Raw genomic sequence first — 227,048 nt, forward strand, 5'->3', positions numbered from 1 at the left:
CGCGCAGCCGGGTGAGCTGGTGGCTGTCGAGCCCCTCGGGGGCCAGGTCGCTGAGACGCACCGGCAACGCCTCGCTGGTCACGCTCTCGAGGCGCCGGCGGCGGGCCTCGCCGTTCACCTCCGCCAGCCAATCGCCCAGCATCTGCGCCAGGCCGCGCAGCTGGCGCTCGTTGAGCCCCGAGAGACGGGCTTCCAGAATGCGCGCCTCGCGAGGCAGGCGCCGGTAGAGCCGCCAGTCGCCCTCCTCGCGCACCTTGACCAGCACCCGGCCGTGTTCGACCCGCCGGCGCTCGAACCAGCCAAGCTCGGCGTCCTCCGGCTCGCGCAGCGACAGGCGCACGTTGAGCAGATCCGATTGCTGGGTCAGCCAGTCACCACGCTGATGGGCAGGCAAGGCCGCCACCCGCCAGGTAAGCAGTTGCAGCGGCGCCTCGGCCAGCTGTTCGCGATATTGCTCGACGCGGACCCGATCGACCAGGGCCAGGCCCATCAGGGCCAGGCCGAAGGTCAGCAGCAGTGCCAGGGCCAGGGCCAGATAGACGCGCAGGAAGGAGCCATCGGCCAGGAACCGCTGCATGATTCAGGCATCCTTGACGAAGAGATAGCCCTTGCTGCGTACTGTCTTGATCCGGTGCGGATGGTTGGGGTCGTCACCGATCTTGGGACGAATCCGTGAAACCCGGACGTCGATGGAGCGGTCCTGGCCGTCGTACTTGATGCCACGCAAGTCGCTGAAGATCTCTTCCCGGGTGAGCACCCGGCCGGCATTGCTGGCGAGCAGCCATAGCAGATCGAACTCGGCGCTGGTGAGGTCGATACGCTCGCCCTGCAACCACGCCTCACGGGTGGCGCTGTCGATCTCCAGGTTGCCGAAGGTGAGCCGGGCCTCGCCGGATTGCTCGGCGTTCTCCGCACGGCGCAGCAGCGCCCGCATGCGTGCCAGCAGCACCCTGGGCTGAACCGGCTTGGGCACGTAGTCGTCGGCCCCCATTTCCAGCCCCAGCACCTGGTCCATGTCGTCGGTGCGGGCGGTCAACATCAGGATCGGTCCGGCATAGTCGGGCCTGGCCCGGCGACAGATCGACAATCCATCCTCTCCGGGCAGCATCAGATCGAGAATCACCAGATCCGGCTGCAGCGTCAATATCTGTTCGACACCTCGCGAGCCCTCGGCTTCCACCGTGACCTTGAATCCGTTGGATTCCAGATAGTCGCGGGTGAGCTCGGCCAGGCGCACGTCATCCTCGATAATCAGCACGTGTTCCATGTCGCTGCTTTCCAGGTTGTCATCCATCCTAGTCATCCCCGTGCTGGGCTTCGTTGTCACTCGGGACACCCTGTCCCGCCAAATCACACATCAAGGATACCCGAAATAGGCCCTTTCGCCTGCCTTTCATGACATTTCGCGTCCTTGCAGCTTGCCAGCGAAGCATAGCCCGGACTCGCGCAACAACCCAAAGGATGCCCCCTGTCGAGTCACAGCTCACCCACAGGTTATCCACTTGAAGGCGGCGAAAAAGCACACTATCTTGTGTTCTCAAAACAGAACGACACAAGATGATGTGCATTTACCAAGCCTTGCCTTGGCTGTCAATGCCCCTCATCGCCCTGACCTCATCCCCACGCAGAAGGGATTATCGGCCCATGGAACTTCAGACCCCCGACCCGACCGACCTGTCGCTCACGGCTCCACGAACCCTGCGCGTGATCAAGCGTAACGGCGACGTGGTGGCCTTCGATGCCAGCAAGATCGCCGTCGCCATGCGCAAGGCCTTCATCGCCGTGGAGGGCGACAACGTCAGCGCCTCCTCGCGGGTCCGCGACTTCGTCGAGCAGGCGAGCCAGAGCATTGCTGCGGCCTTCCAGCGCCGCATGCCCGATGGCGGCACCGTGCACATCGAGGACATCCAGGATCAGGTGGAGCTGGCGCTGATGCGCGCCGGTGAACAGAAGGTCGCCCGCGCCTACGTGCTCTACCGCGAGGAGCATGCCCGTGCGCGCGCCGCAGCCGGCGCCGAGATCGAGAAGCCGCACCCCACGCTCAACGTGACCCTGGCCGACGGCAGCCGCCGCCCGCTCGACCTCGGCCGCATCGAGACGCTGGTATTCGACGCCTGCGCGGAGCTCGAGAACGTCGACCCCAACCGCATCGTCGAGGAGTCGCTGAAGAACCTCTACGACGGCGTCTCGGTGGACGGCGTGTCCCAGGCGCTGATGATGACCGCGCGCACCCTGGTGGAGAAGGAGCCCAACTACACCTACGTCACCGCGCGCCTGCTGCAGGACAGCCTGCGTCGCGAGGCGCTGTCGTTCCTCGAGGTCGCCGAGGAGGCCACCTTCGGCGACATGGCCGAACTCTACAAGCCGGCGTTCCAGGCCTACGTCGCCCGCGGCATCGAGTTCGAGCAGCTCGACCCGGCGCTGGCCGAATTCGACCTCGAGCGCCTCGGCGACGCGCTCGACCACACCCGCGACAACGCCTTCACCTACCTGGGCCTGCAGACCCTCTACGACCGCTACTTCATCCACAAGGATGACGTGCGCTACGAGCTGCCCCAGGTGATGTTCATGCGCGTGGCCATGGGCCTGGCACTCAATGAGGACGACCGCGAGGCGCGCGCCATCGAATTCTACGAGCTGCTCTCCAGCTTCGACTACATGGCCTCGACGCCGACGCTGTTCAACTCGGGTACCGTGCGCAGCCAGCTCTCCAGCTGTTACCTGACCACCGTGCCCGACGACCTCGACGCCATCTACAGCGCGATTCGCGACAACGCCCTGCTCTCCAAGTGGGCCGGGGGACTTGGCAACGACTGGACCCCGGTGCGCGCGCTGGGCTCCTACATCAAGGGCACCAACGGCAAGAGCCAGGGCGTGGTGCCGTTCCTCAAGGTGGTCAACGACACCGCGGTAGCGGTGAACCAGGGCGGCAAGCGCAAGGGCGCGGTATGCGCCTATCTCGAGACCTGGCACCTGGACGTCGAGGAGTTCCTCGAACTGCGCAAGAACACCGGCGACGACCGCCGCCGCACCCACGACATGAACACCGCCAACTGGGTGCCCGACCTGTTCATGAAGCGGGTGTTCGACGACAAGGAGTGGACGCTGTTCTCGCCCGCCACCTGCCCCGACCTGCACGATCTCTATGGCGCCGCTTTCGAGAAGCGCTATGAAGAGTACGAGGCGATGACCCGCTCGGGCCAGCTCAAGCTCTACAAGCGCGTGCGCGCCAAGGACCTGTGGCGCAAGATGCTCTCGATGCTGTTCGAGACCGGCCACCCGTGGATCACCTTCAAGGACCCGTGCAACCTGAGAAGCCCGCAGCAGCACGCCGGCGTGGTGCACTCCTCGAACCTGTGCACCGAGATCACCCTGAACACCAGCGTCGACGAGATCGCGGTGTGCAACCTGGGCTCGGTGAACCTGGCGCAGCACGTGGTCGACGGCAAGCTCGACGACGCCAAGCTGAGGAAGACCGTGCGTACTGCCGTGCGCATGCTCGACAACGTCATCGACATCAACTACTACGCGGTGCCCCAGGCGCGTAGCTCCAACTTCAAGCACCGCCCGGTGGGGCTCGGCATCATGGGCTTCCAGGACGCTCTCTACGCCCAGGACATCGCCTACGCCTCCGAGGAAGCGGTGGCCTTCGCCGATCGCTCCATGGAGCTGGTCAGCTACCACGCCATCGAGGCCTCCAGCGATCTCGCTGCCGAACGCGGCCGCTATGAGAGCTTCGAGGGCTCGCTGTGGAGCCAGGGCATCCTGCCCATCGACTCCATCGAGAAACTGAAGCAGGAGCGTGGCGACAAGTACATCGAGGTCGACACCTCTTCCACCCAGGACTGGGACCGCATTCGTCAGAAAATCGCCGAGCAGGGCATGCGCAACTCCAACGTGATGGCGATCGCTCCCACCGCGACGATCTCCAACATCTGCGGCGTGTCGCAGTCGATCGAGCCCACGTACCAGAACCTCTACGTGAAGTCGAACCTCTCCGGCGAGTTCACCGTGGTCAATGCCTACCTGGTCCACGACCTCAAGGCGCGCGGCCTGTGGGACGAGGTGATGATCAACGACCTCAAGTACTACGACGGCTCGGCCCAGCCCATCGAGCGCATTCCGCACGACCTCAAGGCCAAGTACGCCACTGCCTTCGAGGTGGAACCGAAATGGCTGGTGGAGGCCGCCGCGCGGCGCCAGAAGTGGATCGACCAGGCCCAGTCGCTGAACCTTTACATCAAGGGTGTCTCGGGCAAGAAGCTCGACGTGACCTACCGCATGGCGTGGTTCCGCGGCCTCAAGACCACCTATTACTTGCGCGCCCTGGGCGCCACCTCGGTGGAGAAGTCCACCGTCGATCGCGGCACGCTCAACGCAGTGAGCAATCAGGCGCCTTCGGCCGCTCCGGCACCGGCTCCCTCCGCCGCACCCGCCCGCGAGCCGCGCGGCGTGGAGGACTTCCTGACCGGCAAGGCGGGCAGCGGATCGCGAGCGCCGAGTGCTGCGGAGATAGATGATCTGGGCTGCGAGGCCTGCCAGTAACGACCAAGAGCGAAGAAGGAAGACGGCGCTGCGCGTCGATGACGAGGAAAGAGCATGGCGGTACTCCCCTCTTCCGCCCGAAGGGCGCTTCCTTCTCATGTCTTCCATCTATTCCGAGGAACGAGGACAACATGCTGAACTGGGACGAATTCCACGAGGACGAGACACCTGTCGCCGAGCAGCCGGCCAAGGCCGCGCCGGCCCCTGTCGCCAAGCCGCAGCCCGCGGCCGTGGAGGAAAGCCGCGGCAGCTACCACGCCGCCGAGAGCGACCGCCTGGCGCGGGCGCGCAAGTCGCTCGAAGAGCTCGACGTGGCGGCCGGCCTCGAGGAGCTGGAGATGGGGGCGGCGCGCATCGAGGTCAGCGACAAGCAGATGATCAACGCCCGCGCCGACCTCAACCAGCTGGTGCCCTTCAAGTACGAGTGGGCGTGGCAGAAGTACCTGGACGGCAGCGCCAACCACTGGATGCCCCAGGAAGTGAACATGAACGCCGACATCGCCCTGTGGAAGAGCCAGGACGGCCTGACCGAGGACGAACGGCGCATCGTGATGCGCAGCCTGGGCTATTTCTCCACCGCCGACTCGCTGGTGGCCAACAACCTGGTGCTGGCGCTGTATCGCCTGATCACCAACCCCGAGTGCCGCCAGTACCTGCTGCGCCAGGCCTTCGAGGAGGCGATCCACACCCACGCCTACCAGTACTGCGTGGAGTCGCTGGGCATGGATGAAGGCGAAGTCTTCAACATGTACCGCGAGGTACCGTCGGTGGCCGCCAAGTCCGCCTGGAGCCTCAAGCACACCCAGTCGCTGGCGCGCCCCGACTTCAACACCGGCACGCCGGAGAGTGACCAGGAGTTGCTGCGCAACCTGATCGCCTTCTACTGCGTCACCGAGGGCATCTTCTTCTATTGCGGCTTTAGCCAGATCCTCTCCATGGGCCGTCGCAACAAGATGACCGGCGTCGCCGAGCAGTTCCAGTACATCCTGCGCGACGAGTCGATGCACCTGAACTTCGGCGTGGACATGATCAACCAGATCAAGATCGAGAACCCGCACCTGTGGACGCCCGAGTTCCAGGACGAGGTGACCCAGATGATCCTCGAGGGCACCGAGCTCGAGATCGCCTACGCCCGCGACTCCATGCCCCGCGGCGTGCTGGGCATGAACGCGGCGATCATGGAGGAGTACCTGCACTTCATCTGCAACCGCCGCCTGGCCCAGATCGGGCTCAAGGAGCAGTTCCCCGGCGCGCAGAACCCCTTCCCGTGGATGAGCGAGATCATCGACCTGCGTAAGGAGAAGAACTTCTTCGAGACCCGCGTCACCGAGTACCAGGTGGGCGGCGCGCTGAGCTGGGATTGATCGCTGTTCACCAGCCCCACCCAAGGCCGGGTGGGGCATTTGCCAGGCAGGAATGAGGAGTCGAAGTCCACATGTAATACCGGTCGCCAACCAGGAGGTGCGTCATGTCCCTGAAATGCGTGTCCCCAGAGCCGCATCGTCGCTCTGCCCCTTCCCAAGCCGCCAGGCCCTCCCCCGGGCCCGGTTCCAGCACGGTATTCGTCACGCCTCGTCGCCGCGCGCTGCCATGCCCCTGCTCTCCGGCCAGCCTGGCTACGGCCTTCAACCATCTCGAGGTGAGGTAAACGTCATGGGAAGTTACTACGCAAACGATAACGTTCATCTTAGCGGAGCGCATGCTCCCCGGGACTCACGGGCTTGGCAGCATGCCCTGGACCTTGCCCTGGCGGCCCATGACAGCGAGGACGCCCTGGCCCGCTACCCCCATGTGGCCTTCGCCTTTCCTTCCTCCGCGCCCAATCCCTATACCCGCGAGTACCCGTTGCTCGACTATCGCGAACTCAAGGAGTGGGCGAGCTCGCGCGGATGGCGGGTACGGCCCGCTCCCGAACGAGCCCCGGCGGACGAGAAGTACAGCCCACCGGTGCGCTTCACACGCCTGCCGTCCCGCTACCACTGAAGGGATTGTCTTGCCTCGACGGACGCCAGGCAGGCGATCCGCACCGGCGGAATCGCGTTCATGAACCAAGCGCGACAGGCCACCTTGCGCATCGCGGCAGCCCTGATCCTCGACGACGAGGGCCGTGTGCTGCTGGTGCGCAAGCGTGGCACCGAACGCTTCATGCAGGCCGGCGGCAAGCTCGAGCCGGGCGAGCCCGCCGAAACGGCGCTCCGCCGGGAACTGTCCGAGGAGCTTGGCCACCCTCCGGTGGCATTGCAGCCGCTCGGCGAGTACTCGGCCCCCGCCGCCAACGAGCCAGGCTGCCAGGTTCATGCCTGGCTGTTCCTGGTCACGATGCCGCCGCGGATCGCACCGGCCGCCGAGATCGCCGAACTGCACTGGGTGACGCCCGGGGAGGCGCAGCGGCTGCCTCTGGCAGCCCTCACGCGGGACCACGTGCTTCCGCTGGCCATGCGTTTCTTGCAGCATCGGACGCCACGCTCGTTGTCGTGAGGGCTGTCGCCTCCTACGCTCGGGTGAATCCATGCACGCGACGAGGCAAGGAGGCCCGTCATGGAAACCGACTGGAAGCAGGGTAATCGGATCGTCCTGCTGCCTGATAGCCGCTGCTTCGTGCCCGCCCTGCTCGACGCTATCGATAGCGCCCGGGAGTCGATCTGGTTGGAGCAGTATCTGGTCGAGTCCGGGCGCTTGACCCGTCGCTTCTTTGCGGCGCTGGCCCGGGCGGCACAGCGCGGCGTCGAAGTTCACGTGCTCCTGGACAGCTTCGGTGCCGCCGGGCTGGGCCAGCGGGAACGCGTACGTCTGTCGACGTCCGGCGCGGCTCTGCGCCATTACAACCCCTTCATGATGCGACGCCTGCGCCGCAACCTGGTACGTACCCATCGCAAGCTGGTCTTGATCGATCGCCGAGTGGCCTACACCGGCGGCTACTGCCTCACCGACGACTACCTGGGCGACTGGTTCGACCTGATGGTGAAAATGGAAGGACCGGTGGTGGCGGATTGGATCACGCTGTTTGCGGATCTCTGGGAATCGCCTCGCACCCACGGCGACAAGGCCCCGATAGCCCGCCAGCCGGCGGCGACAGGCCAGCCCGGGAACCTGGCGGCGCGGCTTGCGCACAACGAGGGCCAGCATAGCCCGAGCATCCGCCACTCCTTGCACCGGCAGGTCGTCGCCGCCACACGCCGCATCTGGCTCTATACCCCCTATTTCCTGCCCTCGCATCAATTGCGGCGGTCGCTTGCGGAGGCGTCGGCATGCGGCATCGACGTTCGGCTACTGGTGGCAGGCAAGGGGCACGATCACCCGAGCGTGCGCACTGCCGGTCGACGCCACTATGATCGGCTTCTCGACGCGGGCGTAGCGATCTATGAGTACCAGCCACGCTTCACCCATGCCAAGTTCTGCATCGTCGACGATTGGGTCACGGTGGGCTCCTGCAACTTCGACCACTGGAGCCTGCACTGGAACCTGGAAGCGAACGTCGAAGTGGAGAATGCCGCTTTCGCAGACGAACTCGCCGGACTGTTCGAGAACCATAGCCAGGAGAGCAGGCCGATTCTCGCCGAGACGTGGAAGCACCGCCCCGGATCCCAGCGCCTGCGGGAGCGTATCGCCGCGCTGATCGGAGCCTGGCTGGCCGGGTTGCGTTGAGCGCAGTGAGGCCGAGTGTCGCGGGGCGACCAGGCGACGGCTACCGGGCTTCGCTGCGATGCCGGCGCAGCCAGCGCCCGTAGCGCTGGGCGAGCGGGGTCGCGGTGGTGCCATGGGCAATCATCGAGGCCAATACGATCAGGGTGCCCACCGTCCAGGCCAGGTCGTAGCCTGTGCGGCTCGAGACCAGGGTGGCATAGTAGAGCGCCGACACGCCTATCGGGCCGAACCAGCCCATGATCAGGGTGACCGGCCAATCCCGCAGTTCCGGCAGCAAGGGCCGTAGCAGCAGGATGACGGGCAGGCGGCGTAACAGCAGCACGAGCAGGGCCAACAGCCCTCCTTGCAGGCCCAGCGCCTGCCATTCGGACCAGGGCGCAATCAGGCCGAACAGGACGAAGACCGGCATGGTCAGCAGGATGTTGACCGCCTCCTGAACGTTGTCCTCCTCGCCGCGCTCCTTGCCGCCGACTTCCTGATCGAAGGCCAGGCCGGCGGCGAACACGCCCAGGATGCTGTTGGTGCCCAATAGCTCGCCCAGCCCCAGCACCAGAAGCGTCAAGGCCAGGGTGATGGAGAGGAACGAGGGCTGGTCGAGGAAGCCTCGCGTCTCCGACCACTGCAGGGCCCGCCCCGCCATCCAGCCAAGCGCGATCCCGATCAGCGTTCCCCCGGCGATCTCCCACAGCCAGACCCTGCCGAACCAGTCCAGCCAGGCATCCCCGGCAGGCAGGGACAGCAGCAGGATCGGCAGCAACACCAAGGGAAAGGCCAGGCCATCGTTGGCGCCGGACTCTGCCGAAAGCAGGTGTCGATAGTCGTCGGGAAGATTTTCCTTGGCCACCCCGCCGGTCACGATCGAGGAGGCCACCACCGGATCGGTGGCACAGACGGTGCCGCCGACCAGTAGTGCCATCAGCAGGGGCAGGCCCATGACCCAGTAAGTCAGCAGCGAGCTGATCAGGTACATGGCCGGCATGGCGATGCCCAGCAGTACCAGCAGCGCTCGCCAGTGGACGAAGGGGTAGCTGGGCGGCAACCGCAGCGCAATGCCCATCAGGCTGATGCCCAGGGTCAGCCGCGCCGTCTCCTCCAGCAAGCGCTTGCCATCACCCCACACCATCGGATCGAGAGCTGCCAGGCCATGGGGACCGAGCGCCACGCCGATCAGAAAGGCGAACAGCGGGGTCGAGAGCCATGAACGATCCAGCGGGCTCGACAGCAGGCCGACGATCAGCACCAAGCCACCCACGACGGTGAGTGCAATGTTCAATGGGTCCATCCCGGCTCCTTCCGCTGTGCGCCATCCCTTTCCCTACACTAGGCAACCCGTCGCCAGACGTAAAACCGGTCCGCCTCGGTGGATGGGATTGCACGGCGAAACGCCGCTGGCGTAAAGTAGTTGCGGACCTCAACGGACAAGGAGTCGAGCATGTCGAACGGCAAGTCCCGCAGCGTCATCAAGCGCATCTACGTACCTACTCACGTGCGCGAGCTTACCAACGGCGAACGAGTCACCGTGCCCGGGCACTATCGCAAGCCCTCCGAATCCTGATTGATCTCGATGACGGCCATCACGGCTTCGGGACCGTGGAATAACGGCAACTTTCTCAATACCAGCCAACGAGCCTTGGATTGGCGGGTACGAACGTATCCGGATTGGTCACGTTGTCGAGACTGGTGAAGTCGATGCCGCCATTGCTGCGGATATAGGTGCCCGCGACGATGGCTCCATAGAGACTGGAACTACCGTTCTGCCTGACATAGCCGCCTGCCCAGAACACACCATAGTTGTCCGTGCTGCCGTTGAAGACGATGTCCTGTCCGGCGATCACGAAAAGGCCGATCTCGCTCTCGACACCCCCGCTCGACGTCGCCCCGTTCATGGTCACGTTGCCTGTCGCCACCAGCGTCACCCGGTCGGTGTCTACGGAGCCGCCCTGGACCTCGAGATCGCCATCGCAAAAGACGGTATCGCCATCGTTCAGCGTATCGATACTCACGTTACAGGTAAGCATGGCGCCCTCACGCGCTTCATATTCGTCGAAGACGGTGGGATCATAGCTCTTGTAGCAATGCCGCTCCGGCTCCGTGTCGCAGGCGCTGATGTCTTCACCTTCGGGCCTGGCGCCGGGCAAAGGAACCTCGACCATCATGTCGGTGCCATCGGTCACCGTTGCCTCCGAACCGGATCGCAGACTGATATCGACATACCCGTTCGAATGCACGTTACCGATGACGGAAGACTGGCCAGTCACTTCGATGTAATCGGCGCTGAGCAGACCGTTGGTGAAGGCGGGATTGGGCCCCGGTGTGAACTCGACGCGGGCGAAGACAGGCTGGCTCACCGCGGCCAGATTACCTGCGCTGACCACGGCGCCTCTGCCGGCAATGAAATAGTCGATACCGTCCCTGAGCAAATAGTAGTGGCAAACGATATTGCCGCTGCAGGAATTTGCCGAGATGTCGCCCAGCGTCGTGAACTCCGACCAGCTGAAGGCTTCCACCTCGGCGCGAGTGCGCGTGGCATCGAAATCGCTGACGCTCACGGCGCTGCCGTTCTCGCCCCAGCCCGCCGATATGGCCTTTTCCGCGCCCATCTGGGCTTCGGCTGCCGCCTTGTAGTTACCCGCCAGGCGCTCGTCGATCTGTGACGACTGCATTCCGGAAAGCCCCAGCATCAGGGAGCCGGCCAGCATCGATAGGACGACGACCAGGGCGGCACCGCGTTGTTGTTTCATATATGTTCCTCCCCTTTCGAGGGGCCAGGCTAGTCTATCGCCGCGTTTCGGTTGACCGCGCGAAAAGCGAAGTCATCGGTATCCGTAGCGTCGTCGCGGCTCTTCAACAGCGCGAAGGTGATGACCCAGATTCCGTTGCTCTCGTCGGTCTCGCTCGCGTCACGCCCGAACCCACCGTCGGCGAAGCCGGTGACAAGCGGCTCGAAATCGGAGCCAGTGGGGTCGGTACCGCACTTCTGCCCCATATCCAGCGACCTGCCTTCACTGGCACTGACTGCATCGCTGCTCAAACGGTAGACACGAACCACCATGTCGCCATCGCTGCACTCGCCGGTATCGCCGTTGTTGGAAAACTCGATCCTCAACTCGCCGTCAGCATCGCTGAAACTGATCTCCGGGCCAGAGACAGGATCGACGTTGGCGCGGCGAATGTCGCGGATCAGCGTCTCCGTGGCAAAGGTCAGCGCCGCCTGCTTGTTCCCCAGCAGTTCGGTTTGGCGAAACGTCTGGAACCCCATCAGGAACAACTGTCCGGCCCCCAGGATGATAATCAGGCCGATCACCAGCGCCACCATCAGCTCGATCAGGGTGAAACCTGACTGCTGGTGGGGAGCGTGGCCTCGCAAGCCTGATGGGAGCATGATACGTGCCTCTTATGGGTTCAGGTCGGGCAACCGGAACTGGTAAACGAACCCGACCCCAGTTTCACCACTGCTATAGCGATCTTCTTGCCAGCGCATGGTCACCGTATAGTCGCAGCCCGTTGCGTCGATATCGCTTCCGGCATCGGAGAGCACGCTGCCGAACCAGTTCCCCAGCCAGCCACTCTCGACTGTACTCGTGGTCGGACATGCCTTGTTGGGATCCGCCGCGAGCTCGGCCCAGGCCCGCTCCTGTGCATCGATCGCCGCCAGGCTGACCACCGCGCGCTGGTAGCCCATGTGCGCACTCTGCAGCGCCCTGAGCTGCATGGCCGCGACACCGAGCAGGCCGATGGAGAGCACCAGCACGGCAATCAGCGCTTCGATGAGCGTAAACCCTGACTGAGCGTGACGTCTCATTGCGCTCCTCAACTCGTCGGCTTGCCGATACGGCCGGTGGTGCTCACCCGCAGGTCGAGGTCGCCGGCATCGCTGTGATCCACGCTGATGTCACAACCGGACGTGCAATTGGCGCGCCGTCCCAGCGCATTGAAGGTGATGCTGGTACTGGTAACGCTGACCTGCCCGCCGCGCGCAGAGCGAATCGCGATATCGCTATTGTCGGCCGTGGTGATTCGATATTCCCAGGGGCTGGATTGGGTCACTCGGAACGTCACGTTCTCACGCCGCTTGATGGCTTCGCTGCGGGCCTGGTTCAGGCCGGAGAGCACCACGTTGTAATCCGCCGCCAGGCGATTGTTGGCCAACATCCCCTGGAAGCCCGGCACGGCAATGGTAGCGACGATCGTCATGACGGCGATCGTCACCAACAGCTCGATCAGTGTGAAACCGTCGCTTCGCATCAGTGTGCTACCAGCAGTTGGCGGGACTTCTCACCCCTTGGTGGTTCAGGGTCATGTTGCCCGAACATCCGTCGGGGCCACGGCCACTCTTGAGCGATGCCGTCAGGGTGTAGGTCGACGCAGCGCTCGTCAGGGAAATGGTGTAATTGTCATCCGGGGAATCAGTAATGGTGCTGCAGCTCGCGTAGGAGTTGTTGACCGTGTAGCATCGCTCGAGCTGGCCGGCCGCCTCCATGAGCCCCGTATGAGCATCGGTACGCGTCGCCCGTTCGACATACCCGCGATAGCTCGGAACGGCGATCGAGGCCAGAATCGCGATCACGGCCACGGCGATCATCAGCTCGATCAGAGTGAAGCCACGGGCGCGCCGGGACATGCCGGGCCGAGGCTTCCCATGTGCCGCGCGGGCGTGGGTCGTCACACGGCGTTCCTCCGCTGATTGGTTACACTTGGTTTCAGTATGTCTCATGACCACCAGCCCTGCTAGAGACGCCATGAAAAAAGCCGGGGCAGGCCCAGCTTATTATTCTCACATGGCATGAGAAAACTCATACCTTCAGATGGCGTCGTACTTCCTACTTTTTCTCAGGATAGCGAATCGCTGGCGATCACGCGCTCGCGCAGCTCGCGGGGCATGGAGAAGGTGATGGTCTCCTCGCGGCCGGCCAGCTCTTCCGGTGCCCTGGCGCCCAGACCCTGCAGCCGCTCGATGACACCCTTGACCAACACCTCTGGCGCACTGGCCCCGGCGGTGATCCCCACGCCGGTGATGCCTTCGAGCCATGCCGGGTCGATCTGGCTGGCATCGTCGATCAGGTAGGCCGGGGTGCCGACCCGCTCGGCCAGCTCGCGCAGTCGGTTGGAGTTGGAACTGTTGGGACTGCCCACCACCAGCAGCAGGTCACAGCCGGCGGCCAGCTCGCGCACGGCGTCCTGGCGGTTCTGGGTGGCGTAGCAGATGTCGTCCTTGCGCGGCCCCTGGATCCGCGGAAACTTGGCGCGCAGGGCGTCGATCACCCGGGCGGTGTCGTCCATGGAGAGCGTGGTCTGGGTAACGAAGGCGAGCCGGGTGGGGTCCTTCACTTCGAGGCGTGCGACGTCCTCCTCGTCCTCCACCAGGTAGATGGCACCGCCATGAGCGGTGTCGTAGCGCCCCATGGTGCCTTCGACTTCAGGATGCCCGGCGTGACCGATGAGAATGCACTCCTGGCCCCGCTTGGCGTAGCGCAGGACCTCCATGTGCACCTTGGTGACCAGCGGGCAGGTGGCGTCGAAGACCTTGAGGCCGCGTCGCTCGGCGTCGTCCTGCACCGCCCGGGAAACACCGTGGGCGGAGAAGATCACGATGACGTCGTCGGGCACCTCGTCGAGTTCCTCGACGAAGATGGCGCCGCGCTCGCGCAGGGTATCGACCACGAAGCGGTTATGCACCACCTCGTGGCGTACGTAGATAGGCGGGCCGAAGACGTCCAGCGCACGATTGACGATCTCGATGGCGCGATCGACGCCGGCACAGAAGCCGCGTGGGTTGGCCAGCCGGATTCGCACGGAGTTAGCTTGCATGGTTACGTCGCCTTGATGCGTCGGGGCATCGGTAGAAACAGATAAAGCGTAGAAAGCGCTGAGTTCCGTCGCGAGCGAAGATAGGCTGGACGTCGCCGGAACGGAGAACCCGGAGTTTACACGGCAGTAAATGAGAGTTCGACCGGGCTGGCGACCCAGTACCGCCGGCGACCAGGATATCGAGCGCAGCAGGAAATCAGCGTTTTCTCAGTGTGTCTGCGCGGGCCTGACATCCAACACTTCGACCTCGAAGGTCAGGGTACGCCCGGCGAGCGGATGGTTGAAGTCCACTTCCACGTTACGCTCGTCGACGGCCGTGATCACGCCGGGTAGCTCGCCGCCGGCGGGGTCGGCGAATGACATCACCGTGCCCACCTCCGGCTCGATCTCGTCGAAGTCGTCGCGGCTGAGCAGCTGCACGTTCTGCGGATTGCGCTGGCCGAAGGCGTGCTCGGGTGTCACCTCGAAGCTGCCGCTCTCGCCGCCGCTCATGCCCTTGAGCGGATATTCGAAGCCGGGCGGCAGGTTGCCGTCACCCAGTTGGAAGGTGGCGGGTGACTTCTCACGGGTGGAGTCGACCACGGTGCCGTCCTCCAGCTTGAGGGTGAAGTGCAGTGTCACTTCCATGCCTTCGTCGATGCGGTATTCGCTCATCATTGCTCTCGCTCGATCGGTCGTGTCTGGTTGCAGGATAGCAGGCGGCTCAATTGCCCCGGCGCGCCTGCTTGCGCCCTTCGAAAATGGATTCCCAGATCAGGCCGATCGCCCCCAGGGTGATGCCGATATCGGCCACGTTGAAGGCCGGGTAGTACCAGCCGGCCACGTGGAAGGAGAGAAAGTCGACCACGTAGCCGTGTACCAGGCGGTCATAAAGATTGCCCAGGGCGCCGCCGATAACCAGCGCCAGCGAGGCGCCGAGCAGCTTCTCGTCGGCCTTGAGCCGGCTCATCCACACGGTCAGGCCGATACTGGCGCCTATGCCGACGATGGCGAAGAACCAGCGCTGCCAGCCGGGATGGCCGGCGAGAAAGCTGAACGCCGCCCCGGTGTTGTGCAGCAGCGTGAGGTTGAAGAACGGCAGCACTTCCACCGGCTGCCCATAGCTCAGCAGGCTCGACATCAGCGCCTTGGTGCCGAGATCCAGCAGTACCACGGCGGCAGCCAGCCACAGCCAGCGCAACGGCTGGCGCATCGGCGGCACGGAGACACCGCCGCTGCTCTGCTCCTTGTCACGCATAGTGGCGAGTCTCACCGCTACCCTCCGGCAGGTTGCTGATGCAGCGCCCGCAGAGGTCGGGGTGCTCGGCATGGCTGCCGACGTCCTCGCGATGGTGCCAGCAGCGCTCGCACTTCTGGTGCGGGCTGGCCGCGACGGCGACCATCAGCCCCCCAAGCTCGGTGGCCTCGGCACCTTCAGCGTGCTGGCCCTCGGCCAGCGGCGCCAGGCGCACCTCGCTGGTGAGCATCACGAAGCGCAGCTCCTCGCCCAGCTTGGCCAGGGTGGCATGAAGTTCAGCGTCGACGAACAGGGTCACCTCGGCGGCCAGGCTGCCCTTGATCACCTTGGCGTTACGGGCGTCTTCCAGGCACTTGTTGACCGCCTGCTTGACCTCGAGCACCTGTTCCCAGAACTCGCGCCCCAGCTGGGCGTTCGGCGCCAGGGTGGCGAGCCCTTCGTAGTAGGTCTCGAGCAGCACGCTGTCGCCCTTGCTGCCGGGGATGTTCTCGTGAATCTCCTCGGCGGTGAAGCTGAGGATCGGCGCCACCCAGCGCGAGAGCGCCTCGACCACATGGTAGAGGGCCGTCTGGCAGCTGCGCCGGGCCAGGGAATCGGCCTGGGTGGTGTACTGGCGGTCCTTGATGACATCGAGATAGAAGCCGCCGAGTTCCCGCGAGCAGAAGGTGTGCACCTGCTGGTAGACGTCGAGGAAGCGGTACTCCTCATAGGCCTTCTCGATGCGCGCCTGGAGCTGGGCGGCGCGATCCACCACCCACTGGTCCAGCGCCAGCATGTCGCCGAACGCCACGCTATCGCGGGCCGGATCGAAGCCGTTGAGGTTGGCCAGCAGGAAGCGCGCGGTGTTGCGGATGCGCCGGTAGACGTCGGCGGTGCGCTTGAGGATCTCGTCGGAGACCGCCATCTCGCCCGAATAGTCGGTGGAGGCGACCCACAGGCGCAGGATGTCGGCCCCCAGTTTGTCCATCACCTCCTGCGGCGCCACCACGTTGCCCATCGACTTGGACATCTTGCGCCCCTGGGCGTCGACGGTGAAGCCATGGGTGAGCAGGCCGCGGTACGGCGGGTGGCCGTCGATGGCGCAGCCGGTCAGCAGCGAGGAGTGGAACCAGCCGCGATGCTGGTCGGAGCCCTCCAGGTAGAGGTCGGCACGCGGGCCGCTCTCGTGGCCGTGGGGGTGCGAGCCGCGCAGCACGTGGCGGTGGGTGGTGCCGGAGTCGAACCACACGTCGAGGGTATCGGTGACCTTCTCGTACGCGGCCGCCTCGTCGCCCAGCAGCTCGGCCGGGTCGAGGCGGAACCAGGCATCGATGCCCTCGCGCTCGACGCGCTTGGCGGCCTCCTCCATCAGCTCCACGGTGCGCGGGTGCAGCTCGCCGGTGGCCTTGTGCAGGAAGAACGGGATCGGCACGCCCCAGTTGCGCTGGCGCGAGATGCACCAGTCGGGGCGGTTGGCGATCATGGCGTGCAGGCGTGCCTGCCCCCAGGCCGGGGTGAACTGGGTCGCCTCGATGCCTTCCAGCGCCCGCTCGCGCAGGGTACGTCCGTCATGCCCCTTGACGTCCATGCCCACGAACCACTGCGCCGTGGCGCGGTAGATCACCGGGGTCTTGTGGCGCCAGCAGTGCATGTAGCTGTGAGTGATGACCTTGTGCGCCAGCAGTGCGCCGACCTCGCGCAGCTTGTCGACGATCTGCGGGTTGGCCTTCCAGATCATCTGGCCGCCGAAGAACGGCAGGTCGTCGGCATAGACGCCGTTGCCCTGCACCGGGCTCTTGATCTCCTCGAACGCCATGCCGTGGGCACGACAGGTAACGAAGTCGTCGACGCCGTAGGCCGGTGCCGAGTGGACGATACCCGTGCTGCCCACCTCGGATTCGACGTAGTCGGCCAGATAGACCGGCGAGAGACGGTCGTAGAACGGATGGCGGAACTCGATCAGGTCGAGCGCCTGGCCTTTGGCGGTGGCGATCACTTCGCCTTCGAGCTCGTAGCGCTCGAGGCACGACTCCACCAGCTCCTCGGCCAGCACCAGCAGGCGGCTGCCGGTATCGACCAGGGCGTAGGTGAACTCGGGGTGCACGTTGAGCGCCTGGTTGGCCGGCACGGTCCAGGGCGTGGTGGTCCAGATCACGATGGCGGCGGGCTTGGAGAGCGACTCCAGGCCGAAGGCGGCGGCCAGCTTGGCCTCGTCGGCGGCCGGGAAGGCCACGTCGATGGCATCGGACTTCTTGTCCTGATACTCCACCTCGGCCTCGGCCAGGGCCGAGCCGCAGTCGAAGCACCAGTTGACCGGCTTGAGGCCCTTGAAGACGTAGCCCGCCGCGACCATGTCGGCCAGCGCACGGATCTCGCCCGCCTCGTTGGCGTAGTCCATCGAACGGTAGGGGTTGTCCCAGTCACCGACCACCCCCAGGCGCACGAAGTCGGCGAGCTGGGTCTCGATCTGCGAGGCGGCGTACTCGCGGCACAGCGCACGCGCCTGCTCGGGATCGAGATGCTTGCCGTGGGTGGTCTCCACCTTGTGCTCGATGGGCAGGCCGTGGCAGTCCCAGCCGGGCACGTAGGGCGCATCGAGGCCGGCGAGGTTCTTCGACTTGACGATGATGTCCTTGAGAATCTTGTTGACGGCGTGACCGATGTGGATGCTGCCGTTGGCGTAGGGAGGGCCGTCGTGCAGCACGAAGGTCTCGCGGCCGCGTCGCTCTTCGCGCAGGCGCTGGTAGAGCTTCATGTCCTGCCACTGCGACACCCGGCCGGGCTCGCGCCGAGGCAGGTTGCCGCGCATGGGGAAGTCGGTTTCGGGCAGGTTCAGTGTGTGCTTGTAGTCGCTCATATCCTGGGAGTCAGCCGTCGTCTTGGTCGGCGGAACGTCCCGCCGAGGATTCGAAATTCGCGGCCTCGCGCGCCAGCGGCGCCGATGCCAAGGGAAGAGAGTCGTCTGCCAGGCCAAGCTCCCTGGCCGCAGGACACGGGCTGGCGAAGAAGCGGCGAGCGCGGGCCAGGTCCACCATGATCTGCTGCTTGAGCGCGGGGAAGTCGTCGAACTTCACCTCGCCGCGCAGCCGCGCGCAGGGAAACACCGTGAGCCGTTTGCCGTAGAGGTCGCCGTCGAAGTCGAACAGATGCACCTCGAGCACCGGCCGGTCGCTACCCACCGTGGGGCGCCAGCCAATGTTGGCCACCCCGTTGCACTGCTGCCCGTCGGGCAGCTCGGCCACCACCGCGTATACCCCGCGCAGCGCGAGCGGCAGGCGCGGCAGCGGCAGGTTGGCGGTGGGGACGCCAATGGTACGCCCCAGTTGGCGGTCGGCGACCACCCGCCCCCCCAGGCGATAGGGACGACCCAGCATGCGTGCCGCCTGGGCGAAGTTGCCGCTGGCCAGCAGGGTACGTACCCGGGTGCTGGAGACCCGCTCGTCGTCGAGGGTGAAGGTCCGCGTGTGCTCGACGCCGAACCCGTCGCGGCCACGCCGCTCGCCCTCCTGCATCAACAGGTTGAAGTCGCCGCTGCGATCGCAGCCGAAGCGAAAATCGTCGCCAACCACCAGATGACGTACGCCCAGGCCTTCGACCAGCACGCGATCGATGAATTCCACCGCGGTGAGGCTGCGCAATCGCTCGTTGAACGGCAGGCAGAGCACATAGTCCACCCCGCTCTCGCCGAGCAGGCGGACCTTCTCGCGCAGGCGGGTCAGCCGCGGCGGGGCCTGGTCGCCGGCGAAGAACTCACGCGGCTGGGGCTCGAACACCACGACCGTCACCGGCAGACGAAGCTTCGAGGCCTGCTCGCGGCACTGGTCGAGAATCGCCTGGTGGCCGCGGTGCACGCCATCGAAGTTACCGATGGTTGCCACGCAGCCGCGATGCTCGTCGCGCAGATTGTGCAGTCCTCGAATGACTTCCATTCAGCCTTCACTAAACCGTTGGTTGAAAAACGTGTAAAGGGGGAGATTATAGCGAACCCCCGCCCCCTTGACAGCCGGTTGCCCGCTTCACCTGGCCGACCTCAATGCAGAGGGCCGCCCTCACCCCCGCATACGGAAATGCCGCAGCCTGACGCCCAGCGCCGCCAGCCAGGCGAAGTAGACCGCGGCGCCGGCCACCACCAACAGCGCCAGCCACTGTACGCGCGCCCCTACGTTCCACTCGAGCCACTGCTGCCAATCCGGCGCCAGCCAGGCGAGCCCCACGCTCATCACCACGCAGCCGCCGACCAGTTGCACGGCATAGCGGCCCCAGCCCGGCTGGAACACCAGCACGCCCTGCTTGTGCAGCAGCCAACCCAGCAGCCCGGCATTGAGAAAGGCCGACAGCGCCGTGGCCAGGGCCAGTCCGGCATGGGCCAGTGGCCAGATCAGGAGCAGGTTGAAGACCATGTTGGCGACCATGGCGATGATGCCGACCTTCACCGGGGTCTTAGTGTTCTGGCGGGCGAAGAAGCCGGGTGCCAGCACCTTGATCAGCATGAAGGCCACCAGGCCGAAGGCGTAGGCACGCAGGCTCATCGCCGCCATGGCGATGTCGTGTTCGGTCATGGCGCCGTAGTGGAACAGCGAGATCAACAGCGGCTCGGCGAGGACCGCCAGCGCCAGCGCCGCCGGCAGGCCCAACAGCAGCACGGCGCGCACCGCCCAGTCGAGCATGGCGGCGAAGTGCTCACCCGACTGCTCGGCGTGGCGCTTGGAGAGCGCCGGCAGGATCACCGTGCCGATGGCGATGCCGAACACGCCCAGCGGCAGCTCCACCAGGCGGTCGGAATAGTAGAGCCACGAGACACTGCCGGGTGTGAGCAACGAGGCCAGCACGGTATCCAGCAACAGGTTGATTTGCGACACCGAGACACCGAACAGGGCCGGGGCCATCAGCACCAGGATGCGCTTCACCCCGCTGTGGGCGAAATTGGGCCACGGGCGCGGCATCAGCCCCAGGCGCGCGAGGAACGGCACCTGGAACGCGAGCTGGGCGACGCCGGCGATCAGCACGCCCCACGCCAGCGCCATGGCCGGCTCGCTCATCAAGGGCGTGAGCAGCACGGCCGCGCCGATCAGCGAGAGGTTGAGCAGTACCGGCGTGAAGGCCGGCACGGCGAAACGGTTCCAGGTGTTGAGCACGCTGCCGGCGAAGGCGGTCAGCGAGACCAGCAGCAGGTAGGGGAAGGTCAGCCGCAGCATGTCGGCGGTGAGCGCCAGCTTGGCCGGATCGCGGCCGAAACCCGGGGCGAAGAGCCACACCAGCCAGGGCGCGGCGAGCATGGCCAGGGCGGTGATCAGCGCCAGCACCGCGGTGAGGCTGCCGGCCACGGCGTCGAGCAGCTCGCGCACCTCGCGCTTGCTGCCGCGGGTAGCGTATTCGGAAAGCACCGGCACGAAGGCCTGGTTGAAGGCGCCCTCGGCAAACAGCCGGCGCATGAAGTTGGGGATCTTGAAGGCGACGAAGAAAGCATCGGCACCGCTGCCGGCACCGAACAGGGTCGCCACCACCACGTCACGCACCAGGCCCATGACCCGCGACAGCATGGTCATGGCCCCCACCACCAGACCGGAGCGCATCAGCCCCCCGGCCTTGGGGGCAACGGCCCGGTCGTCATCGGCCACCGCGGGTGGCGCCGACTCACCGGGCCTGGGCAACTGCTCGCGTTTCGTCACCGTCTGCTTTCCTCTCCGGGCTCGCTCGATGTGGTTCATCCCGCTTGGCAGGCACAAAAAAACCGGCCGAAGCCGGTTTTTTCAAGAGATCGCGGTACGCGGGCATCGAGGTGCTGGCGCTCGCGAGGTCTCCAAGACGTCCGGCTTTACGCAGCCAGGGCCTTAATTCGCGCGTTCAGGCGGCTCTTCAGGCGTGCAGCCTTCTTCTTGGAGAGCACGTCCTTGTCGGCGATGCGGTCGATGACCGGCTGCGCCTTGTGGAACTCGGCCATGGCAGTCGCGTGATCGCCACCGTTGATGGCCTTGATGACGCGCTTCACGTAGGTACGCACCATGGCGCGCTGGCTCGCCTTCAGAACACGACGGCCTTCCGCCTGACGGGCACGCTTGCGGGCTTGCTTGCTGTTTGCCACTGACTATCTCCTGGAAAACTTTAACGCCGCCCGGTCGGGGGCGGCATCGATAACGATTTGTCCGGCCTGAAAATTTCACTTCCCAGCCGGTTTGGCCATGGCGTCAACCCGAAGGTTGTCGACGGGCCGTGTCTGAGAGGATGGCGCATACTACCACAGGTACCCGGCGCCATGCTACAGGCCCCATGAACACTGCCTCACAGCACGACGAGGTTGTCGCGATGGATCAACTCGGGCGCCTCCATGTAGCCCAGGATCGCCTCGATCTGGTGACTCGGCTGGCCGAGAATGCGGCGCGCTTCGTCGGCGCCATAGTTCACCAGCCCCTTGGCGATCCGCTCGCCCTGTTCGTCGAGGCACAGCACCATGTCGCCGCGCACGAAGTCGCCCGACAGCGCCTTGACGCCCACTGCCAACAGGCTCGATCCGCTGCCGCGCAGCACCTTGACCGCGCCGGCATCCAGCGTCAGGCTGCCGCGCACCTGGAGCTGGCCGGCCAGCCAGCGCTTGCGCGCCGCCATGGGCGCCTCCTCCGGGCGCAGCAGCGTGCCCAGCGACTCACCGGCGGCCAGCCTTGTCAGCACCTCGGGCTGGCGTCCGCTGGCGATCACCGTGACGGCACCGGAACGGGCCGCCAGGCGTGCCGCCTGCACCTTGGTGGTCATGCCACCGCGACCCAGCGCACCGCCGCCGCCGGCCACCGCCGCCAACGCCGGATCATCGGCGCGGCCTTCCTGGATCAGCGTGGCCGCCGGGTTGCGGCGCGGATCGGCGTCGAACAACCCCTCCTGGTCGGTAAGGATCACCAGCGCTTCGGCCTCGAGCAGGTTGGCCACCAGCGCGCCCAGGGTATCGTTGTCGCCGAAGCGGATCTCGTCGGTGACCACGGTGTCGTTCTCGTTGATCACCGGCACCACGCGCAGGTCGACCAGGGTACGCAGCGCCGAGCGGGCATTGAGGTAACGCTTGCGGTTGGAGAGGTCGTCGTGGGTCAGCAGCACCTGGGCGGTGAGCAGGCCATGGCGCGCGAAGTGGTGTTCGTAGCACTGGGTCAGGCCGTTCTGCCCCACCGCCGCCGCGGCCTGCAGCTCATGCACGGCCGAGGGGCGGGCCTGCCAACCCAGCCTCACCATGCCCGCCGCCACGGCGCCCGACGATACCAGCACCACCTCGAGCCCCTGACGATGCAGCGCGGCGATCTGGTCCACCCAGCCGCCAATGGCCGCCTCGTCGAGCCCTCGCCCATCGTTGGTCAGCAGCGCACTGCCGATCTTCACCACCACCCGGCGAGCGCCACGCAGCGCATCGCGACCCGGAACCCGCTCGTTCACACTCTGCTCTCCCATCCAGCAAAAACCAGCCAGCCATGTCAGCGCGACTGAGCGAGCGAAGGCCTCCCCTCACTCCACATATTCGACTTCGACATCGTAATCATCGTCGTCGAAATCGTCATCGTCTTCGTCGCTGCGCTTGCGCCGACGGCCCAGTCGCGCCTCGGTGCGCGCCACCGCCTCGGCCTCCATGCGCTCGCACATCTCGCGCTCGCGCTCGGCGGCCTCCTCGTCCTCGTTCTCCAGCCGGCGCTGCTCGGTGAGCCAGCGGTGCGCCGACTGCACCAGGGCGTCGGTGCCTTCGCCGCTGATCGCCGAGATGCGGAACACCGGCCCTTCCCAGCCAAGTCCTTCGACGATGGCGGCGACTCGCGCCTCGCGCTCCTCTTCCGGCACCAGGTCGAGCTTGTTGAGCACCAGCCAGCGCGGGCGCTCGGCCAGGGTCGGCGAAAACTGCTCGAGTTCATGGGCAATGGCACGCGCGACCTCGACCGGATCGGACTCGTCGAACGGCGCCACATCGACCACGTGAAAGAGCAGACGAGTACGGGTGAGGTGCTTGAGGAAGCGCAGCCCCAGGCCGGCACCATCCGAGGCGCCCTCGATCAGCCCCGGCACATCGGCCATCACGAAATGTTCGTGCATGCCCAGCTTCACCACGCCGAGATTGGGCACCAGCGTGGTGAAGGGGTAGTCGGCCACCTTGGGCTTGGCCGCGGACACCGAGCGGATCAGAGTCGACTTGCCGGCGTTGGGCATGCCCAGCAGGCCGACGTCGGCCATCACCTTCATCTCCAGGCGCAGATTGCGCCGTTCACCATCGGTGCCCGGCGTGGTCTTGCGTGGCGCGCGGTTGGTCGACGACTTGAAGTGGATGTTGCCGAGCCCGCGGCGGCCGCCCTGGGCCACCAGCACCTGCTGGCCGATCTCGGTGATGTCGGCGATCACTTCGAGGGTGTCCTCGTCGATCACCGTGGTACCCACCGGCACCTTGACCACCAGATCGCTGCCGGCCCGGCCACTCATCTGGCGCCCCTGGCCGGGGCGGCCGCTCTCGGCCTGGTAGAAGCGCTGATACTTGAAATCGATCAGCGTGTTGAGGGCATCGTCCCCGACCAGGTAGACGCTGCCGCCATGCCCGCCGTCGCCGCCATCGGGACCACCCTTGGGCACGTACTTCTCGCGGCGGAAGCTCAGGCAGCCATTGCCGCCCCTGCCGGCCTCCACGATGATCGAGGCTTCGTCGACGAACTGCATTGTGACTCTCCCGACGGTCTCTGCCGTCATGATACAAGAAGGCCCCGCCTGAGCGGGGCCTTCCCTCTACCGGTTCGAGCGCGCTCAGGCAGAGACGACGCTGACGAACTTGCGGTTCTTCGGACCCTTGGTCTCGAACTTGATCACACCGTCGCTCAGGGCGAAGAGGGTGTGGTCGCGGCCGACGCCGACGCCGGTACCGGCGTGGAAGCGGGTGCCGCGCTGACGCACGATGATGTTGCCGGCGGTGACGGCCTGGCCGCCATACAGCTTGACACCAAGGCGTTTGGATTCTGAATCGCGGCCGTTACGGGTAGAGCCGGCTGCCTTCTTATGAGCCATTGCAAAGTCCTCGCTCGTTAAGGGGAAGCCGCTTAGGCGGAAATCCCGGTGATCTTGACTTCAGTGAACCACTGACGGTGGCCCTGACGCTTCATGTGGTGCTTACGGCGACGGAACTTGATGATGCGGATCTTCTCGCCACGGCCGTGGGAAACGATCTCGGCCGCCACTTTGGCACCATCGACCAGCGGAGCGCCGACGGTCACGTCGTCGCCATCGGCAACCAGCAGCACCTGGTCGAACTCGACGGTTTCGCCGGTCGGAATTTCCAGCTTCTCGAGCTTGAGCGTCTGGCCTTCCTGAACGCGGTACTGCTTGCCACCGCTCTTGATTACTGCATACATGTGCGTATCTCTCCGGAACTCATCGGGGTTGGCTCTTCATCGACCTGCTTCGAGTGGCGCCCCTTTCGGCAGCCATCTGACAGGGAGCGAGATGAGTGGGCCGCGCATTATAACCGCGCCCGGCACGCCATTCAAGCTGCCGCGACACTCGACGGCATCCCGAGGACGTGTCACGTCAAGGCGCACCGCGGCACAGCTTGACGCCCCCATGGGGGGGCCATAGCATGACCCGCAACCCAAGGCCCACCGCCACTCTCCGGCATTTGGGCCCAACAGCTCGATGATACCGCCCCATGCCAGCCAACGCCTCTACCCGCTCGTCCGACAGCAACACCTCCGCCACGTCGCTCCATGCAGCGGTCGCCGACGATTTCGCCGCGGTCAATCGCACCATCATGGATCAGTTGGCCTCGCGGGTGCCGCTGGTGGAGACCATTGGCCAGTACATCATCGCCAGCGGCGGCAAGCGGCTGCGCCCGCTGCTGGTGCTGCTCGCTGCCCGCGCGCTGGGGTATCGGGGCGACAAGCACATCTCGCTGGCCACGCTGATCGAGTTCATGCACACCTCGACCCTGCTGCACGACGACGTGGTCGATGAGTCCCACATGCGCCGCGGCCGCGCCACCGCCAACGACGCCTGGGGCAACGCCCCCTCGGTGCTGGTGGGCGACTACCTCTACTCCCGCTCCTTCCAGATGATGGTGGAGATCGGCTCGCTCAAGATCATGGGGATACTCTCGGGCGCCACCTGCGTGATCGCCGAAGGCGAGGTCCAGCAGCTGACCAACGTGGGCAACCCCGACATCGACGAGGCGGTCTACTTCGAGACCATCCAGGGCAAGACCGCCATGCTGTTCGAGGCCGCCACCCACAGCGGTGCGGTGCTGGCCGAGGCCGACCCGCAGCAGGAGGCGGCGCTGCAGTACTACGGCCGTTACCTGGGTCTGGCGTTCCAGCTCGTCGACGACCTGCTCGACTACCAGGGCGACGCCACCGCCATGGGCAAGAACGTGGGCGACGACCTCGCCGAGGGCAAGCCGACGCTGCCGCTGATCCAGGCCATGGCCGCCGGCACCCCCGACCAGGCCAAGACGATCCGCCAGGCCATCCGCCAGGGCGGACTCGACCAGTTGGAAGAAGTGCTGGCCATCGTGCGCGATACCGGCGCGCTGGACTATACCCGCGCACGGGCCGAGGAGATGTCGGCCAAGGCGCTGGAGCAGCTCGACCTGCTACCCCCCAGCCGCTATCGCGACAGCATGGCCGAACTGGCCAGGCTCGCGGTGGAACGCCAGAACTGAGCGGCACGCCAGCGCCACCGCGGGGCTTGCAAGGCCGAGGGTTTTGCGTATAATGCCCATCCGTCGGCACCCAGCGGTGCCGGTGCCGAGCGGCTTCCGAGCGGCTCAAAAAATGCAACGGAGTATAGCTCAGCTTGGTAGAGCGCTGCCTTCGGGAGGCAGAGGTCGTAGGTTCGAATCCTGCTACTCCGACCAAAGAATTCAGTCAAAACCGCCACTGACGGATCACGCCGGGTGGCGGTTTTGCGTCGTGAAGACAGCCGCACCTTTGTCCCCCGTTCACGCCCCTCCGACCTCAAGTTTTTCGATCCCCTGCCGATAGCTCGCTTAAGAAAGCAGAGACGCACCTCTCCTGCCTGCGAAGTCAATCATTCGGCCAGCCTTCCGCCCTCTCTCGGAAGCGGCCATGTATCACCGCCCACGCGCGTGGTCTCCCATATGTCGAGAAAGTTACCTCTTGCCCTCCTCACCTCGCTGGTGCTGGCATACGGGCTTCCCCTTGCCGCACAAGCGAATCCCCCCTCGCTGTCCCTGAATGGCTTCGGCACGCTTGGCGTGGTGCATTCCAGCGAGGACCAGGCAGATTTCGTTTCGAGCATGCTGATGCCCAGAGGAGCCGGCCATACCAGTGACTGGAGTGCCGAGGTCGACAGCCGGCTGGGCCTGCAGCTTACCGCCAACCTTACGCCTCGCCTCTCGAGCGTGGTGCAAGTCGTCACCGAGCAGCAGTACGATGGCCAATTCCGGCCGGCAATCGAGTGGGCCAACATCAATTACGATGTGACTCCCGACCTGAGCCTGAGGGTCGGCCGCGTCATACTTCCGGTCTTCATGAATTCAGAGTATCGCAAGGTAGGCTACGCGACGCCCTGGATCCGCCCGCCACTGGAAGTCTATCGCACCATACCGGTTTCCAGCGCTGACGGCGTGGACGTCAGCTACCGCTCCCATATCGCCAGCGTCACCAACACGCTTCGGGCCACCTATGGGCAAAGCGATGCCACCTTTCCCTACATCGATGCAGCGATGGACCGAGCCACCGCCGAGGCACGCGCTCGAGAAGGGCTGACAATCAGCAATACCGTTGAGCAGGGCAGCATCAGCCTCTTTGCCGCCTACAGCCATTACCGCCTGAGCATCGAAGATTTCAACCCGCTGTTCGATGCCTTCAGAATGTTTGGCCCTGAAGGCGATGCCATTGCCGAACGCTACAATGTCGATGGCAAAACCTTTGAAGCCATCAGCCTGGGGGCTCGCTACGATCCCGGCAACTGGTTCGTGATGGGCGAATGGACCCAGACCAGCAGCCGCACCTTCCTGGCGGATAACCGCGGCTGGTACATTTCCGGTGGCTACCGCCTGGGCGCCTTCACGCCCTATCTGACATATGCCAGTCAGCGCATACTCAGCAAGACATCCACCCCGGGCCTCTCACAGCCCGGCAGCGAACCACTGGATGCGATGCTCAACTCCATGCTCCAGGGGCAGCCACAGCAGGAAAGCGTGTCTGTCGGCGTACGCTGGGATTTCAGCAGCAACATGGCGGTCAAGGCCCAGTTCGACCACATGAACCACGAGGGGAAATCGCGCGGCTACCTGGTCAACTCGCAGCCAGGCTTCGAGCCCGGCGGTTCGGTCAATCTGTTCAGCCTAGCGCTCGACTTCGTGTTCTGAGGAGACAAGAATGCCTTCGCGACTCACGAAGATCGGCTGCAACCTGCTCCTCGGCCTGGCATCGAGCCTTGCCCTGGCCGATGCCGTGGTGGTGGTTTCCGCTCAAAGCCCGGTGAGCACGCTCACCCGCAGCGAGCTGACCGACATCTACCTGGGCCGGACCAACCGCTTTCCTGGCGGGCAACCCGCCATGCCCGTGGACCAGCGCGAGAACTCCCCGGCTTACGTCGCGTTCTATCGCAACTATCTGGGCCAGACCCCCGCCCAGATCAAGATGCACTGGTCGCGCCTGATCTTCACCGGCCGCGGCCAGCCACCACGCAGCTTGGCCGATCACCAGGCCATGGCCGACTTCGTGGCGGAGCAGGCCACGGCCATCGGCTATGTGGACGGCGCCTACATCGACGAGCGCCTGCGGGTGGTGGCCATTGATTGAATCCGCCTCACACGCTGGCACCGCTACGGACCCACCCCTCACCAGGCGGCATTGGCTGCACCGTCTCGTCGAACCCGGCATCCTCTTCATGGGCCTCGCCCTGCTGGCGCTGGCAGCCATCTGGCTGGTCACGTGGAACCTGACTGCACGGGAGCAGTCGGCTGCCGACCGCCGGGCGGCGGTACTGGCCGCGGACATGGCGGAGACCTACGAGGCCCAGGTCGTCCGGGCGCTGCGCGAGATCGATACCACCCTCAAGCTGGTGCGCTACAGTCTCGACGAACGCCCGCCGCAGGCCGTCCTGGATGAACTGAGCCAGCAGGACATGCTCCCCCCGACCCTGCTGTTCGAGGTCCGCCTGAGCGATGCCGAGGGCAACGTCGTCGCCAGCACGCACGGACCCTCGCGCACGGATGACACGACACCCGTTGCTGGGCAGGAGGGCCTGAGGGTCGAGCTTCACCATCAGGCCGCGTCCGCGCAGGACAGCAGGCTGGCCTTCCACCGAAGCCTGTCTGAAAACGGGCAGCAAGCGCCAGGCTGGGTATCCGTGCTCGTCAGCGCAGAGTACTTCGTCAGCGGCTACGAGCCGAAAACGCTGGAAAAACAAGGGGTACTGGCCCTGGCAGGGGAAGAGGGCATTTTTCTGGTTCGCCGTACCGGCGAAACGGTGCATACGGGTGAACAGATCGACTATGCGCGCCTTCTGGAAGGCAATAGCGGCCTCGACGAGCCCGCCCGGGTAAGCATCAGCGGATGGGACGGCGTGCCGCGTTACCTGGTGGCCAGGCCCCTGTTCGAGTTTCCGATCGCCATCGTCGTCGGTCTCTCCCAGGACGAGCAGATGGCCGCCGCCGCTGCGCTTCGGCACACCTACTATTGGCGCGCGGTGCTGGTCAGCATCGTTGCGCTCGCCGTGCTGACACTGCTCGGCCGGCTGAGCTGGAAGCTGCGCAGGGCACAGGCCAGGGTACTCGAAGAGCGCCTGGACCACGCCAGGCGTGCCGAATATCTTGCCTTCCACGACAACCTGACGGGGCTGCCGAACCGAGCCTACTTCAGCCGTCTGTTGACCAAAGGGATGCAGCACGCTCGCCGCTACGACAAGCGGTTGACCCTGCTCTTTCTCGATCTGGACCGATTCAAGGCGATCAACGACTCGCTTGGCCACGACGCGGGCGATGAGCTGCTTCGGGAGGTCAGCCGGCGACTTGGCCGCGCGGTACGGGAAAGCGACACCGTCGCTCGGCTGGGTGGTGACGAGTTCGTCATTCTGCTCCCGGAGATCACGGAGCCGAACCAGATCACCCAGGTTGCCGACAAGATCCTCGCCTCAGTCAGCACCCCTTTCACACTGGTGGGCCAGGAGTTTCGTATCACGGTCAGCATCGGCATTGCCCGCTATCCCGCCGATGGCGAGGATGAGCAAACCCTGATGAAGCACGCCGACGTGGCGATGTATCACGCCAAGGAGGAGGGCAAGAACAATGCCCAGTACTACTCCGAGCAGTTGAAGACAGACTCCTTGGAGCGACTGGCTCTGGAGTCGAGCCTGCGCAAGGCGCTGGAGCGTCAGGAGTTCCTGCTTTACTACCAGTCGAAGCTCGACATGGCCACCGGCCGCGTCATCGGCATGGAAGCACTGCTTCGCTGGCAACATCCCGAACTCGGGCTGATACTGCCCAAGCAGTTCATACCACTGGCGGAAGAAAATGGCCTCATTGTCCCCATCGGCCGCTGGGTCATCTACACGGCGTGCCGACAGAATGTCGCCTGGCAGAAGGCCGGCTTCCCGGCATTGAGCATGGCGGTCAATCTCTCGGCCCGTCAGTTCCTCGACGATGGTCTGCTCAGAGACATCAAGGGCGCGCTTCAGGCCAGCGGCATGGCCCCCGAGTTGCTCGAAGTGGAGATCACCGAGAGCATGATAATGCAGGACATGCCAAAAGCCGTCAGAGTCCTGCAGGAGCTGAGAGACATCGGTGTGCGCATCGCGATCGACGACTTCGGCACCGGCTACTCCTCGCTCTCCAAGCTGCAAGCGTTTCCTCTCGACACGATCAAGATAGACGGCTCGTTCATCCATGACCTTCTCGACAACGCCGGCGACAGGAGCCTCACGGAGGCCATCATTGACCTCGGCAAGAACCTGGGTCTGACAGTCGTCGCCGAAGGCGTCGAGTCGGCAGCGCATGTGGAGTACCTGCGTCGCCATGCTTGCGACCAGATTCAGGGGTTTTACATGCACGAACCGCAGCCTGCAGACGAAGCTGTACTGTCATTGGCTAAGTGGTTCGACAATGAATCAACTATTTAGCCTGGCGCTATCAACTTCGACGTGAACGTGTCGCAAAAAGACGCTATGCTCCGCGACCGGGGGTCGCCACCGCCTCTTTTGACGCAAGCTTCAGCCAAGCGATTCATACCAAAGTCATAAGAAACTTGTCCTGGAACAAGTCCCACTCGTACGGAGGGCGCTCGTGAAGATCAGCGAGCCCGAGACTGCGCATGGTAGCGCCGGCGTCGCCGCGGCCATGGCAGGCCCCCACGAAAGCAGCAGCGATCTCGACACGCTGCGAGCCAAGTTCTACCAGCTCTACATCGCCGTGGAGCAGAGTCCGGCCGCGACCGCGATCACCGATGCCGAGGGGCGCATCGAGTATGTCAACCGCCGCTTCCTGGAGGTGACCGGTTATTCACGCGAGGAGCTGATCGGCAGGACGCCGGCGATGATCCAATCGGGGCTGACGCCCGACAGCGTCTATCGCGACCTGTGGCAGACCCTGCGCAGCGGCCAGGTGTGGCGCGGCGAACTGCAGAACCGCAAGAAGAGCGGCGAACTCTACTGGGAAGCCGAGACCATCACGCCGGTGCGCGACGACACGGGCGCGATTGTGCGCTTCGTGGCGGTGAAAGAGGACATCACCGAGCGCAAGCGCCAGGAGGAGGAGCTGCGGCTGCTCGCCAGCGTATTCCAGACCGGCCAGGCCACCCTGATCACCGACCCGGAGATGCGCATCGAACGGGTCAACCAGGCCTTTACCGACATCACCGGCTACCTGCCCGAAGAGGTGATCGGCCACACGCCCCGCCTGTTCAAGTCCGGGCGTCATGACAAGCACTTCTATGCCCAGCTGTGGCAGGAGGTCCTCGACACCGGCCACTGGCAGGGCGAGATCTGGAACCGCAACAAGTACGGCGAGATCTACCCGCTGTGGCAATCGATCACGGCCGTCAGTGACGAGGCCGGCAAGCTGCGCCACTTCATTGCCGTATTCCACAACATCGCCGAGCGCAAGCGCCTGGAGCAGGAGCTGGAACAGCAGGCCACCCGCGACCACCTGACCGGTGCGCACAACCGCCGCGCCTTCGACACCGCCATGCGCAAGGCGATCCGTCAGGCCGAGCGCAGCGACAACACCTTCTCACTGCTGCTGTTCGATATCGACCGGTTCAAGTCGATCAACGACCAGCATGGCCACGACACGGGGGATCTCATCCTCAAGCGCCTGGCCAGCCTGGTGGGCAAGACCCTGCGCAGCACCGACCTGCTGGCGCGCTGGGGCGGCGAGGAGTTCGCCATTCTGCTACAGGACACGACCATTCAGGGGGCGTCGATCTTCGCCGAGCGGCTGCGCCAGCAGGTGGCGGAGACACGCCTGCATGGGCTGGCCGTCACCATCAGCCTGGGCATTGCCGAGTACCACCGGGGCGAAAGCCCGGAAGAGGTGCTGGCCCGCGCCGATGGCGCCCTGTATCGGGCCAAGCGGGCGGGGCGCGACCGCGTCGGCATCGCCGATACCCACGCTTGAGCGTGGCGGATTGGCCTCGAGCCGGCGCGGGAAGCTACAGCAGCGGCTCCAGCCAGGCGATCCGGCCCAGCATGGCCCCCAAACGACGCCAGAAACCGCCGGGCTCACGCCCGAACGACACCGTCTCCCCCTGCTGTTCCGTCAGCCAGCTGAGGCGCCCCTGCTCGTCCCGTTCGACCCGATAGCTCAGCGCCGGCGACTTGCCGAGTTCTGCCAGCGCCTCCAGCTCGGCGGCCAGACCCGGACTGGCGGCGAGCACGCCCACTTCGGTGTTCCACCACACCGAGCGAGGGTCGGCATTGGGCGAGCCGACGAACACGCGATCGCTGTCGATGCTGAGTGCCTTGATATGCAGGGCGGAGGCCGACGAGCCCACGCTGAAACCATCGTCGTCGAATTCGCTCTCGGCACGCATTTCATAGAGCGCGACGCCGCTGTCGAGCAGCGCTCTACGGCGAACCTGGTAGGCGCCATGGACCAGCGGCACGTCGGTCGCTTCGAGGGAGTTGGTGAAGACCTCGACCTCGACACCCGATTCGGCCAGTTCCCTCAAGCGCTGCGTGCCAAGCTCGCCAGGCACGAAGTAGGCGGAGACGATCGCCAGCCGCTCGCTCGGCTCACCGGCGCGCTCGAGCAGCTCCCCGGCCATGGTGCTGGCAAGCGCCGCGCGTCCACGCCAGGCCGGCTTGCCCGGCGGGTCCCACAGGGCGAAGCCCTCCCCCCAGTGCAGCCTGCCCACCAGCGGCCCCCGCTCGACATCGGCATAGCGCTGGCGAAGATCGGCGAAGTAGGGCGAATCGGCATTGGCCTCGACCCATTCGTCGAGCGACGAGCGCAGCTCGCGCCAGGCCTCGTCTTCGGCACGATGGTAGCGGCCGATGGGCTGCGCCAGGCCATGGTTCCAGTAGAGGTGAAAGCTGCGCGACAGCGGCTCCACCACGGGACCGAGCGTGATCAGGTCGAGGTCGGTGAAGTTGCGCGGCTCGCTGGCGCTGTAGTACTCGTCGCCCAGGTTGCGCCCGCCGACGATGGCCAGGGCGCCGTCGGCGATCCACAGCTTGTTGTGCATGCGCCGATGCTGCCGCGCCGCCTGCGGCGCCGAGGCCAGCACGCGGCCGATCAGCGTGTCGCGGCCGACACTCAGCGCATTGTAGACACGCACCTGGACGTTGGGATGGCTATCGAGCGCCGCCAGCTCCTGCCCTTGGCCCACGGCGCCCATGTCGTCGATCAGCAGGCGCACCTCGACTCCTCGGTCGGCGGCCGCCAAGAGACGCTGCAGCAGCAGCCGCGTCGTCAGGCCGTCTCCGATCAGGTAGGTCTGGATGTCGAGACGCCGATCGGCCTGCTCGCTGAGCAATACACGCAGGCTGAAGGCGTCCTGGCCGCTTGAGAGCAGGGCGAAGCCGCTCTTGCCAGAGCGGTCGGCGGCGCTCATCCGCACCCACTGCCCCAGCCAGGTGGCCTCGCTCTCCCCGGCGGACAGCAGCGACCCGTGCTCACGCGGCACCGGCGTGCCGGCGCACCCCGCCAGCAGCGAGGCCAGCAACCCGGACAGCGCCAGCAGCCACCAACCGCGGGCTCGATGCGAGCCGCCGAGTTCAGGGTTCGTCATCGTCGTCCGCCAGGCGTCGCGCCATGGTCTTGCGCGCCTTGTTGCGCCGATAGAGTCGGGCCAGCGCCAGGGCCAGCGCGAACGCCACCATCACGGCCAGCGTCACTCCCTGCCAGGGACGGGCAGCCTCGCCTCCCAACATCGTCTCGAGCGTGATGATCAGGATGAAGCCCAGCGCCTGGCTGCCGATGGCCAGGGCGCGCAGGGGATCGAACGACTTGTGTGCCATGGAGGGCTCCCGCCGGGTGACAGTGCTATCCGTGCGCAGTAGGCTTGCTCTGCTGACGTAGTAAGCGTATGCAAGTGAATGATTCTACCCGGTCTTGCCGTTTGCGCCGACCCCATTCTCGGAGCTGAGCCAATGGACGCCTTCGCCCTGGGCCCCGTACTGATATCCGTCCCGCGCCTGTATGCCATCGGCTGCGCCCTGTTGCTGCTGCTTGCGGCCTGGCTGCTGCTGGGGCTGTCGTCGACGGCGCGGTCGCGCTGGTATAACGGCTTGCTGCTGGCCTGGCTGGCCGGCGCCCGCCTGGGTCATGTGGCGATGAATCTCGATGCCTATGCCGCTGCCCCGCTGGATGTGCTCAAGCTGTGGCAGCCGGGTTACCACGGCCTCTGGGGGCTGCTCGCGGCGTTGATCTGGAGCGGCTGGGCGCTGCGTGACCGGCTGCTCTCCATGATCGGCGCCATGGGCCTGACCATCGGCGCCTCGGCGCTGTGGCTGGTGCTGGTCACCCTGGCACCGCTGGGCGGCGACATGCCGCTGCGCGAGCTGCCCGACGTCACCCTGGAGAATCTCGACGGCGAGCCGGTCGAGCTGCAGGCACTGCGCGGCGATCGCGTAGTGGTCAACCTGTGGGCCACCTGGTGTCCGCCCTGCCTGCGCGAGATGCCACTGCTGGCCGAGGCCGACGAACGCGAGGGCGTCACCGTGGTGGTGATCAACCAGGGCGAGGAGCTGCTGCAGGTGGTGCGCTATCTCGATGAGCAAGGGCTGACCTTTCGCTACCCGCTACTCGATCCCCGCCAGGAGATGACGATGGCCTTCGAGTCACCGGGGCTGCCCACCACGGTGCTGTTCGACCGCGAGGGGCGCGCGGTGGAGCGCCACGTGGGTGAGCTGTCGCGGGCGCAACTGGATGGCTGGCTGCAACGCTACTAGGAGAGGCCGCGCGCCCTACCATTTCCCGCCTCTCTCCACCAGCCTTAAGCCATGACGGGCTTTGCGTTAGAATCGCCCGCCCTGCTGATGGCGGAGCTGTCTCCGCCGATAGCATGCGCACCCTGTTCCGCATCGACCGAGGCATCATGAGCGACTTTTCACCCGGCCAGCGCTGGATCAGCGACGGCGAGGCCGACCTGGGCCTGGGCACCATCCTGAGTTGCGATCACCGTAGCGTCACCGTGCTGTTCGGCGCCAGCCAGGAAACCCGCACCTACAGCAGCCGCCAGGCGCCCCTTACCCGGGTCGCCTTCGGCAGCGGTGACCGCATCCAGTCGAGCGATGGCTGGCACCTGACCGTTGACGACAGCAAGGAGGTCGACGGGCTGATCGTATACATCGGCGAGGATGATCAAGGCGAGCTGCGCGAGCTGCCCGAGGCCCGCCTGGCCGACACCATGCAGTTCGACCAGGCTCGCGATCGCCTGTTGACCGGCCAGGTCGACCGCAACGACTGGTTCGACCTGCGCTTCCGTACCCTGCACCACCACCACCGCATCGAGCAGAACCCGGCGCTGGGCCTGGCCGGGCCGCGCATCGACCTGATTCCCCATCAGCTCTACATCGCCGACGAAGTGGCCCGGCGCCACGCGCCCCGCGTCTTGTTGGCCGACGAGGTGGGGCTGGGCAAGACCATCGAAGCCGGCCTGATCCTGCACCGCATGCTGCTCACCGGCCGCGCCCAGCGCGCATTGATCCTGGTGCCGCCGAGCCTCACCCACCAGTGGCTGGTGGAGCTGCTGCGCCGCTTCGCCCTCGAGGTGACCCTGCTCGACGAACAGCAGAGCCTGGCCCAGGCCGAGAGCAACCCCTTCGAATCCGGCCAGTTGATCCTGGCCAGCCAGGAGTGGCTGTTCGCCAACCCGCATCGCCAGGAGCAGGCTGCCAGCAGCGACTGGGACCTGCTGATCGTCGACGAAGCGCATCACCTCGACTGGAGCGCCGACCAGGTCGGCCCAGGCTACGCCTGCGTCGAGCGCCTGGCCAAGGCGGTGCCGGGTGTGCTGCTGCTCACCGCGACTCCCGAACAGATGGGGCTCGAGAGCCACTTCGCCCGCCTGCGCCTGCTCGATCCGGATCGCTATCACAGCCTCGATGCCTTCCGCGACGAGGAGCAGCACTACGTGGAAGTGGCGCAGTCCATCGACGCCCTGGAAGCCCTCCCCGCCGGTGGCCGCGAGGCGCGCAGCAGCGTGGCGGCGGTAATCGACGAGCCCGACAGCCTGGCCCTGCTGGACCTCCTGTCCAACCCCGAGTGCGGAGCCGCGCAGCAGGCCAGCGCCCGCGACCAGCTGCGCGAGCAACTGCTCGACCGCCATGGCACGGGCCGGGTGATGTTCCGCAACAGCCGCCGTCATGTGGGCGGTTTTCCCGAACGTCGCCTGCACCTGGCGGCACTGACGCTGCCCTCGGCCTACCGCCGCGTGCTGCGTAAGCTCGAGCGTGACGAGGACTATCTCGACGAGCTGCTGATCGAGACCGGGCTCGACCACCCCGACGTGCTGATCTACCCCGATGCGACCTATCGCGCGCTCTCGGACGACCCGCTCAATGCCGAGCCCTGGTGGCAGTTCGATCCGCGCGTGACCTGGCTGCTGGAGCGGCTTGCCGACGACAGCGAGCAGGGCTTCGCCAACGACAAGGTGCTAGTGATCGCCCATGGACGCGAGACCGCCCAGGGCCTGGCCGAGGCCCTGCGGGTGCTGGGCGGGCTGCATGCGCCGGTGTTCCACGAGGGGCTCACGCTGGTCGAGCGCGACCGGGCGGCTGCCGCTTTCGCCGACGAGGAGGAAGGCAGCCAGGTGCTGGTGTGCTCGGAGATCGGCTCCGAGGGACGCAACTTCCAGTTCTGCCGCCATCTGGTGATGTTCGACCTGCCGCAGCACCCCGACCAGCTCGAGCAGCGCATCGGCCGACTCGATCGCATCGGCCAACGCCACGCCATCGAGATTCACGTGCCGCTGTTCGAGGCCAGCCCTGGCGAGCGCCTGCTGCGCTGGTTCAGCGAGGGAATGGAGGCCTTCGCTTCGCCCCACGGCGTCGGCAACGAACTGTTCGATGCCTTCGGCGATGCCCTGGCCGAGGCGCTGCTCGACGACGAAGCGCTGGAAGACGTCATCAGCGAGACCCGGGCGCTGTTCGAAAACCGCCTGGCCCAGCGCGACGCCGGCCGCAACCGGCTGCTGGAACTCAACGCCTGTCGCCCGGCTCGCGCCGAGGCGGTGGCCGCAGCAATTCGCGAGCTCGACGACGACCCGGCGCTGACGCGCTATCTCGACCAGGCGCTGGATATCTTTGGCGTCGATGGCCAGGAGCTCGGCGGCGGCCTGCTGCACCTGCAGCCCGGCCCGCAGATGCTCGACGGCCTGCCAGGGCTGGCCAAGGGCGAGGAAGGCTTCACCGCCACCCTGTCGCGCGAGCGCGCCCTGGCCCGCGACGACGTGCAGCGCCTCTCCTGGGAGCATCCGTTGCTGCGCGAGATGATGGCGCGCATCCTCGACGGCACCATGGGCAACACCGCCCTCGCCCTGCTCCAGCATCCGGCCATTCCGGCCGGACGGCTGATGACGGAGCTGGTGTTCCGTACCTACTGCCCGGCCCCCAGGCGCCTGCACGTCAACCGCTTCCTGCCACCGACCGCGGTGCGCGTGCTGCTCGACGAGTCGGGTGCGGTGCTCAGCGACAAGGTCTCCTTCACCGGCCTGTCGAAGAATCTGCGCAAGGTCAAGAAGGCCATGGCCCGCGATCTGATCCGCAGCCGTCACGATCAGCTGCGCGAGCTGCTGGTCCTGGGCGAGCAGGAGGCCGAGCGCGAGCTGCCGAGCATCGTCGAGGGGGCCCAGGTCCGCATGCGCCGGGAACTCGACGGCGAGCTGGCCCGCCTGGAGGCGCTGGCACGTCTCAACCCGGCGGTACGCGAGGCGGAGCTCGAGGCGCTGCGTCGCGAACGCGGCGAACTCGATGCCGCCATCGACGGCACGCGGCTGCGGCTCGATGCGGTCAGGGTCATCGTCACGGTGGGGGAAGAGAGCCGCTGACCGTGAGCCGAAGTGAGCAAGTGCCGGTAGGTCAACGCTTCCCGAGAATGTCGGCAAGTGCTTCCTCGAGCGTCGGAAAGCGGAACGCGAAGCCGGCCTCGAGCAGCCGCGCCGGGCGCATGTCGGCGCCGGTCAGCAGCAGCCGCGCCATCTCGCCGAAGGCGGTTTCCAGCACGACCGCCGGCACCGGCATGACGGCGGGACGACCGAGCTGCCTGGCCAGGGCTCGGGTGAACTCGGCGTTGGTGACGGGATGCGGCGCGCTGCCGTTGAACGGCCCCTCGAGGTCGTCGCGTTCGAGCAGGAACAGGATACTGCGTACCAGATCCTCGCGGTGAATCCACGGCATGAACTGCTGGCCGTCGCCGAACCGTCCGCCCAGGCCCAGCCTGAACGGCGGCAGCATCTTGGCGAGACTGCCGCCCCCGGTGTCCAGCACCAGGCCGGTGCGCAGCAGCGCCACCCGAGTGCCGAAGTCGGTCGCCTCGAGGGCAGTGTCCTCCCAGCGCTTGCACAGGCGATGAGCGAACTCGTCGTGGGGCGGGGTCGCCTCGGTGACCTCGCGTGCCCCCTGGTCGCCGTAATAGCCCATCGCCGAGCCCGAGACCATGACGCTCGGCGCCTTGCCGCTGGCCTGTTCGAGCTGCTCGCAGAGAATCACCAGGTCGCGGGTGACGTTGACCCGGGAGTCGATCAGCCGGTTCTTCTGCTCGTCGCTCCAGCGCCGGGCGGCGATGGGCTCACCGGCCAGGTTGACGATGGCATGCGGCGGCGAGTCGACGAAGTCGAGCACCGAACGCCGCACGTCGGCCCCTTCCGGCAGCTTGCGCCGGGCGGCCGCCGGGTCACGAGACACCACCTGCAGGCGGTGCCCGGCCTCCTTCAGGCGCAGGCACAGGCGCTGGCCAACGAAACCGCTACCGCCGGTAATCAAGACTCGCATCAGACTCCCTCCCGCGTCTGGCGTCAGGCGCCGCTCCGACGCCCCGCCTTTCGTTATACAATCGTTGTACATCTCTGCTATGCTGGCGACAGCCGGTCGGATCAACGGTTCGGCTCGCCCTGGTCGCCCGGCCCGCTACACTGGTGTTTCGGAGATCGCCATGACCTACAGTCTGATCCTGCTCGCCCATGGCTCCAGCGATCCCGCCTGGCGCGCCCCCTTCGAGCGGTTCCACGCGTCCTTGGCCGCGCGCATGCAGGCACCGCTGAAGCTGGCCTACATGGAGCTTAGCGAACCCTCGCTGGAAAGCAGCGTGGCCGAACTCGCTGCGGCCGGCATCCGGCGCGCCGAGATCCTGCCTCTGTTCTTCGCCGCCGGACGCCATCTGCGCAAGGACGTCCCGGCTCAGGTCGAGGCACTCAGGTCGTCGCACCCCGGTATCGAGCTCGAGCTGCTGCCGCCCGTCGGCGAGCACCCCGCCTTCATCGATGCCCTGGCCGCCGTCATCGCCGAACAGGCGGGAGAAGCCCTGCCCACTTGACCCTGGCTGCCATCAGTTGTACACCGCCCGTTTAGCGTACAATATTCCCTGGCAGCGGGCCGCGGCAACCGCCAGACATCCGTTGCCACGAGCCAGGGCAACAAAAGAGGCAGGCGAGCATGACCGAGAAGGGGGCCCACCCGGCCGACACACCGCTCTACCCCATCCGCGAGGTGTCACGCATTACCGGCGTCAACTCGGTTACCCTGCGCGCCTGGGAGCGCCGCTACGGACTGATCCGCCCCAAGCGCACGCCCAAGGGCCATCGCCTCTATGCCCGCGAGGACATCGAGCGGGTCGAGCGCATCCTGCAATGGCTGAGTCGCGGCGTGCCGGTCAGCCAGGTCAAGGAACTCATCGACCAGCCGCAACCCGCACCGATCGTCGAGCCGGCCTCCGGCGACTGGCCCAGCCAGCGGCGCCAGCTGATGGCGGCCATCGAAGCCCTCGATCAGGGCCAGATGGAAACCCTCTTCACCCAGGGCTTGGCCCTCTACCCCGTGGCCACCTGCCTGGCGGAGCTATGGCAGCCGGTGTGCCGTGAACTCGAGGAGCACTGGGCCGACCAGCTCGGCGCCGCCCTGCAGCGCCGCTGCCTGGAGTCGTTCCTGCGTACCCGCATCGGCATCCGGCTCTATCATGCCAACCGCCTGGCCAGGGGCCCCGCCCTGCTGATCGCCCCGCTGCCCGACGACCCCGGCAGCCTCTGGCTGCTACTGGCGGCCCTCGCCGCGAGCGATGCCGGCTATCAGGTCCAACTGATGGACAGCGCACTGCCCTTCGGCGAACTGCCGCTGGCGGTCGAGCGGCTGCATGCCGCCGCCCTGGTGCTCGTCAGTGGCCGCGCCGAGCGGGCCGACCTGATCCGTCGCCAGTTGCCGCGCCTGGCCGAACAGCTCGACGCCCCCCTCGGCCTGTGCGGGCCGGTCGCTCGCATTCGCAGCGGCGACCTGGCCGACAGCCTGGTGGAACTGCTCGGCGACGACCTGCCCCTGGCCATGTCCCGCATGCGCCCGCTGATTCTCGATCACTGAGCCGCCGCGAGGCTGCCATGACCTGCACCCTGATGTGGTTTCGCCGCGACCTGCGTATCCACGACAACACGGCACTCGCGGCCGCCGCGCGCCAGGGGCCGGTCGTTGCGGTGTTCCTGCGCAGCGTGGCCCACTGGCAGCGACACGGCCACGGCGCCAACAAGCTCGACTTCTGGCATCGCGGCGTGGTGGCGCTGGGCGAGTCCCTGGCCGGGCTGGGCATTCCCCTGCTGCACCGCGACATCGAGGATTTCGACGAGGCGCCGGCCACTCTGCTCGGGATCGCCCGCCACCTCGGCGCCTACGCGCTGCACTTCAATTGCGAATATCCACTAGACGAGCAGCGCCGCGACGAGGCCGTTGTCGACGCCTTCAAGGAGGCGGGCCTGACCGCGACCGGCCATCACGACAGCGTGGCCTTCGCCCCGGGCGAGCTGTTGACGCGCAAGGGCGATTACTATGGCGTCTTCACCCCCTTCGCCCGCGCCTGGCATCGCCAACTGACGGCGCCACGCCTGACGCTGCGCGAGACACCCCCGGTGCAGACGCTCACCGAGGTGACCCGCGACCCCGCTCCCCCCCTGCCGCCGCTCGCCGACACGCCGGTCGGTGCCGGCCGCTGGCCCGCCGGTGAAGCGGCCGCCGCCGATCGCCTGGAGCGCTTCCTGCGCTTTCGTGCGCGCCGCTACGCCAGCCAGCGCGACTTTCCGGGCATCGCCGGCACCAGCGAACTCTCGCCCTACCTGGCGCTGGGCATGATCTCGCATCGCCAGTGCCTGCAGGCCGCCCTGGCCGAGAACGATGGCAGCCTGGCCGAAGGCGATGCCGGTCTCACTGCCTGGGTCAACGAGCTGGTCTGGCGCGAATTCTACCAGCATGTGGCGGCAGGCTTCCCGCGGGTATGCCGCCATCGCGCCTTCCAGCGGCACACCGAGGCGCTGGCCTGGCGCGACGACGAGGCCGGCTTTCGCGCCTGGTGCGACGGGCGCACCGGCTACCCCATCGTCGATGCCGCCATGCGCCAGCTGGTCCGCACCGGCTGGATGCACAATCGCCTGCGCATGATCGCCGCGATGTTCCTCAGCAAGCACCTGCTGATCGACTGGCGCCGTGGTGAGGCCTTCTTCCTGCGCCACCTGGTCGACGGCGAGTTCTGTGCCAACAACGGCGGCTGGCAGTGGGCCGCCTCCACCGGCACCGACGCCGCCCCCTATTTCCGCATCTTCAACCCGACCACCCAGTCCCGTCGCTTCGATGCGGAGGGTCGCCTCATCGCCGAATACGTGCCCGAACTCGCCGGCCTGTCGCCGCGTGACCGCCATGCGCCCAGCGACATCCAGCGGTCGGCGACCGGCTACCCGCCGCCCATCGTCGAGCACAAGGCGGCACGCAGCCGGGCGCTGGAGGCCTTCAAGGCACTGCCGGCGTCGCGTTAGGTCAAGCGAAGGGGGGCGCTAGACCGATGGCTCGGCGCGCAGTACCAGCCCCGCGGCGTCCGACGTCAGCGCCCGCCACTGGGCTTCGATCACGTCGGCCGGCCCCGGCCGGGCATAGAGGTAGCCCTGAACCAGCCGGCAGCCCGCCTGGCGCAGGAATTCGAGCTGTCCGTGGGTTTCCACGCCTTCCGCCACCACATCGAGCCCCAACCCTCTCGCCATCGCCAGCACGGCGCTGACGATGGCGGCATCGGCAGGGTCGTCAGGCAGCGAGCGGATGAAGGCGCGGTCGAGCTTGAGCTTGTCCAGCGGCAGGTTCTTGAGATAGCTGAGCGACGAATAGCCCATGCCGAAGTCGTCGATGGCGATGCGGTGGCCCTTGGCGCGCAGCGCCTCCAGCCGTGGCACGATGTCGCCGGCGCGTTCGTCGAGCAGCACCGACTCGGTCAGTTCCAGGCCCAGCTGAGCCGGCTCGATGCCGTGCCTCGCCAGCCCCGCCGAGAGCGCCGTCTCGAGCTCTCCCTGGAACATCTGGATCGCCGAGATGTTGATCCACACGGGCAGTTGGGGCAGGCCCAGGTCGCGCCAGCGCGACATCTGGGCCAGCGCTTCGTCGATCACCCAGTTGCCGAGCGGCCCCATCAGCCCGTGGCGTTCGGCCAGCGGGATGAAGTCGGCCGGTGACACTATGCCATGCTCGGGGTGGCGCCAGCGCAGCAGTGCTTCCATGCCGACCACGGCGCCGTCCATGATGCGGTGCTGGGTCTGGTAGTGCAGCTCGAGCTGGTCGCCGTTGGCCAGGGCGTCGCGCAGGCCGTAGACCAGCGCCATGTGCGGCGAGTTCTGCACGTCCAGTGCCGGGCGGAAGCGCTGGCTGACGTTGCGCCCGTGGCGCTTGGCCGAGTAGAGCGCCGACTCCAGGCGCTGGAACAGCAGGCTGGATTCCTTGCCGTCCTCGGGGGCGCGACAGCTGCCGATCGAGAGACCCAGGCGCAGCGTCTTGCTGCCCAGCTCGAAGGGCTCGCCCAGGTGCTGACGCAGCCCGGCGACCCAGTTGTCGTGGTCGTCGAAGGTGGTGGTGCGAATGACCAGGAACTCGTCGCCGCCCAGGCGCCCCACCACGCCGCCCGCCACGTGGCGGGCCAGACGCTGACCGAAGCGTGCCAGCAGCCGGTCGCCCTGCTCCACGCCGAGGCTGTCGTTGACCGACTTGAAGCCGTCGATGTCGACGATCGCCATGTCGAGGCTCTCGCCGGCTCGCAGGTGGCGCAGCCGCGAGGTCATCAGGTCGTGCAGGCGGCGGCGGTTGGGCAACCCGGTGAGCGGATCCTCGAAGCCGATGCGCCGCAGGTCCTGTTCTCGCGCCTTGTGCACCGAGATGTCGGTGAAGGTACCGACATAGTGGGTGATGTGCCCGCGCGCATCGGTGATCGCCTTGACCCGCAGCCATTCGGGGAACTCGTCGCCCTGCTTGCGCCGGTTCCAGATCTCTCCCTCCCAGCGCCCCTTGCTGTGCAGGGTCTGCCAGAAACGCTTGAAGAAGGCCGGGTCGTGACGCGCCGCGGCCAGATTGGCGGCATTGAGCCCACGCACCTCCTCTTCGGTGAAGCCGGTGATGCGGGTAAAGGCAGGGTTGACGGCCAGGATGCGGTTCTCGGCATCGGTGATCTGCACGCCCTCCTCGGAGAGCATCAGCGCTTGCTGCATCAGGTCGGCATGCTGGCGATCGCGCCTGATTTGGCGCCAGGCGGAGGCCAGTCCCATCACGACGATAAACACCGCGGCCATCCGCAAACCGGGGCTGGGCAGCCAGATACAGGCCGGCAGCGCTGCCATGGCAGCCCAGATCAAGGGGCGGTTCAATGCGAAGGATGGCCGCATGAGAGGTCCCGACGTAACGGAGGAAGAAGGAAAGTTGCGCCCATGCTATGCATCGACCCTACCTTGAGTATCGACACTTGGCGCTGACACTTTAATCGCTGGTGGCCGTCGCGTCATGCCCGGCGTGCAATCAGGGGCCTCGGCCAGTAGACTAGGCAGGGCCGCCCGGGCGGGTTGGCTCCTGTGCCATGCTGCCTCCGCACCGCACGCGGAAGAGCCCACTACAACTGCGACTCGGAACGACTCAGTGACCAAGCAACACTCTTTCGAACGCGAAGAACTGCTGGCGTGTAGCCGCGGCGAACTCTTCGGCCCCGGCAATGCCCAGCTGCCGGCACCCAACATGCTGATGCTCGACCGTATCACGCGCATCCATGAAGAGGGCGGCCAGTTCAACAAGGGCGAGCTGATCGCCGAACTGGATATCCAACCCGACCTGTGGTTCTTCGATTGCCACTTCCCCGGCGATCCGGTCATGCCCGGCTGCCTGGGGCTCGACGCCATGTGGCAGCTGGTGGGCTTCTACCTGGGCTGGCTCGGCCACCCCGGCCGTGGCCGTGCGCTGGGCTGTGGCGAGGTGAAGTTCACCGGCCAGATCCTGCCCGAGGCCAACAAGGTCACCTATCACATCAACGTCAAGCGCATCATCACCCGACGCCTGATCCTCGGCATCGCCGATGGCACCGTCTCGGTCGATGGCCGCGACATCTACCAGGCCAACGACCTGCGGGTCGGCCTGTTCACCTCTACCGCGAATTTCTGAAACAGGAGGCTCCCATGCGACGAGTGGTAGTCACCGGCCTGGGCATCGTGTCCTGCTTGGGCAACGACGCACACACGGTCGTCGAAGCGCTCCGGAGCGGGCGCTCGGGTATTCGCTTCAAGGAGGAGTATGCCGAACGCGGCTTTCGCAGCCAGGTCGCCGGGGTCGTGGACATCGATCTCGACGCCCTGATCGACCGCAAGCTGCGCCGCTTCATGGGCGACGCGGCGGCCTACGCCTATGTGAGCATGGCCCAGGCCATCGAGGATGCGGGCCTCAGCCCCGAGCAGGTGTCGAACGAACGCACCGGGCTGATAGCCGGCTCCGGCGGCGCCTCCAGCGCCAACCAGGTCGAGGCCGCCGACGTGATGCGCGAGAAGGGGCTGCGCCGGGTCGGCCCCTATCGGGTCACCCGTACCATGGGCAGCACCGTCTCGGCGTGCCTGGCCACGCCGTTCAAGATCAAGGGCGTCAACTACTCGATCTCTTCCGCCTGCGCCACCTCTGCCCACTGCATCGGTAACGCCATGGAGCAGATCCAGATGGGCAAGCAGGACGTCGTCTTCGCCGGCGGCGGCGAGGAGGAGCATTGGACGCTGTCGTGCCTGTTCGACGCCATGGGCGCCCTGACGACGGAGTACAACGACACGCCAGAGAAGGCCTCGCGCCCCTATGACAAGGCCCGCGACGGCTTCGTCATCGCCGGCGGCGGCGGCATGCTGGTGCTCGAGGAGCTCGAGCACGCCAAGGCCCGCGGGGCCAGGATCTATGCCGAGCTGGTCGGCTACGGCGCCACCTCCGACGGCCATGACATGGTTGCCCCTTCCGGCGAAGGTGCGGTGCGCTGCATGCGCCAGGCCATGGCCACGGTCGACGGCGGGATCGACTACATCAACACCCACGGCACCTCGACGCCGGTAGGCGATGTCGCCGAGCTCAAGGCGATCCGCGAGGTCTTCGGCGACACCACGCCACCGATGAGTTCGACCAAGTCGCTGACCGGCCACTCGCTGGGGGCTACCGGCGTGCAGGAGACGATCTACTCCCTGCTGATGATGGAGCACGGCTTCATCGCCGCCTCGGCCAACGTCGAGGAGCTCGACGACCAGGCCGCCGGCTTCGATATCGTCACGCGCATGCGCGATGGCGTCAGCGTCGATCGCGTGCTCTCCAACAGCTTCGGCTTCGGCGGCACCAATGCCTGCCTGGTGCTGCAGCGCTATCGCGACTAGCGACAACGCCGCCACTTCGAAACGCAGAAGGCGCCCCGCGGGGCGCCTTCTGCGTCTGGGTCGGTGCCACTCTAGCCGGTACTGGCGCCTACCGCGGGCTTGGCCGCCTGTGGGCGCGGCACTTCGGAGATCTCGGCCAGGCGCGCCTCGATCCACGCCTCGACCTCCGCCAGCACCTCCTCCGGCGTGCGCCCCGCGGTCTCGATCGGCTCGCCGACCACCACGTTGAGCAGGCCAGGATTCTTCACCCAGTGGCGCCCCGGCCAGCGCTCGCCGGCGTTGTGTGCCACCGGCAGCACCGGCACCCCGGCACGACAGGCGATCACGGCACCACTCTTGTTGTAGCGGCGTCGCTGCCCCGGGTCGACCCGGGTGCCCTCGGGAAAGATCAGCACCGACAGCCCCTCCTGCAGCCGCACCACGCCCTGGGTCAGCACCTGCTTCATCGCTCGCGCCGGCTTGGAGCGATCCAGGGCAATGGGGTGCAGCAACCGGAGTCCCCAGCCGAACACCGGAATGCGCAACAGCTCCTGCTTGAGCACCGTGCACACCGGCGGCTTGAGAATCTGCAGGAAGATGGTCTCCCACTCGCACTGATGGTTGGCCAGGATCACGCAGGGGCCCTCGGGCAGGTGCTCCCTGCCGCGAACGCGGTAGGTCACGCCGCAGGTCCAGCGGAACCAGGCGGTGAGGAAGTGGTTGTAGAGATTGAGCAGGCGATAGCGTGCCGGCAGCGCCAGCAGCGGCGCAACCGGCAGCAGCAGCGCACCGAAGACGAACACGGCGAGGAAGTAGCCGACGTAGAACAGCAGGCTGCGCAACACGTTCATGAAGCCGAGCCGCCCTTTTCATCGCCCGGCGAGGCACGGCGCGCCTGGCACCACTCGTCGAGCAGGCGCCCCACCTCCAGCCGCCAGGGTTTCTGATGCACGCCGAAGGCCTCCAGCACACGCCGGCAGTTGAGCACCCGGCGCAGCGGCTGGTCGTGATGATGCTTGAGCGCCTTGACCTCACCCAGCCCCACCTGCTCGCCCAGCCCCTCCAGGCGCGTCGAGAGCTGGGTGCGCACCATGGAGGTGAAGGTGTAGGCACTGACGGGCTCCGTTCCCGCCAGGTGATAGGCGCCCCAGGCGTCGGAGCCGCAGTCGAGCTGGTGCAGCATGCCGACCAGGGCCATGGCCACGGCATCCGCCGAGGTCGGACAGAAGATCACGTCCTGGGCGGCGCGCACCTCTTCCCCGGTCACCAGGCTGTCGATCACGCCGCTGAGCCAGGCGTGCCCGCCCTCCAGCGCGAACAGCGGCCCCAGGCGCACAATCAGGTGCCGGGGATGGCTCTGGCGGATGCGATCGCCGATGGCGATCAGCCGCCTGAGGCTCTCGTCCCGCGGCGACGGTATCACGTGTTCGTCGATGGGGGTTTCGAAGCCATCCTGGTAGAGCTGGTCGGAGACGCACCACACCAGCGGCGTGTCGGTCTCACGGCACGCCGCCAAGCAGGCGTCGACGCCCTCGCCGTGGGCAATCACGGCCGCAGGCTCGATCTCCATCGGCGCCGACAGCGGCGGGATGACCACGGCCGCTGGCGTTAGCTCGCGCAGCCGGGCGGCATCGATCTTCAGCCCCGGCTCGATGACCAGCTCGGTATCACTGCGGCGATGCACCAGCCTGGCCAGTGCCAGATTGAGGCAATGGCCGGCATCTAGTACCAACAGCTTCACACAATAGTCTCCGGCAGCCTCGGTCGGGTGGCGTCAGAACGGAATTTCGTCGTCGAAATCGTCGAAGCTACCCGGGTCGGGTGCACCGTAGTTGTTCTGCTTCTGCCCGCCCTGCTGGGGCTGTCCGCCCGGCGCCGGGCGCTGCTGAGGCTGGCCGCCATAGCCGCCGCCACCCTGCTGGGAGGCGTTGCCGTAGCCACCACCACCTTGCGGCGGAGCGCCGTAGCCGCCCTGCTGCGGCACGGGGGCGCCTTGCGGTGCGCCGTAGCCTCCACCCTGCTGCTGCGGCATGCCCGCCCCGGCCTGGCCACCGAAGTCGCCGCTACGCGAATCGAGCATCTGCATGTCATTGCAGACGATCTCGGTGGTGTAGCGATCCTGACCGTCCTGCCCCTGCCACTTGCGCGTCTGCAGGCGCCCTTCGAGGTAGACCCGAGACCCTTTCTTCAAATACTGCTGGGCGATCTCGGCCAGGCGGTTGAACAGTACCACCGAGTGCCACTCGGTGCGCTCCTGACGCTGGCCGCTCTGCTTGTCGGTCCAGGTGTCGGTGGTTGCCACGCGCAGGTTGGCGACGGGGCTGCCGGATGGCATGAAGCGGACCTCGGGGTCCTGCCCCAGGTTACCGATGAGAATGACCTTGTTGACGCCACGGGCCATGCTGGACTCCCTCTATAGTGAACAGGTGCATTGTAATGGTTCGGCCTTGCGGCCCGATGCCTGCGGACAGGCTAACCGCCGTGGCGGTTTGAGCGGATCAGGCGCGCCAGGGCATCCTCGTCGAGGCGGCGCCGGTCCACCTTAAGATACGCGACTCGCTCCTCCGGCACGACCAGAACGTCCTCGACCCCGGCCACGTCGGCAAAGCTCGCCATCAGCGTATCGAGCGTATCCTCCTGGTGCCCACCGTCCAGCGCCACCACCTCGCTCGACAGATGCGGCGGGGCCGGCATGCCCAGCATCAGCAACCACCAGAGACCGGCCAGCACGGCGCTGCCGACGAACACCGCCGGCAGCCCCCACTGCTCGGCCAGAAAGCCCCCCAGCACGCCGCCGAGGAAGGCGCCGAGGAACTGGCTGGTGGAGTAGACCCCCATGGCCGTGCCCTTGGCCCCGGCCGGTGCCAGCTTGCTGAGCATCGACGGCAGCATCGCTTCGAGCAGATTGAACGCGGTGAAGAACAGCAGCAACCAGGCGAACAGCGCCCAGCCACCAGCAAAGCCGGCCAGGCCGGCCAGGCTGACGGCAATCGCGGCGATCGCCGCCAGGCTCACGCCCTTCATGCGCTGGCGCTTTTCGGCCACCACCACCAGCGGCACCATGGCGACGAAGGCCAGCGTCATGATGCCAAGATAGGTCAGTCCGTGTCGCTCCACTGCGATGCCCGCCTCGACCAGGCGGAACGGTACGGCAATGAAGATCGCCATCAACAGCAAGTGCAGGACGAAGATCGACAGGTCGAGCCGCCACAGATCCGCCCGCGCCAGGGTCGCCGCCAACTGCCGTCGGTCGATGCCCACGTCGCGATGCCGCAGACGCCGCGGTGCCGGCGGTACCAGCTTCCACAGCACGACCAGGCCCAGCGCGGCCAGGCCGGCGGTGAACCAGAACACACCCGCCAGGCCGGACGCCGCGGCCAGCCACGGCCCCAGCACCATGGCCACGGCAAACGCCACGCCGATGGAGAGCCCGATGGTCGCCATGGCAGCGGTGCGCACCTGCTCGCGGGTCTGGTCGGCGAGCAGCGCCATGATCGCCGCGGCCACCGCCCCGCTGCCCTGCAGGCAGCGTCCGGCGATCACCCCGCCGATGCTGTCGGCGGACGCCGCCACCACGCTACCCAGGAGGAACAGCAGCAAGCCGCCGGCGATTACCGGCTTGCGCCCCAGGCGATCGGAGAGCAGGCCGAAGGGGATCTGCAGGATCGCCTGGGTCAGGCCATAGACGCCCAGCGCCAGCCCTACCAGCAGCGGCGTGGCGCCGTCCAGCGCGTCGGCATAAAGCGCCAGCACCGGCAGCACCATGAACAGCCCCAGCATGCGTGTGGCATACAGACCGGCCAGGCCGGTGATGGCACGCCGTTCGGAGGCTAGCAGCAGTCCAGAGAGCTTGCGCATAGGGGCGATGACGATTCCATGGTGGGTGGGCCGGGCCCTCGAGGTGGACCGACTATTCTAACGATTCCGGCCCCCACAGGAAACGCCCCTACCTACTGGCGCTTTGGCGCGCGCTCGACCGCACGCGTATAATCGAGGTTTTGCCGAGCGCCATGAGGTGGGAATGGACAGGATCGTGGTCAGGGGTGCCCGCACCCACAACCTCAAGCAGATCGACGTCGAACTGCCCCGCGACAGCCTGATCGTGGTCACCGGGCTTTCGGGCTCGGGCAAGTCCTCGCTGGCCTTCGACACCCTCTACGCCGAGGGCCAGCGGCGCTACGTGGAGTCGCTCTCCACCTATGCCCGGCAGTTCCTGTCGATGATGGAGAAGCCCGATGTCGATCATATCGAAGGGCTGTCGCCGGCGATCTCCATCGAACAGAAGTCCACCTCGCACAATCCGCGCTCCACGGTGGGCACCATCACCGAGATCTACGACTACCTGCGCCTGTTGTTCGCCCGCGCCGGCACGCCACGCTGCCCCGAGCACGGCGAAGATCTGGAAGCGAGCACGGTATCGCAGATGGTCGACCAGGTACTGGCGCTGCCCGAAGGCAGCAAGCTGATGCTGCTGGCGCCGGTGGTGTCGGGGCGCAAGGGCGAGCACCTGCAGCTGCTCGCCGAGCTTCGCGCCCAGGGCTTCGTGCGCGTGATGGTCGACGGCCAGGCGTTGGAGCTCGACGACATCGCCCCGCTGGACAAGAACAAGAAGCACGACATCAGCGTGGTGATCGACCGCATCAAGGTGCGCGACGGGCTCCAGCAGCGCCTGGCGGAGTCGTTCGAGACCGCCCTCAATCTGGCCGACGGCATCGCCGTGGTCCACTTCATGGACGGCGAGGCCGAAGACATCACCTTCTCGGCACGCTTCGCCTGCCCGGTGTGCGGCTACGCCATCGCCGAACTCGAACCGCGCATGTTCTCGTTCAACAACCCCGCCGGCGCCTGCCCCACCTGCGACGGCCTGGGCGTGCAGCAGGTCTTCGACCCCGACAAGCTGATCAGCCATCCGGAACTGTCCCTGGCCGAGGGGGTGATCAAGGGCTGGGACCGGCGCAGCATCTACTACTTCAGCCAGCTGCAGGCCATTGCCGACCACTACCGCTTCACCCTGGAGACGCCGTGGCAGGAGCTTGCCCGCCACGAGAAGGAGATCGTCCTCTATGGCAGCGGCGACGACGAGATCGCCTTCAGCTACGTCAATGACCGCGGTCGCCGCGTGACCCGCGAGCACCCCTTCGAAGGCGTGCTGCCCAACATGCAGCGCCGCTACCGCGAGACCGAGTCGAGCATGGTGCGCGAAGAGCTGGCGCGCTACATCGCCGACCGCCCGTGCCCCACCTGTCACGGCTCGCGCCTGCGCAAGGAGGCACGCCACGTCTTCGTCGACGACCACACGCTGCCGCAGATCGTGCAGCTGCCGATCGGCGAGGCCTGGGATTACTTTCAGCGCCTGACCCTGCCCGGGCGCAAGGGCGAAATCGCCCAGAAGGTGATCAACGAGATCCATGCGCGCCTGGAGTTTCTGGTCAACGTCGGCCTCGACTACCTCAACCTCGAGCGCAGCGCCGAGACCCTCTCCGGCGGCGAGGCCCAGCGCATCCGCCTGGCCAGCCAGATCGGCGCCGGCCTGGTGGGCGTCATGTACATCCTCGACGAGCCCTCCATCGGCCTGCACCAGCGCGACAACGACCGCCTGCTCAAGACCCTGATCCACCTGCGCGACCTGGGCAACACCGTGATCGTGGTCGAGCACGACGAGGACGCCATACGCGCCGCCGACCATGTGCTCGACATCGGCCCCGGCGCCGGCGTGCACGGCGGCAGGATCGTCGCCCAGGGCACCCCCGAGCAGGTCATGGCCAGCCACGACTCGCTGACCGGGCAGTACCTCTCCGGCAAGCGGCGTATCGAGGTGCCCAAGTGGCGCATCCCCGGCAACCCCGAGAAGCGGCTGGTACTCACCGGCGCACGCGGCAACAACCTGCACGACGTCAGCCTGACCCTGCCGCTGGGGCTGTTCATCTGCGTCACCGGCGTCTCCGGCTCGGGCAAGTCGACGCTGATCAACTCGACGCTGATGCCTATCGCCGCCCGCGAACTGAATCACGCCACCACCCTGACCCCGGCCTCCTACGACACCATCGAGGGACTCGACCAGCTCGACAAGGTGATCGACATCGACCAGAGCCCCATCGGGCGCACGCCGCGCTCCAACCCGGCCACCTATACCGGCATCTTCACGCCGATCCGCGAGCTCTTCGCCGGCACCCAGGAGGCACGCTCGCGCGGCTATAAGCCCGGCCGCTTCTCGTTCAACGTCAAGGGCGGGCGCTGCGAAGCGTGCCAGGGCGAAGGCATGATCAAGGTCGAGATGCACTTCCTGCCCGACATCTACGTGCCCTGCGACGTGTGCAAGGGCAAGCGCTACAATCGCGAGACGCTGGAAATCGAGTACAAGGGCAAGAGCATCGATGAAGTGCTCGAGATGACCGTGGAGGAGGCGCTGGAATTCTTCAGCCCGGTGCCGGCCATCGCCCGTCGCCTGCAGACCCTGCTCGACGTCGGGCTCTCCTACATCCGCCTGGGGCAGAGCGCCACTACCCTCTCCGGCGGCGAGGCCCAGCGGGTCAAGCTGGCCCGCGAGCTGGCCAAGCGCGACACCGGCAAGACACTCTACATCCTCGACGAACCCACCACGGGGCTGCATTTCGAGGACATCCGCCAGCTGCTCGCCGTGCTCCACCGCCTGCGCGACCACGGCAACACCATCGTGGTGATCGAGCACAACCTCGACGTGATCAAGACCGCCGACTGGATCGTCGACCTCGGCCCCGAGGGCGGCTCCGGCGGCGGGCGCATCATCGCCGAGGGCACCCCCGAACAGGTCGCCGAGATGGAGGTCTCCCACACCGGGCGCTTCCTCAAGCCGTTGCTGGAGCGAGCCAGAAGCCAGCAGGCCGAACTGGCAGCATCCAAATAGCTCCTAGTATGACGGCCAGCGGCATCGGACAAGCCGCGACTACCGAGCCAGCCACAAAAAACCCGGCTTCGCGAGAAGCCGGGTTTTTCGTGTTGCTACAGCGATGCCGGGCCGGGCCCGCTGCCGGGGATCACTCCTCGGCGGCGGCTTCCTCGACCTCTCCGACGACCGGACGGTCGACGAGCTCGACGAAGGCCATGGGGGCGTTGTCGCCGGTGCGGAAGCCGCACTTGAGGATACGGACGTAACCGCCCGGACGCTCGGCGTAACGCGGACCCAGCTCGTTGAAGAGCTTGCCGACCGCTTCCTTGGAGCGGGTGCGGCTGAAGGCCAGACGACGGTTGGCAACGCTGTCCTGCTTGGCCAGGGTGATCAGCGGCTCGATGACGCGACGCAGCTCCTTGGCCTTGGGCAGGGTTGTCTTGATCACTTCGTGCTCGATCAGCGACACGCTCATGTTCTTGAACATGGCCTGGCGATGCGAGCTGGTACGATTCAGGTGACGACCACTCTTACGATGACGCATGGTTGTGATTCCTTACCAAACTGGGACTCGAGTCGACGCTCACGCGGAGGCCTTGTCGTCCTTCAGGCTCGCCGGCGGCCAGTTCTCCAGCCGCATGCCGAGGGAAAGACCGCGTGCAGCCAACACGTCCTTGATTTCGTTCAACGACTTCTTGCCGAGGTTCGGCGTCTTCAACAGCTCCACCTCGGTGCGCTGGATCAGATCGCCGATGTAGTAGATGTTCTCGGCCTTGAGGCAGTTGGCACTGCGGACGGTCAACTCGAGATCGTCTACGGGACGCAGCAGGATCGGATCGACGTGATCCTCCTCCTCCACGACCTCCTGCTCCTTGTCGGCTTCCAGGTCGACGAACGCAGCCAGCTGCTCCTGCAGGATGGTCGCGCTGCGACGGATCGCCTCTTCCGGATCCAGGGTGCCGTCGGTCTCCAGGTCGATGATCAGCTTGTCGAGGTCGGTACGCTGCTCGACACGCGCGGCATCGACGGCATACGAGACGCGGCGCACGGGGCTGAAGGTGGCATCCAGCTGCAGCCGACCGATGGCACGCGACTCGTCGTCGGCGCCCACACGGGCATCCGCCGGCTCGTAGCCACGGCCGCGAGCGACCTTGAGCTGCATCTTGAGCTCGGCGCCCTCGTTGACGTGGGCAATGACGTGATCCGGATTGACGATCTCGACGTCGTGATCGAGGACGATGTCGCCCGCGGTCACCACGGCCGGGCCCTGCTTGTTCAGCGAGAGCACCGCCTCGTCGCGACTGTGCATGCGGATGGCCACGTCCTTGAGGTTCAGGAGAATCTCGATGACGTCTTCCTGAACACCCTCGATCGCGCTGTACTCATGCTCGACACCCGTGATCTCGACTTCCACCACGGCACAGCCGGGCATGGACGAGAGCAGAATGCGACGCAGCGCATTGCCCAGGGTATGGCCAAAGCCACGCTCGAACGGCTCGAGCACGATCTTCGCGTGATGCGCGCTGATCTCTTCGACCTTGATATCGCGCGGACGGAGAAACTCTGTCACTGAACGCTGCATAACTACACCTTTGAGGCTGCCTAACGGTTACTCGGTACTCGTTGCCGGCCCCCAGGGGCCGGCACGACGCGATCAGCGACGCTTACTTCGAGTACAGCTCGACGATCAGGTTTTCGTTGATGTCGGCCGACAGGTCGCCGCGTTCCGGGATAGCCTTGAAGGTGCCTTCCATCTTCTTCGCGTCCACCTCGATCCAGGCGACGTCGCCACGGTTGGCAGCGATGGAAAGCGCACTCTGGATGCGCGCCTGGTTCTTCGCCTTCTCGCGAACGGAAACCACGTCGCCGGGCTTGACCTGATAGGAAGCCACGTTGACGGTACGGCCATTGACCGCAATCGCCTTGTGGCTCACCAGCTGGCGCGCCTCGGAACGAGTGGAACCGAAGCCCATGCGGTAGACGACGTTGTCCAGTCGGGATTCGAGCAGCTGCAGCAGGACTTCGCCGGTGGCGCCGGAGCGACGGGCGGCCTCCTTGTAGTAGCTGCGGAACTGCTTCTCGAGCACGCCGTAGATACGACGCACTTTCTGCTTCTCGCGAAGCTGCAAGCCGTAGTCGGAAAGACGCTGACGGCGCTGGCCGTGCACACCCGGAATCTGCTCGGATTTGCACTTCTTCTCGAAGGGAGTCACACCGCTCTTGAGGAAGAGGTCGGTGCCTTCACGACGAGACAGTTTGCACTTCGGTCCAATATAACGAGCCATGAATCTGTCTCCTTAAACGCGGCGTTTCTTCGGCGGACGGCAGCCATTGTGGGGAATGGGCGTCGCGTCAGTGATGCTCTGCACGCGGAAGCCGGCGGCGCTCAGCGCGCGCACGGCGGATTCACGGCCAGGACCGGGGCCCTTGACCAGCACGTCGACGTTTTTCACACCATACTCGGCTGCAGCGGTCGCTGCACGCTCGCTTGCCACTTGAGCAGCGAACGGGGTGCTCTTGCGAGAACCACGAAAACCCGAACCACCGGCAGTTGCCCAGGAAAGGGCGTTGCCCTGGCGGTCTGTGATCGTCACGATCGTGTTGTTAAAAGAGGCGTGGATGTGCGCAACGGCGTCCACTACCTGCTTTTTAACCTTTTTACGGTTGCTACGCGGGTTAGCCATGTTGATGTCAATTCCTGTCTTTACGCCAGAACGTGCGTGTTACTTGCGGATCGGCTTACGCGGGCCCTTGCGGGTACGCGCGTTAGTCTTGGTCCGCTGACCACGCAGCGGAAGACTACGACGATGACGCAGACCACGATAGCAACCCAGGTCCATGAGACGCTTGATGTTCAGCGTCACATCACGACGAAGGTCACCCTCCACGGTATACTTGCCGACCTCGGCACGCAGGGCATCGACCTCTTCAGAGGAGAGCTCCTGGATCTTGGTGGTCGGCGCGATGCCGGTTGCGACGCAGATCTCCTGCGCACGCGTGCGGCCAATCCCGAAGATATAGGTCAGCGAGATCGCCGCATGCTTGTTGTCCGGGATATTGACGCCTGCAATACGGGCCATCAGCTTTCTCCGAAATTTGAGCGGCTTGCTCGATTAGTCACTACAAAAGGCGCAACAGCATACCCCTTTACCCAGCTTTGGGCAAGGGGTATGCCGGCACCGCTTTTCCACAAACGCCAGAATCAACCCTGGCGCTGCTTGTGCCGCGGCTCGGTGCAGATGACGCGGACCGCGCCATTGCGCCGAATGATCTTGCAGTTGCGGCACATCTTCTTGACGGAAGCTCGAACTTTCATCGTTCCTTCTCCAAAATCGGCACGCGGCGCGCCAGATCACCGGCGGCGCGGCTCAGCGCATGATGCCGCCGCTGCCATAGCCTTTCAGGTTGGACTTCTTCATCACCGACTCGTACTGGTGCGACATGAGGTGCGATTGCACCTGGGCCATGAAGTCCATGATGACCACCACCACGATCAGCAGCGAGGTACCGCCGAAGAAGAACGGCACGTTCCACGCCACGATCAGGAACTGGGGCATCAGGGAAACCGCAGTGATGTACAGGGCGCCGAACAGGGTCAGACGCGTCATGACCTTGTCGACGTAGCGAGCGGTCTGCTCACCAGGGCGAATACCCGGCAGGAAGGCCCCTGACTTCTTGAGGTTGTCAGCGACATCCTTGGGGTTGAAGACCAGCGCTGTGTAAAAGAAGCAGAAGAATACCACCGCCGCCGCGAAAAGCAAGATGTACAGCGGCTGCCCCGGGCCCAAGGCCTGGGACGCCCGCTGCAGCCACTCCATGCCGTCGCCGGCGCCGACCCACTGGCCGATGGAGGCGGGGAACAGCAGGATGCTGGAGGCGAAGATCGGCGGAATCACGCCCGCCATGTTCACCTTCAGCGGCAGGTAGCTGCTCTGCCCCGCATACATCTTGTTACCGACCTGACGCCGCGGGTAGTTCACCGTGATGCGGCGCTGGCCGCGCTCGATGAACACCACGAAGGCCACGGTCGCCACGCCCAGCACGGAGAGGGCCAGCAGCGGCAGCACGTTCCACGCGCCTTCATTGCGGGCCAGCTCGAATGCCTGGCCCACCGCACCCGGCAGGCCGGCGACGATACCAGCGAAGATCAGCAGCGAGATACCGTTGCCGATCCCCTTCTCGGTGATCTGCTCGCCCAGCCACATCAAAAACACCGCGCCCGACACGAAGGTGACGACGGCAGTGAAGTAGAAGCTGAAGTCGGCGGTATAGGCGATACCCTGGCTGGCCAGCCCCACCGACATGCCGGTGGCCTGGACCAGGGCCAGCACCACCGTGCCGTAGCGGGTGTACTGGCTGATCTTGCGGCGGCCGGCCTCCCCCTCCTTCTTCAACTGCTCGAGGTGGGGCGAGACCGCGGTCAGCAGCTGCATAATGATCGACGCCGAGATGTAGGGCATGATGCCCAAGGCGAAGATGCTCATGCGTTCCAGCGCACCACCCGAGAACATGTTGAACAGTCCCAGGATGGTGCCCTGCTGCTCCCTGAACAAGGCAGCAAGCTGGTCAGGATTGATACCGGGAACGGGAATATGGGCACCGATGCGGTACACCACGATGGCGAGGAGCACGAAGCGCAGACGCGCCCACAGTTCACTCAGACCGCTGCCCATCGCCGGCATGTTTCCTGACTTGGCCATTTAGTCCTCTACCTTGCCGCCGGCGGCTTCGATCGCGGCACGGGCACCCTTGGTGACCTTGAGACCGCGAACGGTGACCGCCTTGTTGACGTCGCCGGAAAGAATGATCTTCGCGTGCTGGGTGGCATCCTTGAGCACGTTGGCCTGCTTCAGGGTCTCCAGGGTGACTTCGTCACCGGCGACCTTGGCCAGTTCGCTCAGGCGCACCTCTTCGGAGACCAGCGACTTCATGGAGGTGAAGCCGAACTTGGGCAGACGCCGCTGCAGCGGCATCTGACCGCCCTCGAAGCCGGGCTTCACGCTGCCGCCGCTGCGCGACTTCTGGCCCTTGTGGCCGCGGCCGCCGGTCTTGCCCAGGCCGGAGCCGATGCCACGACCGACGCGCTTCTCGGCGTGCTTGGAGCCCGGTGCCGGGCTCAGGCTGTTGAGTTTCATGGATTACTCTCCCTCTACCCGCACAAGGTAGTTGACCTTGTGGATCATGCCGCGCACGGCAGGGGTGTCTTCCAGCTCGACCGTATGACCGATGCGGCGCAGCCCCAGGCCCTTCATGGTGGCCTTGTGCTTGGGCAGTGTGCCGATGGTGCTACGGATCTGGGTAACCTTGAGTGTGGCTGCCATGGTATTTACCCCGTGATCGCTTCGACAGACAGACCGCGCTTGGCGGCGATGTCTTCCGGCGACTGCATGGAGGCGAGACCCTTGACGGTCGCGCGCACCACGTTGACCGGATTGGTGGAGCCGTAGCACTTGGCCAGGACGTCGTGGACGCCGGCCAGCTCGAGCACGGAGCGCATGGCGCCGCCGGCGATGATCCCGGTACCTTCGGAGGCCGGCTGCATGTACACCTTGGAGGCACCGTGACGGGCCTTGACCGGGTACTGCAGGGTGTGGCCCTTGAGGCTCACCTTGACCATGTTGCGGCGCGCCTGGTCCATGGCCTTCTGGATCGCGACCGGCACTTCACGCGCCTTGCCGCGACCGAAGCCGACACGACCATTGCCGTCGCCCACGACGGTCAGAGCGGTGAAACCGAAAATACGGCCACCCTTGACCACCTTGGCGACACGGTTGACCTGCACGAGCTTTTCCTGCAGGTCGCCGGTGTTCTGTTCGTTCTTCGCCATCGTAAAACCCTTTAGAATTCCAGGCCGCCTTCACGTGCGGCGTCGGCCAGGGCCTTCACGCGACCGTGGTACTTGTAACCGGCACGATCGAAGGCCACCTGGGTGATGCCAGCCTGCTTGGCGCGTTCGGCAATCAGCGCACCGACCTTGGCGGCGGCGTCGGCGTTGCCGGTCGCTCCCTCGCGCAGGTCCTTGTCCAGCGTGGAAGCGCTGGCCAGCACCTTGCCACCATCCGGCGAGATGATCTGCGCGTAGATGTGACGCGGGGTACGGTTGACGCACAGGCGATACACGCCCAGCTCGCGCATCTTGGCGCGAGCGCGGCGGGCACGACGGAGACGAGATTCTTTCTTCGCGTTCATAACCCTGCCTTACTTCTTCTTGGCTTCTTTACGACGCACCTGCTCGTCGGCGTACCGCACACCCTTACCCTTGTAGGGCTCGGGCGGACGGAAGGCACGAACCTCGGCGGCGACCTGGCCCAGCTTCTGCTTGTCCGCGCTCTTCAGCACGATGACGGTGTTCTTCGGCGTTTCCGCGGAGACACCCTCAGGCAGGGAATACTCGACCGGGTGGGAGAAGCCCAGTGACAGATTCAGCGTCTGGCCACTTGCCTGGGCACGATAGCCGACGCCAACGATTTCGAGGGTCTTGGTGAAGCCCTCGGAGACGCCGGTGACCAGGTTCTGGACCAGAGCACGAGTGGTGCCGACCATGGCCCAGGACTTGGCGCTCTCGCTCGGGTTGAAGGTCAGTTGACCCTCTTCCTGGGCGATGGCCACGTCCGGGTGAACGGTCATGGACAGCGTGCCCTGGCTGCCCTTGACGGTCAGCTGGTCGCCGTCGAGCTTGACGTCGACGCCGGCGGGCACTTTAACCGGATATTTGGCTACGCGGGACATTCCAGACTCCTAGAATACGGTGCAGATGACTTCGCCACCGACGCCCGCCTGGCGAGCGGCACGGTCGGTCATCACGCCCTGGGAGGTGGTGACGATCGCCACACCCATGCCGTCCGCCACCTTGGGCAGTGCATCCTTGCCCTTGTACTGGCGCAGGGACGGCTTGGATACCCGCTGCAGGTGCTCGATGACCGGCTTGCCCTCGAAGTACTTGAGGGTCACGCTCAGCTCGGGCTTGGTGCCTTCAGCGACCGCGAAGTCGGTGATATAGCCCTCTTCCTTCAATACGCGGGCCACCTCGACCTTGAGCTTGGAGGACGGCATGGTGACCGTCTCCTTGGTGGCCAGCTGCGCATTGCGGATACGGGTGAACATATCCGCCAGAGTGTCTTGCATGCTCATTTACATTGCGCTCCTGATGTTTCCGTGGCGGCTTACCAGCTGGACTTCTTCAGCCCAGGGACCTCGCCACGCATAGCGGCTTCACGCAGCTTGTTACGGCCGAGGCCGAACTTGTTGTAGTAGCCGTGCGGACGGCCGGTGATCCGGCAGCGGTTACGCTGACGCACCGGGCTGGAGTCGCGCGGCAACTGCTGCAGCTTCAGCGTCGCCTCGAAGCGCTCTTCGTCGGAAGTGTTCACGTTCTGGATGATCGCCTTGAGCTCGGCGCGGCGGGCCGCATACTTCTCGACCAGCTTGGTGCGCTTGAGCTCGCGTTCAATCATGCTCTTCTTTGCCATGATCCCACCCTTATTTCTTGAACGGGAAGTTCAGCGCGCTCAGCAGCGCACGACCTTCCTCGTCGGTGTTGGCAGTAGTGGTGATGGTGACATCCAGCCCACGAATCCGATCGATCTTATCATATTCGATCTCGGGGAAGATGATCTGCTCACGCACACCCATGGAGTAGTTGCCGCGACCGTCGAAGGACTTCGGGTTGAGACCACGGAAGTCACGTACGCGGGGAATCGCGATGTTGACCAGGCGATCGAGGAATTCCCACATGCGCTCGGCGCGCAGGGTCACCTTGATACCGATCGGCCAACCTTCGCGCACCTTGAAGCCCGCGATGGACTTGCGCGCCTTGGTCACCAACGGCTTCTGACCGGAGAGCTTCTCCAGGTCGCCGATGGCATTCTCGATCAGCTTCTTGTCGCTGGTCGCGTCACCGATGCCCATGTTGAGGGTCACCTTGGTGATCCGCGGCACCTGCATCACGTTGGCGTAGCTGAACTGCTCTTTGAGCTGAGCCACCACCTCGTTCTGATAACGTTCTTTCAAGTTCGCCATTTTGCTACCCGACTCGCGTTAGGCGTCGATCTGCGTCTGCGTCGACTTGTAGATACGTACCTTGGTACCGTCTTCCTTAACCTGGAAGCCGACGCGATCCGCCTTACCGGTCTCCGAGTTGAAGATCGCCACGTTGGACGCGTGAATCGGAGCCTCGCGCTCGACGATACCGCCCTGATTGCCCGCCATGGGGTTGGGCTTGGTGTGACGCTTGATCATGTTCACACCGGACACGACGAAGCGTTCGTCCTTGAGGACGCGCTTGACGGTGCCACGCTTGCCCTTATCCTTGCCGGCGATGACGATTACTTCATCGTCACGTTTGATCTTTTGCATATCCGCCTCGCTCCTTACAGCACTTCGGGCGCCAGGGAAATGATCTTCATGAACTTCTCGGTACGAAGCTCACGGGTCACCGGCCCGAAGATACGGGTACCGATCGGCTGTTCGTTGGTGTTGTTCAACAGAACCGCCGCATTTCCGTCGAAGCGGATCAGCGAACCGTCGGAACGACGGACTCCGCTGCGGGTGCGAACCACTACCGCCTTGAGGACCTGGCCTTTCTTGACCTTGCCACGCGGAATGGCTTCCTTCACCGTGACCTTGATGATGTCACCGACACGCGCGTAGCGACGGTGCGAGCCGCCAAGCACCTTGATGCACTGCACCCGGCGCGCTCCGCTGTTGTCGGCGACATCCAGCATTGTCTGAGTCTGAATCATCGGTTTTCTCCAAACCTAATCTGACTGCTCTCGCCGAGCTCAGCCCCTGGCCTGCTCGATCACCTCGACCAGCGTCCAGGCCTTCTTCTTGGACAGCGGACGGCATTCCTGGATGGACACCGTGTCACCGGCCTTGGCCTGGTTCGCCTCGTCATGGGCGTGCAGCTTGGTGGAGCGCTTGACGTACTTGCCATAGATCGGGTGCCGCTCGCGACGCTCGATCATGACGACGATGGACTTGTCCATCTTGTCGCTCACCACCTTGCCGGTGAGCGTACGGGCTTTCTTTTCTTCGGCCATCTCAGTCACCTGCCTTCTCGTTGAGCACAGTCTTCACCCGGGCGATGTCCCGACGAACCTGCTTGAGCAGATGAGTCTGGCTGAGCTGGCCGGTGGCCTTCTGCATGCGCAGGTTGAACTGCTCGCGGAGGAGTTCGAAGAGCTGCTCCTGGAGCTGCTCGACTGACTTTTCACGAATTTCCTGGGCTTTCATCACATCACCGTCCGTTTCACAAAGGTGGTGGACACGGGCATCTTCTGCGCAGCCAGGGAGAAGGCCTCACGAGCCAGCTCTTCGGACACGCCTTCGATTTCGTACAGGACCCGGCCCGGCTGGATCTGTGCGACCCAGTACTCGACGGAGCCCTTGCCCTTACCCATACGGACTTCGAGCGGCTTCTTGGAAATCGGCTTGTCGGGGAACACGCGGATCCAGATCTTGCCGCCACGCTTGACGTGACGGGTGATCGCACGGCGGCCGGCTTCGATCTGGCGCGCCGTGATGCGGCCGCGACCGGTTGCCTTCAGGCCGTACTCCCCGAAGCTGATCTTGCTTCCGCGATGCGCCAGGCCACGGTTGCGACCTTTCTGCATCTTGCGGAATTTCATGCGCTTGGGCTGTAACATCGACTCGCTCTCCCCTTACCTGGAACCTTTCTTCTTGGAGGGCGCGGCCTGCGGCTGTTGCTTGGCCTTGGCGCGGACCTCTTCGATGCCCCCGAGGATTTCACCCTTGAAGACCCACACCTTGACACCGATGATGCCGTAGGTGGTCTTGGCCTCGTAGGTGGCGTAGTCGATGTCCGCACGCAGGGTGTGCAGCGGCACGCGACCTTCCCGGTACCATTCGGTGCGGGCGATTTCCGCGCCGCCGAGGCGACCGGAGAGCTGCACCTTGATGCCGCCGGCGCCGAGGCGCATGGCGTTCTGCACCGCGCGCTTCATGGCGCGACGGAACATGACACGACGCTCGAGCTGGCCGGCGATGTTCTGCGCGACGAGCTTGGCGTCCAGCTCCGGCTTGCGCACTTCCTCGATGTTGACGTGCACCGGCACGCCCATCATCGCGGTAACGTCGCGACGCAGCTTGTCGACGTCCTCGCCCTTCTTGCCGATCACGATGCCCGGACGGGCAGTGTGAATGGTGATGCGGGCGTTGTTCGCCGGACGCTCGATAGTGATCTTGCTCACGGAGGCGTTCTTCAGACGCTCCTCGAGGAAGCGACGCACTTCGAGATCGTTGTTCAGCTTGTCGGCATAGGCACCGCGCTCGGCATACCACACCGAGGAGTGGTCCTTGACGATACCCAGCCGAATACCTGTCGGATTGACTTTCTGACCCATCTGGTCGACTCCTACTTCTCGGCTACCTTGACGGTGATGTGGCAGGTGCGCTTCAGGATGCGATCCGCACGGCCCTTGGCGCGCGGACGGATGCGCTTGAGCGTCATGCCCTCATCGACGCAGATGGTCGAGACACGCAGCTCGTCGATATCCATGCCGTTGTTTTCTTCCGCATTCGCGATGGCGGACTGCAGCACTTTCTTGACCAGCTTGGCAGCCTTCTTCGGTGAGAAGGTCAGCAGGTCGAGCGCCTCGGCGACAGGCTTACCGCGCACCTGGTCAGCCACCAAACGGGCCTTCTGGGCGGATAAACGAGCGCCACGCAGCTTAGCTGTGACTTCCATCTCTCAATCCTCTCTGGCTTACCGTTTGGCTTTCTTGTCCGCCGCATGGCCGCGATAGGTGCGGGTGGCAGCGAATTCGCCCAGCTTGTGGCCAACCATTTCCTCGGAGACGTGCACCGGGACGTGTTGGCGACCGTTATGGACAGCAATGGTGAGCCCAACCATGTTCGGCAGGATCATGGAACGACGCGACCAGGTCTTGATCGGTTTGCGGTCGTTCTTCTCCACTGCAGCCTCAACCTTCTTCAGCAGATGAAGGTCGATAAAAGGACCTTTCTTCAGTGAACGTGGCACAGCCGTTACCCCTTAATGTCTGTTACTTGGCCTTGCGGCGGCGAACGATCAGCGCGTCGGTGCGCTTGTTCTTGCGGGTCTTGTGGCCCTTGGTGGGCACACCCCACGGCGTGACCGGATGACGACCACCGCTGGTGCGGCCTTCACCGCCACCATGCGGGTGATCCACCGGGTTCATGGCCACACCGCGAACGGTCGGACGCACGCCTCTCCAGCGCTTCGCACCGGCCTTGCCAAGTTGACGCAGGCTGTGCTCAGAGTTGCTCACTTCTCCCAAGGTCGCACGGCAGTCGGCCAGCACCTTGCGCATCTCGCCGGAGCGCAGACGCAGGGTGGCATAGCTGCCTTCACGGGCGACCAGCTGGGCACTGGTACCGGCGCTGCGAGCCAGCTGCGCGCCCTTGCCGGGCTTGAGCTCGATGCAGTGAACCGTGGAACCCAGCGGGATGTTGCGCAGCGGAAGGGTGTTGCCCTTCTTGATCGCCGCATTCACGCCGGACTCGAGACGGTCGCCGGCACTCACGCCCTTGGGCGCGATGATGTAGCGACGCTCGCCGTCCAGGTACTTCAGCAGCGCGATGTGGGCGCTGCGGTTGGGATCGTACTCAAGGCGCTCGACGACGGCGGGAACGCCATCCTTGGTGCGCTTGAAATCGATCAGCCGGTAGTGCTGACGGTGACCACCGCCCACGTGCCGGGTGGTGATGCGGCCGTTGTTGTTACGCCCGCCGCTGCGCGACTGCTTCTCGAGCAGCGGCGCATAGGGCTTGCCCTTGTGCAGCTCGTCGTTGACGACCTTGACCAGGTGGCGACGACCGGCGGATGTGGGTTTTGTCTTGACGATTGCCATGATCCGTACTCCTGCCCTTATTCGGCGCCAGTGAAGTCTTCGAGCGTCTCACCAGCCGCCAGGGTCACGTAGGCCTTGCGGTAGCCCTGACGACGGCCCAGACCGTGCGCACTGCGCTTGGTCTTGCCCTTCATGTTCAGCACCTGGACACGATCGACCTTCTTGCCAAACAGCACCTGCACGGCCTGCTTGATTTCCGGCTTGGTCGCGTCGCTGGCCACCTTGAACACATACTGGTTGCGCTCGGCGGCGAAAGCGGCCTTCTCGGTCACGTGCGGACCGAGCAGAACCTTGAATACGCGCTCCTGGTTCATGCCAGCTTCTCCTCGAATTTACGCAGAGCAGAGACGGTGACCAGCACCTTGTCGAAGGCGATCAGGCTCACCGGATCGGCGGCAGCCACATCCACCACATCCACGTTGGGGATGTTGCGAGCGGCCAGATAGAGCTTCTCGTCGACCTCTTCGGTGACGATCAGCGCCTTCTCCAGGCCCAGCTCACCCAGCTTGGCGACCAGCTGCTTGGTCTTGGGGGCATCGACGGTGAACTCGTCGATGGCGACCAGGCGCTCCTGGCGCACCAGTTCGGACAGGATGGAGCGCATCGCGGCGCGATACATCTTGCGGTTGACCTTCTGCGAGTGGTCCTGCGGACGCGCCGCGAAGGTCACGCCACCGCTGCGCCACAGCGGCGAGCGGATGGTACCGGCGCGAGCGCGGCCGGTCCCCTTCTGACGCCACGGCTTCTTGCCACCGCCGCGCACGTCGGAACGGGTCTTCTGGGCGCGAGTTCCCTGCCGACCACCGGCCAGATAGGCGGTGACGACCTGGTGAACCAGCGCCTCGTTGAATTCTTTGCCAAAGGTGGCGTCGGCGACTTCGACAGTACCCGCGCCTGCAGCAAGATTCAGATTCATCGGTTCTATCCCCTTCAGCCAGCTTTGACGGCGCTGCGAACGATAACGTCGCTGCCGGTAGCACCGGGCACGGCGCCCTTGATCAGCAGCAGGTTGCGCTCGGCATCGACCCGCACGACTTCAAGGCTCTGAACGGTGCAGCGGACATTGCCCATCTGACCGGCCATCTTCTTGCCCTTGAACACGCGACCCGGGGTCTGACACATACCGATGGAACCCGGCGCACGATGCGACAGGGAGTTGCCGTGGGTGGCATCCTGGGTACGGAAGTTCCAGCGCTTGACGGCGCCCTGGAAGCCCTTGCCCTTGGAGGTGCCGGTCACGTCGACCTTCTGACCAGCTTCGAAGAGGGATACGGTGAGTTCGCCGCCCACTTCCGGAGTCTCATCGCCTTCTGCGACACGGAACTCCATCAGTGAACGACCGGCCTCGATACCTGCCTTGGCGTACTGACCTGCCTGCGCCTTGGTGAGGTGCTTGGCCTTGCGGGAGCCGGTTGTGACCTGAATCGCCGCGTAGCCGTCGGATTCGACGGTCTTGACGCTGGTGACGCGATTCGGCTCAACCTCGATCACGGTTACGGGCACGGAGGCGCCATCTTCGGTAAAGACACGGGTCATACCGGCCTTTCTACCGACCAAACCGATAGTCATTCTCAGTCTCCTTTAGTGTACGGGGCTATCACCCGCTATGGCTGCCCTTTCCAGAGCATTCCACTAGCACGTTGTGTGACGCCATCACGGCGTGGCGGCTGCTGCTCCCACTCGTTCGGAGGAGCGCTGGGCCGCGGTGTCTAGTGTGGTTAGTCGAGCTTGATCTGCACGTCCACGCCGGCGGCGAGGTCGAGCTTCATCAGCGCATCGACGGTCTTTTCGGTCGGCTCGACGATATCGAGCACGCGCTTGTGGGTGCGGATCTCGTACTGGTCACGCGCATCCTTGTTGACGTGCGGCGAGATCAGCACGGTGTAACGCTCACGATTGGTCGGCAACGGGATCGGACCGCGCACCTGGGCGCCAGTACGCTTGGCGGTATCAACGATCTCCGCGGCGGACTGGTCGATCAGGCGATGGTCGAAAGCCTTCAACCGAATGCGAATCTTCTGGTTCTGCATTTGCCCTAAACTCCAATGGATGTCGACGACGGCTGCCGCCTACCCACGCATTCAAAGGATGCGCATTATATGCACGCCGAGGGCGAGAGTCAAACACTCTGCCCAAGGTGCGCAGAAAGGGGGCTCCTTGCGGAGCCCCCTTCGATCGATCAGAAGCCCAGGGCTTACTTGACGATCTTGGCCACGACGCCGGCGCCGACGGTGCGGCCGCCTTCGCGGATGGCGAAACGCAGACCTTCGTCCATGGCGATCGGGGCGATCAGGGTCACGACCATCTGGACGTTGTCGCCCGGCATGACCATCTCGACGCCTTCCGGCAGCTCACAGGTACCGGTCACGTCGGTGGTACGGAAGTAGAACTGCGGACGGTAGCCCTTGAAGAACGGGGTGTGACGACCACCCTCTTCCTTGGACAGCACGTAGACTTCGGCTTCGAAGACGGTGTGCGGCGTGATGGTGCCCGGCTTGGCCAGCACCTGGCCACGCTCGACCTCGTCACGCTTGGTGCCACGCAGCAGGGCGCCGACGTTCTCACCGGCACGACCTTCGTCGAGCAGCTTGCGGAACATCTCGACACCGGTGACGGTGGTCTTGGTGGTGTCCTTGATACCGACGATCTCGACTTCCTCGCCGGCCTTGATGATGCCGCGCTCGATACGACCGGTGACCACGGTACCGCGACCGGAGATGGAGAACACGTCCTCGATCGGCATCAGGAACGGCTGATCGATGGCACGCTCCGGCTCCGGGATGTAGTCGTCCAGCGCCTTGATCAGGTTGGCAACGGCGGTGGTGCCCATGCCGTTCTCGTCTTCGCCGTTCAGCGCCATCAGCGCGGAACCGGTGATGATCGGCGTGTCGTCGCCCGGGAAGTCGTACTCGTTGAGCAGTTCGCGAACTTCCATCTCGACCAGCTCGAGCAGCTCCTCGTCGTCGACCATGTCGGCCTTGTTCAGGAACACGACGATGTACGGCACGCCGACCTGACGCGACAGCAGGATGTGCTCGCGGGTCTGCGGCATGGGGCCGTCGGCAGCGGAACAAACCAGGATGGCGCCGTCCATCTGCGCAGCACCGGTGATCATGTTCTTGACGTAGTCGGCGTGCCCCGGGCAATCGACGTGCGCGTAGTGACGCTTCTCGGACTGGTACTCGACATGAGAGGTGGCGATGGTGATACCACGCTCACGCTCTTCCGGCGCGTTGTCGATGGAGTCGAACTGACGCCATTCACCGCCGAAGACCTCAGCAGAAACGCGAGTCAGGGCCGCAGTCAGAGTGGTCTTGCCGTGGTCGACGTGACCGATGGTGCCGACGTTGACGTGCGGTTTGGAACGTTCGAATTTTTCCTTAGCCACTTCGATAACCTCTTTACGTTTGCTAGCGGTTAGCCTTTCTGGTTGATGACGGCTTCAACGATGCTGGAGGGCGCCTCTTCGTAGCTCGCGAACTCCATAGTGTAGCTCGCACGACCCTGGGTCTGAGAACGCAGATCGGTCGCATAACCGAACATCTCGCCCAGAGGCACCATCGCGCGGATGACCTTGCCGGAGGAAGAGTCATCCATGCCCTGCACCAGACCACGGCGACGGTTCAGGTCGCCCATGACGTCACCCATGAAGTCCTCGGGCGTCACGACTTCGACCCTCATCACCGGCTCCAGCAGCACGGCCTTGGCCTTGCGGGCCCCTTCCTTGACTGCCATGGAAGAGGCGACCTTGAACGCGTTCTCGTTCGAGTCCACGTCATGGTAGGAACCATCGTACAGCGTGACCTTGACGTCGATCATCGGGTAGCCCGCGATGACGCCGTTCTGCAGCTGCTCGTAGGCCCCTTTCTCGACGGCACCCACGTACTCCTTGGGTACCACACCGCCGACGATCTCGGAAGCGAACTTGAAGTGCATGTCTTCGTCGCCTTCCTTGTCCGCCTCGGTGAGCGGCTCGATACGCAGCCAGACATGACCGTACTGGCCACGACCGCCGGACTGACGTACGAACTTGCCTTCCTGCTCGACCTTGCCGCGAATGGTTTCGCGGTAGGCGACCTGCGGCTTGCCGATATTGGCTTCGACCTTGAACTCGCGACGCATGCGGTCGACGATGATGTCCAGGTGCAGCTCGCCCATGCCGGAGATGATGGTCTGGCCGGTCTCCTCGTCGGTCTTGACGCGGAACGACGGGTCCTCCTGGGCCAGCTTGCCCAGTGCCACGCCCATCTTCTCCTGGTCGGCCTTGGACTTCGGCTCCACGGCCACGGAGATCACCGGATCCGGGAACTCCATGCGCTCGAGGATGATCTTGTGCTCGAGGTCGCACAGGGTGTCACCGGTGGTGACGTCCTTCAGGCCGATACAGGCGGCGATGTCACCGGCGCGCACTTCCTTGATCTCTTCGCGCGAGTTGGCGTGCATCTGCACGATACGGCCGACGCGCTCCTTCTTCTGCTTGACCGAGTTGAACACGCTGTCGCCGGAGTTGAGCACGCCGGAGTAGACGCGAATAAAGGTCAGGGTGCCGACGAAGGGGTCGGTGGCGATCTTGAACGCCAGCGCGGCGAAGGGCGCATCGTCGTCCGCCTCGCGGGTCTCGATGGTGCCGTCCTTGTCGTCCAGCTCACCCTCGATGGCCTTGACCTCGGTGGGCGACGGCATGTACTCGATGACACCGTCGAGTACGGCCTGCACGCCCTTGTTCTTGAACGCCGAGCCGCAGGTGACCAGCACGATCTCGTTGTCCAGGGTACGGCGACGCAGGCCGGCCTTGATCTCCTCGATGGAGAGCTCACCCTCTTCGAGGTACTTGTCCATCAGCTCTTCGGAGGCTTCGGCAGCGGCCTCGACCATCTGCTCGCGGTACTCCTCGGCGGTCTCCTGGAGCTCGGCCGGAATGTCGACCAGCTCGTAGTTCATGCCGAGGCTTTCCTCGTCCCACAGGATGGCCTTCATCTGGATCAGGTCGATGACGCCCTTGAACTCCTCCTCGGTGCCCCAGTTGATCTGGATCGGCACGGCATTGGCATTCAGGCGCTTCTTGAGCTGATCGACGACCATGAAGAAGTCGGCGCCGGTACGGTCCATCTTGTTGACGAACACCATGCGCGGCACTTCGTACTTGTTGGCCTGGCGCCACACGGTCTCGGTCTGCGGCTGCACGCCGGACGAACCGCACAGCACCACGACGGCACCGTCGAGCACGCGCAGGGAGCGCTCCACCTCAATGGTGAAGTCGACGTGCCCCGGGGTGTCGATGATGTTGATGCGGTGCTCGTCGAACTGCTTGTTCATGCCCTGCCAGAAGCAGGTGGTCGCCGCGGAGGTGATGGTGATGCCACGCTCCTGCTCCTGCTCCATCCAGTCCATGGTGGCCGCGCCGTCATGGACTTCACCCACCTTGTGGGAGAGACCGGTGTAGAACAGGACACGCTCGGTCGTGGTGGTCTTGCCGGCATCGACGTGGGCGACGATGCCGATGTTGCGATAGCGGTTGAGTGGAGTCTTGCGAGCCACGGTGGAACTCCCCGTTGATTGGCGATGCGTTCAGAAGCGCTGCACTTAGAAACGCTGCACTTAGAAACGGTAGTGCGAGAACGCCTTGTTGGCCTCGGCCATGCGATGCACGTCTTCACGCTTCTTGACCGCTGAGCCCTTGCCTTCGGCGGCATCGAGCATCTCGCCAGCGAGACGCTGCACCATGGTCTTCTCACCGCGCTTGCGCGCCGCGTCCACCAGCCAGCGCATGGCCAGCGCCTGGCGGCGCGAGGGGCGAACCTCTACCGGCACCTGATAGGTCGCACCGCCGACGCGGCGGGACTTGACCTCGACCATCGGCTGGATGGCTTCCAGCGCGCGGTCGAAGATGTCCAGCGGCTCTTCCTTGCTACGCTCGGCAACCGTGTCCAGCGCACCGTAGACGATACGCTCAGCTGTGGACTTCTTGCCGCTGACCATCAGGTGGTTCATGAACTTGGCCAGGCGCTCGCTTCCGAACTTGGGATCCGGCAGGATCTCGCGCTTGGCAACAACTCTTCTTCTAGGCATGACAAGCCCTCTATCGAAGGGTCTTTCAGGCAAACCCGGGACTCTCGCTTAGGCGACGCCCGGCCTTACTCTTATCAGACCGAAATTAATCCTATTGACGCACCGATGCCGATCAGGACTTCGGACGCTTGGTACCGTACTTGGAACGACCCTGCTTACGATTCTGCACGCCGGAGGTATCGAGGGCGCCGCGCACGGTGTGGTAACGCACACCCGGCAAGTCCTTGACACGACCGCCGCGGATCAGCACAACGGAGTGTTCCTGAAGGTTGTGACCCTCACCGCCGATATAGGACGACACTTCGAACCCGTTGGTCAGGCGCACGCGGCAGACCTTACGCAGGGCCGAGTTCGGCTTCTTCGGAGTGGTGGTGTAGACGCGGGTGCAGACACCGCGCTTTTGTGGGCAGGCCTGCAGCGCCGGCACGTCGCTCTTGGCGGCGGGGCGCTTGCGCGGCTTGCGCACGAGCTGGTTGATCGTTGCCATGTTGTGTAGCTGACTCCAATGGTTGCCTTGCCTTTTCGTGGACGCGGGCGCACCCACCCCACTATTAAAGGCTGCGAATTCTAAGGTCTAACGGGGTAAGGCGTCAAGCGATTGGGCCAGCCCTTCGCCGCCCGACGCCCCTTCCCGCTTACAGCTCGTCGTCGTCCGAATCGAGCGCAGTGAGCTGGGCACCCAGCTCCTGCTCGACGTCGAAGGCCGACGGGTGGAGCAGACGCTCGGTATCTTCCCGCTTGCGGCGACGCTCCTGGTGGTGAGCCAGCCCCGTTCCCGCCGGGATCAGGCGACCGACCACCACGTTCTCCTTCAGGCCGCGCAGGTAGTCACGCTTGCCGGTCACCGCCGCCTCGGTCAGCACCCGCGTGGTCTCCTGGAAGGAGGCCGCGGAGATGAACGACTCGGTGGCCAGGCTGGCCTTGGTGATACCCAGCAGCACGCGCTGGTACTTGGCCGGGAACTTCTCGGCCTGCTCCAGGCGGCCGTTCTCCTCGAGCACCTTGACCAGCTCGACCTGGTCGCCGGGGATGAACTCGGAGTCGCCGGAGTCGGTGATCTCCACCTTGCGCAGCATCTGACGCACGATCACCTCGATGTGCTTGTCGTTGATGCCCACGCCCTGGAGACGATAGACCTCCTGGATCTCGGCGGTGATGTACTTGGCCAGCTCCGCCACGCCCAGCAGCCGCAGGATGTCGTGCGGGTTGCTCGGGCCGTCGGAGATCACCTCGCCCTTCTCCACCGTCTCGCCTTCGAAGACGGCAATCTGACGCCACTTCGGAATCAGCATTTCGAACGGATCGCTGCCGTCGTCGGGCGTGATCGTCAGGCGACGCTTGCCCTTGGTCTCCTTGCCGAAGCTGATCGTACCGCTGACCTCGGCCAGGATGGCCGGTTCCTTCGGCTTGCGCGCCTCGAACAGGTCGGCCACGCGGGGCAGACCGCCGGTGATGTCCTTGTTGCCGGACGCTTCCACCGGAATACGCGCGACGATTTCGCCGATACCGATCTGGGCGCCATTATCGACCGAGACGATCGCCTTGCCCGGCAGCAGGTACTGCACCGGGGTGTTGGAACCCGCCACGCTGACCGGCTCGCCGCTCTCGTCGGTGAGCAGGATCATCGGGCGGCTGTCGCGGCCGGCCTGCGGCCGCGCCGCGGACTCGATCACCTCGATGGAGGAGAGGCCGGTCATTTCGTCCACGCTGCGGTGGATGGTGACGCCGTCGACCATGTCGACGTACTGCACCTTGCCCTCCATCTCGGCGATGATCGGGTGGGTGTGCGGATCCCACTTAGCGACCATCTGGCCGGCCTCGACCGCCTCGCCGTCCTTGATCGACAGCTCGGCACCGTAGGGCAGCTTGTAGTACTCGCGCTCGCGACCGTGCTCGTCGGCCACCGCCAGCGCGCTGGAGCGGGAGACCACCACCAGCTTGCCGTCGTTGCGCTCGACGAACTTCATGTTGTGCAGACGCACGCGACCGCCGTGCTTGACCTGGACGCTATCCACCGCCGAGGCGCGCGATGCCGCACCACCGATGTGGAAGGTCCGCATGGTCAGCTGGGTGCCCGGCTCGCCGATCGACTGGGCGGCAATCACCCCCACCGCCTCGCCGATGTTGACCTGATGGCCCCGCGCCAGGTCGCGACCGTAGCAGGAGGAGCAGACGCCGTGGGTCGACTCGCAGGTGATCGCGCTGCGCACCACGATCTCGTCGACGCCCATGGTGTCGAGACGCTCGCACCAGACCTCGTCGAGCAGGGTGCCCTTCTCGATCAGCACCTCGTCGGTGCTGGGATCGATGACGTCCTGGGCCACCACGCGACCCAGCACGCGCTGGGCCAGCGAGACGATGATGTCGCCGCCCTCGATGACCGGGTGCAGAGTCAGGCCCTGCTCGGTGCCGCAGTCGGTCTCGGTGATTACCATGTCCTGGGCCACGTCGACCAGACGACGGGTCAGGTAACCGGAGTTGGCGGTCTTGAGCGCCGTGTCCGCCAGGCCCTTCCGCGCGCCGTGGGTCGAGATGAAGTACTGCAGGACGTTCAGACCTTCGCGGAAGTTGGCCACGATCGGCGTCTCGATGATCGAGCCGTCCGGCTTGGCCATCAGGCCGCGCATGCCCGCCAGCTGGCGGATCTGGGCGGCGCTACCACGCGCCCCGGAGTCGGCCATGATGAACACGCTGTTGAACGAGTCCTGCTCTACCTCGTTGCCCTGGCGGTCGACCACGGTCTCCTTGGAGATACCCGCCATCATCGCCTTGGCCACCTTGTCGTTGGCCTTGGACCAGATGTCGATGACCTTGTTGTACTTCTCGCCGGCGGTGACGAGGCCGGAGGAGAACTGGTCCTCGATCTCCTTGACCTCGGCCTCGGCCGCCTCGACGATCTCGGTCTTGGCCTCGGGGATGACGAAGTCGTTGACGCCGATGGAGGCGCCCGACCAGGTCGCCATGCGGAAACCGGTGTACATCAGCTGGTCGGCGAAGATCACCGTCGGCTTGAGGCCGGCACGGCGGTACACCTCGTTGAGCAGCTTGGAGATCGCCTTCTTCTTCATCGGCTGATCGACCAGCTCGAACGGCACCCCGTCGGGCAGGATGCGGAACAGCATGGCGCGGCCCACGGTGGTGTCGTAGAGGGTCCGCGCGGTGCTGCGCTCGCCGGTCTCCTCGTCGACCAGCACCTCGGTCAGGCGCACCTTGACCCGCGCGTGCAGCGACACGCTCTGGGTGCCGAAGGCGCGCTCGACCTCGTTGAGGCCGGAGAACACCATGCCCTCGCCCTTGGCGTTGATCTTCTCGCGGGTCATGTAGTACAGGCCCAGCACCACGTCCTGGGACGGCACGATGATTGGATCCCCGTTGGCCGGCGACAGCACGTTGTTGGTGGCCATCATCAGCGCCCGCGCCTCGAGCTGGGCTTCCAGCGTCAGCGGCACGTGTACCGCCATCTGGTCGCCGTCGAAGTCGGCGTTGTAGGCGGCACACACCAGCGGGTGCAGCTGGATCGCCTTGCCCTCGATCAGCAGCGGCTCGAAGGCCTGGATGCCCAGGCGGTGCAGGGTCGGCGCACGGTTGAGCAGCACCGGGTGCTCGCGGATGACATCGGCAAGGATGTCCCACACCTCGGGCAGCTCGCGCTCGACCATCTTCTTGGCGGCCTTGATGGTGGAGGCCTGGCCGTTGGCCTGCAGCTTGGAGTAGATGAACGGCTTGAACAGCTCCAGCGCCATCTTCTTGGGCAGGCCGCACTGGTGCAGGCGCAGGGTCGGGCCGACGGTGATCACCGAACGACCGGAGTAGTCGACGCGCTTGCCCAGCAGGTTCTGGCGGAAGCGCCCCTGCTTGCCCTTGATCATGTCGGCCAGCGACTTCAGCGGGCGCTTGTTGGAGCCGGTGATGGCGCGACCGCGACGACCGTTGTCGAGCAGCGCATCGACCGCCTCCTGCAGCATGCGCTTCTCGTTGCGCACGATGATGTCCGGCGCGTTGAGGTCGAGCAGCCGCTTGAGGCGGTTGTTGCGGTTGATCACCCGACGGTACAGATCGTTGAGATCCGAGGTCGCGAAGCGGCCGCCGTCGAGCGGCACCAGCGGACGCAGGTCCGGTGGCAGCACCGGCAGCACCTCCATGACCATCCACGCCGGGTCGTTGCCGGAGTTGAGGAAGGCCTCCAGCAGCTTGAGCCGCTTGGAGAGCTTCTTGATCTTGGTCTCGGAGTTGGTTTGCGGGATCTCCTCGCGCAGGCGATCGACCTCCTCGGAGAGGTCGATGTCCTTGAGCAGCGCCTGGATCGCCTCGGCGCCCATGCGCGCGTCGAAGTCGTCGCCGAACTCCTCGAGGGCCTCGAAGTACTGCTCGTCGTTGAGCAACTGACCGCGCTCCAGCGTGGTCATGCCCGGATCGATCACCACGAAGCTCTCGAAGTAGAGCACCCGCTCGATGTCGCGCAGGGTCATGTCGAGGAACATGCCGATGCGCGACGGCAGCGACTTGAGGAACCAGATGTGAGCGACCGGCGAGGCCAGCTCGATGTGGCCCATGCGCTCGCGGCGCACGGCGGCCTTGGTCACCTCGACGCCGCACTTCTCACAGATGATGCCGCGGTGCTTCATGCGCTTGTACTTGCCGCACAGGCACTCGTAGTCCTTCACCGGACCGAAGATCTTGGCGCAGAACAGGCCGTCCCGCTCCGGCTTGAAGGTACGGTAGTTGATGGTCTCGGGCTTCTTGACCTCGCCATAGGACCAGGAGCGAATCATGTCCGGCGAGGCGAGCGAGATCTTGATCGCGTCGAACTCTTCGGACTGTGACTGCGATTTGAGGACTTTCACCAAATCTTTCATGGAGTCGGCTCCTAGCTCTCTAACTCGATATCGATGCCCAGCGAACGGATTTCCTTCACCAGTACGTTGAAGGATTCCGGCATGCCGGCATGCATGGTGTGGTCGCCGTCGACAATGCTCTTGTACATCTTGGTGCGACCTTCCACGTCGTCGGACTTCACCGTGAGCATCTCCTGGAGGGTGTAGGCGGCACCGTAGGCCTCCAGCGCCCACACCTCCATCTCGCCGAAACGCTGGCCGCCGAACTGCGCCTTGCCGCCCAGCGGCTGCTGGGTGACGAGCGAGTAGGAGCCAGTGGAACGGGCGTGCATCTTGTCGTCCACCAGGTGGTTGAGCTTGAGCATGTACATGTAGCCCACCGTCACCGGGCGGTCGAAGGCGTCACCGGTACGCCCGTCGTACAGGGTCATCTGGCCGGAGTCCGGCAGGTCGGCCAGGCGCAGCAGGTGCTTGATCTCACCCTCGGCGGCACCGTCGAACACCGGCGAGGCCATCGGCACGCCGCCACGCAGGTTCTTGGCCAGAGCGATGATCTCGTCGTCGGAGAGCGAATCGAGATCCTCCACCCGCGTTCCGGTGGTGGTGTTGTAGACCTGCCCCAGGAATTCGCGGATCTCGGCCACCTGCTGGGCACGGGCATCGCGCAGCATGGCGTCGATCTTGACCCCGAGGCCCTGGGCGGCGAGGCCCAGGTGGGTCTCGAGGATCTGACCCACGTTCATCCGCGACGGCACGCCCAGCGGGTTGAGGACGATGTCCACCGACACGCCGTTGTCGTCGAAGGGCATGTCCTCGACCGGCATGATCGCCGAGATGACGCCCTTGTTGCCGTGACGGCCGGCCATCTTGTCGCCCGGCTGGATGCGACGCTTGACCGCCATGTAGACCTTGACGATCTTGAGCACGCCCGGCGCCAGGTCGTCGCCCTGGGTCAGCTTGCGCTTCTTGTCCTCGAAGCGCTCCTCCATCTCCTTGCGGCGGTTCTCGAGCTGCTCGTCGGCCTGGGCCAGCAGCTCATTGAGCGACTCGTCCTGCAGGCGCAGCTTGAACCACTGCTGGCGCGGCAGTTCCTCAAGATAGCTGTCGGAGAGCACGTCGCCCTTCTTCAGCTTGGGACCGCCGTTGACCGGCTGACCGGAGAGCGTGCGCTTGAGGCGCTCGAAGGTGGCGTCCTCGGCAATGCGGTAGGTCTCCTGCAGGTCCTTGCGCACCTCGTCGAGCTGCATCTGCTCGATGGCAAGCGCCCGCGAGTCCTTCTCCACGCCGTCGCGTGTGAACACCTGAACATCGATGACCGTACCCTTCATGCCGGTCGGCGCGCGCAGCGAGGTGTCCTTCACGTCGGACGCCTTCTCGCCGAAGATCGCCCGCAGCAGCTTCTCTTCCGGCGTCAGCTGGGTCTCGCCCTTGGGCGTGACCTTGCCCACCAGGATGTCACCCGGGCCGACCTCGGCGCCGATGTAGACCACACCGGCCTCATCCAGCTTGGAGAGCGCCGACTCGCCGACGTTGGGGATGTCGGAGGTGATCTCCTCCGGCCCCAGCTTGGTGTCGCGCGAGACGCAGGTCAGCTCCTGGATGTGGATGGTGGTGAAGCGGTCTTCCTGCACCACCCGCTCCGAGAGCAGGATCGAGTCCTCGAAGTTGTAGCCGTTCCAGGGCATGAAGGCGATGCGCATGTTCTGGCCCAGGGCCAGATCGCCCATGTCGACGGAGGGGCCGTCGGCCAGGATGTCGCCGCGTGCCACGACGTCGCCGGGGCGCACGATGGGACGCTGGTTCATGCAGGTGTTCTGGTTGGAGCGCACGTACTTGGTGAGGTTGTAGATATCGACGCCGGCTTCGCCGCCGATGATCTCGTCCTCATTGATGCGCACCACGATACGCTTGGCGTCGACCGAGTCGATCACCCCGCCACGGCGCGCCACGGCGCACACGCCGGAATCACGGGCGACGAAGCGCTCCATGCCGGTACCCACCAGCGGCTTCTCGGCACGCAGCGTCGGCACCGCCTGACGCTGCATGTTCGAGCCCATCAGGGCGCGGTTGGCGTCGTCGTGCTCGAGGAACGGGATCAGCGCGGCCGCCACGGAGACGACCTGGCGCGGCGACACGTCCATCAGCGTCACCTGCTCGGGACGCATGAAGGTGGTCTCGCCCTTGTGACGCACCTGTACCAGGTCGTCGACCAGCTTGCCCGACTCGTCGACGCTGGCCGAGGCCTGGGCGATGACGAAGTCACCCTCCTCGATGGCCGAGAGGTGTACCACCTCGTCGGTCACCTGGCGATCCACCACCTTTCGGTAGGGCGTCTCGAGGAAGCCGTAGCTGTTGGTGTGGCTGTAAGTGGCCAGCGAGTTGATCAGGCCGATGTTCGGGCCTTCCGGGGTCTCGATCGGACACAGTCGGCCGTAGTGCGTAGCGTGAACGTCGCGCACCTCGAAGCCTGCCCGCTCGCGGGTCAGGCCGCCCGGGCCGAGCGCGGAGACGCGGCGCTTGTGGGTGACCTCGGAGAGCGGGTTGTTCTGGTCCATGAACTGCGATAGCTGGCTCGAGCCGAAGAACTCCTTGACCGCCGCCGCCACCGGCTTGGCGTTGATCAGGTCCTGCGGCATCAGGCCTTCGCTCTCGGCCATGGAGAGGCGTTCCTTGACGGCACGCTCGACGCGCACCAAGCCCACGCGGAACTGGTTCTCGGCCATCTCGCCGACGCAGCGGATACGGCGGTTGCCCAGGTGATCGATATCGTCGACTTCGCCGAAGCCGTTGCGGATGTAGATCAGTTCCTTGAGCACGTCGAGGATGTCGCGGTTGTCGAGCACACCGGAGCCGGTGTCGCCTTCACGGCGCAGGCGGCGATTGAACTTCATGCGACCGACGCCGGAGAGGTCGTAGCGGTCCTCGGTGAAGAACAGGTTGTGGAACAGCGTCTCGGCGGCCTCCTTGGTCGGCGGCTCGCCGGGGCGCATCATGCGGTAGATCTCGACCAGCGCCTCGAGCTGCGAGCCGGTGGTATCCAGGCGCAGGGTCTCGGAGATGAACGGGCCGCAGTCGAGATCGTTGGTGTAGAGCGTCTCGAGCTTGGTGATGCCCGCCTGCCCGAGCTTCTCGAGCAACTCGGGCGTGATCACGCTGTTGCAGGGGCAGATCAGCTCGCCGGTGCCGGCATCGACCTGATCCTTGGCCAGGGTCTTGCCGAACAGGTAGTCCATCGGCACCTCGAGGCGCTCGAGGCCGGCCTTCTCCAGCTGACGGATATGCTTCTGGGTGATGCGCCGCCCTTCCTCGACGATCAGGTTGCCGTCGGCATCCTTGATGTCGAAGGTGGCGGTCTCGCCACGCAGGCGCGACGGTACCAGCTCCACGGAGAAGCCGCTCTTCTCGATGTGGAAGGTGCTGGTATCGAAGAACTCGTCGAGGATCTCCTCGGCGCTCATGCCCAGCGCACGCAGCAGCACCGTGGCCGGCAGCTTGCGGCGACGGTCGATGCGCACGAAGACGTTGTCCTTGGGGTCGAACTCGAAGTCGAGCCAGGAGCCGCGGTAAGGGATCACGCGGGCGGAATAGAGCAGCTTGCCGGAGGAGTGGCTCTTGCCCTTGTCATGATCGAAGAACACGCCCGGCGAGCGGTGCAACTGGGAGACGATGACGCGCTCGGTGCCGTTGACCACGAAGGTGCCGTTCTCGGTCATCAGGGGGATCTCCCCCATGTAGACTTCCTGCTCCTTGATGTCCTTGATGGCCTTGTTCGAGGAGTCGCGATCATAGATGATCAAGCGAACCTTGACCCGCAGGGGCGCGGAGTAGGTCACACCACGCAGCTGGCACTCCTTGACGTCGAAGGCCGGGGTGCCGAAGCGGTAGCTGACGTACTCGAGCGCGGCGTTGCCGGAGAAGCTCTCGATCGGGAACACGGACTTGAACGCTGCGTGCAGCCCCACCTCGAGGCGCTCGTCGGCGGAGCGGTCCTGCTGGAGGAAGTCGTAGTAGGAATCAAGCTGGATCGCCAGCAGGTAGGGCACATCCATCACTTGGGGCAGTTTGCCAAAATCCTTGCGGATGCGTTTTTTCTCAGTGTATGAGTAAGCCATCTGTATTCCCCAGCTTGTTCACCATGGGTGACCGATGCGTGGTCGGCGCCGCCCGACGGGCCTCCCCGCCAGGCGCTGACGGCAAGCTCCACAGGGGTAGCTCGCCGTCGGGATTCTGCTAGCGACGCTGCGTCAGCAAGGCGCTAGTGCAACAGAAAAAGGCCGGCAGCGGGAAGGCCCGCCACCAGCCATGGAAGCTTACGCAGCGCGTGAAGCCATGGAAACCAAGGGGTTACTTGAGTTCCACGGTGGCGCCGGCTTCTTCCAGCTTCTTCTTGGCCTCTTCGGCCTCGTCCTTGGACATGGCTTCCTTGATGGTCGCCGGTGCGCCGTCGACGGCACCCTTGGCTTCCTTCAGGCCCAGGCCGGTGATCTCGCGGACGGCCTTGATCACGTTGACCTTCTTGTCGCCGGCGCTGGTCAGCACCAGGTCGAACTCGGTCTGCTCTTCGGCAGCGCCGGCGTCACCGCCAGCAGCCGGGCCGGCCACGACGGCGGCCGCGGCGGAAACGCCGAACTTCTCTTCCATCGCTTCGATCAGCTCGACGACTTCCATCACGGACATGTCGGCGACGGCGTTGATGATGTCTTCTTTGGTCAGTGCCATTTCGATGATTCCTAACTTTGCGGGAGCCTCGGCGCACCGAGTACTCGTCTGTTCAGTGTTCGATTCAGGCAGCAGTAATGAGTTCGCCGATCAGGCGGCCTGTTCCTGCTTCTGGTCGCGCAGGGCGGCCAGCGTACGAACCAGCTTGCCGGCGGATGCCTCCTTCATGACGGACATCAGCTTGGCGATGGCCTCGTCATAGGTCGGCAGGGTCGCCAGACGGTCGATGTCGCTTGCCGGGATCAGCTCGCCTTCGTAGGCCAGCGCCTTGACTTCGAAGTTCTTCTCATCCTTGGCGAAGTCCTTGAACAGGCGGGCGGCTGCGCCCGGATGTTCAGTGGAAAACGCCAGCAGAGTCGGACCGACGAAGCTCTCGTTCAGACACTCCCATTGAGTGCCCGAGAGGGCGCGGCGTGCCAGGGTGTTGCGAACAACACGCAGCTGGACGCCATTCTCGCGCGCCTGCTTACGCAGACCGGTCATCTTCTCGACCGTGACGCCACGAGAATCGGCAACTACGACGGAGAGAGCGCCCTTGGCCGCTTCACTGACCTCGGCAACGATCGCCTTCTTGCCTTCGAGTGCTAGTGGCACAGTGATCACTCCTTCGTGCCGGAACCACCTGGGCTCCGGAGGTTACCATCTCTTCCGTGACGCCGAGCGCCGACGGAAGTCCTGGGTGATGGTGCACACCAGCGTTCTGGCGGCCACACCATCTGCGCAGGCAACCCCAAGGGGAGATTAAGCCGCCCACTCGAGAGAGGGCGGCACCTGCGGTCTTTGACGGCGCCCCTCACGCCCTGCCGGGCAAGACGTTCGGGGACCGCAAAGTTCTTGCAACTGCTTCCGCTCCGCGCCCTTAGACCAGCGCGGAATGGTCGAGGGTCAGGCCCGGGCCCATGGTAGTGGACAGGGTGACCTTCTTGAAGTAGATGCCCTTGGACGTGCTCGGCTTGAGACGCTTGAGATCGGCGACCAGCGCCTCCAGGTTGCCCCGGATGGCGTCGGCATCGAAATCGACCTTGCCCAGCGTGGTGTGGATGATACCGTTCTTGTCGGTACGGAAACGCACCTGGCCGGCCTTGGCGTTCTTCACTGCGGTCGCCACGTCGGGCGTCACGGTGCCGACCTTGGGGTTCGGCATCAGGCCGCGCGGACCGAGGATCTGACCCAACTGGCCGACCACACGCATGGCGTCCGGCGAGGCGATGACCACGTCGAAGTCGAGCTGACCCTTCTTGACCTGCTCGGCCAGGTCATCCATGCCGACGATGTCGGCACCGGCTTCCTTGGCGGCATCGGCGTTGGCACCCTGGGTGAACACGGCGACGCGCACGTCCTTGCCGGTCCCGTTGGGCATCACGGTGGCACCGCGCACCACCTGGTCGGATTTACGCGGATCGACGCCCAGGTTGATGGCGACGTCCAGTGACTCCTTGAACTTGACGGTGGAGAGCTCGGCGAGCAGCGCCACGGCCTCCTCCAGGCTGTACGCCTTGGTGGCATCGACCTTCTCGCGAATCATCTGTGCGCGCTTGGAAAGCTTGGCCATGATCAGAGACCCTCCACGTTCAGGCCCATGCTGCGGGCACTACCGGCAATGGTACGTACCGCGGCGTCGAGGTCGGCAGCCGTCAGGTCCGGCTCCTTGGTCTTGGCGATCTCCTCGAGCTGCTCGCGGGTCACGGTACCGACCTTCTTCTTGTTCGGCTCACCGGAGCCGGACTTGATGCCAGCCGCCTTCTTCAGCAGGACCGCCGCCGGCGGGGTCTTGGTGATGAAGGTGAAGCTGCGGTCGGAATAGACGGTGATGACCACGGGAGTCGGCAGACCCGGCTCGATGTCCTGGGTCGCGGCGTTGAACGCCTTGCAGAACTCCATGATGTTGACACCGTGCTGACCCAGCGCAGGGCCCACGGGGGGACTCGGGTTGGCCTTACCTGCTGCCACCTGCAGCTTGATGTAAGCCTGTACTTTCTTGGCCATGATGGACTCCAGTTGGGTAGTAGCGCCTAGCGGCTCCCCGGGTTAGACGGCCGCCGAAGTGGCCGCACAGCAAATCAGCGGTCGAGAAGCGTCACTCTTTCTCGACCTGGGAAAACTCGAGCTCGACCGGCGTCGCCCTGCCGAAGATCAGCACGCTGACCTGCAGGCGACTCTTGTCGTAATTGACCTCTTCGACCACGCCATTGAAGTCGGCGAAGGGGCCGTCGATGACGCGCACGGACTGCCCCGGCTCGAACATCGTCTTGGGCCGCGGCTTGTCGCTGCCGTCCTTCACCCGGCGCAGGATGGCATCGGCCTCCCGCTGGGTGATCGGCGCCGGCTTCTCCTTGGTGCCGCCAATAAACCCCATGACCCGAGGCGTCTCGTTGACCAGGTGCCAGGTGGCGTCGTCCATCTCCATCTCGACCAGCACGTAGCCGGGATAGAACTTGCGTTCACTCTTACGGCGCTTGCCGTCACGCACCTCGACGACCTCTTCGGTCGGCACCAGGATCTCGCCGAAGCGATCCTCCATGGCATACATCTTCACGCGCTCCTTGAGGGAGCGCATGACATGCTTCTCGAAGCCCGAGTAGGCGTGCACGACGTACCAACGCTTGGACATGAAAACTCCTAACCGATGACGCCGGACATCGCCCAGCTAAGTAGGGTGTCGATCAGCCACAGCATCAGCCCGACGACCAGCACGGCGACCAGCACGATCACGGTCGTCTGCACGGTCTCGGGTCGGGTCGGCCATACCACGCGCTGAATCTCTTTCTTGGCATTCTTGGCCAGCTCGGCGAGATCCCGCCCCCGGGCGGTCGTCAGCGCAACCGCCGCGGCACCCGCACAGAGCACGACGACACCGAGCACACGATAGAGAAGCGCCTGGTCGGCGAAATAGGTATTCCCCACTACCGCCAGCACCACCAGCGTGACGACAACCGCCCACTTGAGCCCGTCGCGGCGCGACTCCTGCACCTCGGCGTTGTGTTTCATGAAAACGAGACTCCTCAGGGTGCGGCAATCGAGTATGTTCGTATGAAGAATGCCAACCTGGGGAAGGTTGGCAGGCCAGGAGGGAATCGAACCCCCAACCTGCGGTTTTGGAGACCGCTGCTCTGCCAATTGAGCTACTGGCCTGTATCTGGTATGCATTACCTCTTGCAGGCAGCATGCACAACAGCGGGCGCCATGATAGCGGATGACTCGCCGACTGGCAACCCTCTCCGACGGACCTTCGCCGCGAAGAAAAGAAAGGCGAGCCTGCGCTCGCCTTTCGAATTGGAGCTCATGGACGGATTTGAACCGTCGACCTCACCCTTACCAAGGGTGTGCTCTACCCCTGAGCTACATGAGCAAAACCTTTGGCTTCACCTGCCCCTAGCAGGAGCAGCACCTGGAGCGGGCAGCGGGAATCGAACCCGCATCATCAGCTTGGAAGGCTGAGGTTCTACCATTGAACTATGCCCGCCTACCCACTCTTTCCCACCCAGAACCACTGCCTGGATCGGCTTATCTGGTGGAGGGGGAAGGATTCGAACCTTCGAAGCTTTCGCGGCAGATTTACAGTCTGCTCCCTTTGGCCACTCGGGAACCCCTCCAGATGGCGGCTCATTCTACCGCCTACCGAAACCATGTCAAGGGCTTATTTTTCAGCCACTTGCCAGGCAGCCGCAGCTTGGCCGCGAGCCCTTGGCCTCGGAACGCGCTGCATTGTGTCAAAGCAACATGGAGAATGCAAGGCCTGCCCGGATTTTTTCCAGCCCCGCCGGGGCAGGCACTCGCGGCGCGCCCGACATGCGACCGGCCCGCTCGGCCGCCGTCAACGGAAAGCAGGCTTCCAGGCCGCCATAGACCATGTCGGGCCAGACCGCATGAGGGGAGTGCACCCCCCGCGCCACCACCCGGGCATCGCCGCCCGTCAGCAACATCGGAAGAGCGACCCCTTCCCGATCGCACACCTCAGCATAGATGCGGTTCACGGCGCTGACGGCTGCCAGGTAGATGCCATGATTCACGGCCTCGACGGTACGTCGGCCGGGCAGCAGAAGCTCCTCCGCCTCGCTATCGGGGTCGATGGCGACGTTACGGGTGCCGAGCTTGAGGCTCTCCTTCATCAAGCGCAGACCCGGCAGGATGTAGCCTCCCAGGTGTCGCCCTCCCGGCAGCACGAAATCGATGGTGATGGCGCTACCACAGTCCACGGCGCAGCAGCCGCCGGCCAATTGGTAGCCGGCCAACACGCCCATCCAGCGATCGACACCCAGCCGATGCGGCTCCTCGTAGCCGTTGACGACACCCAGCGCCTCCGGCACCGAACGCGCCACATGTACGCCGCGCACGCGATTCTGCAGCAGCGCCACGGTCTGCTCCAGCACCGCCTGACGGGCGACGCTGGAGATGCGCACCGCCTCGACCACGTCCAGGTCGGGTATATCGGAGCCAGGCTTCCACTCCTCGCGGGTCCAGACGGCGCCGCGCGAACGGATCTCGCTGCTGTCGGCATCCTTCAATCGCCACTTGGAAAGGGTATTGCCGATGTCCAGATCAAGGATCATGTACGCCCACGCACGCTGATCTCCCCTCCTCCCAGGCGTTCTCGTCGATCACCATGGCGGACCCAGAGATTGCCTGATTCGTCCACGGATTCGGCGGTGGCCAGAAGGCGCTGCTGCCCACGCAGCACCTCGACCTCGCACCCCTGGAAGGCATGGCGCCGGTTCCATTCCGCCTGCCAGGCAGCAAAGCCGGACGACTCGTAGCCTGCCAGCAGCGGCATCAGCTCGTCCAGCAATTCCGCGGCCAGCCGGTTACGAGATAGCGAAGGCACCTGGTCGGCCACCGCGGCGACACGTTGCTCGATGCGCTCACGGAAGCTCGCGGGAAGATCGAAGTTGATCCCCATGCCGACCACAACCTCGCAGGGGCCCGTCGTGTCACCGCTGATCTCGACCAGAATGCCGGCCAGCTTGCCCAGTCGACCCTGGCCGTCCTCGAGCAGCACATCGTTTGGCCACTTCAGCCTGGGGCTCACGCCGTGGCGCTCCAGCACCCTGGCCAGGGCCACGCCCACTGCCAGACTCAACCCTTCCAGCACGGCGATACCGGACTCGAAACGCCAGCCTACCGATAGCATCAGGGCACGCCCCCAAGGAGTCGACCAGACGCGACCGCGGCGACCGCGCCCTGCACTTTGCTGCTCGACCAGGCACACTTCGCCGTGACCCGCGCCTTGGGCAAAGCGCTGACGAATGAATTCGTTGCTTGAAGGCAGCGTCTCCTCGACGAACAGCCTGGCGAGATGTTGACGCCCCCGGCGCGACAGGCCGGCCACGATCATCCCGCCATTCAGCAGCTCCAGCGGCGTGGAGAGCCGGTAGCCCTGTCCCTTGACCGCCTCGAGGGGGATGTCCATCGCCTCGAGCTTCTTCAGTTGCTTCCAGACCGCAGTGCGGGATACACCCAGCCGTACGCCCAACTGCTCGCCGGAGTGGAACTCCCCGTCACTCAGCAGCCGAATGAGGTCGCCAATGGTCATGCCCTGTGCCCTAACCGGGAAAAGATCCATTCTAGCGAACTGCTGCGGTTGCGGAAACGCATTGATCGGTTAAAGAAAAAACCCCGAGCACTGTCGTGCTCGGGGTTTTCGAGAGTGATGCCTGACGAGCCGGGCGGCGCTCCGCAACTCGACTTGTCTCATCCTGAGACGCGCCCTTCGGGCCTGCTAGCGCAGTTTCCGCCTGTTCCCGACAGGCGGGATCCCTGGGCGGCCCCTGAAACGACGAAACCCAGCCTCATTCGAAGCTGGGTTTCTGAAGAGATGCCTGACGATGACCCGGGCGGCGCTCCGCTACTCTCGCATGGGGGTGAGAGCGCCCGGCCCCTAGCGGCACCGCCGCGGGGGCGCTCGAACGCCCCGAGCCGGCGAGGGACCGGTCCGCGAAGCGGCCCCACGAAACGAAGAGCGGGTCTCCCCATGCCCATGAAAAAACCCCAGCCTCTTTCGAAGCTGGGGTTTTGGAATGGATGCCTGACGATGACTCGGGCGGCGCTCCGCTACTCTACGTGGGAGGCCCTTAAACGGCGAAACCCCGACCAGTTGGCCGGGGTTTCTGAAAAGATGCCTGACGATGACCTACTCTCGCATGGGGAGACCCCACACTACCATCGGCGCTGAGCGGTTTCACTGCTGAGTTCGGCATGGGATCAGGTGGTTCCCACTCGCTATGGTCGTCAGGCGAAAACGGTTGGAATCATGCTGCGTGATCGTCTCGCCCGCGCCTACCGGCGCGGTGCGTATCCGTCAATCGTGCGCGATGCGCAGACCCCTTGGGGTTATATGGTCAAGCCTCACGGGCCATTAGTATCGGTTAGCTCAACGCCTTGCAGCGCTTCCACACCCGACCTATCAACCAGCTGGTCTCGCTGGGCCCTTCAGGAGGCTCGAGGCCTCGGGGATGTCTCATCTTGAAGGGGGCTTCCCGCTTAGATGCCTTCAGCGGTTATCCCGTCCGCACGTAGCTACCCGGCAATGCCACTGGCGTGACAACCGGAACACCAGAGGTGCGTCCACTCCGGTCCTCTCGTACTAGGAGCAGCTCTTCTCAAACATCCAACGCCCACGGCAGATAGGGACCGAACTGTCTCACGACGTTCTAAACCCAGCTCGCGTACCACTTTAAATGGCGAACAGCCATACCCTTGGGACCGACTTCAGCCCCAGGATGTGATGAGCCGACATCGAGGTGCCAAACACCGCCGTCGATGTGAACTCTTGGGCGGTATCAGCCTGTTATCCCCGGAGTACCTTTTATCCGTTGAGCGATGGCCCTTCCATACAGAACCACCGGATCACTAGAACCTACTTTCGTACCTGCTCGACGTGTCTGTCTCGCAGTCAAGCACCCTTATGCTCTTGCACTCAATGCACGATTTCCGACCGTGCTGAGGGTACCTTCGTGCTCCTCCGTTACGCTTTGGGAGGAGACCGCCCCAGTCAAACTACCCACCACACACTGTCCTCGATCCGGATCACGGACCTGAGTTAGAACGCCAATGATGCCAGGCTGGTATTTCAAGGTTGGCTCCACCCGAACTGGCGTCCGGGGTTCTTAGCCTCCCAGCTATCCTACACAAGCAACATCAGCGTCCAGTGTGAAGCTATAGTAAAGGTTCACGGGGTCTTTCCGTCTAGCCGCGGGTACACAGCATCTTCACTGCGATTTCAATTTCACTGAGTCTCGGGTGGAGACAGCGTGGCCATCATTACGCCATTCGTGCAGGTCGGAACTTACCCGACAAGGAATTTCGCTACCTTAGGACCGTTATAGTTACGGCCGCCGTTTACCGGGGCTTCGATCAGGAGCTTCGCCCGAGGGCTAACACCATCACTTAACCTTCCGGCACCGGGCAGGCGTCACACCCTATACGTCCGCTTGCGCGTTTGCAGAGTGCTGTGTTTTTAATAAACAGTTGCAGCCACCTGGTATCTTCGACCGCCTCGTGCTCCAGCCGCGAGGGCCTTCACACTAGCGCGGCGTGCCTTCTCCCGAAGTTACGGCACCATTTTGCCTAGTTCCTTCACCCGAGTTCTCTCAAGCGCCTGGGTATTCTCTACCTGACCACCTGTGTCGGTTTGGGGTACGGTCCCACTGTATCTGAAGCTTAGAGGCTTTTCCTGGAAGCGTGGCATCGATGACTTCCACCCCGTGGGGTGTTCGTCTCGCCTCTCGGCCTTGGGATCCCGGATTTGCCTAAGATCCCAGCCTACTGGCTTTCACCAGGACAACCAACGCCTGGCCCACCTAGCCTTCTTCGTCCCCCCATCGCAATACAGTGAGGTACGGGAATATTGACCCGTTTCCCATCGACTACGCCTTTCGGCCTCGCCTTAGGGGCCGACTCACTCTGCTCCGATTAGCGTCGAACAGAAACCCTTGGTCTTCCGGCGGGGGAGTTTTTCACTCCCCTTGTCGTTACTCATGTCAGCATTCGCACTCGTGATACCTCCAGCAGACTTCTCAATCCACCTTCATCGGCTTACACGACGCTCCTCTACCGCTCGTCATTCGACGAACCCGTAGCTTCGGTACCTGGTTTAGCCCCGTTACATCTTCCGCGCAGGCCGACTCGACTAGTGAGCTATTACGCTTTCTTTAAAGGATGGCTGCTTCTAAGCCAACCTCCTAGCTGTCTGAGCCTTCCCACATCGTTTCCCACTTAACCAGGATTTCGGGACCTTAGCTGACGGTCTGGGTTGTTTCCCTTTTCACGACGGACGTTAGCACCCGCCGTGTGTCTCCCATGCTTGCACTCACCGGTATTCGGAGTTTGCCTCGGGTTGGTAAGCCGGGATGGCCCCCTAGCCGAAACAGTGCTCTACCCCCGGTGGTGATACGTGAGGCGCTACCTAAATAGCTTTCGAGGAGAACCAGCTATCTCCGAGCTTGATTAGCCTTTCACTCCGATCCACAAGTCATCCAAATCTTTTTCAACAGATCCTGGTTCGGTCCTCCAGTTGATGTTACTCAACCTTCAACCTGCTCATGGATAGATCGCCCGGTTTCGGGTCTATTCCCAGCGACTGGTCGCCCAGTTAAGACTCGGTTTCCCTACGCCTCCCCTATTCGGTTAAGCTCGCCACTGAAAATAAGTCGCTGACCCATTATACAAAAGGTACGCGGTCACCCCACGAAGGGGCTCCCACTGCTTGTACGCATACGGTTTCAGGATCTATTTCACTCCCCTCTCCGGGGTTCTTTTCGCCTTTCCCTCACGGTACTGGTTCACTATCGGTCAGCCAGGAGTATTTAGCCTTGGAGGATGGTCCCCCCGTCTTCAGTCAAGGTTTCACGTGCCCCGACCTACTCGATTTCACGACACTCAGGTTTCGGCTACGGGACTATCACCCCCTATGGTCGAGCTTCCCAGCTCGTTCGCCTACCAGTCGTGCCGCTTAAGGGCTACTCCCCGTTCGCTCGCCGCTACTGGGGGAATCTCGGTTGATTTCTTTTCCTCGGGGTACTTAGATGTTTCAGTTCCCCCGGTTCGCCTCCCAACACCTATGGATTCAGTGTGGGATACCCAGCTGGTGCTGGGTGGGTTTCCCCATTCGGAAATGCCCGGGTCACAGGTTGTTTGCCACCTCACCGAGCCTTATCGCAGGCTACCACGTCCTTCATCGCCTCTGGCTGCCAAGGCATCCACCGTATGCGCTTAATCGCTTGACCATATAACCCGAAGGGGTCTGGTCTGCGATCACGTACGACAATTGCCGGATACGCTTGAGACGTATCACTTTTGCTTTCCCCTTGCGGGGAAAACTTGTCAGCATGATTCACATTGTTAAAGAGCAGACTGTTCAGAGAACAGTGGAAAGTCTGATGACTTGCCGCTGGTCTCTGCAGATCAAGACTGGCTTGGAGAAATGGTGGAGCCAAGCGGGATCGAAGTCGTGCGCGACCCCGGCGCGACCACCTGACGTGCAAGGCAGGCGCTCTCCCAGCTGAGCTCTTCCGGCCTTTCCGAAGAAAGTGGTGGAGCCAAGCGGGATCGAACCGCTGACCTCCTGCGTGCAAGGCAGGCGCTCTCCCAGCTGAGCTATGGCCCCACTGATCACCGCATTGCAACTGGCGATGAATTTCGTCGGAGACAAGGCGCTTTGGGCCGACGCATAGCTCGCTATGCGAAGTTCAAAGCAACGCCGTATCCGGCGAAATTGGTGGGTCTGGGCAGATTTGAACTGCCGACCTCACCCTTATCAGGGGTGCGCTCTAACCAACTGAGCTACAGACCCGGCTTACAACCACTGGGTCGTCGACCCAAACAGTCTTTGCTCTGGCCGATCAGGTAATTCATTGTGGGCACTTGCCGCGAGGCGTGATACGTCGTTTAAGGAGGTGATCCAGCCGCAGGTTCCCCTACGGCTACCTTGTTACGACTTCACCCCAGTCATGAACCACACCGTGGTGATCGCCCTCCCGAAGGTTAGGCTAACCACTTCTGGTGCAGTCCACTCCCATGGTGTGACGGGCGGTGTGTACAAGGCCCGGGAACGTATTCACCGTGACATTCTGATTCACGATTACTAGCGATTCCGACTTCACGGAGTCGAGTTGCAGACTCCGATCCGGACTGAGATCAGCTTTCTGGGATTGGCTCACTCTCGCAAGTTCGCAACCCTTTGTACTGACCATTGTAGCACGTGTGTAGCCCTACCCGTAAGGGCCATGATGACTTGACGTCGTCCCCACCTTCCTCCGGTTTGTCACCGGCAGTCTCCCTAGAGTTCCCGACCGAATCGCTGGCAAATAGGGACAAGGGTTGCGCTCGTTACGGGACTTAACCCAACATTTCACAACACGAGCTGACGACAGCCATGCAGCACCTGTCTCTGCGTTCCCGAAGGCACCCCTTCGTCTCCGAAGGGTTCGCAGGATGTCAAGGGTAGGTAAGGTTCTTCGCGTTGCATCGAATTAAACCACATGCTCCACCGCTTGTGCGGGCCCCCGTCAATTCATTTGAGTTTTAACCTTGCGGCCGTACTCCCCAGGCGGTCGACTTATCGCGTTAACTGCGCCACAAAGTCCGCGAAGGACCCAACGGCTAGTCGACATCGTTTACGGCGTGGACTACCAGGGTATCTAATCCTGTTTGCTACCCACGCTTTCGCACCTCAGCGTCAGTGTCAGTCCAGAAGGCCGCCTTCGCCACTGGTATTCCTCCCGATCTCTACGCATTTCACCGCTACACCGGGAATTCTACCTTCCTCTCCTGCACTCTAGCCTGACAGTTCCGGATGCCGTTCCCAGGTTGAGCCCGGGGCTTTCACAACCGGCTTATCAAGCCGCCTACGCGCGCTTTACGCCCAGTAATTCCGATTAACGCTCGCACCCTCCGTATTACCGCGGCTGCTGGCACGGAGTTAGCCGGTGCTTCTTCTGTGGGTGATGTCTTTCCTTCCGGGTATTAGCCGGAAGGCGTTCTTCCCCACTGAAAGTGCTTTACAACCCGAGGGCCTTCTTCACACACGCGGCATGGCTGGATCAGGCTTGCGCCCATTGTCCAATATTCCCCACTGCTGCCTCCCGTAGGAGTTCGGGCCGTGTCTCAGTCCCGATGTGGCTGATCATCCTCTCAGACCAGCTACGGATCGTCGCCTTGGTGAGCCGTTACCTCACCAACCAGCTAATCCGACATAGGCTCATCCGATAGCGCAAGGCCCGAAGGTCCCCTGCTTTCTCCCGTAGGACGTATGCGGTATTAGCCTGGGTTTCCCCAGGTTATCCCCCACTACCGGGCAGATTCCTATGCATTACTCACCCGTCCGCCGCTCGCCACCAGGGAGCAAGCTCCCCGTGCTGCCGCTCGACTTGCATGTGTTAGGCCTGCCGCCAGCGTTCAATCTGAGCCATGATCAAACTCTTCAGTTTCAAATCATTGCGGTTCTTGCTCGCCCCTTCCCGAAGAAACGGACGAAAGCGAACCAAACTCGGCTCAAGGTCAAAGCTTCTCAAAAGACCCGAAGGTCTCGACGAGTCGCTTGCCTTGAAATGGTGTGACTTCTCACCACCTCATCGACAAGCGCCCACATGAATTACCTGATCGATTGTTAAAGAGCAGCTCGCTTGCTGTCGTGGCCGTCGATCCCGTGACCGAGGGGCCTCGCCAGCGCCCTGCGAGGAAGGCGTATTCTACTGAAGCGTCGGAGTTTGTCAACTCTCTTCGAGGCCGTCACCGAGGTGATCCTGACCGCGAAGACCCGCCTGAGCCGGCGACCGCAAGCCCGCTTGCGGACTTGCCTTCGAGTGGGGCGCATTCTACCGAATCCACCGTGGGCGTCAAGCGCGAATCTTGCGAAGCGAGTCGAAAAACTCAAAGCATGACAACCACTTATCACTCTTCCCACCGCTGGCCACGTTGCCCGTCGCCGGCAGCGGATGCGTACTTTACGGTTTTCCCTGCGTCCCTGCAAGAGCCGTTTGTAAAAAAATTTCACGACGATGACGGAGCGATGGCGCCACCTGGGCGAGCGGACTATCCACAGCCGCTCGGCGTCGAGGGGTTGTGGATGGTTTTGCGTGAGCGGCGGAGACGACGACGCCCGCACGGGGCGGGCGCTGGCGTCTTACCGCAGGCTCAGCCCTCCGGAGGCGCATGCCTCATCTTGCGCATGATGGCCAGGGTCGGCCCCGAAGCGACGTAGGCACCGAACAGCAGCAGCAGCATGACGGAGGGTTCGACCGAGATCACCACAAAGCCGAGCACGATGGCTAGCAGCACCACGAAGGGCACCGGCCCCTTGAGGTCGATGTCCTTGAAGCTGTAGTAGCGAATATTGCTGACCATGAGCACCCCCGCTGCCGCCACGACGAACATCATCAGCAGCTTGAAGCCGAAGGCTTCGGCATCGAAGCTGTGGAAGGTCCAGACGCTGGCCGCCACGAAGGCTGCGGCAGAAGGGCTCGGCAAGCCGATAAACCACTTCTTGTCGACGCTGCCGATCTGCACGTTGAAGCGCGCCAGGCGCAGCGCCGCACAGGCGACATAAAGAAAAGCCACGACCCAGCCGGTCTTGCCGATGTCCTGGAGAATCCAGGTGAAAGCCACCAACGCCGGGGCCACGCCGAAGGAGAGCATGTCGGACAAGCTGTCGTACTCGGCACCGAAGGCGCTCTGGGTATTGGTCAAGCGAGCCACGCGGCCATCGAGGCCATCGAGTACCATGGCAATGAAGATCGCCACCGCTGCCGCGGTGAAGTCGCCGTTGATGCCTGCCACTACCGAGAAGAAGCCGGCGAACAGCGCCGACGTGGTAAAGAGGTTGGGCAGCAGGTAGATCCCTCTGCGCCGGACCTTCTTGCCATCCTCGATCGATTCCTCAACCACTTCCGTCTCCCGCACGAAGGCAGCGGCCAGATCCTCCTCGTCCGACCGCTCGTCCTTGCTAGTGGCAGGATCTGCCTGGGCGCCATCACGATGGATGTCGTGTTCGGTATTGCGGGAATCCTGACTCATTCGTCTCATCCGTTGCCAGAATGGGGCCACTCGTAGGTGTTGCCTTCATTCTACACGGTGATGCCGAAGCGAAAAGCGCAGTAGCTATCAACCAGATACGACCAGGGCGCGGAAATCCGCGCCCTGGCCTTCAACGGAACGAGTCCAATGACTCAGTTCTTGCTCTTGTCGACCAGCTGGTTGGCGGCGATCCACGGCATCATGCCGCGCAGTTTGGCGCCGACCTGCTCGATCTCGTGTTCGGCGTTCAGACGCCGGCGCGCCGTCATTGACGGGTAGTTGGAACCGCCTTCCTGGATGAACATCTTGGCGTATTCACCGGTCTGGATGCGCTTGAGCGCATTGCGCATGGCCTGGCGGGACTGCTCGTTGATCACCTCGGGGCCGGTCACGTACTCGCCATACTCCGCGTTGTTGGAGATGGAGTAGTTCATGTTGGCGATACCGCCTTCATACATCAGGTCGACGATCAGCTTGAGCTCGTGCAGGCACTCGAAGTAGGCCATTTCAGGGGCGTAGCCGGCTTCGGTCAGGGTCTCGAAGCCGGCCTTGACCAGCTCCACGGCGCCGCCGCACAGCACGGCCTGCTCGCCGAACAGGTCGGTCTCGGTCTCGTCCTTGAAGGTGGTCTCGATGATGCCGCTGCGGCCGCCGCCGATGGCTGCGGCATAGGAGAGCGCAAGCTCCTTGGCCTTGCCGGAGGCATCCTGGTGGATGGCGATCAGGTCGGGAATGCCGCCGCCCTTGACGAACTCGGAGCGCACGGTGTGGCCCGGCGCCTTGGGGGCGACCATGATCACGTCGAGGTCCTTACGCGGCTCGATCTGGTTGTAGTGGATATTGAAGCCGTGAGCAAAGGCCAAGGTGGCGCCTTGCTTGAGGTTCGGCTCGACCTGGTTCTCGTAGATCGCCTTCTGATTTTCGTCCGGCGCCAGGATCATGACCAGGTCCGCGGACTGACACGCCTCTTCGACGGAAGCGACCTTGAGACCAGCCCCTTCGGCCTTGGCCGCAGAAGAGGAGCCCGAGCGCAGGGCGACGGTGACGTCGACGCCGGATTCCTTGAGATTGTTGGCATGGGCGTGGCCCTGCGAGCCATAACCCACGATGGTGACCTTCTTGCCCTGGATGAGGGAGAGGTCGCAGTCCTTGTCGTAATAGACACGCATGGCATTGCTCCTGAAAGCGAAGTGTGAGGTTTCGATTGATGTCAGCGTTGATGGCCACCCGCGCCGTCTGTCGCGGCACTGGGAGTCGGCTCATTCGATGGCACAACCTTAGCGCCACGCGCTCGTTGCGTAAAACGCGATATTTGCAACATTACGTCCCGCATCATGCAATAATGACGCAATGGATATGCGCCCCCTCAAGCAGTTCCTCGCCCTCGCCGATACGCTGCACTTCGGACGCGCCAGCGAGCTGTGCCACGTCAGCCCCTCGACGCTCTCCCGCACCATCCGCCAGTTGGAAGAGAGCCTGGACGCGCCGCTGTTCGTGCGCGATAACCGCCATGTCGCCCTGACCCGCCAGGGCCGGCAGTTCCACGAGTACGCTCGCGAGGCCCTCGCGCAGTGGGAGCGACTGCAGCACGACCTCAGCAGCGCATCGGGAGAACTCGCCGGGGAGATCAGCATCTATTGCTCGGTCACGGCCAGCTACAGCTTTCTCTACGACCTGCTCAGCGATTTCCGCCTGCGCCACCCGCGCATCGAGCTCAAGCTTCACACCGGCGACCCGGCAGAAGCGATGAACCGCGTGCTCGCCGGCGAAGAGGACATGGCCATCACGCCGCGCCCCCGTAGCGCTCCCGGCGCCCTGGCCTTCAAGTCGCTGACCCGCTCGCCGCTGGTTTTCATCGCTCCCGTGGAGCAGGCAAATTGGGTTCCCGCCACCCCGGAATCGCCCTCCGTCGAGCAGTGGCAGGGGGTGCCCATGATCCTGTCCGAGGCGGGTCTGTCGCGGGATTACGCCAATACCTGGTTTCGCGCCCTGGGGGTGTCGCCCACCATCTACGCCCAAGTGGCGGGGCACGAGGCGATCGTCAGCATGGTGGGCCTGGGCTTCGGCATTGGCGTGGTACCGAAGATCGTGCTCGACAACAGCCCCTTGGCGGAGCGTGTGCGGGTACTGCCGGTCAAGCCCGAGCTGCCCTACTACGATGTCGGCCTTTGCGTGCTCAACCGTCAGCTCAAGAGCCCGCTGATCCAGGCGCTGTGGGAAACGGTCACCGAACGCTAGCGACGAAAAAAGCCGCCCCTCAGGGCGGCCTAACACGCTACAGAGGTAGCTTTACGTCACGGGCGCAGTCGCAAATCAGAGCGAGAGGACCTTGTCGCCACGGGCAATACCCGACACCCCGGTGCGCGCCACCTCAAGCACCCCCACCGGCCCCATGGCCTGCAGGAAGGCATCGAGCTTGGGCGCATCGCCGGTGATCTGCACCGTATAGAGACTCGGCGTGACGTCGACGATCTGTGCGCGGAAGATGTCGACGGTCCGCTTGACCTCGTCGCGGGCCGCTCCCAGCGCCTTGACCTTGACCAGCATCAGCTCGCGCTCGATGTGGTTGCCCTCGGTGAGGTCGACCAGTTTGATCACGTCAATCAGCTTGTTGAGGTGCTTGGTGATCTGCTCGATCACCCGGTCGTCACCCACGGTGGTCACGGTCAGCCGCGACAGCGACGGGTCCTCGGTGGGCGCCACGTTGAGCGTCTCGATGTTGAAGTTGCGCTGCGAGAACAGCCCTACCACGCGAGACAGTGCGCCCGGTTCGTTTTCCATGAGAATCGAGATGATATGGCGCATCAGGTCCGCTCCGTCTTGGAAAGCAGCATGTCACGCATGGAGCCCAGCGGCACCTGCATCGGGTAAACGTGCTCGCGCGGGTCGACGATGACATCGACGAACACCAGCTCGTGCTTGTCGGCGAAGGTACGCTCCAGCGCCGGGCGCAGCTCGTCCATCGTCTCCACCCGCAGCGCGGTGAAGCCGTAGGCCTCGATCAGCTTGGCGAAGTCGGGCAGCGACTCCATGTAGGAGTGCGCATGACGCGACTTGTAGTTGAGGTCCTGCCACTGACGCACCATGCCCAGCGAGGCATTGTTCAGGTTGATGATCTTCACCCCACCGCCAAACTGCTTACAGGTGGAGAGTTCCTGCATCATCATCTGGAAGCTGCCCTCGCCGGTGACGCACACCACCTGCTCCTCGGGGAAGTTCTGCTTGATGCCCATGGCCGCCGGAAAGCCGAAGCCCATGGTGCCGAGCCCGCCCGAGGTGATGAAGCGGTTGGGCTTGTCGAACTTGTAGTACTGGGCAGCGAACATCTGGTGCTGGCCCACGTCGGTGGTGACGTAGGCCTCGCCGCGAGTGACCTCGCACAGCGCCTCGATCACCTCCTGCGGCTTGAGCTGCTCGCCCGGCCTGGAAGGCTCGTAGAGCTTGCCGCGGCGCTCCTCGCGCCAGCCGTCGATCTTGTCCCACCACTCCGCCAATGCCTCGGGATGGGCGATCTCCTTGCCCTGCACCAGGCTGATCATCTCGTCGATCACGCTGGCCGCCGGCCCCACGATGGGGACGTCGGCACGCACCGTCTTCGACACCGAACTGGGGTCGATGTCGACGTGGATAATCTTGGCCGTGGGACAGAACTTGGAGGTGTTGTTGGTCACGCGGTCGTCGAAACGCGCCCCGATGGCGATGATCAGGTCGGCGTGATGCATGGCCATGTTGGATTCATAGGAGCCGTGCATGCCCAGCCAGCCCAGACACTGCCGGTCGCTCTGCGGGTAGGCACCGATGCCCATCAGCGTGGTGGTGATGGGGTAGCCGAGCCGCTTGACCAGGTCGGTCAGCCCCTCGCAGGCACGCCCGGTGATGACCCCGCCGCCGGTGTAGAACACCGGCCGCTTGGCCTTGAGCATCATCTCCACGGCCTTCTTGATCTGACCGGTATGCCCCCGCGCCACCGGATTGTAGGAGCGCATCTTGACCTTCTTCGGGTAGACGTACTCGTAGCGCTCGGTGGGTGCGGTCATGTCCTTGGGAATGTCCACCACCACCGGGCCGGGACGCCCCGTCGAGGCCAGATAGAAGGCCTTCTTCAGAACTTCGGGAATCTCGGTCGGGTGCTTGATCGAGAAGCTGTGCTTCACGATCGGGCGGGTCACGCCGATGATGTCGGTTTCCTGGAAGGCGTCGTCGCCGATCAGGTGGCTCATCACCTGACCACACAGCACCACCATGGGAATCGAATCCATGTAGGCGGTGGCGATGCCGGTGACGGCGTTGGTGGCACCGGGGCCGGAGGTGACCAGCACCACGCCGGGCTTGCCGGAGGCTCGCGCATAGCCGTCAGCGGCGTGGGTGGCCGCCTGTTCGTGGCGCACCAGGATGTGCTTGACCTTGTCCTGACGGAACAGTGCATCGTAGATGTGCAGCGCCGCGCCGCCCGGATAGCCATAGATGTATTCGACGCCTTCATCCTGCAGGAATCGGGCAATCATATCCGCGCCGGAAAGCAATTCCACTTGTGTCTCTCCCCTGGAGGTCTCGAGTGCGATCCGCGCCCTTGTTGGGTGGGCACGGATTCGAGTGCGGCGGTATGCCGCTGTCGGCGAGGCCGACACCTGATGCCAAACCCTGGCATTAGGCCCGGTTGGGGCCTGCACTCTCATCACGGCGGATCGCCGCGTCGGGGCATTGGCCAGAAGCGGCGGTTGACCGCATTCCGGTAGTCCTTCGGCGGGTAGAGGCCAGTCGGCCCACCCTTCGCGCGGGGATGGGGGGTTGCCCGCAGGAGTCCGCGCCCGCAAATCAGGAACGCTCAAGATTCCAACAGCCTAGCGGCAGTGTCAACCGTGTTGCGGCTGCGAACGGAAGCACACCGTAAAAAAGCCCGCCGGCGAAGCCGCGGGCGGGCAAGGGGGTTACAGGACGCAACCTATAAGACAGTGTAGTCGCTCGCCGGGCTCTGTACCGGGTAACGCGTTATGACTGTGTATCAGGCGCGAAACACAAATTTGTCGTCCTTCTCCTCGACGTGAATGACGTCGCCCGGCGCGAATCGACCAGCCAGCAGGTCCTGGGCCAACGGGTTCTCGATACGGCTCTGGATCGCCCGCTTCAGCGGTCGCGCACCGAACACCGGATCGAAGCCCGCCAGCGCGAGTTGCGCCATCGCCTCGTCGCTGACCTCGAGCTGCAGGCCGTGTTCGGCCAGGCGCGCGCGCAGACGGTCGAGCTGTATCCCGGCGATCGCCTCGATCTGCTCCTGGCGCAGGGCATGGAACACCACCACCTCGTCGATGCGGTTGATCAACTCGGGACGGAAGTGCGTGCCGACCACGTCCATGACCGCACGCTTCATCTCATCATAGTGCTCGTCGCCACCCATGCGCTGGATGATGTCCGAGCCCATGTTGGACGTCATCACGATCACGGTGTTGCGGAAGTCCACGGTGCGCCCCTGGCCGTCGGTGAGGCGACCGTCCTCCAGCACCTGCAGCAGGATATTGAAGACGTCCGGATGGGCCTTCTCGACCTCGTCGAGCAGCAGCACCGAGTAGGGCTTGCGCCGCACCGCCTCGGTCAGGTAGCCGCCCTCCTCGTAGCCGACATAGCCAGGGGGTGCGCCGATCAGGCGCGCCACGGAGTGCTTCTCCATGAATTCCGACATGTCGATGCGCACCATCGCCTCCTCGGTGTCGAACAGGAAGCTCGCCAGCGCCTTGCACAGCTCAGTCTTGCCCACCCCGGTCGGGCCGAGGAACAGGAACGAGCCGTTGGGCCGGTTGGGGTCGGCGAGACCGGCACGCGAGCGACGCACGGCGTTGGCCACGGCAGTCACCGCCTCGTCCTGGCCGATCACCCGCTGATGCAGCGCCTCTTCCATGCGCAGCAGTTTGTCGCGCTCGCCCTCGAGCATCTTGGCCACCGGAATGCCGGTCCAGCGTGAGACCACTTCGGCGATTTCCTCCTCGGTAACGTTGGAGCGCAGCAGCTTGTGACTCGAGGTGTCGGCCTCGGCCTCGCTGGTTTCGGCGATCTTCTTCTCCAGTTCAGGTATCACCCCATACTGAAGCTCCGACATTCGGCCGAGATCGCCTTGCCGACGCGCCTGCTCCAAGTCGATGCGGGCACGCTCGAGCTCCTCCTTGAACTGCCCCGCCCCCTGGATGCTGGCCTTCTCGGCCTTCCAGATCTCGTCGAGATCGGCGTACTCGCGCTCGAGCTCGTCGATCTGCTCCTCGAGGCTCTCGAGGCGCTTCTTCGACGCCTCGTCGGTCTCCTTCTTGAGGTGCTCGCGCTCCATCTTGAGCTGGATCAGCCGTCGGTCGAGGCGGTCCATCTCCTCGGGCTTGGAGTCGAGCTCCATGCGGATGCGTGAGGAGGCCTCGTCGATCAGGTCGATGGCCTTGTCGGGCAACTGGCGGTCGGTGATGTAGCGGGTCGAGAGCTTGGCCGCGGCGATGATGGCGCCGTCGGTGATGTCGACCTTGTGGTGCACCTCATAGCGCTCCTTGAGGCCGCGCAGGATCGCCACGGTGTCCTCCTCGGAGGGCTCGTCGACCAGCACCTTCTGGAAGCGCCGCTCGAGTGCGGCATCCTTCTCGATGTACTTGCGGTACTCGTCGAGGGTCGTCGCCCCCACGCAGTGCAGCTCGCCGCGGGCCAGCGCCGGCTTGAGCATGTTGCCGGCGTCCATGGCGCCCTCGGCCTTGCCGGCGCCGACCATGGTGTGCAGCTCGTCGATGAACAGGATCACCCGGCCCTCTTCCTGGGCGAGCTCCTTGAGCACCGCCTTCAGGCGCTCCTCGAACTCGCCGCGGAACTTGGCCCCGGCCAGCAGCGAGCCCATGTCGAGCGACAGCACACGCTTGTCCTTGAGCCCTTCCGGCACCTCGCCGTTGACGATGCGCTGGGCCAGCCCCTCGACGATGGCGGTCTTGCCCACGCCGGGCTCGCCGATCAGCACCGGGTTGTTCTTGGTGCGCCGCTGCAGCACCTGGATGGTGCGACGGATCTCGTCGTCGCGGCCGATCACGGGGTCGAGCTTGCCGTCGGCGGCACGCTCGGTGAGGTCGAGGGTGTATTTCTCCAGCGCCTCGCGGCTCTCCTCGGCGTTGGGATCGTCGACCCGCTCGCCGCCGCGTACGCTATCGATGGCGCTTTCCAGCGCCTTGCGGGTCACCCCGGCCTGGGTCAGCAGCTTGGTCACCGCATGCCCCATCTCCAGGGCAGCCAGCAGCACCAGCTCGCTGGCGATGTACTGGTCGCCGCGCTGCTGGGCCTCGCGGTCGGTCAGGTTAAACAGCTTGACCAAGTCGCGCGAGGGCTGCACCTCGCCGGTGAACTGGCCAACCTTGGGCAGGTCCTCGAGGTGCCCCGCCAAGGTATCGCGCAGCCGCGCGGCGTCGCCGCCGGCCTTCTGAATCAGCGCCTTGATGCCGGTGTCACGGGCATCCAGCAGTGCCAACAGCAGGTGCCCGGGCTCAAGCTGGTTGTGGCCCCGCCCCACGGCCAGGGACTGGGCGTCGGCCACGGCGTTCTGCAGCCTGGCGGTGAACTTGTCGAAACGCATTCGCTTTCCTCCATCGGGGTGGCGGCGCGTTCGGACGCGCCGCTTGGCCCTGTCATATCGTATTGACAGATTCAATGGAGTCAGCTTGGCCGGCTTTCAAGTCACCGGCCAGGGAAAGGATGCGGCAGCTTGACGCGGATCAACGTAGCCAGATCACGCTGGCCAAGCGCCCGGTCCTGCCGTCGTCGCGACGATGGGAATAGAAGCGCGACTCGCAGGCGGTGCAGAAGTGGCCGCCGCTGATGTGGGCGACGCCGAGCCGCTCCAGGCGCAGGCGGGCAAGCTTGTAGAGGTCGGCCATGTGGTGGCCCAGACGATAGGGGCTGGGATCGAATGCGGCGGCGGCCTCCGGATGCACGCCGACGAAGGCCTGCTGCACCTCAGGCCCCACCTCGAACTGGGCGTTGGAGATCGCCGGCCCCAGCCAGGCCATCAGCTCCTCTGGCGGGGCGGCGAGCGCTGCCACCGTGGCCTCGAGCACCCCGCCGGCCAGCCCTCGCCAGCCGGCATGGGCCACGCCGACCCGGCTACCCTGGCGGTCGCAGAAGAACACCGGCAGGCAATCGGCGGTCAGTACCACGCAGGCATGGCCGCGATCGAAGGCCACCGAGGCGTCGGCCTCGGGCATGCCGTCGCTGTAGCCCGACTGCACCCTGGCACCGTGCACCTGCCTGAGCCACAGCAGCGGCCGCTCGTCCTCGAGCTCATTGCCGATCAGACGCCGGCACAGCGCCACGTGAGCGGGATTGTCGCCCAACTGGTCGGCCGGGTTGAAGCAGGCGAACTCGCCTTGACTCGGCCCGGTCTCGCGCGTCGTGACGAAGGCGCCAACGCTGGCAGGCGCCGGCCAGTCGGGCTCGATCAGGGTCGGTTGCAGATGGGGGGCGTCGCTCATGGGACTCCTCAGCGCATGGCCTCGTGGTCGTCACGCAGGTAGTCGATCAACAGCAGCAGGTCGTCGGGCAACGCGGCGCGGAACTCGACCGGCTCGCCGCTGCCGGGGTGCAGGAAGGCCAGCTTCCTGGCATGCAGCGCCTGGCGCGGAAACTCCCGCAGCAACGTCTTGAGCGCCTCGCCGGCCCCCGCCGGCAGCTTGAGCCGCCCACCGTATACCGGATCGCCGATCAGCGGGAAGCGCCGATGCGCCAGGTGCACGCGGATCTGGTGGGTGCGGCCTGTCTCGAGCCGGCAGCGCACGTGGGTATGGGCTCGGAAGCGTTCGACCACGCGATAGTGGGTCACCGCCGGCTTGCCGCTGGCGTGTACCGCCTGGCGCTTGCGGTCCTTCGGGTGCCGGCCGATGGGGGCGTCGACCGTGCCGCCGGAGGTCATCACACCGACGCAGACCGCATCGTACTCGCGCGATACCGTGCGGGCCTGGAGCTGTTCGACCAGGGCGGTCTGGGCGGCCAACGTCTTGGCCACCACCATCAGCCCCGTGGTGTCCTTGTCCAGGCGATGCACGATACCGGCCCGCGGCACCACGGCTAGGCCCGGACAATGGTGCAACAGCGCATTGAGCAGGGTGCCGTCGGGATTGCCCGCAGCCGGGTGCACCACCAGCCCCGCCGGCTTGTCGATGATCAGGAGCTCTTCGTCTTCATGGACCACGTCGAGCGGTATCGCCTCGGGCTCGAAGCGTTTCTCCTCCTCGAGTTCGGCGGCGAGCTGCAGCCATTCGCCGCCGGCCATCTTGTCCTTGGGCTTGCCCGGGCGACCATCGACGGTCAGCGCCCCCTCTTTGATCCACCCCTTGAGGCGCTCGCGGGAATGGTCGGCGAAGAGCTCGGCGGCGGCCTGGTCGAGGCGACAGCCGGCCAGTGAGACGGGCACGCGTTGCTGGGCTTCCACGGTCTGGGGCATAGGGGGGTATCGCTGTCGGCATCCTCGGACTGCGTTTTCACGCGAGGTGCTTTATAGTGGACGGGTTACGGTCGATTCTACCACGGCCGACACGGCTTGTTAGACACGAGGATCACGATGCGCGTTTCCCCCATCGCCACACGCCTTATCGCTCTGCTCCTGGCCGCCACCCTGGTCAGCGGCTGTGCCGGCAGGTCTGCCACGGAAGAAGAACAGGACGAATTCGAAGGCGTCGCCGAGCAGCAGCTCTACGACGAGGCGCGCGATGCGCTCGAGGACGGACGCTACACCACCGCCATCTCGCGTCTCGAGGCCATCGATACGCGCTATCCGTTTGGCCGCCATGCCGAACAGGCCCAGCTCGAACTGATCTACGCCTACTACGAGACCAGCGACTGGGAAGCCACCCGCGCCGCCGCCAGCCGCTTCATTCGCCTGCACCCGACGCACCCGCAAGCCGACTACGCGCTCTACATGCGCGGGCTGGCCTCATGGCAGGCGGGGCGCTTCAGCCTCGAGCGCCTGCGCCTGATCGACATCTCCAAGCGTGACCTCGGCGCCTCGCGTGACGCTTATACCGACTTCCGCGAGCTGGTGTCGCGCTATCCGGACAGCGAATACGCTCCCGATGCCGAACAGCGTATCGTCTACCTGCGCAACGTGCTGGCACGCCACGAGCTGCATGTCGCCGATTTCTACCTGCGCAAGGGGGCCTATCTGGCCGCCGTCGAGCGCGGCCGCTGGGTGGTCGAGAACTACCCCGAAGCCGAGGCCACCCGCGACGCGCTGGCGGTGATGGTCGAAGGCTACCTGGGACTCGACATGCGCGACCGCGCGCGTGAAGTGCTGCAGGTACTGATTCAGAACGATCCCGGCAACGATCGCCTGCGTGGCCGCACTTTCCAGCCGCAGCACGTGCGCGCGGAGTCGCTCTCGGCCTGACAGCTACGGGCTACGGGCTACGGGCTACGGGCTACGGGCTACGGGCTACGGGCTACGGGCTTATCAAGGCTAAGCCGCCAGAACGCGAACGCCACCGCCCATTCGGCGGTGGCGTTCTTCTTGGTTCAGGCTCGTGGGTCTGGAGCCTACTCCCCAGGCTGCCAGCCGTTGACAATGGGATAGCGACGATCGCGGCCGAACCCGCGCGGCGTGACCCGCACCCCCACCGGCGCCTGGCGCCGCTTGTACTCGTTGCGATCGACCAGCTTGACCACCTGGTAGACGTCATCACGCTCAAAACCGGCGTCGATGATCGCCTCGGCGCTCATGTCGCCCTCGATGTAGCGCGCCAGGATGGCGTCGAGGGTGTCGTAGTCAGGCAGCGAGTCGGTATCCTTCTGGTCCGGCGCCAGCTCAGCCGAAGGCGGGCGTGTGATCACTCGCTCGGGAATTGCCGGCGACTGGGTGTTGCGCCAACGGGCCAGGCGATAGACCCAACTCTTGTAGACGTCCTTGAGCGCATTGAAGCCGCCCACCATGTCGCCGTAGAGCGTGGCATAGCCCACCGCCATCTCGCTCTTGTTGCCGGTGGTCAGCACCATCAGGCCTTTCTTGTTGGAGATCGCCATCAGCAGCACACCACGACAGCGCGACTGCAGGTTCTCCTCGGTGGTGTCGCGCTCGGTGCCGGCGAAGGTGTCGGCCAGGGTGGCCATGAAGGCGTCGACCATGGGCTCGATCGGCAGCACCTCGTAGTGCACGCCGAGCAGCCGCGCCTGCTCGGCGGCGTCTTCCTGGGAGATGTCGGCGGTGTAGCGATACGGCATCATCACCGCATGCACCCGCTGCGGCCCCAGCGCGTCCACCGCGATGGCAAGCGACAGGGCCGAGTCGATGCCGCCGGAGAGCCCCAGCACCACGCCCTGGAAGCCGCTCTTGTTGACGTAGTCGCGCACGCCGCTGACCAGCGCGCAGTAGAGGCTCTCCTCGGGCGCCTCGGGGGCTTCGATCTCCCCCTCCTGCGGCACCCATCCGTCTGCCTCTTTGACGAACTGCACCGGCATCAGTCCCGCCTGCCAGTAGGGCGCCACTACCCGCACCTGGCCGCTTGCGTCGACGCAGGCCGAGCCGCCGTCGAAGACCAGCTCGTCCTGGCCGCCGATGGTATTGACGTAGACCAGCGGCAGCGCCACCTCGGCGGCTCGCTGCTCGAGCAGGCGCAGGCGCTCGGCCGGCTTGTCCTGGTGATAGGGCGAAGCGTTGAGCGTGACGAGGATGTCCGCTCCGTCATCGCGGGCCGCCCGCACCGGGCCCCCGTCCCAGATGTCTTCGCAGATCAGGATGCCGAGCCTGGCGCCCTTGTGCTCGATCACCAGACTCTGCTCACCGGTACTGAAATAGCGGCGCTCGTCGAAGACCTGGTAGTTGGGCAGCGCCTGCTTGGCGTATTCACCGATCCACTCGCCGTTGTAGAGCAGCCCGGCGAGGTTGTAGCCGAGCCCTTCGCGCCGGCCGGGATAGCCGATGATCACCAGCACGTCGCGGGACATTTTCGCCGCCATGCGGGAACGCGCCTCGCGCAGGCGGGTCTCCATTGAAGGGCGCAGCAGCAGATCCTCGGGGGGATAGCCGCTCAGGAACAGCTCAGGGAACACCACGATGTCGGCACCATGTTCGATGCGCGCCTCGCGAACGGCTTCGATGGCACGATCGGCGTTGCCGGGGATGTCCCCGACCAACGGGTCCAATTGCGCCATCACCAGCGTCAAATCTTGCATGGGCGTAGAAATCTCTTGAGAATCCGAGGTCACTGTATTGTCCCGCAAGGGCGTCCGGCTGGCAAAGCCGCTAGCCCCCACCTGGGAGACGAACGAGGATGAACCTGTTGCTCATTCGGCTGATCATCTTCGCCGTGTTGTTCTTCGCCGGCCTCAAGCTCTATCGCATGTACCGCGAATGGAAGCTTGACCACGAGGAGCGGCTCGAGGGCGAATCGCACCAAGAGGGCGGCCAGATGGTGCGCTGCGCCTGGTGTCAGGTGCACGTCCCCGAGACCGATGCCCTGCGCGACCAGGGAGAGTGGTTCTGCAGCAGTGCCCATCGCGACCGCTTCCTCCAGGAGCAACGCCCCGAGGAGTAGACCGTCAGGCGATGACGGCAATCGCCTACAAACTCTATCGGTAATGGCTGATAGACGCCGCGCCGGTCTCGACTAGAGTGAATGCCTCATGATCAGGGGAATCCCTCCAGGAGAGCTTCATGGACGCGGCTCACGCCTCGCCTAGCGCCGCCCTGCGCCAGCGCGGCCTCACCCTCATCGAACTCCTCGTGGTCATCGCCGTGGCCAGCGTGCTGCTGGGCTGGGCGGTTCCCGGGCTTCAGGCGATGAGCGCCCGCCACGAAGTGACCGCCGAAGCGCATCGACTGCGGGTGGCACTCTCGCTGGGGCGCAACACGGCCATCACCCGGCGCACCCCGGTGATCGTCTGCCCCAGCCCCGACCACAGGCGCTGCGTCATGGACGACTGGAGCGCCCCGTTGGCCATCGTCCTCGGCCCCCTGGCGGGAAACGAATTTTCCGAGAGCGCCCTGCTGCGAGTGATCGAGGCCAACCGCGGCGTTCGTGTCAGCTATCGCCAGGATGGCAAGCCGGTACGCTATGGTGCCCTGGGGCGGCCAGCGGGGCACAATGGCACCTTCCGCATCTGCGGTCGCCACGAACAGGGCGCCCAACTGGTGCTCAGCAACTTCGGGCGGGTGCGTGCCGGCAGCGCCATCGACTGCTGAGCGCACTGCGTCGCTCGCTATAGGAGGCTGCATGCGCCGTGCCATCGTGGGTTACCATCAGGACGAAGAAAACCACTGGGTCGCCGAACTCGAATGCGGCCACAACCAGCATGTCCGCCACCAGCCGCCCTGGGTCGAGCGCCCCTGGGTCACGACGGAGGCCGGCCGCGTTTCGCGCCTCGGGCTCGCACTCGAATGCGTCAAATGCGACCGCGGCGAGCCGCCGGACAACCTCGGGGCATCGCTACCCCTTGGGCCCCATCAGCAGCCAGATGATCAGGCCGACCAGCGGGAAGACCAGCAGCACGATGATCCACAGCAGCTTGGCGATGGGCCCGGCCGGACTCTTGGCCACCTTGACGATGGCCCAGACCAGGATGATCAGCCAGATCAGACCCAGCAGGCCGCCTACTTCGATTCCCATTCGACATCTCCTTGTCCAGCAGTAGGTGCTGATTCAAGAACTAGCACGCAGCGTCACGAGCAACAATCCGAAACTGTAGCGTTATGTGAATCAAGGTAGCGCGCTTCACGCCGTTCGCCACCATTCGGGTAACAGCTGACGCACCTCGTGCCGCTGGAAGCGATCGTCCATCAGCACCAGCGTGCCGCGATCCTGAGGGCTGCGGATCACCCTGCCGGCGGCCTGGATCACCTTGATCAGTCCCGGGATGCGATAGGCATAGGCGTCGCCACAGCCGAAGCGCGACTCCAGCCTGGCCTTGAGCGCCTCGTTGAAGGGATCGAACGGCGGCAGACCCAGGGTGGCGATGAAGGCGCCGATCAGCCGCTCGCCGGGCAGGTCGATGCCCTCGCCGAAAGCCCCGCCCAGCACCGCGAAGCCGATGCCCTGCGCACCCGGCTGAAAGCGCGCCAGGAACGCATCGCGCTCGGCTTCACGCATGCCGCGGGATTGGCTCCAGCAGGGCAGCTCGGGGTGGCGGCGTGCCAGCCGCGCCTCCACGGCCTGCAGGTAGGCGAAACTGCTGAAGAAGGCGAGATAGAGACCGGGGCGGCGGCGGTACTGGCCGGCCAGCTCGTCGACGATGGGGTCGAGCGAGGCCTCGCGGTCACGCAGGCGCGTCGAGATGGCGCCCTGGATGCGCACCTCGAGCTGCTCGGCGCGAAACGGCGAGGCGACCGACAGCCTCACGCTCTGGCCGGGCACGCCCAGCAGGTCACGGTGGTAGGCCACCGGTGACAGGGTCGCCGAGAACAGCACGCTGCTGTGCGCCTGGGCGAAGCGCGGCGCCAGGAAATCCGCCGGGATCAGGTTGCGCAGGCCCAACACCGCGCGACCGCGACCGTGCCGGGTCAGGTCGCACAGCGAGTGCTCGCCGAACGACTCGGCCAGGCGACAGAAGCCCAGGGCCTCGAACAGCCGCTCCTGCAGGAGCGGGTCGGCGCCGCCCGGGTGCTCGGCCAGATAGTCGGTGATCGCCGCAGCCGCCTGCTGCAGGGCGCCGACGAACCGCGCGGGCAGGTCGTCGAGGACGCGGTAGGTCGGCTGGCCCGCCTGGCCCTCGTCGGCGCCGCCCTGTTCCCGCACCAAGGCCTGCCATTGGCGCATCAGCCGCCCGAGGGGCTTCACCAGCGGCGCGGGGGCACTGCGGTGCAACTGGCCGAAGGCGCGCTGGTGCAGCTCACCGCTGTACATGCCGCGGGCCCGCTCCACCAGGTTGTGCGCTTCGTCCACCAACAGCGCCAGGCGCCAGCCATTGGCCTGGGCCAGGCCGTACAGCAGCGCCGACGCATCGAAGTAGTGGTTGACGTCGCCCACGCAGACGTCGCTCCAGCGTGCCAGCTCCTGCCCCAGGTAATAGGGGCAGATACCATGCTCGCGCGCCACCTGGCGCAGCGCCTCACGATCGAGCCAGCCCCGCGCGACCGCGGCCTGACGGGCGCTGGGCAAGCGGTCGTAGAAGCCGGCGGCCAGCGGGCAGGCATCGCCATGACACGCCTTGTCGGGATGCTCGCAGACCTTGCTGCGGGCGGTCAGCTCCAGCACCCGCAGGGGCAGATGCCGCTGGCGGTCCCCGGCCCCTCCTCCGCCCTGGCCGGCGGTCCCCAGCCGGGCCAGGGCATCCAGCGCCAGGCGCCGCCCCGGGGTCTTCATGGTCAGGAAGGCGAGCCGATCGATGCCTTGGCGCGGCATCGCCTTGAGCGTGGGAAACAGCGTGGCCACGGTTTTGCCGATGCCGGTCGGGGCCTCGGCCAGCAGGCAGCGACCGGTGGCTGCCGCCTTGTAGACGCCCTCGGCCAGCTCACGCTGCCCGGGACGAAACTCGGCGTGGGGGAAGTCCAGGTCGGCTAGGGCGGTGTCGCGCGCCTGGCGATGCTGCGCCTCCTGCTCGGCCCAGCCCAGGAAGCGCTCGCACTGGGCCTCGAAGAAGGCGGTGAGATCGGCGGCGCTGGCCGTCTCGGTGAGCAGTGTCTCGCGCTCGCTGCCGATGTCGAGGTAGACCAGCGCCAGGGTCAAGGAGTCGAGCCCTCGTTCGGCGCACAGCAGCGCCCCGTAGACCCTGACCTGGGCCCAGTGCAGGGCGCGCTGGTTGGCGGCCATGCGCGACAGGTCGCCGCGATGGGTCTTGATCTCCTCGAGCCGGTTGTGCCGCGGATCATAGCCATCGGCCCGCCCGCTGACGAGGAGGCCGCGGTGACACCCACTCAGGACGATCTCGCGCTCGTAGCCCTCTTCGCGGCGCCCCGTCACCAGGGCATGGCCGGCGATACCCTCACGGGCACTGGGCGAGGGCGTGAAGCGGTGGTCGAGGTCGCCCTCGCGGGCGGTGAAGTCGCACAGTGCCCGCACGGCCACCCGGTAGCGCGGCGTTGCGGCATGCGCCATGGCAGCGCTCACGACGCCGCGTCCTGCTGCCAGGTCACATGGCAGACCACGGCGTCGATCCCCTGCGCACGGAAGAACGCCAGCCAGCGGCGCTGGTTGTCCTGCAGCCTGTCGCCGGGGCCCTTCACCTCGATCAGTCGATAGCGGGGCTCGCCACCGGGCAGGAACTGGATCAGGTCGGGCAACCCGGCGCGATTGGCCCTGAGGTCGGTCAGCAGGCGCTCGAAGCAGGCGCGCAGGTGGGCGGCCGGAAGGCAGGCCAGTGCCTGCTCGAGCAGCGCCTCGTCAAGGGCCTCCCAGTGCACGAAGGGCGATGCCAGCCCACGTTTCTCTCGCCAGGCACGCCAGATCGCGTCGCCGTGGGTACCATCGTCGAGCCGCGCCAGGCAGGCCTCGAAGCGCTCTCGGCGGCGGGCCACGAAGTCGTCGTGGTGAAGATCCGCGGGGCCAGCGTGGAACGGGTGGAAGAAGGCGCCGGGCAGCGGCGCGAACAGCGCCGGCCAGCAGAGCAGGCCGAACAGGCCCGTCATGAGCGTGTTCTCGACATAGTGCACCGGGGCCTCAGGACGGCTCAGGTACTCGGCCACGGCCTGCTCGACGCCCGACGAGCCGATGCGCGGCAGGCACAGGTCGAGCCGCTGCGGCGCGACGTCGGGCTCGCGGCCCGGCGGTGCCAGCCCCAGCCGGCGGCACAGTCTGGGCAGCAGCCGCGCCAGCGCCTGGGTCTCCTGTTCGCCTAGGTCCGATCCCCAGGCCCGACTGGCCAGGGCATGGGCCTGGCGATGCTCCCCCCGCCGCTCCAGCAGCCGCAGGCGGCGTATGCGCGCCTCTACCTGCCCCCCCGGCCCGTCACCGCTCTCGGCATAGAGCCGCAGGGCCAGCGTCTCCTGACCGTGACGCTCGGCGGACTGGCCCAGCAGGAACGCCAGCCTGCCTCGCCGCTGCGCCAGCCAGGTATTCTCAGCCGGCACGACCGGCATCTCGTCCACCAGCGCCGCGGGCGACTCCCCCTGCTCCAACCGCTCACGCAGCGCGTGCAGCGCCAGGTAGGCGTCCACCTCCTCGCGATGCTGGAAGGCCCGTGAGCCGGGCGTCAGCTCGACTCGCTCGAAGCGCTGCAGACCGAGCTCGGTGAGCACGAACTCGGCCCAGTCCTGGCGCAGGTTGCCGAAGAACATCAGCCGCAGCCGATCGCACCAGGGCATCACGGTCAAGCGCACGATGCTTTCGCCGCTCAGCCTCTCGCCGGCTTCCGGCCACCATTCGGCCAGCCGCTGCACCTGGGTCAAGCGCGGCTGCAGCGTCTCCTGCAGGACCGCCTTGCTCGCCCTGGGCGTCAGCCCGACGGCGGCGATCTCCGCGGCCAGCGCTCGACGCAGCTCGGCCAGGCGCAGCAGATGAAAGAGTTCGGCGAGGCCCAGCGGCGGATCCGCCTCGACCCAGCCGCCCTCGACGAGCGGGGTCAGCGCACGCTGGGTATCGCCGACCTCCGGGTAGCAGAGCTTGGCACTGCGGAAGAGCTCGCCCTTGCGCATCACCATGCGTACCAGTAGCGCCTGGGACGGCTGCGGCAACGCCTCGAAATCGGCCACCAAGGCGCGCTCCACCGCAGTCAGCAGGTCGCCGTGGCGTTCGCCCACCCAGCCTAGCACGAAGCGGAAATTCGCCAGGTAGTAGAGGGGGTCGTCGAGCGAGGCGGTGACCGGCGCAGGGCCTGAAATACTGTTCATGCATCCATGATATCAGTCCTGCGCCGCCCCGCCAGCCCCGCCGTCAGTGCAAGCCTGCGGCGAGTGCGCGCACTACCTCCGCGGCGGGCACCTCGCGGCAGGCGCTGGCGTTCTGCCCGGCCCACAGCGGCGAGAAGTCGGCGCTGCCCGCCGCCTCGGCGGCGCTACGCAGCGGCGCGATGGCGGCGGTGGCCAGGGGAAAGGCAGGCGCCACGTCGCCGAGCGGGCCGAGCTCGCGCATCAACCGAGTGACGATGCCGCGCGCAGGCCGCCCGGTGTAGAGGTTGGTCAGGGCGGTGTGGCGCGCCGCCTCGCTCATGAGCGCCCGGCGGTGCAGCGCCGAGGTAGTGGCCTCGGGGCAGCACAGGAAGGCGGTGCCGACCTGGACGGCCGCGGCTCCCAGCGCCAGGGCGGCTGCCACGCCACGGGCATCGGCGATGCCGCCGGCGGCGATCACCGGCAGCGAGACGGCGGCCACCACTTGCGGCAGCAGGGCCAGGGTGCCGAGCTGGGTGGTGACGTCCTCGCTGAGGAACATGCCGCGGTGGCCGCCGGCCTCCACTCCCTGGGCGATCACCGCGTCGACGCCGCGTGCCTCGAGCCAGCGCGCCTCCTCGACCGTGGTGGCGGAGGAGAGCACCTTCGCGCCCCAGCCCTTGACCCGCTCGACCAATGCCGGCTCGGGCAGGCCGAAGTGGAAACTGACCACTTCGGGGCGAAACGGCTCCAAGGCGTCACAGGCCGCCTGGTCGAACGGGCGTCGCCCCGCCCCCGCCGGCACGCCGTCGATGTCGAGTCCGTATTCGGCGTAGTAGGGGGCCAGCGCCTCATGCCAGCGCGCCTGCCGCGACTCGTCCGGCACCGGCGGCACGTGGCAGAAAAAGTTGACGTTGATCGGTCGCGTCGTCGCCGCGCGGATACGGCGCAGCTCCTCACTCATCGCCTCGGGTGCGAGCATGGCGCAGGGCAAGGCGCCAAGGCCACCCGCCGCGCTCACCGCCACGGCCAGGTCGCCGCCCTGCACGCCAGCCATCGGCGCCTGGAGTATGGGAAGCTCGATGCCGAGCTGTCGGATCAGGCTCATGGGTCCTCTCCCTGGTGTCGTTGACGTCGCCACGGCCGCTTCCGGCCCAAGCTATCGGCGGCATAGGCACCCCGCTCCCCCATGGGCCGGGACGCCCCCACCGTGGTGTCGCGCCGGGTCTGGCGCTCCATTTCAGCGTTGATCTCGGCCCCCAGCAATACGACGTACGACGAGAGCCAGAACCACAGCATCAGCACCACCACGGCCCCCAGCGAACCGTAGAGCTCGTCCATGCTGGCAATCTGGCCCACGTAGAGCGACAGCCCCCCCGAGCCCAGCAGCCACAGCAGCGTCGCCGTCACGGTCCCCATGCTCACCCACTCCCAGCGTGGCGAGCGGCGGTAGGGGCCGTAGCGGTAGAGCACAGCGATAACGAACATCATCAACGGCAGCAGCGCCGGCCAGCGCAGCCACTTGATCAGGGTGACCAGGGGGCCGTCCAGGGCGAGCCAGCCGATGGCGAGGGGATAGAGGGCGACGAACACCGTGGCCGCCAGCGACATCAGGATCAGGCCGAGGGTAAGGGCGGCCACCACCAGCATGCGATGCACCAGACCACGCCGGTCCTCCTCGCCATAGACCACGTTGAGCCCTACCATCAGGCCGCGCACCCCCTTGGAAGCGAGGAATATCGCCACGGCCAGACCGAGCAGGGCCGTCAGACTCAACCCGGTATCGGTATTCTCGCTGACCTCCCGGGCCTGCTCATGGATCAGCCGGGCCCCTCCCGGCGGCATGAAACGGCTGATCTCGCCGATCTGGCTGGCCACCTCTGCCGGATCGAAGGCCAGCGCCCACAGCGAGATGACCGCCCCGATGGCCGGGAACAGCGAGAGCAGCGCATAGAAAGCAATGCCGGCCGCCAGCATGTTGACGCGATCGTGCGAGAGCTGCGCCTTGACTCGCCACATCACGTCCAGCCATCCCGGGCCGGGTATCTGGTGGGGATTGTCGGCTCGCCTGCCGCGCCAGAATTTCCTCATTCGCCTCCTCGGGACGGCTGCGCCGGGCGCAGAACCATGCGGGTATCCCGTATCTCGATGTCGAACCGGTTGAGGAAGCTCATGCCCAGCAGGGCCACCTCCCCCTCCAGCCCGGGGCTGATGGAGCCACGCACCTGGCTGGCGGTGAAGCCCCCCAGGCTGACCTCGTCGAGCCAGGTCAGGTCGCCGCGCACGCGTCCATTGGCGGTGTTGAACCATGCCGAGCCCGCACGCTCCAGGCCCAACTGCTCGGCCAGCCTCGCCGACACGGCGACGTAGGTGGCGCCGGTATCGAGCAGGAACTCGACCGGTTCGCCGTTGATACGCCCCGTGGCCAGAAAGTGCCCCGAGCGGTTGCGCTCGAGCACGATCGGCTCTTCCGTTCCGCTCACGGTGGTGATCAGGTGGGCATTCGGGTTGCGCTGGTTCTCGAGGAAGCCGTGGAACCACCAGCTGCCGAAGCCGATGAACGCCACCCAGAACAGCAACATCATGCCCATTCCGGCGCGCCGGATCGAACCGCATTCATGCTGCATCGACTCCCCTCCTGACCAAACGCGACGATGCTTTGACACCCTCGGTTCCGCTGTCTGTACTGAAGGGCGGCAAGTTTCCTTAGCCAGTGAAACCGCGACATGCGCCGAAGGCAACGCCCGTCGGCCATGGCTTCAACAAGAACAAGGATAAGCCCCATGCGTGAGAGCATCGAATCTTCGACCCGGTTGGCTCGCCGTCATTCCCCCAGCGCGAGGCGCCTGGCCGCCCCCCCACTCGTCGCTCTGCTGCTGTGCGCCAGCGCCTCGGCGCTGGGCTGGGACGAGCTGGTGGAGAAACAGGTCTTCGAGATGGAGACCTACACCAGCACGGGGGGCGAGACCATCGCCCCGCTGCGCATCGGCTGGGAGGCCTACGGCGAACTCAACGAGGCGAAGGACAACGCCATCCTGATTACCCACTTCTTCTCCGGCACCAGCCATGCCGCCGGCCGTTACGCCGAGGATGACGCCGCGCCCGGTTACTGGGACGCCATCATCGGTCCCGGCAAGCCGCTGGACACCGACGAATACTACATCATCGCCTCGGATACGCTGGTCAACCTCAATGCCCACGACCCCAACGTGACCACCACCGGACCGGCCACCACCAACCCGGAGACCGGCGAGCCCTGGGGCACCGACTTCCCGCTGGTCACCATCCGCGACTTCGTCGAGGTGCAGAAGGCCCTGCTCGAGAGCCAGGGCATCGAACGACTGCACGCGGTGATGGGCGCCTCCATGGGAGCGCTGCAGGCCTACGAGTGGGCCAGCGCCTACCCCGAGCGGGTCGAGCGGCTGATCCCGGTGATCGGCGGCGGTGTTTCCGACCCCTGGCTGCTCGCCACCCTGGGCGCCTGGGCCGCCCCCATTCGCCTGGACGCCAACTGGAACGGCGGCGACTACTATGACGGCGAGCCACCGCTGGACGGCCTGCGCGAGTCGCTCAAGCTCGTCACCCTCAACGCCAACCACTGGCAGTGGGCCAACGCCACCTTCGACCGCAGCTGGGCCGACGAGGATGCCGACCCGACCCGCGAGCTCGAGGCACGCTACGCCATTGAGCAGACCCTCGACGACATCGCCGCCTCGCGGGCCGAACTGGCCGACGCCAACCACCTGCTCTACCTGGTGAAGGCCAACCAGGCCTTCATCACCGGCCACGGCGACAGCCTCGAAGAGGGGCTGGCGCGCATCGAGGCGCCCACGCTGATCCTCTACAGCGAGGACGACCTGGTCTTCGCGCCGCAGGGCGTACGCCAGACCGCCGAACTGATCGAGGCCGACGGCACCGAAGTCGAACTGGTCTCGCTGGAGGGCAATCGCGGCCATCTCGACGGCGTGGTCGCCATCGACCAGGCCGGCGATCGCATCCGCTCCTTCCTCGCCGAATGAGGTCCCGCTCCCTGGCATCAGCCCGCCAGGGAGCGCACCAGCAGATAGGCACCCATGGCCAGCAGACCGCTGAGGAAGACCCGCCGAAAGGTGGACTCCGAAAGCCGTTGACGCAGCCGCTGGCCGAGCTGCATGCCCACGATGGCCGGCACCACCGCTCCCAGAGAGAGCACTCCCAGCTCCACACTGAGCAGACGCTGTTCGCCCATGGAGAAGCCCAGCGCCGTGGTGGTCGCGACAAACAGGACGCCCATGGCCTGAATCAGCATGTCCCGCGGCAGCCCGAGGGACTGCAGGTAGGCCACGCCGGGAAATACTGAGGAGCCCGTCATGCCGGTCAGCATTCCAGTCAAAGCGCCATTGACCGGCGCGGCGTAGCGGCCACGGCTGACCAGCGCAGCAAGGCCAAGGTTGAACAACCCGGCGAGGGCATAGAAGGCGAGCAGCACCCCCAGCAAGCCGGAAAGCCAGCGCACGTCGACCCTGGCCAGAATGCCGACCCCCAGCCACACGGTCACCACCGAGGCCAGCAGGAAGGGCCACAGCAGGCGCAGGATCTGGCGCAGGTAACCGCCGACCAGCGCCTGCCACACATTGGTGACGATGGTCGGGACCAGTAGCAGCGCCATGGCCGACGGCAGCCCCACCGTGGCCGCAAGCAAGGCCAGCGAGACCGTGGGCATGCCCATGCCGATCACGCCCTTGACCAGACCGGCGACGACGAAGGTCGCCGCTACCAGCACCAGCAGCAAGGGATCCAGGCTCATCGCACGGCGCTTCCCGCCGCGGCGTGGCCGTTGCACCGCTCCCACTCGGCCGCCGCCTGCTCCCCCCGGGCCTGGTTCACCGCCAGGCAGATCAGCATGGCAACGACGAACAGTACCGCGCACAGCAGGATCGAAGCCTGCAGCCCCACCACCGACTGCAGCAGCCCCAGGCCGACGATGCCGAAGACGCCGGCCAGCTTGTTAGCCAGCCCCCAAAAACCGAAGAACTCGGCGGCCTTGCGCGTGGGCGAGAACAGCCCCACCAGGGCACGGCTGGCCGACTGGCTTGAGCCAAGCGAAAGTCCGGCCAGGCAGCCGACGACCAGAAACAGGTGTTGGGCCTCCCACTCCAGCCCCAGGCTGGCGTTGAGCCAGGCGGTCACCTCGGGCGTGGCCCAGATGGCGAGTATCGCCGCCACCCACAGCAGCAGGGTCAACTGGTAGGTGAACTTGGTGCCGATCCGGTCCTGGAGGAAGCCGAAGCCCAGCGCGCCGGCCGCCGCGGTGACCTGCACGATGATGAACATGACGTTGCGAATCGATTCGTCCCAGCCGATCACCTGGGCACCGTAGATGAAGGCGAAGGCGATGATGATGTAGACCCCGGCCATGGAGAACAGCAGTGACACCAGAAAGACGCCCAGGTCGCGAAAGCGCCGCAGCTCGTGCAGGGTGGTGGAGACGCGCTCCCAGGCGATTTCGCGGTAGGTTTTGACATGCGGCTGTGGGTCGCCGCGCTCCTTCACCCAGAGGAAGGTGGGAATGGCAGTGATCAGGAAGAACGCCGCCGCGAAGGGCCCCACCCAGCGGATGCGCTCGAAGTTCTCGGCGCTGGCCTCGCCCAGTGCCACCAGGGTGAACCCGGCGGCAAACAGGCCGCCGACGTAGCCCAGCGCCCAGCCGAAGCCGGAGATCTTGCCGAGGTCCTGGGGCGGGCCGAGGTCGGGCAGGAACGCCGCAATGAAGGACTCGCCCATGGAATAGGCGTAGTTGGATACCACGATCAGCAACAGCCCCAGCAGCACATAGCCGGGAGCGACGAAATAGAGCAGCGCGGTGGCCACCACGGTGGCGATGTAGCTGACGAACAGGAAACGCTTCTTGGCCGCCCGGTAGTCCATCACCGCCCCGCACAGCGGGCCGGTGACCACTACCAGCAGGTAGCTCACGGCCAGAGCCAGGCTCCATAGCAGGTTGGCCAGGCGGAAGCCGTCGCCGCGATCACCGACGATGACGGTGGTGAACAGCTCGCCGAACACCACGGTGATGATCAGCAGCGTATAGGCCTGGTTGGCGAAGTCGAACATCGCCCACCCGAAGATCTCCCGCTTCGACGCCCGCGGCCTGGGTGTCGTACCGCCAACGGCCGGTATCACGCTCATCTGTGCCTGCCCTCCTCGCCCTGCCCCCGGATTGCCAGCGCCTAGCCTACCAGCATATCGGGACAGGCATGACGACTTGGCGGCTTTCACTACACTGGGTACTACATTCCGGACTGGAGGCAGGCAATGGAACGCTTGAGTGCTATCCCCCTGGTGATGCTGGCCGCGGCATCGGCGCATGCCGAAGAGCTGACCCTGAGCACCGAACATCAGGACTTGCGGCTGGTACCCGTGGCAGAAGATCTCGAGCAGCCGTGGGGCGTGGCCATACTGCCCGGCGACCTCTACGTGATCAGCGAACGCACCGGACAGATCCAGACGTTCTACAACGGCGAACGGCAAGAGGTCGAAGGCCTGCCCGGCATCCATGTCGAGGGCCAGGCAGGCCTGCTCGACATCGCCGCCTCCCCCGACTACCCCGACACCGGCTGGATCTACTTCACCTACTCGAGCGGGGATGTAGACTCCACCGCCACGGCGCTGGCACGGGGCCGCCTGGCCGGCGACCGTCTGGTCGACGTGGAGGAGCTGTTCGAGCAGAACCGGCGCTCGGAGCCCAGCACCTACCCCGGCTCGCGGCTGGCCTGGATGGGCGACGACACCCTGCTGATGTCCGTCGGTGACCGCGGCACACCCGGCCGGGCCCAGGACACCCAGGATCACGCCGGGTCGATCCTGCGCCTCGATCCACAGGGCCTGGCCCCCGAGGACAACCCGCTGCTCGAAGAGGCCGGCTACCTGCCGGAGATCTACTCCTGGGGGCATCGGCGCGTGCTGGGGCTGGCCGTTGACGAAAAACGCAGCAACGTCTGGGCCGTGGAAAGCCGCAGCAACGGGCATGACGAACTGCTGCTCCTGCAACGCGGCCGAAACCACGGCTGGGCAGATGAAGCCGAAGACTCGGAGGTGCTGGTGGAGGACGCCGGCAGCGGGCTGTTCAACGAGGAGGACGTGGTCGAGCCTGCCTACCGTTTTGCCGAAGACGTGTCACCATCGGGCCTGGCCGTGGTCAACGGCGCGCACTACCCGCAGTGGGAGGGCAACCTGCTCGTCGGCGGGCTCGAGAGCGAACAGCTCTATCGCTTCGAGGTAAATGGCGGCGAAATCGCGGAGAGGGAAGAGCTCCTGGACGAGCCACAAGGGCCGGTACGCGAGGTGCGCCAAGGCCCGGATGGCTACCTTTACGTGCTCATAGGCGACGAGGACGGCACGCTCTATCGGCTCGAACCCGAGGAGTGAGCGCGCTCCACGCCATGCGGCCAGCCCACGCTGACGGGCAGCCTGACTGTTCACATGGCGTATCGTTCGCCAGCGTGGAGTAGGCTGTTCTTCACTTCTCGCCATGCCACGGGCATTATCATTGTTAACCTGGGTTAAGCAGGTTTGTCCTGCGTTGGGCTTCGTCCAGAGATGGCCTGGGTAAGCCAGCGCAGGCAACCGGCTCAGAGCCGTGGCCGACGCCGCCTTGCGGGAGGCCAGAAGAATAAGCAGGCAGAGGCAGGGCGCATGAAGAAATGGCTGATGCTGATGTTAGTGTTGCTCCCGTTTCCGGCAGCAGGCAGCCTGGAAGGGCTGACCTTCATCACCGAGGAGTACCCCCCCTACAATTATCGGCACGACGATCGCCTCGAAGGTATCTCCATCGAGCTGCTCGAACGGGTCTTTGCCGAAACCGATACCGAGCTCTCCCGTGACGACGTGCTCTACTATCCCTGGGTACGTGGCTACGATACCGCCCTCTCCGAGCCGGGCACGGTACTCTTCTCCACCACGCGCACCGAGCAGCGTGAAGCGCTGTTCCAGTGGGTGGGGCCCATCGCCACCGACCGGGTCACGCTGATCGCCCGGCGCGACAGCGACATCCAGCTGAACGACATCGAGGACGTCATCGCCGGCGGCTATCGCATCGCCGTCATCCGCGAAGACATCGGCGCCCAGCGGCTGCAGGAAGCCGGGGTACCGGAGGCCCAGATCCATGCGGCGATCTCCAACGTCAGCGCCTTGCGCATGCTCGAGCGTGGCCGGGTCGACCTGTGGGCCTACGGCGAAGACGTGGCCTTCTGGCTGATGCAGGAGGAGGGGCTGCCCACCACCGACTTCGTTCCCGCCCTGACCATCAGCGAATCCGATCTCTACTACGCCCTGCACCGCGACACCGATCCCGCGCTGGTGGCCCGAATGCAGGCGGCGCTGGATCGCTTGCGCAAGCAGGGCGTCGTCAGCGAGATCCTCGGCGGCACCATTGCCTTCAATACCGAGGAGTACCCACCCTACAACTACCAGGACGACGACGGCACGATCACGGGGAGCGCCACCGAACTCCTGCGGGCAGCGCTGGATGACGCCGAACTCGAGGCCGACTTCCGCCTGCTGCCCTGGGCCCGCGCCCTGACAGAGGCCCAGCTGCGCGAACGCCACTGCGTCTACTCGACCACCCGTACACCCGAGCGCGAGTCGCTGTTCACCTGGGTGGGGCCGCTGGTATCGAGCACCTGGGCCGCCTTCGTCCTCGACGGGGCCGAGATCGAGGCCGACTCGCTGGACGACCTGGCCGACCTCCGCGTAGGCAGCTTTCGCGAGGATGCCGTCGGGCAGTACGCCGCCAGCCAAGGGGTCAACATCGTGGTTGCCAGCGCCGAGCGCGAGAACATCGGCCGCCTGCAGGCCGGGCTGATCGATGCCTGGGTCACCGGCGAGCAGACCGCCCAGCTCCTCGCCGAGGAGGCCGGCCTGTCGCTGCGCCGGCTGTTCGCCTTCAACGAGGTCGATCTCTACCTGGCCTGCCACCCCTCGGTTCCCGACCAGTTCATCGCCCGGCTGCAGGCGGCTCTCGATCGGGCGCGGGCCGTGGTAGAGGCGCGCCAGTGAGCCTAGCGCCCGGCAGTCAACCCGGCCGGCGCAGCCTGACCGCCAAGCAGGCCGGCCTTACCCTGGCCATCGCCCTGCTGCTCAGCATCCTGGCCGGCGTCATCGAGCTGGCTCTCGATGCCCGTTCGATGCGCCAGGAGATCGTCAGCGACACCCGCTACCGCCTCGACCTGGTCCACGGCACCGCGGCGGAAGCCGCCTTTCAGCTCAACCCCGAGCTGGCGGCCCAGGTCATCGACGGGCTGTTCAACGGTGGCCGCGTCGCCAGCGCCGCCATTACGGACGATTTCGGTCGCACCATGGCCGCGCGCCAGCGCGAGTCCGACCCCGTCTCCGGTTGGGTCGCCCATGCCCTGTTCGAAGATATCCTCCACTACCGGCGCACGCTGCACTACCAGGCGGGGTCCGACAACCCGCCCCAACCGATCGGCGAACTCGAGCTGACCCTGGCGCTCGACCGCCTGGCACGCGACTTCACCGATCGCAGCCTGCTCATCTTCTCGTTGGGCGTCGCCAAGGCGCTGGCCATCGCCGCCCTGCTCGCCCTGGTGTTCCACTGGTTCGTGACCCGCCCCCTGCTGCGCGTGCATGCGGCCATCGTCGACACCGACCCGCGCCAGCCCGGGCGCTGGCCGAAGCCCGCCATGGGGCGACATGGCAGCGACGAACTGGGGCATCTGGTGGACAGCGTCGACCAGCTGCTCCAGGCCTTCCAGCGCGGCCTCGACCAGCGCGACCAGCTCCACCAGATTTCGACCATGGATGGCCTGACCGGCATCGCCAACCGTCGCCACTTCGACACCTTCATCGAGCGCGAATGGCAGCGGGCCTGGCGCAACGGCCACGCCCTCTCGGTGATCTTCATCGATATCGATCACTTCAAGGAGTTCAACGATCACTATGGCCACGTCGCCGGGGACGACACCCTGAGGGCCGTGGCCGAGGCCCTCGCCGGGGTGGTGCACCGCGCCTCGGACCTGGTCGCCCGCTACGGGGGCGAAGAGTTCGTCTGCGTGCTGCCCGACACCGACCTGGAGGGCGCCCTGCGAGTGGCCGGCCGGATCCACGAGCGGATCCGTGCCCTCGACATCCCGCACGCCCACTCGACCCTTGCCGGCCGTGTCACCGCCAGCCTCGGGGTGGCCAGCAGCAGGCCGGCACACGACGACACCGGCATCGAGGAGCTGATGGCCCAGGCCGACGGCCAGCTCTATCGTGCCAAGCACCAGGGCCGCGACCGGGTGGCCGCACAGACCTGAGCACGACCGCGGAACCGGCCCGGCGGCGGGGAATCGATAGGAGTAGCATCAGCCGGAGGCGGAGTAGCCATGAACAGACGCGATGAGTTCGTCGAGCAGATGAAGGCCCGACTGGACGAATGGAACGCCGAGATCGACGCACTGGCCGCCCGCGCGCGCAAGGCGGGCGCCGAGGCGCAGACGCGGTACCACGACGATATCGAGCGGCTGCGACGACGCCGCGACGAGACCCGCCGGCGGCTCGAGGAGCTGCAGTTTGCCAGCGAAGCGGCCTGGGATTCCCTGCAGCAGGGGCTCGACGATGCCTGGGAGCTGATGCGCAAGGCGCTGCGCGACGCCCAGCGACACGAGCCGCCGCCCAGGGACGTCGACGACGAGGACGCCGGCGGGCCCCGCTCGCCCGGGGGCTCGCCCTAGGAGGGACGCTCCCTGCGCGCCTGCTCCGGCGGAGATTCGTCGTCTGCCGAAGCGGGCGCCTGGACCTCGCTGCCGCGCTGCAGCCTGTCGACCGCCGCACCTCCCTGGCGCGCCAGCTGGGCCAGGCGGTCGATCTGGGCGTCGAGCTGGGGCAGGGCCTCCTGACGGTAGCGCGACAGGTCGTCGATGGCACCCAGCACGTCGTCGAAGGCCTGCTCCAGCGCCTGCATGTCGAGCTGGGCCGAGGCGGCCCGGGTCTGGATCTCCACCCCCTGCTGGCGCAGCGTTCTCGCCGTGCCGGCGATCATCTCCGAGGTGGTGGTATTGAGCGACTCGACGCGGTCGAGCACCAGGCGCTGGTTGGCCAGCGCCAGCGCCACGGCCACGGCCACGGTCAGCGCCGAGACGGTGACGTGGATCGCGCGGTCGACACCGCGAATCAATTCGCGGTTGTTGCGGATGATCACCTCCAGCGCCAGCACGCCCTGCTGGCTGACCGCCTGCTGCTGCTGCAGGTCGACGATGCGCTGGCGCAGCGGGAACAGCAGTTCCTCCTCGATGAAGGCACGCTGCGGGTGGGCGTCGCCGAGCCGCTCCAGCGCCTGCGCCAGGCGCCGGTCGATCAGGCGCCCCAGGTCGATCTGGCGCTGCAGTCGCCCCAACAGCTGGCGCAGGCTCTCCTGGTCGTCGCTGAGCGTGATGTTGTCGCGCCGCAGCAGGTCGCGCCCTCCCTCCAGGTCGGCGATGATGGCGTCGAGCGCCTGCTGGGCGTTCTCGAACTTGCGGAAGTAGCGCTGCACGCGGCTGCCGGCGCCGGGTATGCGCGACAGCAGGCGGTCGAACGGTCCCGATGCCAGGCGATGCTGGTGCGGGTCGAGATCCTGCATGTGCCCGCGCAGGTCGATCAGCGCCTTGGCCACCGGCCCGCCCTCGTCGCCCTGATGGGCCAGCTTGCGCAGCGGCGCCTGCAACATCTCGCTGTGATGCGCCGCCTGCTGCTGCAGCTCGAGCCCCATTTCATCCACCGCGCGGCGCTGGCGGTCGAGGGCGGCGCCTTCGCTGGCCAGCACCTCGTCGACGAACGACGCCGCCAGTTGCTCGAGCTCGGGGTCGTCGACCACGATCTCCTCGCCGCCATGCGCCTCGGGAGCGATGTCCTCGAGCTCGCTGGCGATCTGTTCCACCGGTGGCAACGAGAGCGGCGAGCCACGTTCGGACGATGGTTTCATAAGCGCTTCCCTCTTCAGGCTCTTTCCCACACCTTAGCAAGCCAGGCCGGTGCTTGGCTCAACGCCGTCGGCGAGAGCCTCAACGTCGTTCCTGGCGGCTGTAGCGCTCCGCCCCCTCGATGAAGCGCCGCAGCTCCTCCAGCGCCCGGTCGGTGGCGAGGGTGGCCTGCGGGCGCCCCGTCTCGATCCGGGCCAGCGCCACCGCCGTATCGTCGAGCAGCGTCAGCGCCGATTCGTTGCGCGCCACCAGGCGACGCAGGCGGCGATCGGTCTCCTCGATCAGCTCGAGTCGGCGCTTGAGCGCGATGCGCTCCTCGACGGACAGCCGACGCTGCTCCTGGGCCAGGCGTCGGCGCACGTAGTCGCCGTCCAGCCCCATCACGCCACGCGCCTGGGCGGCCATGGAGGTGAAGGTATCCACCGCCCCGAGGCAGACTTCGGTGATCAGTCCGCGTGAGCGCTCGAAGGCCAGCTCGCTACGGTCGAAGCGCGCCGTCAGCAACTCCATCACATGGGCGTAGCGGGTGTAGAAGCGATCGACCTGGCTCGCCAGGTCGGCACGCTTCACGTCGAGCAGCCCCTGCTTGGCCCGGCATAGCGACAGCACCAGCTCGTCGGCCCCCACCGGCGGCCGTGCCGGGTCCAGCTCGGCCACGCCGGTCTCCCGCGCGGCACGCTCCTGCTCGGCGCGCCGCCGCTCGCTCTCGGCCGCCAGCCGCTCCTGCAGTCGGCGCTGATGACGTCGCGCGCGCCAGCGCCGCCAGCCGCGCTCCACGGGCAGCGATACCCCCACCGCCACCAGTCCGGCGAGCCAGCCGCCCAGGCTCGGCCCGAAACCGCCCCACAGCGACGTCAGCCACAGCACCGTACTGATGAAGGGCACCAGCAGGCAGTAGCGAAACAGCACCTGCAGACGATTGGGGTTGTCGTTGGCGAGCGCCAGGCGCGGGTTGGCCAGCCCGACCAGGCACCACGGCAGGCAGGTGACGAACAGCCCATAGGAGAACCCCTGCAGAAATTCCAGCATAAGCCTCGTGCGCCAACGGGTGGATGCCTCTGAGTGTACGGGGGCCGTCGACGGCGTGCGAGCCCGACCGCCTCAGCGGCGCACACGGAAGCCGCGCATGCCGAAGTGGAAGTGGTCGGCATGGGCGCGGTTGTAGGCCGGGCCCAGCACGTTGCCGAACAGGTCGCAGGCACCGTCGCGCGCGTCACGCAGGAAGGCTCCTCGCGCGTCTTCGCCCCCCCAGTGCTCGCGCAGGGTGATGCGGCGCCCGTCCTCCAGGCGAAAGGACGCCACGTCGAGGGCCTCTGCCGTGGCGTGCTCGCTGCGCCGGCCGTCCGCACGGCCATAGACGTTACGACAGGCGAAACTGCCGTAATGCTCGACGCGCGCCACGCGGCTGCCAAAGTGGGCCTCGGCCGCCGGCTGCAGACGCTGGCGTTCGTACATGACCCAGGCCAGCGCCAGCGGGCAGCTCGCGACGAAGCTGGCGTTGAATTGGATCTCGCCGCCATGGATCCGCACCACGTTCTCGAGCGGACAGCCGGGCGCCGGCTCGTGGTCGTCCAGTGGCGTCATCCGCAGCGCCCCCTCAGGTGCCGTATCGAGCGCCGTCAGGCAGGCCTCGCGGTCACCGGCCAGGCGCTGCAGCTTCCACTTGGTCACCGGCGTCAAGGCGTCGCCGACGCTCAGTGGCTTCCATGGGTGCCAGTGGGAGGGAATACGCGCCTCGAACTGCCACCAGGCCGCCACCGCGGCAACCATCAGCACGACCAGCACCAGCAATGAACGCATCTCGCCTCGACGCTACAACAACAGATGCAGTACCAGGGCCACGCCGCCCACCGTCAGGGCCGTGAGCACGGCGATGTCCACCGCGCGATCGAGCCAGCGGTCGAAGCGGTCGTGACGCCCGCGGCCCGGTTGCCGCCGGCGGGTGGCGCCTCGTGGAAGCGCCCGTCGGCGTGAGCCGATGAGAGACATTGGTTGACGTCCGGTTCCCCATTCCTCCCAGAGCTTACGACCTGCGCCCGTGCCTGGCTACCGGCAATCGACGCCCCGGCGCCGCAAGGGGAGGCGGACGCTAACCGCCTTCGCGCCGATTGATGCGCCGATTGATCACGTTGGGCGCACGCCGCAGACGCTCCTGCTCCCCCAGCGCCTCGGCCTCGAAGGCGTCGGCCCCCACTGGTGTCTCGCCATGGCGGCGATAGAGCTGGGTGAGCATGGACTGGCGGTCGGCGCGCAGCTCGCGGACCAGCACCACGATCATGCCGTAGAGGATGAAGGTGAAGGGCAGCGCCGAGAGTACCGCCGCCGACTGCAGCCCGGTCAGCCCCCCGGCGACGATCAGGGTGAGACAGATGGCGGCGATCAGCACGCCCCAGATTACCCGCTTGAACAGCGGTGGGTTGATCGAACCGTTGTCGGTCATCTGCGCCACGATGTAGGAGGCGGAGTCGGCCGAGGTCACCAGGAAGATGAAGATCAGCAGCATGGCGATCACCGATAGCACGCCGGTGAAGGGCATGAGCTCGAACATCTCGAACAGCGCCACGGTGATGTTGTCCTCGGTGGCCGCCGCCAGCCCGGCGTCGCCGGCCAGCTCCATGTGCAGGGCGGCGCCGCCGAACACGCCGATCCACAGGCAGGCCAGCAGCGGCGGCACGATCAGCACGCCGAAGACGTACTCCTGGATGGTGCGCCCGCGCGACACGCGCGCCACGAAGGTACCGACGAAGGGCGACCAGGCGATGACCCAGGCCCAGTAGAAGATGGTCCAGTTGGCCGCCCAGGTGTTGTCGGAAAACGGCGAGATACGCAGGCTCATGCCGATGAAGTTCTGCAGGTAATCGCCGATGCCAAGGGTGATGGTCTCGAGGATCATCACCGTGGGGCCGGTCACCAGCACGTAGAGCATCAACCCAATGCACAGGATCATGTTGAGGTTGGAGAGCCGGCGGATGCCCTTGTCCAGCCCCGACCAGGTCGAGGCCATGTAGGCCAGGAACATCGCGAGCAGGATGACGAACTGCCACAGTCCGCTCTCGGGCAGGCCGAACACGGCGTTGAAGCCGCCATTGAGCTGCAGCACGCCCAGCCCCAGCGAGGTCGCCACTCCCATGACGGTGGCCACCACGGCGAACACGTCCAGGGTCGGCGCATAGGGCCGCACCCGCGGGTACTTGGCGGCGATCGACGACAGCACCGACGAGACCAGCCCGGCCTGCCCCTTGCGGAACTGGAAGTAGGCGATGATCAGCCCCACCACCGAGAAGGCCGCCCATTGGTGGATGCCCCAGTTGAAGTAGCTGTACTGGATGGCATAGCGCGCCGCCTCGGTGCTCTCGGCGGGCACATCGGCGTAGGGTGGCTCGACGTAGTGCAGCATCGGCTCGGCCATGCCGTAGAACACCAGCCCCACGCCGAAGCCGGCCGCCAGCAGCATGCTGACCCAGGAGAAGAAGCTGAAGCTCGGCGTGCTGTCCTGAGGCCCGAGGCGGACCTTGCCGTACTTGCTGAGGGCCAGGGCCAGCAGGAAGATGACGAAGCCGAATACCGAGAAGAGGTAGAACCAGCCGAACAGCCGCGTGACGGCGCCGAGCGCGGTATCGGCGGCGGCAGCGAATGCCTCGGGAAAACCGGCACCGGCTGCCACCAGCGCCAGGATGATCAGGGCCGATGCGGCAAAGACCCGCTGCCCTCCGTGATTGGCCATAAGGCGCTCCTCGTTCCGTCCTTGGACGCCCTCATCCTAGCAGCCCAACCCCGACGCCACACAAATCACTGGCATCGGCGCCCTTCCTGACCATAAAACCATTGCATCGAGGCGCCGACGCGACGATTCTGGAGAAACCAAGCAGGCTAAGTTTCCGACGAGTCTCGAACATGTCCCGACTTTCCGATACCCCGCTTTCCGTGCTCGACCTGGCACCGATCCGCCAGGGCGGTACCATCGCCGACAGCTTTGCGGAGAGCGTGGCACTGGCACGGCTGACCGAACGCCTCGGCTTCACCCGCTACTGGCTGGCCGAGCACCACAGCCTCGACGGCATCGCCAGTGCCGCCACCGCGGTGCTGATCGGCCATATTGCCGGCGCCACCTCGCGCATCCGCGTGGGCAGCGGCGGCATCATGCTGCCCAACCACCCGCCGCTGGTCATCGCCGAGCAGTTCGGCACCCTGGAGACCCTCTACCCGGGCCGCATCGACCTGGGGCTGGGGCGCGCCCCTGGCTCCGACGCCGCCACCATGGCCGCGCTGCGCCGCGACCCCTACGCCGGGGCCGAGAACTTCCCCGAGCTGCTCGCCGAGCTGCAGGGCTTTCTCGACGACGAGCAACCCGGCCAGCGCGTGCGTGCGGTGCCCGGCCAGGGCACCCGGGTGCCGCTGTGGCTGCTCGGCTCCAGCGGCTACAGCGCCCAGCTCGCCGCCCGCGAGGGGCTGCCGTTCGCCTTCGCCGCCCAGTTCGCCCCGGGCTACCTGCACGAGGCGTTGCGCCTTTATCGCGACAACTTTCGCCCCTCGGCACGGCTCGAGCGCCCCTACGCCATGGTCGGGCTGCCGGTGATCGCCGCCGAGGACGACGCGCGCGCCGAGTGGCTTGCCTCTACCACCCGCCAGAAATTCCTCGGCATGGTGCGCGGCCGCCGTACCCGCTCGCTGCCGCCGGTCGATACCCTCGACTGGACGCCGATGGAGCGGGTCCAGGTGGAGCAGTTCCTCGGCGCGGCAGTGATCGGCGGGCCCGACACCGTGCGCGAGGGGCTCGAGCGCTTCCTCGAGCAGACCGGCGCCGACGAGCTGATGCTCAACAGCGACCTCTATGCCCACGACGACCGCCTGCGCAGCTACGAGATCGTCGCCGAGGTGTGGCGCCAATGACCACGTCCACCCCCGGGGCCCGGCTCGATCTCGCCGGCGTCCTCGCCGGCATCCGTCGCATGGCGCCGCTGTCGCTGTTCGTGGTGATCTTCGGCCTGGCCTTCGGCGTGGCGGCGCTGTCGCGCGGGCTCTCGGGCCTCGAAGCAGTGCTGATGAGTGCGCTGGTGTTCGCCGGTGCCTCGCAGTTCGCCGCCCTGGAGCTGTGGGGCCCCGAAATTCCGCTGCTGCCGCTGGTCGCCACCACCTTCGCCATCAACGCCCGCCACCTGCTGATGGGGGCCGCCATCCAGCCGTGGCTGGCGCATCTCCCTCCGGCACAGCGCTACGCCAGCCTGGTGGTGATGAGCGATTCCAACTGGGCCATGGCCGCCGCCGATCGCCAGCGGGGCGAGACCAACGTCGGCATGCTGGTGGGCGGCGGCATCGCGCTGTGGCTGACCTGGCTTGCCGGCACGCTGCTCGGCGTGCTCTTCGGCAGTGGCATCGACGAGCCCGAGCGCTTCGGCCTCGACGTGATCATGGGCTGCTTCCTGCTGGCGATGCTGGTGGGCGGACGACGCGACCTGTCGATGCTGTTGCCGTGGAGCGCCGCCGCGCTGGCCGCGCTGGCCGCCATGGCCTGGTTGCCGCCTCACTCCCATGTGATCGTCGGCGCCCTGGCCGGCGGACTGGCCGGCCTGCTGGTTTCGCCCGGGCACGGAGAGCGGGAGGCCGCCGCATGAGCCTGCCCTCGACGCTGGTGGGAGCGGTCGTCGCCATCCTCCTCATGGCGCTAGTCACCTACCTGACCCGCGCCGGTGGTGTGTTCGTGATGGCGCGGATTCCCATCGGCCCCAGGGTGGAGCGCTTCATCAACGCCATGGCGGGCTCGGTGCTGGTAGCAGTGATCACGCCCATGGCCTTCCAGGGCGACTGGGGCGCACGCCTGGCGCTGGTGGCCACGCTCGCGGTGATGCTGGCCACGCAGAAGACGCTGGCGGCGATCAGCGCCGGCATCGCGACCGCAGCGCTGTGGCGGCTGCTCGCATAGGGGAACGATCCCCGGCCCGTAGCCTCAAAGGGACAGCCATTCCGCACGCCGCTTGGCGGCGCCATCATCGGAGATGCTCATGTTCGACAACGACCCGCGCCGCAACGCTGCCTGGCAGGCGGCCCAGCAATGGCGCTCCCGGGCGCGGCAGGCCCCTCGCGGCCCCTTGGGTGGGCTCAAGCTCATCGTCACCTGGCTACTGTTCGGCCTGCTGCTGATCGTCGGCACCGTGCTCGGCCTGTTCTTCCTGCTGCTGGGCTGGGCCATGCTGCCGATCGTGCGCTACCGCATGAAGAAGCGCCTCGAGCAGATCCGCGCCGAGCAAGCCAAGGACGCCGGCGGCGGCTACCACTACCGCGAGACCCACTACCGCGAGACCCGCTATCGAGGGAATCCCGGAGCGGGCGAGCATGAGCTGCTCGAGGGCGACTACGAGGTGCGCGACGATGAGCGCAGGGGATGACCGCCCGCCTCACGGCGCGAAGTCGACAAGCCACGCTATGCAGTGGAAAAGGTAGCCGGACTGCCATACCTTGAGCCATACGATCCCGAATGCTTCCGGAGACAACAACAATGCCTCGACTTCGGACGACAGCGGCCGGCGCGCTGCGCCAGACGGCGCTCGCCTGCCTGCTGCTCCCCCTCGCCGCGGCGAGCCTGGCCAACGACTACCCCACCGAGGCACGCGTCGACTACGTGCTGGGCTGCATGGCCTCCAACGGCAACGATTACCTGACCATGCAGAAGTGCGCCTGCAGCATCGACGTGATCGCCGAGCATCTGCCCTATGCCACCTACGAGCAGGTCGAGACGGTGCTGGGCATGCAGGACCAACGCGGCGAACTCGGCGTGCTGTTCCGCACCGAGCGCGGCATGCAGGACCAGGTCGACGCTCTGCGTCAGGCCCAGGCCGACGCCAACCTGCGCTGCTTCTGAGGCCACGTGACGCGCCCCCGCCGCTCCTTCGGCCTGCCGCCGATCGGCCTCGCGCTGGCGATGCTCGTCATCCCGACACCGGGCATCGCTGCCGAGCTTGCCGAGGGCGAGCGCCTGTTCCGTTCGCAGTGCATCGGCTGCCACAGCATCGAGCCCGGCCGGCACCTGGCCGGGCCCAGCCTGCACGGCGTGTTCGGCCGCGCGGCCGGCAGCCTCGCGGACTTCGACTACTCGCCGACGCTGCAAGAAGCCGAGCATGTGTGGAACCGCGAGACCCTCGACGCCTTCCTCGCCGGGCCCGATGCCTTCCTGCCTGGCACCCGCATGGTGCTGTGGGGGCTCGACGAACGCTCGCGCGGCCGCATCATCGACTACCTGGAGAGCGTCGCCGAGCCCTGACGCACTCAGTCGCCGCCGCCCCCCTTGCGTGCCAGCAGTCCCCGGGAAGGGTTATAGCCGAGAATCGCCAGCGCCAGCAGCAGCGCCGCCACCGCCACGCTGATCGTCACCGCCTCGGCGTTGAAGCGCTGGTACATGGCGAAGCGGATCATCTCCACGGCATGGGTGAAGGGGTTGAGCGCGGCGATCTGGTAGACCAGGTAGCTGCCCTCACGGATGCGCCACAGCGGATAGAGCGCCGAGGAGAGGAAGAACAGCGGGAAGATGACGAAGTTCATCACCCCGGCGAAGTTCTCCAGCTGGCGGATGAGGGAAGAGAGCAGCAGCCCCAGCGCACCGACCATGAACCCCGTCACCAGCAGCGCTGGCAGCACGTAGAGGTAGCCCAGCGGGGGCGCCTGGATGCCGTAGGCCCAGGCGATGGCGAGGAACACGTAGACCTGCACCACCGAGACCAGGGTGCTGGCCAGGAGCTTGCACAGCAGCAGGTACCAGCGCGGGAAGGGGCTGACCAGCAGCACCCGCATGCTGCCCATCTCGCGGTCATAGACCATGGACAGCGAGCTCTGCATGCCGTTGAACAGCTGGATCATGCCCACCAGCCCCGGCACGATGTAGACCTCGTAGAGGATGTAGGTCTGGTAGGGCTCGGTCATGGCGACACCCAGCGCCATGCGAAAGCCGGTGGCGAACACGAACAGCCACACCAGCGGCCGCACCAGCGCGGCCAGGAAACGGCTGCGCTGGTGCAGGAAGCGCAGCAGCTCGCGCCCCACCACGCCGCGCAGGCAGTGCAGCCAGGGCATCACTTGCATGCGGCCTCCTCGTCCCCGACCAGCAGATCGAAGGCTTCGCCCAGGGTCTCGACGCCGAGCCGGGCGGTGAGCGCCTCGGTGCGCTCGTCGGCCAGCAGCTTCCCGCGGTGCAGCACCACGACCCGGTCACCGGGGCGTACCTCGTCGATCAGATGGGTGGCCCACAGCACCGCCACGCCCTCCTCGGCGCACAGCCGATGGGCATGCTCGACCAGCTCGCGGCGCGAGGCGATGTCGAGCCCCACGGTAGGCTCGTCGAGCAGCAGCAGGCGCGGCCCGTGCATCAGGCCACGGGCGATCTCCACCCGCCGCCGCTGGCCGCCGGAGAGGCGCCGCACCCGCGTGCGCCGCTGATCGTCGAGGCCTACGCGCTCGAGCTGCGCCAGCGCCCGGGCCTTCGCCTCGCGCCGCCCCATGCCGTGCAGGGCGCCATGGTAGGCGAGGTTCTGCGCCACGCTGAGATCGAGATCCAGGGTCGGCTGCTGAAACACCACGCCGATGCGGGCGTGGGCCTGCACCGCCTGGCGACGCACGTCGTAGCCACCGATGCGGATCTCGCCCTGGCGGCGGTCGTGCAGCCGCGTGATCAGCGAGAACAGCGTGGTCTTGCCGGCGCCATTGGGGCCGAGCAGCACGACGAACTCCCCGGCCTCGACGCTCAGGGAGACATCATCGAGCACCCGCCTGTCGCCGTAGGCAAAGCTCAGCTGGCGGATCTCCAGGGCAGGCACCGCTTCGCCATGCCGAACGTTGGCGTCGCTCACGGCTCGACGATCACACCCCAGGGGAAGCGTCCCACCGGGATCGACTTGACCGCCCGCAGGCCGTCCACCTCGATCATGGTGACGTCGCCGCTGACGCCGTTGGTGGTGTAGAGCCGGCTCTCGTCGCCGTTGAGCGCCAGGTGCCAGACCCGCTGGCCGACCAGAAGGTAGTCGAGCACCTCGTAGCTCTGCTGATCGATCACCGCCACCCGGTTGGAGGGCCCCAGGGCGACGAAGGCATAGCGCCCGTCGGAGGTCAGCGCGACGCCTACCGCCTGCACGGTTTCCCGCGGCACCCCGGGCACGTCGAAGCGGATCACGTGCTCGACATCGAAGCTCTCCTCCATGTCGAGGATGGAGACGGTGCCGGCAATCTCCGACGAGACCCAGGCCTTGCGGCCATCGTGAGTGAACTCGGCATGCCGCGGCCGAGCCCCCACCAGGCGATGATGTACCGCCTCCATAGCCTCGAGGTCGATGATGTGCGCCATGTTGGAGGTCTCGCTGGTGGAGATCAGCCAGCGCCCGTCGGGGCTGATGCCAAGCCCCTCCGGCTCGACTCCCACCGGGATCTCGGTGACCAGGGTGCGCCGCTGGTAGTCGAGCACCGAGACGATGTTGTCGTCCTCGTTGGAGACGTAGACGTGGGGGCGGTTGGGGTCGACGCGGATCACCTCCGGATCGTCGCCCGCGGATTGGCTGCGCACCACCTGCAGCGTCTCGAGGTCGATCATGTCGATGGATTCGTCGTCGCCCACCGCCACGAACAGCTCGCTGCCGTCGCTGCTGAAGGCCATGGCGCGGGGACGGCGGCCGACGCGGATGGTTTCCACGACTTCCAGGGAGTCGCCGTCGATCACCGAGACGGTGTTGTCCTTCTCGTTGGAGACGAAGATCCGCTCCGCCTGGGCACTCGCGGGCAACAGCGTCAGCGCCCCCAGGACCAGCCCGAGCAGGCCATGCTCGAGCCTCGTTTCGCGGCGATTCAGAAGCGGCATGTCGATTCCCCCTCGTCGGCGCCCAGCGAATCGAGCGGCGTGCGTGAATGCAGGTAGCCTTCCTGCGGCGACACCGAGGCCACCATGCGCGGCCCGGTGATCAGGATCGGCTGACGAAGCTGGTGGTTCCATCGGCGATAGCTGACCGGCAGGCCCAGGTAGCCGGCCAGCTCGAACTCCTCGCCGAGCAGGTAGTCGAGGATCGCCTGGCGCTCGACGGAACCGGTGCGCGCCGCCGCCTCGCCCAGCGAACGCACCGCCAGCCAGGCGCCAAAGTCGCGCGGCGTCATCCAGCGCTCGGCGTGCTCCTCGAAACGGCGCTGCAGCTGCACCGCTCCCCAGGACTCGTGGGCGCGGTGCCAGGGCGTGGCGATCAGCCCCTGGGTGCCGACCACCGGCCGCGGCAGCCAGGTCTGGTAGGGGAAGTACTCGCCGAAATAGTCGGTCTCGTCGGCGATCACCAGCACGTCGTGTTCGGGCAGCTCCTGCACGAACACCGGGATCTCGCGCTGGATGGCATGAAAGCCCCCTTCGGCGCGGCGCGCCATGGGGTCGTAAGGCCACTGCCGATCGCCCACGATGCGGTGGCCGTAGCGCTCGGCGGCGGCGCGCAGCGCCTCGGCCAGGATCCGATCCTCCTCGGTGTTGCCGTAGACCAGCGCCCAGCGATCCCACCGCTTGAAGCCGAGGAACTGGGCCAGGGCATCGGCCAGCATGCGCCGGCTGGGGGTGGTGTGGTAGAGCGCGGGATGACACGCCTCGCCGCGCAGCGCGTCGTCCGGCGAGCCGGCGTTGAACACCACCCGATCGCCGCGCGCGGGATGTGCCATCAGCTCGCTCACGGCTTCGCCGGGCAGGCCGCTGACAATCCACTCCACGCCCTGTTCGACCAGCGCCTCCAGCGCCGCACCGACGTCGCCGCCCTGGGCCACTTCCGCCTCGTGCAGCACGAACTCCTGCCCCAGGAACTGCGCCGAGGCGTTGTTGTCGCTGATCCCCAGGCGGGCGCCCTGCACGCCTTCGTCGTCGAGCACGGGGTCGAGCACCGAAAGCGGCTCCCGGTCGTCGGGGCGCTCCATGCCCAGGTAGCCCACGACGATGGGCTCCAGCGTCTCGGCCGCCAACAGCGCCGGCCAACCCAGGCCACAGGCCAGCCCCCCCAGCGCCAGCCAGCGAAGGGAACGCGGTAATGTGCTCATGCGTGCTCCTCAGGCAGCCTGCGCTGCTGCCGTTGTCATGGGTTCTCACCACCTGGCTCGGGCATGTGCGCCATGATCTCCCGGACCATGCGGGACAGCCGTTCTTCCAGCAGGTAGGGCTGGTCGCACATGGCCGGCAGCGCCTGCTGGCGATGCTGGAAGGTGCGCTGCTCCCAGAACAGCGCCTCGGAGAGCCGCTCGGCCTCTGCTGCGTCGGCCCTCTCCTCGGCACGGCGCTGCTCCAGCTCGTCGACCATGTCCGAGATCGCCTCCAGGCGTGCGAGCTGGGCGCGGGAGGCACGGCGAATCCCTTCGATGGTGCGCCGACGCTCACGGTTGGTGAGCTCGAACAGGCCGGCGAAGAGCAGCGTCAGGCGCCGCTCCACCTCCTCGTCATTCGCGGCCTCCTCGTCCAGCGTTTCGACGAACTCACGTACCCGCGCCAGCGCCTGGTCCACCGGAGTCGAGCGCGAGGTGGCGAAGCGCGCGACCCGGCCGACCTCCTCATCCTCCCACCAGGCCTGCTCCAGCTCGTCCGGCGATGGCCCGGTCCACAGAGTGCCCCAGGCCAGCTCGGGAATCAGACGCTGCACGCAGGGCCAATCGGGCGGCCCCGCCGCGGCGCGCTGGGCCTCGACCGGGGCCACCCCCGCCAGGGCCAGGCCCACGGCGACGCCCAGCGACAGCAGGGACACACGATGCGCTCCCCTCATGAACCCTCTCCCTGGCCAGCTTCGATCAATCGGCCACGCCGGTCGAGCAGCGGCACCCCGTAGTCGGCGAGGATGGCGTCGATCTCCGCCTGGTGGCGGTCAATGAAGTCGTTGATCCAGTCCTTCCAGTGGGGCTCGCCGTGCCTGACGCCCATGGTGATGCGGTAGTCGAGCTGGGCACCCGTGTCGTCGTCGACCAGCGGAATGACCTCGAGCGGCGGGTCCTGCCGGGCCGCGTAGTAGCCGGCCAGCGGCCCCCACAGCACGGCACCGTCGGTATGGCCGCTGACGACGTCCTCGATGGCGTCGCGCACCGGTGCGCGCACCCGGGTATCGACCATCAACGGGTAACCTTGTATCCGCGCCCCGCTGCGGCGCAGCGGCACCGCCGGCGGGGTCTCGGCCACCACGCCGATGCGCCGCCCCTCGAAGGCCGGGTCGCTCAGGCGGGTGACGTCGAGCTCGGAATCCTCGGGCACCACCAGGGAGTACACCGAGCGGTAGTAGGGGTTGGTGTTCTGCACGAACTCGTAGCCGGCCGGCGTGCCCATGATCAGGTCGCAGACGCGCAGCTCCAGGGTGTTGCGCACGAAACCCATCACCTGGGGCGCCCAGACGTAGGTCAGGGGCACCCCCAGGTCTTCTGCCATCATCTCGGCGATACGATTCTCGAAGCCCTCGCCGGCCTGGTTGCTGAAGGGGAGATTGTTGCCATCGGCACAGACCCGCAGGGCCTCGCGCTCCTGGCGTTCCGGGGGTTCGGCGACGGCGGTACTGGCAGCGACCAGGCCCAGGATCAGCATCGCGGTACGCACGCTTTGACGGCAGGCAGCTCTCATGCATCCTCCGCTGGCGGAAATGACACGGCGAACGGAGCCCCGTTCACTCGGCGTTCGCTTCCTCGGCGGCCTCGGCCTCTTGCTCCCCTGCCACGCCGTTTGCGTCGCTCTTCGCGTCCGGCTCCTGCATCGATTCGATGATCTCGGGGCGACCTCGCCCCAGACCGCCCTCGCCGCGTGCGCGCAGGTAGCTGAATATCTTTGGAATATTGCCCATGACGTTGGGATCGTCGGCAAAGGAGGGCATCACCTGGCCGGGCTGAACCTCACGCCCCGAGGCGATGGTGCCGGCGAAATTCTCCCAGCCACGCCGCTCCACGGCGCGAACAAGGTTGGGCGCAAAGGAGGAGCCCAGGCCATCCGGCCCGTGGCAGGCCATGCATACCCGGGTGTAGATGAGGTAGCCCTCGTAGGTGTCGGGGTCGACCTTGCCGTCCTCGACGACGAAGGCCCCGGGCGCCTCGCCGGTGACGCGATGCTCCTCGGCCAGGCCGGCCTGGACCAGCCCCAGCGTCAGCAGGGCGGCGAACGTGGGAAGAATACCGTGGCGGGCACGTGCGAATAGCGTCATGCAGGTCTTCCTTCTACAGCGGACGCGCCGTAAGCGACGACGCCGGAAAGACGAGGTTGGGCAGGTATGGCAGCGCCATACCCGCCCGATCATGTACCGACTCAATCCGGTAGCGCGAACACCGTCAGCACACCGCCGAGCTTGGTGTAGTCACCCAGCGCAGAGAAGGCACTCACCGCGCCGAGCCCGTCCTCGGGGTTCTCCAGACCGGCCGCCAGGCCGATGCCGGCCCAACCGCCGACCCCCGAGAGCACAGCCACGTACTGCTTGCCTTCGTGCATGAAGGTGTTGACGTTGCCGATGATCCCGGAGGGGGTCTTGAAGCGCCACAGCTCCTCGCCGCTCTCGATGTCGACGGCCTTCACGTGCCCTTCCAGCGTGCCGTAGAAGGCCAGGTCACCGGCGGTAGCCAGCGCCCCGCTCCACACGGCGAAGCGTTCATCGATCTCCCACACGGTCTCGCCGGCGACCGGATCCCAGGCGATGAAGCTGCCCATGCGCCCTTCCATGCTGCCGTTCTGGGTCGGCGCCGGCATCATGGTCAGCGTCGCGCCCACGTAGGGCTGGCCGGCCACGTACTCGGCCTCGAAGGGCTCATAGTTCATGCAGATGCGGTTGATGCCGGCATAGATCAGCCCGGTGCGCGGCGAGTAGGCGCTCGGCTGCATGTTCTTGGCCCCCATGGCGGTGGGGCAGATGTCGGTGGTGTTGACGTTCACCCCCTGGCGGTAGGTGCTGTACTGCTCGTTGACGTTGGGTCGGCCGGTCTCCATGTCGTAGTCGTCGGCCCAGTTGGTCTCGGGCGCGAACTTCTCCGCCACCAGCAGCTCGCCGGTCTCGCGGTCGAGCAGGAAGCCGAAGCCGGTGCGGTCGATGATCGCCAGCCCCTTGCGCTGCTCGCCCTCGATCTCGACGTCGATCAGCTGGTTCTCGTTGACCCCGTCGTAGTCCCACTCGTCGAAGGGCACCTTCTGATAGACCCACTTGACCGAGCCGTCGTTGGGATCACGAGCGAACACGGTGATGGCCCACTTGTTGTCGGCCGGCTCGCCGTCCTTGGTACGCTGCTCGGGGTTCCAGGTCCCCGGGTTGCCGGTGCCGTAGTAGATCAGGTCGAGCTCGGGGTCGTAGGTGATCCAGCCCCAGGGCGCGCCGCCGCCGCGCTCCCACTCGCCCTCGGGCCAGGTGGAAACGCCGAGGTCGGCCTCGCCGATCGGCTCGCCCAGCATGGTGGTGGTCTCGGGATCGATCAGCACCTCGTCGTCCGGCCCGGTGGAGTAGCCGCGCCACACCTGCTCGCCGGTCTCGACGTCGTAGGCGGTGAGGTGGCCGCGGATGCCGTACTCGCCGCCGCTGACACCGATCAACACCTTGTCGTGCACCACCAGCGGCGACATCGTGTTGGTCTCGCCGACGGTGTGGTCGCCGTTGCTGACGTCCCACAGCAGCTCGCCGGTCTCGGCATCCAGCGCGATCAGGGTGTTGTCGGCCTGGCCGAGGAACAGGCGGCCATCGGCGTAGGCCAACCCGCGGTTGACCGTGTCGCAGCACATCACCGGTATGACACGGGAGTCCTGGTCCGGCTCGTAGCTCCAGATCACCCGGCCCTCGTCCTCCAGGTCGAGGGCGAAAATCTTGTTGGGGAAGGGGGTGTGTATGTACAGGCGGCCGTCGCCGACATAGAGGGGGCCACCCTCGTGGCCGCGCAACACCCCGGTGGAGAACTGCCAGACCGCGCGCAACTCATCAACGTTGTCGCGGTTGATCTGGTCCAGCTCACTGAAGCGATTGCCCTGATAGTTGCCCAGTTGGGTCGCCCAGTACTCCGGGTTCTGCTGGAGTTCGAGTTGATTCTGGTTGGCGTGCGCCACCGATATGGCCATCAACCCCATGGCCGCAATTGCATAACCTGTCTCCCTAAGCATGGCGTGGTCTCCGTCTCACTGAAGGTGTGCCTGGGGAAACGGCACATCTTGTATCGTTGTGTTTCAGCTATTGACACTGTGAAGGTCTAGCACAACTTTCCGCGGCCACAGGGAAAAAGGCGTAATTTGGGCATCGCTTAAAGCTCAAAAGACTATTGCCTCTTGGCAACAATCCCTTCGCTTCGCCAGGTAAGCCGCATCGCAGCGGCGTTTCAAAGGGTTTCCGTCGCCCTTCCGTCCGGACTTATTCGACTTAGGTCGAAAGGCAGTCGCGCCGTTCGCTGCTTTACTGGAAGTGCATGCCATCAAATCCACCCCAATGTGGAGGGGCTCCTATGTGGACCAAGCCTGCGTATACCGATCTCCGTCTCGGTTTCGAAGTCACGCTGTACATCTCCAACCGCTGAACTCAGGGCATGAGGCAGCATCGACCGGCTGACGCTCTCCTCGGGCGTCAGCCGTCGTTCGTTTACACCGGCAACGGAGCCCTGCATGCACGTACTGGTTCTGGGCGCGGCCGCCGGCGGCGGCTTTCCCCAGTGGAACTGCAACTGCTCGCTGTGCCGCGGCCTGCGCGAGGGCCGCATCGACGCGACACCCCGCACCCAATCGTCGATCGCCATCAGCAGCGACGGCGAGCGCTGGCTGCTGTGCAACGCCTCGCCCGACATCCGCGCCCAGCTGGCCGCCAACCCTGAACTCCATCCGCGCCGGATCCCCCGCGACAGCGGTATCAGCGGCGTGCTGCTGGTGGATGCCCAGATCGATCACGCCACCGGCCTCTTGTCGCTGCGCGAGGGCTGTCCCTTCGACGTGTGGTGCACGCCCAACGTGCACCAGGACCTGAGCAGCGGCTTTCCTCTGTTCACCATGCTGGAGCACTGGGGCGGCCTGGCCTGGCGTCCCATCGCCATCGACGAGGCCCATCAGGAGGCCGAGTTCGAAGTCCCGGCCTGCCCCGGTCTAGCCTTTACCGCCGTGGCGCTGACCAGCAACGCACCGCCCTACTCGCCACGCCGCGGCGCCCCCACACCGGGCGACAACATCGGCCTGCTGATCGAGGACCGCGCGCGCGGCACGCGGCTGTTCTACGCCCCCGGGCTCGGCCGGCTCGACGAGCGGGTGCGCGGTTTCCTGCGCCAGGCCAACTGCGTACTGGTCGACGGCACCCTGTGGCACGACGACGAGCTGATCCGTGCCGGCGTGGGACAGGCCACCGGCACCGACATGGGCCACCTGGCGCTGGCGGGCAGCGGTGGCTTGCTGGAGGCGCTGGGGGAACTGCCCCGGTCGACTCGCCGAGTGCTGATCCACATCAACAACACCAACCCGCTCCTCGACGAGCGTTCGCCGGAGCGGGCCGTACTGGATGAGACCGGCATCGAGGTCGCCTTCGACGGCATGCGCCTGGAGATATGAACCGACCCCTGACTCCGACGTCACAACGATAACGATCACTCCGCCACGCAAGGGAAGGAAGCGCCTCATGAGTTCCATCGCATCCCCTTTCGCTGCCTCGACGAGCGAACTCGCCCCCCCGCCCCTCTCTGCCGAGGCCTTCCGCGACGCCCTGCTGGCCAAGGGGGCCTACTACCACATCCATCACCCCTACCAGGTCGACATGGCCGAGGGGCGCGCCACGCCGGAACAGATCCGCGGCTGGGTCGCCAACCGCTTCTACTACCAGGTGATGATCCCGCAGAAGGATGCCGCGCTGCTGGCCAACTGCCCCGATGCCGCCACCCGCCGCCGCTGGATCCAGCGCCTGCTCGACCACGACGGTCGCGATGACGACGCCGGCGGCATCGAGGCATGGCTGACCCTGGGCGAGGCGGTCGGGCTGACCCGCGATGAACTGTGGGCCCAGGAGCACGTGCTGCCCGGCGTGCGCTTCGCCGTCGACGCCTACGTCAACTTCGTGCGCCGGGCGAGCTGGCAGGAGGCGGCGATCTCGTCGCTGACCGAGCTGTTCGCCCCCCAGGCGCACCAGAGCCGGCTCGACACCTGGCCGGGTCACTACCCCTGGATCGACGAGGCCGGTTACGGCTACTTCCGCAAGCGCCTCAAGGAGGCCCGACGCGACGTCGATCATGGCCTGGAGGTGGCGCTGGCGGTGTGCACCACCGCCGCCGCCCAGCAGCGCGCCCTGGAGATCCTGCAGTTCAAGCTCGATGTGCTGTGGAGCATGCTCGACGCCATGACCCTGGCCTACCAGCTCGGGCGCCCGCCCTATCACAGCGTGACCGACCAGCGCGTTTACCACCGGGGGCTTTGATGGCTATGATCGACTCGACCAGCGTCTATCGCCTGCGCCCCGGCTGGCGCCTGCAGTGGGAACAGGCCCAGGGCCGCCACGTGCTGCTCTATCCCGAGGGCATGGTGCAGCTCAACGACAGCGCCGGGGCCATCCTGGCCCAGCTCGACGGCCGGCGCGACGTGGCCGACGTGGTGGCGAACCTGCAGGCCCGGTTTGCCGATGCCCCCGCCGCGGAGATCGAACGGGACGTGCACGACTTCCTGCTCGACGCCGCACGACAAGGGTGGATCCAACATGACTGACCGTACCCACACCGCTGCCGTCAACGGTGCCACCGGCGCCCCGCTGTGGCTGCTCGCCGAGCTGACCTACCGCTGCCCGCTGCAGTGCGCCTACTGCTCCAATCCGCTCGACTTCGCCGCGGTGAAGGAGGAGCTCGCCACCGAGGAGTGGCTGGACGTGCTGGCCCAGGCCCGCGCCATGGGCGCGGTGCAGATGGGCTTCTCCGGCGGCGAGCCGCTGGTGCGCCAGGACCTCGAGACCCTGGTGGCCGAGGCGCGCCGGCTCGGCTTCTATACCAACCTGATCACCTCCGGGCTGGGGCTCGACGAGGCGCGCATCGCGGCGCTGCACGCGGCCGGCCTCGACCATATCCAGATCAGCCTGCAGGCCTCCGACCCGGACGTCGCCGCGGCGGTGGCCGGCTCGCCCAAGGCCCACGCCAGGAAACTCGCCATGGCCCGCGCGGTCAAGGCCGCCGGTTACCCGATGGTGCTCAACGTGGTGCTGCATCGTCACAACATCGACGAGCTCGACGCCATCATCGCCCTGTGCGACGAGCTGGGTGCCGACGCGTGGAGCTGGCCAAACTGCCAGATGTACGGCTGGGCGCAGCTCAATCGCGAGGGGCTGCTGCCGAGCCGCGAGCAGCTCGAAACGGCCGAGGCCACCACCGCGCGCTGGCGCGAGCGGCTGGCGGCGCAGGGGCGCGACATGCGCCTGCTGTTCGTGGTGCCCGACTACTACAACGACCGTCCCAAGGCGTGCATGGGCGGCTGGGGGGCGATCTTCATGACCGTGGCGCCCGACGGCGCGGTGCTGCCGTGCCACAGCGCACGGATACTGCCGATGACCTTTCCCAACGTGCGCGAGCGGCCGCTGCGCGAGATCTGGTACGACAGCGAGGCCTTCAACCGCTACCGCGGCGATGGCTGGATGCGCGAGCCGTGCCGCCGCTGCGACGAGCGCCACCGGGACGTCGGCGGCTGCCGCTGCCAGGCCTACCTGCTCACCGGTGACGCCGCCGCCACCGACCCGGTCTGTTCGCTGTCGCCGGAGCACCACCGGATCGAGGCCGCCCGCCATCAGGCCGAGGCCGGCGAGCGCTCCGTTACCGGCCTGACCCCGCGCAACGTGCACGAGTCACGGGTGTTCTGCCGCGCATGAACGCCCCATTCCCCATACCCGACGACGAGGCTGCCCGGCGCGCGGGGCTGCCGCCGGGCAGCCGGCTGCACGAGGCCCGCCTGGCCAACGGCTTGGCGATCGCCGCCGCCGAAGTGCCCGACGCTCGCCAGCAGCGCCTGGTGGGTGTGGTGGACGTGGGCTATCTGGACGAACCCGACGACTGCCGCGGCCTGGCGCACCTGCTCGAGCATGCCCTGTTCCTGGGCTCGACGGGGTTTCCCCGGGCAGGCGAACTGGCCGGCTGGATCGGCGAGCGCGGCGGTCGCTACAACGCCCGCACCGACGAGACCGCGACCGACATCCACCTGCACCTGTCGCCCGGCGATGCCGACGAGGGGCTGGCCCGACTGGTGGACATGCTGGCCCGCCCACGCTTCGATCCCGATCGCATCGCGCATGAGGTGGCGGTGATCGATGCCGAATTCCACGCCCGGCTGGCCGACCCGATGCTGCACCGGCTGGCGGCCCTCGGCCGGCTCTGCCGCGAGGGGCATCCCGCCCGGCTCTGCCACGCCGGCCATCGCGATACCCTCGACGACGACATGCCCCGACTAGTCGGCCGGCTCACCGACTTCCACCGCCGCCACTTCCATGCCGGGCGCATGGCGCTGGTAATGCTGGGCCCGCTGCCGCTCGAAGCACAGCTGGATCTGCTCACGCGGCATGGCGCAGCGCTACCGCCGGGCGACACGCCGCCGCCACAGCGGGCCTGGCGTTGGGGCCCGCCCGGCGGCGTGGCCTGGCATACCCCCGCGCCCAGGGCCGGCGCCTCGTCGCTCGAACTCATCTGGCCACTGCCCGAGGAGACGGCCGCCCATGCCGACTGGCTCGCGGCCGTGACGGCCCGGCTGGCCGACGGCCGCCTCGCCGCCACCCTGCAGGCCGCCATCGAGCTCGACCGACTCGCGGTCACGCTCACGCCGGAGGGGATGGGCCGTGCACTGGCCCTGCGCCTGGCGCCGGCGCCCGACCTGGAGTCGGTGCAGGCGATGCTGAGCGCCTGTCGCAGCGCGATGGAGCACGCGCTGGCGACACCACTGCCCACCCCGCCCGCAGCGACCGCGGACCTCGACGCCTGGCCCCGGCGGCACGGCGTCCAGTTGGCTGCCGGCCACGATCTCACCCGCGCTGCGGCCGACACCCCTGTCGAGCCGCCGCGGGCCTGGCTGGCGCCCGGGCAGTGCCGGCTGCTGTGGCAGTCTCCCGCCACACCGCACCGCTGGTCGACGCTGGTGGAAACCGGCACCGCCTGGCGCATCCAACCACCGCCGAGCGAGAACGCGCCGCTGCCCTGGCGGGCACCGCCTGCGCTCAACGTGCGCCCGCTCGGCCCGGATACCGGCGACCCGGCCCCGCGCCGGCCGCGCCATGACGAACGGCTCAGCCTGTGGTGCGGTGAGCCGATACGCCTGGCGGACGCCCCGGCGGCCAGCCTCTGCCTGGGCTGGCCCGCACCCGCGGCGCACCAGGCCGCCCGGCTGGCCCAGTGGCGGCGGAACCTTCTGCCGCTGCGTCAGGCCGCCGCCAGCCAGGGCATGCGCATTCATTGTGCGGGAGATGTCCGCGGCGACTGGCTGATCGCCACGGGCACGGCCGAGCGCCTCGACGCCCTGGTGGAGCTGGCCGTGGCCTGCTGGCCGGAGCGGGCGAGCCCGCGCGCGGACGATCAACCCACGGGCCTGCTGGCCCAGCGCCTGCTGACCCTGCTCGAAGCCTCGACGCTGCAGGTGGCACGCGCCGACGCGATGCCGGTGCTGGGCTGGTTGAGCGGCCATGGCGACAGCGGGGCGACCGAGGCGATGATGCACCGCCTCGCCGAACGTCTGTCGGCGGGCCCGCCAGAGGCGGCCGAGCCGTCGCCCCAAGAAGCGAGCGACGACACCCTGCAGCTACCGCCCCAGGGCGGCGACCACGTCGCGATGCTGGAAGTCGCCGGCCCCGACGACTCGCCGCGCAGCCGATGGCTGCTGCGCCTGCTGGCGCAGTGCCACGATGCCGCCTTCCATCACGAGATGCGCCAGCAGCGCGGCCTGGGTTACGTGGCAGTGGTGCGCTATCGCGAAGCCTCGGGCTTCCCGCGGCTGGGCTACGTGGTGCAATCCCCGCACACCGAGCCGGGTGCGTTGCGTCAGGCCATTGCCGACTTCCTGACCCGGCAGGGCGAGGCGCTGGCGCGCCTCACCGCAGCGGAGATGGAGCGTCGCAGGCGCGGCCTGCTCGCCCACGCCGGCCGCCCCGAGACGCAGGCCGAAGCCATCGCCCAGCTGTGGCAGGCGCTGCGCCGCCAGGCCTCCCTGAGCCCTCCGCCGCTGCCTTGGCAGCCGCTGCCCTGGGAGGCCGAGGCGCAGGCGCTGGCCTCGCTCCCCGCCGAGGCGCTTCTCTCCCTGGCGAGCGACCTCGCCGCGGGCCGCCTGGTGCAGCGCTGGTGGCTCCACACCCCCCAGTGAGCCCGGCGCTTCCCCTCGAATGTTGCCAATGGGCAACTCTGTTGTGTCGCCACGTCACAATCCGTTCGTTCCGGCTCACCTAGACTGACAGCAGCGTCGACCCTTTCACGGCCTCATGCGGCCCACGACAACAACCCAGGGAGACCCGTCATGAAATCACGCGCCGCCGTTGCCATGGCCGCGGGCCAGCCGCTCGAACTCACCGAAATCGATGTCCAGGATCCCAAGGCCGGGGAAGTGCTGGTGCGCATCGCCGCGACCAGCGTCTGCCACACCGATGCCTTCACGCTGTCGGGCGCCGACCCGGAGGGGCTGTTCCCCTCGGTGCTGGGCCACGAGGGGGCCGGCATCGTCGAGGCGGTGGGGCCGGGTGTCACCAGCGTCCAGCCCGGCGATCACGTCATCCCGCTCTACACCGCCGAGTGCGGCGAGTGCAAGTTCTGCCGCTCGGGCAAGACCAACCTGTGCCAGGCGGTGCGCGCCACCCAGGGCCAGGGGCTGATGCCCGACGGCACCTCGCGCTTCTCGCTCGACGGCCAGATGCTGCACCACTACATGGGCTGCTCCACCTTCAGCGAGTACACCGTGCTGCCCGAGGTCTCGCTGGCCAAGGTCTCCAAGGAGGCACCGCTGGACAAGATCTGCCTGCTCGGCTGCGGGGTGACCACCGGCATCGGCGCGGTGCTCAACACCGCCAAGGTCGAGCCGGGTTCCACCGTCGCCGTGTTCGGCCTCGGCGCCATCGGCCTGGCGGTGATCCAGGGCGCCCAGATGGCCAAGGCCAGCCGCATCATCGCCATCGACGTCAACCCGGACAAGTTCGCGCTGGCCAAGCAGTTCGGCGCCACCGACTTCGTCAATCCCAAGGAGCACGCCGACCCGATCCAGCAGGTGATCGTCGACCTGACCGACGGCGGGGTCGACTACTCCTTCGAGTGCATCGGCAACGTCAACGTGATGCGCTCGGCGCTGGAGTGCTGCCACAAGGGCTGGGGCGAGTCGGTGATCATCGGCGTGGCCGGGGCCGGCGAGGAGATCTCGACGCGGCCGTTCCAGCTGGTGACGGGCCGGGTGTGGCGCGGCTCGGCGTTCGGCGGGGTGAAGGGGCGCAGCGAGCTGCCCGGCTACGTGCAGCGCTACATGGACGGCGAGATCAAGATCGACGAGTTCATCACCCACGACATGCCGTTCGAGCAGATCAACGAGGCGTTCGAACTGCTGCATGCGGGCAAGAGCATTCGTACGGTGCTTCATTATTGATAGGCGCCCGGCGCCGTGCCAAGGCGCAGGCGTCAGAAGCCAGGAGAGGAGCGATACACGTCCCAAGCTGTGCCAATGATAACAATGCCCAAGGGCAAGGAGGCACTCATGAGCCTGATGGACATGATCCAGCGCTGGTTCGGCGGCAAGCCCGCCCCACCGAAGGCCGCGTCTGGCAGTGGAACGAGAACCACCTCGGCAACGAGCGCATCCCGTACGCCGCCTCCCGCGGCAGCAAGCCCCTCGACAACGACGACACAGGGGAGTCGATCCACCATGAGCCACCACAGCGTTCACATCCATCCCGCCGTCGACGACGGCGTCAAGCGCGGCAGCGAGAGTTTCACCGGCGGCAAGCTCTACTGCCACTGCAGCAGCAATCAGGTCGAGGTGACGGTCGACGCCCAGTGTGCCCACAACCATGTGTGCGGCTGCACCAAGTGCTGGAAGCCCGAAGGCGCGCTGTTCTCGATGGTGGCCGTAGTGCCCCGCGACAAGCTGCGGGTCACCGCTCACGAGGAGAAGCTCGAAGTGGTCGATCCGGCCGCCGCCATCCAGCGTCATGCCTGCAAGGAGTGCGGCGTACACATGTACGGCCGTATCGAGAACACCGGGCATCCTTTCCACGGGCTCGACTTCATTCACACCGAGCTCTCCTACGACGAGGGCTGGGCCGGCCCCGAGTTCGCCGCCTTCGTCTCGTCGATCATCGAGTCCGGCGCCGACCCGGAGAACATGGGCAACGTCCGTGCGCGGCTGCAGGAGCTGGGCCTGCCGCCCTACGACTGCCTCTCGCCGCCGCTGATGGATGCCATCGCCACGCATACCGCCAAGGCCAAGGGGGTGCTTTGAGCGGGACAGGGCGCCATCTCACAGCCACACACCATGGGCTCGCCGAGTGCGGGCCCATGGTGTCGCGACGCCTACTGACTGGCTGGTAACTCAGTCTCCCAAGTAGGAAAGTGCGCCTGCCACCATGGCCTCGATCCCGGTCCTGAGGGTTTTCCCGTTGCCGGGAAAGTAGTAGGGCGAGTGAGGCATCTCCAGGTGGCGCATCTTCTCCCCCACGCTGGTCCCCGGTGTCGATTGCCAGCGATCCTCCGGCGTGGCGCCGATGAACCAGTAAACGTAAGGGATGTCGCCGCCGCCGAATCCGCCGGCGTCGGCATTGCCGAAGAGCGGGAAGTCCTCGCTGCCGTTCAGACGCGGCATCACATAGAGGCACGCTTCGCCGAAGTGTTGCGCATGGGCCTGGCGTACATGGGCCACCGCCGTCGGGTCGTTGTGCATGGCGATGGTCTCGTTGAGCACGCGGAACGTCGGCGGCTGCGGCGAGCGCCCGGCCTCGCACTCGGCGCGCACGATGCGCTCGATGGCGGCTACCACCTGGCGGTGCAGGGCGTCATCAAAGCTGCGGATATTGATCTCGAGCTCCGCGGAGTGCGGGATGATGTTGGCCTGGGTGCCGGCATGCAGCTTGCCGACCGTGACCACCACCGTCTCCTCGGGCGGCACCTCGCGGGCGACGATGGTCTGCAGGCGGGTCACCACGTGGGCGGCGATCACCACCGGGTCCACCGTCTGGGCGGGCATGGAACCGTGGCCGCCGGCGCCGTGCAGGGTCACCGCCAGGTTGGTGCACGCCGCCATGGCGCTGCCGGTGATATGCCCGACCGTTCCCGCCAGGGCCGGCATGTTGTGCTGCCCCAGGATCACGTCGGGGCGGGCGAAGCGCGCATAAAGGCCGTCGTCGAGCATGGCCCTGGCGCCGCCAAAGATCTCCTCGGCGGGCTGGCAGACCAGCATCAGGGTACCGCGCCAGTGCTCCCTGAGCGCCGCCATCACGCCGGCGGCACCGACCAGGCAGCTGCTGTGCAGGTCATGGCCGCAGGCGTGCATCAGCGGGACGGCATCGCCCCCCTCCGTGGTGGCGGTTTCCCGGCTGGCGAACTCCAGTCCAGTCTCCTCCCGGATGGGCAGTGCGTCCATGTCGCCACGCAGCATCACGGTGGGCCCCTCACCGTTGCGCAGCAGCGCCACCACGCCGGTGCCGCCGACACCACGCGTCACTTCATAGCCCAGCCCCTCGAGGGCGGTCGCGAGTCGCTCGCCGGTGCGGTGCTCCTGGAAAGGCAGTTCTGGGTACTGATGCAACTGCCGATAGAGCGCCTGGAACTCCTCGAAGCCGGCCTCCACCTGGGCGCGCACGGCGCCCTTGAGATCTCGATCGGGGGTTAACGTCGTCATCATGGCCTCCTGGCGGTTAGTGACTGGGGGTGCTGGACACTGGGTGGCCATTGCGCGAGGCGTGGCCGAGCCCCTGCCATGCCGCCACCACGCCCACGTTGAGCAGCATGGCCCAGACGCCGGCATGCCAGCCCAGCGGCGAGCTCCAGGCGAACTCCATCAGCAGGTAGGCCACGCTTCCCGCCAGGGCGCCGGCCATCACGCTGGCACGGCGCAGGCTCGGCAGGAACAGCGCGCCGATGACCATCGGGAAGAGCTGCACGATCAGCCCGTAGGCGCCGAGCAGCAGCAGCACCAGCGAGGCGGGATTGGCCAGAGCGAACAGGTAGGCCACCAGCGACAGGCCCAGCACGCTCCAGCGCGTCACGCTCACCGTGGTGTGCTCGCTGGCATGTTTCATCACGGTGGGCCCCAGCACGTCGCGCACCAGCACGATGGCGGCGGTATGCGCCAGATTGGCACCGGTGGACATCGCCGCCGCCAGCGCGCCGGAGAGCATCAGGCCGATGACCCAGGGCGAGAAGTCGGCCACGTCGATGACCATACGCAGCAGCACGGTGTCGGCACGTGTCAACGGCTCGTCGGCAAACACCAGGATGCCGGCGAAGCCGATGAACAGAAGAGGCACCAGCAGGTAGGCGTAGAGCGGGTAGAAGACGCTGACCTTGCGCAGCGTCCGGCCGCTGTCGGCGGAATAGAACTTCATGAACAAATGCGGCCACATGGCACCACCGAAGGCGCTCACCAGCACCGCCGTGCTGAAATAGCCCCAGTGCATACCGGTGGCCCCCGGCATGGTGAGGTACTCCGGCGCCGCCTGCTGTAGCTGGGCAAACATCTCACCCACCCCGCCATAGAGGCGCTCCGGAATCGCCAGCCCCAGGAACCAGGCGATGGCGATCATCATGATGCCCTGAACCAGGTTGGTCCAACCGATGCCGCTCAGACCGCTGCAGAACACGTAGGCCGCCACTACCACGAAGGCCAGCAGGGCGCCGAGCCAGAAGGGGATCAGTCCGCCGGTGGCGGCCTGGAACAGAAGGCCGGCCCCGGCGATCTGGATGGTCAGGTAGGGCACCAGGGCCAGAACGCCGATCCCCCCTGCGAGCATGCCCAGCGACTTGCTCCGGTAGTGGTCGGCGATCATGTCACCCTGGGTCAGGTAGCCCTTTTCACGGCCGAGCTCCGCCACCCGCGGCCCCAGCGCCCATATGGTGATCGGAATCAGCGCCAGGTAGGCGAGGATGTAGAAGGCCGGCGAACCGTGCTGGTAGGCCCAGCCCGGCGCGCCGAGGAAGGCAAAGGCGGAAAAGATCTCGGCCCCGAGGATGAAGAACAGGATCACCACGCCGACGTGTCGACCGCCGGCCACGTAGCCCTCCAGGCTGGAATCCGACTGGCCGCGCGCCCGCAGCCCCACCCACAGCACCATGGCGAGATAGGCCAGGGTGATACCGACCACGATCAGGGAATCAGTCATGGCGGTTCCCTCCATGGCGCACCACGAAAGCCACCCACATGCCGGCGAACAGCACCAGCATCCACAGGGCATACCAGAAGAACAGGAAAGGAAGCCCCAGCACGGTGGGCTCGATGCGATTGGCAATCAGGGCGCCGGGCCAGATCATGGCCAGGGTACACAATGAGAAGTGCAGGCCCGTCAGGCGTTGGTAGGTCTTGGTCATGGGATCGTCCAGCTCGCCGCAGCGAGTCTTGTTATGGGTTGTACCTTGACTATGGGCCAGGCCAAGCGATAGAAAAAATATCGATAGTGAATCCCAGCCATATCGTTTTGGTATGAGCTTACTGGAGCCCGCCCATGGAATTCCGTCAGCTCCATTATTTCGTCGCCGTGGTGGAAGAAGGCTCGATTTCGGCGGCGAGCCGCCGGGTGCATGTCGCCCAACCTGCGCTGACCCGCCAGATCCGTCTGCTGGAGGAAGATCTCGAGACGCGCCTATTCGATCGCCATGCCCGGGGCATGCGCCTGACGGTAGCCGGCCAGGCACTCTACGAGGAAGCGCAGGAACTGCTCGACCGGCGCACTCGGCTCAGGGCGCGCCTCTCTGCGCTTGGACAGGGCGTAATCGGCAAAGTCAGCCTGGGCGTGACGGTGACGCACCTGTGGGTGCCTGAGGTGGCAGGACTGCTAGGACGCTATCGCGACCGCTATCCACAGGTGGCCTTCGAGGTCTTCCCGCTGCTCTCGGGGCCGCAGCTCGATCGGCTGCGGGAAGGTAGCCTGGATGCCGGCATTCTCTACCTCGATGAAAGCGGCCCGCCGGGGCTCGAGACCCGCCTGCTGCAGCACGACCACCTGATCCTCGCCGTTCCGGAAGCCTCGCGTTGGGCGCGCAAGCCGCCGGCAACACTCCCCGAGCTGGCCGATGCCGACTTCGTGTGGGGCTTCCGCAGCGCCTCACCGATCTACTTCGACCGCATCCAGGCCCACTTCCAGCGCCTCGACTTTCACCCCCGGGTCGTGCAGTACGGCGCGGACAATATCGCCATCCTCAGCATGGTGGCCGCAGGGCTGGGCATCGCCATCCTGCCGGCGGCCAGCAGCTGCCACCCCATGCCCGGCATTCGTTTCGTGAGCCTGCCGGAGCTCGACGCCTGCGCCATGCCGCTTTGGTTCGCCTGGCGACCGGACAACGACTCGCCGGCGCTCGACAACCTGATCGCGCTGGTCGAGAGCTTCGACGCGCCCGCCGGGATGGCCGATTAGGGCCCGTCAATCCGGCACCCCCAGCGCGGCAAACAGCTCGGCGAGTTCCGCCTCCTGGCGCCTGGCCTGCAGCAATTCGGCGTCCTCCACCGCGAAACGGCCCGAGCCGGCGCGCAGGTACGTCTTGCCGCTCGTGGCGTCGACGAAGCGGACCTCCGGTACCCTGGCGAGGCACTGCTTGAGGAAGGTGCAGTTGTTGGCCACCGCAAGCACGTCGCCGCCGGGATAGACCTCCGCCGGGCACGTCGCCGCGGTGTTGATCTTCTTGTAGCGCTCGATGTCGACCAGGCCCAGCGGGTCCAGGATGTGGAGTACCTCACGGGTGCCGTGGGCGATGACCTCGGGCGGGGTATGCCTGGGCACGCTGTTGTCGAGAAACACGTACTTGAAGCGCGGTCGCGGGCTTTCCAGCCACTTGAAGAACACCCTGGGCATGCCGTCGTAGGCCTCCACGCAGTGTCCCAGGAAGTCCGACACCGCCTTGTAGCGCCCGCGCTCCAGCCCCCGCTGCCAGCCCCGCTCCACCGTGGCCTCCGGCGGGGTGATGACGAAGTACATGTGCATGGTGGAGACATACTTGGCATAGGTGCCATCCAGCAATTGCGGCACCGTCTCCGACGAGAAGCTGTCGAAGCGAAAGCGGTCGATCAGCAGATGGGGAATGGTGCGATCCCGCTGCGCCTTGTCGCGGATGTAGCGATCGAGCTTGGCATCGATCAGCTTGACCTCCTTGCCCGCCAGGCGGCCGGCATACTTGTAGGCTTCCCCTAGCGCCTCATAGTCGAGCAGCAGGCGGCGCCAGATATCGGGAGTGATGGTGCCGTACCGATCCGGTGGCAGGCCCAGGTCCTGCAGCGTATGTCTCAGCAGGTGGCGCAGGGAGCTCTTGCCGGCCGCCGAGGCGCCCTTGAGGCTGACCAGGATCGGCTCGTCGGCAAGCGGCACCCGATCGTAGCCCTCCTGCTCGATGGCCCGCTCGACGTGCGGTGCCACCAGCTGGCCAATCAAGCGGCTGCCGTAGTCGTTGCCGGCATGCCGGGTGATCAAGCGCGCCAGCACCTCGCGGTCCATCCCGATATGGCCCTGGGCCGCGGCAATCGAACTCAGCACCCGATAGGCGCTCTTGTAGACGGCCTGCTCCAGCTCATCCTGGGCCGCCAGCCCCCTCTGCTTGATGGCCTGGATGGCATCGTGGTGGCGCTCCTCCAGCGAGCGGCGATCCGGTGGCCGCGGCTGGGCAGGCCGCCTGCCCAGCCAACGCGCCAGCAAGGAGACGGGTTCGGGATCACCCGCCTCCGGTTCCGGGGCGAAAGCCTCCGCCAGGATCTCCTCCGCCCTGCCCCGTATCGACGCGCAGAGTCGGTCGAATGCCTGCTGGAACGCCGGCAGCTGGGGAGTGAGGTAGTCGGCCAGGATCTTGAGCACGATGCGGCGGAAGTTGTGCCCCAGCACCTCTTCCTGCTCGCCCTCGTGCACCAGGATGTCGGCGGTGACCCGCACGATCAGCTCGTGCAGCACCAGGCGCTCGGCGCGGAACGCGACCAGCTCCTCCTCCTCGAGCCCGGTGAGCACCCGCAGCTCGGGGATCTCGGCCAGGTCGGAAGAGACGTTGGCCGTGCGATGAATGGTCTCCAGGGGCCGGTAGCGCCTGGGCAGGTCGGCCTCGAGGCCGGGGTTCCACGCCGAGTACTCGGCAGCAGCTCGATCAAGCATAGGCGCCACGCACGTGCGGAGGTGTCAGGCCGATAGCCGGCGGTCATGCCTCGACATTGGCCGAATTTCTCATGCGGGGCAATCACGGCTCGATCACGGCTTCTCCTCGGCGGCAGCCGCCGCCCGCCGTACCGGCAACGCCAGGGGCCGGTGCAGCACCAGGTAGGCCGCGCCGCCGATCGCCACGCCCCAGAAGGCCGAGCCCAGGCCGAACAGGCTCATGCCCGAGGCGGTGGCCAGGAAGGTGATGATCGAGGCCTCGAGATGCTCCTTCTCGGCGGCCGCCGCGCTGAGGTTGCCGGCGATGGCGCCGATCAGCGCCAGCCCCGCCAGCAGGGCGACGAAGGTCACCGGCAGCGAGGTGAACAGCAGCACGATGCTGCCCGAGAACAGCGCGCCGAGCAGGTAGAAGAGACCATTGGCCACGCCGGCCACGTAGCGTTTGCCGGGGTCGGGGTGGGCCGCCTTGCCGGTGCACAGCGCCGCGGTGATGGCTGCCACCACGGTGGTGATGCCGCCGAACAGCGCCATCGGCAGCGACACCAGGCTCGTCACGGTGAGGATCGGCCGGGCCTGGGTGTCGTAGCCGGCGCCGCGCAGGATCGCCATGCCCGGCAGGAACTGGCCGGTAAGGCTGACCAGCGCCAGCGGCAGGGCCAGGCTCAGGGTCGCGCCCAGCGTCCACTCGGGGCGAATCGGCTCGGGCGACGCCAGCCGCCACGAGACACCCGCCAGGCTGGCGCCCTCCAGCCCCACCGCCAGCACGATCCCGACCAGCAGCAACAGCACCAGAAAGTAGCGCGGGAAGAGCCGCTTGAACCCCAGGTAGGCGGCGAGCATGCCCAGCGCCAGCAGCGGTGCCTCCTCCAGCGAGGTGAACACGCCGACGCCGAACTGGAACAGGATGCCGGCCATCATCGCCGCGGCGATGCCGGGCGGGATCAGCGCGACGATGCGGTCGAAGGCGCCGCTCACGCCGACCACGAAGACGATCAGCGCCGCGGTGAGATAAGCGCCCACGGCCTCGTTCAGCGACAGCTCGGGAAACAGCGTGACCAGCAGCGCCGTGCCCGGCGCCGACCAGGCGGTAACCACCGGCACCCTGAGCCACAGGCTCAGGCCGATGCCCGACACCGCGGCGCCGATGGAGATCGCCCACACCCAGGAACTCATCATCTGGGGGGAGATATCCGCGCTCTGGGCGGCCTGGAAGAAGATCGCCAGCGGGCCGGCGTAGGAGATCAGCACCGCCACGAAGCCGGCCGTCACGGCCGACAGCGACCAGTCCTGGCGCAATGACATGTTTCACCTCGCATGGCAGAAAGAGGGGATTTCGAACGGATAAAAAAGGCCCGTAGCGAGGGATCGACCACGGGCCAACGGAGGAAGGTCTGACCGCCCGCTAGCGCGCCGTGGCGGTCTCCCCCTGCGAGCCGCGAGACTCGCGGGAGAAGTCGAAGTCGCGGAACTCCACCAGCATGGAGAGGCCCGCCCCCAGCACCAGCGCCCAGAAGGAGGAGCCGATGCCAAGGATCTGGATCCCCGAGACGGCGATCAGGAAGGAGAACATCGCCCCCACCTCATGCTTGCCGGAGAAGGTCATGTGCATGGCCGAGCTGATCACCCGCAGCAGCGCCAGCCCGGCGACGATGGCGATGAAGTAGCTCGGCATCGCCTCGATCAGGCTGAACACGAAGCCGTAGAAGGGCGCCGCCGTGACGAAGATGATGCCGACGATCACCGCCGCCACCCAGCGCTTGTCGTGGCTGCCGGCCTCGGGGCCCGAGCAGATCCCGGTCATCGGCGCGGCGATGCAGGTGCTGTGCAGGTTGAAGAAGGCCGAGACCATGGTACCGAAGCCCCCCAGCGCGGTGATCGCATTGGCCGGCGCGCTCTTGTAGCCCATGCCCTTGACCAGCCCCACCCCGGCAGGCGTCTCCATGCCGACCAGGATCAGCGCCAGCGGCAGGCCGTAGGCCAGGAAGGCCTCCAGGGTGAAGGCCGGCATGATGAACTCGGGCAGCTTGAAGGAGAACGTCACGCTCGAGAAATCGGCGCCGGAGAGGGCCATGTAGCCGACGCCCACCAGCAGCGTGACCACCAGCGGCGGCACCCGGCGCAGGTAGCGCGCGGCGAAGAAGAAGGAGAGGATCATGATCGTCGCCGGCACCAAGGCATTCTGCAGCGGCATCACCATGTTGGTGCCGAACTTGAGCAGGATGCCCGCCACCATGCCCATGACGATGGGCATCGGAATCAAGCGCATGACCAGGCTCATCCACCCCGCCAGCCCCACCACCAGCGCAATGGCGCCCGCGATCAGCGTGGCGCCCAGCGCCTCGTTGAGGCCCACCAGGGGAATGACGGCGGCGAACAGCAGCGCGCCGGGGATGGAATTGGCCATCGGCAGCGGCAGCCGGTAGTAGGCCGGCAGGAACAGCCCGAACAGGCCGTTGATCATCAGGTAGCTGATCACCCACAGCAGGGTGAACTCCTGGGGGAGCCCCGCCGCGGTGCCGGCGCTGATGTGGATGACGCCGGCGCTGAGGCCGAAGATCCCGGCCACCACGCCGGCACTCAGGTTGTCGGCGTTGAGGTCACGGAGGAAGTCGCGTGGCGCCGTGGCGAGTCCGGCGCCCTTCTCGATATGTTTCACGTTGTGCTCCAGGGGTTTTTTTATGATTGAAGTGTTGGTGCGAGTAGTGAACGTGTCGCGTGCGGCCGGTCAGCCGCTGTCACCTCCCGCCACCGGCACCACGCTGCCGGTGATGTAGCTGGCGTCGCGGGAGGCCAGGAACAGGATCGGGGCCGCCATCTCGTCCAGGGTGCCGTAGCGCCCCATCAGACAGCTGTTCTTGGTCTGGTCGATGTGGGCCTGGAACCAGGCTTGCTCCTGCTCGTTGCGTGGCTCGGGAGTACCGCGCGAGATCCGCCGGGGTGGCGCCTCGGTCCCGCCGGGGGCAGTGGCCACCACGCGAATGCCATGCTCGGCATATTCGAAGGCCAGGGAAGCGGTCAAGGCGTTGACGCCCCCCTTGGCCGCCGAGTAAGGAATCCGGTGGATACCGCGAGTCGCCGCTGACGACACGTTGACGATGACGCCGCCACCCTGCTCCACCATGGGGGGCAGCGCCGCACGACAGCACCACAGGGTGGGCATCAGCGAGCGGGTAATCTCGGCCGAGATCTGGCTTTCGGTGAACTCGGTGAAGGGTTTGAAGTTGATCGCTCCCCCCACGTTGTTGATCAGGATGTCGAGACATCCGTAGTGCTCGACGGTCCTACGCATCACTTCCTCGGCACCCTGCCAGGTCTCCAGGTCGGCCTGCAGCGCAATGGCCTCGACGCACTGCTCGCACAGTCCCGCCACCACTTCATGGATAAGGTCGGAACGATCCACCAGCGCCAGCCGGGCGCCCTCGGCCCCGGCGCGCTCGGCGACGCGCCGGCCGATACCCTGGGCGGCGCCGGTGATCACCATCGTCTGGTCCTGGAATCGGGCGCTCATGCCACCGCCTCCTTCTTCGCCTCTTCTGGCGCCAGGCTCGGGGTGAACTTCTCGTAGTGGAAGCTGGCCGGCGAGATGCCCTGCTCGCGGAAGTGGGTGAGTACCGCATCGACCATCGGCGGCGGCCCGCACAGGTAGACGTCGACCTCGCCGTCGTGGAGCAGCTCGGGGGCCATGTGGTGGGTCACGTAGCCCTTGCGAGGGTGCTCGCTGGCCGCGTCGGCCACCACCGTGGTGTAGGCGAAGTCGGGCAGCGCCTCGACGAAGGCGTCGAGCTCGTCGAGCTTGACCAGGTGGTCGTCGACGTTCACGCCGTAGAGCAGGCGCACCGGCTGGTCGCAGCCGCGCGCCTGCAACTGGCGCAGCATGGAGAGGAACGGCGCCAGCCCGGTGCCGCCGGCCAGCATCAGCACGGGGCGCTCGACCTCGCGCAGGTAGAAGCTGCCCATCGGCCCGGTCAGGGTCAGGTCGTCCTCGGGCTTGGCCGCCCCGGTCAGGTAGCCGCTCATCAGGCCATTCGGCACGTTGCGGATGAGGAAGCTGGCGCGGCGCTCGCCGGGCAGCGAGCTGAACGAGTAGGAGCGGGTCTCGTCGCTGCCCGGCACCTGGATGTTGACGTACTGCCCCGGCAGGAAAGTGAGCCCCTCGCCTTCGTCGAGATCGACAACGAGCTCGAAGCTGTCCTCGGAGAGGCGCTCGACTTCGGCGACCCGGCCGGGGAACTCGCCGACGCCGGTCTTGCACAGGGTCGAGGCTACCGGCACCTGCACCACGCAGTCCGACGACGGCACCATCTGGCAGGTCAGCACCTTGCCTTCGGCGGCCTCCTCGTCGGAGAGCGCCTCGTCGAGGTACTCGTCGCCCAGGTCGAACGCACCCTGCTCGCAGGTGCCCTTGCAGGTGCCGCAGACACCGTCGGAGCAGTCCATCGGCAGATTGACCTTGTGGCGATAGGCGGCGTCGAGCACCGTCTCGCCTTCCTTGCAGCTGATGAAGCGGGTCACGCCGTCTTCGAAGTTGAGGGCTATGGTGTAGCTCATGCTCGTCTCCTCCCACCGGGATCGCGGTCGCTCAGACGTGGTAGACGTCGATGACCTGGTGGATGTAGTCGTTGTTCAGCACCACCTTCTTGTAGGTGATCAGCGGCGCGTCGCCGGACACGTCCAGGGTGTAGAACGACGTGCCGAAGTAGGCGTTGGTCTGCTGGTAGCGGTGGCTCAGGGTGTGCCAGTTGAAGCGCAGCTCGACCGTGTCGCCCTCCTGCGAGAGCACCTCCAGGTTGGAGACCTGGTGGGTGGTGCGCGGCTCGGGGATGCTGGTCGCCCCGGAGCGCTCGGTCTTGATGCGGTAGACGCGGTCCTCGAGCCCCTCGCGGTTGGGGTAGTAGATCAGCGAGATCTCGCTCTGCGGGTCCTCGGTCAGCCGGTCGTCGTCGTCCCAGGCCGGCATCCAGAACACCGCGTCCTTGTGGTAGCAGGTCAGCCACTCGTCCCACTGGCGGTCGTCGAGCAGCCGGGCCTCGCGATAGACAAAGGCCTGAATATCGAGATAAGTCATGACGGTGCCCTCCCTCAGGCCGACGCGGTGGCAATGAACTGGCTGCGCTCTTTCTCGATGGCGCGCAGCATCTCCTCGACCCAGTGCTTGTGATGCATCACGTAGAGACCCTCGTCCTCGGGCGAGGCGCCGCTGAGCAGCGGCTTCATGTCGATGGCGCGGGCGTTGTCGTCAGCGCCCTCGATCCACTGCCTGGCACCGCGGGAGAGATCGTTCCACTCGGCGTCGAGGCCGGCGTAGCCGTTCTGGCAGGCGCGGAACTCCTCCAGGTCGTCCGGCGTGCCCATGCCGCTGACGTTGAAGAAGTCCTCATACTGGCGGATGCGCAGGGCGCGGTTCTCGGCCGATTCGCCCTTGGGCGCGAAGCAGTAGATGGTGACCTCGCTCTTGTCCACGGCGATGGGCCGGATCACGCGGATCTGGGTGGAGAATTGGTCCATCAGGTAGACGTTGGGGTAGAGGCAGAGATTGCGGGTCTGGTTGACGATGGAATCGGCGCGCGCCTCGCCGAGCTCCTGCTCGATGCGCTCGCGCTGGGAGTAGACCGGGCGCACCTCGGGGTTGAGCAGGCGCGTCCACAGCATCATGTGGCCGTTCTCATAGGAGTAGAAGCCGCCCATGCTCTTCGACCAGCCGTTGGCGTCCACCGCCTTGGTGCCGCCAGCATCGTAGTTGCGCCGCTCCATGGTCGAGGCGTAGTTCCAGTGCACGGTGCTGACGTGGTAGCCGTCGGCCCCGTTCTCGGCGCCCAGCTTCCAGTTACCGTTGAAGGTGTAGGAGGAGGTGCCGCGCAGGATCTCGATGCCCTCCGGCGCCTGGTCGACGATGTTGTCGATGATCTTGGTGGTCTCGCCGAGGTACTCGGTGAGCGGGGCGACGTCGGCACTCAGGCTGCCGAACAGGAAGCCGCGATAGCTCTCGAAGCGCGCCACGCGCTTGAGGTCATGGGAGCCTTCCTGCTTGAAGCCCTCGGGGTAGGCGCCGGTCTTCTCGTTCTTGGCCTTGAGCAGCTTGCCGTCGTTCTTGAACGACCAGCCGTGGAACGGGCAGGTGAAAGTGCCCTTGTTGCCACGCTTCTTGCGGCACAGGGTGGCGCCGCGGTGGGCGCAGGCGTTGATCAGCGCGTGCAGCTCGCCCTGCTTGTCGCGGGTGATGATTACCGGCTGGCGGCCCATGGTGACGGTCATGTAGTCGCCCGGCTCGGCGATCTGGCTCTCGTGGGCCAGGAACAGCCAGTTGCCTTCGAAGATGTGCTTCATCTCCAGCTCGAAGAAGGCCGGGTCGGTGAACATGCTGCGGTGGCAGCGGAAGATGCCGTTCTCGGGGTCGTCGACGACGGCGCCGCGGACGCGTTTCTCGAGACGATCAAGCTGTGCGGTCATGGCTCCAACTCCTCGTTGCTCTTGTCAGGTCGTGAGGCTCCCCTACCCACCGGCCCGGGGCCGGCGGGGGAGCGCTGCATATTGGGATGGGGTCGGGACGCGGCGGGCGCTCAGACCTCGGCGGTGCCGGCCAGTTGGCTGGCCTGATCCTCGGCGTCTTCCAGGGCCCGCGGGCGCTTGTGGCGAACCTGCAGCTCGGGGGCCTCGGTGCGCGCCAGCTCGACATCGAAGACCACCTCGGAGAACGGGCCGTCCAGTTCGCGCCGGGCGATCTCGGCCGGGTCCTCGATGCGGTTCGCCGGAACGACCAGCTCCTCACGGGTGGCGAAGGCGAAGTCGTCGAAGGTGTAGGGGTCGCCGGCCAGGTTGATCTGGGTGGTCAGGTGGCGATGCCCCGGCGCGGAAATGAAGAAGTGGATGTGCGCCGGACGCTGGCCGTGGCGGCCCAGGGCCTTGAGCACCTGGTCGGTGGGAGCGCCTTCCGGCACGCCGTAGCCGGAGGGGATGATGCTGCGCGCGGTATAGCGGCCCTGCGCATCGGTGACGATGGTGCGGCGCAGGTTGTATTCGCTCTGGGTCTTGTCGAAGAAGGAGTAGCCGCCCTTGGGGTCGGCGTGCCAGATCTCGACCTTGGCGCCGGCCACCGGCTTGCCGTCGACGTCACGCACCTGACCGGTCAGCCACATGGTTTCACCGTCCGGGTCCTGGCCGTCGTCCATGCGCGCGAAGCCCTCGGCCTCGGGGGCACCGGCGACATAGAGCGGGCCCTCGATGGTGCGCGGCGTACCGCCGTTGCGCTTGGCCTCGGCGTCGATGGCGTCCTGGCGCATGTCGAGGTAGTGGTCGAAGCCGAGCCCCGGCGAGAGCAGGCCGAACTGGGTCTGGCCGCCCAGCGCATTGAGCAGGCTGATGGTCGACCAGTACTCCTCCGGGGTGACGTCGAAGTCGTCGATCAGCCGGTACAGGTCGGAGAGCAGGCGATGCATGATCTGCTTGGCGCGGTGGCTGCCGCCCTGCTCGTCGAAGCCGGAGACGGCCTTCAGGAAGTTCTGCACCTCGGGGGTATCGAAGATCTTCACGGTCATGGGTCATTCCTCGTTGTCGTTGGTTGCCCTACGGGGCTGGCGTGATGCGTCGTGGCTCAGCTGTCGTCGTCGCGGATGGAGGACGGATGGCGGCACAGCGGCTTGACGCCGATCTCCATCCACGGGAAGAGCGGCAGGCCCGCGACGATCTCCTGCAGCTCGGCGTTGTCGCGCACGTCGAAGATGCTGACGTTGGCGTAGCTGCCGGCGACCCGCCACAGGTGGCGCCACTTGCCGGCGTGCTGAAGCTCCTGGGCGTACGCCTTCTCGCGCGCCTTGATCGCGGCGGCCTCTTCGGCCGGCATCGACGGCGGCAGCTTGACGGTCATTTCCACCTGGAAAAGCATGCGTGAGTCCTCCGGTTACTTGCGGGTGAAATGGGCGAGCTTGTCCTCATCCAGGGCGATGCCCAGCCCCGGCCCTTTCGGCAGCTCCACGCCGAACTCGCCGTAGGCGAGCGGCTCGGCGACGATGTCGTCCCTGAGCAGCAGCGGACCGAACATCTCGCTGCCCCAGGCCAGCTCGGGCAGCGTCGCCCAGGCGTGCAGCGAGGCGGCGGTGCCGATGGTGCCCTCGAGCAGGGTGCCGCCGTAGAGGCCGATGCCGGCCGCCTGGGCGACCTGGGCCAGCGCCAGGGCGCCGCGCGGGCCGCCGGCCTTGGCGATCTTCAGCGCATAGGCGCCATTGAAGCCGGCCGCGGCCAGGGCGAAGCCGTCGTGAGCGTCGGCCACCGCCTCGTCGGCCAGCATCGGCACCTCGAAGCGGTTGGCCAGGCGCACCAGGCCGGCATGCTCGCGGGCGGGAATCGGCTGCTCGATCAGGTCGATGCCGGCGGCCTGCAGCGCGGCGATGCCGCGCACGGCGGTGCTCTCGTCCCAGGCCTGGTTGACGTCGACCCTGACGCTTGCCCGCTCGCCCAGCGCCTCCTTGATCGCGGCCACGTGGCGCACGTCGTCGTCCACGGCGTTGGCGCCAATCTTGAGCTTGAAGTCGCAATGGCGGCGCTGCTCCAGGCGCTGGAAGGCCTCGTCGATGTCGCGGGCGGTATCGCCGCTGGCCAGGGTCCACAGCACCGGCAGGTGGTCGTGGCGCGCGCCGCCGAGCAGCTCGGCCACGGGCAGGCCCAGGCGCTTGCCCTGGGCGTCGAGCAGCGCGGTTTCCAGCGCCGACTTGGCGATGGCGTTGCCGCGGGCATGGCGGTCGAGGCGAGCCCGCAGCGCGGCGACGGCGCCCGCCGGCTGGCCGATCAGCAGCGGCGCCAGGTAGGCGTCGATGTTGCGCTTGATGCTCTCGGGGCTCTCGGGGCCGTAGGCGAGCCCGCCGATGGTGGTGCCCTCGCCCAGCCCCTCGATGCCGTCGGAGTCGCGCAGACGCACGATGACCAGCGTCTGGCAGGCCATGGTGGTCATGGAGAGCTTGTGGGGGCGGATGGTCGGCAGGTCGACCAGCAGCGTTTCGATGGACTCGATGACAGATGACATGCGCACTCCGGCGGTTCGGTGTTTCGATACCATGGCAGTCTGCTTGCCCCGGCGCGGCCGAACCAATATCGTTTAGGTCGTCAGCCATACCCTGGAGGTATCATGGAGCTGCGTCATCTGCGCTATTTCTGCGTCGTGGCAGAGGAGCTGAACCTGACCCGGGCGGCCGCCAGGCTGCACATGGCACAGCCGCCATTGTCACGCCAGATCAAGCAGTTGGAGGGAGAGATCGGCGCCGAGCTGTTCGAGCGGAGTGCCCGTGGGCTGCGCCTGACGCCGGCGGGCCAGCTCTTCCATGAGCATACCCTGCAGATAATGGAGAAGCTCGACACCACCATTGCCGCGACCCAGCGCCTGGCCCGCAGCAAGCGCGTGATGTTCGGCATCGGCTTCGTTCCTTCGGTGTTCTACGGGCAGTTGCCGCTGCTGGTGCGGGAATTACGACAAAAGGATAACGTCGAGCTGGTGCTGGCCGAGCTGACCACGGTGCAGCAGGTGAAGGCGCTCAAGAGCGGGCGCATCGACATGGGCTTCGGCCGCATGCGCATCGACGACCCCGACGTGGAGCAGGAGAACCTGTTCGACGAGCCGCTGATGGCGGCGCTGCCCGACGGCCATCCGCTGGCCGATACCGTGCCGACCCTGGCCCAGCTCGCCGAGTATCCGCTGGTGTTGTTCCCGGCCCAGCCGCGCCCCAGCCTGGCGGATATCACCCTGGGGCTGTTCCGCCGCCGCGGGCTCAAGGTCACCGTGGCGCAGGAGGCCAACGAGCTGCAGACTGCGCTCGGCCTGGTCGCCTCGGAGATCGGCATCACCCTGGTGCCGGAGCAGGTCAAGCGCGTCCGCCGCGACGGCATCGTCTACGTCTACCTCGCCGACCCGGGCCTGACCTCGCCGGTGATCTGCAGCCGGCGCAAGGGCGAGGCGCCCTCGCCGATCATGCAGGAGGCCAATGCCATTCTCGAGGTACTGGTGGAGAACCGCCGCAGCGGACGCTATCCCTAGGCGTCCCCCTGGGGCGCCGGCCGCGCTGGTGCCTGCACACGCCGCCGCCCCGCGAAAAAGCTACTGGGGCGTGGCCACGGCCAGGCACGACGCCCGGTTGCCGTGGCGCGACAGCACCCGGAACTCATCCAGCGCCAGGTCGGCGGCGTCGAGCTGCGCCTTGAAGACGTCCTCGTAGGTCACGCGGCCGAAGTCGATGCTGGTAAACCGCTTGAGCAGGGGCTTGAGGCGCTCCATCGTGGGCGAAGGGCGCAGTTGGATCGTCTGGGTGAAATAGAGCTGCCCGCCCGGCGCCAGCAGCCCGGCGCTGTGGCGCAAGGCCCGCTCGGGCTCGGGCAGCAGCATGAAGCTGGCGGAGAAATAGACCGCCTGATAGGGCCCGCCGCGATGATCGTAGACCGATTCGAGCCGCACCTCGGCGCGCTCTGCCAGAGCAGAGTCGTGCAGCCGCTTGCGGGCGCGCGCGACGTAATCGGCGTCGATGTCGATGCCAACGATGCGCAGCTCCTTGCGCTCGACCGCCTCGGCGTTGGCCAGCAGCGCGCCGGCGGTGCCGATACCGACGTCGAGCAGTGCGGCCCCCGCGGGCAGCCGCGCGAGCACTTCGGCGTACCAGCGGGCGGTGAGCCTGAGGATGAAGGTGTCGTAGAGCAGGCTTCGGAGCATGGTCCGCATCTCAGCAGAAGCGAGACCGGAAGATCAAGTCTTCAGCGCAGGCCCTTCGCTGGGCTCAGTGCCCTTCAGCAAGCTCTGCCAGCTCTATCAGCACATTGCCGGTCGAGGCCGGGTCGAGGAAGACGACGCGGCTTCCGCCATGACCGGGCTTAGGCGCCTCGTTCAGCAGTTGGATTCCCTTGCTCTTGAGCTCCACCACGGCGCCCTCGATATCCTCCACCTCGAAGCAGAGATGCCAGAGGCTTTCCCCGGCTTCGTCCATCCAGGCGTGCACCGGGGAGTCCGGCCCGACGGCCTGCAGCAGCTCGATATAGGTCTCGCCGACGGGCAGCATGGCCAGCCGGGTGCCCTGGATCTCCTCCTCGTACTCCTGAGCGATCCCCAGTACGTCGACCCAGGTCTCCCGGGCCCTGTCCATGTCCTTGACCGTGATGGCGACATGCTCCAGTCGTTTGATCTTCAAGGCTCACCTCCATTGTCCTGGGCGCGGGAAGACGCCGGGCTCAGTGCGGAAACTCGAGACCCACCTTGCCCATCCGGTCATCCGCCCCCAGGCGATCAAGCGCTTGGTGAATCGCCTCCAGCGGATAGATGCTGTCGATCACCGGGGTGATGCCATGGCGTTCGACGTAGGCCAGCAGCTCGCCGAACTCGGCCAGGGTGCCGCTAGTGGAGCCGATGATCTGCAGCTGACGGATGAAGATGCGCTTGATGTCCGCCGGGGGCTGGTCCCCCGAGGTCGCCCCGCAGGTCACCAGCCGTCCGCCGCGCACCAGCGACTTCAGGGCCGACGACCAGACGGCCTCGCCGACGTTTTCCACCACCACGTCCACGCCGCGGCCGCCGGTGAGCGCCATGACGCTCCTGGCCACGTCCTGGGTGCGGCCGTTGATCGCCTCATGGGCGCCCAGGGCCAGGGCCTTCTCGAGCTTGCCATCCTCGCGGGAGGTCACGATCACCCTGGCACCGACGCTCCTCGCCAGCTGCATGGCGGCCAGCGATACCCCACCGCCGACGCCGAATACCAGCACCGTCTCCCAGGGCTTCAACCGGGCCCGGGTGAAGAGCATCCGCCAGGCGGTCAGGTAGTTCACCCCCATGGCCGCCGCCTGGACATCGTCGAGATGGCTCGGCAGGGGGAAGACGTTCTGCGCAGGCACGCTGATCCATTCGGCGAAGGTGCCGTCGATATGCTCGCCCAGCAGCTTCATGCGCGTGCAGAGCACATCGTCGCCCCGCCGACAGAACTCGCAGTGACCACAGGCGACCCCGGGATGGATGACCACGCGCTGCCCGACGGCGAGTCGCGTCTCCTCGGCATCGATCTCCTCCACCACGCCGGCACCATCGAGCCCCATGACCAGCGGCAGCTCATGGGTGATACCCGCCCCGCTGTTGCGCATGTAGAGGTCCACCTGGTTGAGGGTGCCGGCACGCAGGCGTAACAGCGCCTCGCCCGGCCGGCGGCGCGGGCGCTCGACCTCCCTGACCTCGACCACCTCGTTGCCACCGTGCCCGACGATCACGACTTGCTTCATGTGTCCCTCCTTTTCCGCTGTGTCCCAGGCCCGAGGCGCTGCCAAATGACGTGGCGCCGTGGCGCGCAGCGCTCACCGGCGGGCATGGGGTGGATGACGATTCAGCGCGGGTCCACCCGAGACCTCTCGAAGTCGGCCCGGCCCGTGACCCTGATGATGCCCTCGGCGTCCCGGGCGACGAGCTCGACGCCGACCCGCACAAGGCCATCCTCCTGCTGCGGCTCGCCACCACAGGCCGTGACCTGCAGGCGAGTGCCGACGGCCATCGGCGCCACGAAGCGGCAGGCATAATCAACCAGCCGCCAGCCGGCCATGGCATGCGTCAGCCAGCCGCCGATATCGGTCATGGCCAGCATGCCATGGCAGATGAGGCCCGGGTGTCCGGCCCGGATGGCCTGCTCCCGGTCAAGATGAATGGGGTTCAGGTCACCGGAGAGTGCCGCATAGGTCCGAAGGGCGGCCTGGTCCATCTCTCTCAGCCGGGCCGGCCGCAGCTCGGGAACGCCTAGCATGCTGTCTCCCCCTCGCGTGCCTTGATCGCGTAGACGCTCCGGCTGCTGACCGCTAGCCGCCCCGATACCAGGAAGCGACTCGCCTTGGTGAAGAAGCAGACCTGGCGTCGAGGCTTCCAGCTCACGCCCTCGAGGTGGGATGTGACGCTGACGAGATCGCCGCAGCGCAGCGGGCCATGGCAGGTAAAGGCCTGCTCCGCGTGGAGCAGGCGATTGGCATCGACCACCAGCAGCTGCGCCAGTTGGGCGACGATGCCGGCATCCATCTCCAGCGCAAAGGGCAGGGTCGGCAAGGCCGGCCCGATATCCTCGCAGGCGCCTCGCTCTTCCCCCTCGCCCCGCGTCTCCAGGAAGTCGAGATAGCGGGCCACCCGCTCGCGCTCGATACGCGCCTGGAAGCGTGGGAATTCGTACCCCTCCAGCGCCAGCCAACGTCGATGAAATCGCAGCATGATTCACCCGGCCCGATTACGGCGTTTTGGTCGAAGCGTCGCCGCGCGAGCCCAGGCGGGCGATGCTCTCCACCGCCGAATAGCTCTCTAGCGCCGAGAGGTCGCCCACGTCGTTGCCGAGGTAGGCGTTCTTCACCACCCGCCGCAGCAGCTTGCCGTTCTTGGTCTTGGGCAGTTCGTCGACGACGAATACCTCGCGCGGGGCGAAGGCCTTGCCCAGCCTCTCGGCGACTAGGGCCTTGAGGGTCGAGGCGACGCCTTCGCGCTCGGCCTCCGGCTTGAGCACCACGAAGCACAGCGGCACTTCCCCTTTCAGGGGGTCGGCGACGCCGACGACGGCAACCTCCGCCACCGCGGGGGACGACACCACGATGCTCTCGATCTCCGCCGGCCCCACGCGCTTGCCGGCCACGTTCATGGTGTCGTCCGAGCGTCCGCGGATCTCCAGTTGGCCGTCGGGATAGGCGATCGCCATGTCGCCGTGCACCCAGCGTCCCGGCCAGCGGGAGAAATATTCACCCTCGTACTTGGCGTCGTCGTGCCAGAAGCTCCTGGTCATGCCGACCCAGGGCCTGTCGATCACCAGTTCGCCGAGCTCGTCGACGACTCGCTCGCCGTCAGGATTGACGACGCCGGCGGCCATGCCGGGAACGGGGCTGTTGAAACAGGAGGGACCGATCGGCCTGAGCAGCACGTTAACCAGAATCCCGCCGCCGATCTCGGTGCCGCCGGCGTAGTTGATGATCGGGATGCGGCGCTCTCCCACCGTCTCGAACAGCCAGTGCCAGCTCTCGTCATCCCAGGGCTCGCCGGTGGAAAGGAACAGCCGGACCCGTTCGCCCAGCTGCTTGGGGGCGATGTCGCTCTTCATCAGGCTGCGGGTGAAGGTCGGCGAGATGCCCACGTGGGTGGCACCGAACGCCTCGACCAGCGTCCACAGGCGATCCTCCTGCGGATGGTTCGGCGCACCGTCGTAGATCGCTAGGGTCGCGCCGTTCATGAATGCCCCGAACACCGCCACCGGCGCGGTCAGCCAGCCCATGTCGGTAATCCAGAAGAGCGCATCGCCCTCGCCGAGATCCATGCACAGGCCCAGGTCAAGGGCGGCCTTGAGCGGCAGGCCCGCATGGGTATGCACCGCGCCTTTGGGCTTGCCCGAAGTCCCCGAGGTATAGATCAGCAGCAGCGGGTCGTCGCTGGCCATTTCGCAGGGCAGCTCTCGTTCCTCACGCGCCGGCACGGCGGCCATCAGCGCTTCCCAGTCGTGCTCGTGGGCGGCCAGCCGGGAGGGATCGGAGCCGGCGTTGTTGACCACGACGACGGTCTCGACGGCACTGCCAGCGGCAATCGCCTCGTCGGCCTTGGCCTTCATCTCGATGAAGCGCCCACGGCGGTAGTAGCCGTCGGCCGTGATCAGAAAGCGCGAGCCGGAGTCCGCGAGGCGCACCGCCAGCGCCTCGGCGTTATAGCCGGAGAAGCTCGGCGCATAGATCGCACCAAGGCGAATCACCGCCAGCATGGCGATGATCGCCTGGGGAATCATCGGCAGGTAGAGCGATACCACATCGCCTCGCTTGACGCCCAGCCCGCGCAGCGCCTCGGCGCAACGCGCCACCTCCCCGGCCAGCTCGCCGTAGCTATAGCGGACCTGGCGGCCATCCTCGGCCTGGGACACCAGCGCCTGCCTGGCGCCGGTCTCGGGCTCGCGCGCCCAGCGCTCCAGCAGGGAGTCGATGATGTTGAGTCGCCCCTCGGTGAACCAACGCGGGTGCATGATCTCCTGCGGGTCCTCGATGACAGCGGCATAGGAGGAGCGCCACTCGACGCCTAGCTTCTTCTCCACGGCCCCCCAGAACCAGGCGGTGTCTTCCACGCTCCGCTCCAGGAGCCGGTCATAGTCGTTGAGCTCCAGTTCCCCGATCCACTGCTGCAGCCGGGTGCGTTGGCGGGTCTCTCGGTCGGGTGTCCAGACGGCTTGCTTGGTCATGCGCTTGTTCTCCGATACATCCACATTGCTGGCGTGGCTTACTTGAAGTTCTTCTTCACCAGCCTCTGTATTTCGCCGACGATGCCGCTGCGGAAGCTCAGCACGCAGAGCACGAAGATGGCACCAAGGACCACGCTCACCCAGTTGCCCAGCGGCGACTGCGCCAGCTGGGTCTGCAGACTGACCACCACCCCGGCCCCCACCAGCGGACCGAACAGGGTGCCCACCCCGCCCAGCAGCGTCATCAGGATCACCTCACCGGACATGTGCCAGTGGGCATCGGTGAGCGACGCGAGCTGGAAGACCAGGGTCTTGGTCGCACCGGCCAGGCCGGCCAGGCCGGCGGAGAGCACGAAGGCCAGCAGCTTGTAGGCGTCGACGTTGTAGCCCAGCGAGACGGCGCGCGGCTCGTTTTCGCGGATCGCCTTGAGCACCTGGCCGTAGGGCGAGTGCACAGCGCGCTGGATGATCGCGAAGCCGATCAGGAAGATGGCGAACACGAAGTAGTACATCGCCAGGTTGCTGCCCAGGCTGACCAGCCCGAACAGCTCGCCGCGCGGCACGCCGTGCAGCCCGTCTTCGCCGCCGGTGAAGGGCGACTGCAGAAAGAGGAAATAGACCAGTTGCGACAGCGCCAGGGTGATCATGGCGAAGTAGATACCCTGGCGGCGGATCGCCAGGGCACCGAACAGGGCACCCAGCAGCACGGCGGAGAAGGTACCGGCCAGGATGCCCAGCTCCGGCGACAGCCCCGGATAGCTGGCCAGCAGGTAGCCGGTGACGTAGCCGCCGGAGGCCAGGAAGGCGGCGTGGCCGAAGGAGAGTAACCCCGCATAGCCAAGCAGCAGGTTGAAGGCACAGGCGAACAGCGCGAAGCACAGCACCTTCATCAGGAACACGGGATAAATGACGAGGGGCGCGACAAGGGCGATGGCGATCAGCGCCAGATAGAGGGCGTGGCGTCGCCGTGTGGCACGCCGCTGCAGCTTCATCGCCGGGGACAGGGCGGTGGTGGTGGACATGCTCAAGCCTCCTTGCCGAACAGGCCGGCGGGACGCAGCATCAGCACCAGGATCATCACCAGGAAGATCACGGTGTTGGCCGCCTCGGGATAATAGACCTTGGTCAGGCCTTCGATCAGCCCCATGGAGAGCCCGGTGGCCACAGCGCCGAGGATCGAGCCCATGCCGCCGATCACTACCACGGCGAAGACCACGATCAGCAGGTTGGCCCCCATGGTCGGGGACACCGGGTAGAGCGGCGCGGCCAGCACCCCGGCGAAGGCGGCCAGCGCCACGCCGAAGCCATAGGTCAGGGTGATCAGCTGGGGCACATTGACCCCGAAGGCCTGCATCAGCGCCGGGTTCTCGGTGCCGGCACGCAGGTAGGCCCCGAGACGCGTGCGCTCGATGATGTACCAGGTGGCCAGGCAGACCACCAGCGCCGCCACCAGCACCCAGCCGCGGTAGGTGGGCAGGAACATGAAGCCCAGGTTCATCCCGCCCTGCAGGGCCGCAGGCGTCGGGTAGCTCGAGCCCGAGACGCCGAAGAAGTTGATCAGGGTGCCCTCGAAGATCAGCGCCAGGCCGAAGGTGAGCAGCAGCCCGTAGAGGTGGTCGAGATGGGCAATGCGGCGCAGCAGGACGCGCTCGATCAGCATGCCCACCCCGGCGACCAGCAGGGGGGCGATCAGCAGCGCCGCCCAGTAGTTGAGCCCCAGGTGCTGCAGCCCCAGCAGGGCGCTAAAGGCGCCCAGCATGTACATGGCACCGTGGGCGAAGTTGACGATCTTCAGCAGGCCGAAGATCACCGCCAGCCCCAGGCTGAGCAGGGCGTAGAAGGCACCGTTGATAAGGCCCAGCATCAACTGGCCCATGAACACAGCCAACGGCACCCCGAATATCATCGTCATGACATGGACCTCCCATCAGAGTGGCGGCTGCCATGACAGCCGCCAGTTCCGCATCGGCTCAGTTGCTAACCAGGTCGCACCGGCTCTCCTCGAGCGGACGGAAGGCCTCCTCGGCGGGGATGGTGGCGAGGATCTCGAACAGATCCCACTCACCGGTCGAGTCGGTAGGCGCCTTGACCTGTGCCAGGTACATGTCGTGGACCATGCGGCCGTCCTCACGCAGGCGACCATTGCGAGAGAAGAAGTCCTCGATGGGGTTCTCCAGCAGATAGGCACGTACCTCGGCCGGGTCATCGCTGCCGGTGGCCTCGATCGCCTTGAGGTAGTGGGTCACGGCGGAGTAGTCGCCCGCCTGCACCATGGTGGGCATGCGGCCTACCCGCTGCTGGAAGCGCTCGGCCCACTCACGGGACTGCTCATCCATGTTCCAGTACCAGCCGGTCACGAACTGGGTGCCCTGGGCGACGTCCAGGCCGATGGACTTCATGTCGGTGATGAAGACCATCAGGCTCGCCAGGGTCTGTCCGCCCTGGGGAACGCCGAACTGGTAGGCGGTGTTGATGGCATTGACCAGGTCCTTCCCGGCGCTGGCCAGGCCGATGATCTGGGCGCCGGAGCCCTGGGCCTGCAGCATATAGGAGGAGAAGTCATCGGTCGGGAAGGGGTGGCGAATCTTGCCGGCGATGGTTCCGCCGCTCTCGACCACGGCATTCTCGACCGCCGCCTCCATGGCGTGACCGAAGGCGTAGTCCGAGCTCATCAGGAACCAGGACTCGCCGCCCTGCTCCACCATCGCGCGCGCTGCCGCATCCGAAACGGCGAAGGTGTCATACACCCAGTGGACGTGATTCGGCGTGCAGTGCTCGCCGGTAATGCTGTCCGCCGCCGCGGTAGTGACCATGGCAAACTTGTTGCTCTGCTCGACTAGCTTGGAAACCGCGATGGCCACCGAGGAGGCGTTGAGCCCGGTGATCATGTCGACCGAGTCCTGATCCATCCACTCCCGGGCCAGGTTCGAGGCCACGGCCGGATCGTTGCGATGGTCGGCGCTGATCAGCTCGATCGGCACGCCGTTCACCTCGCCACCGAAGTCCTCGATCGCCATCTCGATGGCCGTGAGGCCGCCGGGGCCGGCGAGGTCGCTGTAGGTACCGTTCATGTCGTCCATGTAGCCGATGACGATCTTGTCGTCGCTGACGGCCGCCTGGGCCGCCTGGGCCGCCTGGGCCGCCAGCGGCGCCAGGCTGGCGGCGGCGAGGGCGATGCTCGAGGCAAGGATCTTGCGATTGACGTTCATGGTCTGCTCCGTGGCCCCCGCGGGGGCGGCTTGTTGTTGTGATACCGAATCAATGACGTGGGTCATACCCCCAGCAGGGAGTTGAGGTGCTCGCGCCGCGACGGCAGCTCGGCGGCACCGATCTCCTCGACGATGCGTCCGTGCTCCATCACGAAGTGACGGTCGGCCAGCGGTGCGGCGAAGCGGAAGTTCTGCTCCACCAGCACGATGGTCATGCCGTGCGCCTTGAGCTTGACCAGCACCTCGCCGAGCGCCTGGACGATGACCGGCGCCAGCCCCTCGGTGATCTCGTCGAGCAGCAGCAGCCGTGCCCCGGTGCGCAGGATGCGCGCCATGGCCAGCATCTGCTGCTCGCCGCCGGAGAGCCGGGTTCCCTGGCTGCGGCGCCGCTCGTAGAGGTTGGGGAACATCGCGTAGATCTCGTCGATCGACATGCCCCCGGAGCGCACCGTGGGCGGCAGCAGCAGGTTCTCCTCGACGTCGAGGCTGGCGAAGATCCCGCGCTCCTCGGGGCAGTAGCCGATACCCAGGCGCGGGATGCGGTGGGGCTTCATGCCCAGGGTCTCGTTGCCGTTGATCGTGATTGAGCCGGTACGTCGGCCGACCATGTTCATGATCGACTTGAGGGTGGTGCTGCGCCCGGCGCCGTTGCGGCCGAGCAGCGTCACCAGCTCGCCGCGCTTCACGTCGAAGTCGACGCCGTGAAGGATGTGCGACTCGCCGTAGAAGGCGTGCAGGTCGCTGACCCGTAGCATCTCGGCGCCGTCGCTGTTCCGGTGCTCAGGCACGCTCATCTCGCGCGCTGCTGCTGGCTGGTTCATGCCGTGGCCTCCCCTGTCGCCTCGCTGCCCATGTAGGCCTCGCGCACCTGCGGGTCATGCGCCACTTGCTGATAGCCGCCCTCGGCCAGCACGGCGCCGCGGGCCAGTACGGTGATGCGGTCGCACAGCCGGCTGACCACGCGGAGGTTGTGCTCCACCATCAGCACGGTGCGCCCCGTCGCGACGCGCCGGATCAATTCGACGATGCGGTCGACGTCCTCGGCGCCCATGCCCTGGGTCGGCTCGTCGAGCAGCATCAGCGTGGGCTCCAGGGCGAGGGTGGTGGCCACCTCCAGCGCGCGCTTGCGCCCGTAGGGCATCTCCACGGTGAGTACATCGGCGTACTCGGCGAGGCCCACCTCGTCGAGGAGCTCCAGAGCGCGGTCGTTGAGGTGGTCGAGGCTGCTCTCGGGCTTCCAGAAGTGAAAGGAGGTACCCAGCTTGCGCTGCAGGGCCACCCGCACGTTCTCCAGCGCAGTCATGTGGCCGAACACCGCGGATATCTGGAAGGAGCGCACCAGGCCGAGGCGCGCGATCTCGTTGGCCTTCATGCCGGTGATCGGCTTGCCACGGTAGAGGATCTCGCCGCGGGTCGGCGGCAGGAATTTGGTCAGCAGGTTGAAGACGGTGGTTTTGCCGGCCCCGTTGGGGCCGATCAGGGCATGGATGTGCCCTTCCTGAACCTGCAGGTTGACGTCGTCCACGGCGGTGAAGCCGCGGAACTGCTTGGTCAGGTTGCGTGCTTCGAGTATCGCACTGCTCATCGTGCCACCTTTGTGATTGTCGCTAGCTCGGCAGGACTGTTCACTGAGTCTAGTTGCGCCGGGATTTATGTCAATATATATACGTATATTATTTTGACAACTCTCGTTCTCATGAGACATGACAGCACAGAAAACCACATAAACGTCATGCACATGACATATATAGCGGCAGCAACGCATCCACCCCGCTGCGGCCCGGCACGAACAGCTCGCCGACCAGGCCGCTGGCCGTCGAGCGCGTCTTGCCAGAGCCTTCGGGAAGATCCGGCCTTCCTACAGCTTGCTCTCCAGCTCCGGCAGGATCTCGAACAGGTCACCGACCAGGCCGTAATCGGCCACCTGGAAGATCGGCGCCTCCTCGTCCTTGTTGATCGCCACGATCACCTTGGAGTCCTTCATGCCGGCCAGGTGCTGGATCGCCCCGGAAATGCCCACGGCGATGTAGAGCTCCGGCGCGACGATCTTGCCGGTCTGGCCGACCTGCATGTCGTTGGGCACGAAGCCGGCGTCCACCGCGGCACGCGAGGCACCGATGGCCGCGCCCAGCTTGTCGGCGATACCCTCGAGCAGCTTGAAGTTCTCGCCGCTGCCCATGCCGCGACCGCCGGAGATGACCACCCGCGCCCCGCCCAGTTCGGGACGGTCGCTCTGGGCCAGCTCCTGCTTGAGGAAGGTGGACTGGCTATTCTCGGCCACGAACTCGACGCTCTCGACGCTGGCACTGCCGCCCTCTGCCACCGCATCGAACGCCGTGGTGCGCACGGTGATCACCTTGAGCGCGTCGGCGCTCTTGACCGTGGCAATGGCATTGCCGGCATAGATGGGGCGCTTGAAGGTGTCGCCATCAACCACTTCGACGATCTCGGAGATCTGGCTGACGTCCTTCAGGGCGGCGACGCGCGGCAGCACGTTCTTGCCGGTGGTGGAGGCGGCGGCCAGCACGTGGCGGTAGTCGCCGGCGAGCTCGACCAGCAGCGCGCCCAGGGGCTCGGCGAGCTGGTGGGCATAGGCGGCGTGGTCGGCCACCCGCACCTTGCTCACGCCGTCGAGCCTGGCGGCGGCCTCGGCCACGGCACCGACGTTCTCGCCGGCCACCAGCACGTCGATGTCGCCGCCAATCGCCTGGGCCGCCGCGACCACATGGGCGGTGGCGCCGGCGAGCTGGCCGTCGTGATGTTCTGCAAGTACCAGGATGCTCATGAAATCGGCTCCCCTCAAAGCACTTTGGCTTCGTTCTTGAGTTTGTCCACGAGCTCGTCGACGGAGCCCACCTTGATGCCGCCCTTGCGCTCGGCCGGTGACTCGACCTTCTCCAGCGTCAGCCGGCTTGTCACCTCGACGCCGAGGTCCGCCGGCGACTTGACGTCGAGCGGCTTCTTCTTGGCCTTCATGATGTCGGGCAGCTTGGCGTAGCGCGGCTCGTTGAGGCGCAGGTCGGTGGTGATCACCGCCGGCAGGGTCAGCTCGACGGTCTGCAGGCCGCCGTCGACCTCACGCGTGACCTGGACCTTGTCGTTCTCGACCTTCACTTCCGAGGCGAAGGTGCCCTGGGGCAGGCCGGCCAGGGCGGCAAGCATCTGCCCGGTCTGGTTGTTGTCGGTGTCGATGGCCTGCTTGCCGAGAATGACGAGACCGGGCTGCTCCTCTTCCACCACCTTGGCCAGCAGCTTGGCCGCGGCCAGCGACTCGACGCGCTCTTCGGTCTCGACATGCACGGCGCGGTCGGCACCCAGCGCCAGCGCGGTGCGCAGCTGCTCCTGGGCGGCCTTGGGGCCGACGGTCACGGCGACCACCTCGGTGGCGACCCCTCGCTCCTTCAGCCGCACCGCCTCTTCCACGGCGATCTCGCAGAAGGGGTTCATGGCCATCTTGACGTTGGTGAGGTCGACGTCGGAGTGATCCGGCTTGACGCGGATCTTGACGTTGTAGTCGATGACGCGTTTGACCGCGACGAGGATCTTCATAGCAAATTCTCTCTTGTCCTTGGATGGGCAGGGCTGCGGCGACGCCTCAGTTGGCCTCGAGAAGGTCGGCATAGACCCTGAGGTGGCGGTCGTCATCGCCGAAGCGGTGGCCGAGCATCACCAGATGGCGGGCATGATGGGCGAGGCTGTACTCCCAGGTCATGCCGATACCGCCGTGAAGCTGCACCGCCTGCTCGGCGATGAACTGGGCCGCGCGCTTGACCACGTGCTGGGCGGCGACCAGTTGACGGCTGCGCTCGGCGCTTGCCGGTTCGTCGGCCACGCAGGCGGCGAGGATCGCCATCGAGGTGGCCAGCTCCAGCTCGGTGGTCATGTCCACCATGCGGTGCTGGAGCACCTGGAAGCGGCCAATGGGCTGGCCGAACTGCCGGCGGGTCTTGAGGTACTCGAGGGTCAGCTCGCAGGCCTGCTGCATGCTGCCCACCGCCTCTGCGCACTGGGCCGCCATGGCGCGCCCCAGTTGATGGTCCAGCGCCTCGAAGGCCGCTCCGGCGCAGCCCAGCAGGGCGTCGTCGGCCAGGGTCACGCCAACGAGGACGAGATCGCAGGCCCAAGGGCCCGCCATGGTCGGATAGGCGCGGCGCTGGACGCCCTCCGCGGCCGGGTCGACCCGGAACAGCGAAAGGCCGTTGCGCTCGCCGGGTTCGCCCGCCGTGCGCGCCACCACCAGTATCTCGTCGGCGGCCTGGCCGCCGAACACCACCGACTTGCGGCCCGACAACTGCCAGCCGTCGCCGATGCGCTCGGCGCGGGTCTCGCTCCACTCGGGCCGATAGTGGGTGCGCGGCTCCTCGCTGGCCACCGCCAGCAGCAGCTCGCCGGCCGCCAGGACCGGGAGCAGCGCCTCGCGCTGGGCTTCGCTGCCCAGCGCCTGGACCAGGCCGCCGCCGAGGATCTGCGACTCGAGGAAGGGCTCCAGGCAGAGCCCGCGCCCCAACTCCTGCATCACCACCAGGTTTTCTACCCCGCCGCCGCCCATGCCGCCATGGGCCTCATCGATGGGCATCGCCAGCACGCCAAGCTCAGCCAGCTGGGTCCGGAAGGTCTCGCTGAAACCCGGCGCGCGGCGCTGCACCCGGTCGCGTTGCTCGAAGCCATAGTGCTCCCTGATCAGCCGGGCCAGCATGTCCTGCAGCATCTGTTGCTCGTCACTCAGTGCAAAGTCCATGGCGGCCTCCTATAAGCCCAGTTGGGCCTTCGCCAGGATGTTCTTCTGGATCTCGTTGGAGCCGCCGTAGATCGATAGCTTGCGCAGGTTCAGGTACTGGGCGGCCGGAGTCACGCTGTAGTCGGCGTGCAGTGGCTCGCCCTCATGCTCGAGCACCATCTCGTCGGCCAGGAACGGCAGGGCGTGGGGCCCCAGCACCCGTCGGGCCAGATCGCTGATCGCCTGGCGTATCTCGGAGCCGGTGATCTTGAGGATCGAGCTCTCCGTCCCCGGCGTCCCGCCGGCCTGGGCGCGGGCAAGGATACGCAGGGTGCTCATCTCCACCGCCATCAGTCGCATCTCCACTTCGGCGATGCGTTGGCGCAGCAAGGGATCTTCCAGCGCCGGGCGGCCGTCGATCACCTCGTGGCGGGCGATGGCCTTGAGATGGGCCAGCGCCGCCTTGGAGATGCCGACCCCGGCCTGCCCGGTGCGCTCGTGGGTCAACAGGTACTTGGCGCAGGTCCAGCCGTCGTTCTCCTCGCCTACCCGGTTCTCCAACGGCACCCGCACGTCGTCGAAGAACACCTCGTTGACCTCGTGGGCACCGTCCAGGGTGATGATCGGTCGCACCGAGATCCCCGGGGAGTCCATGTCGATGAGCAGAAAGGAGATGCCCGCCTGTGGCTTGGCCTCGGGATCGGTGCGCACCAGGCAGAAGATGCGGTTGGCGTACTGGCCCAGGGTGGTCCAGGTCTTCTGGCCGTTGACGACGTAGTGGTTGCCGTCACGCACCGCGCGGGTCTTCACCGAGGCCAGATCGGAGCCGGCGCCCGGCTCGGAGTAGCCCTGGCACCACCAGTCGCTGCCGTCGAGGATGCGCGGAAGGTAGTGGGCCTGCTGCTCGGGCGTGCCGAACCTGATGATCACCGGCGCCACCATGTTGACGCCGAAGGAGATCAGCCGCGGCGCCCCCGCCGCCGCACACTCCTCCTCGAAGAGATGCTTCTCCACCACGCCCCAACCGGTGCCGCCGTGCTCCAGCGGCCAGTTGGCGGCGTACCAGCCGCGGCGGTGGAGGATCGCCTGCCAGCGCTGATGGTCCTGCTTGGTGAGCTTCTTGCCCAGCCGTACCTTGGCGGCAATGTCGGCAGGCAGCTCGGCCTTCAGGAAAGCCCTGACCTCCTCGCGGAAGGCCAGCTCCTGCTCGGTGAAGTGGATGTTCATGCGGTGATCCCTCTTGTGGCGTCTCTGGCGCCTGCCGCGAACGAGCGGCTGTCGCGGCCGCGCGCCAGGAAGGCCTCGACCTTGGCCTGACGCTGGGGCGAGGCCAGGCACTCCAGGAAGAGTTCGCGCTCGCGGGCAAGCGCCGCGGTGAAGGGGCGGCTCACGGCCGCCTCCAGGGCCTCGACGGCCTTGAGGGGGGCCAGGTCGCCCGAGGCCGGCAGCGCTACCCCCTTGCGCTGAGCAGCCAGCCACGCGAGCGGCGCCTCGCTAGCAGCGACGAGTTCACGCTCCCGCGTCGGCCGCACGCCCCGACGGGCCAGCTCCGCGCCCATGGCGACCCGCACCTCCTCCGAGGCATGGCCTCGCTCGATGATCCCATCCACCAGTCCCCGTTCCCGGGCCTGGCCGGCACCGACGGGCTCGCCGGAGAGAATCATCACGAGTGCGGACTCCAGGCCGATGAGCCGCGGCAGGCGCTGGGTGCCACCGGCGCCGGGAATCAACCCCAGCTTGACCTCGGGCAGGCCGAAGCGCGCCTCCGGGGCGGCGAGGCGGTAATGGCAGGCCATGGCCAACTCCAGCCCGCCGCCCAGGGAGACGCCGTGGAGCCAGGCCACCACGGGCTTGGGCGAGCTCTCGATGGCATCGATCACCTCGGGCAGCAGCGGTGCCCGGGACACCTTGCCGAACTCCTTGATGTCGGCGCCGGCGGAGAAGCAGCGACCCCCGGATTGCAGCAGGATCCACGTCACCCGCGGGTCGTCGAGCGCCTTGGCCAGGGCCTTCAGTAGGCCCGACCGAACGGACTGGCCCAGGGCGTTCACCGGCGGACTGAACAGGGTAATCAGGCCGCAGCGACCGTTGCGGGTCAGAGTGACGGGGTGACTCATGGCGGGCTCCTCCCGTGTCGTCGTGCTCGGCCAACCGGTGACTGCAGGCAGGCCTCATGTCAACTGGATGTCATAATTCCCGGCCGAATTCGGCCCTCTCTGGGATCGAGTCTAGACACGCTTCGGAAAAAAGACAATGTGTTGACATAAATTATATCGTAGCCTAGCTTTCAACCCAGGCACACGAAGATGCCGGCACCACGGCAACATACGAGCCATGACAAAGAACAAACATGTTCAGGAGCTTATATGACAATCCAGACCAACCTGACGCCCGAGCGCAGAGTCGCCATGGTCGAGCTGGGGGCATGGAACGACAAGATCATTACAGATTATCTCGATGAGGCGGTGGCCTCGGCCGGGCAGCGGACCGCCATCGTCACCTACCGGATGGCCGACGGCAGCCGTACCGAACTGAGCTACAAGGAACTGAACGACAAGGTCACCCGCATCGCGGCAGGGCTGGCGGGGCTCGGCGTGGCAAAGGGCGACATCGTCTCCTGCCAGCTGCCCAACTGGTGGCAGATGACCACCCTGCACTTGGCCTGCGTGCGCATCGGCGCCGTGCTCAACCCGCTGATGCCGATCTTCCGCGAGCACGAGCTGGCGTACATGCTCGGCATGGCCGAGAGCAAGGTGCTGGTGGTGCCCCAGACCTTCCGCAAGTTCGATCACGCCGCCATGGCCCATGAACTCAAGGGCACACTGCCCAAGCTGGACCATTTGCTGGTGATCGACGGCCAGGGCGAGGAAAGCTTCGAGCGGCGACTGCTGGAGCGCGCCTGGGAAACGGAGATCGACACCGAAACCCTGTTCCGCGAACGCCGCCCGTCGGGCGACGACGTCGTCCAGGTGCTCTACACCTCGGGCACCACCGGCAAGCCGAAGGGCGTGATGCACACCTCCAATACCCTGTTCAGTAATATCCGGCCCTTCGCCGAGCGCCTGGACCTGGGCGAGACGGACACCGTCTTCATGCCCTCCCCGCTGGCTCATCAGCTGGGCTTTCTCTACGGCCTGATGCTGCCGGTCTATCTCAAGACCGCGGTGGTCCTGCAGGATACCTGGCTGCCCGAGGCGTCGACCGGCATCCTGCGCGCCGAGCAACCCCGGCTGATGCTCGGTTCCACGCCCTTCCTGGCCGATATCGCCGACCAGGCCAGCACCCACGGCCCCGACCTGCAGTCGCTCAAGCTCTTCCTGTGCGCCGGCGCACCGATTCCGAGCCCGCTGGTGGAGAAGGCAGCCAGGAACCTGCCGACCCGCATCCTCTCGGCCTGGGGCATGACCGAGAACGGCGCGGTGACCACCACCCTGCCCGAGGACGCCCCCTCGCGGGCCGTTCATACCGATGGCGTTCCGTTGCCTTACGTCGAGCTCAAGGTCACCGACATGGAGGGCAACCCCCTGCCCGCCGGCGAGGAGGGCCCCCTCCACATGCGCGGCGCCAGCCTGTTCGTCGGCTACTTCAAGCAGCCCGAACTCTACGGCGTGGACGACGCGGGCTGGTTCCCCACCGGCGACCTGGCGCGCCTCGACGCGCAGGGCTACGTGCGCATCACCGGCCGCTCCAAGGACGTGGTGATCCGCGGCGGCGAGAACATTCCCATCGTCGATATCGAGAACACTCTCTACCAGCACCCCAAGGTCCAGGCCCTGGCCCTGGTCGGCAAGCCCGACGAGCGCCTCGGCGAACGGCTGTGTGCCTACGTCACCCTCAAGGAGGGCGAGACGTCGCTGACCCTCGAGGAGGCCTGCGCCTTCCTCTCCGAGCGCAAGGTGACCCGCCAGTACCACCCCGAGTTCCTGGTAGTGCTCGACGAACTGCCGCGCACCCCCTCCGGCAAGATCCAGAAGTTCAAGCTGCGTGAGCAAGCCAGGCAGGAGTCCCTGGACCGCTGAGGCAGCCCTCGGCACGCGACGCGAACTCATCACACCCAGCAGATTGGAGACCGACCATGAAAGGATTGAAGGACAAAACCGTTATCGTGACCGGCGGCGGTGGCGGCATCGGCAAGGCCGTGTGCGCACGCTTCGCCGAGCATGGCGCCAAGGTGGCGGTGCTCGACCGCGACGAGGCGGCGGCCCGGGCTACCGTCGACGTGATCACGGAGGCCGGCGGTGAGGCACGCGCCTATGGCGCCGATATCACCGACTACGCGGCCATCGTCACCACCGTGGCGCGCATCGAGCAGGATTTCGGCACCCCCACCGTGCTGGTCAATAACGCTGGCTTCGACCGCTTCATGCCGTTCCTCAAGACCGAACCGGCGCTGTGGGAGTCGCTGATCGCGGTCAACCTCACCGGTGCACTCAACATGCACCACGTGGTGCTGCCCAAGATGATCGAAGCCGGCGGCGGCAAGGTGATCAACATCGCCTCCGACGCCGCCCGGGTCGGCTCCTCCGGCGAGGCCGTCTACGCCGCCTGCAAGGCCGGCCTGCTGGGACTGAGCAAGACACTGGCCCGCGAACTCGCCACCAAGGGCATCACCCTCAACGTGGTCTGCCCCGGCCCTACCGACACCGCGCTGCTGCAGGGCTTCGCCGAGACCTCCCGCGATCCCGACAAGCTGCTCGAGGCGTTCCGCAATGCCGTACCCATGCGCCGCATCGGCCAGCCCGAGGACTATCCCGGCATCATCACCCTGCTCGCCAGCGACGAAGCCAGTTTCATCACCGGTCAAGTAATCAGTGTTTCCGGCGGCCTGACCATGGCCGGCTAGCAAATGCTGGTTCACGGCGGCGCTCGCGACATGACGCAGCCGCTTCCCACGTCTTGACGAACGCTTTACCTACCTCGAATTCCAGGAGCTCAGCGATGAACCATTCAGCGACCAGCTATGAAGACATCCTCTACGACGTCACCGACGGGGTGGCCACCATCACCATCAACCGCCCGGAGCGCTACAACGCCTTTCGCGGCCAGACCTGCATGGAGCTGCTCGACGCCTTCAACCGCGCCGGCTGGGACAAGTCGATCGGCGTGATCGTGCTGACGGGCGCCGGCGACAAGGCGTTCTGCACCGGCGGCGACCAGGGCGCCCACGAGGGTCAATACGACGGTCGCGGCATCATCGGCCTGCCGGTGGAAGAGCTGCAGACCCTGATCCGCCAGGTGCCCAAGCCGGTCATCGCCCGGGTCAACGGTTTCGCCATCGGCGGCGGCCACGTGCTGCACGTGGTGTGCGACCTCTCCATCGCCTCCGAGACCGCCATCTTCGGCCAGGTGGGCCCCAAGGTGGGCTCCGTGGACCCGGGCTTCGGCACCGCCTACCTCAGCCGCGTGATCGGCGAGAAGCGCGCCCGCGAGATCTGGTACCTGTGCCGCAAGTACAGCGCCGCCCAGGCGCTGGAGTGGGGCCTGGTCAACGCCGTGGTGCCGCCCGAGCAGCTCGACGAGGAGGTGCGCCAGTGGTGCGACGAGATCCTCGAGAAGAGCCCCACGGCGCTCTCCATCGCCAAGCGTTCGTTCAATGCCGACAGCGAGAACATCGCCGGCATCGGCGCATTGGGCATGCAGGCGCTGAGCCTCTACTACGAGACCGAGGAGTCGAAGGAGGGGGTCTCCGCCTTCAAGGAGAAGCGCAAGCCTCAGTTCCGCAAATACTACCAGTGACGCCACTGTGGCCACGGGGGACCGTCGCTCCTGTGGAGCGACGGTCCCCCGGCGAGGATGGAGAACGCATGTCATGAACTTTGCCTTTACCGAACAACAGGATGCCATCCGCGAGAGTGTGGCACGGCTGGCCGCCGAGGTGCTGGCACCGCGCTACCGTGCCCGCGAGCAGGAGGCACGCATCGAGCGCGAGATCGTCGAGATGCTCGGCGAGGTGGGCTGCTTGGGCGGCGAGCTACCCGAGGAATACGGCGGCAGCGGCCTGGATTGCGTGACCAGCGGCATCATCGTCGAGGAAATAGCCCGCGGCGATTTCAATGTCGGCTACCTGCCGCTGCTGGCCTCGCTCAACGGTCAGATCATCGCCCGCTACGCCCGCCCCGAGCTGGCGCGGGAGTGGCTCTCCGGCATCACCTCCGGCAAGAAGATCTGCTGCATCGCCCTGACCGAGCCCCACGGCGGATCCGACGCCGCCAACCTCAAGCTCAAGGCCAACCGCGACGGCGAGCGCTTCCTGCTCAACGGCGAGAAGACATCGATCTCCATGGCCGACCAGGCCGACGTGGCGGTGGTGTTCGCTCGCACCGGCACCCAGGAGCAGCGCGCCTCCGGCATCAGCGCCTTCCTGGTGCCGATGGACTTGCCCGGCATCTCCACCAGTCGTTTCGAGGATTCCGGGCAGCGCGCCATTGGCCGCGGCTCGATTTTCTTCGACAATGTCGCGGTACCGGCCGATCACATGCTCGGCGACGAGGGCCAGGGCTTCAAGCAGGTGATGCAGGGCTTCGACTACAGCCGCGCACTGATCGGCCTGCAGTGCCTGGCGGTGGCGCAGCAGTCGCTGGACGAAACTTGGCAGTGGCTCACCGAACGCGAGGCCTTTGGCCACAAGCTTTCCGCCTTCCAGGGCCTGACCCATCCGCTGGCGGAGTACCAGACCTACGTTCAGGCCGCCCGCCTGCAGTGCTACTACGCACTGTGGCTGAAGGACAACGAACTGCCCCACACCAGCGAGGCGGCGATGAACAAGTGGTGGGGGCCGAAGCTTGCCTTCGACGTGATCAAGCAGTGCATGCTGGCCCACGGCCACACCGGCTGGGGCGAGGACATGCCGTTTTCTCAGCGCATGCGCGACGTGCTGGGGCTGCAGATCGGCGACGGTACCGCGCAGATCATGAAAAACATCATCGCCCGCCAGGCGGTGCCCAGATGACCCACCTCATCGCGACCGGATGCCCTGATTCCCGCCTGGCGGCGCTGCTCGACAAAGGAGTGCCATCGATGGCGATTCAGGACGACAAGAGCGTGGCCAACCGGCTGTTCTTCCGTCTCTTCCAGGCCAGCAACATCCTGCAGAAGCAGACGGTAAGCGCCGTGGGGCTGACCACGGTGCAGTGGGCCGTGCTGGGGGCGCTCTCCCGTCGCGGCTATGAACAAGGCATCGCCTTTAATGATCTGATCGAGTACCTGATCGTCAGCCGCCAGAACCTCGACGGCGTGCTCAAGCGGCTGGAGCGGGAGGGTCACGTTAAGCGGACTCCCCACCCCGACGACGGTCGCGCCCGCCTGATCCTGCTCACCGAGCAGGGTCGCGCCTACTGGGAGAGCCTGCAGCCGAAGATTCACGAGTTCTACGCCCAAGGGCTTTCCCACCTCACCTTCGACGAGACGGTGAGCCTGCTGCACTACCTCAACAAGTTTCAGAAAGACCTGCAGGCCATCGCCATGCAGGAGACACCCACCGCCGAGCGCGAAGAGAGCTGAGTTGCCGAAGATCCAAACCATCCCCGGCCCAGACCAAGGTCGGGTTGCGGCGCGAGGTCGGGAAGGCAAACATGTTAGCGAACGCAAGTACGCCATGCGTACACACGCCATCCGCCCGAACAAGGTCCCGACATGAGTGAACCCTGCGCAATCGTCACCGGCGGCGCTCGCAACATTGGTCAAGCGATCGCGCTGCGCCTGCAACAGGACGGCTATCGCACCATCGTGCTGGATATCGTCGAGCCCGAGGCCGAATCGCTGAGGGCCGATGCCCGCCTGGTCGACCTCGCCGAGGTGGAAGCCACCCAGGCGGCGCTCGCGGAGATCGTCGAGAGCCACAGCGTGGATTGCCTGGTCAATAACGTGGGAATCGTCGCACCCGCGCTGCTCGACGAGACGCGAGTGGAGGACTTCGACCGCCTGATGCACCTCAATGTGCGCTCGGCCCTGGTCTGCACCCAGGCACTGCTGCCGGGTATGCGCGAACGGCGCCACGGCCGTATCGTCATCAACGCCAGCCGCGTGGTGCTGGGCAAGGAGGCGCGCAGCCTCTACAGCGCGACCAAGGGCGCGTTGCAGTCCATGGCCCGCACTTGGGCGCTGGAGCTGGCCGGCGACGGCATCACCGTCAACTGCGTCGCCCCCGGCCCCATCGCCACCAGCGCCTTCTGGGAGAACAACCCGCCGGACTCCGAACGCGCGCGGCGCATCATCGACAACATCCCGGCGCGGCGCATGGGCCAGCCCGAGGACGTGGCCCAGGCGGTGAGCTTCTTCTGCGACGCGCGCAGCGGCTTCGTTACCGGCCAGACCCTGTTCGTCTGCGGTGGCGTCAGCGTCGGCTGATGCGCGCTAAATAGCGCCGCGCCGGCGCAGCGCCTCGATCTCCTCCGGCGCCTTGCCGAGCAGCCGCGCCAGCACGGCGTCGGTGTCCTCGCCCAGCGCCGGCGGTGCCTTGCAATACTCGATCGGGGTGCGCGAATACTTGATCGGGTTGGCCACACCGGGCACCGGTCCGTGGCGCGACTCGAGCTCGATCTTCATCTCGCGCGCCTTGACCTGGGGGTCGTCGAAGACCTGGGCGATGTTCTGGATCGGTCCGCAGGGCACCGCGATCTCGCGCAGCAGTGCCATCCACTCGGTGCTGCTTCGGGTGCGGGTAATCTCGACCATGATCGGCACCAGCTCGAGGCGATGCCGGACCCGCTCGGGATTGGTCGCGAAGCGCGGATCCTCGGCCAGTTCGGGCCGCCCCACCGCCCGGCAGAAACGCTGGAACTGGCCGTCGTTGCCGATGGCGATGATCACCTTCTCGCCGTCGGCGGTGGGAAACGGCTGGTAGGGCACCAGGTTGGGGTGGTATTCGCCGGTGCGGGTAGGCGGCGTACCGCTGCAGAAGTAGTTCTGCGCCTGGTTGGCCAGCCAGCTCACCTGCACGTCGAGCAGGGCCATGTCGATGTACTGCCCTTCGCCGGTCAGGTGACGATGATGCAGCGCGCCGAGAATGGCAATGGTGGCGTTCATGCCGGTGGTCAGGTCCGCTACTGCCATGCCGACACGCTGAGGTCCCGCGCCGGGCTCGCCGTCAGCGGCTCCGGTGATGCTCATCAGGCCGCCCTGGGCCTGGATCAGGTAGTCGTAGCCGGCCATGGCGGCCATCGGCCCGGTCTGGCCGAAGCCGGTGATGGAACAGTAGATCAGCCCCGGGTTGATAGCCTCGAGGGTGACGTAGTCCAGGCCCTTGCGCGCCAGCCCGCCGCTCTTGAAGTTCTCGACCAGGATATCACTCTCGGCAGCCAGCTCGCGGATCAGCGCCTGGCCCTCGGGCTTGCCCATGTCGACGGTGACGGAGTGCTTGCCGCGGTTGGCCGAGAGGTAATAGGCCGACTCGCGGGTTGCGTTTCCCTCATGATCCGCGAGCCAGGGCGGCCCCCAGTGGCGCGTGTCGTCGCCGCTCGTCGGGCGCTCGATCTTGATCACCTCCGCACCCATGTCGGCGAGCATCTGGGTGCACCAGGGCCCGGCCATGACCCGGCTCAGGTCGAGCACACGCAGGCCTGTCAGTGGTCCCGCCATGTCAACGCCTCCCCGGGCTTGCGTTCCGTTCGTGGCCGGTGCTCATGGCGTCTCCTGTGTCGAAGCGGTGCGGGCGGACTGGCGGCGCGCCACGAAATAGCGATAGAGCGCCAGCACGATCGAGCCCAGCGTCAAGGCGATGAAGAACCAGGTGATCGGACCGCGCGCGAAGATCGCCAGGTCGTTGCCGCCGATCAGCAGTGAGCGGCGCAAGTTGTCCTCGAACATCGGCCCCAGGATGAAGCCGATCAGAAACGGGGCAGCGGGGATCGCCGCGCGGTTGAAGACATAGCCGAGCACACCGAAGCCCAGCATCAGCCACACGTCGAAGGTATCGTTGTTGACCGCGTAGGCGCCGTAGACGCAGAACATCAACACGATGGGGAAGAGGATCTCCTTGGGAATGTCGGCGATCAGCGAGAAATACTTGATCGCGCCGTTGCCCACCACCAGCAGCACCAGCGAACTGAACATGATGCCCATGAACAGGGCGTAGATCAGCGGCAGATTCTCCTGGAACAGGATCGGTCCCGGCGTCAGGCCGTGCACCATGAAGGCACCGAGGATGATCGCGGTGATCACGTCGCCGGGAATGCCCAGTGACAGCAGCGGAATCATGGTCGCACCCGCCACGCCGTTGTTGCCCGCCTCCGAGGCGGCTACGCCTTCCACTTCGCCTTTGCCGAAGTTGTCGCCCCGCGGCGAGCGGCGCCGGGCGTCGCTGTAGGAGATGAAGGCCGCGGCGGTCGCACCAGTACCGGGGATGGCACCGATGATCACGCCGATCAGGCTGCCGCGGATGATGCTCTTCATGCAGCGCTTGAGTTCGGCCAGTGAGAGGCCGGCCCCGCTGGCCTTGGCCTTGATGTGCGGCAGCGCCTTCTTGCGGTAGAACTCGATGATCTCGGGGATGGCGAACAGCCCGATCAGCAGCGGAATGAACGAGATCGAGTCCATCAGGTTGTAGTTGCCGAAGGTGAGCCGCTGGGAGCCGTAGACCTCGTCCAGCCCCACCAGCGAGAGCAGGATGCCCATCAGCGCCGCCAGCAGCCCCTTGATCATCGAGCCGCTGGCCAGTGAGATGATGATGGTCAACGAGAAGCAGATCAGCCAGAAGAACTCCGGGGCGCCGAAGTTCAGGGCGATCTTGGCCAGGTAGGCGGCGAAGAAGATCAACGCGATATTGGAGATGAAATCGGCGATCACCGACGAGTAGAGGGCTGTCTTCAGCGCCTTCTTGGCGTGCCCCTGCTGGGCCATGGGGTAGCCGTCGAGAAGGGTGCAGGCCGAGGCGGGCGAGCCCGGCGTACGGATCAGGATGGCGGTGATCGAGCCGCCGTACATGCCGCCCTTGTAGATGCCGACCAGCAGCAGAATGGCCGCCACCGGCTGCATGGAGAAGGTGAACGGCAGGGCCAGTGCCACCGCCATGGTGGCAGTCAGGCCGGGGATGGAGCCTACCACCACGCCGATGACGACGCCCAGCGCGATGGCCAGGAAATTCTCCGGATGGAGGAAGAGCTGCAGGACTTCCGAAACGATTTCCATACGTCACCTAGTAGCAGGTTGTGCGATCTGCCATCAGAAAGGCATCACCGGTAGCGGCACGTTCATGACCTTGACGAAAAGAAAGGTGACGACGACGGGAAAGACAATGGCCAACCCATAGACCCACCAGGTGCGCACCGGATGGGCGACGAACAGGATCAGGGTGGCCAGGATACCGCTGATCACCGCACCCAGCGCCTCGAACAGGGCCACGTAGACCACCAGCGCCACGACCATCAGGGCAAAGCGGCGTCGCGGCCCCTTCTCGATGCGGCGACCGTCCTCCTTGCCAGTGCTATCGACCATCAATCCCTGCACGATCAGCAGAAGAGAGAAGCCGAGCAGCAGCCCGCCCACGATGCGCGGCAGCCAGCGCGGCGACATCATGGGGTTCTGCAGGATGGGCGGCTCATTGATGTAGTTGGGCACCAGATAGAACAGCAGTATCACGGAAGCAATCAGCAGCACGCTCCCTGCCAGGACGTCGCCTGGATCGCGGATCGGCCCACCGCGCTTGTAAACGGGTGTCGACATAACCACCTCGCTGGAGAAACAGGTGAGGCGAGGACAAAGCCCTCGCCTCGACGATCGCTGGGTCGTTTCCAGTGTTACTGGCTGATGCCGGCCTGCTCGGCCACGTCCTGCCAGCGCTCCACCTCTTGGGCGATGAACTGCTTGAACTCCTCGCCGGCCACCTGGCCCGGCTCGGCGCCCAGCTGATCGGCGAAGTTGACGAACTCCTCGCGCTGCATCACGGCGCCGAGCGCTTCATGCATGGCATCCTGCGCTTCCTCGGGGAACGACTCGTGGGCGATCAGGCCGAACCAGGCGGTGGTGACGAACTGGTCGAGGTTGTAATCGCCCACTTCGCGCAGGGTCGGCACGTCGGGCAGATGTTCGGAGCGCTCGGCGGAGGTGACGGCCAGGGCCTTCAGGTCGCCGGACTGGATGTGCGAGAGCACGGTCGGCATGTTTTCGAACGACACGTCGACATCGCCGCCCAGCAGGGCCGGCAGGGCCGCGCCGCTGCCGGCGAACGGCACCGCCGTCATGTTGGTCTCGGTCAGGGTCTTGAACAGCTCGCCGGACATATGGATGGAGCTGCCCACGCCGCTGTGGCTGAAGGTCATGTTCTGCTCCTTGGCCGCCTCGACGAACTCGGCCACGCTGTCGTAAGGGCTGTCGGCCGGCACAACCATGACATTGGGAATGTCGATCAGGTTCTGCAGGAAGACGAAGTCCTCGACCGGATCGTAGGCCAGGTCCGGGTAGATCGCCGCGCCGATGGTGTGGCCTGGGGAGGCCATCAGGATCGTGTGGTCGACATCGCGGCCACCCCGCGCCAGGCGCCCGGTGGCCACGGTGGAACCCGCGCCGGGGCGATTCTCGACCACTACGTTGGCATCCAGCTCCTCTTGCAGCAGGTCGGCGACGCGGCGCGAGAGAACGTCGGTGGTACCACCCGGCGCATAGGGAACGACCAGACGCACGTCGTCGGTCGGCCACTCATTGGCATGGACCGCCGAGACGGATACTGCCATTGCCAGACCACTACCGCATGCCGCCAGGCACGCCTTTTTCAGGAAGTCTCTCATTACGCCACCTTCGTTGTCGTCAACCGGATTGTTCGCTAAGCGTACATGTATTCGCGATGACAACGAGAGTACTTTGTTAGCCCACCCCCCCAAACCCGACCTTAGTCTTACCTTGCCCCCTCCTCGCCCAAGAAAAACCCGGGCCAGCCATCAGCGCCCGGGTCAAGGAGGGGATCAGGAAGGAAGACGCCGCTACTCCAGCGACTCGTAGGGCAGCCCGACGTAGTTCTCGGCGATGGTCGTGAGGCCTGCTTCCGACGAGGTGAGGTAGTCGAGTTCGGCCTCGCGCATGCGGGTCTCGAAATCCGCCTCGTCGGAGAACTTGTGCAGCAGCGAGGTCATCCACCAGGAGAAGCGCTCGGCCTTCCAGATCCGCTTGAGGCAGGTCTGCGAGTAGCGGGGAATCAGGTCGGTGCGGCCCTCTTGGTAAACCTTGACCATCAGCCGGTAGAGCGTATTGACGTCGCTGGCCGCCAGGTTGAGTCCCTTGGCGCCGGTGGGCGGCACGATATGGGCGGCGTCACCCACCAGGAACAGCTTGCCGTACTGCATCGGCTCGACCACGAAGCTGCGCAGCGGGGCGATGCTCTTCTCCAGCGAAGGCCCGGTAACCAGCTTGGCCGCCACGTCCTCGGGCAGGCGGCGCTTGAGCTCCTCCCAGAAGCGCTCATCGGACCAGTCTTCGACCTTCTCGTCGAGCGGCACCTGCACGTAGTAGCGGCTGCGCGTGGGCGAGCGCATGCTGCACAGGGCGAAGCCGCGCTCGTGGCGGGCGTAGATCAGCTCGTCGGCGACCGGCGGGGTATCGGCGAGCAGGCCCAGCCAGCCGAACGGATAGACCTTCTCGAATGCCTTGATGCGGTCCGCCGGGATCGACTGGCGCGACACGCCGTGGAAGCCGTCGCAGCCGGCCACGTAGTCGCAGTCGAGGCGCACGGTCTCGCCGTCCTTCTCGAAGGTGACGTAGGGAGTATCGGTTTCGAGGGCATGGGGCCGGACGTTGTCGGCCTCGTAGATCGTCGTGCCGCCGATCGCCTCGCGGGCTTCCATCAGGTCGCGGGTGACCTCGGTCTGGCCATAGACCATCACCGTCTTGCCGCTGGTCAATCCGGCCAGATCGACCCGCACGCGGCGGTTGTCCAGGGCCAGCTCGACGCCGTCGTGCACCTCGCCCTCCTCCTCCATGCGCTTGGCGACACCCGCCTCGCGCAGCAGGTCGACCATGCCCTGCTCCAGCACGCCGGCGCGGATACGGCTGAGCACGTAGTCGCCGCTCTTGCGTTCGAGAATCACGTTGTCGATGCCGTGGCGGCTCAGCAGCTGGCCCAGCAGCAGCCCCGAGGGGCCGGCACCGATGATGGCGACTTGGGTCTTCATGAGCAATGCCTCATTGTCTCGTCCGGGGTGACATGAGTTGCATTTTTCAATGAAAAGATTCGGATTTTAAGGCAAGATTCTTTTCATCATTTGGACTTTTCGAGCCAAAACGATCGACTTTAGTCGTATCCGGCGAGCAGGAGACGTACATGTCCCAGCCAACGAAGACACCCGTTCCGATCTTCAAGCTCTACGGCGAGACCCGCCACTGGCCGACGCCGGACCTGCTCCACTGCGAGTCGATCCCCGAGCGCAGCCGGCTGCACGACTGGCATATCCGCCCTCATCGGCATGCCGACCTGGTGCATGTGCTGCACGTTGCCCACGGCCAGGTCGAACTCGAGCTGGAGGGCATTCGCCATGCGCTTCGAGGGCCATTGGTCATCGTGGTGCCGGCGCTGGCCATTCATGGCTTTCGCTTTTCGCAGGACATCGAAGGGCATATCGTCACCCTGGCGCAGCCGCTGGCCGAGCGGCTGGGGCAGCGGCTCGGGGAGCAGGCCAAGGTGCTGCGCCATGCCGACTATCACCCTCTGGCGCGCTCGCCCCAGGCCCGGCGCCTGGCCACCCTGGTCGAACAGATCGATGCCGAGTATCGCCAGCCCGCGCCGGGGCGCGACCGTATGCTGGGCGCGCTGGTCGAGGCCCTGGCGGTGGCGCTGGCGCGACTGGCCGAACCCCACGGACCGTCCGCGACCCCCACGGGGGTGCGCCAGCGCGACCGTGGACACGAGCACCTGGCGAGCTTCCAGGCGCTGATCGAGGCGCAGTACCGCCAGCAGCCGAGCATCGAGCGGTTTGCCGAACAGCTCGGCATGAGCAGCGCGCACCTCAACGCCCTGTGCCGCCGCCTGGCCGATCGCAGTGCGCTGCAGCTGCTTCACGAACGCCTGCTGCTCGAAGCCAAGCGTCAGCTCACCTACACCAACATGACCATCAGCCAGGTTGCCGATAGCCTGGGCTTCTCCGAACCGGCCTATTTCACCCGTTTCTTCAAGCGCAATACAGGCTTCTCGCCGCGTGACTTCCGGCTGCGCCAGCACGCAAGCGAAGCCTCGAAAACGTGACGCCCCCGGCTCGGGCATGCCGAGCCGGGGGCGTCACGCGTCGCCGCGCTCAGATCAGGAACAGCGTCGTGAGCACGGGGAACGCCACCAGCAGCGCCAGGCGGATGAAATCCGAGACGATGAAGGGCGCCACGCCGCGGAAGATCTCGCCCAGCCCCACGTGGGGGGCCATTGCCTTGATCACGAAGACGTTCATCCCCACCGGCGGAGTGATCAGCCCCAGCTCCACGGTCAGCACCGTGATGATGCCGAACCATACCGGGTCGATGCCCAGGGACTGGATGATCGGGTACACCACCGGCACGGTGATCACCAGCATGGCGATGGAATCCATGAACATCCCCAGCACGAAGTAGAGCAGCAGGATGCACAGCACCACCACCATCGGGGTCAGGTCCGCGCCGTAGAGAAAGTCGCTGATCGAGAACGAGATCCGCGACACCGAGATGAAGTAGCCCAGGGTCTCGGCCCCCACCAGCATGAAGAACACCACCGCGGAGAGCGCCAGGGTCTCCTGCACGCTGTGCCACAGCCCGCTCCAGCGCATGCCCTTGGCCAGGGCGTAGAGCAGCGTGGCGAAGGCGCCCACGCTGGCCCCTTCGGTGGGGGTGAAGGCGCCGAAGTAGATGCCCAGGATCATCACCAGGAACACGGCGAAGAAGGGCACCAGCCCGCCCATCGAGAGCAGCTTCTCCTTCCACGGTGTCGGCTCGCCGGCCACCGCCAGCGAGGGGCGCAGGCGCATCACCACGCTGACCGTCAGCGCGTACATCACCAGCCCCATCAGCCCCGGCACCAGCCCGGCCATGAACATGTCGCCCACCGACTGCTCGGTGAGGATGGCGTAGATCAGCAGCGCGATGGAGGGCGGAATCATGATGCCGAGCGTGCCGCCGGCGGCCAGGGCGCCGGTGGCGAGGCCGCGGTGGTAGCCGTAGCGCTCCATCTCCGGCAGCGCGACCCGGGTCATGGTGCTGGCCGTGGCCAGCGACGAGCCGGAGATCGCCGAGAAGATGCCGCACGAGCCCACCGCGGCGATCGCCAGGCCGCCCTTCCAGCCGCCGCAGATCACGCGGGTCGAGTGGAACAGCTTGCCGGCCATGCCGGAGTGCGCCGCCAGCACGCCCATCAGGATGAACATCGGCACGGCGCTGAAGCTGTAGTTGGAGAGGACTTCCACCGGCACCGTCTTGAGCTGGGCAATCGCCGCTCCCCAGCTGATCACCTGGGCGAAGCCCACCACCCCGACCGCCAGCATGGTCAGCGCCACCGGCACGCGCAGCACCATCAGCACCAGCAGCATGCAAAGCCCAATGGCTCCGATCATCTCACTCCCCATGGGAGACCTCCTGTTCGGCGCCGAACATCGCGCCGAGCAGCGCGTGAATCAGGCTGCGCAGCCCCAGCAGCAGGCTGAGTGCCGCGGCCGCCCAGTAGATGGGCCCCATCGGCAGGCGCAGATCCTGGGTGACCTCGCCATGGCGGGTCGCCGCCGCGGCCGAGTCGAGCAGGCCGAGAAACAGCACCAGGCCGAGGGCGGCGAAGCCCAGCAGGTAGACACCGTGCAGGCGCGCCTTGATGGCAGGCGAGAGGCCATGAGAAAAGGCCTCCACCACCACCTGACTCTTCTCCACGCTGGCCGCCATGGCCGCCAGCAGCGCACAGAGCATCAGATAGCTCACCAGTTCCACGCTGCCGGAGACGCGCAGGGCAATGGCGCCCTCGGTGAGACGGTAGAGATAGCGCGTGCCGACGTCGGCGATGGTCACCGTCAGCAGGGCCAGCAGGGCCACACCGGCGACGACACGACAGACGAGGGCCAGCCAGTGGCTGGCCCGTTCGAGGAGCGCCTGCATGGCTTACCCCTGGTCGCCCGCGCAGGACTCGCTGGCGGCGAGCGCCGCCTCGTAGACCTCTCGGGCCGGCAGGCCGCGCTCCTCGACCTGGGCCAGGTAGCTCTCGATACCCTGCTGCAGCGGCGCCTGCCAGTCCGGGTTCTCCAGCGGGTTCTCGATCTCGCGGATGGTGTGGCCGGCGTCCCTGGCCTCCTGCTTGCCCTCGACGTCGAGCCGGTCGAAGACGGCACCGGCGTTCTCGGCCCACTTCATGCCGGAGTTGGCGTCGATCACCGCCTGCTGTTCGGGGCTCAGGCCGTCATAGGTGCGCTGACTCATGGTGGCGACGAAGATCAGCGTGTAGAACGGCACCTCGGTGTGGTACTCGACCAGCTCGTTGATGCGGAAGCCCTTGAGGCCTTCCCACGGGAAGCTCAGGCCGTCGACCACGCCGCGCTGCATGGCGGTATAGATCTCCGGCGCCGGCATGCCCACCGGGTTGGCACCCATGGCCTCGAGCATCTCGCCGGCCACAGCGGTGGGCCGGCGAATGCGCAACCCCTCGAGGTCGGACGGCACCTGCACGTCGGTGTCGATGGTGTGGATCCCACCCGGCCCGGTGGTGAACATGAACAGCGGCCGCGTGTCGCCATACTCCTCGTCGAGGTGGCCTTCGTCGTAGAGCGTCTGCAGCACGCAGGCGCCCTGGGTCGCGTTGGTCGCCACCCCCGGCAGCTCGACGATCTGCGACAGCGGGAAGCGCCCGGCGGTATAGCCCTGGGCCGTGGCCCCGATGTCGGCGATGCCGTTGCCTACCGCCTCGTAGATGGCGTCGGGCTTGGCCAGGGTACCGGAGGGGAACATCTCGACGCGCAGCTCGCCGCCGGACTCCTCCTCGATGGTCTTGGCCCAGGCCTCGAAGATCTCCTGGTTGATGCCCGAAGCGCCCGGCCAGAAGTGGGCCATGCGCAGGGTGGTCGCGGCTTGGGCCGAGGCAACGGTGAGGCTGGCAATGGATGCCGCCAGCAGACAGCGCGTCAGGATACGGTTCATGGGGTGCCTCCGGGTATCGTTATAATGATCAGCGCATTTGTTCGGCATCCGAATATACGTTCGGATTTAGGGATAAGCTACCCCACCAATACGCATTCCGATAATCGACATTAGTCTAGGGTGCTTGGATTTTTCACTTATCCAACTAGTTGATTCAAAGCATAAGGTTTGCTTCAACAAGGATTATTCCCAGCCTCTTCTTGGACTTTTCACGCACCCAACAACTCCCCGTAGCGCAGTCCAATGAAGGCGTGCTCGCGCATCAGCATCTCGGCTCGGGCACCCTCGCCGTGGCGCAGTGCCTGGACCACCAGCTCATGCTGGGTCTGGGCCAGCTGCAGCTTGCGGTATTCGCGATCGAGCGCCTCGCTGTCGATGACGATGGAGTCGGCGGCCGCGAAAGGGAGATGATTATTGCGGGCAATGGCGTCGCCGATCACCGGGCTGCCGGACGAACCGACGATGGTTTGGTGAAAGTGGCGGTTGAGTTCGCTCCAGACGTCGACGTCGCGCTCCTCGAGGTAGCCCTTGGCCAGCAGCTCCCGCCCTCGTTGGATCCAAACCAGCAGCTCGGCCTCCAGCGCGCCGGACAAGCCCTGTTCGGCCACGCGCCGCGCCGCCAGCCCCTCGAGCACCCCTCGCACTTCCACCGCACAGAGCACGTCGGCCTCGGTGAACTCCCGCACCATGAAGCCGCGCTTGCCGGCCCGCTGCAGCAACCCCTCCTGCTCCAGGGTGCGGAAAGCCAGGCGCACCGGCGTCCGTGAGACGCCCAGTTGCTCCGATACGGCCACCTCGCCGAGACGCTCACCCGGCCCGTAGGCGCCCTCGCCGATCAGCTTGCGCAGCCGGCTCACCACGCTCTTGTCGGTGTTGCTCACAGGTGCTCCCCGTTATCTCTGCGATTTTCGCCACGAAACAAATGGATCCAACTAAAGCATAAGTTGACCAATTGCATGCCTCAGGTCTCTACTTTGGATCCAAACATAACATTTTCGACCCAAGAGGGTAAGGCGGTTCCATGTCGAGTGCAGGAACCCGAGACCCCGAGGAGAGCACCGTGACACTCCAAGCCCCCTTCCCCAAGAATACCTGGTACGTCGCCTGCACCCCGGACGAGATCGAGGAGAAGCCGCTGGGGCGCACCATCTGCAACGAGCCGATCGTTTTCTTCCGCGGCGATGAGGGCCGCGTGGCCGCGGTGGAGGACTTCTGCCCCCACCGTGGCGCCCCGCTGTCGCTGGGCTTCGTGCGCGACGGCAAGCTGGTGTGCGGCTACCACGGCCTCGAGATGGGCTGCGACGGCAAGTGCGCCAGCATGCCGGGCCAGCGCGTGCGTGGCTTCCCGAGCATCCGCGCCTACCCGGTGGAGGAGCGCCACGGCTTCGTGTGGCTCTGGCCGGGCGATCCGGAGAAGGCCGACCCGAGCCTGATCCCCGAGCTGCTCTGGGCCAATAGTCCCGACTGGGCCTATGGCGGCGGGCTCTACCACGTCCGCTGCGAATATCGCCTGATGATCGACAATCTCATGGACCTGACCCATGAGACCTACGTGCACGCCTCCAGCATCGGCCAGCCGGAGATCGAGGAGGCAGCGCCCGAGACCTCCGTCAACGGCGAAGAAGTCATCACCAGCCGCCACATGGAGAACATACCGGCGCCGCCGTTCTGGCAAGCCGCCCTGCGCGGCTGCGGCCTGGCCGATGACGTGCCGGTGGATCGCTGGCAGATCTGCCGCTTCACCCCGCCAAGCCACGTGCACATCGACGTGGGCGTGGCCCATGCCGGCCACGGCGGCTATGACGCCCCGGCGGAGGTCAAGGCCTCGAGCATCGTGGTCGATTTCATCACTCCCGAGACCGACACCTCGATCTGGTACTTCTGGGGCATGGCACGCAACTTCAAACCCGAGGACAGCGAGCTCACCGCCAAGATCCGCGAGGGCCAGGGCAAGATTTTCGCCGAGGACCTGGAGATGCTCGAGGCGCAGCAGCGCAACCTGCTGCGCTATCCCGAGCGCCAGCTGCTCAAGCTCAACATCGACGGCGGCGGCGTGCAGGCCAGGCGCATCATCGATCGCATTCTCACTGAGGAGCGCGAAGACAGCCAAGCGGGAGCGACAGTATGAGCAGCAGCGTTCCCCTTTCGCTGATCGTCGAGGTCAAGGCGCGTCACGACGAAGCCCGGGATATCGTCACCTTCGAGCTGGCCGACCCCCACGGTCGGCCGCTGCCCGCGTTCAGCGCGGGGGCGCATATCGACGTGCGGGTGAAAGAGGGAATCATCCGCCAGTATTCGCTGTGCAATCACCCGGAGGAGAGCGACCGCTACCTGATCGGCGTGCTGCGTGACCCCACTTCCCGGGGCGGCTCGATAGCCATGCACGAGGAGATCCAGGTGGGCGATCTGGTCCAGATCAGTGCGCCCAAGAACCACTTCGCGCTCAAACCGGCCGGGCGCACCCTGCTGCTGGCCGGCGGCATCGGCATCACCCCCCTGCTGTGCATGGCCGAGCGCCTGGCTCATACCCAGGCCGAGTTCGAGCTGCACTACTGCACCCGTTCGCCCGAGCGCACCGCCTTTCGCCAGCGTATCGCCGCCTCCGGCTTCGCCGAACGCGTCCACTTCCACTTCGATGATGGCGAGCCGGACCAGCGGCTGGATCTCGAGGCGCTGGTCGCCACCCCGGATCCCGACGCCCGGGTCTATGTCTGCGGCCCAACTGGTTTCATCGAGGCGGTGCTGACGGCCTGCAAGGCGGCAGGCTGGCCCAGCGAGCGGCTGCACACCGAGTACTTCGCCGGCGCCGTGGCCGACACCGCCGACGACGACAGCTTCGAGGTCAGGATCGCCAGTAGCGGCGCCAGCTTCGCCGTGCCCGCCGACAAGACGGTGCATCAGGTGCTGGCCGAGAACGGCATCGAGATCATGGTCTCCTGCGAACAGGGGGTCTGCGGCACCTGCCTGACCCGGGTGCTGGAGGGTGAACCCGACCACCGCGACCTCTACCTGGACGACGACGAGCACGCCGCCAACGATCAGTTCACCCCCTGCTGCTCGCGGGCCAAGAGCCAGGTGCTGGTGCTGGACCTGTAAGCGTTTCAACAACATAACGACAAGAGGAAGACCCCATGACACCCAGCAAGACCGTGAACCGTATCGCCCTTTCCAGCGCACTGGCCGCCGCACTCGTCGCCATGCCCTCCCTGGCCGAGGCGACCACCCTGCGCATCGCCCATGTCTGGCCCGGCGGATCGTTGATCGACCGCGAGCTGTTCCAGGCCTGGGCGGAGAGCGTCGAGGCAGCCTCCGAAGGACGCCTCGAGGTGGAGGTCTACCCCAGCCAGACCCTGGCCAAATCCGACAAGACCTACGAGAGCGCCGTCACCGGCGTCGCCGACATCGGGGCCTCGGCGCAGGGCTACAACGCCGGGCGCTTTCCGCTGACCCAGGTGGCCGAACTTCCCGGCGTCTCGGCCAGCAGCCGCCAGGGCTCCTGCATCCTGCAATCGCTCTACGACCAGGGGCACTTCGACGAGGAGTACTCCGACACCCGGCCGCTGTTCCTGTTCACCACCGGCCCCGGCTACCTGCATACCAAGGAGCGCCTGATCGAGACACCTCAGGACCTGGAGGGGCTGCGCCTGCGCCGTCCCACGCCGGTGGTCGGCGATATGTTCAACCGCCTCGGCGCCCAGGCCGTGGGCATGCCGGCCCCGGATGTCTTCACCGCCATGCAGCGTGGCGTGGTGGATGGCCTGAGCTTCAACTGGGAGGGCATGAAGACCTTCCGCCTCAACGAGCTGGCCAACTACCACACCGAGGTGCCGCTCTACGACCTGTCGCTGTTCGCCACCATGAGTCAGCGTACCTACGACAGCCTGCCCACGGACCTGCAGCAGGTGATCGACGACCATAGCGGCCTGGAGTGGTCGCTGCGCGCGGCGGCGGTCTACGACGAGCTGATTCGCCAGGGGCGCCAGGACGCCGAGCAGGCCGGCCACGAGTTCCTGGTCATCGACGACGCGCTTGAGCATCCCGAGTGGGGCCCGGTACTGCAGCAAACCATCGACGGCTACCTGGAGGAAGTCGGCGGCGAGGCCGGCAATATCTACGAGGCGGCAATGGCCCTGCGGGCCGAGTGTGCTGCCTGACTGTCACGTCGAACGTCTTATCCCTCCCATTACGGCGGCCCTCGGGCCGCCGTTTTTCGTTTCGTCCCACGCCGAAGCTCACACTAGACCAAAGGCGTATCAACCAGAGAATGATCCGCCGGGGGTAGTGCTGCAGCCTCTATACTGTTTATACTCACAACAGTATTTAAGGACAACAAGCGCTCAGCCTGCCGAATGACTGCCGAGGCCCTCATGACCGAAACACTCGTCAAGACGACTCTGGACGACACCATCTACACCATCACCCTGGCGCGGCCCGAAAAGCGTAACGCCATCAGCGACCGCCTGCTCGGCGCTCTGGAAGAGGCACTGAGTGCCATCCCCAAGGAGACCCGGGTCATCATCCTTGCCGCCGAAGGCAAGCACTTCTGTTCCGGCCTCGACCTGGCGGAGCACCAGCATCGCGAGCCCTTCGGCGTGGTGCAGCACTCCCGCAGCTGGCATCGCATCTTCGATCGGTTGCAGCACGGCGGCCTCCCGGTGGTCACCGCCATGCAGGGCGCGGTGATCGGGGGCGGCCTGGAGCTGGCCAGCGCCACCCATGTGAGGGTCGCCGAGAGCAGTACCGTTTACCAACTGCCCGAGGGGCGCCACGGCATCTTCGTCGGCGGCGGCGCTTCGGTGCGGGTCGCCGGCATCATCGGCGCCAGCCGCCTGTGCGAGATGATGCTGACCGGCCGCGTCATGGCAGCCGAGGAGGGCCAGCGCCTCGGACTTTCCCACTACGTGGTCGGCGACGGCGAGAGCCTCGACAAGGCCCGTCAGCTGGCCTCCCGCATCGCCGAGAACGCGCCCATGGCCAACTGGGCCATGGTGTCGGCCATCTCGCGCATCGACAACATGGCCAGCGACGACGGCCTGTTCGTCGAGTCGCTGACCGCCGCCCTGACCCAGACCAGCCCCGAGGTCGCCGAGCGCATCGGCAGCTTCTTCAAGCGGAAGGGCCAGGGACCACGCACCTGAGGAGAGCATCATGAAATTTCAGGACAATACCTTCATCGTCACCGGCGGCGCCTCGGGGCTTGGCGAGGCCACCGCGCGCGCCCTCCACGATGCCGGCGGCAACGTGGTGATCGCCGACCTCAATGCCGAACGCGGCGAGGCGTTGGCGAAAGAACTGAACGCAAGGAGCGCCACCGACCGCGCGCTGTTCCGGCGCACCGACGTCACCAGCGAGGCCGATGCCCAGGCCGTGGTGGCGCTGGCCGTGGACACCTTCGGCGGCCTGCAGGGGCTGATCAATTGCGCCGGGGTCGGCGACCCCGCCAAGGTGGTCGACCGCCACGGCGAGCCCCTGCCGCTCGAAGCCTTCTCCCGCATCGTCAACATCAACCTGATGGGCAGCTTCAACATGCTGCGCCTGGCCGCCGCCGCCATGGCCAAGGGCGAGCCCCAGGCCGACGGCGAGCGCGGGGTGATCATCAACACCGCCTCGGTGGCGGCCTTCGACGGCCAGATCGGCCAGCCCGCCTATGCGGCCTCCAAGGGCGGCATCGTCGCCATGACCCTACCCATCGCCCGGGAGCTGGCACGCCACGGTATTCGCGTCATGACCATCGCCCCAGGGCTGTTCAAGACCCCGCTGATGGATGCCCTGCCTGAGGAAGCCCAGCAGTCGCTGGCTGCGTCCATTCCGTTCCCCAATCGTCTGGGCGAACCCGACGAGTTCGCGCGCCTGGCCTGCCATATCGTCGACAACCCCATGCTCAACGGGGAGACAATTCGGGTGGATGGGGCGATTCGTATGGCCCCACGTTAACCATGCTCGATTACCAAGCGCCGCTGCGCGATATGCAGTTCATCCTCGAGGAGCTGGCCGGTCTCGAGCGGATCGGCGAGCTGCCCGGCTGCGAGGACGCCTCGCCGGATCTGGTCAGCGCCGTGCTGGAGGAGGCCGGCAAGTTCGCCGCCGGCGTGCTCGCGCCGCTCAACCCGGTCGGCGACCGCCAGGGCTGTCGCCTGGAGGATGGGCAGGTGGTCACCCCCGAGGGCTGGCAGGCGGCCTATGACCGGTTCCGCGAGGCCGGCTGGATCGGCTTATCCCTTCCCCCTGAGCATGGTGGCCAGGGACTGCCCAAGCTGGTCTCCACCCCGGTGTGGGAGATGTGGTTCTCCGCCAACATGGCCTTCGCCATGCTGCCCCAGCTCAACGTGGGCCAGACCGAGGCGCTGATGATCGCCGCCAGCGAGGAACAGAAGGCCACCTGGCTCGCAAAGATCGTCAGCGGCGAGTGGGCCGCCACCATGAACCTCACCGAGCCCCAGGCCGGCTCCGACCTGGCGGCGACGCGCATGCGCGCCGAGCCCGAGGGCGACGGCGCCTACCGCCTGTTCGGCCAGAAGATCTTCATCTCCTACGGCGAGCACGAGCTCACCCCCAACATCGTGCACCTGGTGCTGGCCCGGCTGCCCGATGCCCCGCCCGGCATCAAGGGACTGTCGCTGTTCCTGGTGCCCAAATATTTGCTGGATGATCAAGGCGAGCCGGGGCAGCGCAACGACATCCGCTGCATCGCCATCGAGCACAAGATGGGCATCCACGGCAGCCCCACCTGTACCCTCAGCTACGGCGACGACGGCGGCGCCCTGGGCTATCTGGTGGGCGAGCCGCACCAGGGCCTGGCCACCATGTTCGTGATGATGAACGAGGCCCGCTTCAACGTGGGCATCCAGGGCGTGGCCCTCGGGGAGCGCGCCTATCAGGCCGCCCTCGCCTACGCCCGGGAACGCGTTCAAGGGCGCGATATCGTCACCGGCGAAGTCGGCCGACCGATCCTCGCCCACCCCGACGTCAAGCGCATGCTGGTCTCGATGCGCGCCCGGCTGATGGCCATGCGCGGCCTGCTTTACACTGCTGCGGGCTGGTTCGTCCTCGCCCGCCACCACCCCGATGCCGAGGTCGCCGACAAGCATCGCCGCTACGTCGACCTGCTGATGCCGGTGGCCAAGGGCTGGTGCACCGAGGTGGGCAACGACCTGTGCGACGAGGCGATCCAGGTGTTCGGCGGCATGGGCTTCGTCGAGGAGACCGGGGTCGCCCAGCTGTTCCGCGATGCCCGCGTCATCACCATCTACGAGGGCACCACCGGCATCCAGGCCAACGACCTGCTAGGGCGCAAGATCCTGCGTGAGGACGCCGCCACCCTGCGCGAGCTGATTGCCGATTTCCGTGCGACTGCTGGCCAGCTAGACGGTCATCCCACGCTCGGCGGCCTGGCGCAGCCGCTCCACGACCAGGCCACTCTGCTCGATGAAACCGCCGACTGGCTGCTGGCCCACCGCAGCGACACCGCCGAGCTCTACGCCGGCGCCGTGCCGCTGCTGCACCTGCTCGGCATCGCCTGCGGCGCCTGGCAGATGGCCCGCCTGGCGCTCGCCGCCGAGGCCCGGTACGAGAAAGGAGAGGGTGATGCCGAGTATCTGCAGGGCCTGATCGAACTGTCGCGCTTCTATATGGCCACCCAAGCCCCCCAGGCCCATGCCCACGGCAAGACCCTGCGCCAGGCCGGAGCAATGCTGAGCCGCTTCCCAGCAGCAGCACTCTAGGCCCGCGATTGCGCTTGAGGCTGCTCCAAGACTCGCAGGGGAACTCCCGCCTTTCTCACAACGAAAAGAGGCGAATCATCGAAGGAAGGATGATTCGCCTCAAAGAAACGATCGAAACCGAGCGAAGGAGCCGGCGACAAGCTCCCCTAGAACTTGTACATCGCCATCAACTCCACCTGCTGCCCACCCGGACGCAGCGGCATCGTCGTCGCATTGCGGTCGCGCCATTCGATGCCAAAGTCCAGGTTGGGCAAGTACGTATAGATCAGATTGACGTTGATCATTTCGAGCGTGTCGTCAGCAACGGTCGGCGCCACCTCGTCCGCTTCCACCTGGGCATAGCGGATATTGCCGCGGAACTGCTCATTGAAGCGATGGCTCACCCCCGCCGAATAGCCGGTCGTGCTCACCAGGTCGCCATCGGCATTGACCTCTCCACTCGCAGCCATGCTGATAGGGCTCGTCGCGCCGTTGTAGCCCCAGCCGGAGTAGACGTTGTTGCCTTTCCCCGTGTAGCCGCTCAGGGCAAGCGAGGTAGCACCGAAGTTGAGCTTAGCGGCCAGGGAGAACGCGGCGCCGAATTCCGAATCGTCGATGCCGGTCTCGACCTCCCGCCCGGTGACGGCGGCATTGAAGGCGTGTCCCGCCTCGGTACGATGCGTGTAGGAGGCGACCATGTCCGGGAAGTCGGCATCCTGGTAGACCGGGTCCTGCAGGCTGAAGCGGAATCCACCCGGGGTATAGTGCAGGACCAGATCCGGCCTTACGACCGCGCCGCTGCCGGAGACAGTACCGACACCGGTACCGTAGAAGTCGAGGATCTCCACATCGAATGGCGCGTTGGCAAAGAACTGGCCGGTCCAGGTCTGACCGAGGGTGAAGTCGTCGACCTGGATGTAGGCATGGCGCAGTCGCATGGCGTAGCTGGTGTCCGATGTATCCGTCGCATTGTCCCAGAAATCGCCCTCGATGAAGCCCGTCACGCTATGGCCCTGAACGTCCTTGTCGACTTTGAAGTTGATGCGCGACTGGCGAGCGCTCGCATCGAAGTTCCTGTCTCCCCCATCGGGATCGGTAAAGATTCCCTCTGCCTTGACATAGCCTCCGATGCTGAGATTCGCACCGCCGAATTCACCCAGCTCGAGGGCATAGGCCTGTGCGGAAATGGCTGAAAGCGCGACCGCCATGGCCAGTCTTTTTTTATTCATCATCTTGTTCAGTCTCCGTGTTGTTCTAGTTCGATAAATGCTGCTTTCTACTTCATGTCCCTTGCGCTCTTGCTTGCACACCCGCCGATCCCTCGGCGGGCGCTCCCGGTTGGAATGACCGGAAAGAACTCAGCCCACCTTGACGATCAGGGCCGCCGCCGAATCGCCGGCCGCACAGCCGGTGACCAGGGCGTAGCCGCCGCCCTTCAGCGCGGTTTCCTCGATGGCCTCGATCAGCAGGCGTGCCAGCGTCGGCGCCTGGGGGTGTCCGTAGACCAGCGAGGTGCCGTAGTTGTTGAAGGTGTTGGCGTCGAGCCCCAGCGCCTTGGCCAGGTGCAGGTCGTTGGCGATGAACGGCGAGTGGTTCTTGACCGTCTTGATCTGGTCGAGGGTCAGGCCGGACCGCTCGAGCGCACGCTTGACCGAGGTGGCCGGCGCCATGGGCATGTGGGCCGGCTTGGTCCGGGCATGGCCGTAGGCCACCACCTGGACGGCCAGTCGGGGATCGGTGCTGAGCTCGGCGGCGCGCTCGCGGGTGGTGACGACGATGCCGGCGTTGGCATCGGCCGGGTGGGTCTGGGCCCCATAGGGTATGAATGCCGTCGGGTTGCACCGCTCGCAGCCTGGCCAGGCCCTCGGCACTGGTCGCGGTCACGCCCTCGTCGGCCTCGACGAGCTTGGTCTCCTTGCGCGAGACCACGACCTCGACGGGGAACATGTAGCGCTTCTGGAAGGCGCGGTCGTCGGCCAGCGCCTCGGCGTACTGCTCGTAGCGGCGCAGGGTCAGTTCGTCGGCCTGCTCGCGGCTGAAGCCATGCTCGCGCGCCACGTTCTCGGCGGTGGTCAGCATGTCCTTGCCGGTGGCCGGGTCGGCGGCGATGTTGTCCATGTTCCAGTTCTCGGCGATCACCTCGCCGCCCGGCCCGTTGGGGTTGGGCCAGATGGTATGCGGGCCGTTGGAGGGGCGGTCGGCGAGCAGGCAGTAGGTGGTGTCGAAGCTGCCGGCGTCCACCGCCAGGGCGGCATTGAACACCGCCGTGGTGGCGGTGGCGCAGGCCTGGGTGATGTTCTGGCCCGGCGCCTGGCCGGCGCCCATCATGGCCGCGGCCCAGGGCGCGCCGTAGAAGATCGATTTCTGCCCCACCGACACCCCCAGGTAGAGGTAGTCGATGAGCGTGGGGTCGATGTCGCGGCTGGCGAACCAGCGCTTGCTGGTGGCCGCGCCCAGCTCGATGGCATTGACGTTGGCCAGGCTGCCCATCCACTTGCAGAAAGGCGTGGTGTAGTAGCCGCCGTAGGGAATGTAGGCGTTCTTGAACATGTCTTTTCTCCTCAATGCTCAGGCGCGTGCAGATGCTCGCGCAGGCCACCCCACCGGGGCTGGAAGAGCGCCGCCGGCATCTCGCGCAGCTCGCTGGCGATGCGCGGCACGAAGTCCATGGCCGCCAGGATGTCGCGCTCGACGTCGAGGCCCGGGGCGATCTCGGTGAGGGTGATTTCGCCGTCGATCAGTTCGAAGACGCAGCGCTCGGTGACGAACAGCACCGGCTTGCCGGTCTCCTGGGCATAGCGGCCGCTGAAGGTGATCTGGTCGACGCGCTGAACGAACTTGCGGCGGTGGCCCTCCTGGCGAATGGCGAGGCGGCCGTCCTCGATCGCCAGCTCGCCGCCGTTGGTGAAGGTGCCGCAGAACACCACCTTGCGGGCGTTCTGGCTGATGTTGATGAAGCCGCCCGGCCCCACCACCTTGTCGCCGAACTTGCTGACATTGAGGTTGCCCTCGTGGTCGGTCTGGGCCAGGCCGAGGAAGCAGACGTCCAGCCCGCCGCCGTCGTAGAAGTCGAACTGGTAGCCGTGGTCGATGATCGCCTCGGCGTTGTAGGAGGTGGCGAAGTCGCCGCCACTGGCGGGCACACCACCGTAGGTGCCAAGCTCGGTGGTCAGGGTCATCAGGTCGCTGACACCCTCCTCGGCGGCCACGCTGGAGACCCCTTCGGGCATGCCGATGCCGAGGTTGACGATGCCCCCCGGCACCAGCTCCATGGCGGCACGCCGGGCGATCACCTTGCGCGGATCCAGCGGCAGCGGCTTGATGCCGCCCAGCGGCATCCTGAGGTCGCCGGACAGCGCCGGGTTGTAGGTGGTGGTGATGGTCTGCATGTGATGCTCGGGCTCGGCCACCACCACGTAGTCGACCAGGTCGCCCGGCACCTTGACCTGCTTGGGGTGCAGGCTGCCCTGGGTGGCCAGGTACTCCACCTGGGCGATGACAATGCCGCCGCTGTTCTTGGCCGCCTGGGCCATGGAGAGCTGCTCGAGGAGCAGCGCCTCGCGCTCCATGCTCAGGTTGCCGCGCTCGTCGGCGGTGGTGGCGCGAATCACCGCCACGTCCACCGGAAAGGTGCGATAGAGCAGCCACTCCTCGCCTTCGAGTTCGACCAGCTTGACCAGCTCCTCTTCGGCGGCGGCGTTGGCCTTGCCCCCCTCGAGGCGCGGGTCGACGAAGGTGCCCAGCCCCACCTTGCTGATCACGCCGGGCTTCTTGCCGGCGATGTGACGCCACAGATGCGCCAGCACGCCCTGGGGCAGCAGGTAGCCCTCGACGCGGTTCTCGCGGATCAGCTCGCCCATGCGCGGCGCCTGGCCGGTGTGCCCGCTGATCAGCCGCCTGACCAGGCCGGCATGGCCCAGGTGATTCATGCCGCGGGTCTTGCCGTCGCCGCAGCCGCAGCTGTGCGCCACGGTGAGGTCGCGGGGCGCGCCGGTCTCCAGGAAGCGCCGCTCCAGCGCGATGGCCACGGCCTCGGCGAAGCCGCTCAGGCCGGCGGTCGTCCAGATGACGGTGTCGCCATCCCGAATCAGGCCCGCCGCGGTGCTGCTGTCGATGATCTTGTTCACTCTCTCGGCCCTCCTTGGGGAGGCATTTAACATTGAAGATTAAATATATTGTTATATAAACAAACAAATTGATTCGAATTTAGCCCGCCAGTGGCGAGCGTCAGACGCTCGCCCTCTTGCGTATCAACCGCCGGTCAATACCAGTACGATCTGGGGATAGAAGACCACCAGCGCGACGACCACGATGTCGGCCACCAGAAAGGTCGACACGCCACGGAAGATATCCATCAGCGAGGCGTACTGTCCCGCCACGCCCTTGATCACGAAGATGTTCATGCCCACCGGCGGGGTGATCATGCCGATCTCGAGCAGCTTCACCAGCAGCACGCCGAACCAGATCAGGCTCACGTCGTAGAGTTCGAATACCGGCAGCAGTACGGGCAGGGTCACCAGCATGGCGCCGAAGGGCTCCATGAACAGCCCCAGGAAGAGGTAGATCAGCACCACCACCAGCATCAGTTCGAGATAGGAGAGCTCCCAGCCGGTCACCGCTCCGGTGATAAAGCCGGCGAGGCCGCTCAGACTCAGGAAGAGAGTGAACATGCTGGCCCCGACGCCGATGATCAGCAGCGCCGAGGTGGTGGAAAGGGTCTCGAGCAGCGCGGCCTTCATGGCCCGGCCGTTCAGGCGCCCCAGCACCAGGCCGATGAGGATCGCCCCGGCGGCCCCCACCGCCCCCGCCTCGGTGGCGGTAAAGAACCCCGAGAAGAGGCCGCCGAACACCAGCACGCCCAGCACCAGCACCGGCCAGATGTCGAGCAGCGCCTGTCGGGCGGTGATGTCGCGGGACCCCACGGCCTCCCGCGGCACGATGTCGGGTCGCCACCAGCTGACCAAGAGAATCACCAGGCTGTAGCTCAGCGCCGTCAGCAGACCGATGGTGATGCCTCCCAGGAACACCTGCGTGATCGAGACCTGGGCGAACACGCCATAGACGATCATCAGGATGCTGGGCGGGATCAGCGCGCCGATGGTACCGCCGGCGGCGATGGTGCCGCAGGCGAAGCTCGGCTTGTAGCCGCCGCGCACCATCTCGGGAATGGCGATGCGCCCCATGGCCGCCGAGCAGGCCACGCTCGAGCCGCTCACCGCGGCGAAACCGGAGCTGGCCACGATGCTGGAGATCGCCACCCCACCGGGCAACCAGCGAAACACCACCTTGGCGGCACTGAAGAGGCCGTTGGTAAGGCCGGTGTGGTAGCAGACGAAGCCCATCAGCAAAAACATCGGCACCGCGCTGAGCGTCCACTTGGCGATGAACTCGTAGGGCGTCGAGGAGAGCATGCCGATGGCGGTGCTCCAGCCGAACATCACCGTCATGCCGCCCAGCGCAACCACGACCAGCGAGAGCGCCACCGGCACCCGCAGCGCCAGTAGCAGCATCAGGATGGCGAGGCCGTAGAAGCCGACGTCAACGGACATGGAAATCACCTTTCATCTGGCGTACCGGAAGGAGGGGCTGTATCTCTGAGCAGGAACGGCAGCCGCACCACACAGACCACCGCCGCCAGGGCGAAGGCGACGGGCAGGGCGAAATAGGTCGGCCAGACCGGCATGGGGAAGTTCAGCGACATCACGTAGGAGCCGATGGCGTACTGCTCCATGGCCTTGCCCCAGGTGGCCACGGCCAGGACGGCATAGACCGCGGCCGAGAGCAGCGACACCAGCACATCGGACAGGCGCACCAGCCAGGGCTTCATCAGCCCCTCCAGGGCCTCCACGGCAATCATCTCCCGGCGCCACTCCACCCACCCCAGCGGCAACAATGCCAGGGTGATCAGGTAGTAGCGGGTCACCAGCTCCACGGTGGCGGGGATCGACACGGACAGCGTGGCGCGCAGCAGCACATCGAGGGTGATGTGGATCACCATCAGCAGGATGCCGAGCGTCCCCAGCAGGGCCAGACCGACGGCGGCCCGATTGGTGAAGCGGTAGAGCGCATCCATGACGAGTCTCCGTGAGAGGCGTTACCGAATGCCGGCATGCCGGCATTCGGAGACGTGGTATCAGGTCCCGTAGGTGGAGAAATCCACCCCGTCCCAGATCTCGCGGTTCATGGCCTCGGCCACCGCCTCGGGATCCGCGCCAACCTCCTCGACGATAGCGTTCCACTTCTCCACCAATGATTGGAAGCGCTCGATCTTGGCCGCCGCATCCTCTACACCGTGGCGGCTCTCCGCCTGTTCAGCGGCATAGACCAGGTCTTCCTCGAGGAAAGCCTCGATGGCCTCCAACAGTTCGGGCTCGGGCTCCAGCATCTCGATACCGTTTTCGAGTGCGACCTCACGAGCCTCGTCGGCCATCTCGTAGCCCCAGCGCTGGGTGATGGCGGCGGATGCCTCGACCGAGGCGTGGACCAGGGCCTCACGCTGCTCGGCAGAGAGAGAACCCCAGGCCTGCTGACCGACCGCATGGGAAATGGTGCTATGGAACGTGCCCAGCTCGACATCAGTGACATAATTCAGCACGTCATCCAGCCGGAAGGAGATGATGTCGGCAATGGAAGCGATGGTGCCTTCGATCACCCCTTGGGAGAGCGATTCGTAAGTCTCCCCTACGGGGATAGAGGCCGGTGACACGCCCACCGATTCGGCCCAGCGGGAATACTGGGGCCCGCCCACTCGCATGCGCAGCCCCTGGAGATCATCGAGGGAGCGTACCGGCTCGGTGCTCAGTATGCGGTAGAGATCCGAGGCATGGGAGCTGGTGTAGACGATGCCCAACTGTTTGAGCTCTTGCTGACATTCGTCACAAGTGACGATGTACTCGGTCACCGCCGCGCCCATGGCATGGGGATTGGTGCCCAGGAAAGCCAGGTCGCCGACCAGGTTGATCTCTGGCAGGTCGGCCGGGAAATAGGCCGGCAGGAAGAGCCCCACCTCTACCAAGCCACTCTTGATGGCATTACGCATGTTGCCGATGTTGGCCACCTCGGTTCCCAGCAGGTTGCCCGTCAAGTCGCCATCGGTCTTCTCGGCCAGACGCTCGGCGAATTCGGTGAACATCGGATCGTAGGCAGGATGCGCCGGCGGCACCCCGGGGGCCATGCGCAGATCACGGGCCTGGGCCTGGACGGTCAGCGCCAGGCTACCGGCGGTAGCGACGACGGCAAGAGACTTGAGCAGCGTGCGACGTGTCATGGGGATACCTCAGCGGCTTATATTTGTTTGTGTATAAAACAATGGTCTTCATCATCTATCTGATGACCGATTATAGTCCAGTCAGCAACCTCTCTCGATACCCGACTTTGGTATAGGCATCGTTACTCGCCGGCTAGCGCGTTTCACCAGACACAGGGGGTCCATCCCAGACCTTGGCATTGGGAACATTTGCGGCTAGGGCGCGCCGCGCGGGGTAACTGAATGAATCGGCTTTCAATCCAACCGCAGCACACTCGGCGGCGGTGGCTCGCGATAAAGCGCCTCGACGATGGCGGCCCGGTTCTCCAGCACGGCCCGCTGGTTGATCGAGCCCTTGTCGGTGATCTCGTGGGCATCCAGGCGCGGCGGCTCGTCGAGCAGCACCAGGCGCCGCACCCGGGTGGAGCTGCCGGTGCTGTGGGCGTCCAGGTCCCGCAGCATCTGCAGGAAGCGCTCGTGCACCGGCTCGCTGGCCAGTACCGTGGCGGCATCGATTTCGCTGCCCAGCCCCGCCAGCTCACGGCACTTCTCCAGGTCCGGGAACACCATGACCGCCACATAGGGCCGGTCGAGCCCGGCGATCACCACGTCCTTCACATGGGGGGCACCGGCTTCGATGATGCGCGCCCGCAGCGGCCCGACGCTGACCCAGGTGCCGGTATCGAGCTTGAAGTCCTCGGAGATGCGCCCGTCGAAGCGCATGCCGCGCTGGGGGTCGTCCGGGTCGATGAACTTGACCGCATCGCCCAGGCAGTAGAAGCCTTCCTCGTCGAAGCTCCTGGCGGTGACCTCGGGCTGGCGCCAGTAGCCCGGCATCACGCTGGGCCCTTTCACCCGGCACTCCAGCTTGCCGCCGTTGGGCACCAGCTTGATCGTCACCCCGCGCGCCGGCAGGCCCACCACGCCGGAGCGGGACTCCTCCAGCGAGGCGAACATCGCCGAGGGGGCGGTCTCGGTGGCGCCCAGGCCGGTCAGCATGCCCACCTTGCAGCCCAGGGTCTGGATGGCAAGGCGGTCGAGTTCGTCCCAGATGTGCTGGGAGAGCCCCGCCGCGGCGAAGAACATCAGGTTGAGCCGGGAGAAGAAGGTCTCGCGCAGGGCATCCTCGCGCTTCAGGTAGTCCACCAGGATCTCGAAACCCTTGGGCACGTTGAAGTAGACGGTGGGGGCGATCTCGCGCAGGTTGGCGATGGTCTTCTCGAACTCGCCCGGCACCGGGCGGCCGTCGTCGATATAGAGGCTGCCGCCGTTGTAGAGCACGATGCCGACGTTGTGGTTGCCGCCGAAGGTGTGGTTCCACGGCAGCCAGTCGACCAGAACCGGTGGCTCGTCTCGCATGAAGGGCATCAGCGAGGCCAGCATCTCCTGGTTGGCGCAGAGCATGCGGTGGGTATTGATGACGCCCTTGGGCATGCCGGTGGAGCCGGAGGTGAACAGGAACTTGACGATGGTGTCGGGGCCGACGGCCGCACGGGCCTCCTCCACCGCCGCCGTCACGGGGGTATCCAGCAGTTCGTCGAAGGTGCCCATGGGGAAGCCTTCGGCCTCTACCGCCACACAGCCGCAGTCGGCCAGCTGCACCGCCGCCAGGGCGGGGGCGAAATCCTCTGCCTTGTCGACCATCAGCAGGCCCGGCGTCAGCAGCTCGACGATATGGCGCAGCTTGCCGTAGTCCCGGCTGACCAGCGAGTAGGCCGGCGAGACGGGGGCGAAGGGAATGCCCACATACATTGCCGCCAGCGACAGCAGCAGGTGCTCGATGGAATTACCGCTGAGGATGGCCAAGGGCCGCTCGACGCTCAAGCCGTGGTTCAGCAGCCCTTGCGCCAGGCGGCGTACCCGCGCCAGGGTCTCGGCATAGCTCAGGCGCTGCCACTCGCCGGCACCGTCGCGCCGCGCCACGAAGGTACGCTCCGGCGTCTCGTCGGCCCAGCGCTCCAGGCACTCGAGCAGCGTATCGGGGTAGTCGCCGAGGGGTTCCTCGACAGTGAGAAGTCGGGTTCCATCATCGCGCAGGATCAGCTTGGCAGTGGCAGTGCCCAGACGGACATCGCGAAAGGAGGAAGACATGGGCGCTCCTGCTGTTTGTGATCGTTGTCAGGATCGAAAGGGGCATCTCGCTACCCTCGGCATGGGAGCCTTGGTAACATGGAGTCCAGTATTTTTTTAAACTGTTGTCATGTCAAACATTTTGCTACCATAACATTATTCTTCGGGAACCGAAGAAAGGCGGAATAAGCATTCGGCATCAAAAAGATACGCTCATAACGTCGTGTCGCCGTGACGATTCTCACGGCCGAGACACGACTAAAGTTGGAGACCGTGACAGGCCTCGCCGTCCGGTATCCGATAGGCTGTTTGCTGCTTGCCGCCTCGTGGCTCACCCAACCTCAGGGCCGACCAACCTATGAGCAACGACGACCAGAACGGTATCGATTACTCCATGCTGCAGTCCCGCCTCGGCTACAAGCTACGCCGGGCGCAGCTCGTCTACTTCGACGTGTTCTTCGAGGCTTGCGCCCAGGAGGGCATCACACCCGGGCTGTTCAGCATCCTCGCCATCATCTATCACAACCCGGGGCTGACCCAGTCGGCGGTCTCCACCGCCCTGGACGTGGACCGTTCCGCCATGGTGGCGGCCATCGACAAGCTGGAGAGCATGGAGGTGGTGGAACGGCGCAAGTCGAAGAACGATCGGCGCTCCTATGCCCTCTACCTCACCGACAAGGGCAAGGAATTCACCGAGCGGCTCAACCACAAGGTCGCCGCGGGCGAAGACAACTTCGACAGCTTCATGAAAGAAGGCGAGCGCGAGTGGCTGCTCGACCTTCTCGACCGTATCATCGCGGCCCGCAAGGGAGGCTGAGCAGTTCGCGGTAAGAGCTTTCCTGCGGATCAGCGAATGGGCATGCCTCCTTTGTAGGTCACGCCCGCATAGTAGCTTTGGGGAACGCCTCATTCATCGAACACCTCGCCCAGCAACTGCCGAGCGAGGGAATGAACAATGACTCCTTCGGGCACGCCAACGCCGCATAGCCCGAGCGCTGTTTACAGGAACTTGGTCAACTGCAGGCGGAAGGTATCGCCCTCGCTTTCGAGCCCCTTGAGGCCACCCGCCCCGGCATCGTACTCGTGGTAGGCGGCGCCCTTGAGCATCACCCCGGCCGTGGGCCAGAGGTAGCCCGCCTCGACGCCGATGGCATGGCGCTCTGCCTTGTCGCCGGTCGTCGCGCCGTCATCGGCTTCGAGCTGCCAGGCATCGTAGCCCACCAGACCCAGCTCGAGACCACTGGTCAGGCGGTGGCCGATGCCCCACTCCACCAGCCAGCTATCCCCCGGGGTGATGCCTGTGTCGTCCTGCTCGGTCTTGATCTCGTAGCGCGATAGCGCCGAGACGTTCCAGCGCTTCTCGGCATCGAGGTGCCAGACGCCGCCCAGGGTCAGCATGGTGGTACCGTAGCCCTTGCCCACCGAGGCCGGATTGGCGACATCGAAGTCGGCGCTGTCGAACCAGTGGCCGGCGGCGAAGGTGGCGTCCCACTGTTCGCCGTGCCAGCCCAGAATCAGCGGACCGACGAAGACGTCACCGATGCCGTCATCATCGAAGCGCTGACCGCCGGCGATACCCAGCTCGAACTCGATGTCGAGCATCGGCACGATCGCTTCCATCCCGTAGTCGGCGCCGAGAAACTGCTTGCCGGTCATCCAGATGAAGCGATGCGCCAGCGCGGTGACCGAGCCGCTATTGTCGCCGGGCACGGCCGTGCCCGTTCCGTCGTTGAAGTGCTCGACGTCATAGTGGAGCAAGTAGCCGCGGTAGTAGAGGCCTTCGGACGGCGCGGCGGCCGCATTCAGCCCCTCGATCCCCGGCGGATAGTGGCCGTTGACGGCGAGCACAGGCGTGGCGACGAGGCTGGCGCCCAGGGCGGCCAGCCAGACGGTTTTCCGGGTCTGCATCAGGGTTGTCTCTCTTGTTGGGGCGCCTCGCCGCTAGTCGGGAGCGGCGAGGCGGAGTATCGCGGTTCAGAACGGATAGGTGCGCGGCGTCTGCTGGACGCTGACCCAGTGGTCGGTGGTGAACTCCTCGATGGCCCAGCCGCCGTTGAAGCGGCCGAGGCCGGAATTCTTCTCGCCGCCGAAGGGCACGTGGGCCTCGTCGTTGACCGGCATGTCGTTCACATGGGTCATACCCGCCTTGATGCCCTGGGCGAAGCGTAGCCCGCGCGCCAGGTCGCCGCTGAACACGGCGCTGGAGAGGCCGTACTCGGTACCGTTGGCAAGCGACAGCGCATGGGCCTCGTCGCGCGCCTTCTGGATGCCCACCAGCGGGCCGAATATCTCCTCGCGGCTGATCTCCATCTCCGGCGTGACATCGCCAAAGACGTGGGGCGGCACCAACTGGCCCTCGATCTCGCCCTCCAGCAGCACGGTCGCGCCCTCTCGCTTGGCGATGTCGATCTTGGCCTCCAGCCCCTCGCGCTGCTTGGCGTTGATCACCGGGCCCACCACGGTGGCCATGTCGTTGGGGTCGCCTACCGGCAGCCCCTTGACCTTCGCCACGAAGCGCTCGACGAAGTCGTCATACAGGGGCTCGGCGACAATAATGCGGTTGACCGCCATGCAGATCTGGCCCTGATGAAGGAACTTGCCCATGGCCGCGGCGTTCACCGCCTGGTCGAGATCGGCGTCGTCGAGCACCACGAAGGGGCTGTTGCCGCCCAGCTCCAGCGAGACCTTCTTGATGTGCTCGCCGCCGCTGGCGATGCGGCCGATGCCGCGGCCCACCTGGGTGGAGCCGGTGAAGGAGATCAGTCGCGGTACGTGGTGCGCGACGAAGGCGTCGCCGATCTCGCTGCCGGCCCCCACCACCACGCTGAGCAGCCCCTTGGGCAGGCCGGCCTCCTCGAAGATCTTGGCCAGCAGCAGGCCGCCGGTGACCGGGGTGTCGCTGGCCGGCTTGACCACCACGGCATTGCCCAGCGCCAGCGCCGGGGCGATGGAGCGCTGGGAGAGGTGCAGCGGGAAGTTCCACGGGCTGATCACGCCGACCACGCCCAGCGGCTTGCGGTAGACACGGTTCTCCTTGCCCGGCACGTTTGAGGCCAGCGTCATGCCGTGCACGCGGCCCGGCATGCTGGCGGCCTCCTGGGTGATGCCGCGGGCCGCGCCCCACTCGACATTGGCCTTGAGCCGGGTGCTGCCCGACTCGCGGATCAGCCAGTCGACGATCTCCCCCTTACGGGCATCGAAGATCGCCACCACCCGCTGCAGAAGGGCGCTGCGCTCGGCCGGCGGGGTCGCCGCCCACTCGGCCTGGGCTTTTTCGGCCGCGTCGAAGGCGGCGTCCAGATCGCCACGCGTGGCCAGACGAATCGACAGCAGCGCGCTGCCGTCGTAGGGATTGGTCACCGTGGTACGGCGCTCGCTCGATCCCTCGCGCCACTCGCCGGCGAGAGGCTGGAGATGAAAATCGCGGTAAGCGTCACTCATGGCAATAGCTCCATTTCATTCATCGGCCTTAGAGGCGGATGCCCGATTTGCCGGGCGACAGGATGCCGTTGGGATCCAGGGCCCGCTTGAGGGTCCGGTGCACCTCGCGCAGTGGCTCGCCGAAGGTGCCGGCGACCTGCTCCATGAACTCGGTGTTGGTGCGGTAAAGGCCGTAGCCGCGCTTGGCGAACTCGTCGATCAGCTCGGCGAAGCAGTCGTGGGCGCGCTGGGTCTCCTCCGGATCCTCGCGGTTGTAGAGCAGGTCGATGACGTGGTGCATGTCGCGCCAGCCGACGATGTACTCGGCGACGTAGTCGAAGCCGTACTTGCCGAGGATGCGCTGGGCCAGTTCGGTCTGGTCCTTGGTCTCGCTGCCCTTGGCCTGGGACACCGGAGCGAACCACATGGAACCGCCGCCGCCGCGCCAGTTGTAGAGGCCGAACTCCTGCAGGTTCATGTCGCCCTTCATCAGGGCCGAGCGATAGGAAAAGCCGCCGCCGCGCTTCTCGGCCTCCTCGCCGTACATGATTTTGGCCTTGCCGCTCGCGCCGAAGGCCTGCTCGACGATCTTCCAGTTGACCTCGATCTGCTCCGGCGTGCCGTAGAGCGCCGCATAGACGTTCCACTCGCCGATGCCCTCGTCCGCCTTGATGCGCTCGATGGCCTCGCGCGGGATGGAATCGCTGCCGTCGTAGTACTCCTTGCGCGTGACATGGGTGCCCGCGTCCCACAGGGTGTGCACGATGACAACCGCGTTGGGGATGATCTGGGCGATGCGCAGCGGCCGCAGCACCTCGACGATCTCCTCGATGTCTTCCGGGTTCTGGTACTGGATCAGGAAGGGGCGATAGGCCGGCGGCTCGGGCATCAGCCACAGCCCCATCTTGGTGACAATGCCGTAGTTGGACTGGGTGAAGAGCCCGTCTATGTAGGGACCGTAGCCCCACTTGAAGACCTGCCAGGAGCTGGAGTTCTCGATGCCGCCCATGCCGGTGCGCACCACCTCGCCGTTGGCCAGCACCACCTCCATGCCGCACTGGAACATGAAGTGTTCGCCATAGGGGGTATAGCCTACGCCGCGGTCCAGGGTGTTGCCCACCGGCCCGGCGATGGCCGAGGGAGCCGGCGGATCCAACCACAGCTTGAGGTCGTTCTCCTTGATGTAGTCGTAGAGCTGCTGGTAGGTGACGCCGGGCTCCAGCAGCGCCGTGCAGACGTCGGGATCGACGTCGAGAATGCGGTTCATGCGGTGCAGGTCGAGGATCACCTGGCCGGTCTCGCCGGGGGCGGCACTGCCATAGCCCAGGTTCTTGCCTGTGGAGATGGTCCAGATCGGGATCCGATACTCGTTGCAGACCCGCACGATCGCCTGCACCTCCTCGGTGCTGGTCGGCAGCACGGCGGCTGACGGGATGTAGTCGTCGCGGTCGCCGGCCATCATGATCTTGCTGTACGGGGCCAGCCGGTCGCTGTCGATCAGGACCTGCTCGGCGCCTAGGGTCTCGCGGAAACGATCCAGGGCGGCATCGAAATCTGTCTCGGACACGCCCTTGGGCAGAATGCGCTCGTTGGTGCTCATGAAGTCGTCTCTCGTTTGTTCTGTCAGGGACTACAGGCGAACCAGGAAGCTCAGTGCCTCGCCACCAGCCGCATCATTGACATCGGCACGGCGGAGCCTCAGCGCGCTGCGCTGCGCCTCCTGGTTGAGGGCCAGGCGGGCATACTCGCGCCCCAGCGCGGCCTGCCAGCTCTCCGACGCTTCCACCAGGGGTGCCATGATCCGGCCACGATGGCTCAGCAGCCGATGTCCTCCCGGCACATGGCGCCCCAGCGCCAGGATCCGGCCGCGCCCGGCCAGCAGGCTGGTAAGCAGCACCAGGCCGGCTTCATCGGTGACGCCCGCCGCCAGGCTGTCGTTGGGCAGCGCCGCCAGGGCCAGTGGGTCGAAGCCACCCGCATAGCGGGGCACCCAGCCCTTCTGGCGCAGGCCTGCCCCAAGCTCGGCTGCCGAGCGATCATCACCGTAGAGCGTGATCTCGCCATGCACCGCCTCGGCGAGCGAACCGGCCTGGCTTGCCCAGGCGGCGCCCAGGGTAAAGGGGGCCGCGGCACCCACCAGCAGCCCGTTCCTTAGCAGTTGTCGACGTGTCAGCGGCATGGCCTCACTCCTCCTCAGCCGACTCGGCGAAATCGCCCCGCGCCAGGGCCTCGGCCAGGGCGTCGAGTTCGGCATCGCTGATCTTGGCCTCGCGGAAGGCGGGCATGGCGGCGCGGCCGTTGCGCACCACCCCGCGGATATGCTCGGCCCAGGCCTCCCTTCCGGCCTCCGGAACGGCCATGGTGATGGTGGCTGGCCCAACGGCGTATTCGCTGGCGTGGCAGTGGGAACAAATCTGCCGGTAGACCTCGGCAGGCTCGCGCTCCTCGGGCTCTGCCGCGGCGGCCGTCGGCAGCATCAGTGCTCCGATCATGGCCAGGGTCGTGCACCCGAGCGAGGAGAAGCGCCGGCAAGGCGCGATTGTTGTGTTGTGCATGTCAGGTCACCCGTCTGTTCGTCAAGGGCTGGTCACAGCGGAGGCACCGATGCCGAACTCTTATACTTTAGTATAAATCAATAGGTTAGCGTCGGGATCCGCCACAACACCCTGTCAAGAACCGTGCCGAAAACTGAAAAACCTTCCCATGCCACGGCACTACACTGCGCGATGATGAAAAAAGAAGTACGCAGTACGGACTAATGTTCGCAATTTGCCCAACCATATGGTGAACCCTTGAGCATATGGTGATCCCTGACCTCCCACGCCTTTCCCTCACTCACCGAACCAAGTGATATCCTGCTGCAAGCGTCTCCAACCGACCCGAGCCCTATGCCCTCTTCCATCCCCCGCTACCCGAGTGCCCGAGACCTGATGGATGCGCTGCGCTTCCTGCCGGAGGAGGGGCAGATCTGGCTGGGGGAGCAGCGCATGCTACTGATGCCGCTCGCCGCCTCGGCCTTCTTTCGCAAGGAGCTGATCCATACGTTGGGCATGAAGCGAGCTCGGGGTATCTTCATGCGTTTGGGCTACTATTCGGGCCTGACGGACGCCGAACTGGGACATAAGCTTCGCGGCGGTGAGGAAGAGCTGGAGGAGAGCTACCTGGCCGGCCCGCAATTGCATGCCCTGCAAGGTCACGTGCAGGCGATACCGGTCAAGCTCGAGATGGACCTGGGAAATGGCTGTTTCTACAGCGAATTCGTCTGGAAGGGCTCCTTCGAGGTGGATGCCTGGCAGGCTCACGGCCACCAGAGCGAACCGGTGTGCTGGACGCTACTCGGCTACGCCTGCGCCTATGCCAGCCAGTTGCTGGGACGCGAGGTACAGTTTCGCGAGGTAAGCTGCCGCGGTTGCGGCGATGCGGAGTGTCGCATCATCGGTCGGCTGGCCGAGGAGTGGCCCGACCATGCCGCCTTCGCCGAGCAATTCCGGGAGGCGCCGCTGATCGATGAGCTGTACGAGCTGCAGGCACGTCTTGCCACTCTGGAGGAAGACCGGGTGCGCACGCCGGACCAGGACGACTGGGCCCCCATCGGCTCGGCCCCGACCTTCCTGGACATGCTGGCGCTGCTCGACAGCGCAGCGCCGTCGGACGTCCCAGTGTTGCTGCTGGGAGAAACCGGCACCGGCAAGGAGATCCTCGCCCAGCGCCTTCACGAGCGAAGCCAGCGTGCCCGGGGCCCCTTCATTGCGGTCAACTGCGCGGCGATCCCGCCGGACCTGGTCGAGTCGGAGCTGTTCGGCGTCGAGAAAGGCGCCTATACGGGGGCGGTGCAATCGCGCATGGGGCGCTTCGAAAGAGCCGACGGCGGTACGCTGTTCCTCGACGAGGTCGCCGAGCTCTCGCCGCGCGCCCAGGCCGCCCTGCTGCGAGCGCTGCAGGAGCATCAGATCGAGCGCGTCGGCGGGCAATCGGTAAAGCGCGTGGATGTTCGAATCATTGCGGCCACCCATACCGACCTCATGCAACGGGTCGAGCAGGGCATGTTCCGCAAGGATCTATTCTATCGGCTCAACGCCTTTACCCTGGCCGTGCCGTCGCTTCGCGAGCGACGCGAGGACATTGGCCCCCTGGCGGAGCACTTCCTGGCACACTTCGAGCGCCAGTATCAGCGCCGCACCCTGGGTTTCACCGATCAGGCCCGTGCGGCGATGGCGGAGTACCCCTGGCCCGGAAATATTCGCGAACTCAAGAATACCGTGGAACGGGGTTTGATTCTGACCAGTCACCAGAAGCACCTCAGTGAAAAGGCGCTCTTCGGCGACTCCCGAATGCCCGGCATGGAGCGTGACAAGGGACAAGGACTCGATGCGCGTGGCATGTTGACCGCGCCCACCCCGGTAACGGGCGAAGCGGATAGCGTTCACCGCCACATAGCTGCACTGATCGATGCCGGCTTGAGCTTAGAAGATATCGAGAAGGAAATGCTACTGGCAGCGCAGACCGGCAGCGACGGTAACATTACTGCCGCCGCCCGCCGGCTGGGCATGACACGCCCCGCCTATGCCTATCGACTGAAAAAATACGGCCTGCGCTGAGACGCTTCCCCCGCGCATACGCCGGCGGCGGCTCGGCCGGTCGGGGTTGGACCGAGCCAAGCCAGGTGGGCGAGAGCGGCTAGATCGGATAGTGCCGCGGCCCCAGCTGCACCGTGATCCAGCGCAGCTCGGTGAACTCCTCGATACCCGCCTTGCCGCCGAAGCGCCCGTAGCCGCTGGCCTTGACGCCGCCGAAAGGCATCTGCGGCTCGTCGTGCACCGTCGGCGCATTGATATGACAGATGCCCGACTGGATGCGCCCGGCGACCTTGATCGCCCGCGCCGTGTCGCGACTGAACACCGCCGCCGAGAGGCCGTACTCGCTGTCGTTGGCGATACGGATGGCCTCCTCCTCGCCCTCGACCCGGATCACCGCCACCACCGGCCCGAAGGACTCCTCGCTGTAGAGGCGCATGGCTGGCGTCACGCCATCCACCACCGTGGCCGGCATGATCACCCCATCCGCCCGGCCACCCGCGGCCAGGCGCGCGCCGTGGCTCTCGGCATCGTCGAGCAGCGCGTTGAGCTTCTGCCCCGACTCGGCATTGATCAGAGTGCCCAGGGCGTTGCCCTCGCCGCGCGGGTCGCCCGCCTTGAGCGCCGCGGCACGCGCGGCCAGCTTGTCGACGAAGGCGTCGGCCACCGAGGCATCGACGATCAACCGCTCGGTGGACATGCAGATCTGCCCCTGGTTGAAGAAGGCGCCGAAGATCGCCGCGTCCACCGCGGCATCCAGGTCGGCATCGTCCAGCACCAGGAACGGCGCCTTGCCGCCCAGCTCCAGCAGCACCGGCTTGAGATAGTGCGCCGCCTTCTCTGCGATGATCCGCCCTACTCCGGTGGAGCCGGTGAAGTTGATGCGCGCCACCTCGGGATGCGCGATCAGCGCCTCGACCACCTGCGGAGCGTCGGCCGGCGCATTGGTGATCACGTTGACCACGCCCTCGCCGAGCCCGGCCTCGACCAGCACCTCGCCGATCAAGTGGTGGGTCGCCGGGCACTGCTCCGAGGCCTTGAGGATCACCGTATTGCCACACGCCAGCGGCGTGGCCACGGCCCGGGTGCCGAGGATGATCGGCGCGTTCCACGGCGCGATGCCGACCACCACGCCGCAGGGCACGCGCACGCCCATGGCCATGTTGTCGGGCACGTTGGAGGGAATCACGTCGCCCTGGATCTGGGTGGTCAGCGACGCCGCCTCACGCAGCATGCCGGCGGCCACCATCACGTTGAAGCCGGCCCAGCCCGGCGTGGCGCCGGTCTCGTTCACCATTCGCTCAATGAACTCCGTCTGGCGCGCTTCCATCAACTCCGCCGCCTTGAGCAGCTTCATTCGCCGCTCGCCGGGGCCCGTTTGCGACCAGGTCGCGAAGGCGCGGCCCGCGGCATCCGCTGCCGCCTTGGCGTCCTCCACCGAAGCGGCCGCCGCCGTGGTGGTGGCCTGGCCCGTAAAGGGGTTGGCGCGTTCGAAGGTGCGCCCTTGGGACGCAGCCTTGGCCCGGCCGTCGATCAGCAGTTCGAGGGTCGTCATGGGTCTCTCCTTGGCGTTGTTGTTGGCGTCGGCTGCTCTCATTTTCGCCGAAGCCAACCGCCGCATAAGGCAAAATCAGCGGGATTACTTGGACTTTTCCGGGATCCTGCCAGAACTTTAGTCGTGTACGGCACCAGCGATGCCACCCAGGGATGGCGACCTGGCCTGGGCCGGTTGCGCCTCAGCGGGGCTCCACGGGACACTCGTCGCGCAGTTCGAGCGCACGCTGGTAGATCTCGCGCGCATTGTCGAGGCCTCGCTCCTCGAGCCGCTTGAGGTAATTCTCGGTGCCCTCCTCGAGCGGACCTGACCATTCAGGGTCATTGAGTGGGTCTTCGACGACGTGGATGGTATCGCCCTGGGCCACGGCTCTCACCAGCGGCTTGGGCAGCTGCGGCGCCTCCACGTTGGCCAGCATCGACTCCACGCCGATCATCGAGCGCGCCTGCTGCCCGGCGGTGATCACCAGCGGCGAGTGGGAATACCAGGCGTTGGTCAGCGCGCCCATGGCGTTGCCGGTGCCCGCCGCGGCGTGCAGGTTGACGAACGCTGGCCGGCCGCTTGCCAGCGCGTAGCCGTCAGCCATGCCGGCCACCACCCCTTCATGCAGCCCCAGCACGTAGCGAAAATCCTCGGGAAAGCCCTTGAGAAAGGGCAACTCGTTGGAGCCGGGGTTGCCGAAAATGGTGGTAATGCCCTGGCGACGCAGGAGCGAATAGGTGACGGCGTGGACGCTCGGCATGCTCGATTCCTTGCTCTTGTGCAGTACGTGTCTTCACGCTAGTCGCCGCTGCTACAATCAAGCAAATCGATATTCTTTCTATCAAAAATAAAGTGTATCTATGCGATGAATCACATCGACCTCAACCTCATGCGCACCTTCGTGCTGCTGTACGAAACCGGCAGCGTCACCCAGACAGCCGAGCGGCTATACGTCACCCAGCCCTCGGTCAGCTATGCGCTGGCCCGGCTGCGTGAGCTCTTCGAGGACCGCCTGTTCGTGCGCACCCGCCAGGGCATGGAGCCCACCATTGCCGCCCGCCAGCTCTACCCCTCGCTGCGCGACGCCCTGCAGCAGCTCCAGGACACCATCGAGAGCAGCCGCGACTTCGACCCGGCGACCTGCACTCGCCGCTTTCGCCTGGCGCTGACCGACCTGGGCGAAATGGCGCTGCTGCCGAAGCTCATGCGCCACCTGCACGACCAGGCGCCCCAGGCCGAGCTGGAAGTGGTACCGCTGGAGATCGAGCACGCCGAGGAGTGGCTGGCTGCCGGCAGGGTCAACGCGCTGATCTGCAGCCGGCCGCTGACGAGCACGGCCATTTCACGCCATGTGCTGTTGCAGGACCGCTACGTATGCCTGCTCAACCAGGAACGCTTCGGGAAAGGCCCCCTGACTCGCGAACGCTTCATCGCCGCGCGCCACGTCGCCGTCACCTCATCGTCCGGGCATGGCATGGCCGAGGAAGTGATGCGCCAGGAGGGTATACAGCGCAAGGTGAGCCTGGAGATCCCACACTTCTCGGTACTGCCACGAGTGCTCCACGACAGCGACCTGATCGCCATCATGCCGCTGCAGGTCGCCGCCAGCTTCACCGAAGGTTCGCCGCTGGTCATTCATGAACTGCCCTTTCACGTGCCCGAGTTCGAGGTCGCGCTGCACTGGCAGGCCCAGGCCAGCCGCTCCCCGTCACAGCGCTGGTTCTGCGAGAGCATCATTGCGGCGATCGGGGATAGCGAGAGGTGAGGGCAAGAGTTACTCGTTTATTGCTTCCTCTCGCTCCTGTTCATATTCACTATACGTCTTGCTGGCATCCTCCATGCATTCGTCATATTGAGAGTGCGGAAGCTTAGAACATTCATAACGGTTGCTCGCCTGAATGCCCTCATAAGCCCCTCGGCTTGTACAGCCAGCCAGAATGCAAAGCATGATAAATAGAAGTCCTTTCTTCATCGCTTTATCCGATTTCCATTTTCGCGTAACGCCGCCCGCAGGCGTCGAGGCCCGAGCGGCAGCTGTGGGTGAAGGTGCCCAGGCTTCTCGGATCCGCGTAATGGGAAGCCACCCGCTGCTGTAGCAAGAACACACTGGATGGATAGCAGGAGGTCATAGGTCTGTCGAGACATCCCCTAGACCTGACGATACCGCCGCCGCCTGACAGAGCCCTCCTAACCCTGGACGAAGGACGAGAGGCCATCACGGTATACCCGCCCATGGTCGTGTTATCGCGCCACCTCCGCGCGCGTTATCTCAAAGCCCGATTTCGACCTGCTCGTCCATCGGGACCGTGCAGCAGGTCAGCACATGGCCCTCGGCCGGACTGATCAGCGGCTTGCGTGGATAGTGAACATTTCCCGAGAGCAGCCGTGTGGCGCAGGTACCGCACTTGCCCGAGCGGCAGTTGTGGGAAGGCTTTAGGCCGGCCGCCTCGGCGGTTTCCAGCAGCGTGCCGCTCTGTGCGGTCCATTCGGTCTGGACCTTCGAATGGGCGAAGGAAACCGTTGCGCGCTTTGGCAGTTGCACGGTCGCCGCTAGTTCATCGGGCGCTTCAAGTTCGCCCGTGCCAAAGAACTCATAATGGATATGCGAGCGATCGATGCCCATGTCGCGCAAGCCGGTATACAGCGCTCGCATGAAGCTCTCGGGGCCGCATAAGTAGAACTGGTAGCCGCCGAAAGGGAGCAGCCCAGCGAGAACCTCCATGCTCAGCCTCGCCTCGATGTCGTGCGTGTGGCCCAGCCTGTCTTCCGTGCCCGGCGCCGAATAGGCGGTGAAGAGATGCAGCCAGTCGTACTGGCGGGCGAGCGCCTCGAGCTCGCCGCGAAATGCCCGGCTGGCGCTGTTCCGGGCGGCATGGATGAAATACACCTCGCGCCGAGGTGCCCCGTCGCGCCGCGCACTCACGAGCCCGTCGAGCATTGCCACCATGGGCGTGATGCCGACGCCGCCAGAGAGCATGACGATGGGCTGGGCACTGTCATCCAGCAAGAAATCGCCCGTCGGCGAGGCGGCTTCGATCGTATCCCCACGCCCTAGCCGGTCGTGCAGCAGACGAGAGGCCCGGCCATGCGCTTCCCGCTTGATGGAGAGGCGGTAGTCGCGCCCGTTTGGCCCTTGCGAGATCGTGTAGCTGCGCAGAATCGGTCCGTCATCGTCATGAAGCCGGATCGGCAGGAACTGCCCTGCCACATGCGGCGCGATCGGGCCACCGTCTGCGGGGGTCAGATAGAAGGAGGTGATGGCGTCGCTTTCCCTATGCTTCGATACGATCCGGAAGCGGCGATAGCCGTCGCGCCTGAGCGCGGCCAAGTGCACCTCATCCCAGGTGCCGGTGGCCTCGAGTGCGGGCCAGGGTTCGGCAAGCGTTGCGGTCAACGGCAAGGTGGCGGTGGCATACCAGATCGCTTCCGGCCGCACATCGACGATGCGCTCGGCCCCGGTGAAAGCGCCGGCGCGTTCAGCGCTCCAGTCGATGCTGGCACGGCCGGTCAGCACGACCGCCTCGCCGGTTTCGAAGTCCGGCACAAACAGGCCTATGCGGCCATCGCTCTCGATGTTGCCGAGCGTGTTGAACATGCGATTGCCGGAAAAATCGGGAAAGGAGAGCGAGCCGTCGTCGTTGATGCCGAGAAACCCCGGCCGCCCGCCGCGGTGCGAGGCATCGACCCCGGCGCTGCCCCCCTCGAGCGGACCGGCGGCCCGGGAGGCGATGAAGAAGGTGTCGGCTGATTCGATGATGCGACGGACCGCCGGGTCGGCCAGGCTGCTGCTTCGCCCGGCGGCGGCCGAAGGCTCGGCCCTGGCAACGGTCTGGGAGCGGGTCTGGATGTACTGCGGGCAGTTCCCGAAGCTCTGGTCGACCGCGAGAGTGATCCCGCCACCCGAAGTGTGTCGCACCCGGCCATTCATCCGATTGCGGCGCCGGTTGGTGAGGTCGACCCCGACGAGCCCAACGCTCGACCCGGGCGTCAGCATCAGCCCGAGTTCGTCGACGAGTACCGGCGCGCGTTGCAATACCAGCGTCTCCGGGGAGGGAGAGGCCGAGTAGCCAGGCGGCCCGAAGACGGGAACGCACCAGGGGCGACCCGCCGGATCGAGCAGGCCGAGAAACAGCATCGGCAGGTTCTCGAAGAAATCGCGGTGCTGCTGCGGCATCGCAGGGCGCACGAAGCCTGCCGCACTCTCGAGCCAATCGCTGGCGACTTCGGCACGACGCTGTACCGCTCGCTCGCCGGCGTGAAAGGTGTGATCGCGCTGCGCCATGCGATGCCCCTCTCGATCAGGCGGTTTCAGGAAGCGGCGTACGGACCATGCCGACGAAGCCTTCCTGCGCTTCGACTCTTGTCAACCAAGACCGGATCGCGGGATAGGCATCGAGACTCACGCCGCCTTCGGGCGCATGGGCGATATAGCTGTAGCCGGCGACATCGGCGATGGTGATGGCCGGTCCGGCCAGGAAATCGCGGCGTTCCAGTATCGGCTCCAATTGGGCAAGCAAGCGATGCGCCGCCGCCTTGGCGCCGTCGTGATCCAGCGAGGCGCCGAAGACCGTCACCAGCCGTGCCGCGCAAGGGCCACGCGCGATCTCACCGGCGGCCACCGACAGCCAACGCTGCACTTCCGCGGCGCCCGCGGGGCTTTCAGGCAGCCAATCGTGGCCGGTGGGATAGGACTTCACCAGATAGACCAGAATGGCGTTGGAATCCGACAGCATCACGCCGTTGTCATCGATGACAGGGACCTGCCCGAAGGGGCTGATAGCGAGAAATGCGGGCGCCTTGTGCGCGCCGTTCTTGAGATCGATATCGACGGTCTCATAGGGCAGGCCGAGCAGTGCCATCATGAGTTCGACACGATGGCTATGACCCGATTTCGGGTGACGGTACAGCTTGATCGGGGCGGCATGAGAGGGAAAGTTCGAGTTCATGCTTGGGCTCCTGTGAACGAGGCATGGGACTTTCGAGCTCGAGTTGGTGAGCTGTTCACGAGGATATGGCTTTCCAAAAACACGCAGTAGATGGGCAAAGTTGAAAGTCTAACTTCCATTTTTTGGAAAAAAGGTAACCCTGGACGAGGCCCATGCCCGACAGACTCCAGACGATGGCCATGCTGGTCAAAGTGGTCGACGAAGGCAGCATCACGTCGGGCGCTCGAGCCCTGAGGATGCCCATCGCCACCGTTAGCCGCAGGATTTCCGAGCTGGAGGCCGACTTGAACGCCGAGCTGGTTCAGCGCTCTCCTCGTGGGCTGACGTTGACCGAGGCGGGAACGGCCTACGTGGCGGCGTGCCGAAGGATCCTGGAAGAGGTGGCCGAAGCGGAGCGTGGCGCCTCCGGTGAGTTTACCGCGCCTCGGGGTACGCTGACCCTGACGGCGCCGATCGTCTTCGGGCGTCTGTATGTCCTGCCGGTGGTCACGGCTTTCCTCCAGTGCCATCCGGAGGTGAACATTCAGCTGCAACTCACCGACCGTCCGATGAGCATCGGTGAGGAGCATATCGATGTGGCTGTGCGTATCGGCCCGCTACCGGATAGCGGCCTTATCGCTCGGAAAGTCGGCGAAGTACGCCAAGTCGTCTGTGCGAGCCCCGCCTATCTCGACAAGCACGGCAGGCCCTCTGCGCCAAGCGATCTCGAGAGGACCTCCTGTATTACCTTCGATCAGCTGCTGGCCATCCAGGCCTGGCGTTTCGAAGCGGAGGGGGAGTCGCTGAGGATTCCGGTTCAGGCACGCCTGACCGTGAACACGGCCGAAGCGGCATTGGATGCTGCCGAGGCGGGTCTCGGCTTTACCCGGGTTCTCTCCTATCAGTCGGCACCGAGGATCCAGGCCGGACGCCTGGAAACGGTACTGCAGGCGTGGGAACCAACGCCCTGGCCGATCCACCTGGTTTACGAGCGTCGGCCGCTGCTCCCGCAGAAGCTGCGCGCCTTCATCGATTTCGCGGTGCCATGTATCGCGCAGAGCGTGAAGGCCGGGTTTGCTGGGGCTGACCGCTGATCATCCACGAACGGCCACCGCCGATTAGCGGCCCCGATGAGCAGCCAACACGGCCGCGAGGCCTTCCTGCAGGTCCTTGACGAAAGATTCGGGCACCTCCAGCGACGGAAAGTGCCCGCCCTTTTCGGCAGTTCTACACCGGACGATCTGCCGGTACCGCTGCTCGGCCCAGGGGCGCGGGCACTTCTCGATGTCGCGGGGGTATATCGTGATGGCAGAGGGAACATCGACCCGCAGCCCGGGGTCGAGCGTGTTAACCCCGCCGTGGCTTTCGTAGTAGATGCGGGCCGCCGAAGCGCCGGTTCGTGTCAGCCAGTAGAGGGTGACGTCATCGAGAATCCTGTCTCGGGAAATCGTCTCGAAGGGGCTGTCTTCGGTATCCGTCCATTCGGCGAACTTGTCGAGGATCCAGGCCAGGAGCCCGACGGGCGAGTCGACCAGCGAGTAGCCGATGGTCTGCGGTCGGGTCGCCTGCTGCTTCGCATACGCCGCGCGGTAGAGCCAGAAGTCGCGAGTGTCCTCGGCCCATTTTCGTTCTTCCGCCGTCAGCCCCTCCATGGCCAGACCGGGCGGTGCCTGCGCCAGCGTCGAGTGGATGCCGAGAACCTGCGCCGGGAACCTGCCGCCGAGGACGGTGGTGATGACACCGCCCCAGTCGCCGCCATGGGCGACGAACTTGTCGTAGCCGAGCCTTCCCATCAGCTCCACCCAGGCGGCCGCGATCTTCCCCGCGCCCCAACCGGTGGTAGCCGGCTTGTCGCTGTAGCCAAAGCCCGGCAGCGACGGAGCCACGACGTGGAATGCCGGCGCGCCTGGCTCTTTCGGATCTGCCAGCTCATCGACGATATCGATGAACTCGGCGATGCTGCCCGGCCAGCCATGCGTCAGGATCAGGGGAGTGGCATCGGCGCGTGCGGATCGGCGGTGCAGGAAGTGGATGCAGAGGCCGTCGATCACCGTGCGGAACTGGCCGATACGGTCAAGGCGCGCCTCGAACGATCGCCAGTCATACTCGTTGCGCCAATAGTTGACGACATCGACGAGGTCGGCGAGAGGAACACCCTGATCCCAGCGGCGAGGATCGGGCGCGGCGCGATAGACCGTCTCGGTCTCCGGTAGCCGCGCCGCGGCCAGTCGCGCGCGCAGGTCGTCGAGGTCGGCATCGGTTGCACGGGCTTCGAATACTTGAACATCCCTGTCTAGGCGATTCATGCGTTTGTCCCTTCAGCCTCGATGTTGACGCCGACGGTGACGGAGCCGAAGGCATGACATCGCTCTGCGAAATCCGCGCCTGGCACCGCCAAACAGTTTGGCAAAGAAATCGGCGCGCAACCGGGCATTGCGCCGCTCGATGTCACGCATTTTTGGGTCGGGGTTATGGAAGGCCATCGCCACCTCTGCAGTCACTGAGTAAGCGTAGCAAGCTCGGCGCAGTTGCTCCCGGTCCGGCACCGCATCTGCTGTACACAAGACGCGTTCATGTGATGCCCAAAAAGACGAGAGCCAACGCAATGGCTGGCTCTGTGCTGACAGTCGAAACGGTCTCCTGAGGGCGGTCTAGCTCTCCATCGCCGCGAACGCTACGGCGATTGTAGGCGGTGCCGTGGGTCGGGCGTACATCGCCTTGAGGTAC

At 66.0% G+C, this 227,048-nt stretch carries 214 protein-coding genes, 8 tRNA genes, 3 rRNA genes and 3 pseudogenes (2 of these 228 cut by a window edge); 63 read left to right on the forward strand and 165 right to left on the reverse strand.

Annotated features, from left to right (window positions below):
* Both HNO51_RS17985 and HNO51_RS17990 read right to left on the reverse strand, forming a co-directional pair.
* Window positions 1-577: the 5' end (the start) of an ATP-binding protein gene (locus tag HNO51_RS17985; RefSeq protein WP_209538034.1), read on the reverse strand. The gene continues 1,061 nt to the left of window position 1, outside the view; 577 of the gene's 1,638 nt are visible here — the first part of the coding sequence; the start codon lies at window positions 575-577; its stop codon lies off the left edge, out of view.
* A gap of 3 nt (window positions 578-580) precedes the next feature.
* On the reverse strand, window positions 581-1,294 hold the full coding sequence (locus HNO51_RS17990; RefSeq protein WP_197448591.1) for a winged helix-turn-helix domain-containing protein: 714 nt from the start codon (window positions 1,292-1,294) through the stop codon (window positions 581-583).
* A gap of 350 nt (window positions 1,295-1,644) precedes the next feature.
* On the opposite strand from HNO51_RS17990, the gene HNO51_RS17995 reads away from it, so the two are divergent.
* The 5 genes from HNO51_RS17995 to HNO51_RS18015 all read left to right on the forward strand — a co-directional run bounded on the left by HNO51_RS17995 (window position 1,645) and on the right by HNO51_RS18015 (window position 8,190).
* On the forward strand, window positions 1,645-4,545 hold the full coding sequence (locus HNO51_RS17995; protein ID WP_209538035.1) for a ribonucleoside-diphosphate reductase subunit alpha: 2,901 nt from the start codon (window positions 1,645-1,647) through the stop codon (window positions 4,543-4,545).
* Window positions 4,546-4,676: 131 nt separating this feature from the next.
* On the forward strand, window positions 4,677-5,909 hold the full coding sequence (locus HNO51_RS18000; RefSeq protein ID WP_197448593.1) for a ribonucleotide-diphosphate reductase subunit beta: 1,233 nt from the start codon (window positions 4,677-4,679) through the stop codon (window positions 5,907-5,909).
* A gap of 289 nt (window positions 5,910-6,198) precedes the next feature.
* Complete coding sequence (locus tag HNO51_RS18005; protein WP_197448594.1) at window positions 6,199-6,528, forward strand: hypothetical protein; 330 nt, start codon at window positions 6,199-6,201, stop codon at window positions 6,526-6,528.
* Window positions 6,529-6,588: 60 nt separating this feature from the next.
* Complete coding sequence (locus HNO51_RS18010; protein WP_209538036.1) at window positions 6,589-7,023, forward strand: NUDIX hydrolase; 435 nt, start codon at window positions 6,589-6,591, stop codon at window positions 7,021-7,023.
* 60 nt (window positions 7,024-7,083) lie between these two features.
* A complete protein-coding gene (locus tag HNO51_RS18015) occupies window positions 7,084-8,190 on the forward strand; it encodes a phospholipase D-like domain-containing protein (protein ID WP_197448596.1) in 1,107 nt (368 codons plus the stop codon).
* Window positions 8,191-8,230: 40 nt separating this feature from the next.
* Here HNO51_RS18015 and HNO51_RS18020 read toward each other — a convergent pair whose 3' ends face one another.
* Window positions 8,231-9,472 carry a cation:proton antiporter domain-containing protein gene (locus tag HNO51_RS18020; protein WP_209538037.1) on the reverse strand — a complete coding sequence of 414 codons (1,242 nt, stop codon included), beginning with the start codon at window positions 9,470-9,472 and terminating at the stop codon, window positions 8,231-8,233.
* A gap of 150 nt (window positions 9,473-9,622) precedes the next feature.
* On the opposite strand from HNO51_RS18020, the gene HNO51_RS21185 reads away from it, so the two are divergent.
* Window positions 9,623-9,745, forward strand: a complete 123-nt coding sequence (locus HNO51_RS21185) for a hypothetical protein (RefSeq protein WP_267956665.1) — start codon at window positions 9,623-9,625, stop codon at window positions 9,743-9,745.
* 55 nt (window positions 9,746-9,800) lie between these two features.
* On the opposite strand, the gene HNO51_RS18025 is transcribed toward HNO51_RS21185, so the two are convergent.
* The 16 genes from HNO51_RS18025 to rplU form a co-directional block, all read right to left on the reverse strand.
* On the reverse strand, window positions 9,801-10,931 hold the full coding sequence (locus tag HNO51_RS18025) for a pilus assembly PilX family protein (protein ID WP_209538038.1): 1,131 nt from the start codon (window positions 10,929-10,931) through the stop codon (window positions 9,801-9,803).
* Between the two features lie 29 nt (window positions 10,932-10,960).
* Complete coding sequence (locus HNO51_RS18030) at window positions 10,961-11,572, reverse strand: PilW family protein (RefSeq protein WP_209538039.1); 612 nt, start codon at window positions 11,570-11,572, stop codon at window positions 10,961-10,963.
* A 12-nt stretch (window positions 11,573-11,584) separates the two neighbouring features.
* Complete coding sequence (pilV, locus tag HNO51_RS21190; protein ID WP_197448600.1) at window positions 11,585-11,992, reverse strand: type IV pilus modification protein PilV; 408 nt, start codon at window positions 11,990-11,992, stop codon at window positions 11,585-11,587.
* 8 nt (window positions 11,993-12,000) lie between these two features.
* Window positions 12,001-12,435, reverse strand: coding sequence for a GspH/FimT family pseudopilin (locus tag HNO51_RS18040; protein WP_197448601.1), 435 nt, complete (start codon window positions 12,433-12,435; stop codon window positions 12,001-12,003).
* Between the two features lie 7 nt (window positions 12,436-12,442).
* Window positions 12,443-12,856, reverse strand: a complete 414-nt coding sequence (locus HNO51_RS18045; RefSeq protein ID WP_234283719.1) for a type IV pilin protein — start codon at window positions 12,854-12,856, stop codon at window positions 12,443-12,445.
* Between the two features lie 164 nt (window positions 12,857-13,020).
* A complete protein-coding gene (gene ispH / locus HNO51_RS18050) occupies window positions 13,021-13,998 on the reverse strand; it encodes a 4-hydroxy-3-methylbut-2-enyl diphosphate reductase (RefSeq protein ID WP_197448602.1) in 978 nt (325 codons plus the stop codon).
* Between the two features lie 207 nt (window positions 13,999-14,205).
* Window positions 14,206-14,652, reverse strand: a complete 447-nt coding sequence (fkpB, locus tag HNO51_RS18055; protein WP_197448603.1) for an FKBP-type peptidyl-prolyl cis-trans isomerase — start codon at window positions 14,650-14,652, stop codon at window positions 14,206-14,208.
* A 49-nt stretch (window positions 14,653-14,701) separates the two neighbouring features.
* A complete protein-coding gene (gene lspA, locus HNO51_RS18060; protein ID WP_197451111.1) occupies window positions 14,702-15,235 on the reverse strand; it encodes a signal peptidase II in 534 nt (177 codons plus the stop codon).
* Entirely contained in the window at window positions 15,228-18,071 is a 2,844-nt protein-coding gene (gene ileS, locus HNO51_RS18065) for an isoleucine--tRNA ligase (protein WP_209538040.1), read from the reverse strand. The genes lspA and ileS overlap by 8 nt, the downstream gene beginning before the upstream one ends.
* Window positions 18,072-18,081: 10 nt before the next feature.
* Window positions 18,082-19,143, reverse strand: a complete 1,062-nt coding sequence (gene ribF, locus HNO51_RS18070) for a bifunctional riboflavin kinase/FAD synthetase (RefSeq protein WP_197448605.1) — start codon at window positions 19,141-19,143, stop codon at window positions 18,082-18,084.
* 120 nt (window positions 19,144-19,263) lie between these two features.
* A complete protein-coding gene (gene murJ / locus HNO51_RS18075; protein ID WP_209539263.1) occupies window positions 19,264-20,787 on the reverse strand; it encodes a murein biosynthesis integral membrane protein MurJ in 1,524 nt (507 codons plus the stop codon).
* A gap of 242 nt (window positions 20,788-21,029) precedes the next feature.
* The gene (gene rpsT / locus HNO51_RS18080) at window positions 21,030-21,296 is read right to left on the reverse strand and encodes a 30S ribosomal protein S20 (RefSeq protein WP_197448606.1); all 267 of its coding nucleotides are present in this window, start codon (window positions 21,294-21,296) and stop codon (window positions 21,030-21,032) included.
* 197 nt (window positions 21,297-21,493) lie between these two features.
* The gene (gene proB / locus HNO51_RS18085) at window positions 21,494-22,642 is read right to left on the reverse strand and encodes a glutamate 5-kinase (protein WP_197448607.1); all 1,149 of its coding nucleotides are present in this window, start codon (window positions 22,640-22,642) and stop codon (window positions 21,494-21,496) included.
* 54 nt (window positions 22,643-22,696) lie between these two features.
* Window positions 22,697-23,884 carry an Obg family GTPase CgtA gene (gene cgtA, locus HNO51_RS18090; RefSeq protein ID WP_209538041.1) on the reverse strand — a complete coding sequence of 396 codons (1,188 nt, stop codon included), beginning with the start codon at window positions 23,882-23,884 and terminating at the stop codon, window positions 22,697-22,699.
* An 84-nt stretch (window positions 23,885-23,968) separates the two neighbouring features.
* Window positions 23,969-24,226 carry a 50S ribosomal protein L27 gene (rpmA, locus tag HNO51_RS18095; protein WP_111413374.1) on the reverse strand — a complete coding sequence of 86 codons (258 nt, stop codon included), beginning with the start codon at window positions 24,224-24,226 and terminating at the stop codon, window positions 23,969-23,971.
* 32 nt (window positions 24,227-24,258) lie between these two features.
* On the reverse strand, window positions 24,259-24,570 hold the full coding sequence (gene rplU, locus HNO51_RS18100; protein WP_111413373.1) for a 50S ribosomal protein L21: 312 nt from the start codon (window positions 24,568-24,570) through the stop codon (window positions 24,259-24,261).
* 293 nt (window positions 24,571-24,863) lie between these two features.
* Here rplU and ispB point away from each other — a divergent pair, with 293 nt between their 5' ends.
* The 6 genes from ispB to HNO51_RS18130 all read left to right on the forward strand — a co-directional run bounded on the left by ispB (window position 24,864) and on the right by HNO51_RS18130 (window position 31,793).
* Complete coding sequence (gene ispB / locus HNO51_RS18105) at window positions 24,864-25,871, forward strand: octaprenyl diphosphate synthase (protein ID WP_197448609.1); 1,008 nt, start codon at window positions 24,864-24,866, stop codon at window positions 25,869-25,871.
* 118 nt (window positions 25,872-25,989) lie between these two features.
* A tRNA-Pro gene (locus HNO51_RS18110) sits at window positions 25,990-26,066 on the forward strand.
* A gap of 243 nt (window positions 26,067-26,309) precedes the next feature.
* Window positions 26,310-27,545, forward strand: coding sequence for a porin (locus tag HNO51_RS18115; protein ID WP_209538042.1), 1,236 nt, complete (start codon window positions 26,310-26,312; stop codon window positions 27,543-27,545).
* Between the two features lie 10 nt (window positions 27,546-27,555).
* Window positions 27,556-27,981, forward strand: a complete 426-nt coding sequence (locus HNO51_RS18120; RefSeq protein WP_197448611.1) for a type 2 periplasmic-binding domain-containing protein — start codon at window positions 27,556-27,558, stop codon at window positions 27,979-27,981.
* An 88-nt stretch (window positions 27,982-28,069) separates the two neighbouring features.
* Entirely contained in the window at window positions 28,070-30,298 is a 2,229-nt protein-coding gene (locus tag HNO51_RS18125; protein ID WP_197448612.1) for a putative bifunctional diguanylate cyclase/phosphodiesterase, read from the forward strand.
* 163 nt (window positions 30,299-30,461) lie between these two features.
* Entirely contained in the window at window positions 30,462-31,793 is a 1,332-nt protein-coding gene (locus tag HNO51_RS18130; protein ID WP_234283722.1) for a sensor domain-containing diguanylate cyclase, read from the forward strand.
* Between the two features lie 34 nt (window positions 31,794-31,827).
* Here HNO51_RS18130 and HNO51_RS18135 read toward each other — a convergent pair whose 3' ends face one another.
* Window positions 31,828-33,408 carry a phospholipase D family protein gene (locus HNO51_RS18135; RefSeq protein ID WP_242597149.1) on the reverse strand — a complete coding sequence of 527 codons (1,581 nt, stop codon included), beginning with the start codon at window positions 33,406-33,408 and terminating at the stop codon, window positions 31,828-31,830.
* Window positions 33,395-33,637, reverse strand: coding sequence for a hypothetical protein (locus HNO51_RS18140; RefSeq protein ID WP_197448613.1), 243 nt, complete (start codon window positions 33,635-33,637; stop codon window positions 33,395-33,397). The genes HNO51_RS18135 and HNO51_RS18140 overlap by 14 nt, the downstream gene beginning before the upstream one ends.
* 132 nt (window positions 33,638-33,769) lie before the next feature.
* Here HNO51_RS18140 and HNO51_RS18145 point away from each other — a divergent pair, with 132 nt between their 5' ends.
* A complete protein-coding gene (locus tag HNO51_RS18145) occupies window positions 33,770-34,570 on the forward strand; it encodes a TlpA family protein disulfide reductase (RefSeq protein WP_197448614.1) in 801 nt (266 codons plus the stop codon).
* 146 nt (window positions 34,571-34,716) lie between these two features.
* Window positions 34,717-37,668 carry an RNA polymerase-associated protein RapA gene (gene rapA, locus HNO51_RS18150; protein ID WP_197448615.1) on the forward strand — a complete coding sequence of 984 codons (2,952 nt, stop codon included), beginning with the start codon at window positions 34,717-34,719 and terminating at the stop codon, window positions 37,666-37,668.
* Window positions 37,669-37,699: 31 nt separating this feature from the next.
* Here the strand turns inward: rapA and HNO51_RS18155 are convergent, their stop codons facing one another.
* The gene (locus HNO51_RS18155; RefSeq protein WP_197448616.1) at window positions 37,700-38,611 is read right to left on the reverse strand and encodes a TIGR01777 family oxidoreductase; all 912 of its coding nucleotides are present in this window, start codon (window positions 38,609-38,611) and stop codon (window positions 37,700-37,702) included.
* A 160-nt stretch (window positions 38,612-38,771) separates the two neighbouring features.
* Here HNO51_RS18155 and HNO51_RS18160 point away from each other — a divergent pair, with 160 nt between their 5' ends.
* The 3 genes from HNO51_RS18160 (at window position 38,772) to phrB (ending at window position 41,622) form a co-directional block, all read left to right on the forward strand.
* Window positions 38,772-39,152 carry a sirohydrochlorin chelatase gene (locus tag HNO51_RS18160; protein ID WP_197448617.1) on the forward strand — a complete coding sequence of 127 codons (381 nt, stop codon included), beginning with the start codon at window positions 38,772-38,774 and terminating at the stop codon, window positions 39,150-39,152.
* Between the two features lie 119 nt (window positions 39,153-39,271).
* Window positions 39,272-40,186: a MerR family transcriptional regulator gene (locus HNO51_RS18165; protein WP_197448618.1), complete on the forward strand. Its 915-nt coding sequence runs from the start codon at window positions 39,272-39,274 to the stop codon at window positions 40,184-40,186.
* A 17-nt stretch (window positions 40,187-40,203) separates the two neighbouring features.
* A complete protein-coding gene (phrB, locus tag HNO51_RS18170; RefSeq protein ID WP_209538043.1) occupies window positions 40,204-41,622 on the forward strand; it encodes a deoxyribodipyrimidine photo-lyase in 1,419 nt (472 codons plus the stop codon).
* 18 nt (window positions 41,623-41,640) lie between these two features.
* Here phrB and HNO51_RS18175 read toward each other — a convergent pair whose 3' ends face one another.
* Window positions 41,641-43,503: a putative bifunctional diguanylate cyclase/phosphodiesterase gene (locus tag HNO51_RS18175; RefSeq protein WP_197448620.1), complete on the reverse strand. Its 1,863-nt coding sequence runs from the start codon at window positions 43,501-43,503 to the stop codon at window positions 41,641-41,643.
* Window positions 43,504-43,750: 247 nt separating this feature from the next.
* On the opposite strand from HNO51_RS18175, the gene fabA reads away from it, so the two are divergent.
* Window positions 43,751-44,266, forward strand: coding sequence for a 3-hydroxyacyl-[acyl-carrier-protein] dehydratase FabA (gene fabA, locus HNO51_RS18180; RefSeq protein WP_197448621.1), 516 nt, complete (start codon window positions 43,751-43,753; stop codon window positions 44,264-44,266).
* A gap of 14 nt (window positions 44,267-44,280) precedes the next feature.
* Entirely contained in the window at window positions 44,281-45,498 is a 1,218-nt protein-coding gene (fabB, locus tag HNO51_RS18185; protein ID WP_197448622.1) for a beta-ketoacyl-ACP synthase I, read from the forward strand.
* A gap of 71 nt (window positions 45,499-45,569) precedes the next feature.
* On the opposite strand, the gene HNO51_RS18190 is transcribed toward fabB, so the two are convergent.
* The 4 genes from HNO51_RS18190 to HNO51_RS18205 all read right to left on the reverse strand — a co-directional run bounded on the left by HNO51_RS18190 (window position 45,570) and on the right by HNO51_RS18205 (window position 49,335).
* Window positions 45,570-46,328 (reverse strand): lysophospholipid acyltransferase family protein, encoded by a 759-nt coding sequence (locus HNO51_RS18190; protein ID WP_197448623.1) that lies wholly within the window; start codon window positions 46,326-46,328, stop codon window positions 45,570-45,572.
* Window positions 46,325-47,218 carry a sugar nucleotide-binding protein gene (locus HNO51_RS18195; protein ID WP_197448624.1) on the reverse strand — a complete coding sequence of 298 codons (894 nt, stop codon included), beginning with the start codon at window positions 47,216-47,218 and terminating at the stop codon, window positions 46,325-46,327. Before HNO51_RS18195 ends, HNO51_RS18190 begins: the two co-directional genes overlap by 4 nt.
* A 33-nt stretch (window positions 47,219-47,251) precedes the next feature.
* Window positions 47,252-47,878, reverse strand: a complete 627-nt coding sequence (locus tag HNO51_RS18200; protein ID WP_197448625.1) for a single-stranded DNA-binding protein — start codon at window positions 47,876-47,878, stop codon at window positions 47,252-47,254.
* 71 nt (window positions 47,879-47,949) lie between these two features.
* Complete coding sequence (locus HNO51_RS18205; protein ID WP_209538044.1) at window positions 47,950-49,335, reverse strand: MFS transporter; 1,386 nt, start codon at window positions 49,333-49,335, stop codon at window positions 47,950-47,952.
* Between the two features lie 163 nt (window positions 49,336-49,498).
* On the opposite strand from HNO51_RS18205, the gene uvrA reads away from it, so the two are divergent.
* Window positions 49,499-52,360 carry an excinuclease ABC subunit UvrA gene (uvrA, locus tag HNO51_RS18210; RefSeq protein WP_197448627.1) on the forward strand — a complete coding sequence of 954 codons (2,862 nt, stop codon included), beginning with the start codon at window positions 49,499-49,501 and terminating at the stop codon, window positions 52,358-52,360.
* Window positions 52,361-52,490: 130 nt separating this feature from the next.
* Here the strand turns inward: uvrA and rplQ are convergent, their stop codons facing one another.
* The 54 genes from rplQ to ilvC form a co-directional block, all read right to left on the reverse strand.
* Window positions 52,491-52,886, reverse strand: a complete 396-nt coding sequence (gene rplQ, locus HNO51_RS18215) for a 50S ribosomal protein L17 (protein WP_209538045.1) — start codon at window positions 52,884-52,886, stop codon at window positions 52,491-52,493.
* Between the two features lie 39 nt (window positions 52,887-52,925).
* Window positions 52,926-53,924 carry a DNA-directed RNA polymerase subunit alpha gene (locus HNO51_RS18220; protein WP_197448628.1) on the reverse strand — a complete coding sequence of 333 codons (999 nt, stop codon included), beginning with the start codon at window positions 53,922-53,924 and terminating at the stop codon, window positions 52,926-52,928.
* 82 nt (window positions 53,925-54,006) lie between these two features.
* Window positions 54,007-54,627 carry a 30S ribosomal protein S4 gene (rpsD, locus tag HNO51_RS18225; RefSeq protein ID WP_010626489.1) on the reverse strand — a complete coding sequence of 207 codons (621 nt, stop codon included), beginning with the start codon at window positions 54,625-54,627 and terminating at the stop codon, window positions 54,007-54,009.
* 12 nt (window positions 54,628-54,639) lie between these two features.
* Window positions 54,640-55,026: a 30S ribosomal protein S11 gene (gene rpsK, locus HNO51_RS18230; RefSeq protein WP_010626488.1), complete on the reverse strand. Its 387-nt coding sequence runs from the start codon at window positions 55,024-55,026 to the stop codon at window positions 54,640-54,642.
* Between the two features lie 39 nt (window positions 55,027-55,065).
* Entirely contained in the window at window positions 55,066-55,422 is a 357-nt protein-coding gene (gene rpsM, locus HNO51_RS18235) for a 30S ribosomal protein S13 (protein ID WP_197448629.1), read from the reverse strand.
* A gap of 122 nt (window positions 55,423-55,544) precedes the next feature.
* Complete coding sequence (gene rpmJ / locus HNO51_RS18240) at window positions 55,545-55,658, reverse strand: 50S ribosomal protein L36 (protein ID WP_031384759.1); 114 nt, start codon at window positions 55,656-55,658, stop codon at window positions 55,545-55,547.
* 52 nt (window positions 55,659-55,710) lie between these two features.
* Window positions 55,711-57,042, reverse strand: a complete 1,332-nt coding sequence (secY, locus tag HNO51_RS18245) for a preprotein translocase subunit SecY (protein WP_167119201.1) — start codon at window positions 57,040-57,042, stop codon at window positions 55,711-55,713.
* Window positions 57,043-57,477 (reverse strand): 50S ribosomal protein L15, encoded by a 435-nt coding sequence (gene rplO / locus HNO51_RS18250; protein WP_197448630.1) that lies wholly within the window; start codon window positions 57,475-57,477, stop codon window positions 57,043-57,045.
* Between the two features lie 3 nt (window positions 57,478-57,480).
* Window positions 57,481-57,663, reverse strand: coding sequence for a 50S ribosomal protein L30 (rpmD, locus tag HNO51_RS18255; RefSeq protein WP_010626484.1), 183 nt, complete (start codon window positions 57,661-57,663; stop codon window positions 57,481-57,483).
* A 5-nt stretch (window positions 57,664-57,668) separates the two neighbouring features.
* Entirely contained in the window at window positions 57,669-58,169 is a 501-nt protein-coding gene (gene rpsE, locus HNO51_RS18260) for a 30S ribosomal protein S5 (RefSeq protein WP_010626483.1), read from the reverse strand.
* Between the two features lie 11 nt (window positions 58,170-58,180).
* Complete coding sequence (gene rplR / locus HNO51_RS18265; RefSeq protein ID WP_104205215.1) at window positions 58,181-58,531, reverse strand: 50S ribosomal protein L18; 351 nt, start codon at window positions 58,529-58,531, stop codon at window positions 58,181-58,183.
* A 9-nt stretch (window positions 58,532-58,540) separates the two neighbouring features.
* Window positions 58,541-59,071: a 50S ribosomal protein L6 gene (gene rplF / locus HNO51_RS18270; RefSeq protein WP_197448631.1), complete on the reverse strand. Its 531-nt coding sequence runs from the start codon at window positions 59,069-59,071 to the stop codon at window positions 58,541-58,543.
* 9 nt (window positions 59,072-59,080) lie between these two features.
* Window positions 59,081-59,473: a 30S ribosomal protein S8 gene (gene rpsH, locus HNO51_RS18275; protein ID WP_197448632.1), complete on the reverse strand. Its 393-nt coding sequence runs from the start codon at window positions 59,471-59,473 to the stop codon at window positions 59,081-59,083.
* A gap of 32 nt (window positions 59,474-59,505) precedes the next feature.
* Complete coding sequence (rpsN, locus tag HNO51_RS18280) at window positions 59,506-59,811, reverse strand: 30S ribosomal protein S14 (protein ID WP_167119216.1); 306 nt, start codon at window positions 59,809-59,811, stop codon at window positions 59,506-59,508.
* Between the two features lie 10 nt (window positions 59,812-59,821).
* A complete protein-coding gene (gene rplE / locus HNO51_RS18285) occupies window positions 59,822-60,361 on the reverse strand; it encodes a 50S ribosomal protein L5 (RefSeq protein WP_111413343.1) in 540 nt (179 codons plus the stop codon).
* An 18-nt stretch (window positions 60,362-60,379) separates the two neighbouring features.
* Entirely contained in the window at window positions 60,380-60,697 is a 318-nt protein-coding gene (gene rplX / locus HNO51_RS18290; RefSeq protein WP_086507996.1) for a 50S ribosomal protein L24, read from the reverse strand.
* Between the two features lie 14 nt (window positions 60,698-60,711).
* Complete coding sequence (gene rplN, locus HNO51_RS18295) at window positions 60,712-61,083, reverse strand: 50S ribosomal protein L14 (RefSeq protein ID WP_010626476.1); 372 nt, start codon at window positions 61,081-61,083, stop codon at window positions 60,712-60,714.
* A gap of 39 nt (window positions 61,084-61,122) precedes the next feature.
* On the reverse strand, window positions 61,123-61,383 hold the full coding sequence (rpsQ, locus tag HNO51_RS18300; RefSeq protein ID WP_010626475.1) for a 30S ribosomal protein S17: 261 nt from the start codon (window positions 61,381-61,383) through the stop codon (window positions 61,123-61,125).
* A gap of 1 nt (window position 61,384) precedes the next feature.
* Entirely contained in the window at window positions 61,385-61,576 is a 192-nt protein-coding gene (rpmC, locus tag HNO51_RS18305) for a 50S ribosomal protein L29 (protein WP_010626474.1), read from the reverse strand.
* The gene (rplP, locus tag HNO51_RS18310; RefSeq protein ID WP_111413341.1) at window positions 61,576-61,989 is read right to left on the reverse strand and encodes a 50S ribosomal protein L16; all 414 of its coding nucleotides are present in this window, start codon (window positions 61,987-61,989) and stop codon (window positions 61,576-61,578) included. Before rplP ends, rpmC begins: the two co-directional genes overlap by 1 nt.
* A 15-nt stretch (window positions 61,990-62,004) precedes the next feature.
* Window positions 62,005-62,706, reverse strand: coding sequence for a 30S ribosomal protein S3 (gene rpsC, locus HNO51_RS18315; RefSeq protein WP_111413340.1), 702 nt, complete (start codon window positions 62,704-62,706; stop codon window positions 62,005-62,007).
* Between the two features lie 11 nt (window positions 62,707-62,717).
* Window positions 62,718-63,050: a 50S ribosomal protein L22 gene (gene rplV, locus HNO51_RS18320; protein WP_097790618.1), complete on the reverse strand. Its 333-nt coding sequence runs from the start codon at window positions 63,048-63,050 to the stop codon at window positions 62,718-62,720.
* Window positions 63,051-63,068: 18 nt separating this feature from the next.
* Window positions 63,069-63,344: a 30S ribosomal protein S19 gene (gene rpsS / locus HNO51_RS18325; RefSeq protein WP_009098993.1), complete on the reverse strand. Its 276-nt coding sequence runs from the start codon at window positions 63,342-63,344 to the stop codon at window positions 63,069-63,071.
* A gap of 22 nt (window positions 63,345-63,366) precedes the next feature.
* Complete coding sequence (rplB, locus tag HNO51_RS18330) at window positions 63,367-64,194, reverse strand: 50S ribosomal protein L2 (protein ID WP_197448633.1); 828 nt, start codon at window positions 64,192-64,194, stop codon at window positions 63,367-63,369.
* Between the two features lie 17 nt (window positions 64,195-64,211).
* Window positions 64,212-64,508, reverse strand: a complete 297-nt coding sequence (rplW, locus tag HNO51_RS18335) for a 50S ribosomal protein L23 (protein WP_010626469.1) — start codon at window positions 64,506-64,508, stop codon at window positions 64,212-64,214.
* On the reverse strand, window positions 64,505-65,110 hold the full coding sequence (gene rplD / locus HNO51_RS18340; protein ID WP_159554811.1) for a 50S ribosomal protein L4: 606 nt from the start codon (window positions 65,108-65,110) through the stop codon (window positions 64,505-64,507). The genes rplW and rplD overlap by 4 nt, the downstream gene beginning before the upstream one ends.
* Before the next feature lie 14 nt (window positions 65,111-65,124).
* Window positions 65,125-65,763, reverse strand: a complete 639-nt coding sequence (rplC, locus tag HNO51_RS18345; RefSeq protein ID WP_197448634.1) for a 50S ribosomal protein L3 — start codon at window positions 65,761-65,763, stop codon at window positions 65,125-65,127.
* A gap of 149 nt (window positions 65,764-65,912) precedes the next feature.
* A complete protein-coding gene (gene rpsJ / locus HNO51_RS18350) occupies window positions 65,913-66,224 on the reverse strand; it encodes a 30S ribosomal protein S10 (RefSeq protein WP_010626466.1) in 312 nt (103 codons plus the stop codon).
* Window positions 66,225-66,388: 164 nt separating this feature from the next.
* Entirely contained in the window at window positions 66,389-67,582 is a 1,194-nt protein-coding gene (tuf, locus tag HNO51_RS18355) for an elongation factor Tu (protein WP_197448635.1), read from the reverse strand.
* A gap of 29 nt (window positions 67,583-67,611) precedes the next feature.
* Window positions 67,612-69,732, reverse strand: a complete 2,121-nt coding sequence (fusA, locus tag HNO51_RS18360; protein WP_197448636.1) for an elongation factor G — start codon at window positions 69,730-69,732, stop codon at window positions 67,612-67,614.
* 60 nt (window positions 69,733-69,792) lie between these two features.
* A complete protein-coding gene (gene rpsG, locus HNO51_RS18365) occupies window positions 69,793-70,263 on the reverse strand; it encodes a 30S ribosomal protein S7 (protein WP_159554817.1) in 471 nt (156 codons plus the stop codon).
* A 112-nt stretch (window positions 70,264-70,375) separates the two neighbouring features.
* Window positions 70,376-70,750 (reverse strand): 30S ribosomal protein S12, encoded by a 375-nt coding sequence (rpsL, locus tag HNO51_RS18370; RefSeq protein ID WP_010626462.1) that lies wholly within the window; start codon window positions 70,748-70,750, stop codon window positions 70,376-70,378.
* A gap of 148 nt (window positions 70,751-70,898) precedes the next feature.
* Window positions 70,899-75,119 (reverse strand): DNA-directed RNA polymerase subunit beta', encoded by a 4,221-nt coding sequence (gene rpoC / locus HNO51_RS18375; RefSeq protein WP_197448637.1) that lies wholly within the window; start codon window positions 75,117-75,119, stop codon window positions 70,899-70,901.
* A gap of 11 nt (window positions 75,120-75,130) precedes the next feature.
* Window positions 75,131-79,210, reverse strand: a complete 4,080-nt coding sequence (gene rpoB / locus HNO51_RS18380; RefSeq protein WP_209538046.1) for a DNA-directed RNA polymerase subunit beta — start codon at window positions 79,208-79,210, stop codon at window positions 75,131-75,133.
* Window positions 79,211-79,442: 232 nt separating this feature from the next.
* Window positions 79,443-79,817: a 50S ribosomal protein L7/L12 gene (gene rplL, locus HNO51_RS18385; RefSeq protein WP_111413331.1), complete on the reverse strand. Its 375-nt coding sequence runs from the start codon at window positions 79,815-79,817 to the stop codon at window positions 79,443-79,445.
* Between the two features lie 90 nt (window positions 79,818-79,907).
* A complete protein-coding gene (gene rplJ / locus HNO51_RS18390) occupies window positions 79,908-80,411 on the reverse strand; it encodes a 50S ribosomal protein L10 (RefSeq protein WP_111413330.1) in 504 nt (167 codons plus the stop codon).
* A gap of 265 nt (window positions 80,412-80,676) precedes the next feature.
* Complete coding sequence (gene rplA, locus HNO51_RS18395; protein ID WP_197448639.1) at window positions 80,677-81,369, reverse strand: 50S ribosomal protein L1; 693 nt, start codon at window positions 81,367-81,369, stop codon at window positions 80,677-80,679.
* Window positions 81,370-81,371: 2 nt separating this feature from the next.
* Window positions 81,372-81,803, reverse strand: a complete 432-nt coding sequence (rplK, locus tag HNO51_RS18400) for a 50S ribosomal protein L11 (protein WP_071943762.1) — start codon at window positions 81,801-81,803, stop codon at window positions 81,372-81,374.
* Between the two features lie 91 nt (window positions 81,804-81,894).
* Window positions 81,895-82,428, reverse strand: a complete 534-nt coding sequence (nusG, locus tag HNO51_RS18405) for a transcription termination/antitermination protein NusG (protein WP_197448640.1) — start codon at window positions 82,426-82,428, stop codon at window positions 81,895-81,897.
* 8 nt (window positions 82,429-82,436) lie between these two features.
* A complete protein-coding gene (gene secE / locus HNO51_RS18410; RefSeq protein ID WP_197448641.1) occupies window positions 82,437-82,805 on the reverse strand; it encodes a preprotein translocase subunit SecE in 369 nt (122 codons plus the stop codon).
* Between the two features lie 68 nt (window positions 82,806-82,873).
* Window positions 82,874-82,949, reverse strand: a tRNA-Trp gene (locus HNO51_RS18415).
* A 142-nt stretch (window positions 82,950-83,091) separates the two neighbouring features.
* Window positions 83,092-83,166: transfer RNA gene (locus HNO51_RS18420), tRNA-Thr, on the reverse strand.
* A 40-nt stretch (window positions 83,167-83,206) separates the two neighbouring features.
* Window positions 83,207-83,280 (reverse strand) — tRNA-Gly (locus HNO51_RS18425).
* Between the two features lie 46 nt (window positions 83,281-83,326).
* A tRNA-Tyr gene (locus HNO51_RS18430) sits at window positions 83,327-83,410 on the reverse strand.
* Window positions 83,411-83,527: 117 nt separating this feature from the next.
* Entirely contained in the window at window positions 83,528-84,367 is an 840-nt protein-coding gene (locus HNO51_RS18435) for a type III pantothenate kinase (RefSeq protein ID WP_197448642.1), read from the reverse strand.
* A complete protein-coding gene (locus tag HNO51_RS18440) occupies window positions 84,364-85,347 on the reverse strand; it encodes a biotin--[acetyl-CoA-carboxylase] ligase (protein WP_197448643.1) in 984 nt (327 codons plus the stop codon). The genes HNO51_RS18435 and HNO51_RS18440 overlap by 4 nt, the downstream gene beginning before the upstream one ends.
* Before the next feature lie 584 nt (window positions 85,348-85,931).
* Window positions 85,932-86,047 (reverse strand): 5S ribosomal RNA (rrf, locus tag HNO51_RS18445).
* Between the two features lie 101 nt (window positions 86,048-86,148).
* Window positions 86,149-89,038: ribosomal RNA gene (locus tag HNO51_RS18450) — 23S ribosomal RNA — on the reverse strand.
* A 198-nt stretch (window positions 89,039-89,236) separates the two neighbouring features.
* Window positions 89,237-89,325 (reverse strand) — tRNA-Ala (locus tag HNO51_RS18455).
* A gap of 17 nt (window positions 89,326-89,342) precedes the next feature.
* A tRNA-Ala gene (locus HNO51_RS18460) sits at window positions 89,343-89,418 on the reverse strand.
* 109 nt (window positions 89,419-89,527) lie between these two features.
* A tRNA-Ile gene (locus HNO51_RS18465) sits at window positions 89,528-89,604 on the reverse strand.
* 96 nt (window positions 89,605-89,700) lie between these two features.
* Window positions 89,701-91,240, reverse strand: a 16S ribosomal RNA gene (locus HNO51_RS18470).
* Together the 16S, 23S and 5S rRNA genes with 3 tRNA genes alongside form the textbook arrangement of a ribosomal RNA operon.
* A 706-nt stretch (window positions 91,241-91,946) precedes the next feature.
* Window positions 91,947-92,825, reverse strand: coding sequence for a CDP-diacylglycerol--serine O-phosphatidyltransferase (gene pssA / locus HNO51_RS18475; RefSeq protein ID WP_197448644.1), 879 nt, complete (start codon window positions 92,823-92,825; stop codon window positions 91,947-91,949).
* A 152-nt stretch (window positions 92,826-92,977) separates the two neighbouring features.
* Entirely contained in the window at window positions 92,978-93,994 is a 1,017-nt protein-coding gene (gene ilvC, locus HNO51_RS18480) for a ketol-acid reductoisomerase (RefSeq protein ID WP_197448645.1), read from the reverse strand.
* Between the two features lie 181 nt (window positions 93,995-94,175).
* On the opposite strand from ilvC, the gene ilvY reads away from it, so the two are divergent.
* Complete coding sequence (ilvY, locus tag HNO51_RS18485; protein WP_197448646.1) at window positions 94,176-95,063, forward strand: HTH-type transcriptional activator IlvY; 888 nt, start codon at window positions 94,176-94,178, stop codon at window positions 95,061-95,063.
* 75 nt (window positions 95,064-95,138) lie between these two features.
* Here the strand turns inward: ilvY and ilvN are convergent, their stop codons facing one another.
* From ilvN to rluD, 5 genes are all read right to left on the reverse strand, one after another.
* Window positions 95,139-95,630, reverse strand: a complete 492-nt coding sequence (gene ilvN, locus HNO51_RS18490) for an acetolactate synthase small subunit (protein WP_111415356.1) — start codon at window positions 95,628-95,630, stop codon at window positions 95,139-95,141.
* Window positions 95,630-97,354, reverse strand: coding sequence for an acetolactate synthase 3 large subunit (locus tag HNO51_RS18495; RefSeq protein ID WP_197448647.1), 1,725 nt, complete (start codon window positions 97,352-97,354; stop codon window positions 95,630-95,632). Before HNO51_RS18495 ends, ilvN begins: the two co-directional genes overlap by 1 nt.
* A 473-nt stretch (window positions 97,355-97,827) precedes the next feature.
* Complete coding sequence (gene clpB / locus HNO51_RS18500) at window positions 97,828-100,407, reverse strand: ATP-dependent chaperone ClpB (RefSeq protein ID WP_209538047.1); 2,580 nt, start codon at window positions 100,405-100,407, stop codon at window positions 97,828-97,830.
* A 139-nt stretch (window positions 100,408-100,546) separates the two neighbouring features.
* The gene (pgeF, locus tag HNO51_RS18505) at window positions 100,547-101,302 is read right to left on the reverse strand and encodes a peptidoglycan editing factor PgeF (RefSeq protein WP_197448649.1); all 756 of its coding nucleotides are present in this window, start codon (window positions 101,300-101,302) and stop codon (window positions 100,547-100,549) included.
* 8 nt (window positions 101,303-101,310) lie between these two features.
* Window positions 101,311-102,270: a 23S rRNA pseudouridine(1911/1915/1917) synthase RluD gene (gene rluD / locus HNO51_RS18510; protein ID WP_209538048.1), complete on the reverse strand. Its 960-nt coding sequence runs from the start codon at window positions 102,268-102,270 to the stop codon at window positions 101,311-101,313.
* A 117-nt stretch (window positions 102,271-102,387) separates the two neighbouring features.
* Here rluD and HNO51_RS18515 point away from each other — a divergent pair, with 117 nt between their 5' ends.
* On the forward strand, window positions 102,388-103,212 hold the full coding sequence (locus HNO51_RS18515) for an outer membrane protein assembly factor BamD (RefSeq protein WP_197448651.1): 825 nt from the start codon (window positions 102,388-102,390) through the stop codon (window positions 103,210-103,212).
* A gap of 146 nt (window positions 103,213-103,358) precedes the next feature.
* Here the strand turns inward: HNO51_RS18515 and HNO51_RS18520 are convergent, their stop codons facing one another.
* Entirely contained in the window at window positions 103,359-104,990 is a 1,632-nt protein-coding gene (locus HNO51_RS18520) for an NAD+ synthase (RefSeq protein ID WP_209538049.1), read from the reverse strand.
* Window positions 104,991-105,088: 98 nt separating this feature from the next.
* Here HNO51_RS18520 and HNO51_RS18525 point away from each other — a divergent pair, with 98 nt between their 5' ends.
* The 3 genes and pseudogenes from HNO51_RS18525 to HNO51_RS18535 all read left to right on the forward strand — a co-directional run.
* A complete protein-coding gene (locus HNO51_RS18525) occupies window positions 105,089-105,352 on the forward strand; it encodes a PP0621 family protein (RefSeq protein ID WP_197448653.1) in 264 nt (87 codons plus the stop codon).
* Between the two features lie 119 nt (window positions 105,353-105,471).
* Window positions 105,472-105,999 carry a GspH/FimT family pseudopilin gene (locus HNO51_RS18530; RefSeq protein WP_197448654.1) on the forward strand — a complete coding sequence of 176 codons (528 nt, stop codon included), beginning with the start codon at window positions 105,472-105,474 and terminating at the stop codon, window positions 105,997-105,999.
* 31 nt (window positions 106,000-106,030) lie between these two features.
* Window positions 106,031-106,204, forward strand: a pseudogene (locus HNO51_RS18535) (DUF3565 domain-containing protein); the annotation flags it as partial.
* Between the two features lie 39 nt (window positions 106,205-106,243).
* Here HNO51_RS18535 and HNO51_RS18540 read toward each other — a convergent pair.
* From HNO51_RS18540 to HNO51_RS18565, 6 genes are all read right to left on the reverse strand, one after another.
* Window positions 106,244-106,423 (reverse strand): PLDc N-terminal domain-containing protein, encoded by a 180-nt coding sequence (locus HNO51_RS18540; protein ID WP_159554855.1) that lies wholly within the window; start codon window positions 106,421-106,423, stop codon window positions 106,244-106,246.
* A 105-nt stretch (window positions 106,424-106,528) separates the two neighbouring features.
* On the reverse strand, window positions 106,529-108,847 hold the full coding sequence (locus tag HNO51_RS18545) for an ATP-dependent DNA helicase (protein ID WP_197451115.1): 2,319 nt from the start codon (window positions 108,845-108,847) through the stop codon (window positions 106,529-106,531).
* A gap of 8 nt (window positions 108,848-108,855) precedes the next feature.
* Window positions 108,856-110,577 carry a VRR-NUC domain-containing protein gene (locus HNO51_RS18550; RefSeq protein ID WP_197448655.1) on the reverse strand — a complete coding sequence of 574 codons (1,722 nt, stop codon included), beginning with the start codon at window positions 110,575-110,577 and terminating at the stop codon, window positions 108,856-108,858.
* Between the two features lie 43 nt (window positions 110,578-110,620).
* Window positions 110,621-111,661 (reverse strand): NAD(P)H-dependent flavin oxidoreductase, encoded by a 1,041-nt coding sequence (locus HNO51_RS18555; RefSeq protein ID WP_197448656.1) that lies wholly within the window; start codon window positions 111,659-111,661, stop codon window positions 110,621-110,623.
* Window positions 111,658-112,644: a YihY/virulence factor BrkB family protein gene (locus HNO51_RS18560; protein ID WP_197448657.1), complete on the reverse strand. Its 987-nt coding sequence runs from the start codon at window positions 112,642-112,644 to the stop codon at window positions 111,658-111,660. Before HNO51_RS18560 ends, HNO51_RS18555 begins: the two co-directional genes overlap by 4 nt.
* Complete coding sequence (locus HNO51_RS18565) at window positions 112,641-113,180, reverse strand: retropepsin-like aspartic protease family protein (RefSeq protein ID WP_197448658.1); 540 nt, start codon at window positions 113,178-113,180, stop codon at window positions 112,641-112,643. Before HNO51_RS18565 ends, HNO51_RS18560 begins: the two co-directional genes overlap by 4 nt.
* Before the next feature lie 156 nt (window positions 113,181-113,336).
* Here HNO51_RS18565 and HNO51_RS18570 point away from each other — a divergent pair, with 156 nt between their 5' ends.
* Window positions 113,337-114,572, forward strand: a complete 1,236-nt coding sequence (locus HNO51_RS18570) for an E22 family MetX-like putative esterase (protein ID WP_197448659.1) — start codon at window positions 113,337-113,339, stop codon at window positions 114,570-114,572.
* 17 nt (window positions 114,573-114,589) lie between these two features.
* Here the strand turns inward: HNO51_RS18570 and HNO51_RS18575 are convergent, their stop codons facing one another.
* Both HNO51_RS18575 and HNO51_RS18580 read right to left on the reverse strand, forming a co-directional pair.
* Window positions 114,590-115,339 (reverse strand): sulfite exporter TauE/SafE family protein, encoded by a 750-nt coding sequence (locus tag HNO51_RS18575; protein WP_197448660.1) that lies wholly within the window; start codon window positions 115,337-115,339, stop codon window positions 114,590-114,592.
* Window positions 115,336-116,721 (reverse strand): MFS transporter, encoded by a 1,386-nt coding sequence (locus tag HNO51_RS18580; RefSeq protein WP_197448661.1) that lies wholly within the window; start codon window positions 116,719-116,721, stop codon window positions 115,336-115,338. Before HNO51_RS18580 ends, HNO51_RS18575 begins: the two co-directional genes overlap by 4 nt.
* Window positions 116,722-116,847: 126 nt before the next feature.
* On the opposite strand from HNO51_RS18580, the gene HNO51_RS18585 reads away from it, so the two are divergent.
* From HNO51_RS18585 to HNO51_RS18605, 4 genes are all read left to right on the forward strand, one after another.
* Complete coding sequence (locus HNO51_RS18585) at window positions 116,848-117,960, forward strand: PQQ-dependent sugar dehydrogenase (protein ID WP_197448662.1); 1,113 nt, start codon at window positions 116,848-116,850, stop codon at window positions 117,958-117,960.
* Between the two features lie 288 nt (window positions 117,961-118,248).
* On the forward strand, window positions 118,249-119,589 hold the full coding sequence (locus tag HNO51_RS21090) for a substrate-binding periplasmic protein (protein WP_242597150.1): 1,341 nt from the start codon (window positions 118,249-118,251) through the stop codon (window positions 119,587-119,589).
* On the forward strand, window positions 119,586-120,848 hold the full coding sequence (locus HNO51_RS18600) for a GGDEF domain-containing protein (protein WP_209538050.1): 1,263 nt from the start codon (window positions 119,586-119,588) through the stop codon (window positions 120,846-120,848). The genes HNO51_RS21090 and HNO51_RS18600 overlap by 4 nt, the downstream gene beginning before the upstream one ends.
* A gap of 69 nt (window positions 120,849-120,917) precedes the next feature.
* Window positions 120,918-121,265, forward strand: a complete 348-nt coding sequence (locus tag HNO51_RS18605; protein ID WP_197448664.1) for a sll1863 family stress response protein — start codon at window positions 120,918-120,920, stop codon at window positions 121,263-121,265.
* Here the strand turns inward: HNO51_RS18605 and HNO51_RS18610 are convergent.
* From HNO51_RS18610 to HNO51_RS18630, 5 genes are all read right to left on the reverse strand, one after another.
* Window positions 121,262-122,494 carry a toxic anion resistance protein gene (locus HNO51_RS18610; protein ID WP_242597151.1) on the reverse strand — a complete coding sequence of 411 codons (1,233 nt, stop codon included), beginning with the start codon at window positions 122,492-122,494 and terminating at the stop codon, window positions 121,262-121,264. The genes HNO51_RS18605 and HNO51_RS18610 overlap by 4 nt on opposite strands.
* A gap of 79 nt (window positions 122,495-122,573) precedes the next feature.
* Entirely contained in the window at window positions 122,574-123,521 is a 948-nt protein-coding gene (locus HNO51_RS18615) for a cobyrinic acid a,c-diamide synthase (protein ID WP_197448665.1), read from the reverse strand.
* Window positions 123,522-123,593: 72 nt separating this feature from the next.
* Window positions 123,594-124,292: an extensin-like domain-containing protein gene (locus HNO51_RS18620; RefSeq protein WP_209538051.1), complete on the reverse strand. Its 699-nt coding sequence runs from the start codon at window positions 124,290-124,292 to the stop codon at window positions 123,594-123,596.
* Window positions 124,293-124,304: 12 nt separating this feature from the next.
* A complete protein-coding gene (locus HNO51_RS18625; RefSeq protein WP_209538052.1) occupies window positions 124,305-124,481 on the reverse strand; it encodes a hypothetical protein in 177 nt (58 codons plus the stop codon).
* Between the two features lie 100 nt (window positions 124,482-124,581).
* Window positions 124,582-126,216, reverse strand: a complete 1,635-nt coding sequence (locus HNO51_RS18630) for a BCCT family transporter (protein WP_197448668.1) — start codon at window positions 126,214-126,216, stop codon at window positions 124,582-124,584.
* A 170-nt stretch (window positions 126,217-126,386) separates the two neighbouring features.
* Between HNO51_RS18630 and HNO51_RS18635 the strand changes: the two genes are divergently transcribed.
* From HNO51_RS18635 to HNO51_RS18660, 6 genes are all read left to right on the forward strand, one after another.
* Window positions 126,387-127,382, forward strand: coding sequence for an LLM class flavin-dependent oxidoreductase (locus tag HNO51_RS18635; protein WP_197448669.1), 996 nt, complete (start codon window positions 126,387-126,389; stop codon window positions 127,380-127,382).
* A complete protein-coding gene (locus tag HNO51_RS18640; protein ID WP_197448670.1) occupies window positions 127,379-128,104 on the forward strand; it encodes an AzlC family ABC transporter permease in 726 nt (241 codons plus the stop codon). The genes HNO51_RS18635 and HNO51_RS18640 overlap by 4 nt, the downstream gene beginning before the upstream one ends.
* On the forward strand, window positions 128,101-128,412 hold the full coding sequence (locus tag HNO51_RS18645) for an AzlD family protein (RefSeq protein ID WP_209538053.1): 312 nt from the start codon (window positions 128,101-128,103) through the stop codon (window positions 128,410-128,412). The genes HNO51_RS18640 and HNO51_RS18645 overlap by 4 nt, the downstream gene beginning before the upstream one ends.
* A gap of 73 nt (window positions 128,413-128,485) precedes the next feature.
* Entirely contained in the window at window positions 128,486-128,875 is a 390-nt protein-coding gene (locus HNO51_RS18650; RefSeq protein WP_197448672.1) for a hypothetical protein, read from the forward strand.
* Window positions 128,876-128,985: 110 nt separating this feature from the next.
* On the forward strand, window positions 128,986-129,348 hold the full coding sequence (locus HNO51_RS18655) for a hypothetical protein (protein ID WP_197448673.1): 363 nt from the start codon (window positions 128,986-128,988) through the stop codon (window positions 129,346-129,348).
* A gap of 6 nt (window positions 129,349-129,354) precedes the next feature.
* Window positions 129,355-129,747, forward strand: a complete 393-nt coding sequence (locus HNO51_RS18660) for a c-type cytochrome (RefSeq protein WP_197448674.1) — start codon at window positions 129,355-129,357, stop codon at window positions 129,745-129,747.
* A gap of 5 nt (window positions 129,748-129,752) precedes the next feature.
* Here HNO51_RS18660 and HNO51_RS18665 read toward each other — a convergent pair whose 3' ends face one another.
* From HNO51_RS18665 to HNO51_RS18700, 8 genes are all read right to left on the reverse strand, one after another.
* A complete protein-coding gene (locus HNO51_RS18665) occupies window positions 129,753-130,562 on the reverse strand; it encodes an ABC transporter permease (RefSeq protein ID WP_330932874.1) in 810 nt (269 codons plus the stop codon).
* The gene (locus HNO51_RS18670) at window positions 130,553-131,326 is read right to left on the reverse strand and encodes an ABC transporter ATP-binding protein (protein WP_242597152.1); all 774 of its coding nucleotides are present in this window, start codon (window positions 131,324-131,326) and stop codon (window positions 130,553-130,555) included. The genes HNO51_RS18665 and HNO51_RS18670 overlap by 10 nt, the downstream gene beginning before the upstream one ends.
* Window positions 131,323-132,324 carry a PQQ-dependent catabolism-associated beta-propeller protein gene (locus tag HNO51_RS18675; protein ID WP_197448675.1) on the reverse strand — a complete coding sequence of 334 codons (1,002 nt, stop codon included), beginning with the start codon at window positions 132,322-132,324 and terminating at the stop codon, window positions 131,323-131,325. Before HNO51_RS18675 ends, HNO51_RS18670 begins: the two co-directional genes overlap by 4 nt.
* On the reverse strand, window positions 132,312-133,523 hold the full coding sequence (locus tag HNO51_RS18680) for an ABC transporter substrate-binding protein (RefSeq protein ID WP_197448676.1): 1,212 nt from the start codon (window positions 133,521-133,523) through the stop codon (window positions 132,312-132,314). The genes HNO51_RS18675 and HNO51_RS18680 overlap by 13 nt, the downstream gene beginning before the upstream one ends.
* A gap of 35 nt (window positions 133,524-133,558) precedes the next feature.
* Window positions 133,559-134,236 carry a hypothetical protein gene (locus tag HNO51_RS18685; protein WP_209538054.1) on the reverse strand — a complete coding sequence of 226 codons (678 nt, stop codon included), beginning with the start codon at window positions 134,234-134,236 and terminating at the stop codon, window positions 133,559-133,561.
* Window positions 134,233-135,075, reverse strand: a complete 843-nt coding sequence (locus HNO51_RS18690) for a substrate-binding domain-containing protein (protein ID WP_197448678.1) — start codon at window positions 135,073-135,075, stop codon at window positions 134,233-134,235. The genes HNO51_RS18685 and HNO51_RS18690 overlap by 4 nt, the downstream gene beginning before the upstream one ends.
* Before the next feature lie 43 nt (window positions 135,076-135,118).
* Window positions 135,119-135,646, reverse strand: a complete 528-nt coding sequence (locus HNO51_RS18695) for a c-type cytochrome (RefSeq protein ID WP_197448679.1) — start codon at window positions 135,644-135,646, stop codon at window positions 135,119-135,121.
* Window positions 135,647-135,747: 101 nt separating this feature from the next.
* Window positions 135,748-137,571, reverse strand: a complete 1,824-nt coding sequence (locus HNO51_RS18700) for a methanol/ethanol family PQQ-dependent dehydrogenase (RefSeq protein WP_197448680.1) — start codon at window positions 137,569-137,571, stop codon at window positions 135,748-135,750.
* A 335-nt stretch (window positions 137,572-137,906) separates the two neighbouring features.
* On the opposite strand from HNO51_RS18700, the gene pqqA reads away from it, so the two are divergent.
* From pqqA to gfa, 8 genes are all read left to right on the forward strand, one after another.
* Window positions 137,907-137,978: a pyrroloquinoline quinone precursor peptide PqqA gene (gene pqqA / locus HNO51_RS18705; protein WP_081786101.1), complete on the forward strand. Its 72-nt coding sequence runs from the start codon at window positions 137,907-137,909 to the stop codon at window positions 137,976-137,978.
* Window positions 137,979-138,063: 85 nt separating this feature from the next.
* On the forward strand, window positions 138,064-138,990 hold the full coding sequence (gene pqqB, locus HNO51_RS18710; protein WP_197448681.1) for a pyrroloquinoline quinone biosynthesis protein PqqB: 927 nt from the start codon (window positions 138,064-138,066) through the stop codon (window positions 138,988-138,990).
* Window positions 138,991-139,057: 67 nt separating this feature from the next.
* Window positions 139,058-139,846 (forward strand): pyrroloquinoline-quinone synthase PqqC, encoded by a 789-nt coding sequence (gene pqqC / locus HNO51_RS18715; protein WP_197448682.1) that lies wholly within the window; start codon window positions 139,058-139,060, stop codon window positions 139,844-139,846.
* The gene (pqqD, locus tag HNO51_RS18720) at window positions 139,846-140,130 is read left to right on the forward strand and encodes a pyrroloquinoline quinone biosynthesis peptide chaperone PqqD (RefSeq protein WP_197448683.1); all 285 of its coding nucleotides are present in this window, start codon (window positions 139,846-139,848) and stop codon (window positions 140,128-140,130) included. The genes pqqC and pqqD overlap by 1 nt, the downstream gene beginning before the upstream one ends.
* Window positions 140,123-141,274 (forward strand): pyrroloquinoline quinone biosynthesis protein PqqE, encoded by a 1,152-nt coding sequence (gene pqqE / locus HNO51_RS18725; RefSeq protein ID WP_209538055.1) that lies wholly within the window; start codon window positions 140,123-140,125, stop codon window positions 141,272-141,274. Before pqqD ends, pqqE begins: the two co-directional genes overlap by 8 nt.
* Window positions 141,271-143,742 carry an insulinase family protein gene (locus HNO51_RS18730; protein WP_209538056.1) on the forward strand — a complete coding sequence of 824 codons (2,472 nt, stop codon included), beginning with the start codon at window positions 141,271-141,273 and terminating at the stop codon, window positions 143,740-143,742. Before pqqE ends, HNO51_RS18730 begins: the two co-directional genes overlap by 4 nt.
* Before the next feature lie 150 nt (window positions 143,743-143,892).
* Window positions 143,893-145,002 carry an S-(hydroxymethyl)glutathione dehydrogenase/class III alcohol dehydrogenase gene (locus tag HNO51_RS18735; protein ID WP_197448686.1) on the forward strand — a complete coding sequence of 370 codons (1,110 nt, stop codon included), beginning with the start codon at window positions 143,893-143,895 and terminating at the stop codon, window positions 145,000-145,002.
* A 276-nt stretch (window positions 145,003-145,278) separates the two neighbouring features.
* Window positions 145,279-145,854: an S-(hydroxymethyl)glutathione synthase gene (gene gfa / locus HNO51_RS18740; protein WP_197448687.1), complete on the forward strand. Its 576-nt coding sequence runs from the start codon at window positions 145,279-145,281 to the stop codon at window positions 145,852-145,854.
* A gap of 90 nt (window positions 145,855-145,944) precedes the next feature.
* Here the strand turns inward: gfa and HNO51_RS18745 are convergent, their stop codons facing one another.
* The 3 genes from HNO51_RS18745 to HNO51_RS18755 are packed head-to-tail and all read right to left on the reverse strand — an operon-like array spanning window position 145,945 to window position 148,934.
* A complete protein-coding gene (locus HNO51_RS18745) occupies window positions 145,945-147,249 on the reverse strand; it encodes an amidohydrolase (RefSeq protein WP_197448688.1) in 1,305 nt (434 codons plus the stop codon).
* Window positions 147,250-147,265: 16 nt separating this feature from the next.
* Entirely contained in the window at window positions 147,266-148,729 is a 1,464-nt protein-coding gene (locus tag HNO51_RS18750; protein ID WP_197448689.1) for a sodium:solute symporter family protein, read from the reverse strand.
* A complete protein-coding gene (locus tag HNO51_RS18755) occupies window positions 148,722-148,934 on the reverse strand; it encodes a hypothetical protein (protein ID WP_197448690.1) in 213 nt (70 codons plus the stop codon). The genes HNO51_RS18750 and HNO51_RS18755 overlap by 8 nt, the downstream gene beginning before the upstream one ends.
* Window positions 148,935-149,068: 134 nt before the next feature.
* Between HNO51_RS18755 and HNO51_RS18760 the strand changes: the two genes are divergently transcribed.
* Window positions 149,069-149,977 carry a LysR family transcriptional regulator gene (locus HNO51_RS18760; RefSeq protein WP_209538057.1) on the forward strand — a complete coding sequence of 303 codons (909 nt, stop codon included), beginning with the start codon at window positions 149,069-149,071 and terminating at the stop codon, window positions 149,975-149,977.
* A 6-nt stretch (window positions 149,978-149,983) separates the two neighbouring features.
* Here HNO51_RS18760 and HNO51_RS18765 read toward each other — a convergent pair whose 3' ends face one another.
* From HNO51_RS18765 to HNO51_RS18810, 10 genes are all read right to left on the reverse strand, one after another.
* A complete protein-coding gene (locus HNO51_RS18765; protein WP_209538058.1) occupies window positions 149,984-151,690 on the reverse strand; it encodes a hypothetical protein in 1,707 nt (568 codons plus the stop codon).
* Window positions 151,691-151,783: 93 nt separating this feature from the next.
* Window positions 151,784-152,992 carry a benzoate/H(+) symporter BenE family transporter gene (locus tag HNO51_RS18770; RefSeq protein ID WP_209538059.1) on the reverse strand — a complete coding sequence of 403 codons (1,209 nt, stop codon included), beginning with the start codon at window positions 152,990-152,992 and terminating at the stop codon, window positions 151,784-151,786.
* Between the two features lie 100 nt (window positions 152,993-153,092).
* Window positions 153,093-154,346: a benzoate/H(+) symporter BenE family transporter gene (locus tag HNO51_RS18775; protein WP_197448694.1), complete on the reverse strand. Its 1,254-nt coding sequence runs from the start codon at window positions 154,344-154,346 to the stop codon at window positions 153,093-153,095.
* Window positions 154,347-154,415: 69 nt separating this feature from the next.
* A complete protein-coding gene (gene benD / locus HNO51_RS18780) occupies window positions 154,416-155,198 on the reverse strand; it encodes a benzoate diol dehydrogenase BenD (RefSeq protein ID WP_209538060.1) in 783 nt (260 codons plus the stop codon).
* Entirely contained in the window at window positions 155,195-156,238 is a 1,044-nt protein-coding gene (benC, locus tag HNO51_RS18785; RefSeq protein WP_209538061.1) for a benzoate 1,2-dioxygenase electron transfer component BenC, read from the reverse strand. Before benC ends, benD begins: the two co-directional genes overlap by 4 nt.
* Window positions 156,239-156,269: 31 nt before the next feature.
* The gene (gene benB / locus HNO51_RS18790; RefSeq protein ID WP_159554959.1) at window positions 156,270-156,755 is read right to left on the reverse strand and encodes a benzoate 1,2-dioxygenase small subunit; all 486 of its coding nucleotides are present in this window, start codon (window positions 156,753-156,755) and stop codon (window positions 156,270-156,272) included.
* 14 nt (window positions 156,756-156,769) lie between these two features.
* A complete protein-coding gene (locus tag HNO51_RS18795; RefSeq protein WP_209538062.1) occupies window positions 156,770-158,137 on the reverse strand; it encodes a Rieske 2Fe-2S domain-containing protein in 1,368 nt (455 codons plus the stop codon).
* Between the two features lie 110 nt (window positions 158,138-158,247).
* Window positions 158,248-159,222 carry a catechol 1,2-dioxygenase gene (gene catA / locus HNO51_RS18800; RefSeq protein ID WP_209538063.1) on the reverse strand — a complete coding sequence of 325 codons (975 nt, stop codon included), beginning with the start codon at window positions 159,220-159,222 and terminating at the stop codon, window positions 158,248-158,250.
* A 56-nt stretch (window positions 159,223-159,278) separates the two neighbouring features.
* On the reverse strand, window positions 159,279-159,569 hold the full coding sequence (gene catC, locus HNO51_RS18805; protein WP_197448699.1) for a muconolactone Delta-isomerase: 291 nt from the start codon (window positions 159,567-159,569) through the stop codon (window positions 159,279-159,281).
* A 15-nt stretch (window positions 159,570-159,584) separates the two neighbouring features.
* A complete protein-coding gene (locus HNO51_RS18810) occupies window positions 159,585-160,703 on the reverse strand; it encodes a muconate cycloisomerase family protein (protein ID WP_209538064.1) in 1,119 nt (372 codons plus the stop codon).
* A 102-nt stretch (window positions 160,704-160,805) separates the two neighbouring features.
* Here HNO51_RS18810 and HNO51_RS18815 point away from each other — a divergent pair, with 102 nt between their 5' ends.
* The gene (locus tag HNO51_RS18815) at window positions 160,806-161,708 is read left to right on the forward strand and encodes a LysR family transcriptional regulator (RefSeq protein ID WP_197448701.1); all 903 of its coding nucleotides are present in this window, start codon (window positions 160,806-160,808) and stop codon (window positions 161,706-161,708) included.
* A gap of 60 nt (window positions 161,709-161,768) precedes the next feature.
* Here HNO51_RS18815 and HNO51_RS18820 read toward each other — a convergent pair whose 3' ends face one another.
* The 16 genes from HNO51_RS18820 to HNO51_RS18895 form a co-directional block, all read right to left on the reverse strand.
* On the reverse strand, window positions 161,769-162,374 hold the full coding sequence (locus HNO51_RS18820) for a class I SAM-dependent methyltransferase (RefSeq protein ID WP_209538065.1): 606 nt from the start codon (window positions 162,372-162,374) through the stop codon (window positions 161,769-161,771).
* Window positions 162,375-162,438: 64 nt separating this feature from the next.
* Window positions 162,439-162,846, reverse strand: coding sequence for a methylmalonyl-CoA epimerase (gene mce / locus HNO51_RS18825; protein ID WP_209538066.1), 408 nt, complete (start codon window positions 162,844-162,846; stop codon window positions 162,439-162,441).
* Between the two features lie 40 nt (window positions 162,847-162,886).
* Window positions 162,887-163,921 carry a zinc-binding dehydrogenase gene (locus tag HNO51_RS18830; RefSeq protein ID WP_209538067.1) on the reverse strand — a complete coding sequence of 345 codons (1,035 nt, stop codon included), beginning with the start codon at window positions 163,919-163,921 and terminating at the stop codon, window positions 162,887-162,889.
* 101 nt (window positions 163,922-164,022) lie between these two features.
* On the reverse strand, window positions 164,023-164,433 hold the full coding sequence (locus HNO51_RS18835; RefSeq protein ID WP_209538068.1) for a MaoC/PaaZ C-terminal domain-containing protein: 411 nt from the start codon (window positions 164,431-164,433) through the stop codon (window positions 164,023-164,025).
* Window positions 164,427-164,885 carry an FAS1-like dehydratase domain-containing protein gene (locus tag HNO51_RS18840; RefSeq protein WP_209538069.1) on the reverse strand — a complete coding sequence of 153 codons (459 nt, stop codon included), beginning with the start codon at window positions 164,883-164,885 and terminating at the stop codon, window positions 164,427-164,429. Before HNO51_RS18840 ends, HNO51_RS18835 begins: the two co-directional genes overlap by 7 nt.
* 16 nt (window positions 164,886-164,901) lie before the next feature.
* A complete protein-coding gene (locus HNO51_RS18845; RefSeq protein ID WP_209538070.1) occupies window positions 164,902-166,872 on the reverse strand; it encodes an AMP-binding protein in 1,971 nt (656 codons plus the stop codon).
* A gap of 38 nt (window positions 166,873-166,910) precedes the next feature.
* Window positions 166,911-167,894, reverse strand: a complete 984-nt coding sequence (locus HNO51_RS18850; protein ID WP_209538071.1) for a branched-chain amino acid ABC transporter permease — start codon at window positions 167,892-167,894, stop codon at window positions 166,911-166,913.
* Between the two features lie 2 nt (window positions 167,895-167,896).
* Complete coding sequence (locus HNO51_RS18855) at window positions 167,897-168,784, reverse strand: branched-chain amino acid ABC transporter permease (RefSeq protein WP_209538072.1); 888 nt, start codon at window positions 168,782-168,784, stop codon at window positions 167,897-167,899.
* Window positions 168,785-168,842: 58 nt separating this feature from the next.
* Window positions 168,843-170,081, reverse strand: a complete 1,239-nt coding sequence (locus HNO51_RS18860; RefSeq protein ID WP_209538073.1) for an ABC transporter substrate-binding protein — start codon at window positions 170,079-170,081, stop codon at window positions 168,843-168,845.
* Between the two features lie 62 nt (window positions 170,082-170,143).
* Window positions 170,144-170,875, reverse strand: coding sequence for an ABC transporter ATP-binding protein (locus tag HNO51_RS18865; protein WP_209539267.1), 732 nt, complete (start codon window positions 170,873-170,875; stop codon window positions 170,144-170,146).
* 23 nt (window positions 170,876-170,898) lie between these two features.
* The gene (locus HNO51_RS18870) at window positions 170,899-171,666 is read right to left on the reverse strand and encodes an ABC transporter ATP-binding protein (RefSeq protein ID WP_209538074.1); all 768 of its coding nucleotides are present in this window, start codon (window positions 171,664-171,666) and stop codon (window positions 170,899-170,901) included.
* Between the two features lie 273 nt (window positions 171,667-171,939).
* Entirely contained in the window at window positions 171,940-172,866 is a 927-nt protein-coding gene (locus HNO51_RS18875; protein WP_209538075.1) for an electron transfer flavoprotein subunit alpha/FixB family protein, read from the reverse strand.
* A 14-nt stretch (window positions 172,867-172,880) separates the two neighbouring features.
* A complete protein-coding gene (locus HNO51_RS18880; RefSeq protein ID WP_209538076.1) occupies window positions 172,881-173,630 on the reverse strand; it encodes an electron transfer flavoprotein subunit beta/FixA family protein in 750 nt (249 codons plus the stop codon).
* Window positions 173,631-173,676: 46 nt separating this feature from the next.
* Window positions 173,677-174,819 carry an acyl-CoA dehydrogenase family protein gene (locus HNO51_RS18885; protein WP_209538077.1) on the reverse strand — a complete coding sequence of 381 codons (1,143 nt, stop codon included), beginning with the start codon at window positions 174,817-174,819 and terminating at the stop codon, window positions 173,677-173,679.
* Between the two features lie 9 nt (window positions 174,820-174,828).
* Entirely contained in the window at window positions 174,829-176,025 is a 1,197-nt protein-coding gene (locus HNO51_RS18890; protein ID WP_209538078.1) for an acyl-CoA dehydrogenase family protein, read from the reverse strand.
* The gene (locus tag HNO51_RS18895; protein ID WP_209538079.1) at window positions 176,022-176,915 is read right to left on the reverse strand and encodes an enoyl-CoA hydratase/isomerase family protein; all 894 of its coding nucleotides are present in this window, start codon (window positions 176,913-176,915) and stop codon (window positions 176,022-176,024) included. Before HNO51_RS18895 ends, HNO51_RS18890 begins: the two co-directional genes overlap by 4 nt.
* Window positions 176,916-177,164: 249 nt before the next feature.
* Between HNO51_RS18895 and HNO51_RS18900 the strand changes: the two genes are divergently transcribed.
* The 6 genes from HNO51_RS18900 to HNO51_RS18925 all read left to right on the forward strand — a co-directional run bounded on the left by HNO51_RS18900 (window position 177,165) and on the right by HNO51_RS18925 (window position 183,144).
* Entirely contained in the window at window positions 177,165-178,817 is a 1,653-nt protein-coding gene (locus HNO51_RS18900) for an AMP-binding protein (RefSeq protein WP_209538080.1), read from the forward strand.
* Between the two features lie 56 nt (window positions 178,818-178,873).
* Window positions 178,874-179,641: an SDR family NAD(P)-dependent oxidoreductase gene (locus HNO51_RS18905; protein ID WP_209538081.1), complete on the forward strand. Its 768-nt coding sequence runs from the start codon at window positions 178,874-178,876 to the stop codon at window positions 179,639-179,641.
* A gap of 95 nt (window positions 179,642-179,736) precedes the next feature.
* Window positions 179,737-180,534: an enoyl-CoA hydratase-related protein gene (locus tag HNO51_RS18910; protein WP_209538082.1), complete on the forward strand. Its 798-nt coding sequence runs from the start codon at window positions 179,737-179,739 to the stop codon at window positions 180,532-180,534.
* 73 nt (window positions 180,535-180,607) lie between these two features.
* Window positions 180,608-181,747, forward strand: coding sequence for a cyclohexanecarboxyl-CoA dehydrogenase (gene aliB / locus HNO51_RS18915; RefSeq protein WP_209538083.1), 1,140 nt, complete (start codon window positions 180,608-180,610; stop codon window positions 181,745-181,747).
* 68 nt (window positions 181,748-181,815) lie between these two features.
* Window positions 181,816-182,298 carry a MarR family winged helix-turn-helix transcriptional regulator gene (locus HNO51_RS18920; RefSeq protein ID WP_242597153.1) on the forward strand — a complete coding sequence of 161 codons (483 nt, stop codon included), beginning with the start codon at window positions 181,816-181,818 and terminating at the stop codon, window positions 182,296-182,298.
* Window positions 182,299-182,430: 132 nt separating this feature from the next.
* Complete coding sequence (locus tag HNO51_RS18925; protein WP_209538085.1) at window positions 182,431-183,144, forward strand: SDR family NAD(P)-dependent oxidoreductase; 714 nt, start codon at window positions 182,431-182,433, stop codon at window positions 183,142-183,144.
* 6 nt (window positions 183,145-183,150) lie between these two features.
* Here HNO51_RS18925 and HNO51_RS18930 read toward each other — a convergent pair whose 3' ends face one another.
* From HNO51_RS18930 to pobA, 5 genes are all read right to left on the reverse strand, one after another.
* Window positions 183,151-184,374 carry a CaiB/BaiF CoA transferase family protein gene (locus HNO51_RS18930; protein ID WP_197448704.1) on the reverse strand — a complete coding sequence of 408 codons (1,224 nt, stop codon included), beginning with the start codon at window positions 184,372-184,374 and terminating at the stop codon, window positions 183,151-183,153.
* Window positions 184,375-184,416: 42 nt separating this feature from the next.
* On the reverse strand, window positions 184,417-185,922 hold the full coding sequence (locus HNO51_RS18935) for a tripartite tricarboxylate transporter permease (RefSeq protein WP_197448705.1): 1,506 nt from the start codon (window positions 185,920-185,922) through the stop codon (window positions 184,417-184,419).
* A gap of 33 nt (window positions 185,923-185,955) precedes the next feature.
* The gene (locus tag HNO51_RS18940) at window positions 185,956-186,456 is read right to left on the reverse strand and encodes a tripartite tricarboxylate transporter TctB family protein (protein WP_197448706.1); all 501 of its coding nucleotides are present in this window, start codon (window positions 186,454-186,456) and stop codon (window positions 185,956-185,958) included.
* A 74-nt stretch (window positions 186,457-186,530) separates the two neighbouring features.
* Entirely contained in the window at window positions 186,531-187,463 is a 933-nt protein-coding gene (locus HNO51_RS18945) for a Bug family tripartite tricarboxylate transporter substrate binding protein (protein ID WP_242597154.1), read from the reverse strand.
* Between the two features lie 246 nt (window positions 187,464-187,709).
* The gene (gene pobA / locus HNO51_RS18950) at window positions 187,710-188,894 is read right to left on the reverse strand and encodes a 4-hydroxybenzoate 3-monooxygenase (RefSeq protein WP_209538087.1); all 1,185 of its coding nucleotides are present in this window, start codon (window positions 188,892-188,894) and stop codon (window positions 187,710-187,712) included.
* A gap of 149 nt (window positions 188,895-189,043) precedes the next feature.
* Here pobA and HNO51_RS18955 point away from each other — a divergent pair, with 149 nt between their 5' ends.
* Complete coding sequence (locus HNO51_RS18955; protein ID WP_209538088.1) at window positions 189,044-189,961, forward strand: helix-turn-helix domain-containing protein; 918 nt, start codon at window positions 189,044-189,046, stop codon at window positions 189,959-189,961.
* Window positions 189,962-190,010: 49 nt separating this feature from the next.
* Here HNO51_RS18955 and HNO51_RS18960 read toward each other — a convergent pair whose 3' ends face one another.
* From HNO51_RS18960 to HNO51_RS18975, 4 genes are all read right to left on the reverse strand, one after another.
* Window positions 190,011-191,300 carry a TRAP transporter large permease gene (locus tag HNO51_RS18960; protein ID WP_197448710.1) on the reverse strand — a complete coding sequence of 430 codons (1,290 nt, stop codon included), beginning with the start codon at window positions 191,298-191,300 and terminating at the stop codon, window positions 190,011-190,013.
* Window positions 191,290-191,817 (reverse strand): TRAP transporter small permease subunit, encoded by a 528-nt coding sequence (locus tag HNO51_RS18965; protein ID WP_197448711.1) that lies wholly within the window; start codon window positions 191,815-191,817, stop codon window positions 191,290-191,292. The genes HNO51_RS18960 and HNO51_RS18965 overlap by 11 nt, the downstream gene beginning before the upstream one ends.
* A 3-nt stretch (window positions 191,818-191,820) precedes the next feature.
* Window positions 191,821-192,849, reverse strand: coding sequence for a TRAP transporter substrate-binding protein (locus HNO51_RS18970; protein WP_197448712.1), 1,029 nt, complete (start codon window positions 192,847-192,849; stop codon window positions 191,821-191,823).
* Between the two features lie 209 nt (window positions 192,850-193,058).
* Window positions 193,059-193,730 (reverse strand): GntR family transcriptional regulator, encoded by a 672-nt coding sequence (locus tag HNO51_RS18975; protein ID WP_197448713.1) that lies wholly within the window; start codon window positions 193,728-193,730, stop codon window positions 193,059-193,061.
* 179 nt (window positions 193,731-193,909) lie between these two features.
* Between HNO51_RS18975 and HNO51_RS18980 the strand changes: the two genes are divergently transcribed.
* The 6 genes from HNO51_RS18980 to HNO51_RS19005 all read left to right on the forward strand — a co-directional run bounded on the left by HNO51_RS18980 (window position 193,910) and on the right by HNO51_RS19005 (window position 200,570).
* Complete coding sequence (locus HNO51_RS18980; RefSeq protein ID WP_242597155.1) at window positions 193,910-194,977, forward strand: aromatic ring-hydroxylating dioxygenase subunit alpha; 1,068 nt, start codon at window positions 193,910-193,912, stop codon at window positions 194,975-194,977.
* Window positions 194,974-195,945 (forward strand): PDR/VanB family oxidoreductase, encoded by a 972-nt coding sequence (locus HNO51_RS18985; RefSeq protein WP_209538090.1) that lies wholly within the window; start codon window positions 194,974-194,976, stop codon window positions 195,943-195,945. Before HNO51_RS18980 ends, HNO51_RS18985 begins: the two co-directional genes overlap by 4 nt.
* Before the next feature lie 35 nt (window positions 195,946-195,980).
* The gene (locus tag HNO51_RS18990; RefSeq protein WP_209538091.1) at window positions 195,981-197,003 is read left to right on the forward strand and encodes a TRAP transporter substrate-binding protein; all 1,023 of its coding nucleotides are present in this window, start codon (window positions 195,981-195,983) and stop codon (window positions 197,001-197,003) included.
* 213 nt (window positions 197,004-197,216) lie between these two features.
* A complete protein-coding gene (locus HNO51_RS18995) occupies window positions 197,217-197,987 on the forward strand; it encodes a crotonase/enoyl-CoA hydratase family protein (RefSeq protein ID WP_197448717.1) in 771 nt (256 codons plus the stop codon).
* A gap of 10 nt (window positions 197,988-197,997) precedes the next feature.
* Window positions 197,998-198,783, forward strand: a complete 786-nt coding sequence (locus HNO51_RS19000; protein ID WP_209538092.1) for a 3-hydroxyacyl-CoA dehydrogenase — start codon at window positions 197,998-198,000, stop codon at window positions 198,781-198,783.
* Between the two features lie 2 nt (window positions 198,784-198,785).
* Window positions 198,786-200,570 (forward strand): acyl-CoA dehydrogenase, encoded by a 1,785-nt coding sequence (locus HNO51_RS19005; protein ID WP_209538093.1) that lies wholly within the window; start codon window positions 198,786-198,788, stop codon window positions 200,568-200,570.
* A 146-nt stretch (window positions 200,571-200,716) separates the two neighbouring features.
* Here the strand turns inward: HNO51_RS19005 and HNO51_RS19010 are convergent, their stop codons facing one another.
* The 8 genes and pseudogenes from HNO51_RS19010 to HNO51_RS19040 form a co-directional block, all read right to left on the reverse strand.
* Window positions 200,717-201,781: a hypothetical protein gene (locus HNO51_RS19010; protein ID WP_197448720.1), complete on the reverse strand. Its 1,065-nt coding sequence runs from the start codon at window positions 201,779-201,781 to the stop codon at window positions 200,717-200,719.
* A 126-nt stretch (window positions 201,782-201,907) separates the two neighbouring features.
* The gene (locus HNO51_RS21095; protein ID WP_242597156.1) at window positions 201,908-202,420 is read right to left on the reverse strand and encodes a beta-ketoacyl-[acyl-carrier-protein] synthase family protein; all 513 of its coding nucleotides are present in this window, start codon (window positions 202,418-202,420) and stop codon (window positions 201,908-201,910) included.
* A gap of 28 nt (window positions 202,421-202,448) precedes the next feature.
* Window positions 202,449-203,006: pseudogene (locus HNO51_RS21100) on the reverse strand (thiolase family protein); the annotation flags it as partial.
* Between the two features lie 104 nt (window positions 203,007-203,110).
* Complete coding sequence (locus HNO51_RS19020; RefSeq protein ID WP_209538094.1) at window positions 203,111-204,676, reverse strand: acyl CoA:acetate/3-ketoacid CoA transferase; 1,566 nt, start codon at window positions 204,674-204,676, stop codon at window positions 203,111-203,113.
* A gap of 123 nt (window positions 204,677-204,799) precedes the next feature.
* Entirely contained in the window at window positions 204,800-206,098 is a 1,299-nt protein-coding gene (locus tag HNO51_RS19025; RefSeq protein ID WP_209538095.1) for a TRAP transporter large permease, read from the reverse strand.
* Between the two features lie 5 nt (window positions 206,099-206,103).
* Window positions 206,104-206,622: a TRAP transporter small permease gene (locus HNO51_RS19030; protein WP_209538096.1), complete on the reverse strand. Its 519-nt coding sequence runs from the start codon at window positions 206,620-206,622 to the stop codon at window positions 206,104-206,106.
* Window positions 206,623-206,682: 60 nt separating this feature from the next.
* Window positions 206,683-207,816, reverse strand: coding sequence for a TRAP transporter substrate-binding protein DctP (gene dctP, locus HNO51_RS19035; RefSeq protein ID WP_209538097.1), 1,134 nt, complete (start codon window positions 207,814-207,816; stop codon window positions 206,683-206,685).
* Window positions 207,817-208,050: 234 nt separating this feature from the next.
* A pseudogene (locus tag HNO51_RS19040) lies at window positions 208,051-209,889 on the reverse strand (feruloyl-CoA synthase); the annotation flags it as partial.
* Between the two features lie 334 nt (window positions 209,890-210,223).
* Between HNO51_RS19040 and HNO51_RS19045 the strand changes: the two are divergent.
* Window positions 210,224-210,682, forward strand: coding sequence for a MarR family winged helix-turn-helix transcriptional regulator (locus tag HNO51_RS19045; RefSeq protein WP_209538099.1), 459 nt, complete (start codon window positions 210,224-210,226; stop codon window positions 210,680-210,682).
* Between the two features lie 182 nt (window positions 210,683-210,864).
* Here HNO51_RS19045 and HNO51_RS19050 read toward each other — a convergent pair whose 3' ends face one another.
* From HNO51_RS19050 to HNO51_RS19070, 5 genes are all read right to left on the reverse strand, one after another.
* Complete coding sequence (locus tag HNO51_RS19050; RefSeq protein WP_209538100.1) at window positions 210,865-211,773, reverse strand: SphA family protein; 909 nt, start codon at window positions 211,771-211,773, stop codon at window positions 210,865-210,867.
* Between the two features lie 66 nt (window positions 211,774-211,839).
* Window positions 211,840-213,306: an aldehyde dehydrogenase family protein gene (locus HNO51_RS19055; protein WP_209538101.1), complete on the reverse strand. Its 1,467-nt coding sequence runs from the start codon at window positions 213,304-213,306 to the stop codon at window positions 211,840-211,842.
* Window positions 213,307-213,334: 28 nt separating this feature from the next.
* Complete coding sequence (locus HNO51_RS19060; RefSeq protein WP_209538102.1) at window positions 213,335-214,885, reverse strand: FAD-binding oxidoreductase; 1,551 nt, start codon at window positions 214,883-214,885, stop codon at window positions 213,335-213,337.
* A 30-nt stretch (window positions 214,886-214,915) separates the two neighbouring features.
* The gene (locus tag HNO51_RS19065) at window positions 214,916-215,464 is read right to left on the reverse strand and encodes a hypothetical protein (RefSeq protein WP_209538103.1); all 549 of its coding nucleotides are present in this window, start codon (window positions 215,462-215,464) and stop codon (window positions 214,916-214,918) included.
* Window positions 215,465-215,468: 4 nt separating this feature from the next.
* Entirely contained in the window at window positions 215,469-215,840 is a 372-nt protein-coding gene (locus HNO51_RS19070) for a c-type cytochrome (protein ID WP_209538104.1), read from the reverse strand.
* A 375-nt stretch (window positions 215,841-216,215) separates the two neighbouring features.
* Here HNO51_RS19070 and HNO51_RS19075 point away from each other — a divergent pair, with 375 nt between their 5' ends.
* Window positions 216,216-217,883, forward strand: a complete 1,668-nt coding sequence (locus tag HNO51_RS19075; RefSeq protein WP_209538105.1) for a sigma-54-dependent Fis family transcriptional regulator — start codon at window positions 216,216-216,218, stop codon at window positions 217,881-217,883.
* A 79-nt stretch (window positions 217,884-217,962) separates the two neighbouring features.
* Here HNO51_RS19075 and HNO51_RS19080 read toward each other — a convergent pair whose 3' ends face one another.
* Window positions 217,963-219,414: an aldehyde dehydrogenase gene (locus HNO51_RS19080; protein ID WP_209538106.1), complete on the reverse strand. Its 1,452-nt coding sequence runs from the start codon at window positions 219,412-219,414 to the stop codon at window positions 217,963-217,965.
* Window positions 219,415-219,595: 181 nt separating this feature from the next.
* The gene (locus HNO51_RS19090) at window positions 219,596-220,156 is read right to left on the reverse strand and encodes a thiamine pyrophosphate-binding protein (RefSeq protein ID WP_242597157.1); all 561 of its coding nucleotides are present in this window, start codon (window positions 220,154-220,156) and stop codon (window positions 219,596-219,598) included.
* Between the two features lie 105 nt (window positions 220,157-220,261).
* Between HNO51_RS19090 and HNO51_RS19095 the strand changes: the two genes are divergently transcribed.
* Complete coding sequence (locus tag HNO51_RS19095; RefSeq protein WP_209538107.1) at window positions 220,262-221,161, forward strand: LysR family transcriptional regulator; 900 nt, start codon at window positions 220,262-220,264, stop codon at window positions 221,159-221,161.
* 504 nt (window positions 221,162-221,665) lie between these two features.
* Here the strand turns inward: HNO51_RS19095 and HNO51_RS19100 are convergent.
* Together HNO51_RS19100 and HNO51_RS19105 are read right to left on the reverse strand one after the other, a co-directional pair.
* Window positions 221,666-223,678, reverse strand: coding sequence for a 2Fe-2S iron-sulfur cluster-binding protein (locus HNO51_RS19100; protein WP_197448730.1), 2,013 nt, complete (start codon window positions 223,676-223,678; stop codon window positions 221,666-221,668).
* Window positions 223,679-223,694: 16 nt separating this feature from the next.
* Window positions 223,695-224,342 (reverse strand): glutathione S-transferase family protein, encoded by a 648-nt coding sequence (locus HNO51_RS19105; RefSeq protein ID WP_197448731.1) that lies wholly within the window; start codon window positions 224,340-224,342, stop codon window positions 223,695-223,697.
* Between the two features lie 152 nt (window positions 224,343-224,494).
* Here HNO51_RS19105 and HNO51_RS19110 point away from each other — a divergent pair, with 152 nt between their 5' ends.
* On the forward strand, window positions 224,495-225,415 hold the full coding sequence (locus HNO51_RS19110; protein ID WP_209538108.1) for a LysR family transcriptional regulator: 921 nt from the start codon (window positions 224,495-224,497) through the stop codon (window positions 225,413-225,415).
* Window positions 225,416-225,439: 24 nt separating this feature from the next.
* Here the strand turns inward: HNO51_RS19110 and HNO51_RS19115 are convergent, their stop codons facing one another.
* Both HNO51_RS19115 and HNO51_RS19120 read right to left on the reverse strand, forming a co-directional pair.
* A complete protein-coding gene (locus HNO51_RS19115; protein WP_209538109.1) occupies window positions 225,440-226,627 on the reverse strand; it encodes an epoxide hydrolase family protein in 1,188 nt (395 codons plus the stop codon).
* A gap of 345 nt (window positions 226,628-226,972) precedes the next feature.
* Window positions 226,973-227,048, reverse strand: partial view of a glutathione S-transferase family protein gene (locus HNO51_RS19120; protein ID WP_197448734.1) — the end only. The gene runs 551 nt beyond the window's last position; 76 of the gene's 627 nt are visible here — the last part of the coding sequence; the start codon falls outside the window, past its right edge — the gene reads right to left on this strand; its stop codon occupies window positions 226,973-226,975.

Source organism: Billgrantia sulfidoxydans, assembly GCF_017868775.1.
Taxonomy (GTDB): Bacteria; Pseudomonadota; Gammaproteobacteria; order Pseudomonadales; family Halomonadaceae; genus Halomonas; species Halomonas sulfidoxydans.

Coding starts and splice junctions, on each gene's coding strand:
- HNO51_RS18875 (WP_209538075.1), bottom strand. CDS start 172,866: ATGAGCATCCTGGTACTTGCAGAACATCACGACGGCCAGCTCGCCGGC.
- catA (WP_209538063.1), bottom strand. CDS start 159,222: ATGACCGTGAAGATCTTCGATACCCCCGAGGTGCAGAACTTCCTGAAG.
- rplK (WP_071943762.1), bottom strand. CDS start 81,803: ATGGCCAAGAAAGTACAGGCTTACATCAAGCTGCAGGTGGCAGCAGGT.
- rplU (WP_111413373.1), bottom strand. CDS start 24,570: ATGTATGCAGTAATCAAGAGCGGTGGCAAGCAGTACCGCGTTCAGGAA.
- HNO51_RS18970 (WP_197448712.1), bottom strand. CDS start 192,849: ATGAACCGTATCCTGACGCGCTGTCTGCTGGCGGCATCCATTGCCAGC.
- pqqC (WP_197448682.1), top strand. CDS start 139,058: ATGAGTTCCATCGCATCCCCTTTCGCTGCCTCGACGAGCGAACTCGCC.
- murJ (WP_209539263.1), bottom strand. CDS start 20,787: ATGCGCTCCGGTCTGGTGGTGGGGGCCATGACCATGCTGTCGCGGGTC.
- HNO51_RS18945 (WP_242597154.1), bottom strand. CDS start 187,463: ATGGCAGTATCCGTCTCGGCGGTCCATGCCAATGAGTGGCCGACCGAC.
- HNO51_RS18920 (WP_242597153.1), top strand. CDS start 181,816: ATGGCGATTCAGGACGACAAGAGCGTGGCCAACCGGCTGTTCTTCCGT.
- rplR (WP_104205215.1), bottom strand. CDS start 58,531: ATGAACGCGAAGAAAGAATCTCGTCTCCGTCGTGCCCGCCGCGCTCGC.
- HNO51_RS18680 (WP_197448676.1), bottom strand. CDS start 133,523: ATGAGCACATTACCGCGTTCCCTTCGCTGGCTGGCGCTGGGGGGGCTG.
- HNO51_RS18930 (WP_197448704.1), bottom strand. CDS start 184,374: ATGGCGGGACCACTGACAGGCCTGCGTGTGCTCGACCTGAGCCGGGTC.
- rpsC (WP_111413340.1), bottom strand. CDS start 62,706: ATGGGTCAGAAAGTCAATCCGACAGGTATTCGGCTGGGTATCGTCAAG.
- secY (WP_167119201.1), bottom strand. CDS start 57,042: ATGGCCAAGTCAGGAAACATGCCGGCGATGGGCAGCGGTCTGAGTGAA.
- rplC (WP_197448634.1), bottom strand. CDS start 65,763: ATGACTATCGGTTTGGTCGGTAGAAAGGCCGGTATGACCCGTGTCTTT.
- HNO51_RS18620 (WP_209538051.1), bottom strand. CDS start 124,292: ATGCGTTCATTGCTGGTGCTGGTCGTGCTGATGGTTGCCGCGGTGGCG.
- HNO51_RS18985 (WP_209538090.1), top strand. CDS start 194,974: ATGAGCAGCAGCGTTCCCCTTTCGCTGATCGTCGAGGTCAAGGCGCGT.
- rplE (WP_111413343.1), bottom strand. CDS start 60,361: ATGGCGAACTTGAAAGAACGTTATCAGAACGAGGTGGTGGCTCAGCTC.
- cgtA (WP_209538041.1), bottom strand. CDS start 23,884: ATGCAGTTCGTCGACGAAGCCTCGATCATCGTGGAGGCCGGCAGGGGC.
- rpsM (WP_197448629.1), bottom strand. CDS start 55,422: ATGGCCCGTATTGCAGGCGTCAATATCCCGGACAACAAGCATGCGGCG.
- HNO51_RS19010 (WP_197448720.1), bottom strand. CDS start 201,781: ATGATGAATAAAAAAAGACTGGCCATGGCGGTCGCGCTTTCAGCCATT.
- HNO51_RS18925 (WP_209538085.1), top strand. CDS start 182,431: ATGAGTGAACCCTGCGCAATCGTCACCGGCGGCGCTCGCAACATTGGT.
- HNO51_RS18850 (WP_209538071.1), bottom strand. CDS start 167,894: ATGTCCACCACCACCGCCCTGTCCCCGGCGATGAAGCTGCAGCGGCGT.
- rpmA (WP_111413374.1), bottom strand. CDS start 24,226: ATGGCTCATAAGAAGGCAGCCGGCTCTACCCGTAACGGCCGCGATTCA.
- benC (WP_209538061.1), bottom strand. CDS start 156,238: ATGAGCTACACCATAGCCCTCAACTTCGAAGACGGCGTGACCCGCTTC.
- HNO51_RS18840 (WP_209538069.1), bottom strand. CDS start 164,885: ATGCTGCGATTTCATCGACGTTGGCTGGCGCTGGAGGGGTACGAATTC.
- lspA (WP_197451111.1), bottom strand. CDS start 15,235: ATGCGTGACAAGGAGCAGAGCAGCGGCGGTGTCTCCGTGCCGCCGATG.
- HNO51_RS18010 (WP_209538036.1), top strand. CDS start 6,589: ATGAACCAAGCGCGACAGGCCACCTTGCGCATCGCGGCAGCCCTGATC.
- benB (WP_159554959.1), bottom strand. CDS start 156,755: ATGACTTATCTCGATATTCAGGCCTTTGTCTATCGCGAGGCCCGGCTG.
- HNO51_RS18115 (WP_209538042.1), top strand. CDS start 26,310: ATGTCGAGAAAGTTACCTCTTGCCCTCCTCACCTCGCTGGTGCTGGCA.
- HNO51_RS18835 (WP_209538068.1), bottom strand. CDS start 164,433: ATGCTAGGCGTTCCCGAGCTGCGGCCGGCCCGGCTGAGAGAGATGGAC.
- HNO51_RS18040 (WP_197448601.1), bottom strand. CDS start 12,435: ATGCGAAGCGACGGTTTCACACTGATCGAGCTGTTGGTGACGATCGCC.
- HNO51_RS19075 (WP_209538105.1), top strand. CDS start 216,216: ATGGATGCGCTGCGCTTCCTGCCGGAGGAGGGGCAGATCTGGCTGGGG.
- ribF (WP_197448605.1), bottom strand. CDS start 19,143: ATGGAAGTCATTCGAGGACTGCACAATCTGCGCGACGAGCATCGCGGC.
- HNO51_RS18625 (WP_209538052.1), bottom strand. CDS start 124,481: ATGTCTCTCATCGGCTCACGCCGACGGGCGCTTCCACGAGGCGCCACC.
- rplX (WP_086507996.1), bottom strand. CDS start 60,697: ATGCAAAAGATCAAACGTGACGATGAAGTAATCGTCATCGCCGGCAAG.
- HNO51_RS18580 (WP_197448661.1), bottom strand. CDS start 116,721: ATGAGCGTGATACCGGCCGTTGGCGGTACGACACCCAGGCCGCGGGCG.
- ilvY (WP_197448646.1), top strand. CDS start 94,176: ATGGATATGCGCCCCCTCAAGCAGTTCCTCGCCCTCGCCGATACGCTG.
- HNO51_RS18585 (WP_197448662.1), top strand. CDS start 116,848: ATGGAACGCTTGAGTGCTATCCCCCTGGTGATGCTGGCCGCGGCATCG.
- rplD (WP_159554811.1), bottom strand. CDS start 65,110: ATGAATCTGAATCTTGCTGCAGGCGCGGGTACTGTCGAAGTCGCCGAC.
- HNO51_RS18695 (WP_197448679.1), bottom strand. CDS start 135,646: ATGACGCTATTCGCACGTGCCCGCCACGGTATTCTTCCCACGTTCGCC.
- HNO51_RS18560 (WP_197448657.1), bottom strand. CDS start 112,644: ATGAGGAAATTCTGGCGCGGCAGGCGAGCCGACAATCCCCACCAGATA.
- HNO51_RS18870 (WP_209538074.1), bottom strand. CDS start 171,666: ATGAGCAGTGCGATACTCGAAGCACGCAACCTGACCAAGCAGTTCCGC.
- secE (WP_197448641.1), bottom strand. CDS start 82,805: ATGAAACACAACGCCGAGGTGCAGGAGTCGCGCCGCGACGGGCTCAAG.
- rpmD (WP_010626484.1), bottom strand. CDS start 57,663: ATGGCAGCCACACTCAAGGTTACCCAGATCCGTAGCACCATCGGCACA.
- rpsQ (WP_010626475.1), bottom strand. CDS start 61,383: ATGGCCGAAGAAAAGAAAGCCCGTACGCTCACCGGCAAGGTGGTGAGC.
- HNO51_RS18665 (WP_330932874.1), bottom strand. CDS start 130,562: ATGCAAGTGATGCCCTGGCTGCACTGCCTGCGCGGCGTGGTGGGGCGC.
- ilvC (WP_197448645.1), bottom strand. CDS start 93,994: ATGCGTGTCTATTACGACAAGGACTGCGACCTCTCCCTCATCCAGGGC.
- HNO51_RS18690 (WP_197448678.1), bottom strand. CDS start 135,075: ATGAGAGCTGCCTGCCGTCAAAGCGTGCGTACCGCGATGCTGATCCTG.
- nusG (WP_197448640.1), bottom strand. CDS start 82,428: ATGTCCAAGCGTTGGTACGTCGTGCACGCCTACTCGGGCTTCGAGAAG.
- HNO51_RS18910 (WP_209538082.1), top strand. CDS start 179,737: ATGAACCATTCAGCGACCAGCTATGAAGACATCCTCTACGACGTCACC.
- HNO51_RS18540 (WP_159554855.1), bottom strand. CDS start 106,423: ATGGGAATCGAAGTAGGCGGCCTGCTGGGTCTGATCTGGCTGATCATC.
- HNO51_RS19055 (WP_209538101.1), bottom strand. CDS start 213,306: ATGAGTGACGCTTACCGCGATTTTCATCTCCAGCCTCTCGCCGGCGAG.
- HNO51_RS18865 (WP_209539267.1), bottom strand. CDS start 170,875: ATGAGCGTGCCTGAGCACCGGAACAGCGACGGCGCCGAGATGCTACGG.
- HNO51_RS18200 (WP_197448625.1), bottom strand. CDS start 47,878: ATGGCCCGTGGCGTCAACAAGGTCATTCTCATCGGTAACCTGGGGCAG.
- rpsK (WP_010626488.1), bottom strand. CDS start 55,026: ATGGCTAACCCGCGTAGCAACCGTAAAAAGGTTAAAAAGCAGGTAGTG.
- HNO51_RS18885 (WP_209538077.1), bottom strand. CDS start 174,819: ATGGACTTTGCACTGAGTGACGAGCAACAGATGCTGCAGGACATGCTG.
- rplF (WP_197448631.1), bottom strand. CDS start 59,071: ATGTCCCGCGTAGCCAAATATCCGGTTAAAGTGCCCGCCGGCGTCGAC.
- HNO51_RS18440 (WP_197448643.1), bottom strand. CDS start 85,347: ATGACCATTGGCGACCTCATTCGGCTGCTGAGTGACGGGGAGTTCCAC.
- HNO51_RS18145 (WP_197448614.1), top strand. CDS start 33,770: ATGGACGCCTTCGCCCTGGGCCCCGTACTGATATCCGTCCCGCGCCTG.
- ispB (WP_197448609.1), top strand. CDS start 24,864: ATGCCAGCCAACGCCTCTACCCGCTCGTCCGACAGCAACACCTCCGCC.
- HNO51_RS17990 (WP_197448591.1), bottom strand. CDS start 1,294: ATGGATGACAACCTGGAAAGCAGCGACATGGAACACGTGCTGATTATC.
- rplW (WP_010626469.1), bottom strand. CDS start 64,508: ATGAACCAGGAGCGCGTATTCAAGGTTCTGCTCGGTCCGCACGTGACC.
- rapA (WP_197448615.1), top strand. CDS start 34,717: ATGAGCGACTTTTCACCCGGCCAGCGCTGGATCAGCGACGGCGAGGCC.
- rpmC (WP_010626474.1), bottom strand. CDS start 61,576: ATGAAAGCCCAGGAAATTCGTGAAAAGTCAGTCGAGCAGCTCCAGGAG.
- HNO51_RS19025 (WP_209538095.1), bottom strand. CDS start 206,098: ATGTCCGTTGACGTCGGCTTCTACGGCCTCGCCATCCTGATGCTGCTA.
- HNO51_RS18995 (WP_197448717.1), top strand. CDS start 197,217: ATGACCGAAACACTCGTCAAGACGACTCTGGACGACACCATCTACACC.
- HNO51_RS18530 (WP_197448654.1), top strand. CDS start 105,472: ATGGACGCGGCTCACGCCTCGCCTAGCGCCGCCCTGCGCCAGCGCGGC.
- HNO51_RS18770 (WP_209538059.1), bottom strand. CDS start 152,992: ATGTCATTGCGCCAGGACTGGTCGCTGTCGGCCGTGACGGCCGGCTTC.
- fkpB (WP_197448603.1), bottom strand. CDS start 14,652: ATGAGCGAATACCGCATCGACGAAGGCATGGAAGTGACACTGCACTTC.
- HNO51_RS19095 (WP_209538107.1), top strand. CDS start 220,262: ATGAATCACATCGACCTCAACCTCATGCGCACCTTCGTGCTGCTGTAC.
- gfa (WP_197448687.1), top strand. CDS start 145,279: ATGAGCCACCACAGCGTTCACATCCATCCCGCCGTCGACGACGGCGTC.
- HNO51_RS19100 (WP_197448730.1), bottom strand. CDS start 223,678: ATGGCGCAGCGCGATCACACCTTTCACGCCGGCGAGCGAGCGGTACAG.
- HNO51_RS18745 (WP_197448688.1), bottom strand. CDS start 147,249: ATGACGACGTTAACCCCCGATCGAGATCTCAAGGGCGCCGTGCGCGCC.
- HNO51_RS21090 (WP_242597150.1), top strand. CDS start 118,249: ATGTTAGTGTTGCTCCCGTTTCCGGCAGCAGGCAGCCTGGAAGGGCTG.
- HNO51_RS19070 (WP_209538104.1), bottom strand. CDS start 215,840: ATGCACAACACAACAATCGCGCCTTGCCGGCGCTTCTCCTCGCTCGGG.
- HNO51_RS18190 (WP_197448623.1), bottom strand. CDS start 46,328: ATGAACGTGTTGCGCAGCCTGCTGTTCTACGTCGGCTACTTCCTCGCC.
- HNO51_RS18520 (WP_209538049.1), bottom strand. CDS start 104,990: ATGCAAGATTTGACGCTGGTGATGGCGCAATTGGACCCGTTGGTCGGG.
- HNO51_RS18650 (WP_197448672.1), top strand. CDS start 128,486: ATGCTCATGTTCGACAACGACCCGCGCCGCAACGCTGCCTGGCAGGCG.
- HNO51_RS18615 (WP_197448665.1), bottom strand. CDS start 123,521: ATGCTGGAATTTCTGCAGGGGTTCTCCTATGGGCTGTTCGTCACCTGC.
- pqqE (WP_209538055.1), top strand. CDS start 140,123: ATGACTGACCGTACCCACACCGCTGCCGTCAACGGTGCCACCGGCGCC.
- phrB (WP_209538043.1), top strand. CDS start 40,204: ATGACCTGCACCCTGATGTGGTTTCGCCGCGACCTGCGTATCCACGAC.
- HNO51_RS18860 (WP_209538073.1), bottom strand. CDS start 170,081: ATGAACGTCAATCGCAAGATCCTTGCCTCGAGCATCGCCCTCGCCGCC.
- rplB (WP_197448633.1), bottom strand. CDS start 64,194: ATGGCAATCGTCAAGACAAAACCCACATCCGCCGGTCGTCGCCACCTG.
- HNO51_RS18965 (WP_197448711.1), bottom strand. CDS start 191,817: ATGCAGGCGCTCCTCGAACGGGCCAGCCACTGGCTGGCCCTCGTCTGT.
- HNO51_RS18630 (WP_197448668.1), bottom strand. CDS start 126,216: ATGGCCAATCACGGAGGGCAGCGGGTCTTTGCCGCATCGGCCCTGATC.
- HNO51_RS18555 (WP_197448656.1), bottom strand. CDS start 111,661: ATGAGCCTGATCCGACAGCTCGGCATCGAGCTTCCCATACTCCAGGCG.
- HNO51_RS18575 (WP_197448660.1), bottom strand. CDS start 115,339: ATGAGCCTGGATCCCTTGCTGCTGGTGCTGGTAGCGGCGACCTTCGTC.
- rplL (WP_111413331.1), bottom strand. CDS start 79,817: ATGGCACTGACCAAAGAAGACATCATCAACGCCGTCGCCGACATGTCC.
- rplA (WP_197448639.1), bottom strand. CDS start 81,369: ATGGCCAAGCTTTCCAAGCGCGCACAGATGATTCGCGAGAAGGTCGAT.
- HNO51_RS19005 (WP_209538093.1), top strand. CDS start 198,786: ATGCTCGATTACCAAGCGCCGCTGCGCGATATGCAGTTCATCCTCGAG.
- HNO51_RS18675 (WP_197448675.1), bottom strand. CDS start 132,324: ATGCCGCTTCTGAATCGCCGCGAAACGAGGCTCGAGCATGGCCTGCTC.
- HNO51_RS18990 (WP_209538091.1), top strand. CDS start 195,981: ATGACACCCAGCAAGACCGTGAACCGTATCGCCCTTTCCAGCGCACTG.
- HNO51_RS18000 (WP_197448593.1), top strand. CDS start 4,677: ATGCTGAACTGGGACGAATTCCACGAGGACGAGACACCTGTCGCCGAG.
- HNO51_RS18550 (WP_197448655.1), bottom strand. CDS start 110,577: ATGAACAGTATTTCAGGCCCTGCGCCGGTCACCGCCTCGCTCGACGAC.
- pgeF (WP_197448649.1), bottom strand. CDS start 101,302: ATGAGCGACGCCCCCCATCTGCAACCGACCCTGATCGAGCCCGACTGG.
- ispH (WP_197448602.1), bottom strand. CDS start 13,998: ATGCAAGCTAACTCCGTGCGAATCCGGCTGGCCAACCCACGCGGCTTC.
- HNO51_RS18730 (WP_209538056.1), top strand. CDS start 141,271: ATGAACGCCCCATTCCCCATACCCGACGACGAGGCTGCCCGGCGCGCG.
- HNO51_RS19045 (WP_209538099.1), top strand. CDS start 210,224: ATGAGCAACGACGACCAGAACGGTATCGATTACTCCATGCTGCAGTCC.
- rplV (WP_097790618.1), bottom strand. CDS start 63,050: ATGGAAGTCACAGCTAAGCTGCGTGGCGCTCGTTTATCCGCCCAGAAG.
- pqqB (WP_197448681.1), top strand. CDS start 138,064: ATGCACGTACTGGTTCTGGGCGCGGCCGCCGGCGGCGGCTTTCCCCAG.
- HNO51_RS18005 (WP_197448594.1), top strand. CDS start 6,199: ATGGGAAGTTACTACGCAAACGATAACGTTCATCTTAGCGGAGCGCAT.
- catC (WP_197448699.1), bottom strand. CDS start 159,569: ATGCTTTTCCAGGTGGAAATGACCGTCAAGCTGCCGCCGTCGATGCCG.
- uvrA (WP_197448627.1), top strand. CDS start 49,499: ATGGACAGGATCGTGGTCAGGGGTGCCCGCACCCACAACCTCAAGCAG.
- HNO51_RS18955 (WP_209538088.1), top strand. CDS start 189,044: ATGTCCCAGCCAACGAAGACACCCGTTCCGATCTTCAAGCTCTACGGC.
- HNO51_RS19060 (WP_209538102.1), bottom strand. CDS start 214,885: ATGAGCACCAACGAGCGCATTCTGCCCAAGGGCGTGTCCGAGACAGAT.
- aliB (WP_209538083.1), top strand. CDS start 180,608: ATGAACTTTGCCTTTACCGAACAACAGGATGCCATCCGCGAGAGTGTG.
- HNO51_RS18605 (WP_197448664.1), top strand. CDS start 120,918: ATGAACAGACGCGATGAGTTCGTCGAGCAGATGAAGGCCCGACTGGAC.
- ilvN (WP_111415356.1), bottom strand. CDS start 95,630: ATGCGCCATATCATCTCGATTCTCATGGAAAACGAACCGGGCGCACTG.
- HNO51_RS18175 (WP_197448620.1), bottom strand. CDS start 43,503: ATGCGGCCATCCTTCGCATTGAACCGCCCCTTGATCTGGGCTGCCATG.
- rplN (WP_010626476.1), bottom strand. CDS start 61,083: ATGATTCAGACTCAGACAATGCTGGATGTCGCCGACAACAGCGGAGCG.
- HNO51_RS18815 (WP_197448701.1), top strand. CDS start 160,806: ATGGAGCTGCGTCATCTGCGCTATTTCTGCGTCGTGGCAGAGGAGCTG.
- rplQ (WP_209538045.1), bottom strand. CDS start 52,886: ATGCGTCATCGTAAGAGTGGTCGTCACCTGAATCGTACCAGCTCGCAT.
- HNO51_RS17995 (WP_209538035.1), top strand. CDS start 1,645: ATGGAACTTCAGACCCCCGACCCGACCGACCTGTCGCTCACGGCTCCA.
- rpoC (WP_197448637.1), bottom strand. CDS start 75,119: ATGAAAGATTTGGTGAAAGTCCTCAAATCGCAGTCACAGTCCGAAGAG.
- benD (WP_209538060.1), bottom strand. CDS start 155,198: ATGAGCGCCCGATTCCAGGACCAGACGATGGTGATCACCGGCGCCGCC.
- proB (WP_197448607.1), bottom strand. CDS start 22,642: ATGGGAGAGCAGAGTGTGAACGAGCGGGTTCCGGGTCGCGATGCGCTG.
- HNO51_RS18525 (WP_197448653.1), top strand. CDS start 105,089: ATGAACCTGTTGCTCATTCGGCTGATCATCTTCGCCGTGTTGTTCTTC.
- rpsL (WP_010626462.1), bottom strand. CDS start 70,750: ATGGCAACGATCAACCAGCTCGTGCGCAAGCCGCGCAAGCGCCCCGCC.
- clpB (WP_209538047.1), bottom strand. CDS start 100,407: ATGCGTTTCGACAAGTTCACCGCCAGGCTGCAGAACGCCGTGGCCGAC.
- HNO51_RS18810 (WP_209538064.1), bottom strand. CDS start 160,703: ATGTCATCTGTCATCGAGTCCATCGAAACGCTGCTGGTCGACCTGCCG.
- HNO51_RS19110 (WP_209538108.1), top strand. CDS start 224,495: ATGCCCGACAGACTCCAGACGATGGCCATGCTGGTCAAAGTGGTCGAC.
- HNO51_RS18120 (WP_197448611.1), top strand. CDS start 27,556: ATGCCTTCGCGACTCACGAAGATCGGCTGCAACCTGCTCCTCGGCCTG.
- HNO51_RS18515 (WP_197448651.1), top strand. CDS start 102,388: ATGCGCGTTTCCCCCATCGCCACACGCCTTATCGCTCTGCTCCTGGCC.
- rluD (WP_209538048.1), bottom strand. CDS start 102,270: ATGCCCCAGACCGTGGAAGCCCAGCAACGCGTGCCCGTCTCACTGGCC.
- pqqD (WP_197448683.1), top strand. CDS start 139,846: ATGGCTATGATCGACTCGACCAGCGTCTATCGCCTGCGCCCCGGCTGG.
- HNO51_RS21185 (WP_267956665.1), top strand. CDS start 9,623: ATGTCGAACGGCAAGTCCCGCAGCGTCATCAAGCGCATCTACGTACCT.
- HNO51_RS18700 (WP_197448680.1), bottom strand. CDS start 137,571: ATGCTTAGGGAGACAGGTTATGCAATTGCGGCCATGGGGTTGATGGCC.
- rpsG (WP_159554817.1), bottom strand. CDS start 70,263: ATGCCTAGAAGAAGAGTTGTTGCCAAGCGCGAGATCCTGCCGGATCCC.
- HNO51_RS18795 (WP_209538062.1), bottom strand. CDS start 158,137: ATGACCGCACAGCTTGATCGTCTCGAGAAACGCGTCCGCGGCGCCGTC.
- HNO51_RS18845 (WP_209538070.1), bottom strand. CDS start 166,872: ATGACCAAGCAAGCCGTCTGGACACCCGACCGAGAGACCCGCCAACGC.
- HNO51_RS19000 (WP_209538092.1), top strand. CDS start 197,998: ATGAAATTTCAGGACAATACCTTCATCGTCACCGGCGGCGCCTCGGGG.
- HNO51_RS18155 (WP_197448616.1), bottom strand. CDS start 38,611: ATGCGAGTCTTGATTACCGGCGGTAGCGGTTTCGTTGGCCAGCGCCTG.
- HNO51_RS18655 (WP_197448673.1), top strand. CDS start 128,986: ATGCCTCGACTTCGGACGACAGCGGCCGGCGCGCTGCGCCAGACGGCG.
- HNO51_RS18635 (WP_197448669.1), top strand. CDS start 126,387: ATGTCCCGACTTTCCGATACCCCGCTTTCCGTGCTCGACCTGGCACCG.
- HNO51_RS18765 (WP_209538058.1), bottom strand. CDS start 151,690: ATGCTTGATCGAGCTGCTGCCGAGTACTCGGCGTGGAACCCCGGCCTC.
- HNO51_RS18960 (WP_197448710.1), bottom strand. CDS start 191,300: ATGGGGAGTGAGATGATCGGAGCCATTGGGCTTTGCATGCTGCTGGTG.
- rplP (WP_111413341.1), bottom strand. CDS start 61,989: ATGTTACAGCCCAAGCGCATGAAATTCCGCAAGATGCAGAAAGGTCGC.
- HNO51_RS18855 (WP_209538072.1), bottom strand. CDS start 168,784: ATGACGATGATATTCGGGGTGCCGTTGGCTGTGTTCATGGGCCAGTTG.
- HNO51_RS18125 (WP_197448612.1), top strand. CDS start 28,070: ATGGGCCTCGCCCTGCTGGCGCTGGCAGCCATCTGGCTGGTCACGTGG.
- HNO51_RS19065 (WP_209538103.1), bottom strand. CDS start 215,464: ATGCCGCTGACACGTCGACAACTGCTAAGGAACGGGCTGCTGGTGGGT.
- pilV (WP_197448600.1), bottom strand. CDS start 11,992: ATGAGACGTCACGCTCAGTCAGGGTTTACGCTCATCGAAGCGCTGATT.
- HNO51_RS19080 (WP_209538106.1), bottom strand. CDS start 219,414: ATGACGACCCTCGAACTGCTGATCGACGGCCGGGCCAAGGCTGCGTCC.
- HNO51_RS18820 (WP_209538065.1), bottom strand. CDS start 162,374: ATGCTCCGAAGCCTGCTCTACGACACCTTCATCCTCAGGCTCACCGCC.
- HNO51_RS18735 (WP_197448686.1), top strand. CDS start 143,893: ATGAAATCACGCGCCGCCGTTGCCATGGCCGCGGGCCAGCCGCTCGAA.
- HNO51_RS19090 (WP_242597157.1), bottom strand. CDS start 220,156: ATGCCGAGCGTCCACGCCGTCACCTATTCGCTCCTGCGTCGCCAGGGC.
- rpsN (WP_167119216.1), bottom strand. CDS start 59,811: ATGGCAAAGAAGAGCATGATTGAACGCGAGCTCAAGCGCACCAAGCTG.
- HNO51_RS18135 (WP_242597149.1), bottom strand. CDS start 33,408: ATGACGAACCCTGAACTCGGCGGCTCGCATCGAGCCCGCGGTTGGTGG.
- HNO51_RS18165 (WP_197448618.1), top strand. CDS start 39,272: ATGACCGAGAAGGGGGCCCACCCGGCCGACACACCGCTCTACCCCATC.
- HNO51_RS18940 (WP_197448706.1), bottom strand. CDS start 186,456: ATGTCGACACCCGTTTACAAGCGCGGTGGGCCGATCCGCGATCCAGGC.
- HNO51_RS18645 (WP_209538053.1), top strand. CDS start 128,101: ATGAGCCTGCCCTCGACGCTGGTGGGAGCGGTCGTCGCCATCCTCCTC.
- rplO (WP_197448630.1), bottom strand. CDS start 57,477: ATGAAACTCAACAGCCTGAGCCCGGCACCGGGCTCCAAGCACGCCGAG.
- HNO51_RS18890 (WP_209538078.1), bottom strand. CDS start 176,025: ATGAACATCCACTTCACCGAGCAGGAGCTGGCCTTCCGCGAGGAGGTC.
- dctP (WP_209538097.1), bottom strand. CDS start 207,816: ATGACACGTCGCACGCTGCTCAAGTCTCTTGCCGTCGTCGCTACCGCC.
- HNO51_RS18205 (WP_209538044.1), bottom strand. CDS start 49,335: ATGCGCAAGCTCTCTGGACTGCTGCTAGCCTCCGAACGGCGTGCCATC.
- rpsH (WP_197448632.1), bottom strand. CDS start 59,473: ATGAGCATGCAAGACACTCTGGCGGATATGTTCACCCGTATCCGCAAT.
- HNO51_RS18880 (WP_209538076.1), bottom strand. CDS start 173,630: ATGAAGATCCTCGTCGCGGTCAAACGCGTCATCGACTACAACGTCAAG.
- HNO51_RS18545 (WP_197451115.1), bottom strand. CDS start 108,847: ATGGCGCATGCCGCAACGCCGCGCTACCGGGTGGCCGTGCGGGCACTG.
- HNO51_RS18755 (WP_197448690.1), bottom strand. CDS start 148,934: ATGACCAAGACCTACCAACGCCTGACGGGCCTGCACTTCTCATTGTGT.
- HNO51_RS18895 (WP_209538079.1), bottom strand. CDS start 176,915: ATGAGTCACCCCGTCACTCTGACCCGCAACGGTCGCTGCGGCCTGATT.
- HNO51_RS18565 (WP_197448658.1), bottom strand. CDS start 113,180: ATGCAGCATGAATGCGGTTCGATCCGGCGCGCCGGAATGGGCATGATG.
- HNO51_RS18160 (WP_197448617.1), top strand. CDS start 38,772: ATGACCTACAGTCTGATCCTGCTCGCCCATGGCTCCAGCGATCCCGCC.
- HNO51_RS18900 (WP_209538080.1), top strand. CDS start 177,165: ATGACAATCCAGACCAACCTGACGCCCGAGCGCAGAGTCGCCATGGTC.
- rpsD (WP_010626489.1), bottom strand. CDS start 54,627: ATGGCTCGTTATATTGGACCGAAGTGCAAACTGTCTCGTCGTGAAGGC.
- HNO51_RS18750 (WP_197448689.1), bottom strand. CDS start 148,729: ATGACTGATTCCCTGATCGTGGTCGGTATCACCCTGGCCTATCTCGCC.
- rpmJ (WP_031384759.1), bottom strand. CDS start 55,658: ATGAAAGTTCGAGCTTCCGTCAAGAAGATGTGCCGCAACTGCAAGATC.
- HNO51_RS18570 (WP_197448659.1), top strand. CDS start 113,337: ATGCGTGAGAGCATCGAATCTTCGACCCGGTTGGCTCGCCGTCATTCC.
- fabB (WP_197448622.1), top strand. CDS start 44,281: ATGCGACGAGTGGTAGTCACCGGCCTGGGCATCGTGTCCTGCTTGGGC.
- pobA (WP_209538087.1), bottom strand. CDS start 188,894: ATGAAGACCCAAGTCGCCATCATCGGTGCCGGCCCCTCGGGGCTGCTG.
- rpsJ (WP_010626466.1), bottom strand. CDS start 66,224: ATGCAGAACCAGAAGATTCGCATTCGGTTGAAGGCTTTCGACCATCGC.
- HNO51_RS19115 (WP_209538109.1), bottom strand. CDS start 226,627: ATGAATCGCCTAGACAGGGATGTTCAAGTATTCGAAGCCCGTGCAACC.
- HNO51_RS18435 (WP_197448642.1), bottom strand. CDS start 84,367: ATGATCCTTGATCTGGACATCGGCAATACCCTTTCCAAGTGGCGATTG.
- HNO51_RS18830 (WP_209538067.1), bottom strand. CDS start 163,921: ATGAAGCAAGTCGTGATCGTCGGGCACGGTGGCAACGAGGTGGTCGAG.
- HNO51_RS18905 (WP_209538081.1), top strand. CDS start 178,874: ATGAAAGGATTGAAGGACAAAACCGTTATCGTGACCGGCGGCGGTGGC.
- HNO51_RS18020 (WP_209538037.1), bottom strand. CDS start 9,472: ATGGACCCATTGAACATTGCACTCACCGTCGTGGGTGGCTTGGTGCTG.
- rpoB (WP_209538046.1), bottom strand. CDS start 79,210: ATGGCTTACTCATACACTGAGAAAAAACGCATCCGCAAGGATTTTGGC.
- pssA (WP_197448644.1), bottom strand. CDS start 92,825: ATGAGTCAGGATTCCCGCAATACCGAACACGACATCCATCGTGATGGC.
- HNO51_RS19050 (WP_209538100.1), bottom strand. CDS start 211,773: ATGCAGACCCGGAAAACCGTCTGGCTGGCCGCCCTGGGCGCCAGCCTC.
- HNO51_RS19030 (WP_209538096.1), bottom strand. CDS start 206,622: ATGGATGCGCTCTACCGCTTCACCAATCGGGCCGCCGTCGGTCTGGCC.
- HNO51_RS18685 (WP_209538054.1), bottom strand. CDS start 134,236: ATGAGGGGAGCGCATCGTGTGTCCCTGCTGTCGCTGGGCGTCGCCGTG.
- HNO51_RS18140 (WP_197448613.1), bottom strand. CDS start 33,637: ATGGCACACAAGTCGTTCGATCCCCTGCGCGCCCTGGCCATCGGCAGC.
- HNO51_RS18640 (WP_197448670.1), top strand. CDS start 127,379: ATGACCACGTCCACCCCCGGGGCCCGGCTCGATCTCGCCGGCGTCCTC.
- HNO51_RS18025 (WP_209538038.1), bottom strand. CDS start 10,931: ATGAAACAACAACGCGGTGCCGCCCTGGTCGTCGTCCTATCGATGCTG.
- rpsE (WP_010626483.1), bottom strand. CDS start 58,169: ATGGCGAAGAACGAACAGAACACCGGCGACCTGCAGGAAAAGCTCGTG.
- HNO51_RS18760 (WP_209538057.1), top strand. CDS start 149,069: ATGGAATTCCGTCAGCTCCATTATTTCGTCGCCGTGGTGGAAGAAGGC.
- ileS (WP_209538040.1), bottom strand. CDS start 18,071: ATGAGCGACTACAAGCACACACTGAACCTGCCCGAAACCGACTTCCCC.
- HNO51_RS18030 (WP_209538039.1), bottom strand. CDS start 11,572: ATGCTCCCATCAGGCTTGCGAGGCCACGCTCCCCACCAGCAGTCAGGT.
- HNO51_RS19105 (WP_197448731.1), bottom strand. CDS start 224,342: ATGAACTCGAACTTTCCCTCTCATGCCGCCCCGATCAAGCTGTACCGT.
- HNO51_RS18015 (WP_197448596.1), top strand. CDS start 7,084: ATGGAAACCGACTGGAAGCAGGGTAATCGGATCGTCCTGCTGCCTGAT.
- HNO51_RS18220 (WP_197448628.1), bottom strand. CDS start 53,924: ATGCAGCGTTCAGTGACAGAGTTTCTCCGTCCGCGCGATATCAAGGTC.
- HNO51_RS18935 (WP_197448705.1), bottom strand. CDS start 185,922: ATGGAAATCGTTTCGGAAGTCCTGCAGCTCTTCCTCCATCCGGAGAAT.
- HNO51_RS18610 (WP_242597151.1), bottom strand. CDS start 122,494: ATGAAACCATCGTCCGAACGTGGCTCGCCGCTCTCGTTGCCACCGGTG.